Here is a 230,686-nt window from a genome sequence, read left to right on the forward strand (position 1 = left end):
TAGAGCAGTGGCTCACTGAATACGCGGTTAGCCACCAAAACTTCGTCAATAAAAAGATTCACTGGCTCGCTGTGCCCACTATCTTTGTCAGCATCTTAGGTATGGGCATGTCGCTATCCGTTTGGTTTACGCTAGTGCTGAGTGCTTTAGTCTTATTATTCTATATGCAGCTTTCAACATCACTATTTTTAGCGATGGGTATATTTATACTCATTTGCTTAAGTGTGATGGCAACACTTCCTATAGGCTTTAAGGTCTGGGCAGCTGTCTTTGTTGTTGCTTGGATTGGGCAGTTCGTCGGTCATAAGATTGAAGGTAAAAAGCCATCATTTTTTGAAGATTTACAGTTTTTATTGATTGGCCCTGCTTGGGTAGTCAATAGCTTAATGAGTGGTAAAGACAAGCAAACAGCTTAATCATAAATTTGCATACAAATTTAATTTTGACAAAAAAAAGCGCAACTCCTTTTAGAATAGGCATTGCGCTTTTTTATTGACTACTAATCTATTAAGTAGAGAAACTAGATTGCTTATTGATCCAGCGTTTGCACTCCGGCACCGTTAACATAGGTAATAAAGGTTACGAAAATATTAATTTACCAACAGGTTTGCCCTAACTGAATTGGAATCGAGTCTCATGCTCAGCCCTTGATTTCAACCGTTTGTCTATTAACAATTTATTTAACGGCTGAGACCACCTATTATTGAAACAGCTTTCACTTTGTCCTAGGTGTTTTGGGATAAAAAATAATAAACCCTTTCCCAATTTTTATGAATTACTGTTAGTATTTCATAGCAGCTCAAATAATGAACTCAATGCACACAAGGATACAAGCATGGCAAACTGGTCAGAAGGCTACGTTAGCGATATTGGCTATACTTATGGATATTATGCAGAACTTAATCCCAACAGTGTCAAAATTCCCTTTTTGATGGCAGGGTTAGAGGCGCCAAAATTTACTACCGCTTGCGAGCTTGGCTTCGGTCAAGGCGTATCCATCAACGCCCATGCAGCAGCTTCAGACATTGAATGGTACGGCACAGACTTTAATCCCTCTCAAGCCAGCTTTGCGCAAGAGTTGTCTAATGTCTCAGGCAGTAACGCTCACCTTTATGATCAGTCGTTCAGTGAGTTTTGTAGTCGTGACGACTTACCAGACTTTGACTTTATTGGATTGCACGGTATTTGGTCTTGGGTCTCTAATGAAAACCGCGCTATCATCACTGATTTTATACGTCGTAAGCTAAAAGTTGGCGGTGTACTTTATATCAGTTATAACACCTTGCCTGGCTGGTCAGCTGCCTCGCCTATTCGCCATATGCTCACTGAGCATGATCATATGCATGGTAGCCGTAGCCAAGGCATTGGTAAGCGAGTCAAAGCCTCTATCGGGTTTACCCAAGATTTGCTCAAATTGTGTCAGCCGTTAGTACAGCAAGTACCGTCTATCCCTGAGCGCTTAGATGCTATCAGTAAACAAAACCCTAACTATCTGGCGCATGAGTACTTCAATCGTGATTGGCAGCCGATGTATTTTTCTGAGATGGCCGATTGGTTATCACCGACTAAAACCAATTTTGCGTGTTCGGCAAGTTTTTTGGAGGATTATGCACCTAGCAACTACACCGCAGATCAGCGCGAGTTTATCAACAGCATAGACGACCCTATGTTTACTCAGAGCGTCAAAGACTACATTCACAACAAGCAGTTTCGCCGTGATTATTGGGTCAAAGGCGCACGTAATATCTCAACCGCTAAGTCTGAACAGACGTGGCATCAGCTACGTTTTATGATGCTATCCAACGCCGAAAATATAAAATTTGAAGTCAAAGGCAGTATTGGCACAGTGACTCTGCGTGATGATATTTATCAAAAAGTCGTCGATCTATTGAGTGATCATAAGATACATCAAGTTGCTGATCTGCAAAATAAGCTACCCGATGATTTTCAGCAAAACTGGTTATTTGAGTCGCTGGCTATTTTGCATAGTCAAGGTGCGATAATACTAGTACAAGACGACGATATCATTGAGTCGGTACGTGAACAGTGTCGCAAGCTTAATACTTATTTGATGCAACAAAGTCTAGTGAGCCCTGAGCTAACGGCATTAGTCAGTCCATTGACAGGTAGCGCGTTGACTTATGGTAGATTCCCACTGATCTTCTTATATGCGTATATACAAGGCAAAAAATCAAGACAAGAATGGGTCGATTATGCTTGGCAAGCACTGAAAAAGAACAATCAGTTGCTACTAAAAGATGGCAATACTTTGCAAGAGGAAAAAGACAATATCAAAGAGTTGAACCGTATGGTTGATGACTTTGAAAAGAATACGCTACCCTTAGCGAAACGTTTGCAGATTGTCGAGTAATTAACAAAAAAGTAGACTAATAAAGAGGTAGATTAATAAGCATTGTCAGTCAACAGACTAACAATGCTTATTAGCCATAAAATCTAGACCAAAAAAAGCCTCACATTCCCGATAAGAATGTGAGGCTTTTGCTAAGTGTCTATAGATTAGGTATTTAAAATACCCAGTACCTGAAACACTGTAGCCATATTTGGAGCGGGAAAAGAGATTCGAACTCTCGACCCCAACCTTGGCAAGGTTATGCTCTACCACTGAGCTATTCCCGCATATATCAATAAATGCTATTAGTAACACCGTCTTGATAGGCTGGCTATTTTAGCAATTATTTAGAATGTGTCAACCCCTTTTTTGCTTTTAAATAAAAATGACAGTTTCACACTCTCATTAGATTACGTTCAGATCAGGCTAATCAATTGATTTTGTACTCTATTTATCAGGATATTTATAGTTGAACCGATAAAAATTATTTTAAAGTTATTTTCGTTGTAGCGTATCTTTTAAGGAATATTAACAACTATCAAAAAACTTTACTTTTAGCGCAGTAGCCATTGTTGACTTACCTATCGTTGCACAGCTTTAAAATTACTAATATTCAACGATATTCATTTACAAGGCTATACTGTATTGTTACTTTTACTCTATTGGTTTCATGGGTACACAGCTATTATACTTATTGTCACTATACTTATTACTCACTATACCTATATAGTCTAATCTCTAATAATTATTTTGTACTGTTTCATTTTATCTAAACTTTGAGGACTTATTATGAAAAAATTACTGACTACGACAATTATGGCAGCCTCGCTGTCAGCATTGAGCTTATCAGGTTGTACTAGTACTACTAGTGGTGGTGCAACAGGTATTGATCGCCAACAGTTGTTGTTGGTCTCAAGCGAGGAAGTTTTGCAGATGTCAGCGCAAAGCTACGCGCAAAGTATTCAAGAAGCTCGTGCAAAAGGTGTTCTTGACACTAATAAGGCACAACTAGATCGCCTTAAAGGTATTGCTAATCGTTTGGTTGGACAAGTCGGCACTTATCGTCCTGACGCGGCAAAGTGGAATTGGGAAGTGCACACCATTAAGTCTGAGCAGCTAAACGCCTTTGTCATGCCTGGTGGCAAAATCATGTTCTATTCTGGCATTATTGATCGACTAAACCTGACTGATGATGAAATCGCGTCTATCATGGGTCATGAGATATCACATGCCTTGCGTGAGCACTCTCGTGAGCGTCTATCGCGTGAGTACGCGACGCAAACGGGTATCGGTGTCGCGGCTAGCATATTTGGTCTATCACAAGGCCAAGCCCAATTAGCAGGCGTTGCTGGTGATTTAGGCCTAAGTCGTCCTCACAGTCGCACCCAAGAGTCTGAGGCAGATCAGCTCGGTCTTGAACTGATGGCGCGTGCAGGTTACAACCCGCAAGCGGCGATAACCTTATGGCAAAAAATGCAACGCGCCAGCCAAGGCGAGCCACCGCAGTTTTTGAGTACTCACCCTACTAGTAGCAATCGTATTGCTCAGCTGCAAGCTTTGATGCCTAAAGTGATGCCTTTGTATCAAAAGTCACGTCGCTAGTTACTAATCTGAAAGGCTAACAAGCTAAAAGTAGCCATTACTAACAGTGATATGAATGTAATAGAGTATAAATGGGAGTTTATGCTCTATTTTTCTGCTCGATGGTTTATTTTGTAGCGAAGGCTACGGCTATGGTATCTGTTATAATAATACGCTTATAATCATCTATATTTTACAGCTTGAGGACTACTATGATAACGCCTACTGCAACCGCCTTAAATCAAGCGCTACAAGCCCTGCACCCTGAGCACCTTGAGCTGATTAACGAATCTGTGGATCATGCCGGTTATTTTGAGGGAAAAGAGAGCCACTTTAAGCTCACTATCGTAAGCTCAGACTTTACTGGTAAGCGTCTTGTGGCGCGGCATCAATTGGTTTATGAAGCTGTAGCTGAGCTATTGACCTCTAAGGGTGGCAGTGTCCACGCACTAGCGATTCATGCATACACCCCTGATGAATGGCAAATGCAAGGCGTAAGCCCTGATAGCCCCCTATGTGCAGGTCAAAATAAATAGCTCTTTGAAACCCTTATATTTAGACTCTTATCTTCATCTACTTAGATGTGGTTTTACTTTGTGAATGCAGTCACGACCGTTAGCCATTATAGGAATTATTTTTCATGAAACATTTGCATATGCTATTGGTATTTTTATTGATTGGTGTGTTTGTTTATCAAAGCTACTTAGTGCTAAGCGCCAATAAACAAGCGGCGCGGCCGATCAAGATCGCCACTCATATTCTCTATGCGCTAGCTATTGTCACAGGCGCTTGGATGCTAATGCAATTGATGAGTGCTCAGGCACCTGTGCAATGGGTGTTTGCTAAGATTATTTTGTTAGTAGCTGCTATCAGTTCCAGTGTAAAGGCCTTTAATGGACAGGCCACGCCTAGCCAAAGCAAAGTTGGTATTCTTATCGCTGCCATCGCTTATGCTGGCATTGTGACTTTAGCTTATGTCAAACCTGAGAACTTATTTTAAGTTTTGGTTTTAAGTTATTATTTTAAATTATCAGTTAAAGTTTTTTTGATTTAGAGATTGATCTTTGATTACTATTCTACGTTTTTAGTATCATAAAGCGCTTATTTTTGCTATTTTAAAATAGGTAACAAACAATATATCTTAAATAAAGTCAACACCTTAGCACTATTTTACCCTATGGAGCCATTATGAAAAACCTTACTACAGCTTCGCTATTAGCAGCTGCTGGCATATTTGGCCTATCAGGCTGTGCCACTAGCGGTAATCTTACGCCACAGTACGTGCCACCAAGCACTTATCAGGGCTATAACTGTGAGTCACTCGTTCAAGAGTACAATCGTGTAGAGCGTTACGTTGAGGGTACTAGCAAGCAGCGCTCAACCCTATCAACTTCGGGTGTCGGTGTCGGTATCTCCGCTGGTCGTTGGGGTATCTCCCCTAATATTAGCTTTGGTGTGGGTCAAAGTAACGATAATAAAGCGCGTGATGCCAAATTATCACGACTGTATGGTGAGCGTGACGCTATCGTGCAATCAGCCCGCATTCAGCGTTGTGGCTTTGCTGACGGTCTAAAGGTTTATGGTGAGTAGCCGCTTATATAGGGCGGTTATCTGATTTTAGATGTGGCGTAACAGCTATTAGAAACCTAAAAATCAATAAGCATAGGGTGCACATTCCATCGCACCAATCAATAAGCACAATCTAGCTGCTGGTGCGCATGGCGCACCCTACGAAAACTAAGATTATGCTAATACTAAAAAGTCAATACGCTATTAACGTATTGGCTTTTTAGTATTCAACTTGGCAAAGTGACAAACCTCAATTATGACGGTAAGCTCTGCACCCACTGCACTATTTGCCCACTAGATAATGCACCTGACTGTCGCGCTATCTCACGACCTCCTCTGAATGCGATCATCGTCGGTAGACTGCGGATATTATAAGGCGCAGCGGCTTGCTCGTATTTATCGGTTTGCAGTTTGGCGAAGACCACTTGCGGTAATTGACTCGCTGCTGTTTTAAACTGTGGCGCCATCATTAGGCAGGGCTGACACCAGCTCGCCCAAAAGTCTACCACCGTTAAAACATCGTTTTTTTTAATAATTTTATGAGCCGTTTGCGCGGTTAGCTCATAGGCACTTGCGGTCAATAATGGCTTGCTACATTTACCGCAGTTAGGAGTAGCGCTTAGACGCGCGCTAGGGACTCGGTTGGTCGCTTGGCAATGAGTGCATACGATATGCATAGCTTGGTCGCTCATAAAATGACTCCTGTTTTATCACAAAAATAATAGTAAAGTTATATCATCTAAAATTATATATATCAAACCCCAACGCTAAGTCGATGGACGCGCCTGCCCACTATAGATATAAGTAAGCGCGCGCGGCCCTGATAGATATGCCTCGCTCAACGCTACAACCTCAAAGCCACCTGCCGCCAGCAGTGCTGGAATATTACGATCTAAGTGACAACCACCGGTTAACGGCTTCCATAAAGGTGTCAATCGGTGTTGCCAGCGCTCAACGGTAAGATCAGGTGCTAAGCCGTGCTCACAGAATAACAATTGGCCTGTGGGTTTTAGCACTCGTGCCATCTCCCGTAGCGCCGCTATTGGATCAGCGATACTACATAGCGTAAAGGTCATGACGATCGTATCAAAGCGATCTGTCGCCGCGTGAATACCTTGCACATCAACGGCTATTATCTCAACGGGAATAGCGATATCATCCGCCCGAGTACGCGCCAGCTTCTGCATTTGTGCTGCTGGATCGACTCCGACAATAGCAGAGACGGTATCTGGGTTATAAAACGGCAAATTAAGTCCGCTACCGATGCCGATCTCTAGCACTTCACCTGTGGCTTGCGGGATAATCTTGGCGCGCAACGCCATCACTGCACTCGTACCGCAGGCGATATCAATCATTTTTGGTAATACATAACGCTGATATGGATTCACAACTTTCTCCCTTTATTCTAGAGCTAGGCAACGGCTGAAGGATTGCCACCTTAATAAATTAAAAAGGCCGATAACATTATATATTACCGACCCTTTCTGATTTGCAACTATCTTTATTATCGTCTCAGCTTAGCGCTTGCAGGTATTCATACCTAATATCGTATAAAGGGGACAAAAACGGAATAGGCCGGTAAACAAAGGCACTAGTCCAATCACGCCCCACCAGCTGCCATAATAGATACCAATAGCGATAATGATCACGCCTGCGATGATACGTAGCGTTCTTTCGGTGCTGCCTACATTAGCTTTCATAATTGATTCCTCAAATTAATTCTTAGATTAACACATGAAGTGCAATATCAAATGCGAGGTGAAAAAAAGACCTAGATGCGCTAGCATCAAAGTCTTTATCCACCGACCAAAGTGAGATTGCAACCATGAACTATACACATCTAAGCCTAGGAGAACGATACCAGATTTATGCCCTTATAGGGGCAGAACATAGTATTAAATTTATAGCTGACACATTAGGAAGAAGTCCTAGCACCATATCAAGAGAGATCAGACGCAATAAAAGCCTTCGAGGTTACCGAGCTAATCATGCTAATAACAAGGCTTGTGACAGACGCTCTAACAATGCTTTCACTATCATCGCTGATGTATGGGATTGGGTCACAGACAAGCTAAAAGACAGCTGGAGTCCTGAACAAATAGCCGGAGTTCATGGTGGTATTAGTCACATGAGCATCTATCGCTATATCTGGAGGGACAAGAGACAAGGCGGCAGGTTATGGCAGTATCTCAGACGCAAAGCCAAACCTTACCGTAAGCGACTAACGGCTGAGACCCGAGGCCGTATCAACGACAGAGTCTCGATTCATGAGCGCCCTTGTATTGTGGAAGAACGATCACGTATTGGTGACTGGGAAGCGGATACCGTTATCGGTCAGCATCACAAGCAAGCGATTGTAACGCTCGTTGAACGTAAAACAGGACTGCTTAAAATGAAGCGTGTGGGTCATAAAACGGCACAGCAAGTATCAGAGGCAATGATAGGTATCCTAAAGCCAGTGAAGTTACAGGTTAAGACCATTACCTCTGACAATGGTAAAGAGTTTGCTCAGCATAAGAAGGTGAAACAAAAGCTCTTTAGCGCTTTCTTCTTTGCCGATGCTTATGCGTCATGGCAGCGAGGAACCAACGAGAATACTAACGGCTTAATCAGAGAGTTCTTGCCTAAGGGTTGTGACTTTAGACAAGTCTCTGATAATGAGATACAGGACATTGAGAATAAACTAAACAACAGACCAAGAAAACGCTTAGGGTTTAAAACGCCTATGCAGGCGTTCTATAATATTAATTAGCGTTGCACTTGGTGTGTTAATCTAAGCTTCAATAAACGGGCTTTAAAATTAATATTTGTTACTATCAAAATTAATGGCTATCACTATCAGTTAATCTTCTATTTACTACCCTAAGACATTAATCGGTATTTTTAGATAACGAGTGCCATTTGATTCAGGCGCAGGTAAGTGTCCAGCATCGATGTTGACTTGTACTGAGGGAATGATGAGCCGTGGCATCTCAAGAGTGGCATCACGGCGCTCACGCATCTCAATAAACTCTGCTTCATTAATACCGTCTTTGACATGAATGTTAGTCAGCTTTTGCGCCGCAACAGTAGTCGTTGGACAGTGCTTACGCCCTTGACTTGGATAGTCATGACACAAATACATGACGGTGTCGTCACTGAGAGCAAGTAGCTTTTGAATAGAATGATATAAAGTTTTGGCATCGCCGCCTAGGAAATCACAACGCGCAGTACCTACATCTGGGGCAAAAAGCGTATCACCAACGAACACCGCTGTCTTGTCACTATCCGCTGCAATATAAGCCATATCAGCTGGCGTGTGTCCAGGTACGTGCATCGCAGTAATAGTTATGTCGCCCAGCGCTAGAGTATCGCCTTCATCCATCAGAATATCGAACTGACTGGCATCGGTGCGAAAGCTGCTATCAAAGTTGTATATTTGTTTGAATATCTTTTGTACTTCAGTAATATATTTGCCCATCACTAGCTCGCCACCTAGAGTCTCTTGTAGATACATGGCTGACGACAAATGATCGGCATGAGCATGGGTCTCAATGATATATACCAGCTGCCACCCTTGCTCGCGTACAAAATCAATAACAGAGTCGATATCTGCCGTGCCAGTGTGTCCTGACTTAGGATCAAAATCTAATACAGGATCGATCACTGCACATAATTGCTGGGTGACATCTGCTAATACATGAGTATAAGTCTCAGTATCTTGATGTAAAAAAGAGTGGACTTGCATGGCGGCCTCGCTATTATCTGAAAGTGTCATCGAATGCTGACATTATCTATGTTGATGTTGATCAAATTATTATTGGTCATTGATTTTAATTAGTTATACCAATATAACAACACTACTACACTTTATCAATTTATATAATGTAAATAACTATAATTTTTAAAAATTTGTTATATAATTGATGGCTATCTTATTGATGTTCACTATTTATAGCTTATATATAGCTCTTTCCCTTACAATAACAATCTCTATGATTCGTGACCTCTATAATCTATGAACTTTATAAGGAGTGTGCTTTGATGAATTCGACCTCAGTGGCTAACCATCCTGCCACCTCAACGCAATCAGATCATGTGCAATCAACCGCAGACGCTACTGATTTTGCTTCGATTGATCTTGCCAAACAAATGCAGGAGGCGTCAGCACAAGCCAGCCAGCTGCTAAAGTCCTTATCGCATCCTGATCGCTTACTACTATTATGTCAGCTCACTCAGGGTGAATACTGCGTAAGTGAGCTTGAAAGCCTCGTTGGTGTTGGGCAACCTAGCCTTTCACAGCAGCTGGGTATCTTGCGTAAAGATAATCTAGTGGCAACGCGGCGTGATGGTAAGCAAATCTATTACAGCATCGCAAGCGACGATGCTTTGGCGGTATTACAGCTACTCTATCAGCGCTTTTGTGCTCAAGCAAAGTGATGCAATAATGCTAAGATTATTGATCTTTCAAGCTCATGATCTTATAAACTAATATTTAATTGAAACGATACTATTTAAATATGCCCTCTATCACTACCCGTCTGATACCTGCTTGGTTGCGTCACTACCAGCTCACGACTTTACCGACTGATGTGGTCGCAGGCTTAGTGGTAGGTATACTGGTCATTCCGCAAAGTCTAGGGTACGCAGTACTAGCAGGATTACCACCTGTCTATGGTCTATATGCGGCAATCGTGCCTGTTATCGTCTATGCATGGATCGGCTCAAGTAATGTGCAAGCAGTGGGTCCCGTCGCTATCACAGCAATCATGACCGCTAGTGCTCTGCATGCCTATGCAGATCAAGGTGCTGAGCAATATGTGCTGATGGCGAGCTTGCTGGCGCTGATGGTCGGTGTATTATTGACCATTGCAGGACGGCTCAAGCTTGGCTGGATTATGCAATTTATAAGTCGCGGCGTCTCGGCAGGGTTTATCAGTGGTGCGGCAGTACTAATCTTTGTCAGCCAGCTTAAATATCTTACCGCTATTCCTATAGCAGGCAATAACTTAGTCGGCTACGTGTCGAGCATAATGAAGTATGCTGAGCAGCTACATCCATTAACGCTGCTCATTGGCGTCAGCGCTCTTATACTGTTAGTAGCCAATCGCTATGCTAGTCGGTGGATCTGGCGCTCATGGCTACCAGCCAGCCTTGCTAAGTGGGCTGAGCGCTTGTTTCCGCTTCTGTTACTTATAGCAGCACTGCTAATGAGCTTGACTCTCCATTGGTCAACGTCCGGGGTTGCTACTATCGGCAAGATTCCGCAAGGGTTATCAAGCTTCACTCTACCGCATACACCCAATGTGCGTGAAGCGCTAAACCTCTTGCCTACTGCAGGTCTTATGGCGCTGATCGTATTTGTCTCAAGTAGCTCAGTGGCGAGCACCTATGCTCGCGTGCGCGATGAGCGCTTTGATGCCAATCGTGAGCTGACAGGACTCGGACTGGCAAATATCGCAGGCGGCCTGTTTCAGAGCTTTGCTATCGCTGGTGGCTTCTCGCGTACCGCAATCAATGCTGACTCAGGCGCTAGGACGCCCCTTGCCAGCTTAGTCACGGTACTGGTGATGATTGCCGCATTGATCGCTTTTGGCGCTGCGCTTGCGCCACTACCCTATGCGATATTGGGTGCGACGATTATGGCCTCTATTGTTGGACTGATCGATGTTGCTACCTTTAAATCAGCATGGCAACGCGATCGCTTGGATGCGGCGAGCTTTATCGCTGCCTTCGTTGGCGTATTAGTATTTGGACTCAATACTGGCTTGGTGATTGGTCTAATGGTGTCCTTTGCCAGCCTTATATTACAATCTAGTCAGCCGCATGTAGCGGTGGTCGGTCAGCTAGCAGGTACTGGGCACTTTCGTAATATTAACCGTCATGATGTGATTACTTTTCATAATTTAGTGATGCTGCGTATTGATGAGAGTCTGTTCTTTGGTAATAGCGAATCGGTACACCAGCATGTCTTGAGAGCGACCAAGCAATATCCAGATGCCAGTGAGATTATCTTAATTATGGCGGCGGTCAATCATATTGATCTCACTGCTCAAGAGATGCTCATGACGCTCAATAAGGAGCTTATCCTTGATAATAAGCATTTGCACTTTAGCTTTATTAAAGGCCCTGTTATGGATATCATCGGCAATACGCCTTTAATCACCGAGCTCTCAGGACAAGTTTATCTGAGTACTATTGATGCTGTGATTGCGCTAAAAGATCTTTAGATTATTTTAAACTTATAATGGTTGTTGCCGTCCCCCATACAATACCGTTATGATGGGTCACTGTAATACTAAACCTATTGTTAGCTTTTAATAACATCACTTAATTCAAGCAACCGACTTTACTTATGACTGAAAACATCACTATCTATAAACAAATCTATCCTGTGCAATGCGCCAAACTTGCAGAATTAGGCTATCGCTCGATCATTAATATTCGTCCTGATGATGAGCATATTACTCAGCCAAGCAGCCAAGATTTGGCGATGGCTACTGAACAAGCCAATTTGGCTTATCATCATCTACCTTTTGATGACGAGCGTTTGAGCATGGTTACTGTCGAGCAATTTGCCCAGTTTTATCATGCCTTTCCCAAGCCGATCTTGATGTTCTGTGGTACAGGTGCGCGTGCAAAATTACTGTATCAAAGTGCATTGATGCAAGGCCTGTTATAAAAAGCCAGCACACCCTATTTTATTCAATCAATAATACCCATTAAGGAAATTTTATGGCACATAATATCAATATCCAAGGGCAGATCACGCCTGAACAAGTTGCGACACTCGGCGAGCAAGGTTTTAAAACCATTATCAATAATCGTCCTGATGGTGAAGAGAGCAATCAGCCACTAAGTGCTGATATTGCTGCCGCTGCTGAGCAGGCAGGCATTGCCTATAAAGAAATCTCTTTTGCAGGTACTGGTCTGACTCAGCAGCATGTCGAGGACTTTGCTGACTTTTTTAATCAAGCTGAGCAGCCTGTTCTAATATTTTGTCGTACGGGCGCGCGCTCAACAGGCATTTATGAAGCCGCAAAACAGATGGACTTGTTAGATGACTGAGGATAAATAATCTGTTAAACAGTTATTGTGCAGTCATTAAACGATTATTAAACAATCATTAGGCCTACACAAATTTGTAGGCCTTTTTTTATTACTCTTTATCGAGTGCACTGTTTTATATTATAAATAAGCTAAGGTCTGGTATGATCAAACATTGCTTTATTGGATGACTTATTATTTAAGGTATGCTAGTTGTTTTGCAGGCGGCATCAGGAAGATAAACCGTCAGTCTCATTTGTCATTACGATTATTTTTACAAGGAAAGTTCCATGAGTAACATCGCTCTCAGCTTATTACCTTTAGCTCTTGCCTATATTATGTTTACCTTGGGGACTGGACTCAAAGGTAGCGACTTTAAAGTGATTAGTGCCTATCCCAAGGCCTTTTTCATCGGTCTATTTAATCAAGTTATTCTAGTACCTGTAGTGGCTTTAGTCGTCGTACTGGTCATGTCACCACCACCGATTATTGCTTTTGGCATTATGTTGATTAGTTTTTGTCCAGGCGGTGTCACCAGCAACATGCTTACCTTTTATGCCAAGGGCAATGTCGCACTATCAGTTGCCCTCACAGGTACAGTCAGTCTACTCTCTGTCATTACGTTACCTATCATGATTACCTTTGCCTTTGATTACTTTTTGCAGGATCAAGCCCGCTCTATTAGTGCGGTAAAGATCGGTATAGTGATGTTTTTACTGACCACTCTACCAGTCACTTTAGGTATGCTAGCTCGTCATAAATTCACCGACTTTATGGTGCGTAGAAGTAATATTTTAAACGGGCTTGCCAGCGTCTTTTTTGTGTTGATTGTCTTCGCAGCGGTGGCTTCTAATTGGGAATTACTAAAATCACAAGTCAGCGTTATTGGGCTTGAGCTAGTATTTATTATCGCCACTTTATTTGCTTTGAGTATTATGATTGCAAAAGCGTTCAAGCTAAATTGGTCCGATACTAAGACTATCTCGATTGAGACCAGTATTCAAAATAGCACCACAGCGATTACGCTGGCGCCTATTATTATGGGTACAACCGCGAGTCTGCCTGCTATCGCGTTACCTGCTGCGGTCTACGGTGTGCTGATGTACGTGATTGCCATCCCTGTTATTGCGCTGATTCGGAATAAGAATTAGCGCAATAACGCTTACAAACCTCTGCCAACTGCGCCCGTCCAAAATTGGGATGGGTGTTTGCTGCTATGACCATCTCAATAATAACTTCGGGCAATTTTGGTAGCATAAAGGGTAGTGGATTATTATCATCTGTTAGCGGCATCATCTGCCCCAGACTACTCTGTGCAACAACAGTAATTCCTAATCCTGATACCACTAGGCTGGTGATCGCACTCACACTATTTACACTACAAATAATCTGACTGGCAATATTTATTTGACTTAAGCTCTGCACAGCAGCGTGATGAAAATGACAGCTTTCATCAATCAATACTAGTGATATCTTTCTCATCTGATCAAAATGCTCTCTTAAGTTCTCAACGTCGCCATCAAACGCCCAAACTCCTTTGTCTTGCTGCAAAAACTGCCCTGCCTCTGTAGCTGATGAACGTGACACGATAGCCACGTCCAGTAAACCTGTGCATAACATCTCACGCAGTCTTACAGAGTTATAACTGTGTACGTGAATAGGCAAATCAGGCACGCAATGACGGATTTGTGCCACTATCTTTGGTAGTACTTGCTGTGCATAGTCATCAGGGCAGCCCAATTGCAATGGTCGAATAATCTGCTTGCTATCCTGCATCTGCCTTAATACATCATCATGCAAGCTTATAATATGCCTTGCATAACTCAATAAGAACTTACCATCCTCGGTTAATTTCAGCTTATGCCCTGACTTAATAAATAGCGATTTATTAGTTTGTTCAGCCAGCTTATGCATCTTTTGGCTTACAGCGCTCTGGCTGCGATGCACTTGTGCCGCTGCCTGGGTATAACTTCCGGTTTCAACCACTGCAATAAAGCAGCGTAACGCTTCAATATCCACTCATCTACCTCATAGACTAAAGTGTCATAAGCTTCACATTAGCATAAGGCCTGCGATAGTGGATAGACTTTCATTCTCTAAACTTCTTATAGATAGCATTAGGTTTTTGCGCTGGTATGCAGTCAATATTGACGACATAATAAAATTCTATTTAAATTATTTAGGAGATCATTATGCAAAAGCCAGTTCTCATCATCGGTAATAAAAACTACTCATCTTGGTCGCTACGAGCTTGGCTACTACTCAAAGCTTTTGATATTGAGTTTGATGAGCAAGTTATTGAGCTGTTTTCGCCATCAGCGATGCCCGTACTCGATGCTAATTCGCCAACGCTTAAAGTTCCTGTGTTGGTAGATAATGAAAAAGTGACCGTTTGGGATACGCTAGCTATTGCTATTTATGCCAACGATTATTTGACAAATATTGATATATGGTCAGGTAAAAATAAATCTGCAATAGAAACCAATGCTATAAATTCAAAAAAGGATAGAGCGTATTGTCAAAGTATCGTTGCTGAGATGCATTCAGGATTGTCGGGTATTCGTAGTGAGATGCCGATGAATATTCGAGCGACAGCCCGTATTGAGCCAAGCGCTACTTGTCTAAAAGATATCGCTCGTATTGAGCAAATATTTGAAGAATGTCTAGCAGGTAGAGCAGCCGATAGCTATTTATTTGGCAATTTTACGGTAGCGGATGCGTTCTTTGCTCCTGTGGTTTTGCGCCTACAAACTTATGCAAAAGCGTCTGGTATTGAGTTAAAACCAACCACTAAACAGTATTGCCAAACTATGCTAAATAACGTTCATATGCAATCTTGGATTGAATTGGCTTTAACAGAGACTCGGATAATTGAAGAAGATGAAGCGGGCGAGATTACGTCTGTATGCGGGGCATTGTCTAGATAAGTTATCTAATGTAAATAGAAAACCACCTCAACCATGCTAATAGGCTGAAGTGGTTTTTTGATTAAAGGGAGTAAAAGGTACTCAAACTACTGCTTCTGATCTAACGCCTCTTTTACCGCCTCTTTACCCCATGCACTCAGATCAATATCCAACTTCTCATACTCTTGTGCATCGAATAATGGCTCTTTGACCCCTGCTTTTAATTGACGGGCAAAGTCATCAAGTAAGCGCTTGGCTCGCGGGAATAGCATAATCAACGCCAGTAAGTTTGCTAGAGCTAGCACACCCATTAACGGATCAGCGAAGAAGAACACAGCGGTTGCCGTAGGTGCTACTGCCCCGAGGAACAATACTCCAATAACCACAATTCGTAAAATAAACGTCGCTTGTTTGATATTCTTTTTGACCAAAAAGTTAATGGAGTTTTCACCCATGTAGTAGTTATACATAATAGAGCTTAGGGCAAACAACAATAACGCTATGGTTAATACATACTGTGACCAATCCCCGAGCTGATTACTAAGCGCTTGCTGAGCCAGTACAATACCATCGACTTCAGCGCCTGGTTGATACACCCCACTAAGCAAAATCATAAATGCGGTGGCACTACATACGACTATCGTGTCGATAAATACTGATAATGACTGCGATATACCTTGGCTAACAGGGTGAGTCGCATAAGCGGTAGCAGCAATATTAGGTGCAGAACCCAACCCTGCCTCGTTAGAGAATAAGCCGCGCTTCATGCCCTGCTCAATCGCCACCCCAATACCACCGCCTACCACAGACTCAATACCAAAGGCGTTTTTGACAATCAGCACCATGAGTGAAGGCAATTCTGTAAAGTTCAGTCCTATCACAATAAGCGCCATACCGATATAGATCAGCGCCATCACAGGGATGACCACGTCAGCGACTTTTGCAATGCGCTGGATGCCACCAAAAACGATAAATCCACCCGCAATGACCAGCACCACACCTGATATCCAACGATCGATACCAAAGCTTTCAAGCGCAGAACCTGCCACCGTATTGCCTTGGAACGCTACAAACCCAATAGAAAAAGATAATAATAGAGAAACAGCATAAATGACGGCAAGCCAGCGATAGTCTTTACCTAAACCGTGCAAGATATAGGTCGCAGGACCACCGCGAAAGTTACCATCGGTATCTTTACGCTTATATAGCTGAGCCAAACTACACTCAACGATACTGGTCATCATGCCGATTAAGGCCACGACCCACATCCAGAACACCGCACCTGGACCACCCAGAGAGATTGCAACGGCGACACCAGCGATATTACCACCACCAACACGTCCGCCGATAGACACTAGCAAAGCCTGACGGGCAGAAATTCCTTCGTCGCCCACCTCATCCGTCTTAAATACTCTAAACATGCGTTTAAAATATCTAAACTGAGCAAACCTACCTACAATAGTAAATAATAGGCCAAAAATAATGAGCATCGGAACGAGTGCCCAGCCCCACGTTAAATCTCCAATCAGGGAGAAAAACTCCTGAATATACTCCATTGCTATCTTCCTTGCATTCTTTAGTCATATTTGACAAACCACTATTCAATAGCTGGTTATAGTGCGGTAATGATTTCATTGGATGTATTATCGCATTAAAGACACACATCTGTAACGCACAGGATAATATTTTTTTAATAAGTGCTGTTTTAATATGAGAATTGATAGTGTGAAACTCCACAAAAAAACCACCTCAGCTATTGTTAGCTAAGGTGGTTTTGGTCTAGCTTAGGCGTGTCTGCTGAACTTAACTTTATTGCATAACTAAGTATTCAAATGCACTTAACGCCGCCTTTGATCCTTCGCCCATAGCAATATTAATCTGCTTAAAAGGTACTGTCGTTACATCACCGCAAGCGAAAATACCTTTGCGATCAGTGCGGCAGCGCTCATCAATCTCAATCTCGCCAAAGCGATTCGTATCGACAAAGCCTTTGATAAAATCAGTATTCGGTATCAAGCCAATCTGTACAAATACTCCAGCTAAGTCGCGCTCATGAGTAGCGCCCGTTTTGCGATCTTCAAAGACAATAGAGCTGACCTTGCCATCAGTGGCTTTAATCTCTTTGGTCGCAGCACCCGTAATAAATTCGATATTAGACTTCTCTTTGGCTTTATTAATCAGTACCTGATCGGCTTTTAGCTCGTCAGCAAACTCAAGAACCGTCACGTGTTTGACGATACCTGCCAAGTCAAGCGCCGCCTCAACCCCTGAGTTACCACCACCGATGACAGAGATATCTTTACCTTTGAAAAATGGCCCATCGCAATGCGCACAATACGCCACGCCTTTACCGATATTTTCTTCTTCCCCCGGTACATTCAGCTTACGCCATTGCGCCCCAGTCGCTAAGATAATACTACGCGTCTCAAAGCTCTCGCCCGTACTCAGATGAATGCTATAGTTTTCATCAACAGTCTCATCTATCTCTTTTACAGTAACGTGCTGCTTAAGGGTAATATTGTACTCTTGCAAATGCTTAACGAAGTCTGCGGATAGATGCGTGCCTGTGGTTAACGGTACAGAGATCAAGTTCTCGATATCTTGCGTGTCTTTGACCTGACCACCGATACGATCAGCGACCATCGTTACCTTTAGGCCTTTACGCGCAGTATAGATCGCTGCCGCAACACCAGCAGGACCTGCTCCGATGATAGTAACATCTTGCTGCTCTAACTGCTCGCTATCATCACTATCGGCTTCACCTAATAGATCAGGGAACTGCTCTTGTAGCTTGGTGATAAGTTTAGCCGTATCGATCAAACCATTGGCAAATGGCTTACCGTTTAAGAATACCGCTGGCACGCCTTGGATGTTATTAGCATCGACTTGCTCTTGGAATAATGCGCCATCAATCATCTCATTACTGATGTCATCGTTTAATAGTGCAAACTGATTAAGTGCCTGCACCACTTCTGGACAGCTATGGCATGACAATGACACATAGGTCTGAAACTGTAACGGCTTATTGAAGCGCTTCACGAGCTTTTGAATGCCTTCATCCAGCTTTAGCGTATGACCACCTGTTTGTAAAATGGCTAAAATGAGCGAGGTAAATTCATGACCGCCAGGAATACCGCTAAATACGATGCCATTATCAACGAGCATATCGTCTTTATGGCTGCGTACTGCAAAGCTGATTGGGCTTGGCAAGCTATTGTCATTCGCTTTAGAGTCAAAATTTATCTTGTCTGTCGTGCTAGCAATGCTCGATAAAAAATCAATGAGCTCAGCGCGTTTGCTATGTTCACCACTACCTAATACAAAGGTAATAGGACGAGTCATCTTTTCGCTATAGCTCTTAACGGCATCTAGTAAGCTTTGGTCAATCATGATAATTCCTATTTATAAAAGTAAATAACTATTTAGATATTATAAAGTCAATGACAACTAGCGCGATTGGCACTTAGCGTATGACTTTTGATGATTCTATTATCATGTCTTTGTGACCTTCGAGCAAGCTGAGAAACTTAAATACTAAGTTTAGTAAAACCAATCGTATATTGATATGTGTTTAGTATTATAAATAATAAATCTAGATATGACAGTGGTATCGCCATCATAATTTCGCTACAATCGAGAATGGATTGCATTATTAAAAGGGTAAAAATCATATCAACTCTTAATAATAATGTATCTTTGATGCATTACAGTTCAGTCACTAACCTTTCTACATTTATGCATCTTCACCCGATGTTTTAGCAAGCTGTTCTAGAACAACTATTTGTAGCGATACACGAGAGCTTAAACATCGAAGGACTACAAACACTTAATAACAAGGATGATCACATGAGAAAAACAGATACTTGGCAAGATAATAAAGACATTATTAGTGAGCTAAAATTAAAAGACAGTCATTTTGCGGTTATTTTTGAAGAGCATACGCAGCTTGACCAGCAGATCAATCAGCTCGATAAAGACCGAGTGCAAAACGCCAGCCGTGACGATGAAATTGAGCAAATGAAGCGGCGCAAATTACAGCTTAAAGATGAGATTTATAAAATAATAGATAAAAACAAAGTGCAGTCTCATCCTTAGCATATTCAAATAAGATATTGCAAAACTTAATAGTTGTCTAAATCCGATAACTGTACATATCTACAACTGCTTAAATTCAACGACTAAAAAACCCCATCAGCCGAAGCTAATGGGGTTTTCTGTACTTAGTACTTAGATCTTACTATCTAACAACTATCAAATAGCTTAGATTTTACCGACTAGATCTAGACTTGGCTTTAGGGTTGCTTGACCTGCTTCCCATGCTGCTGGACATACTTCACCATCGTTATCACGGACATACTGTGCCGCTTTTACTTTGCGTAGCATGTCTTTTGCGCTACGACCGATACCGCCAGCATGAATCTCAGCGACTTGAATCAGTCCGTCTGGATCGACTAAGAAAGTGCCACGTTCAGCCAAACCAGCTTCTTCGATCATAACGTTAAAGCCACGAGTGATACGGCCTGTAGGATCGCCGATCATCGGATATTGCACTTTACCGATAGCGTCTGAAGAGTCATGCCACGCTTTATGGGTGAAATGGGTATCGGTTGATACCGAGTAGACTTCTACGCCTAAACCTTTTAGCTCTTCGTAATGAGATGCCATGTCCTCTAACTCTGTTGGACAAACAAAAGTAAAATCAGCTGGGTAAAATAGGAAAATAGCCCAACTGCCTTTTACGTCTTCAGAGGTGACGGTTTTGAATTCACCGTTTACATACGCATCTGCTGAAAACTCTGGAATTTCTTGATTGATAATAGACGCCATGTGAGGCTCCTTTATAGTTAATGGTTAATAATTTGTTGTTGTTTAAGTCTTATTGCTCTTGACTACCTGACAAACTATACGCGAATTCTATAATTAATCTAATTAAAAGTTTTTATCCTGATGTTTTGTTTTATTAATCTTGGTAAACTAGTTTACTGAGTATTGTTCATTGTCTAAACATACGTAAACCAGCTATGTCTACGGCCCAATTCATTATAGAATGGCACTATTAAATACTTACCAGAAAAGTAATATTCAAACGCAGCTGTTTTATGTTTATTTGTGATATTTTTTAGCGATTTAAATATCTATTATTCTAATAAAAGCCAGTTATTAAAGGATTTCTATGATTACTCTACGCCAACTCGAATTTGCTTTAGCCGTCGCCAAACACCGCCACTTCAAACGAGCAGCTGAAGACTGTAATATCTCACAATCTGCATTGAGCTTAGGTATCGCTGAGCTTGAAAAGCAACTGGATACGCAGATTTTTGAGCGTAATAATAAGCAAGTACTTATCACCCCAATCGGGGAGGATATCCTAACTCGTGCTCAGCGGGTATTCTCCGAGGTCAATGACCTGACTACACGCGCGCAAAGCCATCAGACGCCATTAGCCTATCCTATGACTGTGGGCATTATCCCGACTATTGCGCCTTATCTACTGCCTAAAGTATTGCCTGCCTTACGTCAGCATTATCCAGAATTTCGGATGACCATTATCGAGCAACAGACGGAGCGCTTGCTAGAGCAAGTACGTTATGGTCACATCGATACGGCTATTATCGCGCTGCCCTATGCGGTTGATGGGCTGCATAGCTTTGAGTTTTGGCATGAGGACTTCTTTGCAGTATTTCCTAAAGATGATGTCCATGCCGAGCTTGAAACTATCAATGCTGATGAGCTGGCAACGGCGAATCTGATGCTCCTTGGCGAAGGGCATTGTCTGACCGATCAAACCTTGTCAGTTTGTCACTTTGATCGGGAAAAGATGAAATCTAGCTTTTCTGATGCCAGTTTGAATACCTTAATTCAAATGGCCTTAGCAAAAATGGGCACCACTTTAGTACCGCAAATGGCATTGAGTCAGTTGCATTTGCAAAATCAGGATGCCATCGCTGTACCACTTGCCGAGGCAGGGCCGCACCGACATATTGCCTTTGTCACTCGCCTTAACTACGCGCGCGTTGATGATGTCAATCTACTGGGCGATGTGTTCAAGCAAGCGCTTGAGAGCGCTGCTAGCCAAGACTGAAGAGTGATCAATGACAACTAAAAAGATAAATAAAAGCTTGTCTTCACCACCACTGATTATGGATAGTCTCAGTAAGCACTTTACTGAGCACTTATTAGCTATCGACAATACTATTACGCCTGTTATTAGTCAGGCGTTGTGGCAGGATGTCGCCAATCATTACAGCGAGTCTGTGCGCGCTTATCACAACTTGACTCATCTTCAGCATTTATTTGAGCAGTTTGCGCACCTACGAGATAAATTAGAACAACCGCACATCGTCGCCCTAGCGCTGTTTTATCACGATATTATTTACGACCCAACTCAGCCAGATAATGAGCTAAACAGCGCAAAATATGCTGTAGCGCAATTGCAAAATCATCTAACAGCTGAGCAGCACCAGCGTATCTATGCGCTAATTATAATGACGGCTACTCATCAACTGGGTGATAATAATGACAACATTTCAGATAGTGATGCCGCTTTTTTGTTAGATATGGATTTAAGTATCTTGGGTGCGGATTGGGCAGATTATGAGCGTTATGCGCAAGCAGTACGCCAAGAGTATGCGCACGTTGCTATCGATGATTATCGTAATGGACGCACTGCAGTTTTGGAAGGATTATTAGCTCATGATAGATTGTACTTAACCGATGATTATTATCAGCGCTTAGAGCATATAGCTCGGCGAAATATTGAATGTGAGATTACTGCAATTGCAGTTTAATAAATAGCTCACTACCTAGCCTTGCTGGATGCGAATTATAGCAAGGCTGCATAATCTCAATGTTAAAGTGCGATCGAAAACGCTGCTGATATGTCTCACTATTACCGCCAAACGGCGGATGGTTATTACCAAAGTCTTTATCAAACAGTAATCCTACTAGCTTACCCTTTGGCTTCAATAATCGCGCCATCTGCTCTACATACTCGTCACGGCGCTTAGGGTTTATCGCACAAAAAAAGGTTTGCTCTAGTGCCCAGTCAAACCTATATTGCTCAGCAGAAAGCTCAAAAAAATCGGCACAAATGAGCTGATCTTTAGGAAAATTAGCATAGCGCTTAGCAAAATTAGCAATTGGCGCAGCAGCAAAATCAACTAACGTGACATTGTTAAAGCCTTGCTCATGCAAGTAACCTACTTCATAAGCATTGCCAGCACCTGCTACTAAAATAGCTTGATCTTTTGCGGACTCGGGTAACTGATCGATATATCTTTTAAGCGGTGGTGAAACCTCACCCATATCCCATTGAATACTATCGTTCTCATAGCGCTGTTGCCAAAACTTGGCTTGGTTAACGTTTTTCATAAGTTAGCCTTTTTTGTAATAGGTTTACCTTTTATTCTCAATCTAATCTACCAGTCTTACCTGCCAGCATATCATGCCACTTTTTATAATCTGGCATTGCTTTTTCAACTGTTTGCCAAAAAGCGCGACTATGATTGGCATGATGCAAATGACATAGCTCATGGACGATAACATATTCAGTGCACTCAATAGGATATGCGGGCAAATAGACCGACAACCAAATTCGCCGAGCACGAGTATTGCAACTGCCCCAACGGGTGTGCATTTTTTTGATACGGGTCTCTACAGCTTGAGCTTTAATAATAGGTTGCCACTTCTCAAATAAATCTGGCATCACTAGCGTTAACTGCTGACGATAATAGTCAAGCATTTGCTGATTGTTTAGGGTAAGGGTTTGCGCTACGCCCCACAGCATAATTGACTGAGAGGCTATCTTGGATATTGAGGCAAGCTGTTGTTTGCGCTCGTAATGCTTGAGCACTTGCTCATGATGAGTAAGTGCCCAGTCCAAGCGTTTATCGATGGCTTGCGCTATCTGCTCTACGTTAATAGTTAAAGGTACAGATACGCTTAGCAAATTAGGTCTTAAGCGGAAGTTAATATTTTTGACACGTTTTTGCTGAATTTGCAGCTCGATATCTGCCGCTGCTAAGCGTTGAGTGATTGAGTTTAATAAGGACTTACCTGACTCTCTAGCCATTACGTCTACCTTAAATATCTAACTTATATCATTCAAAAATTAAAGTGAGTATAGATGTACTATGCGCATGGTTGATTAGGTTGTAATGAGAAATTGGTGCGCTGGGCGCACCCTACAAAGGCTCATAGAGGTCTACTATCAAAGCGCTTGCAAGTGATTATCAAAAGACATCTTATGATGCTGACTATCTTGGATAATTCGACCAGACACTTCCTCGTCTGCGCTATCATCTAACGCCATACTTTTGGTCCGTAAGGTGGTTAACTGGCCTTGCCCATCACTAACGATAAAGCCTGAACTTATATCATTGGTATAATTCTCATCATTAGCACTGCCGTTGGCACTAGTGTTGAAAATGGCACTAGTAGTAGCGCTATTGGTCAAAATTGAAGCCCCTGCGCAATCAGGGAGATTTACCGCATCGATTAATTTGCGCGTGGTTAGATCGTAAATCGCCGCGCAGCCACCGATAGGTGTGGTGACACAAAGCTGGTTTTTCTCGCTATCGACTGCGACACTGGCGATATACTGATGAAAGCGCTGCCATTGATTGTTCGGCATAATGAGTGGCTTAAACTCGCTATCACCGCGCGAGTGAGTCAATACTAGCGGCACATTGATATGCCGCTCCCCTTGGAACTGAATGCCGATCATTACTGTACCATCATCATGCATGGCTAAATGACGAATACTCATCTGATTATGCTCAGGGATAATCTGTTCCAACAGCTCACCGTTATGGCGATTAAGATAGACCAGTGACGGACGCATACTATCTAAATTTAGCTCATCGCGTGACGCTTGCTCGGTCTTTATACCGCCATTAGCGATTATCAAAGTCTCACTATTAGGATGCATAAGCAGCTCATGCGGACCGATACCGTATGAGTCAAACTCTGCTACTTTTTGATAGCTATCATTAACATCATAAATACCGATTTTGCCGTTTAGAGTGACGGTATCATTTTCGGTCACATATAGCTGTGATCCGTCTAAGCTATAACAAGCATGACCATAAAAGTGTCGATCCGCTGCCGATTTTATCGCGTGTTTTACTTGTCCAGTCGCCGTATCTAATACCCAAAAACTCTCGCTTGGACGACGACCCATCACTATCACATCACGGTTTTCGCTATCGCTACATTGGCTAGCATTCGGCTGCACAACAATATCATGCACGCGCTCAGGCATCGTGGTCTGCCAAACGATTTGCCGATCGGCATCGATACCGACGACGCCGCAACAAGGCTTGCTGTTGCGCCCTGCACTAATTGATTTCTCACTGATAGATACTTTGGCAAGGGTTGAGCTCATAGGCTTTGGCATCGATGATACGCCACTTACCCAGCAAACTGGACGTGCTAGCATCACAGTAGTATGTCGCTTAGCTATATCATAATGATCGCTTGAACGATTTAGCTTACCTAAGCTATCTTTAGGGTAGTTTTTGTAGCTCGATACCGCTTGCTGATAGGTGTGTTGTAAACGGTTAAGGGTTGAGTTTGGTGATACTGCTAAAGAGCGCAGCTGATAACGCAGGCCTGTTAAATAATCTTGCAAGCGCGCGTCCGCTTGCTGTTGTCTGCGATAGCAATGATGAATGCAGACTAAGGTAGCTGTCCCAAAAACCGTACCTATCGCCGTTTTTAAGACATTAGAATGTACTGCTAATTGTTTTTTAGACGTCTTATTTTCACTCATTATCAGCACCTCTTGTGTCAGATTGCCCAGCCTATCGTTGCCCAGCCTATCGTTGCCTAGCCTACAGTTACCAGTTATCCACCCTAAATCAATCACCATCGTTACTATTAAAACCCACTCGTAAACCTAGAGCAGGTATCAACTGTCTTTTAATCAGGCGCGTCACTGTCGTTAAATGATCAAACAGATCCTGCTGTGCTGCTTTGTCAGCAGTAGCAATATCCTCTGGCATTTGCGCCAGTAACGTTGTGGTGTCACTAAGTGCCGTTGATAACTCATTACCGACGTTACTGTCTTGGTTCGTACTCAAGATTGCAGTTAATACAGGGTCAGTTAGCGCTTTATTGAGCGTGGCAATCTTAGCATTAATAATAGCTCGGCTCTGCCCTGCTGTAGACGCTGGCACATGACCTTTAGCTTTACCCGTCAGTCCTAATGGCTGATCGATAGCATTGGTCTTCATGATTTCAAGCAGTGACAGTAAGGAGTTAATCCATTGATTTAGACCTTGGTCACCCGTTGCTGTTTTATTGATTGCTAATAGCGTTGTTGCATTATTCTGCCAGTCTGTTGTGATGGTACTTAAGCGGTCGCTTAGTGCGCTACTGGCACTGATCACATAAGCGCACTGAGCTGCATCTAGACTATCCTTAGCATAAAGCGCTTCTTCTAATCCTGGCACTCCTTGTACAATAGCACTCTCACCTTGTAGTTGCGCTGGTGTCAGATTAGGATTAGCGGCTATCAGATCTGCAACGCCACTATGAATGAGTCCGCGCTCATCAGGATAATAATTAATATATAGATTGCTCATGCTTTCGGTTGCTGGACCGAAGTTAACCATCTCAGCTACTGCCCAAGCTTGGGCTAATACTAGCCATTGATCACGCAGTGCTTGCAGCTCATCACCGCTGACCGCTGTGCCTTGACAGTGCTTTTGTGCTAACTCATGGAGCAGAGTGCTTTGCTTAGCCGCATTCGCATACGCTGGTATGACAATATTATCCGCTACATGGGTTAAATAGCTCTTTTGCGTATCAGCGCTGATATCTACAGGAGTGATAGCGATAGCTTGATCATCAGTTATCGTCTCATTTATGGCGGTATCAGGCGCGACTACTTGGCTCTCAACGTCAGCGCTCTGATTTTCATCAACAGGCTTTACGCAGCTGATTAGTATTCCCGCACTCAGTGCCGATAATGCCATCATTAGGGCGTGGTTCTTTTTCATAATGTTCTCTGTATTAGCCTGATAGTGGCTTAATGGTTCTATTTGTTAATAGCTAAAGCGGATAACTTTAGCTATACGCTTATAATGATTGTAAAAATGCGTTTAGCTCAGCACGGCCTTGCTTATCTAACTGGAGTACCTTTTGCTGCTGGGCTTTTGCCTCACCGCCATGCCATAGTACTGCTTCTATAAGTGTACGAGCACGACCATCATGCAAAAATGTTGCTTGTGAATCGACGGTCTGCGCCAGCCCTATACCCCATAACGCTGGAGTGCGCCATTCATAAGAGTTGGCCAAGAATTCAACTTGTGCGTCTTTTGACGGCAATTTACCAGCGATAGTCCGATCGGCTAGATCATCACCCATATCGTGCAACAATAAATCGGTATAAGGATAAATCACTTGTCCATGCTGCTCAAGATGATCATCATCGGTTTTTGGCAACTGATAGCGTGGTGTATGACAGCTTTGACAACCCATATCATAAAAGTGCTTTTTGCCAGCAAGCACCTGCTCACTATCAGCATCGCGGCGGTTCGGAACGGCTAAGTTACGGGTATAAAACTCAACGAACTTGACCACTTCATCGCTGACTTCAACAGGCGGCTTACCATTGCCTTGTTCATCAGCGCCTGTAGTTGCGTTTAGACAAGCCGTTTGCAACGGCGTACAAGATTCGATCGGTCGAATATTGGATGTTAGTCCCATATCTTCATTAAAAGCGCTTTGATTTTGCGTGACGAGCTTAGTTTGCCCTGCTTTCCAGCCAAAACGCCCTAATGATGTCTTGCCCGTTTGTGGGTCAAGCACCCAGTTAAATTTGCCACTAATAGCCGTGGTGTCTTTACTAGCGCTGTTATCGACACTGACCGCTTGCTTCTTAATATCCGCATCAGGTATCTGATCGAGTAAACCTAGCCCAATCATCGGCAGCGCAATGCGTGGTGAGACCATTAGCTCATCATCAAACGCGCCATAACCTGGATCAGTCAGTGTAAAAGTAGGCGCGCGTAAAGTCTCGATATGACCATCAGCAAAAGTAACGGGCTTGTCCGTCCACTGTACCGAGATACGCGCCTCAGCGGGCACACCTTGAATGCCGCGATCTTGCAGCTGACCGCCATACATAGGATGCACGACTTTTTCTATCATCGACTGTGCAAGTTGTTTCCGCTCTTCATCAGTACTTGCAGGCATCGCCAAACGTATCAGTAAACTGTCCGCATCATCGCTACTAGTCATTGGTGCATGACCACGCCCATCTTTGATATGGCAGGACTGGCAAGCGGCAACATTGAACAATGCGCCAAGACCATCACGGCTATCGGTACTGGCAGGCGCGATCACCCAAGGTTGTTTAAAAAAGGCATTACCAACAAAAAAGTCACCTTTGCGTAAAGCCGTCAGGTTCGATGAAGGCTTAGAGTAACTCTCAGCGCTAGTAATAGTTACGCCTGTATCGCCACCTTGCTTGATCTCTTGCGGATCAAAAGTCGCCAGATGCTGCATCGATACGCCCGCTAAGCTTTCAACGGTTTGTGCGCGCTCAGTGGTGACAGATGAGTTATCAGCAACATTACTAGGTTGGCAAGCACTAATCGCGAGCGCGAATGATAGGGTTAAAGAGAGTTTGGTAGTCTGTGTAAAAAACGGCTTTGAGGTATTTGTTTGACGATGGTTAGATAAGAGTTGGGACTTATAATAGCTAAAATCTTGCTTGGTAGACTTGTGAATAAAAACTGATGGTAGCGCTTTTATTATATTCATATCTATAACCTGAGCCCAAATATAGAGCTATTAAAACGTAAACCAAAACACGCTGCTAATCACCATCAGCAACGTGTTTATTATACTTAAATAAATGGATTATGAAAACCATTCTCATTAACTAATAACGACTCGCTAGGCACGTCAGCTAATGAGCGGCACAGTCGCAATACTACGAGCTCACAGTGCCAATCCATTATTATAAGCTTAAATATAAACTTAGAACTATGAACCTGCATCAGCATCTAAATTATCGATACCAATAGCGCTAGCTGCGGTTTCGATACCAGATGTCAGCTCTTGCAGACTATTAATACCGTTCTCAATCCAGCCTCGACGCTTGTTTTGCTCTTCAGATGAGATATTATATTTGCTAGCTTGAGATACAGTAGCGATCATTTGATCGACTTTGATACCTTGATTTTCACCTTTATCGACAATGACGTTAAAAGCATTATCTACTCGCTCAAAGTCAGCTGTTAGTTTATCCGCAGCGTCTTTGTGCTCAGTGTCTATTAGATATTGCTTGATGCCGTAACCACCAATCGACTTGCCAGCGACGGTTTTATAATTACCATTAAAAATATTTTGGATGCCGCGTGCATTATTAGCGTAGCTTAAATGGGTCAAATCACTAAAGCAATCGTGTTCATCTTCAGTTGATCCTGTGACAAAGGCCACTTGCATACGCTGAGAGGCCAGCTCACCTAAAGCTAAACTGCCCATTTGATACATAACCTGACGTACAGCATTGCCATCTCTACGCGCAATCATATCGCTACGCAAAGTATCGACACTCTCAGGCTGCCACTCGGCCTCCATTGCGGTTAGATCATCGACTAGTAGCTGAGTCGCAGCTTTTATATATTGGCCACGGCGCTCGCAAATGCTAGCGTCAGTATTAGTAGTATCACCGCTAGTACATTGACCATCAGCGGTTAGATAATCACTAACAGGGCGAATGCCCGCTCCTTCGCCAACGCCATTAATGTCCTGACCCCATAATAAAAACTCTATCGCATGATAGCCCGTAGTGACATTCGCTTCACTACCACCTATCTCATTCATCTCAATTAATAATTCAGAGGTGATCTTACTGGTATCTTGCTTTAAGCTACCGACACTAAGGCTATCACTATTAATGATATTGTCCTGGCTATTATACTCCCCTTCATAGCTATCACTTACATAGTCGATCAGCGCCTCATCAAGTGGCCACGCATTAACTTGACCTTCCCACGCATCGATACTATTTAGCGCACGCTTATCATTGGCTACGACAAAACCTTCATCAAAACGGAAAACTTCAGTTTGTGAATAAGGCAGACGTGCCGCCTTATAGGCCGCTTTTGCTGCTTCTAGATTAGCTTCGTTTGGTGTATCTACATAAGTATTGACTGCCGTTTGCAATAGCTTCGCGGTATCAAGAGAATCCTTATAAGCATGATGAGCCATATCTGCATAGCTGATCAATAACCTATCGATATTCGCCTGCTCAGCATTCGGTGTTGGTGCTGCACTCTCTATAGTCGTCTCAGCTGCTGTAGTATCCTCTGTCTGCTTAGTACAACCTGCTAATAATAGTGTACCAGCAAGCGCGGCTGCCAAAGCACTCGGGATAAGCTTGCTCTTAGTTGCGATATTAGTTACGGTAGAAATTGTCATATATAGCCTCAAAAGCATTGATAGGTCTCAATGTCACAACATTCATTAAATCTCAGTGCTGTGAATTATAATGATATTGATAACGATTATCAACTATATATTAATGATTGATAATACTGCTAATCATTAACATATAAAATTCTCATAAAAAAAGGACAAAAAAAAGACCAATATTAAGTTGGCCTCTTTTTATCTAAATAAGCTATGTTAAAATTATTCTAAATTAGTTTACGCTACTTGGTGCATTGATAGTCAATTCAACACGACGGTTTTGTTGACGGCCATATTCGCTATCGTTACTAGCAACTGGACGTGACTCGCCATAAGCAACGACATTGATACGATTAGCTGGAACACCATTAGCCGTTAGATAATTCGCGACTGCATAAGCACGATCACGTGATAGACCTTGGTTATATGACGCAGCACCTTTACTATCGGTATGACCTGCGATAGTGACTGTATTTTGATTATACTGATTCATAGTCTGCGCAAGCTTACTAAGCGTTGGTCTAAATGATGCATTAAGAGTCGCATCATCGAATGAAAAAGTAATGTTGCCTGGCATAACTAAGTCAATGTTACCATTAGCATTTGGTGTAACCGTAACACCTGTACCTGCCATTTGCTGCTCAAGCTGCTTGGCTTGACGCTCCATATACAGACCAACACCAGCACCTAATGCAGCACCAATTGCCGCATCACGGCCAGTTTTGTCACCACCAGTCGCTTTAGATATTACAGCGCCGCCAGCTGCACCCGCTAGAGTACCTAATGCTGTTTTATTTAAGCGCTGCTGTCCTGTATTAGGATCAGTAGTACAACCGCTCAAAGCTAAACCTGATGCTACTGCTACAACCATAAGTTGATTACGCATAATTTTTCCTCTTAATTTTAAAGTGAACTTTATAAATTTTGATGACTCTATACTACTTGTTATTAGTTACCACTTGTTATTAACAACTGTATATTAATAACAGGTGGTAGCGACTAGAGCTACTGCTAATATGCTTTATATCCGTCATTATTATGGCAAGCTCAATCTAACTATGTGTAATATTTTGTCATAACTCTGTATATAGCGTATACGATATCCTACTAATACCAAGTAAACCATGTATTGATAAAAAAATGTTTGCTAGTAATAAGCTATATTAGTAGATAGTCTGTGCCAGTATAAGTTACGTTTATAAGCTAACTATGCTTTTTATTTCTGCTAAAATCACTTTAGTAATTTATAGCTTGAATAATATTGATAGCATTAATAGCTTATAGCGTTTTATACAGAGATTAATTTTTATCTCAAAAATACTTTGAATAAACTGACTTCGTCATACAAGGATTTTATATGAGTTTGGCTTCCACTATTCAAAAGCTGCATAAACGAGCGCCTAAACTTGGCAAGGCCGCCTCCTTAGTGACAGCAGCAACCGTCATTACGGGTAGTAGTTTTAGAGCGGGCCTTCCGATATGGGTTATGGGCGCAGCCAAAGTCATTACTGGCTCGCAAACCGCTGACGATCAAGTTATCAAAGTAACCAATCGTTGGATCGCTACGAACAATACCATGATAGATGACATGTTATTAGATAAAGACTGGCGGATCAATTTGCCCGATGATGTTCATCCCGATGGCAAATATCTATTAATCAGTAATCATCAATCTTGGGTAGATACTAGTATCGTGCAGTATATCAGTGCAAAGCGCTTGCCTTTAACACGGTTTTTTACCAAGTTTGAGCTGATTTACATTCCCGTCGTTGGGCAAGCCTTTTACTTTTTAGACTTTCCTATGATGCGTCGACACTCAAAAGAACAGGTCGCCAAAAACCCTGCCTTAAAGGGCAAAGATATTATCGAGGCCAAACGTGCCTGTGCGCTATTAAAGAACAAGCCCTTTACTCTGCTTAACTATTTGGAAGGGACCCGCTTTACCCCTCTTAAGCATGATAAACAAAAGTCGCCCTACACCCATTTATTGAAACCACGCGCTGGCGGCTTGGCATTGGCGATCAACGCTTTGGGTTCAGAGATTGATGGTATTTTGGATATGACTATTGTCTATCCTGATGGCATACCGACTTATAGTGATTTGTGGAAAGGTAACATCAAGCGCTTAGGCGTAGATGTGCGCCATATTGAGATGCCAAAAGACTTATTTACTAGTATCGAAGAAGGTAGCTTTGAGCATGATGATACTATCAAAGAAGAGTTGTTTGATTGGTTAGCTGGCATTTGGCAGCAAAAGGATCAGCTCATCAGCACTATGCGTGCTGAATTTGAACCGTTACCCAAAGCATAGTTCTCTAGGGCGTTTTCAACACGCCCTAGCGTCCAAATCAAGCTATGTTTGAGCGTTTTCATCACGAATTACGCTATCAGCGCTAGCATATCTGCTTTTGTAACGTTATTATTGCAGAAAAGTTATCCTGCTTATAGGATGATGCCACTGCAATAGTAAGCTTTAATTAATAAAAGGTATGACTGTGCTCGCCTCTTCTAACGCCTCTTTAATAGATGCACAGCTTGCGTCTAATGCTTCTATATCAAATGCCTCTACGCAGTCAGCCGATTCACCAGCTACTGGTCCATCCAATGCTGATCTAAGTCCCCAGCGCCCTAATAAGCCAAGACCGAGCCGCCTTAAGCTCACTTATGATATTGTTATGCTAATCGCTATTAGTATTGATCTACTCTTGATCAGTATTGATGCTATATTGATGAGCAACTTTAGTAGTGAAGTGACTCGCTGGCTTACGCTTAGCAATACTTTGAGCTGGTATCAAGATACTTTGCATATACCTCTGCGTACCGCTGGCGGGTTTTTTACCATATTTTTGATCTTGGAGCTCTTACTACGCTGGGCTATTGCTATAAAGGATCAAATCTATTATCGTTGGTTTTTCTTCCCCTTTATTCATTGGTATGAAGTATTGGGCTGCTTTCCGCAGCTACGGGCGCTACGTCTGTTTCGGGCAGTAGTGATAGGTCGACGGCTACATCAGCTGGGCTATCAAGTATTGCCGCAGCCATGGATCAATCGCATAAAGTTTTATATTAATATTCTACTAGAAGAGCTGTCCGATCGTGTCATTTTGACGACTATTCATAATTATAAAGAGCAGCTAACCGACTCAGCAATGCAAAAATCGCTGATTCAAAAGCTAGTCGATCGTAATCGCGATGATATGGAAGCGGTATTACTATCACTGTTGCAGACAGAACTGGCGCCGCAGCTGCAAAAGCTATCTGGCAAATCAGCTGGTGGTGCTTTGATTGCCAATGAGGTTGGCCTGGCGATTGAAGATGGCATAGCCAATACTCCTGAGCTACACCGATTGCTAAGGCTCATCCCTATTGCTGGCAGCTTGATCGAATCGCAACTACAACAAATCGGTCATAGCGTCGGTGAGAACGTCGTCTACTCGCTAAATGAGCGCTTACTAGAGCCTGAGCTTATCGATACCCTACTCAAGACTGTAGCCCATAGCATCGCTTATATGGACATTAACAATACTGAGCTTGATACCTTAATCGCTAGTATTATTGCCGATAGCTTGACCGAATTTGAAGCGCAAATAAAAGTACAGCAATGGAAGCATCATGATATGTTGAGATTTTAATACTCTATACCCTACCCTTTGATGACAAGATAAATAAAGCAACTCTAGCATTACCCGTATTTTTAAGGATTACTACCATGACAAATTCGGCAACAAATGATCAATCACCACCTGCCATGGCTTTTTTTGGCAAGATGCTGACCTTTTCGCGCATACAGTTAATCACTAATGATCTTCATGCTATCGATGCTCAGCTGGCCACTATGCTCAGTAATAAGACCAGCAATATGCCAGTGATTATCGATAGCGATATTGAGCAAGATCTGCCCGCCCTAACAGAGCTCTTGTGGTCTTGGGGTCTACAGCCTATCGGCGTAGTAAAAGGCTTATTAGAAGATCAAGCTCGCATCCAACGCTTGGCTATCTTTCCAGGTGATGGCAAACGTATTGAGCGCATCATATCTACTCAAAAGTCAGCAGTACAATTACAAAGTAATACGGCTAATTCTAAAGAGGCTCACAGCTCTGATAACGATAACAGTATCAGTGCTAACAACAGTGCTAATATTCAGGCAGTTGCAAACGAAGATTCAAACGCTAGTCCTGCTATAGCTACTTCTTCTGAAACTATAATCAGCACTGAGCAAATCACCAGCCTTATCTATGATCAAATGCTACGCTCTGGTCAAAGTCTCAATCATGTTGGTGGCGATTTAATACTGACCAATAGTATTAATAGTGGCGCTGAGGCCATTACTGATAACAGTCTACACGTCTACGGTCGCGCACAAGGGCGACTAGTAGCAGGCGCTACAGGTGATAAAGACGCCCGTATATTCTGCCAAGTTTTTAACCCTTCACTAGTATCAGTAGCCGGTACTTACTGTCTACGTGACAATTTGCCCGAAGGCATTATCGATAAAGCCGTACAAGTGCGCTTTATTGAAGGTGAAGGCTTAGTTTTCAAAGTTATGGAAGATATCTAGCCAGCTTGCGGCTTTATTATTTACCGAGCTCATTTATAATAGTTATATTTATGACTTGCTTAATGTTGGAGTAAGTTTAATCAACAAGACTATGCTACTATAATTTATTAATTGGTCCATCATATACACTCTCGGTAGTAGGTTGTACCAAAAAGTATTGCTCAATAACGTATTCGTTCTGATTGCTGATGTTTGTTAATGACTGGCTATAAATTTATAGATATATATGCTAGGCTTACGCTCGCAGACAACAAATGTACTGATAGGTATTGTTAGTAGATTCATCAGTTTACAGATACTTATGTTGTTTATTTAATAAAAATCTCATTGATTGATAGGAGTGTGCCATTGTGGCGAAGATTGTTGTAATCACTTCAGGTAAAGGTGGTGTGGGTAAAACCACCACTAGTGCTTCTTTTGCCGCAGGACTGGCGTTACGAGGCTATAAGACAGTGGTTATCGATTTTGATGTAGGTCTACGTAATCTAGATTTGATCATGGGCTGTGAGAATCGTATTGTTTATGATTTTGTTGACGTTATCACTGGTAATGCTCGCCTGTCACAAGCACTAGTCAAAGATAAGCGTTTAGATAATTTATATATTCTTCCTGCCAGTCAAACTCGTGATAAAGATGCACTAACAGATGAAGGCGTATCTGAGGTGATGGCTGAGCTGTCAAAACAGTTCGATTATATTATTTGTGATTCGCCTGCTGGTATTGAGCGCGGCGCGCAGCTGGCTATGTATCACGCTGATGAAGCTATTATCGTCACTAATCCTGAGATCTCATCTGTGCGCGACTCGGATCGTATCATAGGGATTTTGCAAAGCCGCACCAAAAAGGTTGAAGAAGACCAAGGATCTATTCGCGAGCATCTTATTATAACGCGCTATAATGCGGAGCGTGCTGCTGCTAATGAGATGATGAGTATTGACACTATCTCTAATGACATCTTAAAAGTGCCGTTATTAGGAGTGATACCTGAGAGTCATTCGGTGCTAGAAGCTTCAAACCACGGTGAGCCTGTTATTCATTATACCGACTCAGTAGCTGGACAGTGTTATGACGATATTGTTGCGCGTTTTTTGGGTGAAGAGCGACCACTGCGTCATATTGATATAAAGAAAAAGAGTCTACTACAGCGTTGGTTTGGAGGTTAATAATGAGCAAGAAAAAAGGGTTTTGGAGTAATTTATTTGGTACTGATGATCGTAGCTCTGGTAGCGCTAATATGGCGACTGAGCGTCTCAAGGTAATTGTGGCTAGCGAAAACCGCTTAAACAATCGCTTAACAGCCGATCGTATCGAAAAAATGAAACGTGAAATACTAGAAGTCGTCAATAAGTATATTAATGGCGTACAAATTGATGATGTCAATATAAACCATCGTTCTGAGGATGCTCTCGATGTGTTAGAGATGAACATCAGCTTACCTGAACATAAAAAATAATCTGATGAAATCGCTAAGCTATAAAACCGATTATCAATAGCAAAAGCCCCAAATACTATAATCAATAATGATAGTATTTGGGGCTTTTTTATGCGGCTATTTTTATTTGTGCTTATATTTATTAAGCTCAATTATATTGAAATCTACTTCATACGATTGATCAGCTTATCTTTTAAGATAAATTGATGATACAGCGCCGCGCCAACATGTAGTAGTGTAAAAGCTATAATCATCGGCCAAATAATATCGGTATGAATATCATTAAAAAGACGCGCTAAACTACGATCAGGGGTCACAAAGACTGGTATTTCGAACAGTCCAAAAATATCTACTGGTCGCCCGCCATAAACGGACATCAGTAGTCCAGCTATGGGCATAGCAATCAACAAGGCATAAAGTGCAAAATGATTTAACTGCGATATCAATAGTTGCCACTTGGGCATAACAACAGGTGCAGGCGCTCTAGTTAATAAACGGTTGAGGACTCGTGCTATCATCCAACACAGTACACTGATGCCAAAAGCCTTATGTAGACTAATATATAGCTTAGTATCCGTATACTGATATAGCAGCATCAATAGCCAAGTCACTAATAATAACAGGGCACTAATCCAATGAAATACTTGACTGCTAAGGGGCCATTTATTTGAGCGTATATTGGTGCTATTCATTATCTACCTTATTGTGCGCTAAACCTAACTTATATAAATACTCATTTGACCAAACGGATTATATAGTAAATAGAATAGTATTCAAGATTATCTCGAACCGTTCAAGTCAACCAAATGATGCGCTATTTTGTCCAAATCTGGTATCAAGTACTCAACATTGTCGATTAGTACCATTTGGTACAAATAAGAGGATACTTCGTTTTCATTTAAGGATTTTTGATTTTCACTATTATCCAAGGTAGCCGCGGCTTTATTCTTATTAGACGTAGTTGCCTGACGCTTGTTACGTTTAGAAGGTGAGACAGGCTGATGCTGGTATTTTTTGGGTAGCTCTATATCTTTGACTTCAGAGATACGCAGCTTCGCTTGGCGCAACTCACCTGCCGTTTGCAGAGCTATACGATGATTAATAGTATTACCTTCTAAGATAATAACTTTATCAACGTCTTGTTTTTGCGGTAACAGGTGAAAAACGGCTATTTCTTGTCGTTGCCATAGATAAGTCCAAACTCGTTCTTGCTCCTCCTCAACATTCAGAATCAGACTGCTAGGAATAACCCAATCAGGTTGACCCATAGCAGGAATCATCGTCACCGCCAACATACCTTTATCAGTCGTCAATAGGCTGACTGCTTCGAACGAATGCTTGATGATCTGGTCCATAAGCTACTCACAATCAATAGAAAATTTATCTAAATATACTTTTTACTCATAGATGGTCTAGCCATCATAATCTAAACGTACTTCACTGTCTAAAAGCTTGTTTATCTTCTCAAGCAGTTGTATTTCTTGAAAAGGTTTACCCATATAATCATCGACACCTACTTCAAATGCGCGCGTACGATGTTTTTCCCCTGTACGCGAGGTGATCATAATAATGGGTATTAATTGCAGGCGTTTATTATGACGAATATGAGTTGCAACCTCAAAACCGTCCATTCTAGGCATTTCAATATCTAATAAAATCAAATCCGGTACGGTCTCTTGTAGAATCTCAATCGCATCTACCCCATCTTTGGCAATCATAACATTAACCCCTTGCCGCTCTAAAAATCTTGAGGTGACTTTACGTACCGTTACCGAGTCATCAACGACCATAACCGTTGGTCGCCTCTTAGTATCAGCAGCATTAACCTTGAGAGTAGGCTTCACAGCTTTTGACAAAGAAGCATTACGCATCAAGGCAACTAGATCCAAAGCTAGCATAACAGAACCGTCACCCATGATAGTAGCTGCTGACATTCCTGTGATATGCGACAGTTGACGACCTAAAGGCTTAACCACCATCTCAATACGCGAACCTGAGATCTGATCCACCAGCAGAGCGATATTTTGTCCCGTGCGGCTCTTTATAATGACCAAAGGTAGGCTGGTATTGGTATTCACTATCAGCTCACTAAATTTACTACCTGAGAGGATCTCATTGAGATAACGGACACGATATGCTTGATCGTCAATGGTAAGCATAGCGGCACCTGACTTAAAATAATCATAGAGCTTTTCAGAATTAACTCTTACCACTCGCTCAATCTGCACCAATGGAATCGCATAATAGCCATCAGCCACTCGCACCACTAAGGCATCAGTAATAGCCACTGATAAAGGCACGCGTATCGTAAATTGTGAGCCTTTATTAGGCTCAGACGACACTGACACTACCCCGCCCAGCTGACGAATTTCACTGACGACGATATCCATACCCACGCCACGTCCAGATATTTGAGTCAACTGATCGGTGGTGCTAAGACCCGCGTTAAAGACATACTGCATTATATCCAAATCGCTAAGCGTATGATCATCAACATCGATTAAGCCTTTACTAACCGCTTTTTTGCGTACCGCTTCGACATCGATGCCACGTCCATCATCCTTTAGGTGAATGACCACTTCACTACCTTCACGCAGGACTTCTAAAGTAATATGACCACTAGAATCCTTACCTGATTTTAGGCGCGTCTGAGTATCTTCAATACCATGATCGACCGCGTTTCTGATCATATGCTCAAGGGGTGAGGTGATACGTTCTAAGATGGTTCTGTCCATCTCATCGTCAGCGTTGATAATCGTTAAGTCAACAGATTTGTCCAGCTCATTGGCCGTTTGACGTACGATACGCTCTAAACGCGGAGTCAGACGAGTAAAAGGAACAATACGCGAGCTCATGAGACCATCTTGCAACTCTGTTTGGGTACGTGCTAACTGCAATAGCAGGCTTTCGTTATCTTGAGTCTTTTCTAACAAAGTATTATTAATATCCACCAAATCTGATGCTGATTCGCTCAAAGACTTGGATAATTGGTTCAATGAGGAATACTGGTCCATCTCCAGTGGATCAAAATCTTCACTATCAATCAGTTTTTCATCTATTTGCGATAGTATCTGTACTTCTAGCTCCAACTCCATGCGCCTGAGCTGATCAGCCAACCGCTGCACTGTAGTACCCATCTCTTCAATACTATTGGTCAAGCTGGTCATACCCATATCAATACGCGTACGGTTGATCGCTGACTCGCCAGATAGATTGATCATATGTTCAACTGAGCTACTAGGTATGCGGATTACCTCAGCAGTGCTAACGCTCTCAACTGGTTCAGAGAAGTTGCCTGACATCGATGGCATCTCACTGACATCGATGGCTATGTAGTGTTTTTCTGAGCCTTTTTTGGCGTTTAATATCGTTTCGCGTAAATCATTGAGCGACTCATTGGGAATTTTTTTGAGACTATCAGACTTACTGTTGAATTGCTTTAAAGCTGCAATAAATGCGACGGGAGTTGGTGGATTAACACGCTGTTTTAATACAAAAACAGCGTCAACGATCCAGTCATGACAAGCGGTCAACAGCTTTGAGGCCATCTTAGTAGCGGGTCGACGGCGAAGGGCCAACTCTTCGTATATACTCTCCATCTCATGCGATAAATCGGCGATACCATTAGCTCCGACCATACGGGCGCCGCCTTTGATGGTGTGTAAGTCTCGCTGTAATGATTGCAGTGCTTCAGTATTATGATTATTAGTCAAAAACAGCTGTAAACTCTTATTACTACTGCTAATGAGCTCTTCAGCTTCTTCTAGATAAAGCGCTAAGATATCAGCGTCAGGCTGTTCATTAGGCCATGATTCTGCTATCAGCTCATTTAGACTAATTGCTGATGTCGACTCGCTATCTTCTTCTGTCTTTAATAAGCTTGCATTATCCTGAGCTTCAGGTGCTGGTATCGTGAGATTGACGTGATAAGGCAGTTTTCCCATTTGCAAGAACTTTCGACATTGCTCAATCAGCTCAAGCGCAAAAAACGACTGTTTGGCAGTTAATAACTGATCAATCTGTAAAACTAAAACATCCTGCAGTTTTTTTACGACGTAAGCCCATTGCATAGTCGGACTGATATCATCTTCTATGAAACGCTCATATATATCAACTATCTGATAAGTAAGCTCACTGACACTATAGATACCTGCCATCTGCGCGCCACCTTTGATAGTGTGCGCGTAGCGTTGTAGTTTTTTTATCGTAGCTAAGTTTTCGATATCATCACACCAGATATCTAAAGTGTCGCTAATAGCCTCATTTAACTCTTGCGCTTCTTCTAAAAATATCTCCAACAGCTCAACATCAGTGTCAATAATCTCAATGTGCAGCTCGCGTGCGGGTTTGCTTGCGACATTATAAGTATCTTTGGAAGATTGAGGGATAAGAGGGTGTTGAGAGGAGATAGCGAGTAGGCTCTCAAGCACTTGCTGATCAATTTTTGGCGACATACTAGCTGCTAGCGCATCAAACAGCCCAACCAGCTGGGCATGTCCGCTTAGCAATACTTGCTGTATAGCCGTATCGATAGCTAAGCTCGGATACTTATATAAGTGATGATAGACGCTATCTAAGGCTTCAAGGAGCGGCGGAAACTTCGGTAACTCTAAAGTCTTAGCTGCCAATCTAGCTATTTGTTGACGCTGCTGATGAATATAGGTCTGTACTGATTGCAGATGCTCAATGCTTGGATTAGCATCATTTATATCACTGAGCTTATGATCATCCTCATTCTTAGCATCAGCATCAAGCATATTGGACGTTGCATTCTCAGATTTTAGTGCAGATACTAATTGCCACTCGGCATCTAGGAGTCCGTCAATACCTAAGTCTAATAGCTGCGCTGCGCTCAATTGACTGTCAATCATAACAGGTAATTCATCAGACTCATCAAGCATAGCCTGTAGTGAGGCCAAGTCATCATCACTGTGCGTCTCTTCGACAACGCTATTTTGCTGCTTTAAGCTTGAGTCATAGCTGTCTAGATATCCTTTAATCAAAGATACCGATTGAGTCAGCGCCTGCAAGTGTTGCGGTGTCATAGGAATATCTTGCTGCTGCAACTGCTCTAGGCTATGCTCTATAGTAGCGCTAACTTCGCTGATAGCGACCAAAGCGCTTGAGCCTGAAGCGGCTCGTAACGTATGAAAAGCTCGCACGATTTGATCGCTGACTTTGACTCGGCGCTTATGTTTATACTTCTGTACAAAATCATCTATCTCTTGTACTAGGCTCTGTGCCTCTTCGATGAATATCTCACAAAGCGCTTGCTCTTCCTCACTTTGCGGCGCTATTATGACAGACGCTTCTGCCATAATCTCATTGACTGAATAGATAGTCTGGAGCATAGGATCGATGTTATCACTATCACTGCTACTATCATCATAGGTATGGCTTTTATCAGTTTTAGAATTGCTACGCTCATTAGCCAAGGCGTAAGCTTGTATATCTGAATAGCTAAAGGTGTCTCCTTGCTTTTGGCTATAAGCAGTAGCACAAGCTATCCATAATAAGACGTTAGCGGGATAGTCTGTTTTACCTTCAGCAAAAATAGCAACCAGCTGCGGATAAGCACTTAAAACATCGCTAATCAGACTTTGTATGTCTGTAGATACTAGGATACTAGACTCTAATACTCTATTAAGAAGATTCTCAATTGACCATGCCAGCTCAGCACTAGTATTTGCACCTACCATACGCCCTGAACCTTTTAGGGTATGAAAGCCGAGTCGAATCTCTTTGAGTTTTGTCAAATCATTAGGGGCGTTTTTCCATTGCTCATTCAATGTTGTGATATGAGCCAGCACCTCTTGAGCTTCTTCGATAAATATCTCTTTGATATCGGGATCGGCATCGCTTGAATCAGTGGGCAACGGTGTTGCTTGTTTTATAAAAGGCGCAAGCACCACTGGAAGGCTAGAGTCCGAGTTTGTTGGACTTAGACTGCGCTTATCATTGGTTGTAGAGTCGCTATTGATAGCCTTTTTTGTATCAGCATCAGTACTAGTATTGGCACTGTCTTTATTAGCACTGTCTTTATTAGCATTGGGCTTTGGCTCACTTTCAGCGCTACTTATCCCTTGAGATAATGGCAAACCTGCGATCAAATTATTGCTTTTTAATATAGTATGAGCCGAGTCAATGCTCGGTTGCTGCTCGTTAGAAAAGTCATCAATCAAAATCGTTACTTGCTCTTTAGCCTGCAATACTAACGTTATTAAGTCCTCAGTGACTAATAAGGTATTATTGACGACTGCACTGAGTAAATGCTCAACTGTCGCCGCTAGCGTGCTGATGCCAAAAGCGCCGGCTACCTTTGCTGACACTTTTAAGGCGTAAAAGTTACTTCTCATCTCTGTTAAAGCAGTCAAATCCTGCAAGTCTTGTTGCCATGTCAGCAAAAGGCCCTCTAAATCACTAACAACCTCTATCGCCTCTATAATGAAAAGACTACGAACCGCTTTATTCATCTGCAAATTATCCGCTTTTATTTTTGTTCGAACCAGCTGTAAGGCAGCACTCTCCGATGGTTCGTTCTCTCGCTGTTGCTGACCATTTTTATCACTATTAGTATCAGTAGCGCCAGAGTTAGTAGTGGCGCCATCATCACTCATAGTTTTATTAGTTGTGTTCTTGGCTGTTGTAGCATCCGTAACCTCTCCACTATCATCATAGCGCACGACAGCAGTCGCAGCATTATCTGTGCTGTGCCCAACTACTTGCCATTTATCTGCTTCAAAATCAGCATCTGGCGTTGCCAGTCTCACCGTTAATAAGTGTTGCGCTTGTTCAATATAATCATACGCTTGTTGCACTAGATACTGATCTAATACTTGCTGGGCCCAATAATCCAGCAAGCGCTCGAGAATAGCTATAATTGCTGCTAGTGCTTGGGTTAGCTCTATGCCAATAGAGTTGATGTTATGCGTAGTAATTTGCGCAAATAAGCTATCTAACGCATCGCTAATTTGTTGTAATGAAAGTACACCCATCTCTGCTAGCACAGTATTAAGATCAGTAGTAGCGCTAGTAGATGCCTTTAACGCATCGGGATGGCTTTTGATATTATCAGTGATATTTAGCTTAATATCTGTAAAAGCTTGGCGTAGCCTCGCTAGCGAGTTTTTGTCACTATCTTCTGTCAGTTCGTCGTCTATTAATTCTTCATCTGCTAATTCATCCAAATTTTGTCGATTGCGACCTATAATATTAGCACTGGCATCATTGATAACTGGCCGCCCGAGATAACTAGAAATAGCATGCTCAGTATCATATATAATGCTACACAGCTCTTGCAGTTGACGCTCAATCTGCCACTGCATTTGCGAAAAAGCGTCTTCTGAATCCATACTAACCGTAAGATCTGTCAGAATTTGAGCGACTTGGTTTTCATATAGCAGCCAGCCTCTTTGCGCCAACTGTTCCTTTAGACGCTGTAGAGGGTCTACTACAGCCTGCGGCTCATCAAGCGTAAATATTATAGTCTCAAGCTCAGTCAGCATATAGGACAAAAAACGCACCTCTATATCAGCTTGGCGCGTCAGCTTATCAAGCTTAGCCTGAATACTCTCGTCAGTGGTTGCTAAGCTAAGCTGTAGATAAATATCTGTCGCTAAACGCTCGACAAGCTCATCTTGATTAACCAAAGTACTTGGCTCAATGGCTATCTGTATGACTTGCTCTAATTGCAACAGTAGTGGATGAATCTGCTTGGAAGACTGTGATTGGCTCATCAAACTGCTCAACCATAGTTCAGTTAGGAACCATAGCCGCTTGTTATCGATAGCCGTAGCTGCCAGCTCGGCCTGCCATAGACTACGACAAACCTTGATCAGCGCTTGTATAACAAGGGCTTGTTTGTTATCAACTAGTGACTCAGCCAGCAGTTTTTGCGTTTGCTGCTGCCACGCTTTTAGTAATTGCTGATATTTACTCGTTTTTAATGCTGGATTGGTCTTATGTTTTGGAATGATAAGATCAATATACTGAGTAAAGCTCACCGTGGCACTATCAAATCCGCTAAGCTGATAACGCTCATTGTCAATATGTGCTATCTGAGAGGTAATGGATTTTTCATGCCGCAAAGTTGACTCTTTTGGCGTGAGCATTTGAGTGAGCTCAGCGATAGTGCTATCAATAAGCACACGACGATAGCTACCCGTTTGTACAAAAAATATTAGCTCGTTTTTTAATAGATTATGAGCAAACGTACCCAATCGTTCTGAACGTTTTGACTGCTCATACGATATTTTAGAGGCTTTAGCCAATTGACTAAGCTTACTCGCCAGTAAGCTCAATCTTGGTAAGTCTGCTATAAGCAATACTTGAGCAATTTGTTTATAAGATTGTATTGTATTATTAGCCTTCAGATCACCTTTTAAGTCACTATGGTGCTGCCAGTTGTCAGACATTTGTGATAGTTGCTGGTCTAGCAATGGCAATAGCCATTCAAGCATCACAATTTTGTTGGACTGGGTATTCATAGGATTATCCTGACTTGTTAAGGCGCTAATTCTTACCAGCTATCAATTATGATACTTATAGCTAATGCTCAGAGGTCGATTAATGCTTGGTAGTTCATTAACCTCTGAGCATTAACTAGTACCTAGTCATTGGCAACAGCTAAACCAAAAATCGTGTTGAATGACAAGGTTTTTATAGCATGAGTATTAGCTATGATTTGATATCTTGAAACCTGTTACAGATTCTTGCAGTGCTCCAGCCATCTCATTGAGCTCACCGACTGAACGCGCTGTTGCTAACGTGCCTGAAGAAGTTTGTGAGGTGATGTCTTGAATGATAGTCATAGTGTTCGAGATATGACCTGCTGATTCTGACTGCTGCTGCGCGGCATTAGAGATATTCTGAATAAGGTCGGATAGTGTATTAGAGACGTTTTGCACCTCTTCAAGTGCCTCACCAGCATCTTTTGCTAAGCGCGCACCACGTACCACCTCTGAGGTTGTCGACTCCATCGACATGACAGCCTCATTGGTATCAGCCTGAATGGTCTTAACTAAGGTTTCAATCTGTTTAGTTGCTTTAGCCGAGCGCTCAGCCAAACGCTGAACCTCATCAGCCACTACCGCAAACCCGCGCCCTGCCTCGCCTGCCATTGACGCTTGAATAGCGGCATTCAATGCCAAAACGTTGGTCTGATCGGCAATATCATTAATCAAACTGACAATATCGCCAATCTCTTGCGAGGATTCGCCCAAGCGCTTAATACGCTTTGAGGTTTCTTGAATCTGGTTACGAATAACATTCATACCCTCAATGGAACGCTGTACAACCTCAGCACCATTATAAGCAATATCGACTGAACGCTCAGCCACTATCGCTGACTCAGTCGCATTATTGGACACTTTATCAATCGATACCGCCATCTCATTGATAGACGCGGATACTCCAGCGATTTCTTGGGCCTGATGCTCAGAGGCCTCTGCAAGCTCAACGGCTTTGAGCTGTGTACGCTCAGAGGACTGGGATACTTGCTCAGCAGTATTATTAATGACCATTACTAGCTGACGTAACTGATCAATAGCAAAGTTTACTGAATCAGCGATAGCTCCTGTAAAGTCCTCCGATACCGTAGCACTGACGGTCAAATCGCCTTCTGCTAAGTCGCCTAATTCATCAAGCAGACGCAAAATAGCCATCTGATTACGCTCGTTTTCTTCTTGAATTTGACGCGAGCGCTCCGACTCAGTTTCCGCCTCTTGTCGACGGCGTAGCGTTTCTTGTTCAACTAAGGTGCGCTCACTACCATCGCGTTGCTTGAACAGCTGTGATAAAGAATAGACCACTATAATTAAAGCGATTACAAAAGCGATAACGGGTAAAACCACTGCTTGATTGAAATTCTGTAAATACTGACTCACTGCTGATAGTGAATTAAATATAACAACCAAGCTAATTATGATGACTACCGTGAAAATCCCTAACAAAGCGATCCATTTACTATTATTATTTTCGGTAGGTAAAGCAGATTTATTCATATTAAGCGCAGATCGTTTAGTCATATCATTCATTGTAGTTATTCCTTTATATTGCAGCATCAATATAGCGCGAGTCTTGTGCTAATAAGCTTGGCATAAAAACCAACCATTCTTGTTGGTTCTTGAAAAACCTACCGTGATTGTAGGGCGCAAATGGCGAGTGACTGTCCATAGGCTGCGCACGATACTGACTGCGCGTAAACTGCTCAATCCCTAGCACTTGATCAACGATCAGCCCTGAAAATACTGTACTATGATCAACGACGATTACCTTGCGCTGGCTCAATTGCGGTAGATGACTGGGCACGGCTAATAGCTTTGACAAATCTGTCAGCGGCAGCAGACGCCCACGAACATTAGCAATACCTAAGAGCCAAGGTTTTACTAAAGGAACACTAGTGTATTCAGGCATAGCCAGTATCTCTGACACCTCTCCTATAGGTGCAACTAAACGCTGACCACCCACCTCAAATACCACCCCGCGCCAGTCATACTCTTGTCCGCCTTGACGACCACTCAGACGTGCTTTGGCTAAATCAGCCAAACGCAGTAGCTCAATAAATCCTTTAGAGGTCACAAATTACTCCGTTACCATGCGAATAACACGCATTAATTCCGTCTCATCGATAGGCTTAACCAGATACTCTTTGGCACCTTGGCGTTTACCCCATACCCGATCGGTCTCTTGGCTTTTGGTACTTATCATCACAATAGGGATGTGTGCAGTGGCTTGGGTATGAGTGATCTTGCGAGTGGCCTGAAAACCATTCATCTCAGGCATAACCACATCCATCAAGATAACATCTGGTATATGCTCAGTGGCCATCTGACAACCTTGTTGACCGTTAACGGCTTCTAGTACTTTATAGCTATTTTTAGCCAGCATATCGCGAAGCTTTGCCATCTCAGATGGCGAATCATCAATGACTAGAACCGTGGTCATAGGCGTTTCCTTGATTATCAGTGATACCCTCTATGATATAGGGCGAGAATAACACTGTGAATGTTTTGAGTATTGTGTAGATAACAAAACCCGTAGGTTTTGAAATCAGTATTTATATCTATTATAAATTCATTCTGACTGAACCGTATCGCGATACTTATTAATGGCGTCAAATAGCTCATCTTTACTAAAAGGCTTAGTCAAATATTCATCAGAGCCAACAATGCGTCCGCGAGCTTTGTCAAATAAGCCATCCTTTGATGACAGCATAATAACGGGCTTGCTGGCGTAACTTGGATTATTTTTTATCAAAGCACAGGTCTGGTAGCCATCAAGACGTGGCATCATAATATCGACAAAAATGATATCTGGATTATTATCCACAATCTTTGCTAAGGCATCAAAACCATCGACGGCAGTAATGACTTCACAGCCTGCTCGTTGTAGTAAAGTCTCTGCCGTACGGCGGATAGTTTTTGAATCATCAATAACCATCACCTTTAGCCCTTCAAAATTATTTTCCATGTTTTGTATCCTATAAATAACGGTTTTATGCGTAATAGCAGTGTTTGTTGTACAAATTTATGGTTATGATTTATCCGCTACAGGTGATATTTTTATGTCTTCAATATACTGTTTATACATGCTCAATGCATTACGACAACAGTCAAGATCAAGTTAACAAGTACTAACCTATTATAGCATTGACTACCGTTATATTTTTAGCACAAAGACTAAACTGAGCCTTCATACTGCCTTAATAATTATCTGATAGCAAAATATAAACTAAAAATAAATTTTAGCTTTATTAGAAGCAAGTCACAACCCTGTAGCGTTTGCGCTTTATCATAGCAAAAAATATCAATAATGCGCACTGTTTAACGATCAAATTAACAGTATTTAGTCGAGAGCTTAGGTAGATAACTTAGTTTTTATGTCTAAGCTTTGTTTACACAATGAAATAACGTTTATAATTGCAAATTATAATCTAAATAACAATAGGTGACATGGTGTCCGATAATCATAAGAAATACTATAAAAAAGGCTATAAACATAAGGAAGGTTATAAAAAGGCTGTTTTAAGAATTTCTCTACTAACCGTCATAATAGCTATGACAGGCTGCCAGCCTCCTGAGCCAATCGTTGAAAAGCCAGCTATCGACGCTAAGCCCACAACTGATTTGCCTATTATCATTGATGAGAACACAGTCACTATGTCACCTGAGCATATACTGAGCATTAAGCCCTCGCGTTATCAGCCAAGCTTAGGCTTGCAAGGGAATATCGCGGCTATCAAACAGGTGCGCTTTAAAGCCAGTCAAGCATTGACTGTGCAACAAGTACTGGTTGAGCCTAATCAATGGGTAGAGGCTGGCACCCCTCTATTTATAGTCAAACGTCAAGATATCACTACTCCAGCAGAGACTATCGCGGACAACAGCTCTTCTAATGATAGCGATACTAATATTAAAAGTGATAGTGATAGCGGTATCAATGTGAAAAAAGATAGCACTGCAACAGCGAATGCCAAGACCACTGCAAATACAGGTACTGACGGTTCAAGCGCTGCAAAAACAGCGAGCAAAGTAAATAATCCGACTACAAAACCAGATATTACTACGGCAGCGGCTGATACAACACTTGAGAATACCGTTAACGAGAGCAAAGATAAAAGCCCCTCTAGACCTAAAATGGATACCCCTTCACTTATTACCATAAAAGCGCCATTTACAGGTCGCGTAGATACTCTGTCTATTCAAGCTATGCAGCAACTGGATATCAATGCGCCTATGCTAAGCTTAAGCAATAATAATGATCTACATTTTGTTGCTACGCTGCCCATTCAAGCTAAGCCTCGACTCTCAGTGGGACAAACCGTAAACTTTACAACCGCGAGTCTAAGCGACACTTTTACAGGTCAAGTGAGTAAGCTGACCGTTAGCACTGACGATAAGCTATTAGTTGATGTTCATGTTATCAATACCGATAACAATCGTGGTAAGCTTAAAGCCAATATGGCGGTGACTGGGCGCGTTGATTATGGACAGATAGAGGTCGGTACTATCGTCCCAAAAAGTGCTATTCACGATGCCGATTTATCAGCTCTTACCAAAGCGCCTTTTAGACCTATGATGACCCTTACCGCCAATGTTTGGATCATTCAACAAAATCAGCGTTTGACGCGTCAGCCAGTAGAAGTTATAGAATACGATCCTGATACGGATCGCTATCTAATCGCTGGCATTAATAATGACAGTCTAATCTGTTTAGCCCAGCTGCCCCTACAATCAGCTGGTAAAAAGGTGATTGTTTCTTAGAGTAAGCGTAGTAACTAGGCAAAATATAGCTGTTGAAACTTTGGCTTGGTTACTTAGAGTTATTTGCTTTAATTCAGTTACTTTAGCTCAGTTACTTTGATTCAGTTACATGGTATAGAAATATTAACAAAGCATGTCTTGTTTGGTAACGTCATAATTAGGCACTATAGTTTAGGCTAAGTCTGATTAACAATCAGCGTTTAGACTGTTATATTATTATAAAAAGCTAACAGATATAAGAATTAACAGAAAAAATATTAAATATTAACTTTAGAGGATATTTTATGAGCAAGCAGATTTTATTGATTGAAGATGATCCAGATTTGGCAGAATTGATCAGTGATTATTTAACGATGAATTACTACGATGTCCATCATGCAGGTCTAGGTCAAGAAGGTTTAGACTTACTGGACACCAAAGAGCGTGATATTGATTTAGTCGTGCTTGATTTGATGTTGCCTGATATGGACGGTATGCAAGTCTGCCAAAAAATTCGTGGCAATAAAAATAATATGACTAATAAAGTACCTATTATCATGCTCACGGCCAAGGGCGATACTACTGATCGCGTACTTGGACTTGAGATGGGTGCTGACGATTATATTGCCAAGCCTTTTGAGCCACGTGAGCTATTGGCTCGTATTCGTGCGGTTATCCGTCGTCATGAGCAGCCTAACCAAGCTGAGAGTCAATCAGATAGTTTAACTTTTGGTCGTTTAAGTGTGTTTCCTGACAGCCATGAAGTCACTATCGATGAGCAGCCTGTACGTCTGACTACTCATCAATTCCAATTGCTCCACTACTTTGCTACCCATTCAGGTAAAGTTCTCAATCGTGAGCAGTTATGGCAAGCGATGCCAAATGACGATAGTTCGGACAATATCGATCGTGCTATCGATGTCCATATTTCACGTTTACGCGCATTGATTGAGGACAATCCTCGTCAGCCAAAACGCATCATTACTGTACGTGGTGTCGGTTATCAGTTTGCAACGGATCAGGTTTAAGTGATAATGGTTTAATGCTGCAACTGTAACTTTTAAGCCCTATGACTTTTGAGTACTGTAACCTCTAAGAATGACTACTGAGACTATTTGATGCAGCAATTGGGTTTTCGCTCTGTTTTTGCTAAGCTATTCGCCAGCGTAATGCTGGCGCTCATCTTATTTGCAGTGGCCATGGTGCTGCTGACTCAATTAGTTCATGACAAAGATGCGAACATCCGCTCTGAGGTGTTAGCGATGCAAATTTTGGGACAGATAGATCCTTTTTTGCAGGAGCTCAATATCTCAGTTAGTAAGGAGAATCGCCTGCAGTCGCGCTTTATGCTAGCAGTAGTCAAAAAAAGCTTCGATATCTTTGATGAGTCATTACAAGCAAAGATGGGCTTATATGATGCTCAGGGTAACTTGCTCATGCAAACCGATAATAGCGACCTGCCGCTTGAGCTGCCTGCTACGCCGTCACTATTATCACGCGTTTTCCCCTCTTTTGTAGATACGCCGCCCACTCAACAAGCACAAGTCTATAGCAGCACTGGCTATACCTTATTATACGAGTCACGCCTACCACCCAAAAAACCTGTACTGTCCGCTGCCCTGAACTTATTTACTGGGACGCTGCTGCTATTACTGATTATGTCATGTGCGCTGTGGTGGATTGCGCGGTCGATGACTTGGCGGATCAATCAGATGAGCCAGCAGATGAGCCAGCTCGGTGATGGCGACTTTAGTGTACGAGTCAACGCGCGTGGTAATGACGAGATTGCTTTACTGGCACATGGGTTTAATCAAGCTGCGCAAAAGATTGAGCACCTTATCAATGCCAATAACTTGTTACTCGCCCATGCCTCTCATGAATTGCGCACACCCATTACTCGTATTCGCTTGCAAATTGAGATGATGGATATGCTAGCGGTAGTATTACCCATTGATACTAAAGCTAAATTTGATAAACGGGCGCAGGCAATCAATCGTGATCTGTCAGGGCTTAATGACTTGGTCGAGAGCATTTTGCTGGTAAGTCGGCTAGATGCAGGTCATGTCATGCAGCAGATTGAGACCTTTGACTTATATGACTTGGTCAATCAAGAGCGTCAACACTTCTCTGAGGCAACTTTAATCGGCGAGCATATCGCTATTGAAGGCCAACCTCCTATGCTTACGCATCTGATCCGTAATCTATTAACCAACGCGATGCTACACGGCGAGCCGCCTATTACTGTGCTTCTTTATGGTGTACAGACTATCGATGAGGCCGATATTATTCCCGATTATCTACTGCAATCTTTGTTATCTAGTAGCTTGATTGACTACAACGATCCCGATCACAGTCATTATGATGAGCCATTGGGTGATATAGCATGGTCTGAAAATGGTCAACAGACGACTGGCCACGCTAAAGATGCCATAACTAAAGACGACAATAAGACTAAAGCAGATCCTAGTAGCGCGTTGCCTATTATTTATTGCAATGGTGAGACCATTAATGACGAGATACTCAATGACGATTTGATCAAAAATAGCAATACTAGATATGCTTTTGACGATAATAGCGATGACTCTGACACGTATAATAAAGCGAGCACCTTATCACTCGAACAAGCAGTAGAGCGAAAATTACCTGGTAATACAATTAGTAATAAGCATTCTACTGATGAGTTCTTTGATAAAAACCATAGTCCCAAAAACAATATTCCTAGAAACATTGTACCTTTACTGCTCGATAATCACGATAAAGCGACCATTAATCTAACAGATAAAATCAAAAAAGTAGTTTGGCGTTTGGTTCCTGAAACCTCACAAGTCAAAACCTCATTGCTAGCGGATAACAATGCAGTAAATGAGGATCAACCAAATAAGTCTAAGATAAGTAATCAGAAGTCTAAAAAAGCCAGTAAAGAGATTGCTGATAAGACTTCTTTAACGATGCTTGAGACCACAGATGCGGAGGCATCTCCTCGTAAAGAAGGCTTATTTAAAAAACATCTCAAAAAACCTAAAATTGAAACACGACCTCTGCCCAACTATGTCGTATTAGCTGTGATAGACGAAGGCTCTGGTATACCAGAAGATAAGCGCGAAGAAATCTTTAGCCCCTTTGTACGTTTGCAACAAAAGAAAAAAGGCTCAGGGCTTGGCTTATCGCTGGTCTCGCAAATTGTCACCGCGCATCAAGGACGTATTACGACCGACACTATCAATGGCTATACTAGATTTTTATTAGTACTACCAGTAAAGCACGACCCGCATTATAACTATAATGATCATAACAGTCATGAATGATCATTATAGCCATGACTAAAAAGACTAGAGCCTACCCTATTCTCTCACTTCTCAATAGTGTATTAGCTCTCGCTTACTCACTAATATCCTACCTCTATATCCTTAGTCACTAACCTCATAACTAAATCCGTCAATAATATGCTATATTGACGCCCCTATTTTGTTATCACCTTTCAAAGCTTGTTTAATCCTTCAAAAATAAGCACTGCTGATAACCAAAAAAACTTATCTAATCTTGAGTTTTCTATGAGCGAGATGATCGTCCTAAATGATGTAACCAAAAGCTTTATGAGTGATCGCTCTATAAAGGGTGCCGATGGTAAAACGTTGCAGTTTGTAGCGGTTGAGCCGACCTCATTGTCTGTACAGCAAGGCGAGATATTCGGCTTGATGGGTTATTCAGGGGCAGGCAAGTCAACTTTGCTACGCCTGATAAATATGCTTGAGCGCCCTGATAGCGGTCAAGTCATTATTGATGGTGTGGACTTGACTCAGTTATCCGCCAGCGACTTACGCATTGCCCGACATAATATAGGTATGATTTTCCAGCAGTTTAATTTGATGGCTAATCGTACGGTATATGATAACGTCGCCTTTAATCTAACCGTCTCAGGGTACGCGAGTCGCGATATTGACAAGCGTGTAATGGCGTGCCTAGACATTGTCGATCTTACGGATAAAGCGGATCAATACCCTGCTCAGTTATCGGGTGGGCAAAAGCAGCGCGTTGGGATTGCTCGGGCTATTGCGCCTAGTCCTAAAGTGTTGCTAGCCGATGAGCCAACTAGTGCGCTCGATCCTGCTACGACGCGTAGCTTGCTCACCTGCCTGCGTGATATCAATGAGCAATTAGGCGTGACCATCGTCATCGTCACCCATGAGATGAGCGTTATTCGCCGTCTCTGCCATCGCGCCGCCTTGCTACATCAAGGACATCTGCTTGAGGTTGCGGATGTTAGCGATGGCCTGATTCAAGCGACTACTTTAATCGGCAAAGGCTTAGTACAAGAAGACTAGCCAAGAGAGACCCCTATGTTAACTGGCACTGAATTATCCGTCTCAATTGATAAACTACTGACCCTACGTAAAGAAATTTGGCAGGCGACCCTCGATACTTTTATTATGCTAGGTATCTCAACGACTGCAGCGATTATTATTGGTGGAATATTTGGAATATTTTTATTCTTATCAAGTGATCGACAGTTCTTACAGAACAAAGCGCTATATGGAATATTAGGTAGTATTACCAACTTTATGCGCGCCTTTCCGTTCGTGATTTTGATGATTGCAATGAGCCCTTTTACCAAAGCTATCGTCGGCACAGGCATTGGACCTATTGCCGCCTCCTTAGTGCTGGCTATTGCAGGTTCGTTTTATTTTGCGCGGTTGGTTGAACAAAACCTGCGTGAAGTGCCGCGCGGTATCATTGAAGCCACCGAATCCATGGGCGCACGTCCCTTCACTATTATCAAAGTCCTGCTCAATGAGGCGCGCTCAGGATTGATATTGTCCGTCACGATCCTGTGTATTAGCTTACTATCTTATTCAGCAGCGGCAGGTATGATTGGTGGTGGCGGTCTTGGTGATTTAGCGATTCGTTATGGCTACTATCGCTACCAAACTGAAGTTATGGTGTTCATCGTTATTATGCTATCGGTTATGGTGATCTCAATTCAGGCTTTTGGTAATTGGTTAGCTACTCGCTTAGATAAGCGCTAGGCGCGCCCAAAGCGTAGAATTTAGTTATCATAAGTGAAACCCTTGACTTTAGCGCGTCCTAAGTTTAGTTTTATCATCATTTGCCCAGTGGTGCCGAATTAAAAGCCGTCATCTTAATTTGTTCATCTTTTAATACCAGCCTTTTGTATTATTAGCTATTTACCACTTATCCTTGAGGAAAAACCATGAAATTAACAGATATCAGTCGTCAATTAGCAACCGCATTAGCGACTGTTGGCGTATCAGGTCTCGTGCTCGTTGGCTGTAATAACTCGTCAGCACCAGAAGCCACTAAAGAGGCAGTAACCGAAGGTGAAACTGCCGTAGCCGCTCCTAGTGATATCGATCCTGACCATACCAAGATCGTCATCGGTACGACCGAAGGCGACTTTGCTGATATGGTCCGTAATCAAGTCAAAGGCTCGCTAGAAGCGCAAGGCTACGAAGTTGAGTTAATCACTTTTACCGATTATGTGCGTCCAAATTTAGCTTTGGCTGATGGCGACCTAGATATTAATATCTTCCAACACAAGCCTTATCTCGATAACTTTAAAGCCGAAAATAATCTTGATTTGATTGAGCTATTTCAAGTTCCTACCGCGCCATTAGGTATTTATTCTGGCAAAAAGACTAACATCGAAGAAGCCTATAAAGGCATGAGCGTCTCAGCGCCGAACGATCCTAGTAACTTTGCTCGCGCGTTAGTAATGATGAGCGATCTTGGTTGGATTACGCTAAAAGACGATATCGACCCGCTGACTGCAGCAAAGTCTGATATTGCTGATAATAGTAAATACGATATCAAAATCGTTGAATTAGAAGCCGCCCAATTGCCACGCGCTCGTGACGAAGTTGACTTTGCGGTTATTAATGGTAATTATGCGACTGACGCTGGCATCGAATTGACGAGCGCTCTGTTCCAGGAGCCTAGCTTCAATTATGTCAATTGGTCAGCGATCAAATCTGCTGATGCTGATAAAAAATGGGTCAAAGACATCACTAACGCTTATAACTCAAATGAGTTTAAAAAGTATGCGAACGACACTTTCCCAGGCTATAAATATCCAAAGATTTGGAATCCAGAAGATTATGCCGCAAAAGTTAGCGCTACTGCAGGTACGGCTACTGCTACTGGCGAAGTCGCTGCTGCTGAATAGCTAGCTTGTCAGAGCTCTAAACAGTAGATATAAAAACGCCCACTACCAAAAGGTACTGGGCGTTTTTTATGACTGATTTTAAAGGGTCACTAAGCTTTATAATAGTAAGCTTTGACGTTACAGCCTGTGTAAGCTTTGTAGGAAACCGTCACTCGCCCTTTCACTTTAGCCTGCTTTTTTCTATAGTAGTTAGGCTCTATAGAGGTCGAGACAATAATATTCATGGGTAACCTCTCTTAATAAGTCCTCTATTAACAAATCACACGAATAATAAGGTCTAAATATGAGTACTAAAAACTATAATATCCGTACCGCTGGACAAGCCAATATTCCAGTTCTAGGACTAGGTACATGGCAGTCAACAGGACAAGACTGTATCGATGTGGTCAGTAAAGCCTTACAGATGGGCTATGAGCATATAGATACAGCGCAAGCTTATGGTAATGAAGTCGAGGTTGGTCAAGGTATTAAACAGTCAGGCGTTGCGCGCGATAGATTCTTTTTGACGACGAAGATTTTCCCTGATGATATGAAGTTTGAGCCAGAGAAACTAGTGGCAGCAGCAAAGCGTTCGTTAGCAGATTTAGATACCGATTATGTTGATTTACTATTGCTACATTGGCCTGATGATCGTGTCCCATTATCTGAGACTATTCCAGCACTGTGCGAGCTACAAAAGCAAGGCTTAACGCGCCATATCGGTGTCTCTAACTTTAATATTGCTAATATCTTAGAGGCCAAGAAATATGCTGACGTGCCGATTGTGGTCAACCAAGTAGAGTTTCATCCGTTTATTAAGCAAGATACTTTGCAGACTTTTCTGAACAATCACCATATTTTATTAGAAGCTTATTCGCCATTAGCGCGCGGTGATGTATTCGATAATGACATCATCAAAGAAATCGCTGACAAGCATAACGTGACGCCTGCTCAGATATCACTGGCTTGGATACTATCAGATAAAGACCGTATCGCTATTCCAAAGACCTCTAATCCTGACCACTTACAAGGCAACTTAGACGCCATCAACGTTGAGCTCAGTGCTGATGAAATAGAACAAATTAGCAAGCTAGCCACTAGCGACGGTCGTAAAATTGAACATCCAGATTATACCCCTGAGTGGGATGATTGATTAGGAATAAAAAGTCTACAATCTAAAAGTTAAGACTATTTTTATTACTAAAAAAGCCACTGCATCAGACAGTGGCTTTTTTGCGATGAATTTTTAGATTAATTTAGCTAAAAATAATTCTACTGTACGAGAGTTTGAGTTTTATGCAAAGGTTCAGCAGGATTGTACTGCTCAGAAGCAGGTGCTAGGCTGCTACGATTATTCTCTTTAAGAGAGTTTGCGACCTCAGCTGGCATGTAGTTTTCGTCATGCTTAGCGAGCACTTCACCCGCTACAAAGGTCTTACCTTGCATCTTACCTGTGGCGACTACCCCTGAGTTTTCGGCGAACAAATCAGGCAATATACCTTGATAAGTTACGGGTACTGTTGATTGAAAGTCAGTAATATCAAATTCAACGCTCAAAGGATCGGTTGGCGAGCGCTGTACACTGCCTGCAACCACCATACCACCTGCACGAATGCGCTTATCTTGAGGGGCCTGACCTTCTGAGATAGCTGTTGGGTCAAAATAATAATCCGTCTGTTGCCCGATAGCATACAGTACCAGTACTACGGCCACTGCTGCACCTGCAAGGGTAAAAAAGACCCACATAAGTTTTTTGCGACGAACTGCGTTCATACGACTCCCTCATAATATGCTTTTGATATCGGCTCTACAGATTGAAAACAGAGACTTATTCAGCCTGACTCTATGCAAATCATAGCTCTTAGCTATGCAGATAAAGACCTTATATAGGCTATATGGTAGCGATTTGGGTGTAAATCAATAGGCGATGATGGCAAGTCAACTACAGAAAATTGCTAGCGACTATGCTGTTAAATCTCAGTGTTTGAAGCTTTGGTGTTTAGAATCTCAAAGTCTAGACGCCTCACTAGTAGCGTTACGCTGTGCTTGTCTTGCCTGCTGAATAGTAAGCTGCTTGATCAGCGCTTGACGTTGGCGACGGCTATAGATCACCATTATTGACATCATAACGATGGTAATAGCCCAACAAGACCAAACAAAGACACCATGCTCGCCCATAGCGATAAACTCAGACAAGCTATAAAAATAAGGCTGCATTAGACTCTCCAGCTAGTCAATTTTGCTATAAATTTTAGAACAACGGCTACTTATTTTGATTACGAATGTACTCTTTTACCCAAGCTTTGCCTTGATCGCGATATAAAATCAAAGTATTGGTCCGATAAATCGCTAGCGTTGCAACCAATAAATAAGTACCAATAACCATAAACAGTAATGGCATCCACATATCGGCAGACATCTTAGGCGCTTCGGTCAGGGTAAAAGTCGCGCCTTGATGCAAAGTGTTCCACCATTCAACAGAATATTTAATAATAGGCAAATTAACTGCACCAACGATAGACAAAATAGCAGCGGCTTTACCACGATTGGCAGTATGTTCAAAAGCGGCAAAAAGTGCCATTACTCCAGCGTACAAAAACGCCAGAATCAACATCGAGGTGAGACGCGCATCCCACACCCAATAAGTACCCCAAGTAGGTTTGGCCCAAATAGAGCCCGTCAACAAGCTGATTACACACAGCAAAAACCCTATCGGTGCTATTGCCTGCGCGACTAAATTAGCAGTTTTTATTTTCCATACTAGGTAGATAACCCCAAGTATCGCAAGCGCAAAATAAATCGATATCGCAATACTAGCAGCAGGTACATGGATGAATATAATACGATAGCTATTGCCTTGCAAATAGTCAGGCGGCGCAAATGCTAAGCCCCAAATACTACCTATCATTAAAAAAATAGTAGCTAAGATAGCAAGCCATTTTACCCAAGGCGCAAATAGGCGAAAAAATTGCTTAGTGCCCACAGTGGTCAAAAAGCCTTGCCAGATGCGCTGGCGCAATGAACCATTTGGACTGGGAGTTGAGCTATTATTCAGGTTGGGCATGGGATAGACCTATTGCACAGCATATGGTTTGAGTGAATATAACCAGTGGGCATTGACCCTACTCATCATACATCTCCATAACCTGCTGACATTAAATACTGACAAAATAGATAAAGAGTTATTCAATAATTCATTATAGCAAAACTGGCGCTTTTCAGCATGAAGTAAATAGTCCAGCTAAAAATCTTTGCGTCTGCAAAACCTATATTAATTTGCACATCATTACACCCGCCCTAATTAAGCCACGACATCTTTAAAGTCACCGAGATGACCCAGGGCATAATCACGACTGACATTATGCTACCTGCTAGCAGTAACGCTAAAATAGGCAAGCCATTCAGGCCTGTGGCAAATAAATCAACCGCACCTGTAGCAAAGATAAGTACCGGCAGCTGCATCGGTAAGGCAATCAATGGCACTAATACTGCACCGTTTTTCAGTGATAAGGTTAAGCTACTAGCGACCGCTGAGAGCATAAGCAGCATAGGACTACCTACGATAATAGATAACATCAAGATACCAGCTTCAAACCAGCTAAGCTGAAATAAAGGCACCGCGAGTAAGCTCAACAACGCCACAATACCGCTGCTAAATAGCCAGTGAATCGCCAAGCGAATCAGCACCCAAAGCGGTAAGGAGGCTTGAGAAACAACCAACTGTGCTAAAGTGCCGTTATCAAGCGCGGGCTTAAATAAGCTATCGACGCCCATCACTAGCGATAATAAAGCCGCGATCCAAACCGCTGACACGGCAAGGCGCTGTAATAGCTCAGGCTCACTACCAACGGCTAATGGAAACAGGGTTACGATAACCAAAAACAATATCAAGGGGTAAAGCCACTGCACGGCTCCTTGCTGCTTAACTTGCCATTCGCGCCGCCACAGCTGCATAAAACGAATACTACGCGGCTCTGACATTATTGGGCTCTCTGTCATTATTTATCCTTTGTACCGCAATTTTTGTATTTTATGACTTTATCTTCTACAACTTTATTTTTTGTGTGCAGCCTAATAACAGCTCATATAATCTGACAAATCAAGGCGCCCAGTGGCGACATTGACTGGCTGGTGGCTAGTCATTACTATCGCTCCACCTGCCTGCGCAAACTCTTGCAGGCGCATCTGCATGCGAGCTACCATATCGACATCGAGCGCTGTGAAAGGCTCATCAAGTAACCATAATGGCGTGACATCAGCAGTCAATAAATATAAGCGCGCCAAAGTCACGCGACGGGTCTGACCTGCGGATAAATGGCTTGAGCTAATCGTCTCAAATCCTTGCAGACCAACCCAAGTCAATGCTTCATCGATATCGTCGATGCTGGGTGTAATACCATACAGATTAAGCAAAAACGTTAGGTTCTGCGCTACCGTCAGACTGGTATTGATGCCCAGCTGATGTGAGACATATAATGGCTGCATAGGTACGCCCGCCTGCCCCTTATAGTGAATATCTCCTATCAACACTGGCAATAGACCTGCTAGCTGCATCAGCAAAGTGGTTTTTCCAGTGCCATTAGCGCCAACCAAATGACAGATATCGCCTGCCATTAAGGATAGTTTGACCTGCTCACACAAAGGCGTCTCGCCGCGTTGAACACTCAGCTGCTCAAACTCTAAAATAGAGGGCCTCGCAGATTCTGTTATAGATAGAGACGATGCCGTCATCCAAACCTCTTATTGTTTTTTCGATGAGCAATAAATATTCACCAGAAATAAATACTATCTCTAGGGCATAATAGGCTATGCTTACCCTCACAGTATAACAAATTGCCGACGACTATGACCTCAAATATGACCTCAAAAGATATGCAAAACCTGACTGCAAATAATATTAGCAACCAAAGCCAAAGCTCGGCATCCAAAAACTCAACATCTACATCTACTGCCTCTATAGCAAACCTAGATGGCCTTATTGAAGCGCAAGTTAGCTTTATGCAGCACTGGTTGCGTGAGCAGGCACAGTCGCTTACTGTGCAAGCATGGCAATGGCTGGGCGAGCAGCCGATCAGCCGCTACATCAAGAATGAGGACTTACAATATCTCATCAAGGACTGGTTATTGTCCCAGCCGATGAGCGAGGTTATGCGTAAAGATATTCGTGATATCTTGCACAGTGTTATCTATCATCCTATCAATGACACTGTACCATTATCTGAGCTTATTGATGACGGTCAAATAGATACCGTTGCGCATTATATCGGCAGTCATGAGCAGCAGCGCAGTATACTTATTCATACTTTAATCGGTAATGAAACCTTTGCTGACTTATTAACTCAAACTCTCTATCACGCCATCAACGACTTTATGGAGAACACTTTAGATAAAGCTGGCGGTGTCGGTAAACTTATGAAAATGGGGCGCAGCTCGTTTGAGAAAGCGACCAATCGCAACCTTGATGAAAAACTGCAAACTTATCTAAATCGTAATATAAAAGACTTAGCTCGCCGCGCTGAAGCGAATGCGCAAGAGCATCTATCCAATGAAGAAGTCGCCCGTCTACTGATTACTGGCTGGGCGCGTATCAAAGATCAGCCGATCAGTCATATTCAGACTTATCTTAATGCTGATCCTGATAATGGCAGCATCTATCATCTTGAGGCTAGCGTGCAACAGAGCTACGAGCGCCTGCGGGTATCGCCCTATCTGCACAGCCTGATTACTATTGGGGTGACGACTTGGTATAACGCTCATCAAACCGATACTTTTGCCAGCTTAGCGGCCATTTTAAATATTGATGAGGCCGCGATATCTCAGCTCAGCACCGCCCTACTTCCCCTAACGCATGATGCTATCGACAGCCCTTGGTTTAGTGCTCATATCCACGAGATGCTGCAAGCCTTTTATAATCAGGCCACCATTACAGATAGCTTTACTTTTAATGAATAAAAACCAATGACTAAAAATATAGTCGCTAAAAGCTGATTGCCAATAGCTAATCGTTAATCGTTAATCGTTAAATACTAATGAGCGCTTACCCTTTTTATCAAAAGTCTGAAAATTATGAGCTAATCTTTATGAGTGACGATCCTAAGCTTACTTTATGGCAAAAGCTCAAACGTCTGCTGACCAGCGCTGCACCGCAGTCGATTATAGATGCTATAGATGAGACTCAGGATTCATCACTAGTAGACTCCATTAACTCTAAGAGCTCTATTCACCCTAACAGTAGGGCCAAAGTATCTTTAATCAAGCAGCCTAATACTGAGTCGACGCCTGTTATCGACTATCTCAAACGCTACTTAGATAATAAGCAGTGGCACTATACTCACTATCGACCCAGAAAAAACGACCCGCAAAAGTCTCATCACCTCTCCCTACGGATGCGTAGCAAAAAGCTCGACTGTGGTTATCTGTTTCGAGTACAAGAAAAAAACGCGTTGTTAGCACTCTACGGGGTGTTGCCCTTTGTGATACCAGAGAGCCATCAAAATGCCGCCATACTGCTGATAACTCAGATCAACTATGACATGCTCATTGGCAATCTTGAGTTAGATACCCGTGATGGTGAGCTGCGCTATAAAAACGCTCTCGATGTTGAAGCCGTTGGTATGAATGACGCCACTATTGAGTATTTACTACAGAGCGTAATTGCGATGACTACCGTCGCTTATGAGATATTTGGTGACTTAGTCGATACACAAGATCCAAGTGAAGATATAGCAACGCTACTCAGTGAGCTACGCCTGCAAGCCGATGCTAGAGTATTCTTTTTACCCTCACAAAAGAGGCAATAATTGCTGCATAAAGCTACTATTCTCCTACTCTACCAATGATTGTTTTAGCTAAAATTACACTATTAAAAAACTATTAATTTTTTGAAAGGATGCTCTTTAATTCTATGCTAAAAATCGCCTATTCCGAGATCTTTCGGTATTCCGTACCCGAGAAACACCGCTTCCCTATGCAGAAATACACGATGATTCCTGAGCGATTGCTGTCTGAGGGCACTATCACCACGGCTAACTTTTTTGCGCCAAAGCGCTTGAGCGAAGCTGAGATTTTGACCACCCATACCCCTGAGTATTGGTATAAGCTCAAAACTCAGACGTTAACGCCAAAAGAGGCTCGACCTATTGGTTTTGAGATGACACCAGCTTTGGTCGATCGCGGTCGTCATATCGCTCACGCTACTTATGAATGCGCGTTATACGCTCAGCAATATGGCGTGGCGATGAACGTTGCAGGTGGCACTCATCATGCTTTTGCCGATCACGGCGAAGGATTTTGTGTGTTTAATGACGTCTGTATCGCTAGCAATTTGTTATTAAATCGCGGGCAAGCGCAGAAGATATTAGTCGTGGATTTGGACGTGCATCAAGGCAATGGTAACGCCAGCATCATGGCGGATGAGCCTCGGGTGTTTGTCTTTAGTATGCATGGCGCAAAGAACTACCCGTTTCGTAAACAGCTATCAGATTTAGATATCGAGCTGGCTAATGACACAGGTGATGAGGAATATTTGCAGATTTTGACAGAGACTTTACCACGATTAATAACAGAGGTCGCGCCAGATATGATCTTTTATCAATCTGCGGTTGATGTGCTAGCGACTGATAAACTAGGGAAATTAGGACTAACGCAGGCGGGCTGCATGGCGCGTGATGACTATGTGTTGCGTACGGCTAAAGCGGCTAATATACCCGTCGCTATCGTCATGGGCGGCGGCTATTCGGAAGATATTGAGGATGTGGTCGAGGCGCATTGCAACACCTTTCGGGTGGCGCAGCAGATATATTTTAGTGAAACGGCTAGCTAGTTTTTTTGTTGAATATAGATATCATCTTGTAAAATCATAATCAAGTGAGTAATTTTGATAAGTAGCATGGGTGTTAACCCACGGATTATATTGCAATTATAGAATATGAGTTTTTTGATAGTCGATGAAGTAAAGTAATAGGACAATTTTATATGGCAAAATTACTGATTGGTTTAGGAGTAGTGTTAGTTATAGTTGGTATCATTTGGCTCCTATTTCCAAGCGCTTTTTCTTGGATTGGTAATATGCCAGGAGACATCAAACACACCTCAGGCAATACCCGCGTGTACTTCCCGATTGTCTCTATGATTATCATAAGTATAGTAGCGACTATCGTCTTAAACTTATTCAATCGTTAAAGGTATCGCTAAACATACAGAGTCAGACACTTTATTGCTCTAGGGCCTTGTTCTACAAAAACGCCGTAATTCCCTGCCAGCCTACCCGCAATCCAAGTACTGTCAAAATCACCAAAATAAGCTGACGAAAACGCGCTTGTGGCAGGTAACGACGCATACGAATACCGATCAATAGCGCTACAACGGATAAGACACTAAGTAGCGCAATTAATTGCCACTCTCCATGGCTTAGCGCCATAATAGGCTCACGTAGGACGATAATTTGCGCGATTTTGCCTAATAGATAACACATATTACCGACTTTGGCGATGGTGTTTTTATCGTCGCTGGCAGACAACAGATACATCATCAATATCGTTGACATGGCATTGGTCGAGCCGCCAATAATACCTGCGCTAAACCCTACGATGATCAGCACAGGCTTGGTATTGGGTAGCTTAATTTGCTTGCCCAGTAAGCTGCTGATAACGTAATAGCCAATCACCGCCGCTAGCAGCAGTAGAATATAAGCGCTATCTACGATTAGCAGTAACTTGGCACCCAAGATACTGCCAAGCAGACTGGTTAACGCGAGCAGCCAATAGCGCCTGCCATAATAAATGAAGTTTTGCCAAATAGTGCGCTCGCCACCCGCCAGCCAAGTCATAGCATTGAGTAGTAAGGATGGAAAAATCACAAGGACAATGGCATACGGTAAGGGATACATGCTGGCCAAAGCCGTGGTCGTTACTAATGTGACTCCCAATCCACTTATGCCATGTAGTAGCGATGCCAGCGCAAAAATCGCCATCAGTAATAGCGTCTGCGTGCTGTCGCTATCGACCGCGGCTGTCATAGTGCTAAGACCATAGCACTAAAAGGGAAGCGACTGTAGCGACAACCCAATTAGCCACGTCGATGCTGCCAGATGGTCTCACCAATGATGGTAGTGAGCCGCTTAGCAATATCATCTTTACTGGCTTTATCTAAGTTTATGGCCTCGCGCTCGTAGTCTTTGGCAAAAAATACTTGCATAGCATTATCGTCGCTCGCAAAGCCAATATCTGCGCGTGAGACATCATTACAAGCGATGATATCTAAGTCTTTTGCGACTAATTTACCACGCGCATAATGCTCGACATCTTGCGTTTCAGCAGCAAAACCTACGACAAATAATTGGGGATGCGACAAGGAAATCGTTGCCAAAATATCAGGATTTTTAACGAGGCTTAAGCTCATAGTATCCTGAGTCTTTTTGATTTTTTGTGGGGCAGCTTCCTCAGTACGGTAATCCGCGACCGCAGCGGTTGCGATAAAGATATCAGCCGTTAGAGGTTGCTGCTCATTACTGTGGTGGTTATGAGTATCGCTAGGATGGTCATCGCCACAATCGCACTCTCCATTTTGATGGTTATGATCATGATGGTGGTCGTGCATATGGTCGTGGTTGTGATTATTTAGAGAGTGATCGTGTGCCAAGGTGGATAGGCTAGATAACATGATGGGATGAGTGCCGTCTACACACTGCTGAGCAGCTATTAGCATATCTTGCGCGGACAATACATCGATACGCGTTGCACCAAGCGGTGTTGGCAGAGCGACTTTACCACCCACTACAAGTATTACTTTAGCACCTGCTTCAATACAAGCGCGCGCCAAAGCAAAGCCCATTTTCCCTGAGGAATGGTTAGATAAATAACGGACGGGATCGATAGCTTCAACGGTAGGCCCTGCGGTAATGACTACGGTCTTGTCTGCTAATAATTGCGCTGTCATCTGCTGCGCACAAAACAGTTGCACCTCAGTCAATAACTGCTCAGGTTCAGGTAGTCTACCTGCACCCACATCACCGCACGCCTGCTCGCCACTGGCAGGCTCAATCATATAGTAATTCATATCGCGCAATGTCTGCACATTTAGGGTCACGGCTGGATGCGCCCACATCTGCTGATTCATCGCTGGCGCAATAATCACAGGTGCCGTAGTAGCCAGGCAAACGGTAGTCAGTAAATCATCGGCCATACCCATCGCAAGCCTTGCTAAAGTATTGGCAGAGGCAGGTGCAATGATGATTAGCTCCGCCCATTTAGCCAGCTCAATATGACCCATACCCGCCTCAGCTTGCTCATCAAGCAAAGAGGTATGCACTTCATTACCCGTCAAAGCCTGCAAAGTCAGCGGTGTGATAAAGGCTTGCGCTCCAGTCGTCATAATAACCCGCACTTCAAACCCTGCCTTTATCAAAAGACGTGCAAAAACAGCAGATTTATAAGCGGCAATACCACCAGTAATAGCCAGTACAATGTTTTTCATAGGCGTAGCGTTACTATAGATAGTTGAAAGATAATTGAGAAAAGATAAAAAGATAAAATTGCGCTTATAGTAACAATTATGAGATAAGTTAGGTAAGGTTTTATTTGGTTATCTAATCGACTGCGTAAATTTTATAAATTTATAACTTTTAATTAAGGAGTAGCAATGGCTATCAAAGACTGGCACGAAGACGATAGACCGCGTGAGAAACTTCTGAAGTTTGGCGCCAGTCAGTTGTCTGATGCTGAAATACTAGCGATATTTCTGCGTACGGGCACTCAGTCGCAGTCTGCTATCGAATTAGCGCGCTACTTAATCGATCATTTTGGCACCTTAGCTGAGTTGCTTGCAGCGCCAAAAGAGACCGTCTTAGCCTGTCACGGTATCGGTCCTGCCAAATACGCGCAAATGCTGGCATCCTTGGAGATGGGTACGCGCTATCTCAATAGTCAACTCAAGACAGGACAAGCGCTGGGACGATCGCAGGTGGTCAAAGACTATATCAGCACGCAACTGCGGGGTGAGACGCGTGAAGTCTTTGCCGTGCTATGCTTGGATAATGCGCTAAATCTGCTCAATTTTGAGATACTGTTTACGGGTGGTCTATCTTCATGCTCCGTCTGTATCAAACATGTCTTGCGTCATGCCCTCAATCACGCTGCCAGCCAGCTGATTATCGCTCATAATCACCCGCATACTGATGCCAAGCCTTCAACTGCTGATAATTTATTAACTTATGAATTAAAAAAGGCTTGCGATCTAATAGATCTAGCCTTGATTGATCACATAATTGTCGGTCGTAATGATACGCTATCGTATGCTGAGAGCAGCTTAGCGCCTTTTGACTAATTATTTGATACTTATCAGAAAATAGGATTAAGCTCTTATATTCCTATTGAAAATAATACATATCATTGACATAGGATTGCATTTTTGTCCTTGATAGTTGATAAAACAAGTTTCATAGTAGTAGACATATATTTTTTAGTTATAGAATAAGTATTTTTGGCATAACTAGTATTTAGCTTAACAAATAGTATCTAGCTTAAATACTGCATCAAAGCTTTAGGGCTATTCAAAATCTTATCTATCTATTAGCATAATTTTAATGCTGTTTTATCAAGGAGAGTGTCATGGCGATTGGCCTATTTATATTGGCAGTGATTATTCAGTTAGCCGTCGTTTTGGCCATCTTTTTGCTGTCACTATCTCGCGTTACTGGTAGTATCGTAGCGCTCATTACGGTAGTAGTCACCGCTATTATTAGTCCGTGGTCGCTGATCTTGGGTGTGCCGATAGCGCTATTGTGTCTAGTGCTGCTTATCACCCCTATGCGTCAGGCGCTCATTACTAAGCGAGTTTATAAAACCTTGGGCGGCGCTATGCCGAGTATGAGTGATACTGAGCGCGAAGCACTCGACGCTGGTACGAGCTGGTGGGAAAAAGAGCTGTTTATGGGTGCGCCTAACTGGGATACTTTTGCCGCCTATCCTTATCCACAGCTGTCTGAGGAAGAGCAAAGCTTTATTGACAATGAAGTCGAAACGTTATGTGCCATGCTGGATGAATGGCAGATTCAGCACGAAGATAAGGAGCTGTCGCCAAAAGCTTGGCAGTTTATTAAAGCCAATGGTTTTTTGGGTTTAATTATTCCTAAAGAGTATGGCGGTTTGGCTTTTAGCTCCTATGCGCAGAGTCGAGTCATGAGTAAGATTGCTTCGCGCTCACCTACCGCTGCAGTCACTTGTATGGTACCTAACTCTTTAGGGCCTGGTGAGCTGCTCATGCACTATGGAACTGATGCACAAAAGCAGCATTGGCTACCAGGTCTCGCTAACGGTGATGAGATTCCCTGCTTTGGTCTAACAGGCCCTGAGGCAGGATCTGATGCTGGCGCTATCCCTGATACTGGGGTTGTCTGCTATGGCATGCATGAAGGCGAGCAGATGCTTGGCTTGCGTATGAACTTCTCTAAACGCTGGATTACTCTTGCGCCTATCGCCACAGTCGTCGGCTTAGCCTTTAAGATGTACGACCCTGAGGGCTTACTTGGCGATAATGGTTTGGGCGAGGCGGGTAAAACCGATTACGGTATCACCTGTGCGCTAGTCCCTGCCGATCATGATGGGGTTATTATAGGTCCGCGCCATTATCCAAGTGGCTCGCCCTTTATGAATGGTACGGTTGACGGCGTAGATGTATTTATTCCCTTAGACTATATTATCGGCGGTGTTGAGAACGCTGGGCGCGGTTGGCGCATGCTGATGGAATGTCTGGGTGTGGGTCGCGGTATCTCCTTACCAGCGCTATCGACCTCAGCCAGTGAGATGACTTATTTATCCGTCAGTGCCTTTGCTAAGGTACGGGAGCAATTTAAGATCTCTGTCGGTAAATTTGAGGGCGTACAAGATGCGACGAGTCGTATGGCAAGTCAGACTTATATGCTAGAGGCTTTCAGACATCTCGTCACTTGCGGTCTCAATCAAGGGGGAACCCCATCAGTGATGACGGCTATGGCAAAATATTACGCCACTGAAACTATGCGTGAGGTCATCAATGACGGTATGGACGTGGTGGGTGGTCGCGCGATTCAGATGGGACCGCGTAACTTTTTATCGACGCCCTATCAAGCGATTCCTGTTTCAATTACGGTAGAAGGCGCCAACATTCTCACCCGATCCTTGATGATATTTGGTCAAGGGGCGATGCGTTGTCATCCGTATTTATTCGATGAGCTACAATTATTGCAAAGTGAGGATAAAGAGAGCGCGGTCAAAGAGTTTGATACCTTATTCTTCAAGCATTTAGGCTATACCTTTAATCGCGGTGCTAAGGCTTTTGTCGCAGGTTATGTCGGTGGTAGCAAGTCAGCCCCAAGCTTTGCTGATAAATTCACTCGTCCCTATTACCAGCATATCAATCGTCTCAGCGCTAGCTTTGCACTAACCGCTGATATGGCTCTAGGGCTGCTGGCCGGTGATCTCAAGCGTAAAGAGATGCTCTCTGGTCGCTTAGCGGATATTCATGGACACCTCTTTATTGCCACCGCTATTTTGCAGTTTTATGAGCACGGCAGTAAATCTAAAGCGGAGCAGTTGCATGCTGAGGTTGCCTTGCAAGATAGTCTTTATACTATTCAAGAGGCTTTTTTGGCGCTATTTGAGAACTTCCCCAATCGTATGGCAGCAAATCTTGTGAGTTTTGTGACTTTTCCAAGTGGTCGTATTTTCACACCTGTCAGCGATGCGCTAAAAACTCAACTGGGCGATGTCTTTATGGATGATTTTGAGGCCAACCCCTTCCGTGATTATCTCAAAACGATGGTTTATTACAATACTGAGCCTGACGATATCACGGGACGCATGGAGCATGCCTATCAGATGCTGCTAGCAATTGAACCTTTATGGCATAAGTTCAAAAAAGCTGAACATAATGGTGACTTTGAGGGTTTAACTTTTGAAGATCATGTCGTTTATGCTAGTCAGATTGGTGAGGTTACCGAAGAGGAAGCTGAGCAACTTATCAACTATAACGCGCTACGTTTTGACTCGCTATTGACTGATGTGTTCGATGAACATCTGCATACTGCCCTAGATCGTATCAACCCGCATAGCCTTGAGAATGCAGTATATAAGCTTACTGACTATGCTCAACTTAAAAGCAGTGCGCAGCTGAATAGTGATGCAGAAAATGAAAAAGCCGCTAGTGACTCTGTAGCTCAAGAGAGTGTTGATAAAGATTTAGCTATCTATGAGCAGACAGGAGACGCTAATCCTAATCATGGTTACGAAGCAGATGGCGATGTCAAGATGGTCGATGAGCAAACTGACATCAAAGAAGCTGCTGAGCAAGCGGACTTTACGGGTAGCAACCCGCAAGACGACGCTCTGGTCCACCGTAGCCGTGATGCAGAGTCCATCCTCAGTGAGCGTATGAGCTACAATCATAAAAATTTAGACAAACGTAATACTAGCTTAAGCGAAAATAAAGTAGCTGACCACTTTGAGTTTAATAGCTCTACGGATACTGCTAGTAAAGACGCTGCTTGGCACGATGGTTTGCAACGTGGCGACTCACAGCATCATGATATAGATGAGAGCGATAAGGCGTAAAGACTGTTTTACGATAAAACGTTTGAGATACACACGTTCAAGATATATACGTGACCTGAAAATGACTATAAGCAAGGCTATCCATTATGGGTAGCCTTGCTTTTTTATGTTTATAGTAAAAATAGCTGACCTTCTACCTTGATTCTTATTCAATTACTTTTAGTTAGCCTTATCATAAAAATTAATTAAAAAATATTAGTTTATTAATAATAATATGTTTAGAATGAATAAATGACTTATTCTTAGGTTGTTATCTGATGACAATAGTTTGATGGTATTCGTTTGATAAATCTATAAAGACTTAAGTTATGAGAAATAATTAAAAGCATTGATAAAAAAATATTGCAGCACCCTTAATAATTATTTATATTGTCTGCCCGATCTAACAGCAAGTAAGTAATGATAGAGATGGACAAGAGATGATAGAAAAGAATTTTTAGACGTAACCATAGTGGTAATAAATCTGTACCTACCATTATTTTGATTGGATGATGGCTTGTTAACAAGCGTTACGTACACACAAGGATATAAGTTATGTGGAAGAATATGGGATTAACTGGCAAGATTATTGTTGCTATGGTACTAGGTATTATACTGGGCTTAACTATCAACGTGCTAAATTTGAATGTTGAAGGTAGCTTTATCAATACTTATGTGACTGAAGGGTTGTTTGCCATTATAGGTAAGCTATTTATTAATTCGTTAAAAATGTTAGTCGTTCCTTTGGTACTTGTATCACTGATTTGTGGAGTTTGTGGTATTGGTGATATTCGTCTGCTTGGGCGTATTGGTACTAAGACCTTCTTTATCTATATGATGACTACGGCACTTGCCATCACGACTGCTATTAGCCTTGGCGTATTGCTTGGCATTGGCAAAGGTATGAATATTCCTACCGAGGCCGCTTTTGAAGCCAAAGCAGCGCCGCCGCTCATGGAGGTATTCGCTAATATCATTCCCTCCAATCCTATTAGTGCGATGGCTAATGGCGACATGTTATCGATTATCTTTTTTGCCGTATTATTAGGTATTAGTATTCTGATGGTTGGTAAGCCTGCTAAAGGTTTGGTAAAGAGCTTAGAGTTATTTAATGAAGTCATCTTGAAGATGGTGACTATTATTATGAATCTTGCACCCTATGGTGTTTTTGTACTCTTAGCGAATGCCATGGCAGACTTAGGCTTAGATCTTATTGTCTCTTTACTCGGCTATGTCGCCGTACTCGTCGGCTCACTCGCGTTTCACTTCTTTATCACTATGATGATTGTCCTAAAGCTATTCTCAGGGTTATCAGTCAAAACCTTTTTGGCAAAAATGCGCGAAGTACAGATTTTTGCTTTTAGTACTTCAAGCTCGAACGCGACTATTCCTATTACCTTACGTACAGTCACTAAACGTATGGGTGTGGACAACTCAGTAGCTTCGTTTACTGTCCCTTTTGGCGCTACTATCAATATGGATGGTACGGCTATTATGCAAGGTACGGCAACTATTTTTATTGCCAATATTTACGGTATCGATTTAGGTATTGCTGAATATTTGACCGTAATCTTAATGTCAGTACTTGCCTCTATTGGTACTGCTGGTGTGCCAGGTGTGGGTCTTATCATGTTATCGATGGTCTTCTCGCAAGTTGGTCTACCAGTCGAGGGTATCGCTCTTATCTTAGGCGTGGATCGTATCTTGGATATGCTACGTACGGCTGTAAACGTCGGTGGTGATGCTGCAGTAACTGCTATTGTCGCAAAATCTGAGGGCAAGATGGACTTGGCAATTTACAATGATCCTGCTGCTGGCACTAAAGAAGTTTTCGATGGACATATTGATGAAGATAGCGAACGCGAATTTGCCGGTGTCTTTACCGATGGGAAAATGGGTAGCGAATATGATGATGATCGTCGCCCATAACCATTAACTATCCCTTAGCAAACCTCTATAAAAAGTCCTAGCCAAATAGTCTAGGACTTTTTATTTATACCTGCTTTATTAGAATGACGCTGTAAGTTACTCTAAATAAAATCTCCTACAGCATTCTAAGTATTTACTGTATTTTAGCCCAAAAAAATGGTTAAAACCTGTACTAAGGTGAGGAAGAGTATGGCGTAATTGGTGCAACAACATTAGGCATTGCAGTAGCCACTTATGGCTTAGTGGCAGGCGGCCTAGTTGGTGGACCTGTTGCACGTAAACTCATCCGTAACCTTGGCATCAGCCCTACACTCGCCGACCCTAATCCCACTGATATCGAAAAAGTAGCCAGCGCACAGTCGTTATATAGCACTAAACATGACGAGAATGAGATTCTTCACGAAAAAGAAATCTTTGAAAAGCCCGATCATATTCGCCTTATCACCGCCTCTTCTACTATCGAGTCGTTAGCGTTATTTGCGGCCGCTTTAGCTTTTGCCGATATCATGACGAACGTTGCAGAAGGGACTTGGTTTCAACTGCCTACCTTCGTTTGGGCGCTAGCAGCTGAGGTCATTATTCACAACTCGCTTACTATAGTGTTTAACTTCGATATATTCGATCGTGCTATTGATGTTATCGATAACGCCTCTTTGAGCTTGTTCTTAGCGATGGTGTTACTGTCCTTGAAGCTATGGCAATTGACCGATTTGGCAGGTCCTGTACTGATTATCTTAAGTTGTGATTTAATAGTGTGATAATAATAAAGAAAACCCCAAGCCTTTAAAGCTTGGGGTTTTTAATGATTGGGGTTTTGTTTTAAACTAACCAAACACGTATTTGGTTAGCATCGCTAAACAAACCAATACGATCATCGGTCGAATCAGTCTACTGCCATTTTTGACCACCATCTGTGAGCCAAAGTACGCGCCTATAGTTTGACCGACCATCATTGCCAGTCCCACCTTCCATAATACATTACCGCCTAAGATAAAAAATATCAGTGAGCCAACGTTAGTAGATAAGTTCAGTACCTTTGCAGCCCCTGTCGCTTCAATGATTTTTCGACCACGTAGCGCAACATTACCTAACGCAAAGAACATGCCTGTCCCAGGTCCCATATAACCGTCATAAAAGCCAATAACGGGCGCTACTACTTTTTGCCATTTGCGCTCACTGATACGCGGCGCGGCCTCAACCTCACCAAGCTTAGGCGCAAATAAAGTATAAATACCGATAGCGGCAATCAAAAACGGTATGAGCGTCTCTAAAAGATCAGGCGGTGATAACTGTACGGCGATAGCACCAATTATGGAGCCAACGAAAGCACCGACAATAGCCACTTTCATGTTTTTTGGTTTGACGATGCCCTTTTTTATCATCGTAATAGAAGCGGCAAGCGCCCCTGATGCCGCTTGTAACTTATTCGTGCCCAGTGTCAGCACAGGTGGAATATTTGCCAGTAGCATAGCGGGAATAGTCAATAAACCACCGCCGCCTGCAATAGCATCAATAAAACCTGCTAAGGCAGCAATGGCGGTCAACATCAAGATAACTTCTAAAGAGAGGGATAAGTCCATGGCACTGGCCTTGTAAATGTATAACGAAATAACGGGAGTGTATTCAACTGATAAAGGTCGGTTGCTAAGAGAAAAAAGGATTAACTATTGATATATGGCTTAAGAGTCAATAAGATGAATAAGCAAAACCATACATTATAGAGCCAAAGTTCTAAAAATAGCTAAAGTTTGCCCATTTTAACGATTTGATGACTAGACAACACTGCATCAACGTTTTATATTTTGTAAGACAACATCTAGTATCTAGTACTTTTTATAAACACCTATATTTTAACGCTATACATGACCATGTCACTAAATTAGAAGGAGCAACAAGGCATTAAGTAATAACCGTAGAACCTTTATGGAAGAAGATTGCACAACTTTTATAATAAGGATGCCCACAAGTCAGCATTACTCTACTATCAGTCTCACCATCTAAGACCACCGCAGGGTTATTGCCCGAGCTACACGGTTGCCTAATAGATAGCGCTTGGCTTGTTTATTATTGATATAACATTACGAAAACATAGATAAATGCTATTAAACGTCATTATTGACGATACTATTTATCTACGTTTATTGAATATTTTGCAACTGAGGACGATATGGCAATACAAAGAATAAAGGCGTTTTTTGAGTTCGAAGCAGCAGGCGGAATTATTTTAGCTCTAGCCGCTATCGCAGCAATGATTATCGCCAATACTCCTCTCAATGTGTGGTATGAGGCCTTTATTCATGCGCCAGTTGCCATTCAAATAGGTAGCTTTGAGATTGCTAAAGATGCTCATCACTGGATCAATGATGGCCTGATGGCGATTTTCTTTTTTTTAGTCGGGCTTGAGCTTAAACGCGAAGTCCTTATCGGTGAGCTCTCTAACGTCAAGCAGATTATCTTACCAGCAGGCGCGGCTATTGGTGGGATGATTTTTCCCGCTATTGTTTATCTGATATTTAACTACAATGAGCCTGAATATTGGAAAGGTTGGGCGATTCCTGCGGCTACTGATATTGCTTTTGCCTTAGGTATCTTAAGCTTATTGGGGAGTCGCGTACCCAACTCGCTAAAAGTGTTCTTGGTCTCCATTGCTATCTTCGATGACATTGGCGCTATTTTGATTATCGCTTTGTTTTATACCAGCGAGCTATCTTTGAGCGCCATTGCATTGGCAGGACTATGTCTGCCCTTTTTATATCTGCTTAACCGTCGTAATGTCACGAACGTTGCGCCTTATTTGATAATCGGCTTAGTGATGTGGGTGTTCGTCTTAAAGTCTGGTATTCACGCCACCTTAGCAGGTGTAGTACTAGCCTTATTTATACCGATGTTTGATAAGACCGATCCTGAACACTCGCCCTTAGAAGAGCTTGAGCACAGTTTGCAAGATATTGTATCTTACGCTATTTTGCCACTTTTCGCTTTTGCCAACTCAGGCATTTCTCTAAAAGGTGCAGGACTTGCTGATTTGTTCCATTCAGTCCCACTAGGTATTGCCGCAGGATTATTCATTGGTAAACAGCTTGGCGTTATGCTTGCTTGCTGGCTGATATTTAAATTAGGTGTCTCTAAGATGCCTAATGGCATGAATTTCCAGCAAATATATGGTGCCGCTCTGCTATGTGGTGTCGGCTTTACCATGAGTTTGTTTATCGGTGGTCTTGCATTTGCAGGTGGCGATTATGTATTTGATGAGCGCTTAGGCATCATTATGGGATCCATTGTCTCAGGTATCGCCGGCTACATTATGTTAAAAGTCACTCTAAAAGATGAAGTAAATACTACTTCAGTTGATCTGACTCACCCATAGACGACAAGCTAGTACTTGCTTATAGAGGCTAATACAGGAGGTCAGTATGCGGTTAGTAACTATGCAGTTAATGACCACGATGTTTGTAATAGGCAGCATCTCGCTACTCTCAAGCTGTGCGACGCTATCTAAGCAAGAATGTATAGTCGGTGACTGGCAAGCTATAGGTTATAATGATGGTGTAGCAGGCTACTCCGTAGAGCGACTAGCTTCACACTCTAAAGCTTGCGCTAAAGTAAGTGTTGCGCCTGACTATCAGGCGTGGGAGCGCGGTCGCGAACTTGGGTTGCAGCAATACTGCACAGCTGATAGTGCTTACAATGTAGGTCGCCGTGGCAATGCGCTGAACAATGTCTGTCCTGCATCTATGATGAGCAGTCTACGAAAAATCAATCAGCAAGGTCAGCAGTACTACACCTTTATTAATGAGATAGAAAAAGATAAACAGCTGATTAAGACTTATCGCGACGAGTATGACAAGCTGCGTAATGGTGACATGCTAGATTTTGAGACCGAAAAAGAAGCACGTACGCGCTTATTGTACTTGCCAGAAGAATTATACAAAATTCAACGACGAATCGATAATAATGAGCGCAGAATAGAGCTATTAGATCGGACCAATCCTTATCGGTGATAGGTTTTATCAGATACTAGGATTAATAATAAGTTTGAGAATAAGGCTAAGCCTCTTAACTTGACTATTTTTTATTTCTCCATTAATAGCACTTGCACTTAACGAGCTATCATTCACAAGACTTGGCAATCATAATAAGAGCCGTTGATGAGTATAGATAATAGCAGCCTTATAAATCCTTCAAGCCGTCAGACCTATCAACGTCATGGGCGTACCACAAGCATTGATGATCATAGTGATTTGCAGGTTTTACGTCGTATCAAGCGTCACCTTCTGCCTAAAGATTTTACTATCTCACCGACATTGTTAGCCCAAATAGTAGAGGGTTATGATATCGGTGATCCTATCGCGGATAAGCTTGCCGCCGACGGCATACGCTTTGCTAAGCCGCTACAGCGCAGTATTATCCAAGGTGAAAGTGACCAATCGCTTGCTGATAACCCCTCTTTTATGATGCTGACTGAGCAATTTGGCGCTCATCCTGACTGGTATGACCCTAAGCTGGCTGAGATTGGCGCTATCGCTTATCGTCGCTATCCCCTGATGCTCATTTGGTTATTGCGTAATGTGGCGCTGATGGCTGGCTATAGTATTCCTGCCCTCTCACTACCACTTATCCAAACGGGCGCACTAATGCATGATGCCCTGCCTAGGCTCATGCGTACCTATGCTTATATATTGGCAGTATCTGAATACCCACAGCTCAAGACTAACCCTAAGCAAGCGCCTATTAGTCAAGTACTAGCGATCAGCTCTGAGGGCTGGCGACAGTCTATAAATGTACGTCAAATTCATACCTTAGTTCGGCAAAATCTGCTTAAAGGCAAGTTAACTTCAGCAGAAGGTGTTATTGCTGATAGTGATCAACATCATAATGCTGATGGTAGCTGGAATACAGATTATTGGGGTGTGCCGATTAATCAAAGTGATATGATCGCCACTCACTTGCAGTTTTCATTATTGATTATGCGTGGTCTGCGTATTTTGGGTGCGCGTATCAGTAGCGAAGAAGCGCAAGGCATCCTACATCTGTGGAATCTTGCCAGCTATTGGATGGGCGTCGATCTTGAGCGCTTGCCCAAAGATGAAGCCGCCTGTTGGGAGTGGCTTTATACTTACCTCTCAATCCAGCAGCTGGATTTTAAGATGGGACAGCCATTAGCCAAAGCGCTACATGATCTACCCCGCCAACTCATGGGTGAAGACAATCGCAAAGGTCGGTTTGTAGAGATGGTCAACGCTAGCGTGACCCGAACCTTAGTCGGTGATGATATCGGCGATGGGCTGGACTTGCCAAAGTCCAAAATTCGCTTTGGTGTGCTGTCTTCAGTGCCGATACTATTCGCACTCGATAGCGCACGACAATATAATGATAGAGTTGCTGATAAGCTAGAGCGCTTTCGAGCTCGTCGCCAAGATAATATGAACTGGTGGCTCAAAAAGAACGATAATTATTATAAATAGCTATCGCTGACCTAATCTTAAACTAACGATCTAATGCTATGCCTGACTCTTGCACCCGATAATACCAATCGAGCTGGCGATCAAAGCCTGTCTTGAGCAAATTTGCCAAAATCATACCCGTTAAGCCCCAAACCGTCTCGCCTTCTATCTCCCAGCTTGGGGTGACGATAGTCGATGTCTGCCCCAGCATGGTATACTCTATCGCATACTCAATGGTCGGCTGAGTGGTAAAAGTCTCAAAGTCTGCCCAAAAGATACGCGATATCTCTGCCAACTCAGGCACCAGCACCAAATCTGGTGCTATAAGCGCCACAATAGGGCGTACACTCATACCGCTTTTTGAGGTTTGAATAGGCAATTGACCAACGATTTGTACTTTATTCGGTGACAAGGCGGTTTCTTCACAGGCTTCTCGCAGTGCCGTCACGACGTTGTTGCCATCCCCTATTTCATATTTCCCGCCAGCACAAGATATCTCGCTAGCATGACTCTTCATATGTGCGGCGCGCCGAGTCAATAATAGCTTGGGACGATTTTCATTAGTGATAGCAACTAGTACCGAAGCATCGGCAATAGGGGTTTTATATAAGCTATCTAATAAGCGAGTGCGATTGCTATTATGATAAATACCATCTCTGCTATTAGTATTATTTAGCGTTTGGCCTATCGTCTGATCTGGCGTATTAAGCGTTTCATACTGCACACGCTCAGCCAATTGTCTCAGCGTAGGATGACGAATAAAAGCGGGCAGCGCGACTGTTAATTCATTAAAATTATCAGCATATTGCGATTTGATCATTATAAGTACCTTCTTTTTCTTAGCTATTCTTTATTATATTTTTGCAATTTAGAACAGCGCTGTATTTTCATTTTAAAGACTATCATATTTTCAATATTATTGAACGGTAGCCGCCAAGAGCTGCACTTGATTTAGACTAGCCTAAACCCTGCACTACTGCACAAAGTTTATGTGACTGCTGATACGATTATTAACTTTCAGCGCTGGACAATAATTAATATCAGCTCAATCTGTGCTATCTTAAGGTAAAATTCTAAAACAATCTTTTACTGCTTGTTTTTACTTACTGAAAATAAATTTCATTTATAATTTCTATAACAATAAGGCCGTTATTATGCGCTATTGTCTCGAATGTGGCCACGAAGCCGAACGTAAAATCCCACCTACTGATAATATACCGCGTTTGGTATGCCCTAACTGCAATTATATTCACTACGAAAATCCAAAAGTGATTTGTGGCTCGTTGGTCGTACATAAACACAGAGTGTTATTATGCCGTCGTGCTATTGAGCCACAATACGGCTTATGGACGATACCTGCGGGATTTATGGAAAATGGTGAGACCATCGCAGAGGGCGCAGCGCGCGAAAGCTTTGAAGAGGCAGATGCAGTAGTCACTAATCCACAGCTTTACTGTATTTATGATATTCCTGATATTGGTCAGATTTACGTTATTTATTTGAATGATCTTAAAGACGGCGCTTATGGTATCGGCTCTGAGAGTCTTGACTGTGCCTTATTTACTGAAGAAGACATTCCTTGGGATACTATTGCTTTTGAGGCGGTAAAACGTACCCTAAAAAGCTATTTTTCAGATCGCAAGCAATTTGATAATCGCGAAGACTTCCCTATTCATCAAGATCAAATCGCTAAAGATCAGAGCATTAAGCGTTATTAGCATTAAAGCATTAATTATTACTGAACCTAAAGTATAAAAAGCCAAGCAACTATGCTTGGCTTTTTTATAATCTAAAATACAGCAGTAGGTTAGCTCTTAATTTTACATACTTTAAAGCCAAGCTCTTTTACAGCCTCTTCTTTATCGTACGGCGCTAACACCGCGCGTACATACTCTTGACCCTGCAGATATTGCTGAGCAACGCGCTGCAAGTCATTGATAGTAACGGCTAAGATAGCGGCGCGCATCTTGCGTTGCCAGTCTGCTCCACGATGATGCAGATTGGCAAAGCAAGCTTTGATCGCCTCGCCAGCAGGAGAGCCTGGTTTATCCATGCCTGAAACGATGCCCAAAATAGCTTCTTCTAATTGCTCATCCGTTTGCGGCTCATTTAATAGCCATTCGATACTGGCATCGAAATGCGCAAAGGTCTCGTTACAATTGGGATCGCGATAGCTAAAGAATTTAAAGGCACAAGCGTTGGCGTCGTAGCCTGCCCCGCCACCATACGCGCCGCCACGCTCACGAATAGCACTGTGCAAGTAGCCGTTGCGTAAGTAAGGCGCGAGCACCATTAGCGCTGCGGTATCAGGATGATCAGCGGCTGGCACAGTATAGGCGCTGGCATTATGATACACGTTGGTCGCTACCAACCACGCCAAATCCTCAACAATTGGATTACTCTCTAAAGATTGTGTGACGTCTGTTTCACCATTTAGGGCTGAATCTAAAGATAATCCACTAAACTCGCTTGGAATATTAACCATCGATAATTGAGTGGTTGCGTCAAACTTTGGCGCATCACTGTCTTGCCAGCTCTCGACAATCAAATTGCTCAAACGCTCGGTTTGCTCGGCTTCACAAATAATAGCCGCGTGTTTGGGTAGACTTAGCAGACGCTGATGTAAGTCCATCAAGCTCGTCGCCAGCTGATCCCAAAGCGCCTCATCTTCACTAGCATGAGTCAAAAACTCCTTGAGCGCACCCAGCGCAGGCAGACCGCTGCGCACATACTCCAACTGCGCTTGACGGCTCATGGCACGACTGGCGGTCTGGAGCGCATAAGCATGACCTGCACTAGATAGACGCGATTGCCAAGAAGCTTGGCGTGACTGCAAGATTTCTTTGATACGTGCGTGCTCGGTAAAGACACTATGCTCCATGACTTCCTTGAGCAGATCGATAGCCTCAGGCTTACGATTCAAGGCACGAGTTGCCATCACAAAATAGCTTGTTATTGTTTGGCTGTCATCAATACTGGTGCGCTGGCTGACGCGTGCGGTCACCCCAGAGGAATGCGCCGCTTGCTTAGCTTGCAGCTCATAAGCATCCATTGAGTCGGTACCAAGCTCAGATAATAGGGCTAAATAAACCGGCAATAGTGGATGATTAATCACATCGTTAGCAGGCAGCTGCTTATATATAGAGTCGGCGCTTTCAGGATTGATTGCGTCTGTTAATGGCACGATGACCTGATAATAATACAGACCATTAGTGCCCGCTTCATATTCAAACAAGGTGCTCTGCTCGCCACTTAGCATGATCTGCTTTTGACTGCCTTGCTTAAAGCTAATATCTGCAGGCACATCCTCTAATCCAACCTTTGGCAACAAGCTCAAGTCATCTGGTGCGGCTTGACGCGCCGCCAAGTCTAGCGCTTGTTGCTTTAGAATAGACTTATCATCAGCGCTCATATCCATCGCGATAGTGTCAAGACGCACTTGTTCAGCAGCCGCAAGACGCGCAGACTTTTCGCTATCTGGTGTCAACGTCACACGTACGCGATGGTTATTATCAAGTAGGTGATGCTTGATTAAATTAGGTAGCCACTGCTTATCTTTTACCTGCTCGCGTAGCCATAGTAGGTGCTCATCAACTTCCCAAACATCTAGAGGATTGCCATCATGAATAGCGGTACTAAAGCCTTCAAGCAATAGATTCAACCCATAAGGCATACTATCGCCACCGATATGACGCTGATCGATTTCAATCTGATGCAGTATGGTCTCAATGGTTTCATCATCTACAGGCTGGCTGGCCACTTGCGTCAATAAGTCAATGATACCTTGCTCAACCGCTTCGGCATGCTCAGCTTCAGAACCGCGCAGACCGGTATAGAACACCATTTCGTAATGGCTATCATCAAGGCCTAATAATGGGCTTGGTGCTTTACCCAGCGGATGGCTATCAAGATAGGCACGTAATGGCGAGCCTGCATGCTCAATTAATACGCCCTCAAGCAAACGCAATGCCAAGCGCTGCTTGGGATCAGTAATCGACGGCAATAACCACGCGATAACATGGTGAGTTTGGTGGTCTCCTGCCTCATCAGCAGTATAAGTGTCGATGGCGATAATAGGGGCAGAAAAGCGCACTTCTGGACGCGAAACATGCTTTTTACCCGCCGCAAACCGTGTCAACGCATCATCATGGATCTTAGTTTGAGTCTCGCGTACTGGAATATTACCAAAGCTCATAATCACACTGTTAGACGGATGATAGTGGCTCTGATGAAACTCGACCAGCTCATTATGAGTCAAGTCTGGAATATCAGCAGGATCACCGCCAGAATTATAATGATAAGTCGTGGTTGGGAATAAATGATGGGCGACGGTATGATAAAGCTGGTCAATCTCATCACTCATCGCGCCTTTCATCTCGTTGAAGACAATGCCCTTAAACTCAGGCTTATCATCAGCATCTAATTCGACACGGATACCCTCTTGAGCAAAATCAAGCGGATGAATATTAGGGAAAAATGAGGCATCAAGATAAATAGCTAATAAGTTAAAGTAGTCGTTCTTATTTTGTGTCGCATACGGATAAGCCGTCCAATCGGCAGCGGTCATAGCATTCATAAAAGTATTGAGTGAGCGCTTAATCATCGAAAAAAACGGATCACGTACGGGGAACTTCTCAGAGCCACAGAGCGCCACGTGCTCAAGCACATGCGCCTCACCTTTTGAGTCCATTGGCTGAGTACGAAAACCGACCAAAAAAGCATTCTCATCGCTTGGATGCGCCAAATGATAATGCATCGCTCCTGTCTTAACATGCTGACTGATCAACACATCCATCGATAGTGCCTCGATATGGCGGTGTTCAAGCAGCTCAAATTCGGAATGCAGTGTTAAGTCAGCGTTAAAAATATCGGTCATAGTTATCCTTATTATTGCCTTTTTGCTCTTGTTAATTGAGTAAATAACGGCTCACAAAAATTATTATCAAGGTATTAGAATTGAATAGCATCTATAAATGTAATGATGAATTTGATAAAAGCATCACTAAATAGCATTTGCCTAACGCTGATAGATGGGGCTTGCTTATATAGAAGTCAAGGTGACTGGCTCAAGTTATACCCTCAAGAATAGTCAAAAGTATAGTTGAAAGTATAGTTGAAAAGGAGAATCCTTAAATACTTAACAAAGCATATCCGCAGTGCTATTATGGAGTTACCTGCTAAAAAACCTACTAAAAAATTGTATCGCAAATAAAGGTCAACTTATGAGTTATAAACATGTTTTATTGGTTACTGATTTATTATCCGATGCCGATATAGTCGCCCAAAAGGCCAAGTATGTCATTGCCAATCGTCCCGAAATTAAGCTGTCTATCCTGCATATCGTTGAAGATGATATGGTGCGCTTTGGTTATGAATTAGTCCCTGCTTCTAGTCTCTCAGGTGAAACCGATGGCGAGCATTGGCAACAGGCACGAGCCAAGCTGGCGCAGTTCCTAGAACGTAACCAGCTAAATGCGGTCAAGTCAGAGGTAACTGCTGCTATCTCGAATGATAAAGGTATTGTTAACTATTGCCATAAACAAGATGTTGACCTGCTCATTATTGGACGCCATGAACGTCGCGGAATCGCCGCTTGGCTAGTTGGTGCCACGGCGGATAATATCTTACCTAATGTGCCTTGCGATAGCTTAGTAGTTAAACTCGATATGCCAGTATCGGCATAACTAGGGCGTGTTGATTATGTTATTAACTAGGCAATACTACTTAAGACAGCAGGCCCTAGTAGTGATATTATAAAGGTAATATCTAATTTGAATAACTTAGAGCGAGGGTTGTAATTATGATTTATCAACATATCTTACTGGTGACCGATCTACTCTCTGACGCTGATATAGTGGCACAAAAGGCTAAGCATATCGTGGTCAATCGCCCCGGATCTAAGCTGTCGGTGCTGCATATTGTCAAAGATACTATGGTTGGCTTCGGCTATGAGCTGGTGCCTGCATCGAGTCTATATGATGAGATCGATGATGAGCGCTGTCAAGAAGCCCGCGCAAAGCTGGCTGAGTTTTTGCTGCGTAATGAGCTGACAGTGGTGAACTCTGAGGTGACAACGGCCATCTCCAATAGTGAAGGCATCGTTAATTATTGCGAAAAAAACGATGTTGATTTATTAGTCATCGGTCGTCATGAGCGTCACGGTATCGCCGCTTGGCTCAGTGGCGCAACGGCTGATAATATCTTACCAAATGTACCGTGTGATAGCTTAGTGGTTAGACTGGATAAACCTGTATAAAAGATAGCTAAAGTTACTTATGAATCAAAAATAGCGCTTTAGATTTATTTCTATAGCGCTATTTTATTGTGCAATTGCCTGTCTAGTAAACGACTTAACCCTCGCTAATAATATTAATAAAGCTCTGCCAAATCGGACTTTGATGACGAGCTTTATGCCAGACTAGCCACCATGTCCGTGCCAAGTCGATATTATCTACCTTTATTTGCACCAGCTTACCATCTGCCAGCTCCGGCTCTATGACATATTGAGACAGACAGCCAATGCCGATATCTGCACTGACCATATTCTTGATCGCCTCCGATTGCTGAATCGCCATGACTACCTCAACGTTTGGTAGATGTTGCAGCAGTTGCTCATCGATAATCTGCCGTGTACCTGAACCCGCTTCTCTCACTAACAAGGGTAGCTGTGCTAATTGATCAGTGTTTAGTCGGTAACAAGCTTCATTCGTATCATAATTAGCTAAATCCGTTAACCACTTGCTATCTCGCTTGGCAAACAATATCAAAGTATCAGTGCGCCAAGCTTGCTGCTCTATCACTTTACTATCAGCTGGACGCGGCATTCCCTCAACTAGCGCAAGATCTATATTAAGTTGTTCAACTTCGCTTACCACTTCCTGAGTATTGGCAATAGTCATCTCAATGTGAGCATTAGGTAGCTTCTCATATAGCTTTGCCAGCAATGGCGGTAGTACATAATTGCCAATAGTAGTACTGGCGCCAATATGAATCTGCCCTGCTTGATGCTTATGATAGTGCTCAAGCACTAAGGATTGTTCCAATATAGCTTGCGCTTGCACATAGACAGGCTGCGCATTTGCATGTGGATTGAGCCTGCGTCCTACCCGCTCAAACAATGGCATTTGCAACCGTGCTTCAAGTTCACTTAATGCATGACTTACCGCTGATTGTGATAAATGCAGCTGTAAGCTGGCGCTACTGGTGCTCCCTGTTTTATAAATACTCACAAATATGGCCAATTGTCTGAGGGTAATCTTTGGTAAGGTCTGCGCTAGAGTCTGCATGGTGTTCTCTATTCATTTATGATTGTAGGTGCATTTAGTTTTTTTAAGGTACGCGGGAGGCATCCTACGCCCATGTCAGTTTTAAAAAAATCTATCTAAAAAAACGATAGTTTATATCTTATTAATCTGTTTTTATTATAGATTAACTTTACTTATAATAGCTTTATTCACTTTAAATTCTTAAAAATAATAAATCTATTATAAGTAGAAAAGCCATGATCGCTTTTGCCCAAGCCATTAGTCACTATATTCCTAAGTATCGCCAGCTCATGGGACTTATGGTTGTACTAATTGGTAGCTTGTTTTGCTTATGGCTTAATACTAGCTTGGATATATGGAGTAACGGGCGCATCGTCGGCTTATCTTCACTAACCTTAGCTATCTTGATCGGTATGGTGTTAGGCAATACTATATATCCTAAATGCGCCGCGAAGCTAGCCGATGGCGTGTGTTTCGCTAAAGGACAAATACTGCGCTTGGCCATTATATTTTATGGCTTTAAATTGACGCTCACTGAAGTCGCTAGCGTCGGTATGCCAGCCGTTATGAGTGATGCGATAGTATTGACCTCGACCTTTTTATTAACCTACTGGATCGGCACTAAGTTGTTAAAAGTTGATAAAGAAACTACTTTGCTCATCGGTGCTGGCGCTAGTATCTGCGGGGCGGCTGCCGTTATCGCAGCTGAGCCTGTGGTCAAGGCAGAAGCGCATAAAGTGACTATCGCAGTGGCAACGGTCGTCGTATTTGGTACTATCGCAATGCTACTCTACCCTTTTCTTTATCATTTAGGCTGGCTACAAGTTTGGCTTAGTCCGCAAGATTACGGCGTCTATACGGGATCTACTATTCATGAGGTCGCGCAAGTGGTGGTCGCTGGTAATGCAATCAGCCTTGAGGTCGGTGATACGGCGGTCGTGACCAAAATGATTCGCGTAATGATGCTCGCGCCTTTTCTTTTGATACTCTCATTTGCTCTTACCAAAAGCGGTGGTAGTGACGGTGAAAAGCTATCGATCATGCACCGTGTTAAACAAGTCAAAGTGCCTTGGTTTGCTTTTATCTTTATCTTAATCGTACTGCTACACACTTGGTTACCGATGTCTAAGAGTTTTGAAAATACGCTGGTGAGATTGGACGATATCTTACTGACGATGGCGATGTTTGCGCTCGGCTTGACCACGCATCTAAGCGCTATCAAGCAAGCTGGTGCTAAGCCGCTTATCTTAGGCGCTATAATGTTTGGCTGGTTGATAATAGGTGGTGGCCTGATCAATGTGGGTATTAGCTTTATTTGATGAGCAAAGCCAAATCTGTTAAAACCCAAAAAAGCCTACACTATTGATATAGCGTAGGCTTTTTTGATCAACACCAAATCGTAGGCATAAAAAAACGAACCCTTAGGTTCGCTTTTCTTAACACTTTACTTTCTAATCAGAGATTAGATAGCAACGATGTTATGAGCTTGTGGACCTTTTTGACCTTGAGTTACAGTGAACTCAACTTCTTGGCCTTCAGCTAAAGTTTTGAAGCCTGAACCAGTGATTTCGCTGTAATGAGCAAAAACGTCTGCGCCGTTTTCTGGAGCGATGAAACCAAAGCCTTTAGCTTCGTTAAACCACTTAACAGTACCTTTTTGAGTATCTGACATAATTCTAATCCTAATTTAAATCTATTGATGGTCAATTGACCGATAATGCTTGCAAATAGCTACTGAACGGTAAATATTAAAACGAAGAATTATAACTAATACTACGTGGTAATGATTTGGTGCAGAACTGCTCTTAAGCTTGGGTGTATTATAATGCTGATAACCTACTATCGCAAGCCCTATCTGACATTTTGTGTAACAGGTTACAAATAAACGCTTTTTTGTACTAAAACCTTGTTTTATCAAGCATTTGGTAATCTAAACAGATAAATAGCCACCCCGGTACAAACTGCCGCCACGACCCAAGCCATCCAGGCTATCTGATCAGGCAGTTTATAAAACAACATAATAGTAGAAGCCGCCATCATGATAGTCGCTAAGAATTTAGCATAGCGCGGTACGGCATGATTGTTCTCCCAGTCACGAACGAACTTACCAAAGAATCGATGATTAATCAGCCAAAAATGAAAACGTCTAGAGCTACGCGCCCAGCAGCCCGCCGCTAATAGTATAAAGGGCGCCGTCGGCATGACGGGCAGCAGTACACCAACGATGCCAAGTACGAAGAATATCCAACCCATAATCAAAAACGTCCAGCGTACCGTAGGGTTAGCCGATTGGTTGGTTTTAGGACGATAATAAAAGGACTTTTTGTTGTCGGTCATGGAGGCGGTTTCAGAGATGATTGGATTTAAGAGGCTATTTATATAAGACAATGACTGAGTCATCAATCATGCAATAAAGTGCGAATCAGCACAAGATTAGATTTATAGTTTTATGTTATATCTTGAGTATTAACATCAGTTTAGAGGCGATAACCACTGCACAAAAATAATGCGTTTTTTGCCTAAATAATAGTAGGAGAATCATAAAAAATCATGCATAATTCGCCAGTTACTAAACTATTGTGCTGTGTGTAGTTCCTTATTAGTAGCCCTTACTCTACCTACTTTTACTTCTTAACTTCTATGTTGTTTACAAGGATATCTATGGTTACACGGTTCACTCATCCATCAGTCAAAGCACTTAGCCTACCCATAGCACTTGCTGCCATCACTATCTTTAGTGGCTGTGCGACTACGACTATGAAACCTGATACGCGCTCAGCATATGACAATACTCAGCAAACACTAAAAGCTCAGTCTGTTAATATCATTAGTGATGGCTGCCTGATTAGAGTAGAAGGTGGCAAAAATGACATTATGTACCAAAGATCTGATTTAGCTTCCCAAGCATTGGCACAGACGGTCAAAACCCGTTTGACTGAGAAAGGGGTTAAAATCAATAAGGTTTCCTCACCGTTCGTTTGTGGTTCTTTGACTAAAGATGAGTTAACGAAGATGGATATTTTAGTCACTCATGATGCAAAAGATCAATTAAATACAACTTATCCTTTGTTAAGCTCGACTAATGACTTTGATTCAGCAGTCAATCAAGCCTATCTGAATCTACACTCAGCTATACGAAGAACGAATAAAGTATCAGCTGGTGAGCCTAGTGCTTATAAAGACTTAGGTTTGGACATTACCAGCTTAAATACTATTAAAAAAAGCGAAGGCACCAATAAAATATTTTTAGTAACCGCTTCAGGTTCTCAGCCATCAATGGGCGCACGCATGGCAACAGGTGCGCTTACTGTAGCGGTCGCATTCGCTGGAGGATCTACTGGCTATATAGCACAAAAAGGACAGTATTATTCTGTTTACCTTATAAATCTTGAAACCAATCAAGTTGAGTGGGTCAAAGCAGGAGAAATTAAGGCTAACCTATTTAAAATGCCTGTCGATAGCAGCTATACTATACCGAAAATGCTTAATCCCTTATATGCTGAGTAATAGTATGCTAAGTAATGGTAGATTTAGTATTTAATAGCAAATAAAAACCGCTCAGAGTTTAGACTGTGAGCGGTTTTTATTTGCTATACAAGGTGTGTTATAGCGATATCCCTTAAACCAGTATCAAGGCGATGATTGGAAAGAATAGGAAATAGCCGAAGACGCACAAAATGGTGTGCATGGTCTTAATTTGCTCACCATTAATACGAGTTTTGACTAAGGTGTTGCCCAGTTTAAAGATAGATATGGTATAAAAATAAAACGCTAATATCAGCAGAACGGTACTAATGATCACTATGACAAAAGAGGATAGCGCACCAAAAAACGCCACGGTTCCAGGGAATAGGGTTTGACCTTTGAGAATAAGAAATAATAAAATTATCGCCACTCCTGAGGCAGAAGCATGGAAAAATACAATATCATGCAAGGTAGCATCTACTCTATAAAAACTGGTCTCGATATCGAGTCTGTCGTTTTTTAGTGCTTTTGACATAGAGCCACCAACTTCAAGTGATTTATGTCTTTTTATATTGGTTACGGTGATTAAGAAGATAAAGAATGTAAAGGCAACCCAGAGAAAAACGTAAAGATTTAGGCTCATAACTACCTCAGAATCCGTTGAGTGATGCTTTGAATATACCATTTATCTCAACAGCTTTATGTATGAATAAGACTAACGAGGGATCTTATGATGGATTACTTTGCCATACTGTGCTTACTTTGAGCTTACTTTGAGCTTACTAAGCATTAATCGTAAAGTATTAGATAGGTAGGCATAAAAAAACCGCTGTAGCGTGGAGCTATAGCGGTTTTAACGTTCTGTTAAATAGCGTTTATGAGGGCATGCCCTAATGTGCTCTATACTAATAAAAGCACAATAAGCACAAAGAGTAGGAAATAGGCAAATGCACCACCGATAGCGTATCTAGTCTTGATCGCTTTATCTCTGATCTGTAATCTAGTTAAAGTTGTCCCTAGTTTGATTATTGAAATACTAAAAAAGTAAAAAGCGAGTAACAGCAATACTATGCTAATCATAAAGATGACAACGGGAGATATCACCCCAAAAAAGGTAACTGTTTCTGGAAATAGTATCTTACCCTTAATGACTAAAACCAATAAAATCGTAGCCAAACCTGATGCAGAGGCATGAAAAAATATAATATCATGTGAGATAGCATCATTAATTCTATAAAAACTATTTTCTATTTTAAAATCAGTAGCACTAGCTTTTTCTGCGCTAACGCCTCTATTGACCATCGATCTATAAGCATTTATTTTACTTACGGCAATAAGGAAGGCAAGAAATGTCAGGGCAATCCACAATAAAGCATATATATTTAAGATGATGATTACTCCAAAGATAATAGAAAAATGAATTAAATATACTGTCTATGTTATTTGCTCTGTTTGGAGACCAAGTTCAATGCCTTAGCTTTACTTTAGGTGTACTTAGCCGTCACAAATACGAGCGTTTACCTATTATAAAAATCGCGCCCTATCAAGGACAGATAGGTGTCAAAGTTGGCATATATTTATAATTATAGTTCAAGCCATTAGGCAGCGCTTTTCTAATCTCAGGATTGGTAGGCTGTTGGTTTATACTCATAGAGTTTTTGGGGACAAAACTCGTTACACTTATCTCAGAAAACACAGGCTCACCTTCAGTCTGTAATCCTATGCCTGTACTACTAGGCACCATTTTGTAACTTTCAGCACCGATCTGTCTATAGCTACCATCAGCATTACACTTAAAACTATAGTTATTGGCAACGCCTGATCTAAAGTTAACGACTACTGCTTCATCACTAATCAAAGAAGTTGCAGCCCAATAGCCTTCATTAATCTGCTCAGGCAATACGTATTCATTATTCGCAGGGCTATTGGCTGTTTGACCCATAGTAGCGCAACCTGCAACTAGTAAAGAGCTACTAACGAATAGTGCTGCTGATATTTTGAAGGCATGACTCATAATGATTCCTTTTATCAATAAGGTGTAAGGGTGTAATAGCTAGTACAGTTATTCAGTATAGCTACTTAGCATAACTATTCCAATAGTCCGAGATAACGGCTGGTAGACAATAAGGGTGAGTTGTGAATCACACTATAGCTGCCTCAATTATGAAAATCCATAGTATTTATCTAATAATGTTCAGTAAATAAGATATTTATTTGAGTCAAACAATGCTAAATTAAACTCAAATTGCCTTAACGAATTGAACTTATGAGCAAACTACTCCGAAAGCACTTTGAAGACCGTGAAATAAAAAAAGGCTCAGGGCAAGTGTCTGCCTTCGTTGCGGTGTCTTTGGGCATACTTGCCACCCTTGGCGCTCTGTGTTTTTTATTCCCCAATCTGCTTACCACACCAGATTTTAGACCCTTATATGATGCCAATATTTTACGAGGCCTATTGTTTGCCAGTGTAGTTATTGGCTTTGTGTCGGGTGTTATTAGTCTACTACGCAATCCGTCTAAGCGCTGGGGCATGGCGGGTATGTTACTCAATGCCTTGGCAGCGCTGCTCGCGTCAGGACAGATCGAGCCCAATTACTATGAGCGTAGTCTATATGCAGGCTTGGATTATTTTGTTTTGACTCTAGTGATTTCCGCATTAGTGTTTATACCTATGGAGCGGTTTTATGCCAAATATAAAGAACAAAAGTTGTTGCGATCGGGCTGGGTAACAGATATTAAATACTTTTTGTTTAGCCATTTGGGTATCCAATTACTCAGTTTTTTTACTATCATTCCTGCACAGATTTTATTTAACCAATGGCTTAATCCTTCATGGCATCAGATAGTAAGTGGTCAGCCTTTAGTGCTGCAATTTATAGAGATTTTGATTGTAGTGGACTTTTTTAGTTACTGGATTCATCGCAGTATGCACAAAGTCCCGTCTCTGTGGCGCATCCATGCCGTGCATCATTCTTCGCATCACATGGACTGGCTGGCGGCAAGTCGGGTGCATGTATTTGAGCTGATTGTGAATCGTTTTGTCGGTTATATTCCCTTATTGTTTATGGGCTTCTCTCCAGCGGCAACTTATGCTTACTTGGTGTTTATCTCTTTTCACGCCATTTTTATTCATGCCAATGTACGTTTTCGTTTTCCGTATTTTCGCTGGGTGCTGGCAACGCCAGAGTTCCATCATTGGCATCATTCGTCAGAAAAAGAGGCATGGGACAAAAACTTTGCTGCGTTTTTGCCCATTTATGATGTGATATTTAAAACCGCTCATCTACCAGACCATTTACCAAAAAAATACGGTACGACAGCGAATACAAAAATACCAGAGGGCTTTGTGGCGCAGTTGGTATATCCGCTGCAAAATAAACAACGCAAAAAGAATTGATGCTATTAACATCTACTTACTTTGCTATCAATCCAATCTTACGAGCTTCTTTGAGCCAGCTTGGAAACTCTTCTAGCATATTTTCATATAAAGCTTCTTCGCTAACATCATCCAAATCGTCTAATTCAAAAAAGCTGCAATTATCAAGCAGTCGTCCAGTCATATCATCTAAGTCTTTTAATATGCCGTAACTGCGACCACCCAAACCAACGAATTGCCAGAATATAGGAAGCTTCGCCGCTTCAGTCATGATTTTAGTAATGCCACGCGTATCTCGCACCCCGCCATCACTGATGAATAAAATATAAACGGGAACGTTGAGTCCATCATTCTGATAAAAATCAGTAACCGCTTTCATCACCCCTGCCTCATTATTAGTACGTGCGCCCAGCTCCCATTTACGCCAGCCACCTTGTACGGTGTCAATAAAATCAGCGTAGTTGTTCAGCCCAACCTCACCTAAATAAGAACAATGCTCACCGAATGCCCAACAGTCTAGCGCTTGGTCGTCATCGAAACTGACTGCTAATGGCAATAGACGATTGACCACTTCTTGTACGCGACCTTCTTTATATTGTCGATTCATTGAGCCTGTGGCATCTAATACTAAAGCAACTTTAGCCGTTAATTGCTGTAACTGACGTTTTTCTAGTAAAATGGTAGCTTTTTTGGCGAGGTTAACGAGTTTCGGTGCTTTTTCTAGCATCACTTTTTCTAAGGGAATTTTTGAGGTATTTATTTTAGAGGGTTGCGGAGCTGGTGAAGCCGTAGTTTCATTTTTACCCTCTTCTACATCGCCACCAAAGTGCTGCACGATTGCCGCTAGTCCTCCATTAAAGCCTTGCGCCACATTGGCGACACGCCAAACTCCACTCTTACGATAAAGCTGCATCAGCATACTGGCTTGCTGCTGGGCAAAGTCTGCTGCTTGATATTCTGCCTGCGCTTTTTGTGATTGCTGCCAAATGCCAATCTCTAACGATTGAATTTGATTCAGCGGGGTGTCGGCTGATAACACAAAAAACAAGCTGTCTATATTCGTAGCCAGTTTGGATAGATTGACTTCAAACTCGGCTTGGATGCTGCTAGAGGACGTTGGCTGCGACTCGTAATGGGTGAGCTTGATTTGCCCGCAAGGTGAGGTTGGCTGATTATAAAATACCATGTAATCATCATTGATCAGTTCGCCCGCTGCGTCTAAGGCAAAGCAGCTGATATCCATCTCTATTGGGCTTTGGCGAGTGAACTTGAGCGTGATGGGTGCGGTATCGTCAATAGCAAGGTTGCTTAAAGGCGCGCGTTGTCCGACGGTAAGATGGTTCATGAAATACTCAATTATAGAAAATTATTTATACAAAACATTGTGTTAGTACACTAAGCGTGATTCTCTATTCTTTTATATGTAAAGCGTGATGAAACATCTTATGTACTTTAGCCCACTTTGCTTTTCTACAATCCATATTTGATTTGTATGAGACATCTTTAAATGACCAATCAAAACTGTCAGGATAATCCTCAGATAGCCCTATCAGGCCAGTTCTATAAAAACAACTAATAATCTCATTTCTAAAATCAGTTATATCACTACTATCTTGTTCCCAATACTGTTGTAAAGAAGAAGATATAGAATCTTTGATGTTGTTTTTTTCTAAGTCTTGGTATATTTTTATGATCGCTTCATCATTAATACGTTCTCTTAACTCATCAGCTGACATCTGCTCATTTGGTATATCTAAAAGTATAGGCACTAGGTATTCAAGTGAAGGGAAAATATCGTACCATTCTTCATATAAAGCTTTTAACCTATCACGCGAGTATTCCTTTTCTGCATTAACAATAGCACCCCAATCTACTGAAACCTTGTTTACTGAGTTAGATAAACAATAGTTCACCAACTGAAGAATATCTCTTGGGCGCAAGAAAGTTCGTTGTATTAAGTATGACCACGCATCTCCCTTCTTATTCTTTGCTGGAAATATATCTTCAAATACAACACTGTCCTTAGTATATTTATTTTGGTACAAAAACTGTATTCTCTTATCGACAATCTCTTTCAAATCATCCTCTTCCCATCGAAGTTTATAGATTAAAGATTGTAACTTATCTTCTTGAAAACCGTTAGATCTAGTCTTTTCTAAAGTTAACTGATATAGATCTACTCTTAATGAAACGATTATCTTTACATTATTGATATTTCTAAAATGTCTTATTTCTTCGATTAATGCTTTAATTAAATCATACTTAATATCTATGGATGCCCAATTTTCATCCATTTTATCGATAAGAAGAAAATAAGTATTTTTACTATCACTAAAGATGTAATCATTCATCAGCTTAATAACATTAGACAAGTCAGATATTTGAATACTATTAATTATTTTCTGTGCCCTGTTCTGAACTTCAATTTTCTTTTCCTCACTCAGCTCCTTCGCGCCTTCTAATGTAATATTGACTATTGGATTCTCGCTCTCAAACCCTGCTTTAATATCTGTAGTTAAGGTTCTAACTATTTCTTTGATATTTTCATCTGTTTCTATCCAATACTTATCTGACCACTTCTTTAGGTAATTAAAGGCTACTCTCTCTTGAGGCTTTTTGATTATATTTGCTAACTCATTTATGAAATTAGATAGTTTATTGTTACTGTTCCACTGCGGATATTTTAGCTTGATGAATTCTACAGTAATTATATGTCTCCATAAATATTTGTAAAATATCTCCAAATTAACTCCACTTTCACGTAAAAATTTTATTACATTAGAGTTATCAAGATAATTTAGAAAAATATCTTCTAAATCAATCAACTTTGAATTGTCTTTATCGACAATTTCATTGATATGCATTAAGGTAGCAGTTTTCCCTGCGCCAGTACGACCTAAAATTATAGCTTCACTTTGCATGCTGTCACAAAGAGTATCAACTAGCCCATTATCAATAAAACACTCCGTTAAGAATGAGGCATCATTTTCTGCATCAAGCTGACCTATTTTGGTATTAGGTCTAATTTTGATATTTTCCATGCAGACATCTCCAAAAAAGTTGAATCTAAAATTTAATTATTGATAAAAATTAAACGTTTATCGATATTTTTTAGTTAATATAAGAGCGCATAGTACAATGAGTTACAAGCAAATTTTCTAGTAACTAGTTATATCATAAAAAATAGAAAAATTAGACACTAATCGAGATAAAAAAACGCCATCACAATCGTGACAGCGTTTTTATTACTATAGATACTTACGCTTTAGTTACAACGCCTTTAACTGCTCCATCTGTGCCGTCATCGCCGTGAGCTGCCCTTCTAGCTCAGCCAGTTTCGCTTTTTCCGCATCGACCACTTCCGCTGGTGCTTTACTGACAAAGCTTTCATTACCTAGCTTACGCGCGATGCCCTCTAACTGACCTTTCAACTTATCATATGACTTACCCAAACGTGCAAGCTCAGCCGTTGGATCGATCAGACCTTTCATCGGTACGAGTACCCGTAGCTGACCGACCATACTTGATGATGACAATGGCACCTCATCGCCTTCTTTGACGATCTCTAAGCTCTCGACCTTGGCAAGCGCTTTAAACTGATTGGCGATACGCGATAGTCGCGCGTCTTCCTCACTAGAGATATTCTGTAGTAGCACTGGTAGGCGTACCGCGTTGCCCAGCTTCATCTCACCACGAATGTTACGCACGCTAGCGATTAGCTCCTGTAGCCACGCCATATCGGCTTCAACTTGCTCACTGATTTGTGCGTCATCAGTTTGTGGATAGTCAGCAATCACGATGCTGTCGGTGTTTTTGCGACCCAATAGAGGTGCCACCGTTTGCCAGATTTGCTCGGTCAGATACGGCATAATCGGATGAGTAAAGCGCAATGCGGTCTCTAGTACATGCAAGAGTACATAGCGGATTTGTGCTTTACGCTCATCCGATACCGAGTCATCATTTAAGCTGGCTTTGGCAAGCTCAACATACCAATCACAGTATTCATTCCAGATAAACTCATAAATATCATGGCTGACCATATCAAGGCGATACTGATTAAAGTGCTGATGAATATTTTTGATACTAGAGTTCAGACGACTCATGATCCACTTTTCAGGTAATTCCCAAACTTCCACGTTAGCCGTTTGGTCGATAGGCTTGGCACTACCCTCTTTATCGACACAATTCATTAATACAAAACGGCTGGCGTTCCAAATCTTATTACAGAAGTTGCGGTAGCCCTCGACACGCTTGAGATCAAAGTTAATATCACGACCCGTACTGGCTAGCGAGGTAAAAGTAAAGCGTAGCGCATCAGTACCATAAGCCGCGATACCTTCTGGGAACTCTTTACGGGTTTGCTTTTCAATTTTGGCCGCGTCTTTGGGGTTCATCATATTGCTAGTACGCTTATCTACTAGCGTCTCAAGATCAATACCGTCGATGATGTCGATAGGATCGAGGACGTTACCCTTGGACTTCGACATTTTTTGCCCGAAGCTATCACGCACTAACCCATGTACATAAACGGTCTTGAATGGCACTTGCGGGCTGCCATCATCGTTCTTCACAAAGTGCATGGTCATCATGATCATGCGCGCGACCCAAAAGAAGATAATGTCAAAACCTGTGACCAGTACGCTCGTCGGGTGGAAGGTCTCTAATACCTTTCTATCAGCGGACTCGTCGGCCCAACCCAAGGTGCTAAACGTCCAAAGCCCAGAGCTAAACCACGTATCAAGGACGTCATCGTCTTGGCGTAATTTTACATCATCAGCTAAGCTGTATTTGCTGCGCACTTCTGCCTCATCACGGGCGACGTAGATAGTGCCTTCCTCATCATACCAAGCAGGAATACGATGTCCCCACCACAGCTGACGGCTGATACACCAGTCCTGCAAGTCAGTCATCCATGCCATATACATGTTTTTGTATTGCGCAGGCACAAACTCAATATCGCCATTCTCTACCGCATCGATAGCAGGTTTGGCCAGTTTTTCAACCGCGACATACCACTGATCGGTCAACCACGGCTCGACGATGACGCCACTACGATCGCCGCGTGGGGCTTTGAGCGCGTAGTCTTCGATATCTTCTAACCAGTCTTGCGCTTTTGCTTGTTCAACGACTTGTTTGCGGGCAGCAAAACGCTCAACGCCAGCATAAGTCACGCCATTATGATCGCTTGGTGTGGCTTCAAGCTCAGGATCACGGGTTTGCAAGTCAGGATATACTTCCATATCTACCAAAATATTAGCATGTCCATCTAGCATATTAATCAATGGCAACTCATGACGGCGACCTAGATCGTAGTCATTAAAATCATGGGCTGGAGTTATTTTGACACAGCCTGTACCAAAATCGCTTTCGACATAATCATCAGCGACGATAGGTACGACTCGTCCAGTAATCGGCAAAGTAATGGTTTTGCCAATCAAGTGCGCATAACGCTCATCACTTGGATTGACCGCGACTGCCGTATCGCCAAGTAAGGTTTCAGGGCGTGTCGTCGCTACGACAAGATAGTTTTTGCCATCTTGGGTAGTGGTATCGCTATCGGTAAAGTGATAGCGGAAATGCCAAAGTGAGCCTTTTTCATCATGGTTCTCAACTTCTAAATCTGATAATGCCGTTTGAAACTTAGGATCCCAATTGACTAGACGCTTACCGCGATAAATTAAGCCATCATCGAACAGACGTACGAATACTTCTTTTACCGCGTTGGATAGGCCATCATCCATGGTAAAGCGCTCACGTGACCAATCGACTGAGCTACCTAAACGACGAATCTGCGTAGTAATATTATCGCCCGACTCCTCTTTCCACTCCCAAACCTTATTAATAAACTCTTCACGACCTAAATCATGACGCTTGATACCTTCGGCGTTGAGACGACGCTCAACGACCATTTGGGTGGCGATACCCGCGTGATCGGTGCCTGGCTGCCATAAAGTATTATCGCCATCCATGCGGTGGAAACGGGTCAACGCATCCATAATGGCATTGTTAAAGCCGTGTCCCATATGTAGCGAGCCTGTCACGTTTGGCGGTGGCAAGGCAATAGAGAACGATTCGTCTTTATCAAAGGTCGGCTGAAAATAGCCACTGTCTTCCCAGTTTTGATACATACCTGCTTCGACATCGCTGGGATTGTAGGCGTTCTCAAGTTGGCTTAGAGCGGCTTGGATAGAGTGAGTAAGGTTGGTTTTAGAATTAGGAATGGTCATAGTGAATACGTCTTTTATTGATAATGTTTATTAAAATGAATGTGGTAAATTTAGAGAAAATAAGTAATAGCGTGATTTTAACGCAGATAGCAGTATTTTGTTAGCGTTAAGGTGAATTAGACGTATAGCTCTTTAAAGAGTAGTAAACAATTAACAACATCAAACCGTTTATCCATCAACATCATATAAGCTGATTATAGTCTACAATAAATCTTTTTAATCCAAAGCTATAATCTGATAAACAGTGAGCTACTTGTGCCCAAAACCCCTAAGTCAACCAGCCCTGATTCTAGCAAAATGAGCAAAGATGATAACAGTAGTAAAACGGCTGCTACCGAAAACCTAGAAGATCACGATTTCTCCGAAACTATTAGTGAAGAAGACGTTGATACCATCAAAAAAGTCGCCAACGATGACAACCTAAGCAAGCCTAAAAGCTATGCTAGCATCTTAGTTGAGCAAGTCATTGATGCCAAAGAAACCTTTAATCGCTCTTTAGGCTCCTTGTTTACTAGCGCTTTTACTGCAGGGCTAGAGATTGGCTTTAGCTTATTTGTCATTCTATCCGCCTTTGCACTATTGAGCGAAGTAGTGCCCAGCCACTACGCGATGGTTTTATCCTCCCTGCTCTATCCATTGGGCTTTATCATCGTCGTCATCGGTCAGTCGTTGTTATTCACTGAGCAAACCTCATTGCTTAGCCTACCTGTACTCAATGGTATCGAGCCTTTGCACAAGCTATTACGACTTTGGGGCATTGTCATCGCAGGTAATATTGTCGGTGGCTGTCTGTTTGCTGCACTGATGATTGGCCTTGGTATTAACATGGATTTGTTTAGCGTGGCTGACATTGATGCTTACGCCCAGCACGTCTTAGACTTTAAGTGGTGGGTGATATTTGGTAGTTCAATTCTAGCAGGTTGGATGATGGGCGTGGCTGCGTGGCTAGTGACCTCTGCACGCGATACCATTAGTCGTATCGTGCTAGTCACTTTAATTACGGGAAGTATTGGGTTTTTAGGTTTGCACCACAGTATTGTCGGTAATATCGAGGTGTTTTCAGCCTTAATGTATGGTAATACGGTGAGCTTACCCAGCTATTTACTATTTTTAATCATAGTATTAGTCGGTAATACTATCGGCGGCGTGGTATTTGTCGCGATACTCAAAAACCGAACGTTTCTGTTTGATATTGCCAAAGTAAAAGAACAAGCTGAGGATGATAAAAAAGAGAGCATGAATTCACGAATGCGTTAATAATTTAATGAAATAATATTTAGTTTTCGTAGAGCTTTTGTAGGGTGCGCTTCGCGCACCGATATTCGATTATAACTTTGTAATCGGTGCGTGGAACGTACCCTACGCATACTAAGATAGCCATCAAATGAATCAAAAAAACAGTGATAGTTTAAAGAGAATATTTATAAGGAAGGTTGCTGCAAATAAAGAGGAGTTTCAACTAAAAGAGTTGTTCTGAGTAAGTAGAGTAAAGTTTTAGTGCTCAGTACTAACTACCGCCGTACCATAAGCAATGGCTTCAACCATACTGCCCAATTGATTGATATTACTGACCTCTAGGCGTAAGCCGTAGATATGGTTATAGCCTGCAGCTTGTGCTTGTATCCGCATACGCACAATAGCCTCACGACGGGCACGATCAAGTAGCGTCTCATAAGTCGTTAGGTTTTTGCCGAAGAGACTGAGCACACGGGCGATGATCATCTTGAAGTAATCCTGTGCAATGACCACGCTACCTAGTACCAGCTCGCCTTGAGTGTCAGGATTCATTTTGGGCTGATAAAAGCGCTCAGTCGATACGATAATATGGCGTAGCTCAAGCTCAGCTATCTTCAGGCGGGCTAAATGCTGACGCTCATGGCGCGCGCCAAAAAACCAGCCCACTACGAACAGTACTAGCAGTGGCGCATAGTTAAACAGCATTTGGGTAAAAGAGTTATTCATCACCGATCTCTTTTCTTAGGTCGCTTGTCATAGATAGCTTAGCCAAAAGGGTTAAAACGAGGCAGATCTTCAACAGCGGTGTCGGGTTGCTGCGGACTGGTTGAATTTGATGAATAGTGTCCAGATGAGTCATGTGGGCCGCTTGATGGCTGATAGCTAGGTTGCTGCTGCATAGGAACAGCCTTGACTGCCGTGCCATAGACAAACAATTCAGAAGCACCTTGAGCGATGCTAGAGGTCGAAAATCTTAAACCTACTACCGCGTCAGCGCCTAGCGCCTCGGCTTTGACGATCATACGATCTATCGCCTCTTGGCGCGACTCTTCTAATAGCTCAGTGTAAGCAGTCAACTCACCACCGACGATGTTTTTGAGACCCGCAAAAAGATCTTTGCCAACGTGTTTTGAGCGTACCGTACTACCATAAACCACATCTAAGCGCTCAGTAATCTGATAGTTCGGCAAATGCTCAAGATTGGAGAGTTGCACGGTCATAATAAGCCTTATTTTAAAACGATAGACTGCTATCAGTCATTAGTATGAAACAACAAAAATAGCTCAGTTAAGTTACCTTCGATGCTGTTGGCCATTTGTGCCATCTTGTCATCGTCGCCACGCATTTGCATAAGCTCAGGGTCTTCATCATCGATACCACTGAGGACGATCATAGGTAGCGTTAGTACTGCTACATCGTCAGCATTTTCTTCGTTCTCTAACCAATCAGTAGCCTCATCAGCATACATCGCATCGACAAAACCAATAGACCAAGCGACCAAATCTGACTCATCAGAGAAGTCTACTTTGACCTCTTCATTGCCCGCATCTTCATTGAAGGGCAGCGCGATAGGTGTCTCGTTTTTGAGCTCATCCATAATAGATTTGCGCCAGCGCTTGATCCCGTCAACGACATTTTCTGGAATCTTGCTGGTTTGACCTTCAAATAGCGCCTCTAGCCAATTTGGTAGATTTGGACCAATAACGGTAGCCGTCAAAAACCCGTGCATAGCCACGCTATCGAGCACATATTGACTCTCTTGATTGTCTAAATAATCTAGTAAAGCATCAAAGCTCATTGGATTGCTCATAGTATAATAGCCTCAAATCAATAGCATCACAAAAACGAAATTCAATTATATCTACCCAGTATTATCATTCATTACAGTACAAATATAATAGGTAGAAAGGTAAAGCGTGCCAATAGACACAATAGCAAATTTTATAAAGCAATTAGCTTAGCATAGTTAAGATATGATAAAGCGTTATCTGGCAACTTTTATGACGACTTGGGCAGTACAACAACTATCAAATAGTTGTCAAATAATTATCAAGCAGTTATCAAGCAGCTATCAATCGTCTTCATCATCCCAGTCATCATCTTCATCCCAGCTATCGTCTAGGCTATCTAAATCATCAAGCTCATCTTTGAGCTCTTTTGCCAGACGCTTTTCTTCTAATAAGTTATCTATTAGACGACGCTTCTCAAGGCTGCTCAAGCGCGTACGGACACTAGTCTCAGCCTCTTCGACCATCTTTGCATCATCATCGTCACTAAAATCATCATCAAAATCGTCGTCGATATCAGCATCGCTCATAGCGGTCTCCTGTCATTAAAAAAGATAGTTCACATTGTTACTTATGCCTTATAAAGTCTCTTAGGGGCTTTGTCAATCTTTTTTGTATTTATCGCTATTCATTGCCTGTCATAAGTACTGCATTACGAACATCCGCCAAGCGCTGAATCATCGCATCATTAGCGCCTTCAAACACCGCGCACTCGCGCTCATAAACAGTAGTCGGACGACTAAGGTTATGCACTTGAACATGATTTGCAATCTGTCTAAGCGCTGCACTAGGTAATAAGATGAGCATTTGCTCCTTTTTGCCGACGCTTTTGAGCAATTGAGTCATAGCATCGCTCTGCGCGCTATCACTGACCCCAGCTTTTGCAGGTAGAGCAAAACGTGCCAGCTCGATATGCTTATCATGGATAATCTTATTAAGCATTAAATACAGCTTGCCTAGCATCACTCCTGCAAGCGCTACTTTGGCATGGCTATTATCCGCTTTGAGGATAACTTGCGCACCGCTCTCATCAAAGTAAGGCTTATTCGTAGCGCTGACGCCTAGCAGCAAAGGCTGTTGTAACAACTCACTCAGTGCTTGATCTAATAGCTGAGTGCATAACGCCAAATACGGCATGCGCATCTCAGGCGCTAGGCGCTCCATCATCTTGTATTCATCATGGAACTTGATTTGCACGCTGACACTGTCAAAGCTGCGCGCTGCTGACAACTTATTACTATTGGCTTTTTGCGTAGCCGAGCCTATAGACGCTAACGGATCCGCTGTTGCTGTATCTGGTACTTGATCCTTATCACTACTGGCTACTGACTCCTCTAGGCCGCCGCCACTTTGCTGCGACTTTAGATAAGCATTAAGCTCATTATGAATCACAGCGGTATTAATAGCCGCACCCGTACTTTCAGCCTTAGTCGCTGCACTATGGCCGGGTATCATGCTTTTATCAGTTGAATCTATCTTCTCACTCCCAAGCTCGTGATCACTGAAATCATCCAAAGGCTGACGAGTACGTCTTACCGTGTCATTAACGTATTTTTGCCGATGTATATCATCAATTTTATGACTTAAAGCATTGATTTGCGCTTTGGTAGGACGGGCAATATAACCGTATGCGACCCACAATAATAAATGCAAAAACAGCGAACCGATCACAAATGGCCACTGCATAGTGATAATTTCGCCTTTGCTGATATCTTTTAAGGTCAGCGCCACGCTACCGATGACCGCATCACCTTTGGTCGCTATCTGCTCGATAGTATCGCCTTGCTGCATAGGCGCATTGCCCACGGGCACTAAGATAGTATCGTCAGTATCTTTTATTACCAACCGCGCAACGTCCTGCTCGCTAGTATAGCGATTGGCGATGACACTGAGACTGACTCTATCCTTATTCTCTAAAGACAGACGCGCCTCATCAATCAGCTGCGCGACCATTTGCTCGCCTTTTAATGCGCGGCTATTGCTCAGCTGTTGGTCAGTACTGATAATAAGTAATAAGGTTTGCAGACAAAAACTAACCAAAACAATAATGGCAAACAACCCTTGCCTAGGCGCTAAATACATCATGATAGAGTGAACTTATTTAAAGGAGAAAATCGAAAACGAGGCTATTGCTCATTTTCATGAAAAAGACGTGCGATTATAGGACACTTAACGATTTTATTTACCTAGCAATAATTCGCTTAGCAATAATATTTGCCTAAATGCCTTTGGTTATCATAGCGCTTTTTAGTCGACTGTTTTATCTTTTATGGCAGATATAGTAGCTTTAATAAGTAACGGCTACTGTATAAGCGGCTATTTTAGCTATTAGCAGTGCTCATTTATGAAAGATCAAACAGAGCCTAGCTAAAATAGAGGTGCTGCCAGTACTATCGCCGAATGTTTAATAGCCCCTATAGGCGCTACCTTGTAAAGCTGTTATTATTCCTAATCTTATCTGCGCATACAAGGGACAATTGAGCCATGCCAAAAAAAATATCGTATTCGTTACCAAAAGACAGCAAAGCATGGCAACAAGCCGTTGATTCTATTGCTGAGCTATTACCTGATGATATTGGTCTGCGTGATTTTGATGCGCTACAATCCCTGCCCTTATTTGCAGTCATTGTCGTGCTACCCGTACAAGTATCGGTGTTAGATATTCACCAGTATATCCAGTCTTGGGTCGATGAGCAGCCCAATTGGCATCTTGTGACCGTAGCAGAAGATACTGAAGCCAATTATATAGATATCTCTGTAGACTCTAGCGTTAATACGCCCAATCCTGCGTATGTGACTACTAGTGATGCAGACGCTCATGATAGTTCAAATGTGAGTATCGTAGTAAATTCAAATCAGAATCCTGCGTTGCTCCCAATTATTAAAGCACAGGTATTTCGCTACTTACTCGTACCTGTCAGCGATACCCTAATGCATCCTGCCAAGAAGACTGCTGCTGCGCATATGATTGATGAGCAGTTGACCTCACGCCTGCGTCACGACTTGGCAACGCATCATCAAACGCAAAGTGCAATAGGCAGCGATGCGGCAATGGCGACAGCTTTTAATAGCGCAGACTTAGTCGATTGTCATATCTTATCAGTGGGTCATATGCTGCGTACCCATAAGCTAGCTTGCTTTGACATGGATTCCACTCTTATTGAGCAAGAGGTTATTGTTGAGCTTGCCAAGACTGCTGGGGTCGGCATGCAAGTCGAAGCCATTACCGAGGCTGCAATGCGCGGTGAGATTGACTTTGATGACTCCTTTGCTCAGCGCGTAGCGTTACTCAAAGGGGTTCCAACTCACGTGCTTGATGAGATCTGCGCGCGGCTTACACTATCGACAGGAGCACGTACGACTATTAGCGCCCTCAAAGCCTTAGGCTATCATACAATACTAGTCTCTGGTGGCTTTACCTATTTTGCTCGTTATATTGCTGAACAACTAGGGATAGATGAGGTGCATGCCAATAATCTAGATATCGATGAAGATGAGGTGAGCGGTCATATCCAGCTGCCTATCATCAATGGTGAAAAAAAGGCAGCTATCGTCGCGCACACCGCAGAGCGTTTAGGGATTGCTATGTCGCAAGTAGTCTGTGTTGGTGATGGTGCTAATGACTTGCCCATGATGGCAATTGCCGATTTAGGCGTCGCCTATCGAGCCAAGTCTATCGTCCAAGCGCGTGCTGACGCAGCTGTCAATGTCACAGGACTTGAGGGTGTTCTATATGCTTTAGGTTATCCTGCGCTAGTCGCTAATGCATAAGTACAAGCGCAAGCATAAGCATTGATAGATTATTATTTTATAAGCTGGGCTTACGACTATTTCGTTCACTCAGCTTATTTTCCGTGCTAGTTACGACTCATACTTTCAACTTATATTCCGCAAAAGGAGTCGTCCATGACGGCATCAAAGCCTGATGAAGCTTTATCAGAATCAACGTCAACTTCGTCGAACCAAACACTTGATAGCGTAGCGCCGACTCACGATAGCGCCAAGCAGTTTTTTGCTGTTTATATTAAAGGTATGGCGATGGGCGCTGCTGACATTGTCCCAGGTGTCTCTGGCGGCACCATTGCGCTGATTGCAGGTATCTATCAGCGCCTGATTAATGCGCTAGGTAGTATTGGCCCTAATCTGTGGTCAGTATTTCGCAGACAAGGTGGCATCAAGGGCTTTATGGAAGTATGGCGACAAGTTGATGCCACTTTTTTATTATTTCTGCTATTAGGTATTGGCACTAGCATCGTCACTTTAGCAGGTATTATCAAAGGCTTGCTCGACAATCAACCACTACTGATTTGGTCGTTCTTTTTTGGTCTAGTGGTAGCGACAGTACTACTCTTGCTAACTGAAATAAAACGCTGGAATGCTGCGCGCGCAGGATTATTTATCACAGGCTTAGTAGTCGCAGTTGTCATTAGTAGTTTGCCGCTACTGGCAGGCAGTCCAAGCTTACCCTATCTGTTTTTTGCAGGCGCTATTGCTATTTGTGCGATGATCTTACCGGGAGTATCTGGATCCTTTATCTTATTGCTGTTAGGCGCTTACGATACCGTTTTAGAGGCGGTACATACCTTTGATTTGACGACTATCATTACTTTAATGGCGGGCATGCTCACAGGGCTATTGCTATTTACCCGCATACTAAAATGGCTACTATCGCGCTATTATCAGGCCACGCTGGCGCTGCTTACTGGCTTTATTGCAGGCTCATTAGTAAAGGTTTGGCCTTGGAAAGTAGATGCTTTGGGCAGTCTAAACGCTGAGGCTATCACTAATGTTGCACCTTGGGCGTACCCTACTGGCGCTCATTGGCTCACCACGCTAAGTCTTATGTTATTAGGCGCAGTATTGGTATCGTTATTGTCTTGGTGGGGACATCGGACTAATCATTCAAAGCTTATTGACGAATAAAACGAATGATCACAATAGTAAATAGAATCTTTGGTAGATATAGATATCTTGCATCATCAAAAAGCAATGTCGAAAAGGTAATTCTTTCTCCTAAAAATAGACGTCAACGGTTGTCGCAAAGTCGCGTTTTGGTCTTTCGATATACAGGCAAAACTCTCATAATAGGGTATTGAAATTCACCTTTTGCATAGCGAGATGAATGATGCTTTTGACACTATTATCGAGTAGCACTCTAGCCAGTATTTCTGTAGGCTCTCTAAGCGGCGCGGCTATACTAGGCTATGGCTTATTAGCCAGTTTGATTTTTGCCATCGCCCTATCCTCTCAGCGCTGGCTACTTTGGTATGTACTCGGCGGCGTCCTCTACTGGCTAGCTGTTGAGATTATTCAGAGCCTATTGATAAGCTGGACGACATTGTCCCAATGGCATACGTATGTCGTGGCTATGGGTATTAGTTGGCTGCCATTATTTGCTTGGGTGCTCTATCGCGCCGTGCGTTATGAGGATGTTAGCCCTACTTTGCAGCAACAGCGCGAGCTTGAGGCTGCGCGTTATGTTGAGCATAGCCCTATTTATGATGATGATTATACGCCACGCTTTGAGTAGTTCAATGATAAAAGTATTGCTTTAATATCCAAAATCAAACTATGCATCACAAATTATGCGCCTTATCAGGGCGCTTTTTTATTCACTTAATATATTGTTTTGCAAGCGTTATATCTCAAAACTGATGAATAAATAATGACAATTGAGTTATAATTTAGCACTATAATTTTGCTAACAATTACTATAGAGTACCTTTAATTTTTATTCACCTCTTTATCCTCTATTTAGGAGATCCATCATGTTTACTATTCCTGTGTTAGATATAAAATCTGATCCATTAGATGCTCTACTAGCTATCGTAGGCTATCGCTTATCGATGCTCGCTGATAGCGATAACGAAGACTTTAAGGCCAAGTTAGCGGATCGCAAAGTTACTATTGAATTCATTAGTGAAGCCTCTGATATAGCGCGTTACTTTAGCTTTGACAACGGTCAGTTCACGCAGCACAGTGGTCATGCCGATAATGCTGATTTGACTATTAAGTTTAAAGACTCTATGACAGGTGTTAAGCTATTGACTAAAGGTAGCTTGCCTGGCTTTATGACGGCAGTGCAAGAAGGCAACCTAAGCATTGAGGGCGATTATAGCCTCCTTATGTGGTTCAATAAGCTGGCCAAACATATCGTCCCTGAGATTCCAGAAGAGCTGCAGCCGCATATTCAAAGAGCTAAACCTTATGTCTATAAAGCGCAACAGTTTGCAGAGCATTGGGTCGGTGTGGCTAAACATAAACTAGGTAAATAGTTTAGCAAGCTTGACATAGTAGCGCTAAAGCTCAGTTCTGATAATTTATGGCTCTGCTAGTACTAGGTTCTGCTAAGATACTAAGGTTGCGGTATACTAATACGGCAACCTTTTTTATGATTCAAATTTTGGTTTTACTCTATTCTTATAAAAGGACTTATCATGGCAGGCCTGCTAAGTATCACTGAACCTACCTTATCTACTGACACTGACACTCTGACTGAAAATAATTTTGCTGATAATACATCAAAAACCAACACGACTTCACTGGCCGACAAACCCAGTCGCCAGCAGGTTAAAGCGCTATTTGAATTGCCATTATTAGACTTGTTATCACAAGCACAGGCCATTCACCGTCAGCACTTTACCGCTAACGAAGTACAAATCAGTACTTTGTTATCAATCAAAACGGGCAACTGTCCTGAGGACTGTGGCTACTGCTCACAATCTGGTCACCACCGTGACAAGACCAAGTTGCAAGCTGAAAAACGCTTAGAAGTTGATAAAGTTATAGCAGCGGCACGGCGTGCCAAAGCGACCGGCTCATCGCGTTTTTGCATGGGCGCGGCGTGGAAGCATCCTAGCGCCAAAGACATGCCTTATGTGGTCGAATTGATCAAAGAAGTCAAAGACTTAGGGCTTGAGACCTGTATGACTCTAGGCATGCTCAACCCCGAGCAAGCAGGCCAATTAGCCGATGCTGGACTCGACTACTATAACCATAACCTTGATACCTCTAGAAACTATTATGATCAAGTGGTCAGCACTCGTAGCTATGATGATCGTCTAGATACGCTAAGTAATGTACGCGCTTCGGGCATCAATGTCTGTAGCGGTAATATCGTTGGCATGGGTGAGAGCCGTGATGATCGGATTGACTGGCTGTGCGAGCTGATCAAAATGCCCAAAGCGCCAGAGTCGATACCTGTCAATCTATTAGTGCCGATAGCGGGCACGCCGCTGGGTGATAAAGTGCTAAGCGAGGGTGAGCTGTCAGTACTCGAGTGGATACGTACTATTGCCGTGACTCGCATTTGCTGTCCGACCAGTTATGTGCGCCTATCAGCGGGTCGTGAGAGCTTATCTGATAGTGAGCAAGCGCTGGCCTTTATGGCAGGAGCAAACTCGTTCTTTTATGGTGATAAGCTACTGACTACTGGTAATGCCAGTCAGGCTAGTGATGATAGACTCATGCGTGAGCTGGGCTTGACTAAGCATATTGCAGCACCCAGAGCGCCCAAGCTGTTGCCTGTCACTGACGCTATGAGTGGTCATCAGATGCAAGTTTTATTAGCCGAATAAGTTTTTGCTTAGATAAGTTGCGGTCATAGTGAGTCTGATAGCTGTTAAAGCAAGTCAATATACGTTAAGCTTGCCCGCATTCAAACATGGCTAAACACAGCTAGAGCATTAGGAATATAAGCATGATAGAGTATATAAACTGGATTAAAGCGGCTCACGTTATCTCAATGGTAACTTGGTTTGCAGCGATTTTCTACTTGCCGCGCCTGTTTGTCTATCATGCCATGAGCGAGGATAGAATAAGTCAGGATCGCTTTGTGATTATGGAGCGCAAGCTGTATCGCGGTATTATGATCCCCTCAATGATAGCGACGTGGGCGCTTGGCTTGTGGATGGTATATCTGGGCTGGGAGGTCTATAAAACTCAGGGCTGGTTACACCTAAAAATAGTCTTAGTGGTTCTATTATCTGCTTATAATGGCGCCTGCGGATTTTATCGTAAAAAACTAATAGACAACCCTCAATATAAGTCACACGTGTTTTGGCGCTGGTTCAATGAAGTGCCTGTTTTTGCGCTGATATTTATCGTAATTTTGGTAATCGTAAAACCTTTTTAAAATTACATTATCTATAAAATAAAAGCGTCCGTAATACTGAGTTACGGACGCTTTTTTATGGCGAGTAGCTTTTTATTATTCTAAATAACAGGTCGCATGATTTGATAGACATTACTTAAGTCATAAACCCGATAGCGTGCAGGCTCACGACGACTCTCACCTGCATAGCTCAGTATTAGCGCTTGCTTGGCTGACTCATCGACCCAACCGACAAACATGCCGCTGTGCTCAACGCCGTTATAGCCATGATTGATATAATATAGCCAATCGCCAATCTCAATCTCACTGCTATTGGCATAAGGGCCTTGTCTATAAGATCCTTTATGCAGGGTATCACGCGTCACGCCAGCACGATTGAACACGGCATTGAGATAGTCCCAGCAACCCCCTTGAATAATAGTGCGCTCATTAAGTGCCATTTTACGAGCGGTGCTAATAACCTCGCGAGCAGCAGGGCTACTTTGCATTTCAGCTTGACTTAGCAGCGACAAATATTCGCTATCGACATTGTCATAGCTACCTGAAAGAAAGGCAGGTAGCACAGAGGGCGTCGGCTCTATTTCAGGATAGCGATAAGTATTAGGAGCAGCACTCTTATTATAGTTATAAGTAGGTGCTGATGTAGATGCCGCACGCTTGATAGTGGAGCGGGTACTGACTCTAGCAGAAGGGGCTGCCAGCTCAGGTTGCGCAGACTTTTGCGCGATGAGAGCGCTCATATTATCGGCCTGAGCTTGGCTGGTGACACTTAGCATTGATAGTAATAAAGCAGTTATCGGTATTATTTTAGTCACACAAGATAAACTATTATTTAACGCGCTGATCGACGCTTGTGGCATGATTAACTCCTCACAAAACAGCAAAAATAACTCAGTTATCATAGCGTCTGATTCAGTCGCTATGAAAGTATAAGATCTAGTTATAAACCATTTTGAAAGCGAGCTGCAAGCATTATTACCCATTTTTAGACAAAAAGAGGTTTTGAAGAATAAGTGCAAGGTAGGTGCAAGATTTTAGTAATAAACAGCTAGTCACTTTTCATCTTAATATTAACATGGCGTTTATTAAGTGTTTGACCTTGCAAGATAGCTTTAGTCGCTTGGGCTTCTTGGCTATTATCAAAGCCGCTAATATGATATTTACGTACGTTTGTGGCATCGACGATCTGTAGCTGCTCACCGTATAACGTGATTTTGTCCCCGTCGGCTATAGTAATCGTGTTACGTTTGCCTTGATTCTCATGAATCAAGGACCCCGCACTGATCAACAATACACCGCTATTAATCACGCCAGCCATTGCTTTCTTACGCTGTTGGCGCTGCCTATTAAAAAAGAAACTTCCTATAATTAATAGTGCTAGCGCGGCAATAGATAAGCGCTCAGATAATAAGCTCATCGCCATTGCCACTGCGATTGCGCCAATCAATAACGCCGACCCAAACCAAAATAGCCCATTATCGCTCGCTGGTGGCTGCTCCTGCAAAGTAATTTTGGCGCCCTCATCAGTGAGCTTAAGCATGTATTAGACCTCAATAGTTAATGGCTTAATAGGTGAAGGCGGTATCAAAAGTTATCAATAGCGAAGAATTGACTAAACTGAACGATGACTCTACCAGCCCAAAGCCGTCTTTTGCATAGTAATAAGCTCAGCGATGCCCTGTTCAGCTAGCGCCAACATATCGTCCGCTTGCTTACGAGTAAACGGCTTTTCTTCAGCGGTGCCTTGGAGTTCAATAAACTCACCCTTTTGCGTCATTACAACGTTGAGATCAGTATCACAGCTGGCATCTTCTTCATAGTTTAGATCTAGATACGCCTCACCATCCTTCATGCCGACAGAAACGGCTGCCACCAAGCCGATTAATGGATCGGCTTTGAGTTTTTTGGTTCGCTGCAATCTCTCTATCGCATCAATCAAGGCAATAGCCGCGCCTGTGACACTAGCGGTACGTGTGCCTCCATCAGCTTGCAGGACATCACAGTCGAGATAAATCGTGTTTTCACCAAGCTTACTCAAATCTATCATCGCACGCAGACTACGACCGATCAGACGCTGAATCTCTTGAGTACGTCCTGACTGCTTGCCACGAGCGGCTTCGCGCTGGTTACGAGTATTAGTCGCGCGCGGTAGCATGCCATATTCAGCGGTAATCCATCCTTTGCCTTTGCCTTTAAGCCAACGCGGTACACCCGACTCGACACTAGCAGTACATAATACTTTGGTATCGCCAAAGCTGACCAATACTGAGCCTTCAGCGTGCTTGGTATAATGGCGCTCAAAGCTGATCGAACGAAGTTGATTAAGCTGGCGGTTATCATTACGCATAAAGTGTCCTAGTATAAAATGAGTACGGTGTTGTGGATCATAAATAGCTAAACGGATAAACAGTGAATAAAATAAACCGTAAAATTGATGAGATATCCTAACGTGACAGTCGCGTAATAGCAAGATTTACGCTAGAAAAGCCTAACGTCATTGTTCGGTTAAAATGCAGAAAAACAAAGATAAAGTATCTTTGTTTTTCTTAAAGTAGCTTAGTTTAGAAACCTAGTTTAGAAATTTAGTTTAGGAACCTGATTATGGAGCTTATTAGAATAGGCAGCTAGATTACTCTAAGCCTTCCATTTTACGTAGCTCTTTACGCAGTATTTTACCGACATTAGATTTAGGTAGCTCATCAACGAACTCAATATGACGCGGACGCTTATAGCCTGTTAAATGCTTTTTACCAAAATCAAGCAGCTCTTGTTCTGTGACCTCACCTTTTTTGACCACAAACAGCTTTGGATCTTCACCGCGATCATCATTAGGTATGCCGATAGCGCCGCACTCTAATACATTAGGATGCTCCGTCATAACCTCTTCAATCTCATTAGGATAGACATTAAAACCTGAGACAATAATCATATCTTTTTTGCGATCAACGATTTTGATAAAGCCTTTTTCGTCCATAATACCAATATCACCCGTTTTCAAATAGCCATTAGCAGTAAAGGTGTTTTTGGTTTCATCAGGACGATTCTGATAGCCGATCATCACTTGTGGGCCTTTGACCGCTATCTCACCTCGTTCGCCTATTTCGACCTCATTCTCATCGTCATCGAGCAGTACCACATCAGTGCTAGAGGCGGGTATACCGATCTTACCTGTGAACTTAGCGATGGTCATCGGGTTAAACGCTACAACGGGCGAGGTCTCAGATAGACCATAGCCCTCAACGATAGGCAAGCCTGTGATCTGATGCCATTCTTTTGCCACGCTTGGTAGTACTGACATACCGCCACCGATAGCGGCTTTTAGGTTGGAGAAGTCCAAATCAGCAAACGCCTTTTTTTGCACTAGACCATTGAATAACGTATTAACCGCTGGTATAAAGGCCGGCTTATATTTACCCATCTCTTTGATTAAACCATCCAAATCGCGCGGGTTCGGAATCAAGAGTCCAGCATAGCCTTGATACATACCGTACATTCCACAAACCATGAACGAGAACACATGATACAGCGGTAGCGCCGTCAATATAACGTCATCGCTGCTGGCATCATCATCAAAAGCGCTATTCATCAGCGCACTGATCTGGAGCATATTAGCGACCAAATTGCCATGGGATAGCATAGCGCCCTTGGCAACGCCCGTAGTGCCGCCTGTGTATTGTAGTAGTGCCACATCGCTCAGATTCAGATCAGGACGCTGATATTTGCTAGCCGATACCGTATTGAGCGCCTCTTTAAAGCTAGTGCTCTTAGGTAAATTATACGCAGGAATCATCTTCTTAATATAACGCGCGGCTAAATTGACAACGGTTCCCTTGATCGTCCCTAACATATCACCAATCTTGCAGACGACTACGTGCTTAACTTGACCTTTATCTTCGGCCTCTTCGTAGGTCTTGGCAAAATTCTCAACGATAAATAATGCTTTGGCGCCGCTATCATGCAGCTGATGTGACAGCTCGCGACTGGTATACATCGGATTGACATTGACGAGCACCATGCCTGCGCGGATGATACCAAGTGCAACGATAGGATACTGCAAAATATTCGGCATCATAACGGCAACTTTATCACCTTTATTCAATCCTAAAGATTGCAGATAACTGGCTATTTGTCGACTGTATAAATCCAATTCTTTAAAGCTAATAGAAGCGCCCATGCAGATATAAGCAGGCTTTTTGCCGTAACGGCGAAAGTTGCGCTCAAAGACATCAAGTAATGAGGTTTCGTCATCTGGCATATCGATAGTGGCATCGATACCGTAACGCTCATAAGCATTTAGCCAAGGTCTATCACTTGCAATAGTTGGCATCGTTGGAAACTCATTGGTATTAGTCATCAGCAGGTTATCCTTTAATTAAGCTTAAAGCGCTACGCTTCATATGGTGAGCTTGAAAGTATTAGGCTTGAAAATACTAGGCTTACAGTTTGGCAATGAGCCGATATATTGTCGGGCATTTACTACTAAAATTTTAGAATTATGTATGCTTTTAAGCGCTGTGTCATGTCGGTATTTGCTGGCACTATAGCAGTTTTGACATTATTTCTCTAGCGCCAACTCTGTTGATTAGTGGCTGCTTGATTATTCACAACTATAGCGGTGATATCCATCTTACTAAGATGCTATGACCTAAAACCACAGCATAAAAAAATGATAAAGTAGCACTTAAGCCACCTTATCATTTATTTTCTTACTGTTAACAATAACAAACTAAGCGTTGTTTTTTTCTTCCATAGCTCGCAGGTCTTTGTGTAAGATTTTACCGACATTAGATTTAGGCAGCTCGTCAATGAACTCAACATAACGCGGACGCTTGTAGCCTGTGAGGTGCTCTTTACTGTAGTTCAGAACATCTTGCTCAGTCAGGCTGCTGTCTTGACGAACGACAAATATCTTTGGAATCTCGCCACTCTTGTCATCTGGTAAACCGATAACACCACATTCGATGATCTTTGGATGCGCTGACATGACCTCTTCAACCTCAGTAGGATAAACGTTAAAACCTGAGACTAAGATCATATTTTTCTTACGGTCGACGATCGTTAAATAACCATCATCAGCCATGATACCGATATCACCTGTTTTGAAGAAACCATCATCAGTCATGACCTCAGCGGTTGCCTCAGCACGCTTCCAGTAGCCTTTCATAACCTGTGGACCACGAACACTAATCTCACCGCGCTCACCGATAGCGACTTCGTTGCCATCATCATCTAAAATAGCGATATCTGTTTGCGGCATAGGAACACCGATGGTGCCACTAAATGTCGTTGTATTCATAGGATTAGCGGTAGCAACTGGCGAGGTCTCAGATAAACCATAACCTTGTAGGATGACATTACCTGTAATTTGACGCCATTTTTCAGCCGTTGTACTCATAACGGCCATACCGCCGCCCATAGAGACCTTTAGCTTACTATGATCCATGCCGATAAATTCTTCATTGATAGCCAAGGCATTGAATAATGTATTTACGGCTGGGAAGAAGGCAGGTGGATACGTTTTATAAGCTTTTAACAAACTATCCATATCACGTGGATTAGGTATCAGTAGACCAACACAGCCACGGTATAGACCGAACATGCCACAGATAGTAAATGAGAAGATATGATACAAAGGCAGTGCTGTAATGATGACTGCCTGCTCACCTTTTTGATCAAATGAATCAAACGCTTTACCCAAAAAGGTATTACATTGAATAAGATTAGCCACTAAGTTTTTGTGCGTGAGCATCGCGCCTTTGGCAACACCAGTGGTACCGCCAGTATACTGTAATACAGCAATATCATTTAAAGTAATGTTATCTGGGCGCTTGTATTTGCTAGCGCTGTGCTTAAGCATCGACTTAAAAGTAGCACTACCATCAATATTATAGGCGGGTACCATTTTTTTGACATGACGAACCACTGCGTTGACCATAAAGCCTTTGAGCATACCCATCATATCGCCCATGCCAGTGATGACGACTTTATCGACAACTTTGCGCCCGATATCCTGATAAGTTTTGGCAAAGTTCTCAACCATAATGAGTACTTTAGCTTCAGAATCCGTTAATTGATGCTCAAGCTCGTGAGTGGTATACAAAGGATTGACGTTGACTAGCGTATAGCCTGCACGCAACACAGCAATGACCGTCACTGGCAATTGCAAAATGTTTGGCATCATTACGGCGACTTTATCACCCTTTGATAATCCCAAAGACTGAAGGTATGCAGCAATTTGACGGCTATAAATGTCCACTTCACGAAAGGTAATTTTCGCGTCCATGCAGATAAACGCTGTTTTGTCACCATGTTCTGCAAAGCTTTTTTCGAAGATATCAATAAGCGAGGTATTATTAGCTGGCATGTCGATGTTATAAGTTATACCTAATTCTTCGTAAGTCTTCAACCAGACGGGGTCGTTATTACGAGTTGCAGTGGTTTGATTGTCCATAATCTTGTTTCTCCTAGTGATAATATACGCTGAATAACCCTTTGTTGCTTAACATACACACTTTATACAAACTACTCAATATAAAAGATGGCAACTTGGGTTTGTAAGGTGACTTGGCGGTCAATACTTTAAATAGAATCAAAGCGGTAGGGCGTTACTTAATACTACGTACTAAATAGCGCCAAGTATACTAACTATTTGATTATTATGCCTATATTTATCGTAATAGCACCGTAGTAAACCGATTTTAGATAGGTTGTATCTGGTTATAGTTTAATTTTTATTATCAAGTGCTTTTGCCAGTTCAGTTAAGCTAACAAAATTACGTCGCAAGCCTTCTTTATCGCTACTTGGCTGGCGAGCGATACTGGTATTGGCCAGCTTACCGCTATCAGTGTAGTTCCAGTCATTGATATATTGACTTTTAGAAAGACGCTGACCGAACCCTGCAACTGCGACTGCAAACTGAGTGTCACTGTTGGCTTTGCTCAAATCTCGGCTACTATTAACAATAGCTTGGCTAACAAGCTTAGAGCTAGCACCTGTAGGTTCTTTATAACGTAGTTTTAAGAAACCAAGCTCATTAGTTTTGCTGTTGGCTTTGTTATTGTTTTTATTATTTGCTTTATCTTTGTTACTGTCATAACGGCGCTCGCTATATAGGCCTACCTGCCCTACCGGCGTGACTTCAAATAGCGCAACCACCGCTTTACCTTCCCCAAGCTCACCCGCATCGACTTTATCATTATTGAAGTCTTGCTCACTCAAAACACGGTTCTCATAGCCGATCAAGCGCCATTCACTTATCACTTCAGGATTGAACTCAAGCTGGATTTTGACGTCTTTCGCAACCGTATTAAAAGTGGACGCCAGCTCATCGTTAAAGACTTTTTTGGATTCGGTAAGACTATCAATATAGCTATAATTACCATTACCATTATTTGCCATTTGCTCCATCATATAATCATTCAGATTGCCACGACCAAAGCCTACCGTCGATAATGAGATGCCGCGATCGCGATTGGCTTTGACCAGATCAAGCATCTCATCGACATCGCTAATACCGACATTGAAGTCACCATCAGTCAGCATCACAATACGATTAATGCCGTTCTTTTGCATCGACTGCGCCGCCTGATTATAAGCCAGCTTTAGCGCATCTTCGCCATTGGTAGAGCCTGCCGCATTCAAGCTATCGATAGCCGCTATAATTTTAGCCTTTTCATCGCCGCCAGTCATAGGCAAAGCCACACTCGTACGACCTGAATAAGTCACAATACTGACGCTATCTTGCGCTCGCAATTGCTGAGTGAGTAGCTTTAGCGAGGACTGTGCTAATGGCAGCTTATCGCGCGAGGACATCGAGCCTGATACATCAATCAAGAATACCAAGTTCGCTGGCGGTAGCTGGGGAGCGGCTATATATTGTTTTGGATCGACTGCTTTTATCGCTACTTTAACGATTTTATTATCCTGATCGGCTCTATCCCATGGCGAGTCGACGACTTCGGTTGCTACTATAAAAGGCGCATTACCTAGACGTTTGCCATCGTCGAATTGATAATTAAAGTAGTTCAGCATCTCCTCAACGCGTACTGCATCGACTGGCGGCAGCTGACCTTCATTGAGATAGCGTCGCACATTGGCATAGCTGCCCGTATCAGTATCGATAGATAAAGTCGCTACTGCCATTTCACTAGTTTTATTGACAGGATTTGGCTTATTATCTTGATAATTGTCACGATCTTTGGGCTGCACGACGCCGGGTGACATCCTAACAGCATTACCAGCGCTAGCCATCTTTGCTGATGACGCCATATCTGCTTGTGACATAGGGCTCACTACTACTGGCGAATTTTGATTTACTGTACTGCTGGACGGCTCAGCTCTTAGTGGCTCACTCCTTTGTTGTGTACTACAAGCTGTCAAGCTAAACGCTATCGCACTTACTAACAGTGCGTTTTTTGCTAATTTATATTTACGGAGACGCAATGTAGATACTGACATAGGTAATATCCTTATAAATTATAATGAGTAGTGATTTATTTTGACTAAAATAAGTAAAATCTTTTATTAATACTACTTAACTCATTGTTTAAAAGCTATCTATAAAATTATGGCTAAAATTATAAACACCACGTCATAGCTTGTCGTCTATTATCTCAGTTGCCTTTTTACTTATTGTCATTTGCTTTAAGATAGGACTACTTTATTATTACTTAGAAGCCTCTTATAAGGTACTTATCTGCAAACCGCCCTTATAATATATAGCAAATTAAAATCTCTTATCAAAATCAAAACTATAAAAGCGAAACCTATTTTATGCCTGATATTATCGATAACGTGATTCCAGACAACGATGCGCTAGATACGCGCTCGGTCGCCGAATTTACTGAGCAAGCCTACCTCAACTATGCCATGTACGTGATCATGGATCGTGCACTGCCCAACATTGCCGATGGTCTAAAACCTGTACAGCGGCGCATTATTTATGCGATGAGCGAGCTGGGTCTTAAGTCATCAAGTAAGCCCAAAAAGTCCGCGCGTACGGTCGGTGACGTGTTGGGTAAATATCACCCACATGGTGACAGCGCTTGCTATGAGGCGATGGTACTCATGGCACAGCCGTTCAGCTATCGGTATCCACTGATATTTGGCCAAGGGAATTGGGGTAGCCCTGATGATCCTAAATCCTTTGCCGCGATGCGCTATACCGAAGCCAAAATGTCGGCTTATGCCAATACTTTACTAGCGGAACTCGGTCAAGGCACGGTCGATTGGCAAGATAACTTTGACGGCACTATGCAAGAGCCAACGACCTTGCCTGCGCGCTTGCCTAATATTTTATTGAACGGTACGACAGGTATCGCGGTTGGGATGGCAACCGATATTCCACCGCATAATCTTAATGAAGTGGTACGCGCTGCTATTCGTCTGCTCAAAAACCCTGAGCTATCGGTTAAGCAATTAACTCAATCGATACCAGCGCCTGATCTACCAACTTCGGCTGAGATTATTACTAGTAAAAAAGATCTACAAGCGCTGTATGAGAGTGGACGCGGCAGCTATAAAATGCGCGCGACTTTCCATATTGATCCTAAAGAAAAAAATCTTGTCATCATCGACGCGCTACCCTATCAAGTCTCAGGTAATAAGATTCAAGAGCAAATCGCCAAACTCATGACGGATAAAAAACTGCCTTGGGTCGTTGATATTCATGATGAGTCCGACCACGAAAACCCTTGCCGTATTGTGCTCGAGTTGAAATCTACCCGCGTTGATGTGGCACGAGTCATGAGCCATCTGTTTGCCAGTACTGAGCTTGAGAGCAATTACCGTGTCAATATGAATGTGATTGGCCTAAATGGTAAGCCGCAAGTTAAAAACCTTAAAGAAATCTTAGCCGAATGGTTAGTCAGTCGCCGCTCAGTGGTCACGCGTCGCTTAGAATATCGCCTCGATAAAATTGATAAGCGCTTGCATATCCTAGCAGGACTATTAATCGCTTATCTAAATATCGATGAAGTCATTCGTATCATTCGTGAGGAAGACGATCCAAAGCTGGCGTTGATGACAGGCTATGATCTCAGCGAGATCCAAGCCAATGCCATCCTTGATATTCGTCTGCGTCAATTAGCAAAATTAGAAGAGTTTGAGCTACGTCGTGAGCAAGATGAGCTAATCGCAGAGCGCGCCACATTGCAGGAATACCTCGATAATCCTGAAAGTCTAACAGGTCTAATCATTGATGAGCTGACCGAAGATATGAAAGCGCACGGTGATAATCGTATGTCGCCACTAGCCGAGCGCGAAGAAGCACAAGCGCTCAAAGAGTCCGATCTAGTACCGAGCGAGCCGATCACTGCGGTATTATCAAAAGCAGGTTGGATACGCGCTGCAAAAGGCCATGAAGTCGATGCGACAACCATGAGTTATCGCTCAGGGGATGGCTATCAAGCCTACGTGCGCGGTAAATCTAACGAAAAAATCTACGTCCTCGATAGTACAGGTCGTAGCTATAGTATCGACGCGCATAATTTAGCCTCGGCGCGCGGTCAAGGCGATCCACTCACTAGCGTACTTAAGCCACCAGCTGGCGCGCACTTTGAGCAGCTATTAACCGGTGATAACGATCAGCGTATTATTCTCGCCAGCTCACAAGGCTACGGCTTTATTAATACTATTGGTAATCTCGATAGCAATCAAAAAGCAGGTAAGAATATTATTAACTTAGCTACTGATAGTCGTCTGCTTCCTGTCGCGCGTATTGAGGCTAATAGCAGCAATGATAGCGCTATAACCGCTCTTCCTGATCACCTCGCTGTCGTGACCAATGCAGGGTATCTATTAATATTTGCGCTCGATGATTTGCCTGAACAAGCCCGTGGTAAAGGTAATAAAATGATAACCCTAAAAGGTGATGAAGAGGTATTAGCAATCACGCCACTGAGTAAGCAAGATAGCTTAATTATTACTGCGGGTAAGCGTCATGTGACGTTGAAGCCGATGGATTTAGCGAACTATACGGGTACGCGTGGTAATCGTGGTGGTCAGTTGCCAAGAGGCTTTCAGAATGTGACGAGTGTTGAGGTTGCGGATTAGGGTTATTGAGTTTTAAACAGCTGGGGTAAAATTCCAGCCCACGACTACTGAGCATTAGGCTGTAAGTTTAGTTTATACTTGTCAGGTTCTTTTAAATAAGTAGTTTTATTAATTAAATCTTTATTCGATTACAAATAATTTTATAGGATAAGATCAATGACATTATTAATAAAGTTTTTAGGGGCTTTTATATTTTTACTGTCTTTTAACGCCAATGCAGCTAATTTCAATCACACAGGAATACAAAAAAATGCTATTTCTCAATCTTGCTATCATGATCCTTGTAGTGTAGTAAAGGTCATGGACTTCGAACTTTTAACTAGCAAACCTAATTATAGAATAATAAAGTTAAAGGTAGTAGGGGGTCAAAGTGAGTGGGATTCAAAAAAGATAATTTGGAATCACAACTTCCACGACCTCTATATCACGTGTTCCCTTAAGCAACCTAGTGTACAAAATGGTGATCAAACTACTGTTATACCTATTAACCAAGATGGAGTACCTGGTGTCCTTTATGCTGATGCAACTCTCTATCTAAAGGCGTGCCACAATTTCGATAGTGATTCTATAGATGCAGCTAAAAGATATGGTTATAACGTAACAGATTGGTAAAATAATTAGCGACCGTAGGCTGGGCTTTTAGCCCAGCAAACTATGCTAAAAAGCTAATCCTCAAATTGAACATCAATCATATTCCACTGCAAACTCATCAACACCCGCCCCATCCCAATCAAACGAATAAATATCTTCTGCAACACACTTTCAAAACGTCGAATATAGCCAATCGATAGGACATGCTACATAACCATGTTTGACCGCGTTGCGATGGATATAATTTATGTGGCGCTAATTCATATGTCAACTTTGAAAGAGCTTACCCTTATAGTAAACAGATAATAGCGTTAAAATTTGGTAGATATCCTATCCTCAAAGATTGCTTTTAGAAAGCTTGTAATCTGAGTACTTTTCATCAGATAGGGGTTATAGTCAAGACCTGCTGAGAAGCTTTTTAGCGTGTATTCTTCATCCTCAGCGCTTGACGTTAGATGTTTGATTAAAAATCCATTCCATTGACGGGATTCTATTTCCTCTATATTGACAATATTAGGAAAAATGGTTGAATGTTCGTCAAGTATTTTTTCTAATGCAGTATTGATAGCAGGTCTTGTTCCTTGAAAACTCTGAACAAAATAACTTTCACTAATGACTAAAATTGAAACTATATCGTTTTCTTCAAAATATTTTCGCCAATACTCGAGTGCACGTGTTAGCTCGATTCCCGAATCTAGATCGACATTTTTGGCAATGTATGTCATGTTGATAAGAATATGCTCGCCATGCATTTTTCTATTGTATGCAGGTTGGCTCGTTGTTGTATTCATAAGAAACCTTATTTGTAAAAATCTGATCTAATTTAGAATATACTTTGAGGTGAAGTATAATCAATAACATTTCGTTTCTTAATAATTTTTTGTCAGCTAGCATTATTGTTTCTAGAAATACAGATTAAAATTTTGATGAGATAGGATACCGATACTTCTCGGAGTACAATTGTACTATAAAAGTCGATACAGTTACTTCGATATCATTATTCTAATAATTGACAGGTCTAATCTGTATTTTCCTATAATACTGTCTCAGCTCTAACATGCGACTGACCCATGTTTACTCGTAAATCAGATGTCGCAAACCTCACTTACTTTTACTAAAAAGCCATTTATACATACTGCATAGACGGTTTTTATACGAAAATCAAAATATCTAAACGATCAATATCGACCCATTTCAACACTAGTTTCAGCAAGTATCGTATCGCCCTGCCATGCTTGTACATCTACTGTATACAGATGATTTTTGCCACCTGAACAGGGTGGCTTATATGCGCCTGCTGTCTCGCCTGCACGGCTACGGTACTCTGCTATCATCTCAATCCCGACCGGCACTTCATAAGTATGTCCGAATACGCGCGGTATATCAGCACGACCCATGCCCTCTGATAGCGCGTAGCTGACAATGCCATGCCCACCTTGTTGCATACGCTTATTACTCACATCGTTATAGACGAATACTAGACTGTCTGCGCCTGCTGGAATGTTGGACACTGTCATACTCGGTGTGGCCGGATTCTTACCACCAAAGTTGAGACACTGTTGGCCTTCAGGTATAGCCTCAGCGTTCCACATCTCATCGTTGAACTCGACATCCATGGCAAAGGTGCTCGTAGATAATGCCAGCGCTGTCAACGTCATCAGCTTTTTGAAAGTGAAGATTTTCATGTTTGTTCCCTTAACAGATTAATAAAAATACAAGCATAAATTTCGTTTGGCTAATTGATGTCGATAATCAACAATAGCTTTATAATAAAGAGTAATCTTTAAGATATTCATAGCTTTTTGTAAATTATTAAGATAGGTCTCATAACCTCACTTATACTAGAATGTGTCGAATACATTAGGGGTATCTTATGAGTAAAAAAATCAGCCTAATATTCCCGCACCAGCTGTTTGCTGATACCTCACTTTGGCAAGATAACTGCTACCTGATTGAAGAAGATTTATACTTCACCCAATTTCCTTTTCATAAACAAAAGCTAGTGCTACATCGTGCCAGTATGAAAGTTTATGAGCAGACGCTGATTGATGCAGGTAAAAGCGTCACTTATATAGACTCCACTCATGAGCATAGCGACTGCCGTCAGCTAATTGCTAGCTTTATAAGTCATAAAAATGAGCCTGACAATGATGAAGCTATTGAAAAAATATACTGTATTGATGTGGTCGATGACTGGCTACGGATGCATATTCAACAAACCATATTAGACGCGGATATCGACTTTGATGTCTCTCCTACACCGATGTTTCTCAATCCTCTACCCGTCTATTGCGACTTCTTTCGCGATAACCGTTTGTTCCATCATGACTTTTATATCGAGCAACGCAAGCGTGAAAAGATACTGGTTGATGACGAAGATGAACCTATCGGTGGAAAATGGTCATTCGATGAGGATAATCGTAAAAAGTACCCCCGTAAACAGACGCCACCCGATGTAACTTTTCCTGAATTAAGTGAGCATTATGAAGAGGCAATAGATTATGTTGAGGATAATTTTAGCAAGCACTATGGTGAGATAAATTCAGATTTTCGTTATCCGACCACTCATGATGAGGCAGAACAGTGGCTAGAGAACTTTCTATCAAAGCGCTTTAAAGACTTTGGTAAATACGAAGATGCGATAGTCGATGACGAGCATATCTTGCATCATAGTCTGCTGACGCCAATGCTTAACACTGGCCTGTTAACCCCGCGACAGGTCATTGAGCGCACGCTTGAGTGTAGCGAAGAGTACGATATCCCTATCAACTCGTTAGAAGGTTTTATTCGTCAGATTATCGGTTGGCGTGAGTTTATGTATGGGCTGTATGAGTCCGTCGGTCGCAAGCAGCGTAGTACTAACTTTTGGGGCTTTACTCGCAAGATACCCAAGAGCTTTTATACCGGTGATACGGGCATCGTGCCTATCGATGACACCATTAAAAAAGTGCTTAAAATAGGTTACGCGCATCATATCGAGCGGCTGATGATATTTGGCAACTTTATGCTGCTGTGTGAATTTGACCCTGATGAAGTCTATCAATGGTTCATGGAGCTGTTTATCGATGCTTATGATTGGGTGATGGTGCCCAACGTTTACGGCATGAGTCAGTTTGCCGATGGCGGGATGGTCGCGACCAAACCCTATATCAGTGGTAGTAACTATATTAATAAAATGAGTAACTATCAGGTCAAATCTAAAAGTGAGTTGTTAGAGTGGGCAGCGATTTGGGATGGGTTGTTTTGGCGATTTATGCAGGTGCATCGTGAGTTCTTTAGTAAAAATCCACGCATCGGTATGCTACTCGCTATGTGGGATAAAATGGATAAAGAGCAACAGCAAGAGCACTTAGATAATGCCGAGCAGTTTTTGGCGAAGCTTGATAAAGAGGATTAGCAAGCGCTTCTAAAGCGATCATTTTACTCTCGTAGGGTGGGTTAGTTTTAGTATATTCTCGCAGAGAATGAAGATAAAACGTAACCCGCCAATGTTAACTGTTATCTAGACTATTTGTCAGATGACGCTTCGCTAACCCACCCTATACAACTGTCTGTTAATAAGTGCTGCATAAAGCTAAACCGCAAACATTACCTTATATGCACTTATCTATAGAGACTAACTATAGTAGTATTTGTATTAATAAAAAATAATAGGATTATTATGTTTACCGAATTTAAGTCCAGTGGAGCGCCGACAAATACTGCGATATCAACGCCAATACCAACGCCAAAAATTATCTTCTTTGATATTGATGATACCTTAAGTCGTAAGGGCGTTATTGCCGAGCATAATAAAGCGACACTAGAGGCATTAGCCAGCAGTGACATTAAGCTAATCATCTCTACAGGACGTTCAAGAGCGATCCTGCCGCCTGATATTTTGGCTTTGCTTGATGCTGACGTACTCGACGCTATTATCTGTATGAATGGGCAATACAGCTTTAATAAAGACGGTATTATCAGTCACTATCCGCTTTCAGACACACAAACCTCCAAAATTGTGCAGCTGTGCCAGACTAGCAAACTCATTCATAAATTTGACTCTGCAACTCATATTGCTTGGTCCGCTGAAAATGAGCGCTTACGTGAGTACAATTCAATCACGCCTAACTCAATTCTTGACCCTGATTATTATAAAACCAATACTGTCTATCAGTGCTCGGTATTCTTTAATAATCAAATCGATAAAATGCAGGACGTTAACTTTGCGCAAGACGAGTTAAAGCTCGTGCATTGGCATACGGTAGGCGCAGATATCTTGCCAGTAGATGCCTCAAAAGCACGTGGAATCTCGGATGTTTGCAAATATTATGATGTAGACGCTAATGACTGTATGGCATTTGGTGACGGCATGAATGATCTTGAGATGTTTGACTTAGTAGGATTTGCAGTGGCGATGGGTGACGCGCAACCTGCCCTAAAAGAGCGCGCCGACTTGGTTACGGGAACGATTGAGGAATATGGTATTCAGGAGGTGCTGGATAAGTTGCAGATAGTGCAAAAGGTTTGATTTTGAGTCTTTTAAACGCCAATCTATAAACAATAGCCCTTGCTGATATTCGGCAAGGGCTATTATTTATCAAGATAATTTTAGAAGTTATCTTGCAGGATAAAAGGTCTCAGAACCTGGCCCGACAGGCAGACCAAATACAAATACCCAAACGCAGAATAATATAACCCAACCAATCAAAAACGCAATAGAATACGGCAACATCATCGCCATCAGTGTGCCGACACCCGTGTTCTTTTTGTAGCGAATAGCTACTGCCATAATCAGACCAAAATAGCTCATCATAGGCGTAATGATGTTAGTGGTCGAATCACCGATACGATATGCCGCTTGGATCATTTCAGGGGCATAGCCTGTGAGCATCAGCATAGGGACGAATATCGGCGCAGTAATAGCCCACTGAGCAGAGGCTGAGCCGAGCATTAAGTTGACCATTGCACAGATTAAGATAAATCCAACTAATAAGAATGGTCCTGTCAGACCAATATCATTGAGGAAAGTTGCGCCTGCTACGGCCATCACTGAGCCAAGGTTTGACCAGTTGAAAAATGCAGTAAACTGCGCGGCAAAGAACACTAAGACAATATAGATACTGAGTGAGCTCATTGCATTGCTCATCGCATCAACAACGTCTTGATTACTTTTTATGCTGCCAGTGATTTTGCCGTAGATATAACCTGGTATCGCAAAAAATACAAAGATAAAGACAACTATACCATTCAAGAAGGGTGACCCTGAGACTAGCCCTGTTTCGGCATTACGCAATACCCCATCAGCGGGTACAACTGTCCACGCGAGCAATAAGCAGAACACCAGCATGCTGACGCCTGCCCATACTAGACCTTTTTTCTCAATCGCGCTGACATGTTCAGCTTTCGTCTCTAGTATAGAAGGATCGTCAGCGTCATTTGGGTTGTATTCCCCTAAGCTTGGCTCAACGATTTTCTCAGTCACAAAATAACCCAGAGCACTGATTAGCACCGTACTTACGACCATAAAGTACCAGTTGGCTTCTGCACCAACGGTATAGGCAGGATCGATAATACGTGCCGCCTCTTGGGTGATTCCTGATAATAAAGGATCGACCGTACCTAGCAATAGATTAGCGCTATAGCCACCCGATACTCCAGCGAATGCTGCTGCGATACCTGCTAGTGGATGTCTACCAAGCGAATGAAATATAACTCCCGCCAGTGGTATCAATACCACATAACCAAGCTCCGCTGCGGTATTCGACATGATACCGGCAAAGACAATGGTAAACGTCACCATCTTTTTGGGTGCGTTTAACACTAGCCCGCGCAATGCGGCTGAAATCATGCCTGAGTATTCTGCAATACCGACCCCCAGTAGCGCCACTAGCACCGTACCTAAAGGCACAAATCCTGTGAAGTTGGTCACTAAGTTTTCAACGATGCGTGCCAGCCCCTCGCCGTTCAACAGGTTTACAACCTGAATAACACCATCTTCGCTACGTCCTTTTGCACCCTCGGGTCGTGGATCAATGACTGAGACACCCAAGTATGAGAATAAGGCTGATAACACCAATAAAAGCACCGACATCCATACGAATAAAATCACAGGATGTGGCAATAAATTACCTAGCCACTCAACGCCCTTCAAAAAACGCTGCATACGTGAGCTTTTAGCTTCTACTTCAAAATTATTGTTGGATGAACTACCATTTGGTGAGCCATTTCCTTGCATAAATCATAATCCCTATCCGATGTTTGACTATTATCAGAACTTAGTAGAATTCTAAGCTCTGAACAAAATTTCGAATTTAATCATAATTTTTAAATAAAAACAAACTATTTTTATGGAATATAGAAACAATTAGTAATAAACAATATTGGTCTAACCGATGCGAAGGCAACTAAGCTATAAAAGTAAAGACCTATATAAATATAGGTCTTTAAAATAAGCGCGTCACTGAGGTTTATCTAATGGATAGTAGCTTTACACTATTGATAATAATACTGAAAGGTTAAGACGCTTTACCTGCGCTCCGTTACCAAATCATAGATCCAACTGCCAAGTTTATACAGACCTACAGCAATCAAAATAAATAGCAAAGCGGCCAGCAAGTAAGCCACGCTGGCATATTGGTCAGCCAGCCCATGGTAAACGCCACACCAAGATAGGTCTCCAGCGGCCAGCTTAATAGTGAGGTATCCATGCCTGTGTTAAAAAACACCATGATAGCGCATAGCCCTATGGCAGCTGTAATAATGCCCGCGATTTTACGATTACTCATATCTTCTCTTTAATATTTTTTTTCTAAAACTATCTTCTTATATAGCTGCTACGGCATGGTCAAACCACCGTCAACCGCGATAGACTGACCCGTAATGGCCGCACTTAAATCTGACGCCATCAGCAATACGGAATTGGCAAAGTCGGCAACCAAAGTCGCTTGACGTAGTGGCGTGGTTGTCGCAATGTAATTAAACACCTCTTCGGTCGTTAAGCTACTAGCGTCCGTCGTCTTGAGCAGTCCACCTGCTAACAGATTCACGCGAATACCGTATTGCCCAAGCTCGCTCGCCAAATTACGGGTTAGACCAATCAGTGCAGATTTGGCGGTGGTATAGTCGTAATAAGTGACCACTGGGTTATAAACGAGATTGGTTGAGATATTGATAATCTTGCCCATTTTCTGGGTTTTCATTTGCGGCAATACCGCTTGAACGGTATTTACTGCGCCTTTGACAATGCCGTCAATCTGCTGCGAGAAGTGCGTCCATTGAACGGTTTCAATGCTAGTGTAGTCTGCGCTTGGATCGAACTGATAACTTGGCAAGGCATTATTCACTAACACATCAATGCGTCCAAAACGCTTGATCACTTCCGCTGCCATCGCCTGCATTTGAGTTAAATCAGACACATCACCACAATAAGCAAAAGCTTGCCCGCCAGCTTTCTCTATATCAGCGACTATCTTGTTCGCAGCAGCTTCACTATTGAGATAATTGACGCAAACACTTGCACCTGCTGCCGCCATTTGCGTAGCGATTTGGGCGCCGAGGCCACGGCTTGCGCCTGTCACGATGACGACTTTATCGGTTAATAATGCTGGAATAGTAGCTTGAGTCTTACTCATTATAATTGTCCTTAATTATAGTTGTGAATAGCTTATGCTTATAATTTATAATATAAAACAGCGCCAATCATAGCATGATTGATAGTTTCGAAATAAATCGACGATACATAGATAAAGATTCTTACCCTTTAAATGTTGCTAGATAATGACCATAAAGATATAAGTTTATTGATTTGTCTTATTTTGGAGAACTTTTTTGACCTTATTTTCTACTGACACCACGACTCGTAGGCTACCCAAGGCCTTAATATGTGCAGCTATTGGCTTAAGTTTAGCTAGCTGTAGCAACTCTAGTGATCCAGCGACAGATGGCGCAGCGGATAGTAATATCACGCTCAATCTGTATAACTGGTCTGAATATATGCCACAAGAGATCCTTGATGGCTTTGAGGATAAGACAGGAATATCGGTTAATTACACGACCTTTGATTCTAACGAAGCGATGTATGCCAAGCTCAAATTATTGGATGATTCGAGCCAGTATGATCTTGCTATTCCCTCGACTTATTATGTCGAAAAGATGGCGAAAGAGGATCTTTTACAAGAATTAGATAAATCTAAACTGAGTAATTTTAAGAATCTAGACACCTCATTTACCAATACTAAAGTCGATCCTGAAAATAAATACTCTATCCCCTATATGTGGGGCAGTACGGGCTTAGCTATTAATGGGGATGAAGTTGATCCTGCTACCGTGAATAGTTGGAATGATCTGTGGCGGCCTGAATATAAAAATCAGGTCATGCTGATGAATGATATGCGTGAAGTATTCGGCATGGCGCTCTTAACCCTTGGCTACTCAGGTAACAGCACTAACCCTGACGAGATCAAAGCCGCTTATGACAAGCTCACTACCTTAATGCCGAATGTCAAAACCTTTAACTCAGATGCCACGCGTATTCCCTATATCGAAGGCGAAACCAATGTCGGTATGACATGGAATGGCGAGGCAGTCATGGCAAATGATGAGGGCTTAACCAGCTTAGTTTATAAATACCCTAGCGAGGGCGCGATACTGTGGATGGACAACTTTGTAATTCCTAAGAACGCCAAAAACGTCGATGCGGCACATCAGTTTATCAACTATCTGTTGCAGCCTGAGAATGCCAAAATCGTTAGTGAAGAGATTGGCTATGCATCACCGAATATAGCGGCACGTGAGCTGATGACCGATGAAGTGCGTAACAACGCTACTATTTACCCCAGTAAAGAGACTTTAGCCAAAGCCGAGTTCCAAGAAGATGTTGGCGACGAAGCGTTGCAAGTGTATCAACAGTATTGGGATATGCTAAAAACGGGACGCTAAGCTTTAATATTGGCAATCAATAGAAAGTAAATATCAAAAAACGCTAACCGTTTATGGTTGGCGTTTTTTATGCTTAATCCGTTATCAGTAGAAGAGCCTTATAGATGCAAATCTGTCTCATGGCCTTGCTCTTTAATACGGCGCTGCTCACGGCGCTGATAGCTAATACCAGACGATGCAAACCACTTGGGTTTAGTCATCTGTAATAAGTCACTCAGCTGTTGTAGCTGTGTTTGCAACGTTTGAGTCAACCAAAAGTAACCTTGCCACTCAAAAGCTAATTGTTGCACGCTAGGGTATTCTGAGACGGCAATACGTGTAATAGGACGAAATACTTCGTCATTTGGGCTACGTAATACAGCAGCGATATGTTGCATCGCTTGCGTTAGCTCGTGTTGATAATGCATAAGCAATACATGATTGTCGTCATCAATGCTAATATTAGCCAAACGTGGTGCCGCAGTGAGTAGCAAGTCGATCGTGCCAATAATATTGCGATGCATGCGCTGAATGGTTTCAAGCTTCTCCTTTTTTATGCCAGATTCACTCGCAGTTGCCGCAATATGTGGACGTACGGCTAAGAGTCGCTTGTTGATCTGCTGCAACTCCGTGACCAACGTTTTATCGACAGGTATACCACTGACCGTAAAAGCAACTGGATTCATGTTCTGTACCGAGTCATCAACCTCTTCATCAGCACTATCAATATGATCACCTACTCCAGCATAGAGATGACTACAAGACTCAAGATTACTCGCCAATAAGAACCGCCACATCAATGTTGATTTCAGTGGCAAAATCAAAGTCGCTGCTACCGCAACCCCAGTACCTAATAGAATATTTAAAGCGCGGTACATACCATCTTGCCCGATACTACTATGACCCAACTCCGAGACAATCATCAGCATGGTAATACCAGTCAATAAACCCGTATAACCGAGATTTCTAATAGCCATATAACCGATAATACCACTAAATATTCCTATAATGGCAAAGTCTATCCATAGCCACGTACCCACGCTGCGACTAAATCCTATAATGCCGATCGCAGCGACGATGCCTAACAGCGTCCCTAAAACTCGCTCTTTAGCCTTAGTATAAATGGCACCTTGAAATTGCAACAACCCCAAGATAATAAAAACGGTAATCGTCGTCCACTCGCCATGAGGAAAGCCACTAATAATATTGACTAAGAGAGCCAGTACAATGGCAATACCCAAACGTATCGCATGTAATATATCGGCGTGCTGATAACGCGCATAAGGCTCAAAAAGGGGTGCCGTCAATTGTTTCCAAACAGTCGTTTTCACGTAAAAGTACTCTTTTTGTCATTAAGATAAATAAAAATATTAGGGTATACAACTACTTTTTAGTTGTCACTTAACCAAAAAATAACGCCTTTTACCTATTAAAAGATAAAAGACGTTACCTGTCTAAATAAAAGCTAGATCAATTATAAAGGTGAATCAATACCCTAGAAACTTAAACTTCTAAATAATCCAAAATACCCTCAGCGGCTTCGCGCCCTTCCCAAATAGCGGTCACTACTAAATCTGAACCACGTACCATGTCGCCACCTGCAAATATCTTTGGGTTTTTGGTCTGGAATTTAAAGGTTTGCACTTCAGGTGCGATCACTAAGCCTGAGCTATTCATCGCTACTTGCTGATTATCGAACCAATCGGCAGGACTAGGACGGAAACCAAAAGCCATAATAACCGCATCGCACGGAATGATCTCCTCAGAGTTAGGGATCGGTTCAGGGCGGCTGCGGCCACGATTATCAGGAGCGCCTAATTGAGTAGTAACCACTTTTACCGCATTGACCTTACCGTTTAAGCCAACAATTTCTATGGGCTGGCGATTGAATAAAAACTCAACCCCTTCTTCACGAGCATTGACCACTTCACGGCGCGAGCCTGGCATATTTTCTTCGTCACGACGATAAGCACAAACCACTTGCTCAGCACCTTGGCGAATACTGGTACGATTACAGTCCATCGCTGTATCACCGCCGCCGAGCACCACTACTTTTTTACCCTTAAAATCAACGTATTCTGTCGGATCTTTTTCCCAGTCATTGCAGCGATTGACGTTTGCAATTAGGAAGTCTAGCGCGTCATGGACTCCTTCAAGCTCTTCACCAGCAAAGCCGCCACGCATATAAGTATAAGCGCCCATACCCATAAATACCGCATCATAATCGCGCATGAGCTCATCGATACTCACGTCAACCCCAATCTCAGTCTCAAGACGGAACTCCATGCCCATGCCTTCAAAGATGACACGGCGATTGCGCATGACGTCTTTTTCCATCTTGAATTCAGGAATACCAAAGGTGAGCAGACCACCAATCTCAGGTCGCTTATCAAATAGTACTGGCTTGACACCATTTCTAACTAAGATATCGGCGCAGCCTAAACCTGCGGGTCCTGCACCGATGATCGCGACTTTTTTATCAGTCCAAACTACCTCTGACATATCGGGACGCCAGCCAAGAGCAAAGGCGGTATCGTTAATGTATTTTTCGACATTACCGATAGTCACCGCACCAAAACCGTCGTTCAGTGTACAAGCGCCTTCACATAGACGATCTTGTGGACAGACACGTCCGCAAACCTCAGGCAGAGTATTCGTACGGTGGCACAGTTCAGCTGCCTGAAATATTTGCCCTTCACTCGCAAGCTTAAGCCAGTTAGGAATGTAATTATGTACAGGACATTTCCATTCACAATATGGATTACCGCACTCAAGGCAGCGATGTGACTGACTAGCCACTGCTTCGCTCTCAAGCGGAGTATAAATCTCCACAAACTCAGTAGCACGAGTGACGACGTCTTTTTTCATCGGTTCAAGTCTGGGTACTTCTAAAAACTGATAGTTATTCTCTAAGCGTTTTGCCATGATGTCATCTCTTATATAGTCAGTTTTAAAGGTCAAATTACTGCGGATCTGCCATCGTTGTTTTCAATAGATTTACGATGCTTGCCGCTTTTGGTTTAACCAAATAAAACTTGCGCACATAATGCTCAAAATCAGCCAATATGGTCTGACCCCATGCGCTATTAGTCTTATCGACATGGTTCTGTATCACCTGCTGTAAGTAGATACGATGCTCTTCGGTCTGCTCACTAGAGATACGATTAAGATCGATCAGCTCATGATTACAGCGATCAAAGAAGTCACCATCCATATCTAGTACATAAGCGAAGCCGCCCGTCATGCCCGCGCCAAAGTTAAGGCCTGTACGTCCAAGGATAGTGACAATACCACCTGTCATATACTCACAGCAGTGATCGCCTGTACCTTCAACAACGACTTGGGCGCCTGAGTTTCTTACCCCGAAACGCTCACCTGCGGTACCCGCTGCATAGAGCTTACCGCCAGTAGCGCCGTATAGACAAGTATTACCTATAATAGCGGTCTCATGAGCGACAAAGCTTGAATCCTTTGGTGGATAGATGACAATCTCGCCACCTGCCATGCCTTTACCAACGTAGTCATTGGCATCGCCCTCAAGCTCAATGTTTAGCCCACCTGCGTTCCAAACGCCTAGACTTTGACCTGCAGTACCTGTCAGATGCAAATTAATCGGCATATCGCTCATGCCCAGATTACCCCATAACTGGGCAATCTCACCTGAGATACGTGCACCGATAGAGCGATCGCAGTTGCCAATCGAATAGCTATAGTCGCCGCCCTGACCTTTACGAATGCTAAGACCCATATCGTTGATCATTTGCTCAGCGAGTAGACCTTTATCGAACGGCTCATTACGCTCTACTTGACAAGTTTGCGGCTTACCGCTAGCGGCAGGATGACTAAATAATAGCGGCGACAAATCCAAATGCTGCTGTTTAGCTGTAGTGCCCTCTAATACTTCAAGCAGGTCAGTACGACCAACCAGCTCCTCCATACTACGCACCCCTAAAGCGGCAAGCCATTCACGAGTTTCGGTCGCCACAAACTTAAAGAAGTTAATCAGCATTTCAGCTTCACCGATATAGTGCTCATCGCGTAATTCAGCTTTTTGAGTGGCAACCCCTGTTGGACAGTTGTTGAGATGACAGATACGCAAATATTTACAGCCAACCGCGATCATCGGTGTCGTACCGAAGCCGAAGCTCTCAGCTCCTAAGATCGCCGCTTTTACCACATCAAGGCCAGTTTTGAGGCCACCATCGGTCTGCACGCGTACTTTATCGCGCAGGCCATTGACTCGTAGCGACTGATGAGTCTCAGCCAGTCCAAGCTCCCATGGCGAACCGGCATGATGAATCGAAGATAACGGCGATGCTGCTGTACCACCATCATAGCCTGAAATAGTGATCAGATCAGCATAAGCTTTTGCCACTCCCGTAGCGATAGTGCCAACCCCTGGACGCGAAACTAGCTTGACTGACACTAGGGCATCAGGATTGACTTGTTTAAGATCAAAAATCAGCTGCGCTAAATCTTCGATAGAGTAAATATCATGATGCGGCGGCGGTGAAATCAGAGTTACCCCTGGTACTGAGTAACGCAAACGGGCAATCAACGCATTGACCTTACCACCTGGCAATTGACCACCCTCACCTGGTTTTGCCCCTTGTGCAACTTTAATCTGCATGACTTCTGCTGAACGAAGATAAGCAGGTGTCACTCCAAAGCGACCAGAAGCGACTTGCTTAATTTTAGAGTTACGTAGCGTGCCGTAACGTACAGGGTCTTCCCCGCCCTCACCTGAGTTTGAGCGCCCGCCAATGGTATTCATCGCCATAGCGATTGATTCGTGCGCTTCAGGAGATAAAGCGCCAAGCGACATGCCAGCAGAGTCAAAGCGTTTGAGTATCTTGGTCATATCTTCGACGTCATCGACAGCGATAGGATTATCGGTCTTAAGCGCTAACAAATCACGTAAAGTTGCAATCGGACGACTATTGACGATATTGGCATAGTTACGATAGTTCTCGTAGTCGCCTGTACGTACGGCGGTATGCAAGCTGTTAATCACGTCTGGATTAAAGGCATGATATTCTTTATTAAAGACAAACTTCAATAATCCACCTTGATCGAGGGGCATACGGCGTTTATAGGCATTGGCAGCTAGCTGCGCTTGGTCTGCTGCTAAATCAGCAAAGGTTGCGCCTTTAATCCGACTTTGCACACCCTTAAAGCAAAGATTGACCACTTCCTCAGACAAGCCAACCGCTTCAAACAACTGTGCACCGCGATAAGAGACGATCGTTGAGATGCCCATCTTTGATAGAATTTTTAATAATCCCTTATCCAAGCCCTTACGGAAGTTAACCCGTGCTTGAATCGGATCGCCCAGTAGCTCACCAGTAGCGACTAAGTCATCAATAACGTCATAAGCTAAATAAGGATAGACGCAAGTTGCGCCAAAGCCGATTAGCACCGCTACTTGATGAGAATCACGCGCCAGACCTGTCTCAATAATTAAGTTAGCATCGGTACGAATGCCCTGTGCGATTAGATAATGATGCACTGCACCTGTAACCATAATAGCGTTGGCAGGTACTTTATCAGCGCTGATGTCTTTATCAGAGAGTACGATCAGCGTTTGACCTGCACGAATAGCGCTAGCCACTTGCTCGCAAATAGTAGTAATAGCTTCTGATAACTCTAAATTTAAATCATAATTTAGGTTAATACGAGCGATCCCAAAGGCAGGATCATCAAGGTTCTCAATCTGCTGCATTTTGCTAGCTGATAGTACAGGCGAGGATAAAATAATACGATGCGCGTCCATGGCCGTAGGCGCAAATATATTAGTCTGCGCACCAAGACAAGTCTGTAGCGACATGACGATAGATTCACGTAGCGGATCAATCGGTGGATTGGTCACCTGCGCAAACTGCTGACGGAAAAAGTCACCAACATGACGTATTTGCTGTGACAAGACCGCCATCGGCGTATCATCACCCATCGAGCCGACGGGCTCTTGACCGTTTTCGGCATTGGGGCGAATGATTTCGGTACGCTCTTCGTTAGTGACGTGATACATCTTTTGTAATGTTTTAAGAGGTATTCCACGACACGCCTGTGCGGCGATTTGCTCTTCAATGCGTTCATCATCACGAATACGTGTAGCCTGCTCACGTAACCATTTACGATACGGATGCGCTTTTTTGAGTAGCGTTGCTATGGTTTTATTATCCATAACTTGCCCTGTCAAAGTATCAATCACTAGCATCTGACCCGGTCCAACTCGACCTTTTGCCAGCACATCTTTTGGCGCATAGTCCCACACACCAATTTCAGAGGCTACCGTGATATAACCGTTCTTAGTGGTGACCCAACGCGAGGGGCGCAAACCATTACGATCGAGCATACAGACGGCATAGCGACCATCTTGAATGACCAGACCTGCTGGACCATCCCACGCCTCCATATGCTGCGAGTAAAACTCATAAAACGCGCGCAGATCCATGTCCATACTATCGACATTTTGCCATGCTGGCGGCACTAGAATTGACATCGAATGAAACAGGCTCATACCGCCCGACATCAGTACCTCAAGCATGTTATCTAAGCTTGATGAGTCTGAACCGGTGCTATTGACCAGAGGTGTCAGCTCACTTAGATTCGGCAGTTTAGCTGATTTAAGCTTCGGCGTACGCGCCTCAGCCCAATTGCGGTTACCGGTAATCGTGTTCAACTCACCATTATGCGCCAGATAGCGAAATGGCTGAGCTAATGGCCAACGCGGTAAGGTGTTAGTCGAGAAGCGTTGATGGAACACTACAATATGTGAGGCCAAACGCTCATCTTTTAAATCCGTAAAGAACGCTGGCAAGTCTGACGGCATCACCAGACCTTTGTAGATGATGGTCTGACAGTTTAATGAACAAACATAAAATAGTTCATCATTCGTCAGACGTTGCTCGGCTTTTTTGCGCGCGATAAATAGCTTACGGTTAAAGTCATCAGCATTTAAGTCATCTGGTGCATTAACAAATATCTGCTTAAAACCAGGTAAAGTCTCACGCCCGATCTCACCAACTATATCGAGATTAACAGGCACATCACGCCAGCCTGCAACCGTCAAATCTTGCGCGATGATTTCCTCGCTTAAGATTTGCTCGCTATGCTCAGCTTGGTCTTTATCTAAGTTAACAAATACCATGCCAACGGCGAAGTTATCAGTAATGGCGAGGTGCTGCTCACTTGCGATAGCTGCAAAAAAGCTCTTAGGCGTCGCTAGCAGTAAACCACAGCCGTCACCCGTCTTACCATCAGCGGCGACACCGCCACGATGCGTCATACAGCTCAAGCTGTGAATAGCAGTTTTGACTAAGTCATGGCTGGCTTGTCCCTCAATATGAGCGATTAAACCAAAACCACAGTTATCAGAAAAGTCATCTGGAGTGGCCAGATGAGTGTGCGAGGAAATCATTGACATGGCTAATCCTTTTTAATGAGCAAGTAGCGTACGATCCAATGCAGATCATACGCTCTATTACGCAGGCAGAACGGGCTAATACTTAATATTCCAATAAGCGGATTAATAGATGGTGAGATGAGCAGTGATATGCTATTTTACTATATTGACAAAAATACTTGTCAACTATTCATCTGATTAAGAGATAAACTACCTTGCAACAATGGCTTGAGAACTAATAGCTTATTTTATGCCTTTATATATAACAAATCGCTTGTTGCCGTAAGAACTTATTGCAGCAAAAGCTAGGCGATTATGGGCAGTCAACTCTCAAAACTCAGTTATTTGCCAATCGCTAAATATAGATATTAGACGCTCCATATTTGAGCGTCCCAGTGGCCCAAATAAAGGGTATTAGAAGAAAAGAGATGTCTTATGCAAAAGCTTTACTCAAGTTTGCAAGTGACAGCGCTTAAAAACGTTAAGGTATAGCGAAATATTATAAAACAGCTACATTAACCGTAATTTACGATAACTATACAGAGCGTCGCCTAAAGTTATATTAGTGAATGAGAGCAAAAAAATCCAGTCTTTTCTATAAACTGTGCTGATTTTATACTCTGTCCCAAGATTAGGGTAACATGGCAAACTTGTGCAAGCACTATATTTGATAGGTTTAGCGAGTTTAGCATTGTCAATCGTATTCTTGGGTTTGCTATTAGTTATAAAATAAAATTAGATGGATAGGGGCTGTATAAAAAAATCTCAATCACCAGTTAGCGATTGAGATTTTTGGCTATGGAAAATCACTATTAACCATAGCTTTAATAAAGATTGATAAATAAAAAATAAATAAATAGCAGCTAATTAAGAGAATTACTCACTTTTCTCCTCTATTAGCTCTTTCATGCTATCAGTATTGTTTTTGCTACCGGCTTTATCCGTATTTGCTACTGGCTTTTTAGGACTACTCTCTTGCGGTTTACTCGGGTTAGTCGCTGAGCTTGGCGGTTTGGGTGTGGCAACTACTGGCGGTTTTTTCACCTCTTGCTTAGCAGGCGGCACATCGTTTTCAGATGATAAGATGCGCTCTTCATTGACGGTTAAAGTCTCCGAATTGTCGTTTGACTGGCGAATACTTTCCGCATTATTATTGTTGTTATTACTATTATTAGTAGATGTTTGGCTGGCAGTAGTAGCACTGTCATCGCTGTTGTCCTTAACAATGACTGGCGCTCTTTGACGAACGGGCACTTCACGCTTTGTAGGCTTGAGCTTGACGGATCGGGTGCGTTTAGTGCTCAGATCCTTGATAGGCTGCGGACGCTCATAATTGTCTATGATACTGACGTAACGATTGACCTCTTCAGGTAATACCCGTACATCAGCAGGCAGGCCAAAATCTATCAGCTTTGCGCCACCTACCGCCTCTTGTGGACTACTCATGAGACCATACGTGAGCATATAACGTATCTTATTGTCCTCATCACGATAGCGAAAATAGGCAAATTTCTTGCGATCTTTGCGCCCTTCTAAATAGCTGACGATGACATCGTTCTCAGCCACATTCATCACTTGCACGGTCCATTTACCTTTATTGGCAAGCAAGTAGCCTTTGTCTTTGAACTCATCAGGATAATTGCGTAGATCACGTACGGTATCTTCGAAGTTAATCGGTTGTACATCAGCATCAAGCTCGTGTAATGACTCAATAGATAGCGGTTGCTCAAGCTCGCTGGCGGTGACTTGCGGCGTGGCGATAGGCGCGTTTTCAATCTTGGCACCAATTGCAGGCGTTTGGCTGGCCATCCAAACCAAAGCAGTTACCACTCCTAGTAGTAATGTCACCATCAACCAAATTAATGCTTGGCGACGATATGACTTACTATTAGAGCGAGTCGTTGAGCTCGAGTGGGCCATGAGAATTTCCTTGAAAAGGTATAAAAGGCAACTTTAAAATAGCTTTATTATAAGCCAGCATTCATTAATGCTGTTGTGACAATACGTCAGTAAGCAGTTGATTATCGAAGTCAGTAGTCAATACCGCTTTACCTAGTGATTTTAACAAAATAAGACGGATTTGTCCTTGTTTGACTTTTTTATCATGCCCCATCAGGCTAAGCGCAGTCTCTAGTGCTATAGGCGGTGGTGTAATCGGTAGATTGGCCAAGATCAATACTCGCTTTACGCGTGCTACATCTGCATCGCTTATCCAGCCAAGCTTATGTGATAGTTGAGCAGCTTGCACCATACCTGCTGCCACCGCCTCACCATGTAACCACTTGCCATAGCCCTCATGGGTCTCAATGACATGACCAAAGGTATGACCAAAGTTCAATATGGCTCTTATCCCCGATTCGCGCTCATCTTGCGCCACGATGTCGGCTTTATACTGGCAGCAGCGCTTTACCGCTATAGCTAATACTTCCAAATCTAGCGCTATCATCGCAGGCAGATTATCCTCAAGCCAGCTTAAAAACTCAATATCCATAATAAGCGCGTACTTGATCACCTCAGCTAGCCCTGCCGAGAGCTCGCGGGCTGGCAAAGTTTGCAAAGTATTCATATCTGCCAGCACCATCTGCGGCTGCCAAAATGCACCAATCATGTTTTTGCCTTGGCGGTGATTGATACCTGTTTTACCACCGACACTTGAATCTACTTGTGATAACAGCGTCGTTGGTATTTGGATAAAATTGACCCCGCGCATAAAGCTGGCGGCCGCAAAACCCGTCATATCGCCGATCACTCCACCACCAAGTGCGATCAAGGTTACATCACGATTGAAGTGCTGCGCCATAAGCACGTCATATATTTTATTGATGCTGGACTGATTCTTATACTGCTCACCATCAGGCAAAATACAGACTGCAACTGTAAACTGAGTCTCTAGCTGTGCTTGCAGTCTTGCTAGATATAGTGGCGCTACCGTATCATTAGTGACGATCAATACTTGCCTAGCGCTAATAAAAGGAGTGATTTGCGCTGCCATGTCGCCTATATCCGTAGCGTTTTGCGCAGTGATGACTATCGGGTAATCATGACTTTGAGTATGTACACTTAAGCTATCATCAACCAAATTGGGGCTCATGTTATACTCCTAGTATTCTATTGTCTGCAAAGGTAAATATTTACCTTACTATTTTTTTGACACAAAACCAATATTGATACTATTGTCAATATTGGTATCTATATCTGTATTTATACCAGCCTTAGCATCGGCAATAGAGGCTAAAACTTCCGCCCCATTTTCACTAAAAAAAATCTCCAGCTGTCGCAATAATTGATTGACCATATACCGTGGATAAGTATGACCTGTAGGCATAATAATATGCGCGATTTGCCGGTATAAGGGATCACGTATTAGGTAGAGATTTTGTAATATTTGGCGAGGATTGGGCTGTTGCAATAGCGGTCGCGACTTATCTTTTGCAGTACGTATCATCTGCACATCGACTGAGGCATTTAAATACACGACGACGCCGCGCTCATGCAAAAACTTTCTATTTTCAGCAGATATAACGGCGCCGCCGCCCGTTGCAAGGACGATTTGACTGTGCCGAGTTAGCTCATCGATAGCTCGAGTTTCGCGTACTCTAAACCCAGCTTCCCCTTCTTTAGCAAATATCCAAGCAATATCAGCGCCTGTCTGCGATTCGATATACCAGTCACTATCTACAAACTCGCGACTCAGCTGTTTGGCAAGCAGTCGACCTATCGTCGTTTTCCCCGATCCCATCGGCCCTACTAAGAATACCGAAGGTAACTCCTTCAACATAATACTCACTCAGATAAATTAGCTATGATACAACGTCAGTAATATTCTGGCTAGTGATGTAATTCACTATTCACGATAAAAGCCTGTACGCGATAAAAGCTTACTCACGATAAAAATCGCTATTACACCTCAAGCCCATCTATATTTCTTAGATTAACACATGAAGTGCAATATCAAATGCGAGGTGAAAAAAAGACCTAGATGCGCTAGCATCAAAGTCTTTATCCACCGACCAAAGTGAGATTGCAACCATGAACTATACACATCTAAGCCTAGGAGAACGATACCAGATTTATGCCCTTATAGGGGCAGAACATAGTATTAAATTTATAGCTGACACATTAGGAAGAAGTCCTAGCACCATATCAAGAGAGATCAGACGCAATAAAAGCCTTCGAGGTTACCGAGCTAATCATGCTAATAACAAGGCTTGTGACAGACGCTCTAACAATGCTTTCACTATCATCGCTGATGTATGGGATTGGGTCACAGACAAGCTAAAAGACAGCTGGAGTCCTGAACAAATAGCCGGAGTTCATGGTGGTATTAGTCACATGAGCATCTATCGCTATATCTGGAGGGACAAGAGACAAGGCGGCAGGTTATGGCAGTATCTCAGACGCAAAGCCAAACCTTACCGTAAGCGACTAACGGCTGAGACCCGAGGCCGTATCAACGACAGAGTCTCGATTCATGAGCGCCCTTGTATTGTGGAAGAACGATCACGTATTGGTGACTGGGAAGCGGATACCGTTATCGGTCAGCATCACAAGCAAGCGATTGTAACGCTCGTTGAACGTAAAACAGGACTGCTTAAAATGAAGCGTGTGGGTCATAAAACGGCACAGCAAGTATCAGAGGCAATGATAGGTATCCTAAAGCCAGTGAAGTTACAGGTTAAGACCATTACCTCTGACAATGGTAAAGAGTTTGCTCAGCATAAGAAGGTGAAACAAAAGCTCTTTAGCGCTTTCTTCTTTGCCGATGCTTATGCGTCATGGCAGCGAGGAACCAACGAGAATACTAACGGCTTAATCAGAGAGTTCTTGCCTAAGGGTTGTGACTTTAGACAAGTCTCTGATAATGAGATACAGGACATTGAGAATAAACTAAACAACAGACCAAGAAAACGCTTAGGGTTTAAAACGCCTATGCAGGCGTTCTATAATATTAATTAGCGTTGCACTTGGTGTGTTAATCTAAGTTTTATAAAAATTTCCCATAAAAAAACAAGCCGTTAAGCTTGCTTCGTTATGTCACTTTATAGCTAGTTTATTCTAAACGGCTTATGCCATCGTTGACTAATCTAGTGGTAATGAAGATCAGTAGCTCTTCTTTATTGTTGCTGCGTACATCACGGCGGAAAGCACGACCAATATAAGGTAAATCGCCTAAGAACGGGACTTTGGTTACCTCATTATTAGTACGGTTTTTGAATACACCGCCCAATACAATAGTTTGTCCATCTTCAACAATGACATTGGTTGAGATGGAGTCCTCAGAGATAGCAACCTGATTATTAATAATGGTCGGCGTGCCGTTAGTAATCAAGAGTTGCAGACCAATTTTGCCGTCAGGGGTGATATTTGGTGTGGCCTCAAGACTTAAAGCAGCCTCTCTAAAGCTAGTCGTCGTTGCCCCACTGGCGGCCGCCTCTTGATAAGGTATCTGCGTACCTGATGAGACTTTTGCCGTTTGTTTATCGGCAGTCAAAATCTTCGGTGTTGAGATGACTTCACCGCGATTATCGGCTTGCAGGGCTGAGAGCTCAAGATCTAACATCAAGTCTGAGATACCAAGTAAACCAAAAGCAATACTACCAGCAGGGTTACTGACGCCTAGATCAACGTTTAAGTTGTCAGGACGACTGATGTTATAAGAGGGATAAGAGACCGTTTGACCATTAACTGTGGTCGTCTCAATATCGAAATCTTTAAGATCGGCAAGCGTCTGCTGACTGCCACCAACTAGCAAGTTACGGTTATTAGCCGCACCATTTGATAATATGCCCCAGCTTACGCCAATCTCTTTACTAAAGGTGTCTGTAGCGCTAACGATACGGGCTTCAATCATCACCTGACGTACTGGAATGTCGATCTTGCCTATGAGTTTACGAATGTTTTCGATACTATCGGCGACATCTTGAATAATCAAAGTATTGGTACGCTTATCAATCGTTACCGTACCACGATTAGATAATAACGTATTATTATCCTGACTATTTAAATTGTTGTTAGTGCTACCTAAGCCACCATTACCAGAGGGACCACTACCATCAGAGATCAACGTTAGCACATCCTCAGCGCGGGCATAGCTTAGACGAATGTATTCCGTTCTCAGTGGTGAAAAGGCTTCGACAGCTTGTTGCGCTGCAAGCTCCTGTGCTTCTTGTTCTGCAAGCTCAGTCGCAGGAGCGACTAAGATCACATTACCGTTTTCACGCTTGCCTAAATTTTTACTTTTGAGGATAATGTCTAATGCCTGATCCCAAGGTACGTTAATCAGACGCAAAGTAATATTGCCAGCGACTGAGTCACTTGCGACAACGTTCAACTCCGTAAACTGCGCTAAGATATCGAGCACACTACGAATCTCAACATCTTGGAATTCCATAGATAGCGCTTCACCAGTATAGACTCTCTCCTCAAGCGTAGGCTCAGTCAATAATTCAGGTTTGCTAATTGTTATATTAAGCTGGTTACCTGATTGATAAGCTTGATACTCATAATCACCATTCATATTAATAGTGATAACACCATTTTGACCTTGGTTTTTGGTATCAATACCCGCCACTAGACCGCTATTGACATTAAGACGTCGTAGCAAATTTCTTGGGACAGTACTACCAGTCATACGTACGATCAGCTTATTACCTTGACGCTGTACATCGATAGGAATGGCTTCATTGACTAAAGCAATACTAATATTACCACCACCATCACCGCCTGCTGCAAAATTCAGTGCGCTTAAACCATCATAGCTGTACTGCTGGGCAACTTGAGTAGCGGCAAGCCTAGGGTCTAGTAACGGGTTGACTCGCACGATCATCGTATCAGCGGGTACGGTATTAGCATTGACTCGTACTTGAGTGTTGTTAGTAGTAGTGCCAGCAATAATAGGCGTACTAGGCACGACCTCAACGCTAGTCTCAATAATAGGGGTGACAACAGGATTGGTTACTAGAGTATCAACTCCGCGGACAGGTGTTACCGTATTCACAGGTATTACAGTCCTAATAGGATCTACAATCGCTACGGCTTGATTAGGCTCGGTAATAGTTAACAATAAATCATTACCACTTACGACAGTTGTATAGTTACCGGTTTGCTTTAGGCCCACAATCATCCTTGTGGTACTGTCATTATTAAGCGTTGTAATCTCGTTAACCATGCCAATATTATAATCGGTAAAGCGGCTGGCAAGGCCGTTTTGTACTTGCTCAAAGTCTAATACCAAACGACTAGGATCATCCAACTGATAAGCAGCTGGCAAAACAGGCGCCTCGCCAAAGCCTAAACGTAACTGAGTCACTGTAGGCGCTGTTTGTACCACTGATACGCTGTTAATGCGCGGCTCAGCATAAACATTGCTGCTGATCGCCATCATGCTGACTGCCAGTACTGGCATGACAAAGCTACAGGTAGAGATCGCAAGGCTCGTGGATACGCGGTTACTCATGCTCTTTACCTTAGTATTGCGTGATGTCATTATTCATTCCTCAAAAAAAACGCCTACTTAGTTTATAGGAGAAACCAGCGACTGTGGTTTTTCAACAAATCCAGCACGGCTATCAGGCACAATTTCAATCAAATTAATCTGGGTTGGCGTAATCTCAACAATGCGACCATCGTTCAAGCCAATATAATCCCCAACTTTAACGTTGGCAATAGAGCCATCAGGACGCTGTATGAGCGCATACTGCTGACCCTCAGGAGATACCAGTACTCCACGAAAAGTCATTTGCGCCAGCTCATACTGCTCCAAAGGCTCTTTGACACGAGTGACATCAGGACGTATACCATCAATAGCCGAAGTAGCACCCTGCACATTAACTAAGCTTGGGGGTAGAAATGGGCTACGTAGCAAGTTAGCGCCGTAGACAAAATCCTCAACCAACTGTGGTGGTGGTGGCGGTTCAATAGGCTGAGACATCTCATTGCGAATATTATCCATCGCTTGCGCAGCCATACCGACACGGTCACTACAACCTGTCATCCCTAACACTATAATGCTTAGCGCGGTCAACATAGGTGCTTGCTTTATACTAGTACAGCATTGCCTAATATCTAGTTGCTTAAGTTTCATTAGTTGCTCTCCTCAGCCACATCAGCTGGGTCTTTTTCCACTATTTCTTTTGAGCGATAAGTTTTGGTTTGTAGTACTAAGTTTAGCTCAGGAATAGCCTCTAAAGTCGGCTGCGGATTACTAACCTCAAAATCGTGCATCGTAATAATACGGGGCAAAGCGGCAAGTCCACTCAAGAAGCTACCGAACTGATGATACTCACCTAAAGCGGCAATTCGAATCGGCTGTTCAATAAAGAACTCATTTTCAATTTCAGGCTCAACAGAGATATCCTGAAAGCGAATATTACTCCCGACACCCGTCATATTAATGCCCTCTACTAGCTCTGATACCCGAGTTTCTTTAGGCAGTTGATCTAATAGGGTTTTGAACTCAATCTCCATTTGAGCCACTTGAATTTTATAGGCTTGCAGGTGGCGTGCGCGTGATTCTTTTTTTCGATAACTATCCAGTAATACTTGCTGTTCACTCTCCGACGCTTTAATCTCATCTATTTTATTACTAATAGGTAATGCCCAAGCTAAGGCTGCAATAAAAGCCACAATAAACACTAACACTGTGACTTTGACAGCAACAGGCCAGCTACCGTAGTTTTCAGTATCTAAGGACTCAAAGCTACGACGGAAATCTGTAAAATTAAAGCCGGGGCTTACAGGCTTTGCGCCACTATTATTTTGTTTTTTTAATCGTAACTTTTTGCGGGTAAGCTTCATGGGTTACCTCCAGTTTCAGCGGTAACGGTTGCAGTTGAGACTGGTGCAGAGCTTACAGACTGTGCTTGAGTGGTGATCACAAACTGCACATAACTGTCTTCAGGATAGACAGGTCGAGGCGCCTCGCCGGTCGTCACCGTAGTATTAAGCTCAGGTGTGGGTTGATAAGCGGTGATGTTTTGCTGAATATTACGTACCGCTGAGTTGCCCATCCAACTGCTACTATCCAAATTACGAATCAAGCTTGATACTACGTTAGGATTATCAGCCAACCCTGTTAAGGTAATCAAATCGCCTTCGCGTTTTAAATTATTCAGATACAGTGCGGGTGGAATAGCCTTAGCGATATCATCCCATAGGCGTACAGGCACTGGACGACGACCCTGCAAATCCTGAATAACCGACATACGCGAAATAATATCCGCGCGGCGTTGCTCCAAACTGTCGATCTCAACTAGAGCGGCATCTAAGCGATTATTCTCTTGGGTGATTAGCGCATTAGCATCGCGCTGCTCTTCAAGCTCATTATTGAAATAGCTCCAAGTTGCCAGTGCTGCTATTAAAGCTAATAGCGTGACTGCCGCCACTAAAGTAATGAACTCTTTGTTGCGACGCAGGCGCTCCTCAGCACGCCATGGCAATAGATTAATAGTTGGCATCAGTCAAAGCTCCTTAAAGACAGACCACATGCTGCCATCAAACTTGGAGCATCAACAGCCAGCTGCTCGCTGTCTATAAAGGGATCTATGGTCATATTAATAAAAGGATTGGCAACGCTCACGGGTACACCAAGTCTTTGTTGTACCATGCCATATAGCCCAGGAATAGAGCTACTACCCCCTGCAAGCACGACGTGATCTACATTATTATATTGACTAGAAGAGAAGTAAAACTGTAGCGAACGATTTATCTGTTGGATAACGTTTTCCATAAATGGCGTTAGAATCTCTAGGTAATAATCATCTGGTAAAGTGTGCTCACGCTTATTAATAGTTGCCTCTTCAAACGATAAGCCGTAGCGATTTTGAATAGCCTCCGTCAGCTGCATACCACCAAATAACTGCTCACGGCTATAGACAAACTCGCCATTTTTGGCAATATATAAAGTCGTCTGATTATGGCCAATATCGATCAGAGCCACCAATTCAGGTATACCTGGTAAGCTGTCTACCATGAGACCAAAAGCCCGCTCTATGGCATGCGACTCAATATCCATAATTTTGGTTTCAAGACCACCAAAAGCTAGTGCATCAACACGTTGATCAACGTTTTCTGAGCGTGAGGCGGCAAGCAGCACTTGTACTAATTTGTCATCAACTATTGAGGGACCAAGCACTTCAAAATCTAGATTCACCTCTTCCAAGGGGTAAGGAATATACTGATCAGCATCTAGCCGTATTTGTGCTTCACGCTCAACATCGGTAAGCGCGACATCCATATCAATAATCTTAGTAATAACTGCTGAGCCTGCAACAGAGGTTGCTGCTTGACTACCTGCTACTTGCCCACGCTTGACTACTCTAGCAACCGACTCACCTACAATTTCAGTATCAACAATTATTTTATCAACGACTGCGCCCACAGGTAATGCTTCTACTGCATAAGACTTCAGGTGAAAAAGGCCTTGCTGACGTTGGATATTTACCATCTTTACAGAAGTAGAACTAATGTCCAGTCCTATTAGATGTCGACTCTTAGAAGAGAATAGCCTCACAAATTCTACACCTTATATAAAATTTACGTTCTGACAGTTGTTCGTGACATTCGACTACAATACTTTACTTAACTCTTACTATCAAGCGAATATAGATGGGCGGAAAGTAATTTACACATTTATTATGCCTTAGACATTTTGTTCAAGGTATAATAAAGTATTTATAGCAAAATTTAACCGATAAGTCTTCTTATGACCACAAAAAATGCCTCTGCTCGTCTTCTCCGCTTTTTCGTAGGGCTTTTTATTGCCTGTCTTGCGTTAGCGGTCATCTTGACACTGGCTGTACCTATCGGTTTTTATGGTATGGCAATGTACCTATCGCCCACCCTGCCAAGCTTGCAAGAGATTAAGACAGCCAGCCTAGAGATGCCGTTACAGATCTATAGTAGCGATGATAAATTAATCGGCCAGTACGGCAATCGTTTATCTTTACCTGTTAAATATGATGAAATTCCAGAAAATCTGACTAATGCTTTTCTAGCAGCCGAAGACGCTTCGTTTTTTCAACATAGTGGTATCAGTATAAAAGGTCTTGGACGAGCCGTCACCGAAGTGGTCACTGATGATGAAGGTCAAACAGGTGGTTCTACTATCACTATGCAAGTTGCAAAAAACTACTTTTTAAGCTCTGAGCGTACTTTAAACCGAAAATTGACTGAGCTGTTTTTGGCACGAAAAATGGAGGATGAGCTCAGTAAGGATGAGATTCTAACCTTATATGTCAACAAAATTTATTTAGGTGAGGGCGCTTACGGCATTCGTGCAGCCGCTAGAAAATACTATAGTAAATCCCTAGATAATCTTAATATCGCTGAAATGGCAATGCTAGCAGGCCTGCCAAAAGCGCCATCGAAGTATAATCCAGTAGCGAACCCAAGTCGAGCACTTACTCGACGCAACTGGATTATTGGTCGGATGTATGAGCTGAACTATATTAATAAAGCTCAACGTGATGAAGCCGTAAGCTCGCCTATTAACCTCAATCTTTATCAAGAAAAGCTCGATGTCAATATGCCTTATTTGGCAGAGATGACACGGTATGCTTTGGTTAGTCGCTATGGTGAACAGGTTGTTAATGGCGGGTGGCGGGTGCGTCTTACGGTTGATAGTCAAGCACAAATAGATGCAGAAAAAGCAGTGTTAAAAGGTTTAATTGATTATGATCATCGTCATGGCTGGCGTGGAGCCGAAGCGAACGATGAACCATTAGAGAACTTCAGTCGTTACAGCAATATGTCGCCTGCTAAAGTTACTAAGGTCAGTTCTCGAAGCTTCGATGCGCTCATGTTGTCTGGCGAGACTGTCACCGTTAACTGGTCAGGTATGCGCTGGGCACGTAAATACATCTCTGCCGATCGCTTTGGTAATTCGCCAAGCAACGCGGCGCAAATCGTTAATGAAGACGATATTATTCGTCTGGTTCCAACCGATAGCGGTAATTGGCAATTGGCGCAAATACCTGACGTACAAGGCAGCTTAGTCTCCTTAGATCCTGAAACAGGTGCGGTCAACGCTCTAGTGGGTGGATTTGATTTTAATCACAGTAAGTTCAACCGTGCGGTACAAGGTTGGCGTCAGCCTGGCTCGACTATTAAGCCTTTAGTCTATACCGCAGCTTTAGAAAAAGGCTACCGTCCTGACAGTATAGTCTCTGATCAACCTATCCAAGTGGGCGATTGGAAACCCAAAAACTCAGATGGGCGCTTTTTGGGCGATATCACTTTACGCCGTGGGCTTTATTTATCACGTAACTTAGTTTCCATTCGTCTATTGCAAGCTATAGGTATCTCAGATGCCCGTAATCTGCTAGATCAATTCGGTTTAGACAAAGAAAAACTACCGACTACTTTGTCGCTCGCGCTTGGTGCAGGTCAAGCCACTACTTTGCAGATGGCTACTGCCTACGCCACCTTTGCTAACGGTGGACATCGTGTTCAGCCCTACTTTATTGAGCAGATATATAATTACGATAATAAGCTACTGTTTCAAGCCAACCCACAACGAGCTTGTGCCTTATGCTTTAATGAGCAGCTTGAAGAAGCAAACCTTGAACTCGTAGAGAACTATAATAAAACAGATGAAGAAATAGCTGCCAATGATGATAGCGCAACAGACGAAAATAATTTAGAAGTCACAACAGATGCAGCGACGGAGCCTACAACAGTCAAACCTATCGATTTAAGTATTTATAATGCGACTCCTGATGCTGATCGTCTCAAAGCACCAGTAATACAGTATGTTACAGCGACTCAAGCACCACGTATTCTACAACCAAGGGTTGCTTTTGAGATGGCGAATATCTTACGTGATGTGGTACAGCGCGGTACTGCGGTTCGAGCTCGCTCTCTTGGCCGTGATGATATCGGTGGTAAAACAGGTACTACCAATGAAGCTAAAGATGCTTGGTTTGCAGGCTTTCATCCGACCAACGCTACCATTGTATGGATGGGTTTCGATCAGCCCTCAACGCTAGGTCGACGCGAATATGGCGGTGTAGCAGCCCTGCCCGTTTGGGTGGACTTTATGCGCGCGCAACTGAAAGACACCCCTCGTCAATGGGTATCTACCAGCAATAAGTCAAAGTCTAAAAAGCAAAAACAGCGTGTTATTGAGATGACTGATGATGGCGTAACAACCACCAGTGGTGATGAAGAAGAAGGCACGGCTAGTACCTCTACCAAACCAATCAAACCTAAAACCCAACAGCGCAAGCCGACAGAGCCTGAGATAAATCCTGAGGATAGTGAGGTGGTCATAGAAAATAGCGGCCTACCTACTCAGCGCTCTGATAGATCAACGCCAAATCGTCTAGCAGCAACACCAGTATCACAATTGCCTCCTATGCCTGAATAATAGGGCGTGTTGCTAATAAAAAAGGGTGCACTCATTTAATGAATGCACCCTTTTTTATTTCAGATAAAGCCCATATAGCCTACTATTGATATATAAATAACCTATTAAAACTCTACCATCCCTGCTCGCAGCTGATCAATAAGCACTAAAAACTGCTGACGCCATTCACGAATAGTGGCATCATCAGGCAGCCATTGATTTGATAATGTCACTACGTTTACAATCAGATCTCGTGGTTCATTCTCTGTATTAGCGACAGGTTGCGTAGCGAGCTCATCAGGCTGCACTGCATATAGGCAGCGCTGATAAGCACGTTCAACATTAGCCAAAAATCCTTGCTGCTGCAATTGTTGTAGACGTTGTATCTCTGGTGAGACTTGTGTGCGCACACTCAGTGCTTGTTCAATATCTATTAAAGCTGGCTGAGCAATAGTTAGGCCATAAAAGTGACCCAATTCTTGTAAAAAAGCTAAATAAGTCCCGTATAAGTGAAAAATAGCCGTCTCACAATGCGCTTGATAAAGCTGCTTATCAACACTATCACCTGCGGCTTGACAGGCCAGCCTACAAAAATATAGCTTTTGATTGGTACGATCTGCTTGATATTTAGCAACACGAGTTTTGCCTGCCATGGGTTTATTATCCTTATAAGTGATTAGCTATTCTTCTTGGTTATAAAATCGATTACAAATCTTAGTGTACTATTTTTTACTCTACGTTTCTCGCAAAATACCTCGATTTTGAAAGGTAAAAAAGCCAGCTATGTAGCTGGCTTTTTTATTACTGGAATATTGTAGCTAAAGCAAAATATTAATTATCTTGATTAAGCTCTTGAGCAAAGGCTTCATCAAAGCTGGCAAAGTCTTTATTATCACCTGTCGCAGTATTCATATCAAACGCAGCACTATCAAAAGAGGCGTTTAAGTCTTTATCTTGCAGTTTTTGATCGGCTTTATCTTTACGAGCTTTATGATAAGCCAAACCTGTACCTGCTGGGATCAAACGACCGACTACCACGTTTTCTTTCAAACCGCGTAGCTCATCAACCTTACCTGTTACCGCAGCGGCTGTTAGCACGCGTGTGGTTTCTTGGAAGGAAGCTGCTGAGATAAAGCTTTCAGTAGCCAAACTCGCTTTGGTGATACCTAGCAATTGACGCTCGTATTGTACTGGGAACTTATCTTCCGCCTCGAGCTTAGCATTAAGCGCTCTGATATCAACATACTCAACCTGATCGCCTTTAAAGTGACTAGAGTCACCAGCATCGGTAATCTCAACTTTACGCAACATCTGACGAATGATGACTTCGATATGCTTATCGTTGATTTTCACACCTTGCAGGCGGTAAACATCTTGCACTTCGTTAACGATATAATCAGCAAGCGCCGTTTGACCTTTTAGACGTAAGATGTCATGCGGGTTTTGTGGACCATCAGCGATCACTTCACCACGTGCTACCGTCTCGTTCTCAAAGACGTTGATTTGACGCCATTTTGGGATCAGCTCTTCATGCACTTCACCATCTTCATTAGTGATAATGAAGCGGTTTTTGCCTTTAGTTTCTTTGCCAAAGCTCACCACACCTGTCATCTCTGCCATAATGGCATGATCTTTTGGACGGCGTGCTTCGAATAGATCAGCAACTCGTGGCAAACCACCTGTGATATCTTTAGTACCTGAAGACGCTTGTGGTACACGGCCTAGGATAGAACCTGCTGCTACTTTTTCGCCATCGCTAACCCGAATAATCGTCTCAGCAGGTAAGAAGTAAACGACTTCTTTGCCAGCATCAGTATTCAAGATAATAGCGGGACGCAAGTCTTTGGCATTGCTTGAACGGTCACGAGTCGCTAAAATTTCAAACGAGCTCATACCAGTGGCATCATCAACTTTTACCGTCGCTGTCATACCATCGGTGATATCACTAAAGCGTGCTTTACCAGCAAATTCTGTGATAATAGGATGCGTATGCGGATCCCACTTAGCGATAGTCTGACCGCCTTCGACTTGATCTTCGTTTTTGACAAGTACGCTTGAACCATAAGGTACTTTATAGCGCTCACGCTCACGACCTAACTCATCAGTTAAAGCAATTTCAGCTGAACGAGAGACGATAACTAAGTGACCATCAACGTGCTCAACCGTTTTCATATTCTCAAAATGTACTTGACCACCATTACGTACAGAGATGCTATTGTCCACAGAAGCTGAGCTTGCTGCCCCGCCTACGTGGAACGTACGCATGGTTAGCTGAGTACCTGGCTCACCGATAGACTGCGCTGCCATGACACCAACTGACTCACCGATGTTGACTTTATGACCACGAGCAAGGTCACGGCCATAACACTGGGCACACACACCATGTGCGATATCACAGGTAATCACTGAACGAACCCAGATATCATCGATAGCGTTATCATCAAGCACGTCAACCCAATGCTCATCGATTAAAGTACCCGCTGGAATGAGGATTTTATCAGCATCGTCGTTATAGGTGACATCACGTGAAGTGACACGACCTAGTACTAAGTCACCAAGCTTTTCAATGATCTCGCCACCCTGAATGTGCGGGGTCATTAGCAAGCCAACTTCAGTACCACAATCATCACTAGTGATAACCAAATCTTGTGCCACATCGACTAAACGACGAGTCAAGTAGCCTGAGTTAGCTGTTTTCAATGCGGTATCGGCTAGACCTTTACGCGCACCGTGAGTCGAGATAAAGTACTGAAGTACGGTCAAGCCTTCACGGAAGTTAGCTTTAATAGGCGTCTCAATAATAGAGCCATCTGGTTTTGCCATCAAACCACGCATACCAGCCAACTGACGAATCTGCGCGGCACTACCACGAGCACCAGAGTCTGACATGATAAAGATTGAGTTAAAAGATTTTTGCTCTTCCTCTTCACCTTTTGAGTTCATGACTTTATCAGTGGCTAAGTTATCCATCATCGCTTTGGCGACTTTATCATTGGTACGTGACCAGATATCGACCACTTTGTTATAGCGCTCACCAGCAGTCACAAAACCTTGCTCAAACTGATCTTCGATTTCGCGAACTTCTGCTTCTGCGACACCGATGATTTGTTTTTTACTTGGCGGAATAACCATGTCATCAAGGCAGATAGAAACCCCTGATAACGTCGCTTGCGCAAAACCTAAGTACATTAATTGGTCAGCGAACATAACGCTGTCTTTAACACCTAAGTTACGATAGCAAGAGTTAATCAATTTTGAGATATTTTTCTTAGTCATCTCTTGATTACACTCTTCAAACGCCATACCTTCAGGCATGATGTTCCAGATAAGCAAACGGCCTGCAACAGTATCTTTTAAAGATACGGTATAAGTCGCATTACCATCAGCATCAAAAACAGTTTCTTTTACGCGTACTTTAATTTTTGCATTGACATGTAAGTCATTAGAGCCAATAGCGCGCAGAGCCTCGTTAACCGTCGAGAATATCATGCCCTCGCCTTTGACGTTGACTGATGAGCGGCTGATATAGTAAAGACCCAATACCACATCTTGTGACGGTACAATAATCGGATCACCGTTAGCAGGTGACAAGATATTATTAGTCGACATCATAAGGGCACGTGATTCAAGCTGCGCCTCTAGCGTCAATGGCACATGAACGGCCATTTGGTCACCATCAAAATCGGCGTTAAACGCGGTACAAACCAATGGATGCAACTGAATTGCTTTACCTTCGATTAGTACTGGCTCAAATGCCTGTAGACCCAAACGGTGAAGCGTTGGTGCACGGTTAAGCAGTACTGGATGCTCACGGATAACCATGGCCAGCATATCCCACACTTGTGGCTCTTCACGCTCTACCATCTTTTTGGCAGCTTTAATCGTCGTTGCCAAACCATGAGACAATAGCTTGTTATAAGTAAATGGCTTGAATAGTTCAAGTGCCATTTTCTTCGGTAGACCACACTGATGTAGACGTAGTGTTGGACCTACAACGATAACCGAACGGCCAGAGTAATCGACACGCTTACCCAATAAGTTCTGACGGAAACGACCTTGCTTACCTTTGATCATATCTGCCAAAGATTTCAATGGACGCTTATTACTACCAGTAATGGCACGACCGCGACGACCGTTATCAAGCAATGCATCTACTGATTCTTGCAACATACGTTTTTCGTTACGTACAATGATATCAGGAGCGCTTAGCTCAAGCAGACGCTTTAGACGGTTGTTACGGTTGATCACGCGGCGATACAAGTCGTTTAGATCTGATGTTGCAAAACGACCCCCTTCTAGTGGTACTAGAGGACGCAAATCTGGTGGTAGTACTGGTAAGATGTTCATTACCATCCACTCAGGCTTATTATTAGAATCACGGAATGCTTCTAATAGCTTAAGACGCTTAGACATCTTTTTAAGCTTAGTCTCAGAACCTGTTTGCGGAATCACTTCACGCAGCTCATCAATCTCGATATCAAGATCGATATCTTTGAGCAAGTCTTGAACCGCTTCTGCACCCATCTTAGCGACAAACTCGTCGCCAAACTCTTCAAGGGCACGATAATAATCTTCATCGTCAAGTAGCTGGTATTTCTCTAAAGAAGTTAAACCAGGTTCAGTGACGATATAGCTTTCAAAATAAAGCACACGCTCGATATCGCGAAGCGTCATGTCTAGCAATAGACCGATGCGGCTTGGTAATGATTTTAAGAACCAAATATGCGCAACAGGACTGGCTAGGTCAATATGACCCATGCGGTCACGACGCACTTTTGCAGTAGTGACTTCGACGCCACATTTTTCACAGATAACGCCTTGGAATTTACGGCGCTTGTACTTGCCACAGAGACATTCAAAGTCTTTTACAGGGCCAAAAATTTTGGCACAGAATAGACCATCACGCTCAGGCTTGAAGGTACGATAGTTAATCGTCTCAGGTTTTTTGACTTCACCATGCGACCATGACTTAATGACGTCAGGCGAGGCTAAAGTAATTTGGATACTGTCAAACTCATGGTTACCATTGCTGGTAGGGCTTTGCATGATATCGAGTAAATCTTTCAAGTTGCTTCTCCGTTATCTCTATAATCATCTGTTAGCGTTGTCACTATTATTATAATGGCATTGCTATATAAATGACTGAAGGCAATGAATAGGGTTGAGATAAATATCTAAAAGCAGCAGCACAATATAATACTGCGGCGTACTGCTCTTAGTTAACTAATCAATTATATAAAATCAATTAGTTGGTCTGTTTTAGCTCTATATTAATACCCAAAGATTTGATTTCTTTGGTCAGTACGTTAAATGATTCAGGCATACCTGGATCCATATACTGCTCACCATCAACGATGTTTTTGTACATGCGTGTACGGCCTTCAACGTCATCTGACTTCACCGTTAGCATCTCTTGCAAGGTGTAAGTCGCACCGTAAGCTTCTAGTGCCCATACTTCCATCTCACCAAAGCGCTGACCACCGAACTGTGCTTTACCACCGAGTGGCTGCTGAGTGACTAGTGAATAAGATCCTGTTGAACGTGCATGCATTTTGTCATCAACCAAATGGTTAAGTTTGAGCATATACATGTAGCCAACGGTCACTTTACGATCAAACTTCTGACCAGTACGACCATCATACAAGGTTTGCTGACCATCACGATCCATGCCAGCAAGCTCAAGCAGGTCTTTGACTTGATGCTCATGAGCACCATCAAACACTGCAGTACCCATAGGCACACCTGCGCGTAAGTTATCAGCTAACGCCATGATATCGTCATCAGTTAGGCTATCAAGATCAACTTGCTCGCCACCGACTTTGTTATAGATTTGGTCTAAGAAATCGCGCAAATCTTTAATCGCAGCTTGGGCTTTAAGCATACCATCTATCTTCTCGCCTAAGCCTTTAGCCGCCATACCTAAATGGGTCTCTAGTACCTGTCCGATGTTCATACGCGACGGTACACCCAATGGGTTCAGTACGATATCAACGGTGTTGCCGTGCTCATCATAAGGCATATCTTCAACAGGCATGATACGTGATACCACACCTTTGTTACCATGACGACCCGCCATTTTATCACCTGGCTGAATACGACGTTTGACCGCTAGATACACCTTAACGATTTTTTGTACGCCGTGTTGCAGATCATCACCAGCGGTTAATTTGCGTTTTTTCTCAGCAAACTTACTATCGATATCTTTTTGCTTATCGACTAAGAACTCAGCGATTTGGGTAAGACGCTCTGAGATATCCTCTTCTACTGGCTGGATATCAAGTAAGGTCTCCAAATTCATATCTTTCATGTCGTCAGCTTGCATGATAGTTCCAGCTTTTAGACCAGAACCACCGCTAACTTTTTGACCGTCAAGCAAGCTTGCGATACGACCACGCGCTGCTGCCTCAAAAATACGTAGCTCTTCTTTTAGATCTTTGCGATAGCTATCGAGCTGAGACTTTTCGATGGCACGCGCACGTGCATCTTTTTCAACGCCATCACGGGTAAAGACTTGTACGTCAATGACCGTACCTTTGCTCGACGTTGGGACACGTAAAGAGGTGTCTTTAACATCAGCCGCTTTTTCACCAAAGATGGCCCGCAGTAGCTTCTCTTCCGGCGTCAATTGGGTCTCACCTTTTGGCGTGACTTTACCAACTAAGATATCACCCGCATCAACCTCTGCACCGATATAAACGATACCTGCTTCATCTAAACTAGATAATGCAGCTTCACCGACGTTTGGAATATCGCTAGTGATTTCTTCAGTACCTAATTTGGTATCACGAGCCACACAAGTGAGCTCTTGAATATGAATAGTGGTAAAGCGATCTTCTTTGACGACCTTTTCTGATAACAGAATTGAATCCTCAAAGTTGTAACCATTCCACGGCATAAATGCAATGCGGATGTTCTGACCCAATGCCAACTCACCAAGATCCGTTGACGGACCATCAGCTAAGATATCGCCTAACGCAATTTCATCGCCTTGGTTAACGATAATACGTTGGTTAATACAAGTGTTTTGGTTAGAGCGAGTGTATTTAACTAAGTTATAGATATCAATACCGGCTTCACCAGCGATCATCTCTTCTTCGTTAACACGAACGACAATACGTGAAGCATCAACGTCTTCGATCACGCCGCCACGCTTAGCAATCACACAAACACCTGAATCGCGCGCCACATAACGCTCCATACCCGTACCGACTAACGGCTTATCAGCACGTAATGTAGGCACTGCTTGACGCTGCATGTTCGAGCCCATCAAGGCACGGTTAGCATCATCATGCTCTAGGAACGGAATAAGACCTGCTGCTACCGAAACTACCTGACTTGGCGACACATCCATATGCGTCACTTTTTCAGGAGGCATACGCACGAATTCACCATAGCTACGCACACTGACCATCTCATCAGATAGCGCACCATCTTCAGTCATTGGTGAGTCAGCTTGTGCAATCACTGTACCGACTTCTTCAATCGCTGATAAATATTCAATAACGTCAGTGACTTTACCATCTACCACACGGCGGTACGGCGTCTCTAAGAAACCAAAGCTATTGGTCTTAGCAAAGGTTGCTAATGAGTTAATCAAGCCAATGTTTGGACCCTCTGGTGTTTCAATCGGGCAAACGCGACCATAATGCGTATCATGTACGTCACGTACTTCAAAACCAGCACGCTCACGAGTTAGACCACCTGGTCCTAGTGCTGATACACGACGTTTATGGGTAACTTCAGACAATGGGTTGTTCTGATCCATAAACTGTGACAACTGGCTTGAACCAAAGAATTCTTTAACTGCAGCTGCTACAGGCTTTGAGTTGATCAAGTCTTGTGGTGATAAGTTATCAGATTCCGCTGAGCTTAAACGCTCTTTTACCGCACGCTCAACACGGACTAGACCCACACGGAATTGGTTTTCTGCCATCTCGCCTACTGAACGAATACGGCGGTTACCTAAGTGATCAATATCGTCAACTTCGCCACGACCATTACGAATCTCAATCAGCTCTTTGAGCACATTGACGATATCATCATTGGTCAAAACGCTGCGCTCGCGCTGAATTTCTGGATCATTAGTATTGTCAAACTCAAGACCTAAACGACGATTGAACTTCATACGACCGACGTTTGATAAGTCATAACGATCGGCATTGAAGAACATGCTGTCAAATAGCTTCTCAGCAGTCTCAACGGTTGGTGGCTCACCTGGACGCATGACTTTATAGATTTCAATCAACGCTTCTTCACGGCTAGAAGTACTATCAGCACGTAGCGTATCAGCAATATAACTACCTTGATCGATATCGTTAGTGAACAATATGCTAAACTCTTTGATAGAATCGCTGGCTTCAAATGAGTTTAATTTGACCAATAATTCATGGTCGATTGGCGTATTAGCGCGCGCAATCACTTCATCGTTCACGATAATATCTTCAGCTAGAATACGCTCGTAGAGGTACTCATCAGGTACAGCAATACGCGTCATACCGGCTTCTTCAAGCTGACGAATACGGCGAGCATTAATACGCTTGCCCTGCTCAACGATAACATCACCGTCGGCAGATACGATATCGAACTGAGCCATCTCACCACGTAAGCGATCAGCAACTAGATCAATCTCGAACTGCTCTTCACCTTTGTATACGGCGACTTTGTCAAAGAACAGATCTAAAATCTCACCTGTGCTAAGACCTAGCGCGCGTAAAATAATAGATGCCAGCAATTTACGGCGACGGTCAATACGAGCAAAGACTAAATCTTTTGCATCAAATTCGAAATCTAACCATGAACCGCGGTAAGGAATAATACGCGCGTTATAAAGCACCTTACCACTTGAATGTGACTTGCCTTTATCGTGATCAAAGAATACACCAGGTGAACGATGCAGCTGCGACACGATAACACGCTCAGTACCATTAATAATAAAGGTACCGTTAGCGGTCATCAATGGCATCTCGCCCATATAAACACTTTGCTCACGGATATCTTTTACCGCAGCTTTACTGTCTTTATCTTTGCTGTCTTTGTCTTTAATAATCAGACGAATCTTGACGCGCATAGGTGCGGCAAAAGTTGAGCCACGTAGAATACACTCACGCTCATCAAATTCAGGCGTGCCTAAATAGTACTCAACAAATTGCAGCTCTGCATTACCAGAGTGACTCTCAATTGGGAAAATAGAGGAGTATGCCGCTTGCAAACCAGTATTCTCACGAGCTTTTGGCTTTTTGTGCTCTTGCAAAAAGTGCTCATAAGAATCTACTTGGATAGACAATAAATAGGGAATGTCCATCACAGTAGGCAATTCAGCAAAGCTTTTGCGAATACGCTTTTTTTCAGTATAAGAATATGCCATCGAGAGTCCTTACAGTAACGTGGAAACAAATTAAAAGCGTGACCGATATGCATAAATACTATGCATAGGCCACGTAAACGATAATACTTGTTGCTATTTAACTCGTGCTAAAAAGCTAAAATAAATATTCATTGGTTGAATCAAATAGTCTTTTAATACAACTTGAAACTTTTACTCTAAAAATTTCATCAATAACAGTTACAGTCAGCTATATGTCTATCAATATTCACGACTCAATACTGACAGTGGAACCATGCTAAAGTGCTAAATAGTAACAACTCATTCATCATTAGCTAGACTTAACAGCTCAAAGACGCTCTAGGATAAATAAGTTTACTGGAATAAGTAAGGCTATTAGAAAAGTATGCGGGCACGGAAAAATGCCAAACATCCAACGACGTTTAGCCTAATTTAATATATAAAATAAAACTACTGTGCTTGCTTGCACTGCGTTTACTTGCATAGCTATCGTGTGTCCTTTTGATGGGTATCCACCGCTGATAATACGACTATTGGCAGACACAAAAGGTCAAGCTGGCAATTATAATAAAAAAAAGCCGATAATGCAAGGCATTATCAGCTTTTTTATGTATCACATAAAGTAGCTACTTAATAGTAATTACTTAACTGTAATCCAAAATAAGCTCAGCTTATTTTAGTTCAACAGTAGCGCCAGCTTCTTCAAGTTTCTTTTTCAACTCTTCAGCTTCAACTTTGTTTGCGCCTTCTTTGATTGGTGCTGGAGCACTTTCAACCAAATCTTTCGCTTCTTTCAAGCCAAGGCCAGTAGCTTCACGTACAGCTTTAATGACCGCAACTTTCTTTTCGCCGAAGCTAGCAAGAACTACGTCAAACTCGTCTTTTTCTTCAGCAGCAGCAGCAGCAGGACCGGCAGCAGGAGCAGCAGCGGCAACAGCAGCAGTTACGCCGAATTTTTCTTCCATAGCGCTGATTAATTCAACGATATCCATTACTGACATTTCAGCGATTGCGTTTAACACATCATCTTTAGATAGTGCCATGAGAACTCTCCGTTATCTGATAAAAATTAATTGATTTTAATAGCGTTGTGATTGCGTGCCACAATTTATAAAAGGCGTGGCTTAAGTACAATCAGCGCTGTAAAATTTACGTTAAAACAAGCAATTAAGCAGCTTCTTGTGCGTCTTTGATTGCTGCTACAGTGCGAACAAGCTTACTAGGAACAGCGTTCATAGTTTGGACAAGCTTAGTCACAGGTGCATTCATAGTAGCCATCAAGATAGAGATTGCTTCGTCGCGAGTTGGTAGCTTCGATACGCGCTCTAGCTCTTCTGGACCATAAACCACACCGCCGACTGATACTAATTTAGCTTCTAAAGCTTTGTTGTCTTTGCTAAAGTCGAAAACGACTCTAGCAGCAGATCCCAAATCTTCCATTGAAAAAGCTAAAAGTAGTGGACCAGTCATGCTGTCGGACATGCACTCAAACTTAGTGCCTTCAAATGCGCGTTTTGCTAGGGTATTTTTTACCACTTTCAAAACCACACCTTTATCACGGGCTTGTTCGCGCAGCTTAGTAAGCTTTGCAACACCAATACCATGATATTCGGCAGCTACTGCTGAGTAAGCATTAGCAGCAACTTCAGACACTTCAGCCACAACTTGTTGTTTTTGCTCTAGCGTTAATGCCATAAGTTGACTCCTTAATCTTACCAATCATTTTGTAACCTAAGTCACAAGCTATGATTGACTTGATACGATACGTTATTTATAAATACTATCGAAATAGCATCTACTCGTAACGACTGATTACGGCACCGTTATCAGAATGACGTCGAATGATAGAATAGTATTGATATTAGTATCAATGAAAAACACTACCCTATCGGCTCTAGTCTTAAACTGGGTGGGTCACCGTCTGCGTAGGACAATTGAGATTTTCATCTGTCATCGATTAACAAAAGCAGCTCGTAGTTATCAATAATAATTCAAAAATCATTAATAATAACCCAAAACCGCTCTCTACCTACGGTCTTAGACAGCGTAGCAAAAGCTACGCTGACCTAATTTGAATAAATTTAATTATTTGTTAAAGCATCTGCTAATAAAAGCGAGCTTATTTAGCCATACGGTAAGGTACAGGATCAATTGAGATACCTGGGCCCATCGTGCTAGATAAAGAGATCTTTTTGATAAAAGTACCCTTTGAAGTCGCAGGCTTAGCACGTTTAAGATCAGCAAGTAGCGCTTGAGCGTTTTGCATGATTTGATCTTCTGTAAAGCCAACTTGACCGATAGTCGCGTGGATGATACCACCTTTATCGACACGGTACTGAGCTTGACCGGCTTTAGCGTTAGTCACGGCTTCTGCAACGTTTGGCGTTACGGTACCGACTTTAGGGTTAGGCATTAGACCACGTGGACCTAGGATAGTACCTAACTGACCAACGACACGCATAGCATCAGGAGCTGCAATCACAACATCAAAGTCCATATTACCCGCTTTGATTTGGTCTGCAAGATCATCCATACCGACGATGTCAGCACCAGCTTCTTTAGCGGCTTCAGCAGCAGCGCCTTGAGCAAATACAGCAACGCGTTTGGTTTTACCAGTACCGGCAGGTAAGTTGGTAGCGCCACGAACGACTTGGTCAGATTTACGTGGATCAACACCCAAGTTAATCGCAATATCGATAGACTCTTTGAACTTAAGCGTTGGCAAATCATTTAAGATCTGTACAGCTTCTTCAATAGTGTATTGCTTATCGTTATCAACACGGCTATTGATTTCTTTTTGACGTTTGGTTAGCTTACTCATTTACACACCCTCCACGGTAATACCCATCGAACGGGCAGTACCAGCAACGGTACGAACAGCAGCATCTAAATCAGCAGCGGTTAAATCTGCATCTTTAGTTTTTACAATTTCTTCTAACTGAGCACGCGTCACTTTACCGACTTTAGCGGTATTTGGCGTACCAGAACCTTTAGCGATGCCTGCCGCTTTACGCAGTAAAAACGCTGCTGGTGGCGACTTCATGATAAAGGTAAAAGACTTATCACTATAAACCGTGATTTCAGTCGGGATCGGCAAACCTGGCTCTTGGCTTGCGGTCGCAGCGTTAAATTCTTTACAGAACGCCATGATGTTCACGCCTTTTTGACCCAAAGCTGGACCAATAGGTGGTGAAGGATTCGCTTTACCTGCTGGGACTTGCAGTTTGATGTAACCATCAATCTTCTTAGCCATGATTTTCTCCTATATGGGTGATAGCGCCAGTTTTTCACCATTTCTAGTAACTAGACAATGAAAAACAACAGCTCCCCTGTTAATGTAACTGCTAGAACAACTTAAATTCTATTACTTAAAAACTTACTTCTTGAAACTCGTTTCTTAACTGTTTAATCTATTTTTTCAACTTTACTAAATTCAAGCTCAACCTGAGTCGGTCGATTGAATACGTTTACCGTTAGCTGTAATTTAGACTTCTCATAATCCACTTTTTCGACCATACCTTTAAAGTCAGTAAAGGGACCATCGATGACCAATAGCTCTTCGCCTGGCTCAAATAGAGTCTTAGGACGCGGATTGGTCTCAGCTTGATTAAGACGATTTAAGATGCGGTCGGCTTCTACTTGGGTGATAGGTGCAGGTGTTTCAGCCGTACCACCAATAAAGCCCATAATACGCGGGCATTCATTAACAATATGCCAAGTGCTATCGTTCATTTCCATTTGGATCAATACGTATCCTGGAAAAAACTTACGCTCACTCTTACGCTTTTTACCATCACGCATCTCGACGACTTCTTCGGTAGGTACTAAGACATCACCAAAAGAATCCGCAAAGTCGCTACGGTTAATACGATCAGTTAATGAACGTTGTACTTGTTTTTCATATCCTGAAAACGCTTGGACAATATACCAACGCATATCACGCTCCTGATCTTTAAGTTAAAAATAAACCGTTATACTGATAACGGTAGTTAAAATAGCTAATACGCTTGCTTTAACCAATAAACAAACCAACAAACCAGTTAAAAAAGTTATCTAATAGCCATATGAAAAACCCAACAATCGCGATCACGACAATGGTTTGCCATGTGTATTGAAAGGTCTCATCTTTGGTCGGCCAAGTGACGCGGCGTAACTCTACCCCAGCGTCTGTCAATAACGTTTTAAACGCACTACCTTGATGGGTCATTGCCAAACAAATAAGTGCAAATACTGCTAGGGCTACAATAATACCAATACGTACCCAAACATCATTGGCAGGTTGCCAAACGCCAGGTAAATACTGATTAGCAAAGGTTGCACAAATTAGTGCAACGATAGCCAGTAGCCATAATATAATATCTTTTGCTGAGCCAGTTTTGGCCACTTCTACAGCTGAGGTATTCGATGCTGAGATGTGCTTTCCTTTAGATAGCATTCCGCCCGCAACGGCCTTGGCGTCAGATAACTTTGTATCGAGGTTATCTTGCTCATTGCTCATAAAGGACTCGCTTGGGAGATAGCTATAACAAAGATAGGATAAAATAGATGGCAGGCGATGTAGGACTCGAACCTACAACCCTCGGTTTTGGAGACCGATGCTCTACCAATTGAGCCAATCGCCTATGGGTGTTAAGGCTGATTATTATACCTATCTTTATTTATAATGCAAGTTTTAAGATATTTTTATTTGTTGGTGGGATAAATTGTAAAACAGATAAATAATTAAATGATTAAAGCTAAAATCATTATAAACTATAGCCATCAAAATAGGATTAAACGCTCTTAAGGATAAGTTATGAAGTTATATCTACTTGCATGTACCCTACCGTTATTAACGGCTTGCATGAGCCTAAAAAATGTCAATGAGCTACCACCTGAGCTGATCTATCAACCACCAGTGTCAGGACAGACCGCGACCATCATGGGTAAGATGGAACCGCGTTATACACGCTTAGTCGGTGATCGTATCGTTTATATCATCGATATTGATGGTAAGCGCGTACCCAAAGAGCGTAAGCAGGAATATAGCGAGACGTGGGATACGGTGTATCCACTATCAGCAGGTGAACATACGATGACGGTCAGTTATCAAATGGCAGGACACTATACCAAACCGACTAAGATTAGCTTTAACGCTGAGGCGAATAAAAACTATCAATTAGACTTTGTCACTGATATCGGTACGCAGTTCTTCGGGAAAGATAGCTATGCTGATATTTGGATTAAGGATAAAGTAACGGGAAAGGCAGTGACCGAGGTAGTAAGAACTACACCACCGCCTGCGCCTCAGACGATCTCTTACCCTATTATTATTAATAATAGATAATTGAGATAGCCATACAAATAACTCTGGTACATGACCAGAGTTGTTTTGATTTAAAGTTGTAGAAAAATTGAGTTTTTAAGCTTGCTTTTTCTTATGGTATCTGCGTGCTATTATTTAACAGTTTTTGGGTCTGTAGACTCTAAATAACTACCATTCTCTCCATAAGTTATCAAATTAGGATAACCTATTGTATATATATTATCTAAACAAAAACCATTTTGTATTGATTTAATATCCGAATCAGATATGGATTCTATATCATATTGATATTTTTCACAAAAAAATTCAGTTAAGCATTTTTCTAAACGAGAAGAGTTAATTTCATAATCATTATTTACTTTAGTATCTTGAATGAAATAGTAAGGAAGCCAGTCATCATTTCTCAATTTAAAAGTGATATAGATATCTGGCTCTGAAATACCGAACTCTAAACCAATTTCAACAGCTTGTTCCAACCAAACAGGTTTGTTATCCTTATAAACCATTGTCTCACCGCATAAATCTAAGAAGTAAATATCTAACTCTTGTATTTCTTGTATAATCTTTAACCAAAAATCTTGAGTATATATTTCTTCACTATCGGTATAAAAGTTTTCTCTGTTTAAAATATAACCTGTCATTTTAAAAATTTGACATTCATTTAAGTATGTAAGTAATTCAATCATATGGTTTGAATGTAACTCATTAATGTTATCACTCATATTGAGACTTAGTGTTAATGTCCAGCAGCCTGTATAGTATCCAGGATAAGTAAACTGCATAATAAATTCCTATTTTAAAAATAGTGAGTAGTACCATCTCTAGTTACTATTTCAATTCTTGTAAGGCTTAACTGTCTTTTAAGTATATCCATTTTTGCTTTAGTACCAAAACCATCTAGAGCGAAAACTTTCTGATAATCATCATATTCAAAATTTATTCTTGCTGTTTTCGTTTTTGCAGATACTAGATTTATCTGACCTCCAGCTTGTGAAATTTTTCGACTAAGTGCTCTTTTTGCACTCGTAATAGAATTAGAAGTAGGCGTAACCACCTTTAAAGATATTGCTTCTATCAGCTTGCCATTCTGATAAACTGCCAGATCAATATCGTTACCAATACCGTCTTGGACTTCAAATCCAAATGTAGTCTTATTTGACTTAGCCATTGGACTTCTTGAGATATCATCTACACGTCTAATCGTTTGAATAAATGATGCTCTTGCAGTAGGGTCCGATGCTATTCCTAAATGAAGTATCTTTTGAATACCATAAGAGTTATTCAAGTTTAATTTACTATCGTTCATTAATCTCTTAAATATAGCTTTGTCCGATTCATTTAAACCTTGAAGAAGCTCTATCTTTCTTCTCATTTCATCTACGTTTGAAAAGCTTTTGACAGGATTAGCGCTATTTTTTGCTGAATTTAGCCATTGTCTCAAGTCGTCTGCATCTAAGCAAGTATTATGAACCCAGACTCCAAGCTTACCTACATGATAAGTATGAAATTCGTCTACTTCAAAATTATAAACGGTATCCTTTTTATTAAGTTTAGTCTGACTGACTACTGTCAATATTGCTTGATCATCACGATTAACTAGTTTCATACCGCTTTGTAAAAGTGACGTTGGTAACCAACCTGTATCTAGTACCCAAAATGGATGCTCTTCAGTAGTTTGATAGGTTTCAAGCTTACTATTATTGTCTTGAATAATTACTTCGTATATTTCTTTATCTTCAAAACTGACGGTATCTATGACAGGACGATAGCCATACTCTAAAGTGTTTTCATGACGTGACCAAACCATATCGCCTTGCTCAATTGTCTCAATAGCTTTTAGACCATCAATAGTTTCAACAAGAGTACCAGCAACGAAACAGCTTGGATCATCTGAAACAATAGCACTACGAGGAATTTCTGGTGGATTACTTGTACCTCTGTAAGAGGAAGCTACTTTTTTTAGATCGTATATTATGGTACGACCATTTTTTGTAACTACTTTGAGAAGATTTTTTCCTCCTGATGTAAGTAAATAGGCTGTTCCACTTATACTTGCAAGTTTGCCGTTCGTCATAGGAGTAAAAATTTTGATAAATGCATCTTCAAAATCAGGACCATACTCTTTGACTAACATATTAAGTAGAACTTTTCTTTCTTCTGCTATATTCATATCTGCAAAAAACTCTATCTCTAGCTCCTCTCGGAAATCTGGAAACACTACATCCATAGTAGAATTATTCTTTACAGCAATACCAGCAATATCAGCAGCTGTGTTTACATCCACATTAGTAAGTAATGCTATAGACCCTGCAAGTAGTTTAGCAGCATCAATAATTTCCTGTTTTTGTGCATCAGTTAGTGCATTTGGATTATCAACTAAATAATCGCCAAACATCTCCCCAACCGCTGCACCAAGTGCGCCAGCATCACAGCTTTGTTTCTTAGCACTTGCAGATATACAGCCAACACCAGCAGCAACTAATTTGTGTGCCAAATTATCAGCAAAATCATTAGAATCAATATCTTTGACAAAGCTACTAAATGTCTGAGCCGCAAACACATCAACTAGTGAATTGCGTAAGCTATTCTTAAGTGCATCCTCTAAGCTGACCCCGTTAATAGCCGCATTGACAAAAGCATCCGTCATTCCCGTACCAACAGCATTGACCAGCTTTTGATTAAAAGGATCAGCCCGTAGGTTGGGTGGAGTTTACGACACCCAACAATTATATATCGGAGAGCTATTCAACCACTCCAATCTACAGGTAATAAACCATCCGCTACAAATTGATGGAACGAGGTGTAATGGACAAAATTCATGCTAGAAAGTAGAACGTAGTCGCTAATGGACATAATTCATGCTATTTGAGTGACTTTGACCCTAGAAAGTCTTTAATAAACCGTAACTTACGATGCTCATTTAGACCATGATGACTGTGTAATTGTCGCTTTAATTCACTAAATAACCCTTCAAGAGAATTTGTGGTGTTGGGCACGTCCAAATGCTCATATTCTCGATAAGTGAATAGCCAATCGCTATTGGTTCTGAGGCTTCGATAAGCACTTCTAAGACGCTTATGTGTGTACCACGTTTTACCCGTATCTTCATTAGTACTACGTTCATCAAGATAGTCTTCATGAGTTAAACACCACTGATCTAAGCGCTCTACGAAGTCGGATTTATCGAGCTGTGTTAAGTTTGAAGTGAGGTATCTAAGCTCAATACTAGCGATGTTCTTAGGACGACGAGTTAAATAACGAGTCACTATTTGTACTTGATGGAACTGGCACATCTGACAAGGGATGCTGCTAAACAGGGCTCTCAGTCCTCGTCTTCCATCACAGGTGATGCTTTGTATATCAACGCCTGACGATGCTAAGAGATCAATCCCTTGCTTGTAGGCACTGTTGGTTTCATGACTCACTATCGCGTAATAAAGTACGGTTCTAGTCGTGTTATCCATAAAGACCATCAAACCAAACTTGCGACCAAAGTAAGTGGTGTCCATGATGACATTAGCAGTCTCAGGACGTTTAATCTGATACTCAATACTGACTTTATCTAACCGCCTTTGTATGGTTTTAACACTACAGTGGTACTTATCAGCCAGTTGTTTGTAGGTCTGTTTACCTTGAGTATATTGAGTCCAAAGCGTTTGATTATTTAGTCTGATGCCACCTAAAAACTGCCGCCTGCAAGCTAGACATTGATACTGCTGTTTGCCAAGCTTACGTCCATTCTTCTTGGTATGTTTATCACTACAAAAAGGGCAGTTTTTTGATTCATGGTGTTGATTCCTTGCAAATCCAGACAGTATATAGCTTTAGACCCTATTACAGCATGAAAAATGTCCATTACACCTGGAACGATGAATATCGCCAATCCTGAACTCGTTCTACATATTCGTGCCTAACAGGATTCATATGAATGTAATCGATATGAGCGCGATAATCTGCTTCATTACGAAGACAATGCTCCCAAAACCGCCGTTGCCAAATACCACGTTCGCCTTTTTTTTGATGGCTTTTTGAGATACGTTCGGTTTTGGCGATACGATAAGAGAAATAATATTTGATAAGTTTAATACGTTCAGAATAATCAGCATCATCACTTGGCATAGTGCATAACATATGAAAGTGATCAGGCAAAATAACGATAGCGTCAATATGAAAAGGATGTTTTTGTTTGACGGTTTTAAAAGCGTTCCGTAAAACATCAACGTGTTTAATTAGCAAGTCGCCTGATCTATCTGCAAGGTTAACGGTCAAGAAATAGCAAGCGCCTTTATGATAGTGTCTGCGATATTGCATGGTATTCTACAAATGATAAGGTAGAGTTGATATTAATCTATCGTGTTGGGTGTCGCAAGCTCCACCCAACCTACGGGCTTCTATCATTACCTATAAACAAAACCCTAACCCACAAAAAAAGCCACCCTCAACAAAGAGAGCGGCTTTTGACTAACGGTTTAGCTTAAACTACAGATTGCTCTGTAAGTTAAAACTTAAACATTAACGTTAGCAACAACACCAGCGCCTACAGTACGGCCGCCTTCACGAATAGCGAAGCGAAGACCTTTGTCCATAGCGATTGGGTGGATAAGCTCTACGCCCATCTCAACGTTATCACCAGGCATAACCATTTCAGTACCGTCTTGTAATTGGATTGCGCCAGTTACGTCAGTAGTACGGAAGTAGAACTGTGGACGATAGCCGTTTAGGAATGGCGTATGACGACCACCCTCTTCTTTGCTTAGTACGTATACTTCAGCGTCAAACTTGGTATGCGGGGTGATTGAACCTGGCTTAGCAAGTACTTGGCCACGTTGAACGTCTTCACGCTTAGTACCACGGAGTAGTACGCCACAGTTTTCGCCTGCACGACCTTCGTCAAGCAGTTTACGGAACATCTCTACACCGGTACAGGTGGTTTTTTGAGTGTCACGGATACCGACGATTTCGATCTCGTCACCAACTTTTACGATACCAGATTCAACACGGCCGGTTACTACGGTACCACGACCTGAGATTGAGAAGACGTCTTCGATTGGCATTAGGAATGCTTTGTCGATGTCACGCTCAGGCTCTGGGATATAGGTGTCAAGAATATTTAGTAGTTCAACTACGGCTGGTTGGCCATATTTTTCTTGTGAGCCTTTTAGGGCTTCAGTCGCAGAACCATGGATGATTGGGGTGTCATCACCTGGGAAGTCGTAATCAGAAAGTAATTCGCGTACTTCCATTTCGACTAGCTCAAGTAGTTCTTCGTCATCTACTACGTCACATTTATTCATGAATACGACGATGTACGGTACGCCAACCTGACGTGATAGCAGGATGTGCTCACGAGTTTGTGGCATTGGGCCATCAGTTGCAGATACGACTAAAATTGCGCCGTCCATCTGGGCTGCACCGGTGATCATGTTTTTAACATAATCGGCGTGACCTGGGCAATCAACGTGAGCATAGTGACGGGCATCTGTGTCATATTCTACGTGTGAGGTGTTGATGGTGATGCCACGTGCTTTTTCTTCTGGGGCTGAGTCAATAGACGCGTAGTCTTTGGCTTCGCCACCTGAGGTAATAGCAGCAACTGTTGCGATAGCTGCTGTCAATGTGGTTTTGCCGTGATCAACGTGTCCGATAGTTCCGACGTTGACGTGTGGCTTTTTGCGTTCAAACTTGGCCTTTGCCATGGGTGTTTCCTCTTTTATTGGGGCTCAGTACTTTAGCCGTGTTTATACACTAGCTAGAACAATACTGACCGCATTAAGATAAGTGTTAAAAGTATGCACATTCGATGTGCAGATATTATAAGAAAATTAGCGCCAATAACAAGTCTTTTAACCGATTATTGGCGTAATTGTCGCGGACAAACTAAAGATAAGCTTTATTTTGCCCTATCTAGCAGTACTTATTAACAGTACTTGCTTTAACAATATTTACTCGTCTTCATCTTTTGAGTTGAACTTAGCGATGATTTCAGCAGATACTGACTTTGGAATCTCAGCGTACTTTTGGAATTCCATAGAGTAAGTAGCACGACCCTGCGACATAGAGCGCATTTGGGTTGCATAACCGAACATCTCTGCTAATGGTACTTCAGCGCGGATCTGCTTAGTGCCACCAGGTAGATCTTCCATACCCTGAACCATACCACGACGACGGTTAAGATCGCCCATGATATCGCCCATGTAATCTTCTGGAGTTTCAACTTCAACTTTCATGATTGGCTCAAGTAGCGCAGGATTTGCCGCTAAGAAACCTTTACGGAAAGCCATAGAACCTGCCATTTTGAATGACAATTCATCAGAATCGACATCATGGTAAGAACCATCATATAAAGTCGCTTTTACGTTGACGATTGGGTAACCAGCAAGGACACCATTTTTCATGCGTTCTTGAATACCTTTATCAACAGCACCATGGAACTCTTTTGGTACCGTACCACCAACAACTTCTTCAGCGAATTCATATTCAACATCGCCCGATGGATCAAGTGGCTCAAGACGTAACCAAACGTGACCGAATTTACCACGACCACCGGTTTGACGTACGAATTTGCCTTCTTGTTCGACGGTCTCACGAATGGTTTCGCGATAAGCAACCTGCGGCGCACCGATGTTGGCTTCGACACCAAACTCACGCTTCATACGATCGACTAGAATCTCAAGATGCAGCTCACCCATGCCACTGATGATAGTCTGACCAGACTCTTCATCAGTATGTACACGGAACGATGGATCTTCTTTTGCTAAGCGACCAAGAGCAATTGACATTCTTTCCTGATCCGCTTTCGTCTTAGGCTCAACTGCTAAGCTGATAACTGGATCTGGGAATTCCATACGCTCAAGCGTGATAACATTTTGCTCATCACACAGGGTATCACCAGTAGTAACGTCTTTCATACCAACTAAAGCTGCGATATCACCAGTACGGATCTCTTGAAGCTCTTGCTGAGCATCTGCCATCATCTGTACGATACGGCCAACACGCTCACGCTTCATCTTAACTGGGTTATAAACACTGCTACCCTGCTTAAGAACACCTGAGTAAACACGAACGAAGGTTAAGTTACCAACGAACTTGTCATTCATGATTTTGAATGCTAGTGCTGAAAACGGTGCTTCATCTGACGCTTCACGGAAACCTTCAGACTCTTCTTTGTCATCAAGAATACCTCTGATAGCAGGTACATCCATTGGTGCTGGTAGATACTGAATAACAGCATCCAACATTTTTTGGACGCCTTTGTTCTTAAATGCAGTACCACAAAGCAATGGAATGATTTCGTTTTCAATAGTCAATTGACGAATAGCGCTATTGATTTGATCTACAGTCAATTCACCGTTTTCAAGATACTCGTTCATCAACTCTTCAGTAGCTTCAGCAGCGCTTTCTACTAGATACTCGCGATACTCTTCTGCTTTTTCTTGAAGCTCTGCTGGAATTTCACGTTCTTCGTATTCCATACCTTGAGATGCTTCATCCCAATAAATAGCTTTCATAGTCACAAGATCAACCACACCTTCGAAGTTGTCTTCTTTGCCAATTGGAACAACTAGAGGTACTGGCTTACCCCCTAAACGAGTTTTAATCTGTTCAACAACACGATAAAAATCAGCGCCAACACGATCCATTTTATTAATGAATGCAAGACGTGGTACTTTGTATTTATTAGCCTGACGCCATACCGTTTCAGACTGTGGCTGTACGCCACCTACTGCACAATAAACCATGCACGCGCCATCAAGAACACGCATAGAACGTTCAACTTCAATCGTGAAGTCAACGTGACCTGGGGTGTCAATGATATTGATGCGATGTTCATCAAACTGCTTAGCCATACCTGACCAAAAGCAAGTGGTTGCAGCTGACGTGATAGTAATACCACGTTCTTGTTCCTGCTCCATCCAATCCATGGTGGCCGCGCCATCATGTACTTCGCCAATTTTGTGGCTAACACCAGTGTAGAACAAAACACGCTCAGTAGTCGTCGTTTTACCAGCATCAATGTGCGCTGAGATACCAATATTGCGATAGCGCTTTAGGGGAGTTGTACGAGCCATAATATTTTCCTAAGGAAATTAGTGTATATATTTGTGTCGCTACCGCTTAACCTTGGCAAAAGCATTTAGCTCTAGTCTTTTATTGGTAACCTCATAAACCTAATACGGTTAAAAAAGCATCAATAGTAAGGATAAAGTGGCATTGAGTGTGGGACAAAACAAACATACAAAATCGTGATAATAGATGTTCGCCATTGCTGTCAATCACATACTAAAGTTATTCAGTACTGCAATTAAGAATGGCGAGAATCAATAAACAATAACGTGGCTAATTGATTATTCAGTTAGCCACGCTTAGCAATTAGATAATCAATGACAGTTATTAACACTAAGTATTAATAATGGTTGACTATAAAAGATGCTTATACCACTAAATAAATTTAGAAACGATAATGAGAGAATGCTTTGTTAGCATCTGCCATACGGTGAACTTCATCACGTTTCTTCATAGCATTGCCTTTGCCTTCTGAGGCATCAGACAATTCACCAGCTAGGCGTAACGCCATAGATTTTTCAGAGCGCTTGGCAGCAGCTTCAGCTATCCAACGCATAGCCAAGGCAGTACGACGGGAGGGGCGTACTTCCATTGGTACTTGATAGGTAGCACCACCAACGCGGCGAGCTTTTACTTCGACCATTGGGCGCACATTTTCTAGCACTTCTTCAAAGAACGATACTGGATCTTCGATGTTACGCTTTTGCGCTACAGTCTCAAGAGCACCGTAAACGATACGCTCAGCAGTAGATTTTTTACCATGGCTCATCACGTGGTTGATGAATTTTGCGATGGTTTGGCTACCAAACTTAGGATCCGGTAGGATCTCACGGGTAGCTACGACGCGACGTCTTGGCATAATAAATTTCCTTGTCTTCAGGAGTGTCTGACATTCACAATCTCGTACTGTTTAATTTACGTAGCAGCGAGTTGTCAGTCAGCCTTACTGCATGGTGTTATGTCATCTAAGCTCTAATACTAGTAAGACCTAGCACAAAACTTAAAACAACATCGAACCCATGCACAGTTAATGGGGTGTACTAATCAAGCTAAAACAATACTGTTATATTAGTCTTAAATATATAAGTATTAAGCTTTAGGCTTCTTAGCACCATATTTAGAGCGACCTTGTCTACGGTCTTTTACACCAGCGCAATCGAGTGCACCACGAACAGTGTGATAACGTACACCTGGTAGATCTTTTACACGACCACCACGGATAAGCACAACACTATGCTCTTGTAAGTTATGACCTTCGCCGCCGATGTAGCTTGCTACTTCATAACCTGAAGTTAAGCGAACACGACATACTTTACGCATGGCAGAGTTAGGTTTTTTAGGGGTAGTAGTATATACACGAGTACATACACCGCGACGTTGTGGGCACGCTTGCAACGCAGGAACTTTTGACTTTTCCTTGATGGTTTTGCGACCCTTACGAATTAATTGGTTAGTTGTTGCCATAAGGCATCCTTCTCCCGTTGGGTATAAAACAAAAAAATGGGTCAACGCCCAACCATTTGACGTTTGTCTAAGGTTTTTAGGCTACCCATTTTTAGGACAATGTATTATAAAGATATATTGCTACTATTTCAACTATTTATCACTAGATACCCTTTACAACATTCAAAAGATGTGTATAAAGCCAGTTATAAAAGGTGAAACGTTAATAGATATGTTGAATTATCTGTAAATGGCGATAATGTATTGTTTTTCAAGTACCGTATTTAAGGTAGCTTGTCATAAAACTATTTTACATTGTCGCCATAATTTACGGATAAACCCTCAGATGCACTTATTTTTTGGCTTCTGCTGGTTGCTTAGTTTCGCTTTTACTTTCAGCTTTATCAGCAGCTTTGTCGTTTTTAGCCTTATCAGCACCCTTTTCTATCTTGCTGTCGTCATCGCCATCTGTAACAGCACTTTCTTGTTTGGCACTGTTTTTAGTATCAGACTTAGTGGTGTCAGTTTTGCTATCTGATTTGTCTTCTGTTTTACCAGACTCTTTTTTATCAGCGTCAGTGTTAGCGTCTTTTTTGACCTCAGCTTCACTGCTGCTGTCATCGGTAATCGCCCGATTGGCAAGCTTTGCTTCTGGGGCAAAAGTCGCTCTCGCTACTCCAATGACCTCTTCAATCAGACGGCTGTTATAACGCATACCTACGATAACCGCAGTGGCTGGTAAAAAGCGACGAATCCAAGATAGGTTGATCTGATCCAAATCAATCCCTACTTGACTGGCGATACTATCGACTTGCTCTGCATAGTAGTTGACGTTTTTGTTTTTGAGACCCAAGTTCTTTAGCTCGCTATGTAGACCATTGCCTTGAGCGTTATCAAGTAAGCCTTTACCTACTCCAAGACCTGCTAGCAGTGCTTGCTTCTCTTGCATCTTGCTTAAATCGGCGTTAGCGAGTAGCTCATAAGCCATCTTAACGCCTTGCTTACCTGTCAGGGGTTGATCATAAACGGCGGCCAACTGATATACTGTACGTAAAGATACTAGCAACAACCACAAGGTGTCGGCTAATAATCCTGGCAAGCCTGCTAAGCCCGTTAAGCCACCTAAAGTCGCTAATGCTCTATTCTGATTAGCAATATCGGTGGCAAGCGCATAACGCTGCTCATCATCTAGGCTTGAGATATCAGCAAAGCGATGCTCACTGGGTAAATCAATCTGACTCCAAGTTGACGCCAGTTTTGCCACTTGAGCAAACGCACCATCGACTGTCGATTGGAAAAAACTGTCAGGTACTATCTTTTTGGCATATTTACCATAAGTTGCAAACCGATTACCCAATAACTGCTGCGTGGCTTTTAGGGTTTGCTCACGAAATAAATCTTGCTGATAGTCCTCATCACCTAAATTGACAGCTTTGAAGTGTCGAGGCTGACCTGTCTTAGCATTGGCACTATCTAATAGTGAGCCGACGCGTTCAAGATTGTCACGGGTAAAATGTCCAACAGTACTAATACCTTTTGAGAGAATGTCACGCTTTGCCATAGTTATATCCTTAAATTAATGGTAATGAAATATTTTAGTTTTTGTATTGCTCGCTAATAATAATGTCTAGGCGCGCTAACAACAACGACATATAGATTAAATTTAGGGTTTTATAGTAGCTAAAATTTGAACTCAATGTCAGTGTTAACAATGTTATTAGGATAGTAAAGTTTGTATCTAAAAATATAAACGATTTATTTATAGATATAGTATTTAATCTTCTTGTTAGATATCGATAGTCTTTTACATTGCTTATCAGCATAAAATAATTTCTGCATTTGATAACTAACTTACTATTAGATAGATATTTTATAGAGCTGATACGCTATCATAGCTACAAATAAGGTATGCTTGTACACTGAAATTATGTTTCGTCATAAATTTAAGGGTTTTATTATAAAATTAAGGCTCAAGCAAACACAAAAGTTATTGCTTATCATGTATTTAAGCTGTGATAAGCACTCAATATCATAAGGAACAGACTATGCGTAGAGTGGTTATTACAGGAGCAGGGATTGTCTCTTGCATCGGATATGATTTGACGTCCGTTACTGAATCTTTGCAGCAAGGGCAGTCAGGCATTACTTTTAACGAGTCTTATGCTGAGCATGGCTTTAAGTCGCAGGTCAGTGGTAGTATCGATAAATCACAGCTCGATACTTCTACTATTGATCGTAAGCTTAAGCGCTTTTTTAGCGATGCCAGTCTTTATGCTTATGTCTGTGCTTTAGATGCTATTAAACAGTCTGGGTTGTCTCTTGACACTATTAGTCAAAACCCAAGAGTTGGCGTCGTAGCAGGCTCAGGTGGTGCCTCAACAGAAGGTGTTTCTGTTGCAGTAGATGCTATGCGTGAAAAAGGCTTGCGCGGTGTCGGTGCGATGGCAGTACCTAAAACGATGAGTAGCTCGATATCAGCGGCGCTTGCCACAGGACTAAAAATTCATGGTCCCTCCTACTCTATCAGCTCAGCTTGCGCCACCTCAATGCATTGCATTGGGCATGCTATGGAGCTGATTCAATTAGGTAAAGCGGATGTGGTATTAGCAGGTGGTAGTGAGGCTGAGCACTGGACACAGTCTTGCATGTTTGATGCCATGGGTGCGATGAGTACTCAATATAATGACACGCCAAAGCAGTCCTCACGCGCTTATGACAAAGACCGCGATGGCTTTGTAATTGCCGCAGGTGGCGCGATGGTCGTGGTTGAAAGCTTAGAGCATGCCCAAGCTCGCGGTGCCAATATCTTAGCCGAAATCGTCGGTTATGGCGCAACCTCCGACGGCGCTGAAATGGTCGCGCCAAGTGGTGAAGGTGCGGTGCGCTGTATGCAACAAGCTCTAGATCAGGCTGGATTAAAAACCGTTGATTATATTAATAGTCATGGTACTAGCACGCCACTTGGTGATATCACTGAGCTTGGCGCTATTGAAAAAGTGTTTGGTGGCCATGCTAATACTGAGAGCCGCGCTTCTGTACCCCCTATTAGCTCAACCAAATCTATGACCGGTCATAGTTTAGGAGCAGTTGGCGCACAAGAGCTTATCTACTGCTTACTCATGTTACAAGAGCAATTTATTGCTCCTAGCATCAATGTTGAAAACTTAGATCCTGCTATTGAAGGCTTCGATATTGTTACCGAAAAACGCGATGTACAGCTTGATACGCTAATGACCAATAGCTTTGGCTTTGGTGGTACTAACGCGACTTTAATTATCAAAAAGTTTACTGCTTAATCTATGATAGTAACAGACAACAATCAACAATCTGACTTTAAAAGTACGCCATCGGTTCTCAATCGATGGCGTTTTGCTGGCTTGTCAGCAGCAGATCTGTTACCGCGTTTACAGCGTCATCTGACAGCACAAAACCCTACGGCAAACTGGCAACTGGTTTGGCTCAATAATAATGGTCAGCCTGTTATAGGCTTGCTACCTAAGATGAGCTGGTCCGTTTATTTTAATGCTAATAAGCCTTGTTCCGTCTCAATAGAAAACCCTAAAAATAAAAAAAGCTATTACAAAGTTGTCGAGATGTGTCGTGATAAGTCATCGATAATAGCATCCTATTGCAGTTATCTAGAGTGGCAAGAGGAGCTAATCACTTATAGTAAGGCTTACGAGGCAGTCGCTACTCATTCAGCTCTACTAGATGAAAAAAATATAATCAATCAAAAACCCAGCTATCAGCACGGTCTTATTGGTTTTATTGGTTATGATATGGCAGCTCATGAGCTAAGTCCTGTAGCAGATATTCCTCAAGCCACGCAGCCTTGTGCAGTGCTGGGTCATTACGATATTTATTTATCGCCAGTCAAAGACAATACTCAAACCAGCTGGCAGTTGACTACGCCACTGTCTAACCCTTTAGATACTGCTGCTGATCAAGCTATCATTGATGAACTTAAAAACTATCTACAGCATTTAGATGATGCGTTGAATGATGAGTTGATCAAAAACTCTAATAATATTGCACTAAAAAATAAAGTACCACTTGCCCCGCTGATGCTCAAAGCGAAATGGCAAAAAAATGATTACGAGCAAGCTTTTGCAGAAACTCAAGACTATCTACAACAAGGCGACTGTTATCAGATTAACCTCACCCAAGCATGGCAAGGGTATCTAAAAGAATCTAACAATAACAGAGCACCGAAACTGCTCGATTATCTCCCTAGCTTACATGCTAATACTAACGCACCATTTGCAGGCTATTTAGGACTTAATACTTTTGTTAATACTAATTCAAAACCTAGTGATTTAAAAGCTGGCGATCTAAAAGCTAGTAATCCAAAAAAAGAAAGGACACAGAATATAGACTTTGAGTTATTAAGCTGTTCACCTGAGCTGTTCTTTACCTTTACTACCGATCAAACAACCAATACTCGTCATATCATTACCAAACCTATCAAAGGCACTATGCCACGCGGTGAAAGCTCTGAGCAAGATAATGCTCTAAAACAACAGCTAATAACTAGCGACAAAGACCGCAGCGAAAATGTAATGATCGTCGATTTATTGCGTAATGATTTGGGCAGATATGCCAAGACAGGTAGCGTCAAAGTACCAAAGCTATTTGCGATTGAAAGTTTTAGCAATGTCCATCACATGGTCAGCACGATTACCGCTGAGCTAAAAGAGCAGGCTCATCCCCTAGCTGTATTATTCGGTAGTCTGCCTGCTGGCTCTATCACGGGTACACCCAAAAAACGCGCGGTCGAAATCATAGCCGAATTGGAAGGTGCTGCACGAGGGGCGTATTGTGGCACTATGGGCTATATGAACTTCGATGGTGGTGGTCAATGGAACGTGTTGATTCGCACTTTGCAGGCGAATGAATCTCCAAATGGCACTAGAAAAGTAAGCCTATGGGCAGGCGGTGGCATTACTATTGCATCCAACTGTGCAAGCGAATATCAGGAGTGTTTGGATAAAGTAGGCAATTTGCTTGGGGTGTTGGCGCAAAGTAATAGCGTTAAATAATGGTTATATCGATTCATACTAATTAGCTGATTGTTACTTTTATAGCCTACCTATTATTATATAGGTCATTATTTTGCAAAACGGTTTACTGGGCTAAAGCCGTAGCTTACAAAGCGGGCTTTGGTATTACGGTCGTAGCTTTTTATCTACAAAATTAGAGGTAGGTATGGAAATGTTTTTTTGGATATGTGGGGCGCTTATAGTAATCGGCTTACCTGCTTTTGCAATATTAATGATTTACGCATCATTAAAATCAGTTAAAGAATATGTAGAAACAATTCAGTCTCTAAAGAACAAGATTTATAACCTTGAAACTGATTACAAGAAGTTAGGAACAGAAAGAGATAATACTGAAATAAAGCTTGAGCATGCCATACAAGAAAAACGCTATATCGAAGAAGATTTAGAACGATTAAATTCAAACGAAGGTTATAAACATACTAGAGTAGTTAACGCTATACATTTTGGTATCTTAAAGAAGCTATACGCTCATGATGAATTGTACTATATGTCTATGCTACTAAAAGATCATGGCGAAACAATTGCTGATTTCAACCGAGAAGATGAGAATGAGATTATAGAAACATTCATTAAAAAACATCCAAACCCTTCTAAGTAATAACATTCATAAAAGATAAAGCAGGCGTAGGGTGCATTTTATGCACCGATGATTAATGATAGCGTCATTATAGGTGCGATGGATGTCACCCTACAAAAGCTGTTCTCCCGTCGCCTTTACTCTATTGTGTTGTATCTCATCCTCAATTTGCAGTAGCATCAGTAGCATGTATCGCCGTCAAGGCTTCAATCAACCGCTCATGCTGCGCTGCCGTACCTATCGTAATACGCAAGTACTCACTGATTCGAGCTTTATCAAAATGGCGAACGATAATGCCCTGCTCGCGTAATGCATCAGCGACGTCACTGGCATTGCCGTCTTGTGGACGGGCAAAAACAAAGTTGGCGTGTGATGGCAATACTTGATAGCCAAGATCAGTCAGCTTAGAGGTTAATGACTCACGTAAATCAATGACTTTTTGGCAGATTTGCTCAAAATAATCATGATCTAATACGCTGGCTCTTGCGCCTGCCTGCGCCAACTTATCTAACGGATAGCTATTAAAGCTATTTTTCATTCGCGTTAACGCTTCGATCAAAGAGGGATTACTAAAGGCCATGCCCACCCGTAAACCCGCTAATGAGCGCGATTTTGAAAAGGTTTGAGTGACTAGCAAGTTATCAAATTCGTTAATAAGACTTATCGCTGAAACGGACTGACCCTCATCCGTTGATGCAAAATCAATATAAGCCTCATCGATAACAATCACCGCATTAGAATGTTCATCAGCCAATTTGCGAATATCATCAAGCCCTAACAGCAGACCAGTCGGTGCATTCGGGTTAGCAATAATAATACCGCTACAAGGTTGGCGATAAGCATCCGGATCGATACTAAAATCATTTTCTAAGGCAATCTTGACCAACTCAACACCAAAGGTCTGCGCGTATACAGGATAAAAACTATAGCTGATATCGGGTGCTAATATAGGACGCTCTTTCATAAAAAAGCTGGCAAATATCAGGGCTAACACTTCATCCGAACCGTTACCAACAAACACTTGGTTGCTATCAAGATTATGTAACCCTGCCAATGCGCTACGCAGATCATCAGACTCAGGCGCTGGATATAGACGCAGCTCGCAAGCTTGCTCAGTTAAGAGCTTAGCGATTGCTACAGCTACTGCTGGCGAGGGAGGAAACGGATTCTCATTAGTGTTTAATTTACATAAATTATCATGCTGTGGCTGCTCACCAGGGACATAAGGTGACAAATGACGAGCTTTGGCTGACCAAAGTCTATTATCGATTTTTTGCTCACTCATAAACCATCCTACTCTGCACACTATACGCGGCGTTGATTAATGACTATAAGATCTTAAATACAAAACCTTATTCAATATTTATTATTATGACTGGTTACTATTCGTTCGATGTATTTTATATCTGCTAGTGCATCTATGTTTATAGTAAACACTAGCTTATGGGAAACACTAGCGTTTGTCTCATCATCGAGCTATTTATTGATAACGGTAGCGAGCTGAGCGCGCATGAGCATCCAAATCCTCACGCTGCGCTAGAATGTCTGCGGTTTGGGCTAAAGGCTTACTGCCCGACTCGCTACAATAGATAATCGATGATTTTTTTTGGAAGTCATACACGCCAAGTGGTGAAGAGAATCTTGCTGTTCCAGAAGTTGGCAGTACATGATTGGGCCCTGCACAGTAGTCACCGATGGCCTCTGGCGTATGACGACCCATAAATATCGCGCCCGCGTGACGAATATCATTTAGCAGAGCATCAGGGTCATCGACAGATAACTCTAAGTGCTCAGGTGCGATACGATTGATTAATGCCATGCCCTCTTCTCGATTCTGCACTAAAATAAGCGCGCCACGATTTTGCAGAGCATCACGAGCAATATCTGCTTTTGGCAACTCACTCAATGCTTTCTCAATCTCTATAGCGACTTCTGCTAACTGCTCACGACTGGTCGTCACAAAGATAGCTTGAGCGATGCGATCATGCTCAGCTTGCGACAATAAATCCATCGCGAGCCAATCAGCACGATCCGCCGCCTCGCCCTCAGCATAGACTAGCACTTCAGATGGTCCTGCTATCATATCGATACCGACTTGCCCAAAGACTGCGCGTTTGGCTGCGGCAACGTATTTGTTCCCAGGACCTGTGATTTTGTCCACTACTGGAATAGTATCAGTGCCATAAGCCAATGCGGCGACGGCTTGTGCACCACCAATAGTAAATACTCTATCGACTTTTGCTAGATGTGCGGCGGCTAGTACCAATGGGTTAAGCACGCCTTTTGGCGCAGGTACCACCATAATCACTTCAGTGACACCAGCGACTTTGGCAGGGATAGCATTCATTAGTACTGATGAAGGGTAGGAAGCTAAGCCGCCTGGTACATAGATGCCTACTCGATCCAAAGGCGTGATTTTTTGGCCCAAACGATTACCTAGCGCGTCGGTATAATCCCAGCTGTTTTGTATTTGGCGCTCATGGAAGCTTTGTACTCGCGTAGCAGCAGTCGTTAATGCCTGTTTGACCTCGGCGTCAAGCTCAGCAAAGGCGGTCGCTAAAGACTCTTGTGTTAATTCCAGCTCGCTCATCGTTGTCGCTGGATGCTGATCAAATTGTTGGGTCAAGGCCAATACCGCTTGATCACCCTGTTGACGAACTTGCATGATAATATCATCAACCGTAGTCAATAACTGCGCATCATTGACGGTTTCAAAAGCTAACAAGGCATCTATTTGCTGTCCAAAGTCACTATCTTGGGTACTCAATTGACGCATAAAACCATCCTATACTAATATCAAAAATTCATCAGATCAATAAAGCAAACAGCTTACAAATCAGCTGAGTTAAATTTATTATTAAATAACTGAAACAACAAAACCAGTTTACCATGCTAGATATATCTTATAGCGATAAACTGGTTTTAAGTTTTGTATTCTTAACATTGATATTACTAATGTAGTACGACCTAATTATTACTCGCAATACTAGCTTTAAAGCTCTCTAAAATAGGCTCAAGTAGTGCAAATTTACGCTTATAACTCACTTGGTTAACGATGAGACGGGATGACACATCACAGATATGATCGCGTGGCTCAAGACCATTAGCGATTAACGTATTACCTGTGTCGACCACATCGACGATTAAGTCGCCTAAGCCAACTAATGGCGCTAGCTCCATCGAGCCATAAAGCTTGATGACATCGACCTGCTGCCCTTGACTAGCAAAATAAGCGCGAGCGACATTGACGTATTTGGTCGCGATACGCAAACGACGCTTGGGTAACACTAGCCCTTTTACCCCTGCTGTCATCAGCTTGCATTGAGCAATCTGTAAGTCTAATAGCTCATAAACATGATTGGCACCGTGCTCAAGCAAGACGTCCTTGCCCGCCACTCCAAAGTCAGCAGCAGCGTGTTCGACATAGGTCGGTACATCGCTGGCACGCAATATGAGTACGCGTACATTTGGATTAGTCGTGGGGAAAATAAGCTTACGCGAAGCAGCAGGATCTTCTAATAACTCAATCCCAGCAGCTTTTAATAGAGGCATTGTTTCTTCTAGTATGCGCCCTTTAGACAAAGCCAAAGTTAACCCATTAAATTCGTTATCTACTTGGTTTAATAAGGCATCATTTTGCAAAGTCGTCTGCTCAGCAGCCGTTTGTTCAGTATTTGTTTGCTCAATATCGGTTTGTTCAATCATAGCAGCTAAATGTCCATCTACAGTTATCATCTTTTTGCGCTGCTATCTTGCTATGGATAATAGTGCAGGTAGCAGCGTAAAGAAGACTCTTTTAATAATTATTATGGCGTGTTATCAGTCGTTGCTATTAATGCGCTCGATAGTGACACCTAGAGCACGTAGTTTATTTTCGACATCTTCGTAGCCACGATCAATATGATAGATACGATCGATCAGGCTCTCGCCTTCAGCGGCAGCTGCCGCCATCACTAGTGACATTGAGGCACGTAGATCCGTTGCCATAACAGGTGCTGCTGTAAAGCACTCAACCCCTTTGACCACTGCGGTATGACCATCGACTTGAATGGACGCCCCTAAGCGATTCAGCTCTGGCACATGCATATAACGGTTTTCAAAGATGTTTTCGATAAAGGTACTCGTGCCATCAGCAAGACAAGCAATCGCCATCAGCTGTGCTTGCATATCGGTTGGAAATCCAGGATGCGGCTGAGTACGAATATCGACAGGTAACGGACGCCCAGTTATCTTAGCGCGAATCCAATCATCGCCAGTCGTCACCGTCGCGCCCATTGACTCAAACTTCTCAAGCACGGGAATCAATAATAAAGACGAGGTGTTGGTGGCTAGAACATCACCGCGAGTCATTAGCGCGCCCGCAAGGTATGAGCCTGTCTCAATACGATCAGGGACGACTGAATACTCACAGCCATGTAAGCGCTCAACGCCTTCAATGGTCATGGTTGCAGTACCAATGCCGCTTATTTTCGCGCCCATCGCCACCAGCATATTAGCCAAATCAACGACTTCAGGCTCGCGTGCACAGTTGCCTAGCACTGTAGTACCTTTGGCTAATGCTGCTGCCATGATGACGTTTTCAGTACCGCCAACGGTGACCATATCGAATGAGAAGTTACAGCCGATAAGCTTGCCCCCTTTAGGAGCCTGCGCTTTTACATAGCCGTTCTCGACACTGATGGTAGCGCCCATCGCTTCAAAAGCTTTTAGATGCTGATCAACAGGACGCGAGCCAATTGCACAGCCACCTGGCAAGGACACTTCCGCTTCACCGAAACGTGCCAATAGCGGACCCAGTACTAAGATAGAGGCACGCATGGTTTTGACTAGATCATATGGCGCATAAAAGTTATCGATAGCCTTAGTATCGCAGGTGACGGTAGATTCTTGCTTTTGAATCTTGATACCCATGCCACCAATCAGCTTAATTAAGGTACGTACATCTTGTAATGACGGCACATTGTGTAGAGTCGTTGGGGTTTCGGCCAATATCATAGCGGCAAGTAAAGGCAAAGCTGCATTTTTGGCGCCTGAAATTTTGACTTCGCCTGCGATACGACTACTACCGGTGATTAAAAACTGATCCATAAGATACCAACTTGAATGTGACATTTAAATGTGAGTAAGAAGCGTAAACATACAGAATATAAGAGTAACTTACGCTAAAAAAAGACTAAAAGCAGTCCTATGAGCAACTACTTAGAAAACTAATCCGACTACCTGAAATTAGCTTTGCTGTTGAGTTTCCCATTCGCTAGGGGTCAGCGCTTGAATATTAAGCGCATGAATATCACCACTGGCGATTTTGTCGTTGACCAGCGCATAAACCGCTTGCTGACGTTGTACGGCACGTTTGCCCTCAAAACTCGCATCGACAACGCGCACGTCGAACTTAGTGCCTTGATTGGCCGCTTGAATAAAAGCGTCTGGATAATGCGTCTGTAAAAATGCGATTAAGTCGTCAGCGTTCATGCTCATAAGATATCCTGTCTTTAATTATAAAATGATTTTTGAATGGCGACATTATAACAAGAGTTTGCGCATCTTACAGCACTGTCTGTGTATAAGCGCACATGACATATACACAGACGACATTCACATTACTATAATGATAATAACGACTTTTACGATTATGCAAAAGCGAAGCACTTTATCTTAGCTTTAACGCATTCTGATTTGCGCAGCACGCTTTATAGTGCGTCGCTCAATCACTCGATCTGATTGACTTGACTGGCTAAGCTAAACTTAACCTCGGACTGACGCGAACTCTCAGGAATAGTGAGCTGTATAATCATATTGGTCTTTGCGTTACATGGTACGGTGATGCACCACTGCTGCTCGATGCCTTTTTCGATGATGTCATCCCATTTAATAGAGTAATTGTACTTTTGATTGACGCGCTCAAGCTTAGAGAGAATGACTTTATTGAGATAAGCAGGGCGATCATTCTCTCTTAGCTCATTGTATTGGCTCATCTCTGAGTCAGTGAAAGGTATATTGGCGATAGGCTGTGAGCCAGGGTCTTTTTTGATAATAATATCAATTCCTGTAATAGGGTCATCGCCGCCTGCTGCCAGTGCCAGTGATGAGAGGGCTAATGACGGCAGTGCTATCGTTAGGCTCAGTAGTGAGAGTTTGAGTAGTTTCATGAGAATCATCCTTTAGGCTAAGTTAGCTTTCCATATTTTAATGCTTGGCCATAGAGCTTAGTGCTTGATAATTAATACTTAGTTTTAGAGCCGTTATTTTTATTGTTTTCATGAGGCTATCGGCTAAAGCGGTGACGACTCATTCTTTCAACAGCTCTATTCTATAATAGAGCCATATAACATCGAATTGACAGGAATTATTGAAAATATTCTGCTGGTTAAATATTTAGTCACTTGACCTGATTACCTATTTGATCTATTAAGCATAAAAAATCCCCAGCTGGCGCTATGCCAAACTGGGGATTACTTATATTAAATAATTAATTGAGTAAATTTACTCTTATCAAACTATTTCAGCTCTTTATCTAGATAAGTCAGTACTTGCGCGCGCACATCATTGACCCAGCGTAAAGGTTTCGCCATCGCACCAATGCTAGTGGCGTGGCTCGCGCCTTTGATCTCACCCGTCTCAACCGTTGCGCCAAAATCCTTTAGTGCTTGGGTCATCTTGATCGTATTGGTTTCATAAACGATTTTATCGTTCTCTGCGGTTAACAATAAATACGGTGGCTGCGTGCCTTTGAGTTGACGATCGGGCATCACCTCATCAGGCGTTGCATCGGCAGGAAAAGCACTCGCACTATCGAACTTACGAAAATCATAGCTATAAGGCCCTGCGATACCGACGACCGCACTAATATCACTCGGACTCATCCCATAAGGCGCTAAAAAGTCCTCATTAGCGATAGCCGCAACAGCGTTAAAGGCCCCTGCTGAATGACCGACCACCGCTAGACGTTCGGGATTAGCATGGAATTTTGTAGCATTCTCATAGCTCCAAGCGATAGCTTTGGCGGTATCCTCAACAAAATCAGGATAGACATACTCAGGTGCTTTTCGATAGTTGACCACCGCTGTGACATAGCCTGCCTGCGCAAGACTCTGACCGACAAAAGCATAATCCTCTTTACTGCCATTCTCCCATGAGCCACCGTAGACGAACACTATCATCGGATAGCTATCAGTAATGGTACTCTGTGCTTGCATGGCTTGTGCTAAGGGCTTAGGATAGTACATATCCAAGTTTTGTAACGGTGCGTCACCATAGTCGATGTCACGACTGACACCGACACCGCCACTCGATGAGATACCATTGACAATGCCCAACGCTGATAGCGCTTGTGCTTGCTGAGTGACAAGCGCAATACTTCCTATCGCCATTAAGGTAGTTAGTCCTACCTTTGCCAGATTAACGATATAAGTCTTATCTGCCAGCTCATTGACTGATGTCGGCTTGTTGGTATCTTTCATGTTTGATATCCCTTTTTATTAAATAGGCGCGCGAGTTTGGTCTTTGGACTCTGTATAGACCCTATTATCTTAGTCGCAACTTTGCTCACGGGCGTATTTTTACTGTTATCTCTATAAGGGTTATTGTGAAGAATTACTATCTATAGCGATTACATTATAAAGACAAGCAAGACTATCGACTTTTTGAACTCTATACTTCAGCAAATAGCGATTACTGCTGATTTTTATACAGCTCAATATAAGGACTAGATTCGCTTGGCTCGGTAGTGGTATTTCTTATGACGGGCGTTGGTGCATTATTTGGTACATTGTTTGATGTATTGTTTAGCGTATTAGTAGATACAGGAGCGGTAATGGCACCAGTGGTATTGTCTACATTGCGCTCAAACATAATGTCTTCGTCACCAATAGAGGTGCCATTATCATTGACCAATTTTGTGAGTAGTACCAGCTCAGTCACTCCAGCCGTATCATTTGCCACGTCAATCACTAAGCTTTGTTGCGTAGGCGTCATTCGTCCCATGACATAAACGACGCCGTTATTAGTGACTGTTTTGACTTGTGAGGATTTTATATTGTTATTTGTGAGCGCCTTGGCTATCAGCTTTGAATTAATATAATTATCTTGCACCGTAGAGCTATAGCCACGAGCTACCCCAATACTCAGCTCATTATAGACATGGCGTACATCTGGCATTGAGCGGATCACTTGCTCCACTTGCGACTTTATCTCTTCGGTTGGCACTTCACCACTGAGTAGCACCTCACTATAGAAGCTGTCGATACTCATACGGCTAGTCTCTTGCAGGTTTTGCTTTAGCGCGTAGGCGTTAATCTTTGCGGTATGCTCAATACTACGATCCAGCAGACGCTGGGGAATCGTGCGCTCAGTCACTGGTACGCCATAAGTACCTTGCGTGCTATTGGTCAGATAGTTAGTGGTACAGCCCGTGCTAATGACAGCGGTCAAGGCAATAGCGCTCGCCATAGTACAACGCAGCCATAATGGACTATTAACAGTATGCATCCTTATCATCTCTTGCCTCGCAAATACGAAATATTGAACTTAGTAAGTTATAGGAAAAATAACATTTGAAAAGTAACTTTTAAAAGGTAACTTTTAAGGTAACTTTAGTTTTTATAGCTGGCTTTATAATTTATAGATAGATTTATAATAAGTCACCCAAAATTTTATGGCCGGTTATTATGAGCAGTTATAGCGAAAACACAACTTTACCAAGCTTGCGCCACAAAAGCACCCTTTAACCACTCAGGTTGATAGCTGGGTTTTGTCATACTAGGTTTTATCGCATTAGATTTTATCAAACGGCTACTAGCAGACTCTGACTTATCCTTTTCAAGTTTAGCTTTTGCAATATCTGCTTTATTTATATCGAACTTATTTATATTATAAGCAACCACATCAAACCGACAGTCATAATCGACATATTCAGGACGCTGCTGCAAAAAATACTGCGCCGCTTTGATAATTTTGCGCTGCTTACTGGTTGTCACGCTCAGGGCAGCATCGCCAAAACTTGAGCACTGCCGCTGTCTGACCTCGACGAACACTAGCGTCGACCATGCGACGCCTACCTCTATCATCACCAAATCCAGCTCACCTACTTTTGGCTGTTGCCAGTTTTTGGCAATCAGTTGCAGACCTTGTTGCTGTAGATAGTCGCAGGCGAGCTGCTCAAAATAACTGCCTTGAAGCTGAGTTGGCGAAGACGCTAATAAAGGGCTTCGAAATTTATGGCTTTTGCTTTTATTAGCATGAGCCACATTCGTCTTGGTAGTATTTAACTTGACAGTGTCTAAGTCAGTTTCAGCATTTATACTAACAATATTAGCCGAACGTTCAGAGTCCGTTAGGTGTATAAGATTACTATGACTAGTATTAGTTTTATTATCGGTCATAGTCTCAACCTACTATCGGTGATGCGAAAGTGATATAGCTAAGCCGTTTAGCTAATCCATAAACTTTAGCGACTATTGCATTTGTAATTATCATAGCACAACATGGTAAACTAACCGCTTTTGTGTCTCTCTATTTTAACCAACGCTTAAGAGGTCTTATGTCCACCCCAACCAAAATGCCCGCTTGTCTATATATCGTGGCGACTCCGATTGGTAATCTTGGCGATATGACCACGCGCGCGATAGATACGCTCAAGCAAGTCGCTATTATCGCTTGTGAAGATACGCGTACCTCAGGGCGACTGCTGGCGCATTTTGGGATCGATACTAAATCTAGTAAAGACGCCGCAGATAATGTCGATACGAAGAAGCAAAATGACGAGCCTGAAACTGATGCAGTGCTAAATAATGAAGCACCCAAAAAAGGTCATAATAAGTTATGGGCCTATCATGAGCATAATAGCGCTATCCAAACGCCTAAAATTATTGAAATGATTCAACAAGGACATTCGGTGGCACTTATTAGTGATGCGGGTACGCCTTTGGTCAGTGATCCAGGATTCCAGCTCGTGCAAGCAGCTCACGCAGCAGGGGTTACGGTGTCGCCTATCGTCGGTGCATCGGCAGCTATTGCAGCGCTATCGGTGGCAGGTCTGCCCTCTGATCGTTTTAGCTTTATTGGTTTTTTACCTACTAAGACTCATGGCCGCCAAAAGCAGCTTACCGCTCTAAAAGCCGCAGCGGAAACCCTAATATTTTATGAAGCGCCACATCGTATTATTGCCAGTCTTGAGGATATGGCAGCGGTATTCGGTGGTGAGCGCCAAGCAACCTTTTGTCGTGAGCTGACTAAGACCTTTGAGACCGTGCATAAAAGTACGCTTAGCGACTTAATTGAGTTCGTAAAAGCAGATGACAATCAGCAACGTGGCGAGATGGTGATCGTGGTTGCGGGCGATACTATCGTTCAAGATGAAGATGATTTAAGCACTCATGATACGTTATTAAAACGGCTATTAGAAGATTTATCCGTTAAAAAAGCGGCCGCCTTAGCCGCTGATATTACTGGGGTAAAAAAGAATGCACTTTATCAGCGTTTATTAGCCCTACAAGAGTAAAAGACCTTATAGTTATTAGCAGTAGCAGTAATGAACCGAATTGAATAATTTTTAGAGCTTTCATTTTAATATTTTAGTCAAGGGAATAAGTTATGTACGATGTAATGGCAATAGGTAATGCGCTGGTTGATCATGAGTATGTGTTATCAGATGCCGCCTTAGAGGACACTGGATTGACCAAAGGCAATATGACCTTAGCAGAGCTTCACGAGCAGCAAGAGCTATTAGCCTTTTTGGCACTGGCCGAGATTAAATCTGCCAAACAAGCGGGCGGTGGCTCAGCGGCTAATACTATGTTTGCTTATGCCAGCTTAGGTGGCAAGCCATTCTATGCTTGCCGTGTGGGTGATGATAAGCCTGGGCAGTTTTATTTACAGGACTTGCATCAAGCAGGGGTTGCCACCTCGGATAAGTCAATCCATGCTGGCGGTGTGACGGGCACTTGCGTCGTCGCCATCACTGATGATGGTGAGCGCACGATGCAGACTTATCTTGGCACCTCAAGTGAGATCACCGCTGATAATGTCGATTTCGATGCATTAACAGAGGCTAATTGGCTATATATCGAGGGGTATCTAGGCATGTCTGCAAGCATTCAACCTGCAATGGCGCAATTGCAACAGCAAGCGGCAGCTAATGACGCCAAAATCGCGGTAAGCTTTGCTGATCCTGCCGTAGTCAGGTTTGCCAAAGACGGCCTACTTAATATGCTTGGCAATAAGGTTGAGGTGATATTCTGCAATAGTGAAGAGGCGCGCCTATTTACTGGTGAAGAGCCGATCAAGGCCACAGCGCAAGCTTTACTTAATCATTGCCGAATAGCCGTCGTCACTGATGGGGCAAACGGTGCTGTGATTGCGCAAAAATCTGACACTGACGCCCAGGTTAGCTTCTATGAAGTGGCTACGCCTAAGGTCACTGATGTCATCGATACTAATGGCGCAGGTGATAACTATGCTGGGGCTTTTTTATATGCTTTGGCACAGGGCTATAGCTTGCCTGAATGTGGTCGTCTTGCCTCTGAGGTCGCAGCCCAAATTATTCAGCAGTTCGGTCCACGCTTAGAGTCGCAAGACTATAAAGATATCGCTCATCGTGTGTTATCGGTTTAGATAAAACGCTAGCAACTGTCTATAAGCTATAAGCCCTTATCACTGTATTCAGCGATAGGGGCTTTTTTATGAGTTTATCCGTTATTTTATAAGCTTATTGATTAAGCAGAAGCTAGCGCTTGTGCCAAATCTGCTTTTATATCATCAATATGTTCAATACCTATCGATAAGCGCACCATATCTTCGCTAACCCCAGCTTGCTCAAGCTCTTGTCCATTGAGCTGACGATGAGTGGTAGAAGCTGGATGACAAGCCAAAGATTTGGCGTCGCCGATGTTGACCAGACGAGTGATCAGCTGCAAAGCATCAATAAAGCATGCCCCTGCCTCGCTGCCGCCTACTACTCCGAAAGTAAGAATGGATGAAGGCGTGCCGTTCATATACTTTTGTGCCAATGCGTGCTCAGGATGATCGGGTAAGCCTGCATATTTGACCCATGCCACCTTGTCATGCCCTTGTAGATATTCTGCAACGGCTTGTGCATTCTGAACATGACGCTCCATACGCAGACTCAAGGTTTCTATCCCTTGCAAAATACCAAAGGCATTGAGCGGACTGAGTGCGGCTCCCGTATTACGCAGTGGTGCGACCCGAGCACGAGCGATAAAGGCAGCGGCCCCGACGTCTTTGACAAAGTTGACACCATGGTAGCTGGCATCAGGCGTATTGAGCAGCGGGAAACGCTCAGGATGATCGCCCCAAGGGAAAGTACCGCTATCGACGATAGCACCGCCAATTGAAGTCCCTGTACCGCTCATGTATTTGGTCAATGAATGGACAACGATATCCGCGCCATATTCAAACGGGCGACAAAGTGCAGGAGTCGCCACGGTATTGTCAATGACGACAGGTACACCATACTCATGAGCGATGTCACTGAGCGCTTGAATATCAACGATATTGCCGAGCGGATTACCGATACTCTCAGCAAATACCATCTTAGTTTTGTCATCGATCAGGTCGCGAATAGCTTCAGGATTTTTATGATCAAAAAATCGTACTTCTACTCCTTGACGCGGTAAGGTATGCGCAAAAAAGTTATACGTTCCACCATACAATGTCGATACCGCAACGATATTATCACCCATCTCACAGATAGTCTGCACGGCGTAAGTAATAGCCGCCATCCCAGAGGCTACTGCTAGGCCACCTATACCTCCCTCTAGTGCGGCAACGCGCTCCTCAAGCACTGCATTAGTTGGGTTCATAATACGAGTATAGATATTGCCCGCAACTTTCAGATCAAAAAGATCTGCGCCATGCTGAGTGTTATCAAACGCATAAGAGCTAGTATGATAGATAGGTACAGCTACCGCTTTGGTTGTAGGCTCGACACTGTAGCCAGCATGAATGGCTAAGGTCTCTAAGCGCTGCTTGTGCTCTGACTGATTAGCCGCTTGCTCATTTGAATTCTGGTCACTCATACATCACTCCTTGTTAAGTATTAAAATTAGGTATAAAGATAGATATTAGGATAATAAAAACGGTTGATAAAAACTATTAATAAAACGGATGCCATAAAAAAGCTAGGTCAATAGTAACCTAGCTTCGTTATGAATAAAATAGCCATTTTTCATTCGATTAATTAATTTTAAGAATAAACGACTTTTTGAGAACTTCGGAAATTCTAACAATTCTACTGGGCCATTTATTTATAGCTGTTTATTTATAATAAGCATTTTCAGTGCTGCTATGATCCGTATCATCAACCACTTGGGTCAGCTCAGGAATTTGCTGCTTTAGCTGCACTTCAACCCCTTGACGCAAAGTCATATCAACGGCTGAGCAGCCTTGGCAACCACCACCAAATTTCAAGACAGCGGTCAGGCCAATACCCTCTTCTTCAATGAGCTCAAGCAATTGCACATCACCACCATGGGCGGCAAGACCTGGGTTGATCTCTGATTGCAATACGTAGTTGATACGCTCTTCAATACTAGCATCAGCGCCCACTTTTGGCACCTTTGAGTTGGGTGCACGGAAAGTCAGCTGACCTCCGAAACGGTCTTTATTATAGTCGATTACCGCATCCTCTAAATAAGGCACAGAAGCGGCCTCGATAAAGGCAGCAAAATTATCATAGCTGAACTTTAGATCAGCGCTGTCCTCTTCACCTGGCTGATTGTACGCCATACAGCACTCGGCACGCGGTGTCCCTGGATGCTCAACGAAGATACGCACACCAATGCCGTCCGTATCTTGCTTAGATAACAAATCTGCTAAGTAGCCTTGCGCGGATTCCGTAATAGTAATATTACTCTTAGTCTCAAGCTGCTCAGTATCTAATGCTGACTCATACTCTGAAGCATCTGTAAGCTCTGTAGGGGCAGCGCTGGTTGGATTATTTTCGCTCATAATTACTCCTGATTCATTACTTAGTCATTGTTCTGTAGGATAAGATAGTTACGTTCAAAATGTCTTTTTAATAGCGTATATTAGGGTCTGTTTGATCTGTCGATCATGGCAATAACAGTGACTATTTTTAACTTTATCTGCGGCAAAAAATAACACTATCCACTGCTAGCATAGCTCTTGTCTTGCGGACGAACAAAGCCGTGCTTTACTTATTCCATCCTCAGCGCAGTTATGAAGGCGATGGGCTTAATTATCAAGTATTCTTTAAATTGAGTGTCGCTAATATTTAAGACGTTTGCGAATACCTAACGCTACTAGTGCAGGCACACCAAACGCGGCTAAAAAGAATGGTATCTCTTCTAACACATTATAACCTGCACTGATGACACCAATACTGAGATTAATAGCCGCCACGATGAACCATAATCCTATGAAAATAGTAGCGATGCGACTTGCTCCATGATCACCCTTGAATAGACGCGCGATAAAGCAAGATGTGGCTAGCAACACCAGCCCTGCCACAATTAAAATAATAGTGCGCATAGTAGCTCTCTGTAAAAAGTGAATAGATAAAGTCTTAGACTCATTGTAAAATAGTGATGGCTGAGATAACTATGACCCATTCGCTGGCCTTTGGCAAACCTGTTTTTGCCTCTTATATACTTGTAATCAGCAAATAGTTAGCTAATTAAAATGAGTCAAATTTATGATAACCCAAAGCTTACATCGAGTGACTACTCAAGATGGTGAGAAAATTGCAGTTTGGCAAGTTAGCGATGATCCTGTCGAGCAACAATATTTTGCTGATAAAACTAAAATCAAAGCGCAAAATATACTCATGATTCATGGTACGTTTTCAGACAAAAGAGTCAGCTTAGGTATGGCTGGCTACTTAGCCAAGCTTGGTCATAGGTGCTACATTATGGAGTGGCGCGGCCATGGCGACAGCTCAATTCCCTCCGATAAATTCAACTTTGAGACCATCGCCTTTTATGACATTGCAGCGACTTTTCAGTATTTATTCGACGCATTAAAGGTAGACAATCTACATGCAGTGACCCATAGCGGTGGCGGTATTTGCTTGACGATGTTTTTGACGCAAAACCAGCATTATATCGCTAAAATAAACAGTATCACGATGGTCGCTTGCCAAGCTTATGGCGCAGGGCTAGACCCTCAAAGCTACGCTAAAATAACCGTGCTAAAAACGCTGACTCGCCTGCTAGGATATGTTCCTGCTAAAAGGTTTAAACTAGGTCCAATCAATGAGAGCTACCATACGATGAGTCAGTGGTATAACTGGAATCTAGGTAAACACTTCCAAAGTAGCTTAGCTAAGCATGATAGCGATCATCAAGAAAGCAGCGTGGATGAGACCTTCGATTATCGTCAGCTGATGCCGTCTATTACTATTCCTATTTATGCTATCAGCGCCAAAGGTGATCATTTTATCGCGCCACCGAGTGGCTGCCAGTTATTCCTAAATGACTTTAATAATTCTACTAATGTCTTTTGTGAATTTTCTATCAAAAATGGTCACTTAGAAGATTATAACCATAGTCGCATCATACTCAGCAGTAACGCTGCCAAAGAAGTTTGGTCGACGATTGCCGCTTGGGTTAATAGGCATACTAAAGTCTAGTCTGAACAGGAAATATACGTTATTCTTTGTGATAAAAGGTATAAACCCAATCGCTACTAATCATACCTACGCAAAACATCTTTACACTTGCCAGCTCTTCATAAGCTGTGTCAGTATTAGCGTCATTGAATTAACATCAAAAATAATTCTGAATACTTGATAGCTATTCTGTAGGGAGTTGACGTTTATGAGTGAATTATCAGAGCAAGAACAAATGGAAAACCCACTAGAAGTTAAGGTTGGTCTAGATAATCAAGCCAATAAACATTATAAATATCTAGTATTTATTGGACGTTTTCAGCCCTTTCACAATGGGCATAAAGCGGTGATTGATGAGGCGCTTAAGCGTTCTGATGAAGTCATTATACTTATTGGTTCAGCCAACTTACCCCGTAGTTTACGCAATCCTTTTTCGGTTGCTGAACGCACGGCCATGATTGAAGGCGCTTACTCAAAAGAGGAGGCTGCACGTATTCACTGCGTAGCACTCGATGATGTACTCTATAATGATACGCGCTGGCTACAATATGTACAGGCTAGCGTCAGATCAGTGACTAATGATTTGCGCTCTGATATCGGTCTAATTGGACACTCAAAAGACAGCTCATCTTATTATCTATCATTATTCCCTCATTGGGCATCTATATCTGTTCCTAGCCATCATAATTTGTCAGCAACTCCTATTCGTGAAAGTTATCTTATGGGTGCGACGCCAACCCCTGAGCGTACCCCTGAATCAACTCGCAAAGTATTAGATAAGTTTAAAGCAACAGATGACTATCAGCAGTTACATATCGAGGCAGGCTTTATCGATAAGTATAAAAAACAGTGGGCCTCTGTACCTTATCCACCGACCTTTATGACTGCCGATGCACTGGTGGTTCAGTCAGGACATATACTATTGGTCGAGCGTCGTAGCATGCCAGGACGTGGCCTATGGGCTCTGCCAGGTGGCTTTGTCGATCCAAAAGAAACTTTGCTTGATGCTTGTATTCGTGAATTGCGTGAAGAGACACGCCTAAAGGTACCAGAACCTGTACTGCGCGGCTCGCGTCATAGCCAGCATACCTTTGATGATCCGTATCGCTCCGCTCGTGGTCGCACCATTACCCAAGCCTTTTATTTTCAACTTAAAAACGATGCCAAAGGCTTACCAAAAGTGAAAGGTGGGGATGATGCGGCACAAGCTTTTTGGTTGCCGTTAGCAGAGCTTGATTCCAAAAAGATGTTTGAAGATCACTATGCGATTATCATGAAGATGGTTGGGTTGTAATACTTGCAATCGATATTTAGAACTATACAGCGCTATCAACTTATTTTGACCTTTTAAGTCATAATATAGCCAGTTTCAAGTAAAAATTGTCGATATAATTTTATAAGTATTATTTTAATGATTTAAGTTTCACTGCCCGCGCCGATAGACGGCAAAGGCTTATTTCGTCGCAACTTGTTTAACAAAGCAACCAGCGACATCAAAAAGCAGAGGAGTTCTGTGATGTACACCAGCAATTTTAATAATTTAATCTTGAATAGCGATAGCTATAAAACCTCCCATTGGGTGCAATATCCAGCGGGTAGCGAGTATATGTCCAGCTATGTCGAAGCTCGCGGTGGCGACTACGATGTGGTATTTTTTGGTCTGCAAGCCTTTATCAAAGAATACTTAAGTACTCCTGTCACTATGCAAGATATCGATGAAGCCGAAGCCGTCATTCAAGCGCATGGTTTGACCTTTAACCGCGCTGGTTGGGAGCTATTAGTTAATAGACATGGTGGGTATCTACCGCTACGAATTGAAGCGGTTCCCGAAGGTACTATCGTACCCGTCTCTAACGTCGTCTGCCAAATTATCAATACTGACCCTGACTTTTATTGGCTACCCAGCTATATCGAGACCTCCCTTTTACGGGCGATTTGGTATCCTTCAACCGTTGCCAGCGTGTCGCGCTATTGCAAAGGCATTATCCGTGATGCGCTAGAGAAATCTGCTGACAATCTTGACTCGCTACCATTTCGTTTGCATGACTTTGGTGCGCGTGGCGCTTCAAGTTTTGAGTCCGTAGCATTGGGCAGTCTTGCACATTTGGTTAACTTCTCAGGTACCGACTCAATGACAGCTTTAGTCGCTGCCAGCCGTTGGTACGGTATGGATAAAGACATGCCAGCTTTCTCCATTCCCGCCGCTGAACACAGCACGATGACGGCTTGGGGCCGCGATGGCGAAACCGATGCTTATACCAACATGCTTGAGCAATTCGGTGGCAAAGACAAAGCTTTTTCAGTGGTATCGGACAGCTACGACTTATGGAATGCCATCGACAATATCTGGGGCGATACCTTAAAAGATGACGTCAAAAACACCGGTGGCACTTTGGTTATCAGACCTGATAGCGGTGAGCCGATCAAAGTGGTTCGGGAAGCATTAGAGCGTCTAGCGGTCAAATTCGGTACGACTTTTAATAGCAAAGGTTATAAAGTCTTGCCCGATTACGTACGTATTATCCAAGGCGATGGTATCAGTCCGCAAAGTCTCGGTAAGATTGTCAATGCCGTAATGGCAGCAGGCTTTAGTGCAGATAACATTACCTTTGGCATGGGCGGTGGTCTATTGCAGCAAGTCAATCGCGACACTATGAGCTGGGCGATGAAAGCCAGTGCAATCTCAATCGATGGTAACTGGAAAGAAATCTATAAAGATCCTATTACTAGCCATTCTAAACGCTCAAAAAAAGGTCGCTTAGCATTAATAAAAGATAGTCGCGGTCAACTGCAAACCGTTAAAGCTGATGACTTAAGTACCGACAACAAGAACTTATTACGTGATGTGTTCATCGATGGCAAGCTAGTCGTTGAAGACAGTCTAATGACTATTCGGGAGCGTGCAGGATGGTAGCAACGACTAAAATTAAGAGTGTCGCAAAAGACGTATTGCTAGCGCCGATATATCTATATCAAGGTCGTAAGGTTAAACGTGATACTTTGCGTCTATCTGAGCCTGAAGGGATACGCTACGGGCGCGTTAGGCTAAATACAGCTTTGAATAGTCATAATGTCGATCAGCAAACGCTTAGTCTAATGATCGCTGGAGATTCAGCGGCGGCTGGGGTCGGTAGTCAGACCCAAGAGCAGGCTCTAGCGGGTAAACTGATACCTGCTTTGCAGCAGCAAGCGTTAACTAACGAAGCATTTGGTCAGCAATTTGATGAGCTAACTTGGTCAGTACAAGCGACAACGGGGCATACTAGCTTCGATATTCTGCGTCGCCTTTATGTGTTAGCTAAACCTACTCATCCGCTCGATGTGATGGTACTAAGTGTTGGGGTCAATGATACTACTGCAAACGTCTCAACGGCTGAGTGGCAACAACAGCTTGAATCAATTATTGCTATTGCTCAGCGCAAATTCGGTGTCGCTCATTTGATTTTTGCAAGATTGCCGCAAATGGCACAGATGCCAGCACTCCCTGCACCCTTGAGTCACTTTATCGGAGCAAAAGCGACTAAGCTGGATGATATATTACAGCAAGTTTGTACCGATCATGATGGCGTCACTTATATGGCGACTGACTTTACAAGGATGATGGATGAGCACGCCAATGGTGCCGCTATAGATATTTCAGTGATGTTCGCGGACGACGGCTTTCATCCTAGCAGTCTGATGTATGGCTATTGGGCGCAGCAATTAGCAGAGCTTGTTGTTGAATTACTTGATATCTCTAATGATTCCGCCTTAGAGTAACCACTAAAACTATAGTTTAAAACTTAAAAAACCCCTCTAGTCAAACTGTCCAAGGTTATGGGATCAGTTCATACTTGTAGGGGTTTTTATTGTCTATAGATTGTTGAAGTTTGATTGACTGCTTCAAACTAAGAGCGTGCCTGATGACTACTCCTCATGCACCGTTTTTGCAACTTTTGGCTGTATATAAATGGTGCATTAAAAAAAAGAAGAATCATTACGGTGCAAAAAAATCTCGATATCTCTTAATAAAGACCAGTATTAGTGCAAAATCTTATATTTTAGGTTGGCATAAATATTGATGTATTAATAACAGTTATGATCGGTTCGTTCACTCGACCTATTAGTCTGCTATTTTGTCTTTTTGGAGAAATATATGTCTTTATTGCCTACCCTTATCACTGCTACTCACGTCAATACAAACTATCGTGTGCATTCAAGATTAAAATCGCGTTTGTCTATATTGGCAATCGCTGTTATAGGCAGTCTAAGCCTCATAGGTTGCCAAAAACCCGCAGAAACTAGTAGCGAAACAACAGTCGAAACAACCGAAAATACTACTGCATCTACGACAGATAGCGATACGATCAAAGTAGGTATCTTGCACTCACTATCTGGCACGATGGCCATCTCTGAAACATCTCTAAAAGATACGGCACTGATGACCATTAATGAGATCAATGCTAACGGTGGTGTGTTAGGTAAGCAGCTAGAACCTGTTGTGGTTGATCCCGCCTCCGACTGGCCATTATTCGCTGAAAAAGCTCGTCAGCTATTAACTCAAGATAAAGTTGATGTGATATTTGGTGGCTGGACATCCGTGTCACGTAAGTCAGTACTGCCAGTGGTTGAAGAGTTAAACGGCCTGATGTTCTACCCTGTACAGTACGAGGGTCAAGAGCAGTCAGAAAACATCTTCTATACTGGGGCGGCTCCCAATCAGCAAGCCATTCCTGCCGTTGAGTACTTGATGAGTCCAGAGGGCGGTAGTGCAAAACGCTTTGTATTACTTGGCACAGATTATGTCTATCCTCGTACCACTAACCAAATTCTAAGAGCTTTTTTAAAGTCTAAAGGCGTCGCTGAAGCAGACATCATGGAAGAATATACGCCATTCGGCTTTAGCAACTATCAGACTATCGTAGGTGATATCAAAAACTTCTCTACCGGTAAAAAGACGGCGGTTATTTCCACCATTAATGGGGATTCAAACGTGCCCTTTTATCGTGAGCTTGCCAACCAAGGCATTAAAGCGTCTGACATTCCAGTTATGGCATTCTCAGTAGGTGAAGAAGAGCTACGCGGTATCGATACCAGCTTGCTACAGGGTCATTTGGCGGCATGGAACTACTTTATGTCGGTTAAAAACCCTGTGAACAGCAGCTTCACTAAAAAATATAAGCAATATGCGCTAGATCAGAAGCTACCCAACGCCGACAAGGTCGTGACTAATGATCCTATGGAAGCCACGTATGTCGGTATTAATATGTGGAAACAAGCGGTTGAAAAAGCGGGTACGACCGATGTCGATAAAGTACGTATTAGCATGGGTGGTCAAACGTTTGATGCTCCATCAGGGTACACACTGAAAATGGATGAAGAAAACCATCACTTATGGAAGCCTGTCATGATCGGTCAAATCCGTGCTGATGGCCAGTTCGATGTGATTAGCAAAACACCAGAAGCTATCCGTGCGCAGCCATGGAGTCAGTACATTCCTAAATAAGGTCGTAACCACTTAATTATTCGCCCCTTATTGGTTCAATACCAGCAATCCTTTTGAACTCTCTACTGATTAAGACCATTTTTCAGTAGGGAGCTGGAGGAGTGTTGACTGTAAAAAAGGAATTACCATGGCACATTTTTATGTCTATTCTAAAAGTGACGCGCAAGCCAACTACTCTGATAAGCCCTTTATCATTGGCCTACTCTCTTTATTTGTGTATCTCTTAATAACTATCACCGCGCCTGCCTATGCTCACGAGACGCCAGTCGTACACAGCCATGATGAGGCTGTGTCTACCAATACAATGACGGCAACATCCAATGCTATTAGTGATGAAACGTTACTTGCTCAAAATGAGCAGTCACTCACTACCCCATCTGATACTACGATAAGTCAAGGCGACGCTATTGAGCAGTTTGTTGCCGCAGACTTCACGCAGCGCCAAGCGATGCTCAATAACTGGCCAGGATCGGTTGAGAGTCTCGACACCTTAGTTGAACTCATTAGTAAAGATGAGCTATATCAAGGTAATGGTGGGCAGACTTACTTGCTAAATAGTGATGATCAACTGTTCACTTATCCAGACAGACAGGAGACTACGGATTGGCCCAGCGATTTATCACAAGTGACCCTGACCAATGTGCTCCGCTCGGCGCTAACTTTTGGACAAGCCAAGGTTAAGCTTGAGTCAGAGGATACGGCTCAACGTATTCAAGCCGTTGATATTCTCTCAAAAAATATAGACCAAGTAGACCCCATTACTATCTTAGCAGCAGCGGCTACAGAGGATAATAGTAAAATCAAGGATGCTCTCGCCTATCTACAGGCACGTATTGAGTTTAGAGATGGTGATCTAGCGACTAAAATAGCCGCTGTGAACTTACTTGCCGATAGTGATAGCCCGCAGGTCTTGGTTGAGCTCAAGCGAGCATTGACGGCAAGCGATTTAGATCCTGTGCTTAAATCTAGTCTGCTAGATGCTGAGGCGAGTATCGAGCGACGCATTACCTTCAGCACTTGGATGGGACATCTTTTTACGGGTATGAGCACTGCTAGTATTTTGTTATTGGCAGCCCTTGGACTTGCGATCACCTTTGGACTCCTTGGGGTCATCAATATGGCTCATGGCGAGCTAATTATGATTGGCGCTTATGCCACTTATGTGGTGCAAAACCTTTTTCAAGCGTATTTTCCTGAAATGGCGGGTTGGTATCTGATTGCGGCTATACCCGTGGCCTTCTTAGTCAGTGCCATTATCGGCATGATTATCGAACGAATCGTTATTCGCCCTCTTTATGGTCGTGAGCTTGAAACCTTACTAGCCACTTTTGGTGTCAGTCTTATTCTTATGCAATTAGTGCGCATGGTCTTTGGCGCACAGAATGTTGAAGTTAGTAATGTCGCTTGGCTAAGCGGCGCTTATCAGGTGTCCTCAAGCCTAGTACTCCCCTATAACCGCATCGCCATTATCGGCTTTACGATTATAGTTCTTATGCTCCTTGTGTATCTACTCAACAAAACTCGCTTTGGCTTATTTGTGCGCGCTGTGACCCAAAATCGGCAGATGGCTCGCGCTGTTGGTATTCGCTCTGCGCGTATCGATATGCTGGCTTTTGGTCTGGGCTCAGGTCTTGCAGGTCTCGCTGGCTGCGCGCTTGCACAAGTAGGCAATGTCGGACCTGATCTGGGTCAGACTTATATTATTGATGCGTTTTTAGTCGTTGTCGTGGGCGGCGTAGGACAAGTATGGGGCGCCGTATTGGCATCCTTAGGTCTTGGTGTCAGTGGTACTGTGCTTGAGATTGGCATTGGTGCGGTGATGGCTAAGATTGTGTTATTGGTTCTTGTGATTTTATTTATTCAAAAACGTCCACAAGGTTTATTTGCCCTAAAAGGCCGTTTTGTGGATTAAGGAGAACCTCATGCGTTTGACTCAACTGTTATCTGATTCCCCACGTAACTCTATTTTGATTGGTTTATGCTTTTTGGTACTACTGATTTTGCCTTGGCTACACTTAATGCCAGAGAGCTCAAGTTTTCACTTGTCTGCCTACTGGATAACGCTTATTGGCAAAATCATGGCTTTAGCAATGGTGGCACTGGCACTAGATCTCGTCTGGGGTTACGCTGGTATCTTAAGCTTAGGTCATGGCCTTTATTTTGCCTTGGGCGGTTATGCCTTTGGTATGTACTTAACGCGCGAAACAGCAGGCAACGCTCTGCCAGACTTTATGCGTTTTTTGAGCTGGACTGAAATGCCGTGGTATTGGGCGGGAACGCAGCACTTTTGGTGGGCTATGGCCTTGGTGGTGCTCGTTCCAGGTCTGGTCGCTTTTATCTTTGGCTATTTTGCTTTTCGCTCAAAAATTAAAGGGGTTTACTTTTCGATTATCACCCAAGCCATGACCTACGCCGCAGCCTTACTGTTTTTCCGTAACGAAACAGGCTTCGGTGGTAATAATGGCTTCACAGGTTTTACCACGTTGCTCGGGTATGACATCACAGCTTCTTCAACCCGAGCGATGTTGTGTTTTACCACAGCTTTGGCTCTGCTACTGTCATACATAGGGCTACGCTACTTGATGAACCAGCCTTATGGCCGCGTGCTTGGTGCTATTCGTGATAGCGAAAATCGTTTGCAATATCTGGGTTATCGCACGCTTTGGTACAAGCTATCCGCTTGGGTGTTGTCCGCTGTGATTGCAGGTATCGCAGGTGCTCTATATGTGCCTCAGGTTGGCATCATTAACCCAGGCGAGATGAATCCTGTCAACTCCATCGAGATGGCCGTATGGGTGGCTGCTGGAGGTAGAGGGTCACTCATCGGTGCTATCGTAGGCGCTGGCGCAGTCAATGCGATTAAGACTTATTTTACTGTGGCTTACCCTGAGTTTTGGCTGCTTATTTTAGGGGGATTATTCGTAGTCGTTACTATATTTCTACCTAACGGTATTATTGGTGTCCTCGATCGTTTTAAGAAGGAAAAAGAATGATGTCAAAAATATCTAATAAGACTGATTATAGTATGAGTACTCCAACAGGGAATAATAAAGCGACTGACCGTATAACGGCTACAGAAAACAGGGCTGCTCGTCCCGTCACTACTTTGGCCGAAGATTATGGCGACAGTGCTGGTTTAGCACGCCCTACCCCTAAATCAGGTCCAGATATGAGGCATGGTATCGCGCTGTATTTGGAAGACGTTAGCGTATGGTTTGACTCGTTTCGGGCACTTAATGACTTATCTTTATACATCGAAGAGGGTGAGCTACGCTGTATCATCGGTCCTAATGGCGCGGGCAAGACCACTTTAATGGATGTTATCACTGGTAAAACACGTCCGACTAAAGGCAGTGCATTTTTTGGTCAAACTCATAATTTAGCCAAGCTGTCTACTGAAGAAATCGCTGAGGCTGGCATTGGCCGTAAGTTTCAAAAACCAACGGTATTTGAAAAGTTCACCGTACTCGATAATTTAATGCTAGCCGCGCCCAAAGACAAGCGCGTATCAAAAAGTTGGTTTACCAAAATTGATGCGCAAACTCAAGATACGCTTGACTCAACGCTACAGCAAATTCGCTTAAAAGACATGATAAGCAAGCCAGCAGGGTTATTATCTCATGGTCAAAAGCAGTGGCTAGAGATCGGTATGTTACTGATGCAGAGACCAAAACTCATCTTGCTTGATGAGCCTGTGGCAGGCATGACTGATGCCGAAACAGAACATACTGCTGAGCTGTGTCTACGTCTCAAAGAGAATCATACCTTGGTGGTGGTTGAGCATGACATGACCTTTATTGATGCTATTAGTGAAAAAGTAACCGTTTTAGCAAATGGTGCTATCTTGGCCGAAGGGACTTTGAGTGAAGTGCAAAACGATGAGGCCGTTATTGAGACCTACTTAGGTCGATAATACACTTGAGTCGATAATAAACTTAACTCGATAATAAACTCAGATCAATAACAAATAATAGCGCTTAAAACTGAACCTAAAAAAGAATGCAGGTGTTTATATGTTAGAAGTTAATGCTATAAATCAATATTACGGTGGTAGTCACATTTTACGGGACGTCACTCTTACCGCGCCTGTAGGTGAATGTAGCGTCGTACTGGGCCGTAATGGGGTCGGTAAAACTACTTTACTCAAATGCTTGATGGGTATTTTACCTATTAAATCGGGGGAGATTTTATTAGACGGTAAGGATATTAGTAAGATGACGCCTGAACAGCGCGTGCGCGCAGGACTCGCTTATGTGCCGCAAGGACGCGATATCTTTTCTACCTTAAGCGTTGAAGAAAACATCCTCATTGGCATGGCAAAATTCTCTCAGGGTAAGGCAAGTAAAGTACCCAAACATTTATACGATATATTTCCGGTACTCGATGAGATGAAGCATCGCCGTGGCGGCGATCTATCAGGCGGTCAGCAGCAACAGCTGGCTATTGCAAGAGCACTGGCATCTGAGCCATCAGTACTAATCTTGGATGAGCCTACTGAGGGTATCCAGCCCTCTATCATCAAAGATATCGGTAGAGTCATTCGTAGTCTTGCTAATAAAGGCGATATGGCAATTGTTTTGGTTGAGCAGTTTTATGAGTTTGCAGAAGAGCTTGCTGATAACTATACTGTGCTCTCTCGCGGGCAGGTGGTTGCTCAAGGAGCAGGTCACGTCATGGCTGAGAATAACATCCAAGAATTGGTGGCCATATAATTAGCAGCCGCAGCCTATTCAATTGAGCATTGAGAAGGTAATATATTCTATATTTTTATGAGCTGTGATAGTCAAACCTAAGTTTGATTATCACAGTATAGCCTCAAGGATATTCTATTTTGACTTGGCAATCTTCGCTACAGCTGCATTTTGACTGCGCCTCTCATACGAAAAAAACTCGACTGTCTCATCGTGCTCATACTGGTGCTTTAGTAGTACAGCGCGCGCTATATCCTGAGCCTGATAGCCAAGAGGGGATTTGCCATATTTACGTGTTGTACCCGCCCGCTGGTATTGCCGATGAGGACCGCTTAACCTTAGACTTTACTCTCAAGCCCAACAGTCACGCTGTGATTACGACTCCTGGAGCGGGCAAATGGTACGGTCAACGAGAGTCTCTACGGCACTCAGAATCTGCCGACTCATCAAAACTTATTAGCGCAGAACAGCATATCGACGCGCACCTTGATGATCATGCTATTCTTGAATGGCTCCCCCAAGAAAGCATCTATTACGACCACTCTGTCTCTTGCGCCAATAATCGCTTTTATTTAGCTAAGACAGCCAGTTTGCTGACTTGGGATATTGCTGTGTTCGGGCGTCAAGCGTATCATGAGGTTTTTGCTAACGGTCATTATGCCAACCGCTTAGAGATATGGCGTGGTGAGGGTTTACTCGTCAGTGAGCATACTTGCCAGCAAGCCAATACGCGCTGGTTTATCTCCCCGCTTGGGTTAAACCATCACCATGTGCATGGCTCCTTTTGGGCAATACCCAGCACAGAGGTCATTGCACCAGAGCTACAAGATAATCCGCTCAAGCTTGGTCAGTATTTAGATACTATTATTGCCGAGGTACGTCGCCTTATCGATCAGCAGTCGCTACCTATTTACTGTACTCACAACTATCAAGGTATTAATTGTCGCTATTTGGGGTCAGATGTGCGTGCTTGCTTTGACGCTTTTTACCAAATTCGCGAGCTTATCAGGTCTAAATGGTACAAGCTTGAGCCTCATCGACCGAGAATCTGGGATACCTAATATCACCTACTATGCATCTCAAGCAATGCGCCACTAAACCACAATGAAACTATTTAGAATATCTTTTATGAGCATTGAAAACGATCAATAATTTCTAAAGAACGATAATAATTAAGGATTATCCATGCAATTAAACCCCACAGAAAAAGATAAACTTTTATTATTTACAGCAGGCATGGTAGCGGAGCGTCGTAAAAATCGCGGTGTCAAGCTGAATTATCCTGAGTCTATCGCTTACATTAGCATGTTACTAATGGAAGGCGCGCGTGATGGCAAAACCGTGGCGCAACTGATGAGTGAAGGAGCCACTTATCTCTCTGCCGATGACGTCATGGAAGGCATCGCAGAGATGATACATGATGTCCAAGTTGAAGCCACTTTCCCCGATGGTACTAAGCTGGTGACGGTACATAACCCCATCGTGTAGCTTGCTTGTTTCAAGCTCGTATAAAACGTTATTGAACTAAGCTATAGCCATAGACTATTAAGGATAATTAATATCATGATGAAAGTAGGTGAATATAAAATAAAAGCAGGCAATATGGCCTTAAACGCTGAGCGCTGCGTTCAAACCATAGCAGTCATCAATACCGGCGACCGCCCTATTCAAATCGGCTCTCACTATCACTTCTATGAAGTCAATACAGCACTAAGTTTTGATCGAGAGTCGACGCTTGGGTATCGACTCAATATCTTATCTGGTACTGCGGTACGCTTTGAGCCAGGACAAACACGCGAAGTTGAGCTGGTTGCTATCGCAGGTCGTCAGCATATCTATGGTTTTGCGGGGAAAGTCATGGGGCCAGCTGAGGTCAAAAACACGACTGCTACTTCGCAAAAGTCTATCGACAGACGTATTCACGCAGAGCATTTTGGCCCTACTACAGGGGATAAAGTCCGCTTAGCCGATACTCATTTATGGCTTGAAGTTGAGTATGATTTGACTAGCTTCATGGATCAGCGTTCTGATGCTCACAAGGTCAGTGTTGGTGAAGAGGTTAAGTTTGGCGGCGGTAAAGTGATCCGTGATGGTATGGGTCAATCGCAGTTACTGGGCGATCAAGTTGCCGATACGATCATTACCAATGCCTTAATCGTCGATTATACGGGTATTTATAAAGCTGATATCGCTGTCAAAGAGGGGCGCATTAGTGGCATTGGTAAAGCGGGTAATCCTGATATTCAACCTAATGTGACGCTACCTATTGGCGCGGCTACGGAGATTATCGCAGGAGAAGGTAAAATTCTGACTGCTGGCGGTATCGATAGCCATATTCATTTTATTGCGCCGCAGCAATGTGAGACGGCATTGATGTCTGGTCTCACCACAATGCTAGGCGGTGGTACGGGACCCGCTGAGGGTACGCTTGCCACCACTTGTACGCCTGGCGCTTATCATATTCAGAGTATGCTAAAAACCACTGACTCTATTGCGATGAATATCGGACTATTAGGCAAAGGCAATGTCAGCTTACCTGCGCCTATTGTCGAGCAAATTGAAGCAGGTGCTATCGGTCTTAAGCTCCATGAAGACTGGGGCTCTACGCCCAAAGCCATTGATAACTGCCTTAGCGTGGCTGAAGAATACGATGTACAAGTGGCGATTCACACCGATACACTTAATGAGAGCGGCTATTTGGATAGCACTTTAGGCGCGTTTAAAGACCGCTGTATTCACACCTTTCATACCGAAGGCGCAGGCGGTGGTCATGCTCCAGATATTCTAAAAGCCATTGGCGAGACCAACGTGCTACCCTCGTCCACTAATCCGACGCGCCCGTTCACTATTAACACCATTGATGAGCATCTAGACATGCTCATGGTTTGTCATCATTTGAGCCCCTCTATCGCTGAAGATGTCGCTTTTGCAGAGAGCCGTATTCGTAAAGAAACCATCGCCGCTGAAGATATCTTACAAGATATGGGTGCTATCGCTATGATGAGTAGTGATTCGCAAGCGATGGGACGTGTGGGAGAAGTCATTATTCGCACGTGGCAAACCGCTGATAAGATGAAAGCTCAGCGCGGCCACCTCGCTCCTGATCAATCGGCTAAAACTGAGCAGTCCTCTAAAAATATAACCCTAAGTGATGCTGACGCTGATAGCGGTAATGATAATTTTCGTATCAAACGCTATATTGCAAAATACACTATCAATCCTGCGATTACTCATGGTATCAGCGATGAGGTAGGTTCTGTTGAAGTCGGCAAATGGGCGGATTTGGTGTTATGGTCACCCGCATTTTTTGGGGTAAAACCTGATCGCATCCTCAAAGGCGGCTTGATAGCTGCTGCGCCTATGGGCGACCCAAACGCCTCCATCTCTACTCCGCAGCCTGTGCACTATCGCAGCATGTTTGGCAGCTTCCCCAAAACTGTGGCGCAGACTTGCATTACCTTTATGTCAAGCGCGGCTATCGATAAAGGCGTTGATAGGCAATTGGGATTAGAAAAAGTTATTCGAGCGGTACATGACATTCGTAAGGTGCGAAAGCAACACATGAAGTTTAACAGCTACTGTCCTGATATGGAGGTCAATCCTGAGACCTATGAAGTCTATGCCGATGGCAAACTACTAACATGCGAGCCTGCCGAGTATCTGCCAATGGCGCAGCGCTACTTTTTATTCTAGTAGCGTTGTCATCGCTTTGATTGTGATGGCTTTTAATCAAGTCACAATAATGCCAAAGCAGATACCCATCCAAATTATTTTTCAACTAACTATAGACTTACCTTATGCAAATTTATACTCATCGTCTCGAGACATCAGATCTCAGTGCTGAACAAAACACTGTGATTAATAGCCAAAAACAGGCAGGGAAATTTTTATATTTAGACTTTGATACCCGCCAGCGCAGCCGATTCAAAGCACAAACTCAGCAGCAAGAATCCATTGGTGTGGATCTACCCCGTACCGAAACCATTAAGAATGGTAGTGTGCTAGCAGATAATCAAGGCGCATTGATACAGGTTATGGCGGCCAAGCAAGCCTTAGTCGAAGTGACTGCCGATAATAGCTTTGATCTTATGAAGGGCGCTTATCATTTGGGTAACCGTCATGTACCATTGATGATTGCACCCAAAGCATTGTACTTTGAGCCTGACCATGTATTAGAGGCGATGCTACAGCAACTTGGCCTACATACCCAAGTTGTCCAAGCGCCGTTTGAACCAGAAACGGGTGCCTATAAAGGTGATAATAATGGGCATGCTCACTCTAATAATCATGAGCACGCGCACAGTCATCATAACCATAGCCATCATAATAATGGTCATCACAGTGATAATCACAGTCATGATAACGCTCATGAATAATGATTCCGTGTACTCACAGCAGACTACTAATAAAGCACAAGGTATAAGCGATCTGAATAATACCGAGGTAACTGGACGTCTATTGATGCTAGCCTCAAGTAACTTGCCTATTGGCAGTTATACCTACTCCCAAGGTGTAGAGTCCGCTATTGAGTCAGGGCTTATTCATGATGAAAGCAGCTGCTTAGCATTTATGAGTGACTATCTGGAGCTCGCACTGTGTCGCTATGAGCTACCGCTATTGGCGCTTATGATTGAAGCCCTGACGGTTGATGACGTAGCGCTTGCTGATGCCTTAGGCAAGGATTATCACGCCAGCCGTGAGAGTAAAGAGTTCGTCTATGAGTCGAGCCAATTAGCACTATCCTTATCCGCATGGCTTGATGAGGTACTTAAGCTTGATGTACCTGATAGCTTGCTTGCCCACGGCTTTTTGCCACTGTTTGCCCATATTAGCGCGCATTGGCAATTTAAGCCTGAGCAAGCGATGACCACCTACGCCTTTGGTCAAATAGAAAATATGGTACTGGCAGCGGTCAAAACCGTACCGCTTGGGCAAATGGCAGGACAGCGAGTTATTTGGCAATTACAGCAGTTATTAAGCACGCAAGTATATCCGCTAGCGATCCGCGTCAAGCAAAGCTTTTTGCACCTTCAGGATACGTCTGTGGAAGTCAACATAAAGCTAAATCTACTTTATCAGCAGCTACATATGTCCGCGAATCTACCCCATTTAGCGATACTCTCTTGTCAGCATGAAAAGCAATACAGCCGATTATTCCGCTCTTAAATACTGACACACCTAACTTCTATTGAACAATACTTATTGAACTACCGTTATTTAATAACCCTTATCGAGGATATTTATTTATGGCACTGACACCTAAAGTCGAAAACACTCATTCAGATACGACACTATCACCTCTACGCTTAGGTATTGGCGGTCCTGTTGGTTCAGGTAAAACAGCATTAACCCTCAGATTATGTCAGCGCTTACGTGATAGCGTCAATATGGCCGTAGTGACCAATGATATCTATACCAAAGAGGACTCTGAGTTCTTGACCCGTCATGAGGCGATGCCAGCCGAGCGTATTCGAGGTGTCGAAACAGGGGGCTGCCCGCACACGGCTATTCGTGAAGATGCCTCAATTAATCTCGCTGCCATCGCTGAATTACAGCAACAATTTGCAGGTCTTGAGCTTATTATTATTGAATCTGGCGGTGATAATTTGGCGGCTACCTTTAGCCCTGAATTATCCGACTTAACACTTTATGTCATTGACGTCTCAGCAGGCGATAAAATCCCTCGTAAAGGCGGGCCTGGCATTATGAAATCCGACTTACTCATTATCAATAAAACCGATCTTGCCCCTTTAGTAGGCGCATCGCTTGAGGTTATGGCACATGACGCCAAAAAAATGCGCGGTGATAAGCCTGTGGTCTTTAGTAACATGAAAACAGGCGACGGTCTGGATGATATTGTGGCCTTTATTCTTGATAAAGGCATGATAAGTGCGGCGTAAGACGCTACCTGTATTGTTATCTCTCAAAGCCAAATATTCTGTGGCGTCAATAACTATTTTATCCACTGATAAACGGCTCAGCAGATCGTGAGTATATCGATTTGTTGACTTATTAAGGATGTATTATCATGAGCACAAAAGCATCACAATCTATAGCCTCTAAAACCCTTACTAGCAAAACAGTAATCATCAGTGGCTTGGCACTACTGTCATTGCTACCGACACTGGCATTTTCTCATTCTGGGCACGACCTACTAGCGACAGATGCCGCATTTATAAGTTCAATATTGTCTGGCATAACGCATCCTTTGACGGGGCTTGATCACCTCATGCTAGCACTCGGTATGGGCATGCTATTGACTCAAATGCACAGCTTCAAAAAAGGCTTTGCCTCATTAGGGGTTGGTTTGGTAGTGGGATTTGCACTGAGCTTGAGTGTGAGCTTGAACCCTATGTTCATCGAATACGGTATTCTATTCTCTATCGTCGCACTCACCACAGCCCTTATGAGCCGCTACTTTAATAACTCATTGAATCAAAGCAACAAAGCATCCGTTAAAACAGGGCATAACTTAGCCATCATTGGTTTTGGTGCGCTCGCTATGTTCCACGGAGCTGCACATGCCATTGAGGTTCCTACAAGCGGCACTATAGCGGGTTTCTTTACTGGTATGATCATTGCTATGCTTGGTCTATATACTGTTGGCAAAGGTGTTGCCATTTATCTGAACCATCGCTTACCAGACAGCCTGATTACTCAACGCATTATCGCTGTTTTTGGATTGTGCGCTGTACTGTTGAGCTAGTTCAGGATGCGAGCGCCAAACTGTCTAGGCTATGCACTGATGGAGAGCTTCTTTGAGATATTCAAGTATGAGACTATCTACATTGAAAAGAATAAAGCGACTGAGACATTAGAAAAACAAATTCATGAATATGTGCATTACTGTAATGATGAAAGAATTCAGCTTAAACTAAAAAGACTGAGCCCTGTACAATACAGGGCTCAGTCCTTGGTCAAACTTAAACTGTCCAAGTCTAGAGGGTCAGTTTATTAAGGGCGGTTTTTTTATCTTCACACTACTATAGGGCATAAGTAAAAATAACTTATACTCAATAGCAATCTTATTCAGCAGAATCAGCAGCTTTCTTATTACGGCCACCGAATGCGCCAAAACGTTTGTTAAAGCTAGCAACACGACCTTCAGTAGAGGTTTTACGTTGCTCGCCCGTATAGAACGGATGCGATGCACTTGAGATATCAAGTGGATAGTACGGATATTCTGTGCCTTCATACTCGCGAGTGGTTTTGGTCTTAACGGTTGAACGGGTTAAGAAATAAACGTCAGCATTGGTGTCATGGAACAAAACGTCATGATAATCAGGATGGATATCTTTACGCATAATAATCTCTCTAGGTCCGATGCATGTCATCTAAATGATAGATAATCAGGATTGACATACGTAACTGAGGCACTAAGCACATATCTAAGGCTGGCAATCACGTCACTGGCTTATTCCAGCACTCAACACCACACCTCTGCTTTCTTAGCCTTCCACAGCGGGAAAATTAAAGGGCGATTTTAACGGTTTTTGGACTTTGATGCAAGCCATCGAGCAATGACTATTAATAAAAGCGGCTTAAAGATTATGCTTAGTTGTCATTGCTACTTAGTTGTCATGGTCAAAAGTTCACATTGTTCTGTGCAGCAAGATAAAGCAATACATCCGTTTGCATAACGCTACTGACTTTTGCACTGCGATACGTTATAAATGATGAATGATTTTGATTACAGGCTTTTAGAGCAATCTATTAAACCGTATTTATCAACAATTACTTATTGATAGGAACAAAGATTTATGACTACTCTTTCTTTAAATTATTCAGCAAAAATATTAGCAAAAACTCTAGTCATCAGCTCAACTCTAGCGATAACTACCCTTGCCAGCGCCGCCATGCCAACGCAGTGGGAGCTGGACAATTCACATACTCGCGTCGGCTTTGAGGTTGAGCATTTAGGCTTTTCGACCACTATGGGTCGTTTTGATAAGGTTGATGGCACGCTTAATTACAATATGAAAACGCCTGATGCTACGCAAATGAGCTTTGTTATTGATACTAATAGTATCAATACTGCATGGGAGGCGCGTGATGAGCATCTTCGATCTGACGACTTCTTTGACGTTGCCACATATCCAACAATGACCTTTAAATCGACCCAAGTCAGTTTTAGTAATCCTATTCAAGCTAAAGTAACAGGCGACTTTACCCTGCTAGGTAAAACTATGCCATTAACACTTGATGTGACTCTAAAAAAGCTTGCTGATAGCCCGATGACTAAAGAGCCTGTTATCGGCTTTCGTGCGACAGGTAATATCGACCGCGCGGCTTATGGTATGACTATGTTTGCAGGCGGTATCACTACTAACGTGCCTATTCAAATCGACGGCGAGCTGATTAAAAAAAACTAGTGTAAAAAAGTATTCTGATGAACAAAAAAAAGCAGCTCTAAAAATGGCTGCTTTTTTATAAGATACTATATTAAATATTATTTGGTACGGACAACATGCCAGACACCAAGCTTATTGTCACCATCTGTATCACCTACTTTGGTATCGTTGGCATAGAAATATAATGGCTTGCCATTAGCAGCCCATTGATAAGTGCCATCTTCTCGTTGAAAAGCTGAAAACTGACTTGATGACTTGGCATTATTAGGTGCCATAAATGCAGGCCAAGCAACCGTGCAAACTGAACCACACTCAGACTTATTCATTGAATCTTTATCAAAAGTATACAAAGTCATTTTATTAACTGAGTCGACTAACACCCCGTTCATACTAGTAACTGGAGCTGTATTACTGGCAGTAGCTTGTATATCTTGCATCCCTGAATCGCCCATGCCCATCATGTCTTTCATAGTCGTACAACCAGAGAGCGCTAAGACTCCTGTCAAAGCTGACAACATAATAATATTTTTCATAGTAACTTCCTTATCTCATAGTAAAAAATTATTTCGTTAAAGTTAGTTGCTCTATCTATATCCTAATAGCGAGCAGTTTCAATATAGCACAAGCAAAAAACGATTAATCCGCTCTCTACTTCAAACTAACAAAACACCTCAATACAGATAACAGATAATAGTAAGCCGTATTATTTTCAAGATTCCGTTTACCTTTATTTTTAGAGTTTGCTTATTACACAGCACCTTCACTTGTTGACAAAATTTATGCAGTACTTTACGCGTTTACGGTTATATAAATCTTAATATTCCGTAGAATACTCATTTAAGACCATATGATCAGATCAGATAATATAATGAGCAATCCTTTTACAGCTAACGTCAAATGTTGCATTGCGTTGTCATTAGACAACAATTTGGAATATGAAGAAGGGTGCTTTACTATCTCTATTGAACTCAACTGTTAACGCACTCATATCTATACAAAGATAATAAAATCAATAAGTTTGCCACTATCGCTCCTAAGTTAGGCTAAGTGGCTCCAAGGATACCTACTCGATTATGACTCATTCTTTTAACTACGCTCATACCTTCGCAACTGCAGATGCAACTACTGCACCTTTGGCTACTGCTAAAGCTAAAAAGCGAGTCGGTATCTTAGGTGGCGGTACTGCTGGGGCGACTATCGCCATTCGTCTAGCAGCATTAGGACTTGAGACTTATCTATTCGAGAAGAAAAAATCACTCATCGATGGTCCGCCAATGTGTCACTTGCATGCAGGTGGTAATCTATATCGTGAGATTCCTGATGAGGATTGCGTCGCACTACTCAAGCAATGTATCGATATCTTACGTCTTTATCCTTATACCATAGACGTGCGCCCTACTGTGTTCGCCGTGCCCACTCGTGATGAAGGCATGCCTGAGGATCTACTGCCGCGTCTAGATATATTGACCCAAGCTTATCGTGACCTTATTGAGCAAAATCCTAATAATAAAGTATTGGGTGAGCCTGAAGACTACTATCAGCTTTACAGCCATGAGCAGCTCATTGAATTATCCGGACGCGAGCAAGTCGCTGTGCCTAGCACTGTCGATGAATGGGTCATACCTGTTGCCAAATATTTAGATTTAAATAAAGTCAAATATCCGCTGATTGTGGTGCAAGAGTACGGCTGGAATATCTTTCGCTTGGCAGCATCAGCTCAGCTTGCGTTAGATGGCTATGATAATGCTCACGTCTTTACCGATACCAAAGTTGAGCAAGTAGTAGCTGTTGAGTGCAGTGACTGTAGCAATGCCAATCATCATGTCTCTAAGTGGCGCATTGACTATCAGCAAAGTCCTCAAGCCTTTAAGCATAATAACGATACCAGCAGTGACGCTAATAATGATGTCGCAAAAAATACAGCACAATCTGATTCTATAGAAGTCGATTATCTAGTCAATGCTTGTGGCTTTCGTACTGGTATTATCGATGATATGGTCGGTGTCGATGTCACACGTATGGTAGAGTTTAAATCCTCATACATTACGCATTGGGATGATGCTGGTGGGCAAATACCTGAGATTATTGTATATGGTGCGCGTGGTACTCCTGAGGGTATGGCGCAGTTGACGCCATACCCTGGCGGTTATTTCCAGATTCATGGTATGAGTAAATTTATTACTCTGTTTGATGATGGCTTGGTGGCCTCTACTAAGGATAGCTCACAACCTAAGCTGCCTGCACAGTATGTGCACTACATCGAAGATGGCTGGGATAAAGCGCCACTACAAGCGCGTAGTCAGCAATCGATCGATTATGTTGCTGAATTTGTACCGAGTTTTAATAGTGCACGTACCATAGGCAATGCCTTATATGGTGGTCAGCAAATTCCAGGTGAAGATGATACTCTACGAGTGGCGGATGTCAGTCTCTATCCTAACTTGCATTATGCACGCGCTGAAAACGTCAAAGCATCATCGACATTGATTGCTGCTGATGAGATCGTTGAGCAATTGATTGAGCTTGACCTATTAGAGAGCAATTTACCTGCTAATCAAGATCGTTATGCTCATAATTGGCAATATCTAGAGCACAATGATAGCTTGACTATCGATGGCGCTGCTAGAGTATTGGCTGAACAACGCGGCTTTCCTACTCGTATGGCAGAGGTCAATCATAGTGTTCATGATGTAGCGTTAGATGATTTGACCCCAGTGATGGTTTAGGCCGTAGAATATATAATTACTATTAATAAAAGGGCTTAGCGTAATACGCTAAGCCCTTTTATTAGCTGACTGTCATTAACCATTCAAATTGACCGTTTCGTTTAAACTGTCAATTTGCTTACCAATTTACTTAGTTACCCACCATCTTCTTAGTGTCTACTTCTTCATCAATAGTTACGATCGTCTGTAGTAGCTCAATCGCCTCAGCGATACTATTACAGACCACTAAACGCTCAAGATCCTCAGCCTTCATAAAGCCCTGATCAGTGGTAAATTTAAGGTGCTCAATTAGACTGTCATAAAAGCCATTAATATTGAGAATAATCATCGGCTTTTCGTGCTGATACAACTGTCGCCATGTGGCAATTTCCATTATCTCTTCTAGAGTACCTAGGCCACCTGGTAGGGTAATAAAGGCATTCGCATACTCCGCCATAACCGTCTTGCGAGTGTGCATGGTATCCGTTAGATGCAGACGCGTTAAGCCCTCGTGAGCGATCTCATGCTTGAGCATAAAGGTTGGGATAACGCCTACTGCCTGTGCGCCACCATCGACTACGCCATCAGCGACCGCACCCATCAAGCCGATACTAGCACCGCCATAGACTAGCCCTAAGCCGTTCTTTGCAAGCGCGCTACCTAGCTCACGCGCCGCTTGTTCATAAACCTCATCATTGCCCAAGCGCGATCCACAATAGACGGCTACTAATGGCATAGTAAGGCTTGATTTATCGACTGCTTGTTCTATATTGGCTATATCGTGACTGGTTATTACTTCATACGTATCGTTATTGATTTTCATTTGCATCATGTCGTGCCCTTAGTTTAGTTTTTAAATTTTAATTTTAATTTTTTTAGATATCGTGCTTTTTTTAATTCTAGTATCATTTTTATCTATGACTGTGATGATATTAATTTTTATGCTGGTTGATTGGATTATTGGTTAAAATTAGGCTACGTTTATTTTACCATAAGCCATACTAATACTGGTTGGCAACGCTTGATCACTACGTAATCACTACATGCTAGCGCTCAATACTCAGGCAATTTAGGATATAACTATGTCAGATAATGAATCATTCCACAACTTGCAGCAAGAATATAATACCAAAGAAGCTATGAATAACAATGAGACTATAAAAACATACTCATTAACTATAATGACTGAACGCAACCACACGCTGGCAGCTACTATTTATCGTCCTCGAAATCAGATCAAGACCGCGATAATGATAGCACCAGCAACAGGTATTAAGCGCCAGTTTTATCATCATTTTGCTGAGTTTTTAGCAGGGCATGGCTTCGGAGTTATTACTTTTGATAATGAAGGTATCGGTGAGTCGTTGACCACTGATTTGAAAAAATGTGATGCTTCCCTGATTAGCTGGGGTCGTCATGACATGCCAGCGGTGCTCGATGCCCTACACTATGAGTTTCCTGATGCCTCATATCATCTGATCGGTCATAGTGCAGGTGGTCAGCTCATTGGCTTGATGCCTAATTATAGTGCTATTAGCTCGGTATTCAATGTCGCTTGCTCGTCAGGCTGTATCGCCAATATGGACATGCCCTACAAGCTCAAAGCGATGGGATTTATGGATGTCTTTATACCGCTAAGTAATCTAACTTTGGGCTATACGCCAGCGGACAGAATCGGTATGGGCGAGCCACTACCACGAGGCGTTGCCAGACAGTGGCGTGAGTGGTGCAATGGCTCAGGCTATATTCAAACCGCACTTGGCGAAACTGTGCATAGTCACTTTTATGATGAAGTTGCGATGCCTGCGCTTTGGCTAGGCTTTAGTGATGATGAAATCGCTAATAGTAAAAACATCGACGATATGATCAGAGTATTCCCAAACATGCCTGTAGAAAAGCACTACCTTGACCCCAAGGCCTTAGGCGTCAATAGCATAGGACACATGCGTTTCTTTAGTCGTAAGACTCATGCACAAGCGCCTGAGCTTTGGCAAATGGCGGTGGACTGGCTTAAAACGCACTAGCCATTATTTTAATTAGCCCTTAGCGCAGATTTACCGCGCAAACGAGCCAGCACTAACGGTATAAAAAATCCTAATGTACATAACAATATACCCCAAGCATTCACGCCTAGTAGCAGCGCGTAATCACCATCGCCTATAGCCCAGCTCTGGGGTACAGCGCCTATGGCTAATGCTACCCCTAACATCAGACCCGTCCAAAAGCTTAAGTGAAAGCTCCATGGCGACCAGCTGGTAAACTTATAAAACAAAAATACCGGCGCAAGACCCATAACCATAGTGCCAGAGATAGTCGTCGCGAGTAGGATATCAGTCCCTGCAAACATAGGTATATTACCCAGCAAGGCGAAAATGATCATGACGACAGCGCCAATTTTTACACTGGGTAGACTTTGAATGCTACGCTGCGCAAGCCTTGGCAAATCTACCGCTAGCGACTTAGCTAACGAGCTAAAAGTAGAATCCAGCGTCGAGCCTGCTGAGGTCATCATAATTACGCTCATAAAAAACAGCGCCGCCAGCCCTAGCGAGCGTCCAACAGCGACAGGTGCATTGCCCATCGCATCGATACCGTTTAAGCGCGCATGTACTCCTACTAAGCTGAAAACAAATACTGCTACAAAGCCTAGCAATCCTGCGACTACGAAGCTTTTGAGCATTGTCTTTTCATTATTTACAAAGCCGCGATCGGTCAGTACAGGATCATGAAAAGGATAGCTAAACAGCTGTAGCAAAGCCACTAATAATAAATCTACACCACCATTCAGTCGAAAGCTACCCGACTGCAATAAAGCGCTCGGATCATTAGCAGGCAAAATCATAAATATGACTGCGCCTAAAAAGAACACAAAGACAAAGGTCTGAATCACATCGGTAAATATAGAGGAGCGCAGCCCGCCCTTTAAACTATAAGCTAAGGTAAAGCCCGTAAATACCATCGCCGCTGTGTAATATTGCCACTGTCCAGGCAGACCAAAATAGCCACCGACCACCGCAGTATTACTCCAAATCTCATTGTAGAGCCGAATCAAAATAGCCGCGGCAAAAGCTAATGACGCTAGCCGTCCAAAGCGCGAAGTCAAAAACTCTTGTAAGCTACGCGCGCCCGTCTGCGTACGAATCAGATAAATCACATAGCCCGCTACGGGAATAGAGAGCCAATAACTGGCATAAGCGAGGCCACCGACGACCCCATAGGTTGCGCCTAGATTGGCCGCATTAGTCACTGACTTGGCAAATATCCAACTAATAAAAATACTAGCAGTCAGTGCCCATTGACCAACGGGCTTACCTTGCTCATCGACCCCTTTGTAGAACGACTCTGAACTTTTACTTTTGGGTGATAGCACATACATAATCACGCCATAAACCAGCAAAAACCCCCAAAATAATGCAGCTTCAGTGATACCCATTGTAGATGACATCCTTGTTTTGTTTGACTATCACTAACCTTTAGAGTTCACTTTGAATATTATAAAGTTTTAATTGATAGGGTCTTCTGTAGACTTTAGATTTTCAGCGGCAACACGCTTGGTTAAAGCGGTATGCAATGAGGGTTGCAAATTATGAATATTGGCGAGCATCCATTTGATATAGTCGATAGGCACCTCTTTTATTAACTTGCCTTTGTGCTTACCAAAGGGCATCTTGCCTGTCGGACTGGCTTTGTTCGATATTTTATAGGCAGCAGCAAAATCAGTCGGCTCAATCTCAAGGCGCTCGCAGCAGGCTTTATATAGCAGGTAACACATTCGCGCGTCACCCAAAGCATCGTGCGCCGCGATAGTCATTTTGCTCGCCTCGCCTTTACCTATTAGCTGCTCGATACACTTTGATTGACCATAATAGCGCCATTCTGGAAAGGCCACACGCGCCAGTCTAACGGTACAAATCAGCTTGGCCGCTGGGCGACCAATGACTCGCCAATCAAAGCGTACATTATGACCAATTAGATACTCTGGCAGCTCAAACTCATCAATATCAAACGGCTCAAGTCCAGCGACATCCTCGTCGGTGATACCATGCACCTTTATCACCACAGGCGATATAGCACGGCCACTATTAAAGTACTGCATCCACTCAAAGCCTGTAGCAACATTGATAGTCGCCACTTGAATAGGTCGTGGGTCGCCGCCTCGGTCGGTCTCTGTATCGATAATCAGCGCGGTTGCTATGTCAGTCATTCATCAAATACCTATCTCTTTTACCAAACACCATTCAAAGTTTTGGCACATATTCTATAGAATAACATTCTATACCTTTACTTAAGAGTAAATAAGGCGAATCAATGCTACCTAACGAGTCATCAACACCGCCACCCTTACCAGTGCCGCCAAAACCGCCAAAGCCTTCGCTCTTTAGTCGGATATTCAGTGTACTACTAAGAGCCGTTTTTTTATTTGCGCTTTTGTTTATATTTGACAAGCTATGGCCAACTTTTCGCTTGCAAACACAGACCTTGATCGAAAGTAAATGGCAACAGGTTAATTTATTACAAGAAGAGCTACCTGTAGATAATAGCTTACCTAGCCCATTACCTGGGCAAAGCTTAACCGATACGTGGGGCGCGGCTCGTAGCCAAGGTCGCTCTCATGAGGGCATTGATATCTTTGCTGAGCGTAATACACCTGTACAAGCCACCACCCATGGCATTATTAGCAAGGTAGGTGAGAATACTCTAGGCGGTCGCGTGGTGGTCATCGTCGGGCCTGGTGGCGCGGGGCATTATTATGCGCACCTAGAGGATTACGCTGATATTAGCGTTAATGATTGGGTCGAGGCGGGAGACACCATCGGCTATGTTGGCAATAGCGGCAACGCCAAAGGCACACCGCCACACGTGCATTATGGAATATATATCAATGGTAGCGCGGTCAATCCTTATCCTTTATTAATAAAAAACTAGCGATAAAAACGTTAACTTTGAAAACTTTGACTAGCTTATATATTAAGTCTCTAGTAAGAAATTTAACGGCCCATCATTGACACTCTCAACTTGCATATTGGCACCAAATTCACCCGTAGCTACTAGCGGATGCTGCGTCTTGGCATAAGCTATCATCTGAGCAAATAAAGCTTGCGCTATATCAGGGGCCATCGCACGACCAAAGTCAGGACGGCGACCTTTATCCGTTCTGGCCATTAGCGTAAATTGCGATACTAATAGTAATCCGCCATTCACTTGCTGCAAGTTCTGATCAAGCTTGCCTAGTTTGCTAATATCTTCAGTATTTTCAAAAATACGATAAGTCAAGATCTTATCGATCATACGCTGCATGCTTTGGCTGTTGTCATCTTTGCCTAGACCGATATAAGCCAAGATACCGTGTTCGATTGCGCCAACGCTATGCCCGTTGACTTTGACACTAGCAGAGCTGACCCGCTGAATAAGTGCTTTCATTAAACTGTCCCTATATTAAACTGCCTTTAACCAATTACACGCATACGAGTAGCGCTGACCATGATAAAATACGCCATATTGTCATTCACTCTTATTTACAACTTTATTTAAAATTATCTTGGTAACTTACTATGTCATTATTCACTACTATTCAGCAATTTGTCCCACAACAGAAACTCAGCCGCGTCGCTGGTCGTCTAGCCTCTAGTCGTCACCCTTTGGTCAAAAAAGCCTTTATTCGTAGCTTTGCAAAAGCTTATGGGGTCAGCTTGGATGAGTATGAGCGCCAAAGCTTTAATGCCTATGAGAGCTTTAATGACTTTTTTACTCGTGAGCTAAAAGACGAGGCACGCCCTATTGATAAGACTGCGCAAGGTATCGTCAGCCCAGCTGATGGCGTCATTTCACAATTGGGGCAAATAGAAGATACCAAACTGTTGCAAGCCAAAGGACGCTATTACGAGATTGGACAATTACTAGCCAATACTGACGATGGCGATTACTTTGCCGATGGCAGCTTTGCCACCGTCTATCTAGCGCCAAGCAACTACCATCGAGTGCATATGCCATTCGCTGGTACTTTGACCACCACTCGCTATGTGCCTGGTACTTTATTTTCGGTTAATAATAGCACAGCCGCTAACGTGCCTGATTTGTTTGCACGTAACGAGCGCTTAGTCTGTATATTCGATACAGAATATGGCAAAGCAGCGGTAGTGATGGTCGGCGCGATGATTGTCGCAGGTATCGAATCCGTAGCGACGGGCAAGATTACGCGTACTAAAGATATTCAGCTAGAGCAGCATGAGATAAAGCTTGAAAAGGGCGATGAGCTTGGACGCTTTTATCTAGGTTCAACTGCTATTGTGATTTTGCCAAAGGCCGCGAAAGCGAATTGGCAAGAGAGTATGAGTGCTAATACTAAAGTTGAGATGGGTGAGCTTTTAGGATTGGCAAACGTAGAATAAAGCTTTTGTTATTAATAATTTTGTCTGAAAAAGCCGCTAACATGAAATTGCTAGCGGCTTTTTTTATTTAAAAAAATTGTAGGTAAGACCTTATCAATACCGATAATGACCATGAATAGGATAGGCAAACAGAATGTTTTCTTCTTGAGTGCCACGTCCGATATTGTGAATAATAAGTGGCGTACCATCATCCGCGCTTTTGTCTGAAACCACACCAATATGGGGCAAATTACTATTGGGCAAACGCCATGAGACGATATCACCTGTCCTAAAGCTGTCCTTATCAGTCATCGATAAACTCTGTCCATGACGCTCAAGGTAAGTCTCGATATTGGGTACACGGCGATGGTCAATATTTTTATCAGTGGATTTGAGACCCCAAATCTTAGGATAAGCAGAGAAATTGGCTTTCATATCGACATTGATCAGCTGCTGCAAGTCAATATTTTGCAAACGATAAGCGCGGACGACTACATCGGTACAAACGCCTGTCTCTTGAGGTACATCCCCGCGTGGAAATTCAAGCTTGCGATAAGTAGGATCATAGCTAGTTGTGACCCCGATTTGCTTTTTAGCATCAACAGCTAGTTTATCACCACTGCTAACCGTGTTAGCAGCTATAGCTGGTGTTAATAAAGCTATTGAGAGCATTACCGCCAACAAGCTCTTAACACTAAACGGCTCTATCCTACTCATCGCTGTGACCTACTTTATATATTCAATTCATTATTTAATTAAATTAATAATCGTTTTAAAAGCAGGATCTTGACTTGAACGGCATAGCTCAAACAATACAGTCTCAACCGTAGTAATGATGCCACCTGCACGGCGAATACGACGTAGTGCTAGCTTCTTATCATAGGGAAAACGAGAACCTACCGCATCACCAATAATGACAGGTTGCAGACCTTGATCAAGTAAATCAAGCGCGGTTTGAAGCACACAAACATGCGACTCTACCCCGAACAACAGCACGATACTGCGATTTTGCTGCGCTAGATGATTCCAAGCATCAGGATTATCACAAGCGCTAAAAGTGACCTTTTCAAAGCCTTTGCTGTTTTTTTCTTCTAACAGCTCACGAATTTCAGGGAGCGTCTCGCCTAAGCCTTTTTTATATTGTTCGTTCAGCATAATAGGAACACCTAAGGCTTGCAGACCTTTAACGAGTATTACTATTTTTTTGACGATATTCTTGTGATCATGGATGTGCGGAGTTAGACGTTCTTGGACGTCAATAACCATGGCTTGGGTGTTTTCACGGGCAATACGGTAAGTACGGTCAATAATCATAGTGGACATAATACACTCCTTGTACCTCTGTAGCAGATGGCGACAGATCAGTTTATTTTTATAGTATATGCTCCTTCTCATTTAGTCACATTTTGTTGAGGACGTCAACGAGGATAACCTATCGTAACAACTTATAACGAGCCTAGCTGCGCCGGTTTACTATTAACAGAAAATAAAAAAGCCTTCAATCATATAGATCAAAGGCTTTAAATTATGCAATAAACTGATTCGAAAATTTAAACTTTATATCTACACACGCTCAATAATAGTGGCGATACCTTGGCCAAGACCGATACACATAGTTGCTAGTCCAACTTCGGTATCCATCTGCTCCATTGCGTTTAGCAAAGTCACAGTAATACGCGCGCCTGAACAACCAAGCGGATGACCAAGTGCAATCGCACCGCCGTTGACATTGATGATGTCTTGCTTGTCCGTCAGACCTAAGTTTTTGAGTACTGATAGTCCTTGCGCAGCAAAGGCTTCGTTTAGCTCAATAGTTTGGATATCATCAAGACTTAAGCCCGCGCGTTTTAGCGCTTTTTGCGTAGCTGGTACAGGGCCATAACCCATAATAGCCGCGTCACAACCAGCGATTGCCATACTGCGGATACGGGCGCGTGGCTTAAGACCTAAGTCTTTAGCTTTTTGGGCGCTCATCACTAGCATCGCTGATGCACCATCTGATAATGCTGATGAAGTTGCAGCCGTAACCGTACCCCCTTTAGGATCAAAAGCTGGACGTAGCTTTTGCATTTGCTCCATCGTCGCATCAGGACGAATTACTTCATCAACGGTACATAATTGCAAACGACCCGCTTCATCATGACCTTCAATACCGACGATTTCATTTTTAAAACGACCTTCAGTAGTCGCTTCCCACGCGCGGCGATGCGACTCTAGACCGAATGCATCTTGCTCTTCGCGAGTAATACCATTCATGCGACCAAGCATTTCAGCGGTCAAGCCCATCATATTTGAGGCTTTAGCGTAGTGCTTTGAGGCCGCTGGATTTAAGTCAACGCCATGCATCATACCGACGTGACCCATGTGCTCAACACCACCAATAATAAATAAATCGCCTTGCTGAGTCATGATTTGCGCAGCAGCAGTATGCAGGGCTTGCATAGATGAGCCACATAGACGGTTAACGGTTTGACCGCCAGCAGTCTTTGGAATACCAGCCAATAGACCGATATTACGACCGATATTTAGGCCTTGCTCTAGAGTCTGGTTAACACAGCCCCAGATAATATCTTCGACATCATTAGTATCGAAATCATTACGCTCAACTAACGCGCGAACTAATTCTGCTGATAAGCTATCAGCACGCACATGACGGAACATACCATTTTTTGTTTTGCCCATCGCTGAGCGTACGCCATCGACAATGACCACATCATTTGGACTTAAAGTTGTCATATTAATTTTCCTTTTAAATTTTTATTAGTGATCGTCAGCTTATTTTTAGATCAAAAACAAGCTGACGACATTTATCCTAATTGAGTGTGCGCATTATGCCGTGGCGTAAAACGTCTCACCAGCGGCTGCCATGTCACGTATTTTTTGTGGGGCTTCATAGGCTTTGCCAAGATGCGCGTATTTCTCACACAGTGCTAAGTAGTTATCAAGACCCATTTGGTCGATATAACGACAAGGTCCGCCACGGAATGGTGGGAAACCAACGCCCATAATCATCGCCATGTCTGCTTCGCTTGGCGTGCTGACGATATTATCTTCTAAGCAGCGCACGGTCTCGTTGCAGAAGGCTAGCATAGTGCGATCAATAATAGCCTGATCATCGAACTCTTGCTTTTCACTATTAGTAGTGGCTTTTAATAGCTCATAAGTCGCTTCATCAGGGGTTTTCTTCGGCTTACCGCGTTTGTCCATTTCATACTTATAAAAACCAACGCCGTTCTTTTGACCTAAGCGTTTGTTGTCATATAGATGCTCGATAGCGCCTTTATAGTCGGCTTTCATGCGATCAGGATAGCCTTCTGCCATCACCTCAGCACCATGTACACCTGTATCTAGACCGACCACATCGATCAAGTACGCAGGACCCATAGGCCAGCCGAATTTTTCCATGACTTTATCCACATGGACGAAATCAGCACCTTGCTTAAGCAGTAAATCAAAGGCGCCAAAATATGGGAACAGTACACGGTTGACTAAGAAACCTGGGCAATCATTGACCACGATAGGCGTTTTGCCCATTTTGGTTGCTAGCGCCACAGTCGTTGCGATAGCCGCTTCAGAAGACTTCTCACCACGGATGACTTCTACTAGTGGCATACGGTGAACAGGGTTAAAGAAATGCATACCGACGAAGTTCTCTGGGCGTGCCAGCTCTTCCGCTAGATAAGTGATAGAAATAGTAGAGGTGTTAGAGGCGATGATAGCGTCGTCTTTGACTAAGCCTTCGACTTCTTTTAGCACTGAACGCTTGATTTTTGGATTCTCAACGACCGCTTCGATAACGATATCAGTATCGCTAAAGTCGCCGTAGTTAAGTGTTGGACGGATACGACTTAACGTTTCACCCATTTTGGTCGGAGTCATTTTGCCACGGTCGACCATTTTACCTAATAGCTTACTGGCTTCACCCATCCCCAAATCTAATTGCTCAGATTTGATATCTTTCATGATGATTGGCAAGCCTTTACTGGCGGCTTGATAGGCGATACCACCACCCATGATGCCTGCGCCTAGTACGGCAGCTTCATTAATATCATGCGCTTGTTTGCTATGCTTTTTGGCCAATTTTTTGACCAATTGATCGCTCAAGAATAGACCTACTAAGCTCTCTGCTTGTGGCGTCTTAGCTGCTTTGGCAAAGTAAGTCGCTTCAACTTCAATAGCTTCATCACGTGGCAAATTAACGTGCTTTTCAATTGCCTCGATAGCTAATGCTGGCGCTGGATACTGCTTAGGATTGGCCTTAGCAAAGATCATGCCTTTAGCACTGTTAAACGCCATCGCTTGCTCAAGCGGGTTTAATTTAACAGGATTTAGTTTTTCTTCGCGCTTAGCTTGCCAATCAATCTCGCCTGAGATACATTTTTTGACCAAATCTATGGCCGCATCTTGCAAGTCATCTGCTGCAACTGCTGCATCGACTAAGCCTAGTTTTAGCGCATCAAGGGCTTTTTTAGGGCTGCCTGTAGCGATCAATTCAAGCGCATTATCGATACCGATGACCCGTGAACTACGTACCGTACCACCAAAGCCTGGGAAAATACCTAGCTGGGTTTCTGGTAGACCGATGATGGCTTTGTCGCTCATAACGCGATATTCACAAACCAGCGTCATCTCACAACCGCCGCCCAGTGCTGCGCCGTTAATAGCCGCTACTTTCGGGAAAGGCAAATCTTCAAAGCGATTGAAAGCGCCATTCACTTTAATGCCCCAAGCTTTGATGTCTTCTTCTGAATTTTTAAATGAAGCGACAAATTCTGTGATATCTGCTCCAGCGATAAAGACGCCTTTACCTGAGGTGACAATGAGACCTTTGACATCATCAGACTTCTCTAACGCACTAACCGCTTCGCTAAGCTGTTTATTGGTTTCAAGATCGAACTTGTTGACGCTCTCATTCTCTGCATTAAAATGCATGTTGGCGATGCCATCCTCTAGCATGCTCACGGTAATGCGATTTCCTTGATATACCATTTGGAACTCCTTGCTATGTATTAAAAGCTATCTCATCAAGTTAAAAAACAAACCTATTTTTTAAGTAAAGTAGCTCGTTATTATTAATAAAAATTTTCAGTACAAATTGTTTAGCTCAAAGAATAAAATCATCTTCGATAAGCTGTTATCGTCAATTAGTGTAGGGATTATAGTAGCAACTGTCACAAGCTAAAACCAAACGCACAAGTCACTATTTAATGAGTAATTATAAATAGTAAGCAATAGCCACTCGTTTAGAACGCTATAAAGATCACACTTGCTTTATAAAAACATATTCAGCTAACAAGTTAAATCATCAATAAGTAAAGATAAATAGCAGAAAAGTATCATTACTATGACTTTAAACATCAAAGAATAGCTAGAACTATCAAGGTATGAATAAAAGCCATATAGGCAGTATTGGCTATCATGCTAAACTACCCTATTTTTATTCTCTTACTTCAACTGGGCTCGAATTATGACCGTCTCTGTTGCACCGCGATTTATTCCTTTTGACTCTTTTGAGCAGCTGCACGAGGCTTTGCGTAACCAGTTAGCGCAAGATATTGAGGCGCTATTTGCTTATGCTCAGCTGCCAAGCCCGCTGGATGAGGCCTGTCGTTATGTCATGACGGGACAAGGTAAGCTGGTGCGTCCATTGCTAGTAGCTAGTAGTTTTGTCAGCGTTGAGGCCAGTCATAACCGCGCAAAGGACAGCTCTCAAACGCCTGATTTGAATAGCGCTACTTTAAATATAGAAACGGGGTTGGATGACTTATTAAATAGCGAAATTCATTATGATATGTGCAGGCGTGCCGCGTTAGCCGTTGAGCTATTGCATACTTACTCGTTAGTACACGATGATCTGCCCTGTATGGATGATGATGCGCTGCGCCGTGGGCAGCCGACTTGTCACATTGTCTTTAGTGAAGCGACAGCATTGCTAGCAGGTGATGTGTTGCAGACCTTAGCCTTTGAAATACTAACTGCTGAGATTGAGACCTTCGCGCCTTTTGATGTTCATATCGCCAGTAGCTTGCTGGCGGTATTTGCGCCACGCGCGCGGCGGATGGTGGCAGGTCAAATGCTCGATCTAAATGCTGAAGCGAGCGCGGGGATAATGCAGAATGAGCTAGAGGCAATCCATCGTGATAAGACAGGCGCTTTGATTGAAGCGGCAATGCTGATGGGCGGCATTTGCGCAGGCGCTACTGCATTACAACGCATGGCATTACAAGAGTGCGCGGGGCATATCGGTCTCGCCTTTCAAGTACAAGACGATATATTGGACGTGATTGGTAATACCGATGATTTAGGCAAACCTGTCGGTAGTGATGAGAAGTTAGATAAATCGACTTACGTAAAACTAATGGGCGTCGAGAAGGCCAAAGAGTACGCGCAATCGTTGTTTAACGAAGGTCGCAGCGCAATAATACGTGAGCTGAATACTAGTACTGACGATAGCGTTGATATTAATAGTGCTAGTAAAAACAGTGCGCTACTTGAGCTTATTGATTGGCTATGGGCGCGTAATAAATAGCTACTCTTATAGCTGTGTTAAAAATCAAACAAAAATAGGCTAACTAACAGCTTTGTTAGAATTATGCTCATGCTAAACTGCTTATCATTGATAACTATAATTGATACGTTTGGTATAAATAATATGACTGATAATAATTTAAACCGTTCTCATAATCATGAACCTAGTCATGAACACGTTCATAACGACCACGATGAACATACCCCAAATGCAGGCTCGCTAGCAGCTGATAGTTTTGCGGCTGATGCCAAAGGTAAAGCAGGGTTTGGTCGTATCGTTAAAGCTGCAGGCTACTCCGCTGATGGTTTTATGGCGGCTTATAAAAATGAAGCGGCCTTTCGCCAAGCCTTTTGGCTCAATTTAGTATTGTTGATTGTGCTGATATTTATACCTTTTGCGATCACTATAAAGATGATTCTGCTTTTCGCATCCACACTATCTATCATCGTTGAGCTATTTAATACGGGATTAGAAGCCAGTATCGATCATACGTCTACCCAGCAACATCCCTTAGCCAAGATAGGTAAAGACGTCGGCTCTGCGGCACAGTTTTTAGCGTTAACCTTACTATTTATTTTGTGGTTAATGGCACTATCTACTTTTCTGTTTTAAGACGATGTTTTTAAAAGGTGGCTTTTAAGAAAAGGCAAAAGGTTATGATTGAAGATACTGCAAGTCGAACCGACGCAACTCAAAATTCGGCTAATCCAATGCCGACTGTCTATCTTGGTACTGGTGGCTATAGCGATATAGATTTGCTTGGTACGCTCTATCCTATTGGTACTAAGAAGACTGACTTTTTATGCGAATACGCCAAGCAATACGGCGCGGTTGAGATCAACAGCACCTTTTACGCGCCTATCGGGCAAAAAGCCTTTGCGGGCATGGTTAATAAAGCCTATGTGCAAACCGACAGCCAGTTAAAGTTCGCGGTAAAACTCCATCAAGACTTTACTCATGCGCGAAAAGGTACTACAGAGCACGCTCAAGCTTTTCTCACAGCCTTGATACCACTTATCGAAGCCAACTGCCTTGCACCGTTACTTTTGCAATTTCCACATGGTTTTGATCGTACTCGCGAGCATCGACTGTATTTAGCTCAGCTAGTCAGCTGGTTTGCTGGCTTCCCATTAGCGGTAGAGTTTCGCCACAGTGGTTGGCATACCCCGCAAGTGGTCGATAGCTTCAAAGAGCAAGGCATTATTTGGTGTAGCGTTGATTACCCCAAGGT

195 protein-coding genes, 2 tRNA genes and 4 pseudogenes (2 of these 201 cut by a window edge) are annotated in these 230,686 nt (G+C 42.8%); 90 read left to right on the forward strand and 111 right to left on the reverse strand.

Features of this window, described 5'->3' with window-relative positions; translation table 11 throughout:
* Together ACR63T_RS11005 and ACR63T_RS11010 are read left to right on the forward strand one after the other, a co-directional pair.
* Positions 1–416, forward strand: the 3' portion of a protein-coding gene (locus tag ACR63T_RS11005; protein WP_472784022.1) for an Mpo1 family 2-hydroxy fatty acid dioxygenase. The gene continues 40 nt to the left of window position 1, outside the view; 416 of the gene's 456 nt are visible here — the last part of the coding sequence; its start codon lies beyond the left edge, outside the window; its stop codon occupies positions 414–416.
* Between the two features lie 419 nt (positions 417–835).
* Positions 836–2,371 (forward strand): methyltransferase regulatory domain-containing protein, encoded by a 1,536-nt coding sequence (locus tag ACR63T_RS11010; protein WP_472784023.1) that lies wholly within the window; start codon positions 836–838, stop codon positions 2,369–2,371.
* Between the two features lie 191 nt (positions 2,372–2,562).
* Here ACR63T_RS11010 and ACR63T_RS11015 read toward each other — a convergent pair.
* Positions 2,563–2,637: transfer RNA gene (locus tag ACR63T_RS11015), tRNA-Gly, on the reverse strand.
* Between the two features lie 502 nt (positions 2,638–3,139).
* On the opposite strand from ACR63T_RS11015, the gene ACR63T_RS11020 reads away from it, so the two are divergent.
* From ACR63T_RS11020 to ACR63T_RS11035, 4 genes are all read left to right on the forward strand, one after another.
* Positions 3,140–3,952, forward strand: a complete 813-nt coding sequence (locus tag ACR63T_RS11020; RefSeq protein WP_305898831.1) for a M48 family metallopeptidase — start codon at positions 3,140–3,142, stop codon at positions 3,950–3,952.
* 191 nt (positions 3,953–4,143) lie between these two features.
* Positions 4,144–4,467, forward strand: coding sequence for a BolA family protein (locus ACR63T_RS11025; RefSeq protein ID WP_201570057.1), 324 nt, complete (start codon positions 4,144–4,146; stop codon positions 4,465–4,467).
* A 104-nt stretch (positions 4,468–4,571) separates the two neighbouring features.
* Positions 4,572–4,931 carry a SirB2 family protein gene (locus ACR63T_RS11030; RefSeq protein ID WP_472784024.1) on the forward strand — a complete coding sequence of 120 codons (360 nt, stop codon included), beginning with the start codon at positions 4,572–4,574 and terminating at the stop codon, positions 4,929–4,931.
* Positions 4,932–5,119: 188 nt separating this feature from the next.
* Complete coding sequence (locus ACR63T_RS11035) at positions 5,120–5,521, forward strand: hypothetical protein (RefSeq protein WP_472784025.1); 402 nt, start codon at positions 5,120–5,122, stop codon at positions 5,519–5,521.
* A 233-nt stretch (positions 5,522–5,754) separates the two neighbouring features.
* On the opposite strand, the gene ACR63T_RS11040 is transcribed toward ACR63T_RS11035, so the two are convergent.
* From ACR63T_RS11040 to ACR63T_RS11050, 3 genes are all read right to left on the reverse strand, one after another.
* Entirely contained in the window at positions 5,755–6,192 is a 438-nt protein-coding gene (locus tag ACR63T_RS11040) for a thioredoxin domain-containing protein (RefSeq protein ID WP_472784026.1), read from the reverse strand.
* 75 nt (positions 6,193–6,267) lie between these two features.
* Entirely contained in the window at positions 6,268–6,888 is a 621-nt protein-coding gene (locus tag ACR63T_RS11045; RefSeq protein WP_472784027.1) for a class I SAM-dependent methyltransferase, read from the reverse strand.
* 129 nt (positions 6,889–7,017) lie between these two features.
* Positions 7,018–7,200: a YgaP family membrane protein gene (locus ACR63T_RS11050; RefSeq protein WP_472784028.1), complete on the reverse strand. Its 183-nt coding sequence runs from the start codon at positions 7,198–7,200 to the stop codon at positions 7,018–7,020.
* Between the two features lie 125 nt (positions 7,201–7,325).
* Here ACR63T_RS11050 and ACR63T_RS11055 point away from each other — a divergent pair, with 125 nt between their 5' ends.
* On the forward strand, positions 7,326–8,252 hold the full coding sequence (locus tag ACR63T_RS11055; protein ID WP_472783565.1) for an IS30 family transposase: 927 nt from the start codon (positions 7,326–7,328) through the stop codon (positions 8,250–8,252).
* Between the two features lie 105 nt (positions 8,253–8,357).
* On the opposite strand, the gene ACR63T_RS11060 is transcribed toward ACR63T_RS11055, so the two are convergent.
* Positions 8,358–9,227, reverse strand: a complete 870-nt coding sequence (locus ACR63T_RS11060) for an MBL fold metallo-hydrolase (RefSeq protein WP_472785273.1) — start codon at positions 9,225–9,227, stop codon at positions 8,358–8,360.
* Between the two features lie 404 nt (positions 9,228–9,631).
* On the opposite strand from ACR63T_RS11060, the gene ACR63T_RS11065 reads away from it, so the two are divergent.
* The 5 genes from ACR63T_RS11065 (at position 9,632) to ACR63T_RS11085 (ending at position 13,677) form a co-directional block, all read left to right on the forward strand.
* Entirely contained in the window at positions 9,632–9,919 is a 288-nt protein-coding gene (locus ACR63T_RS11065) for an ArsR/SmtB family transcription factor (RefSeq protein ID WP_305900330.1), read from the forward strand.
* Between the two features lie 80 nt (positions 9,920–9,999).
* A complete protein-coding gene (locus ACR63T_RS11070; protein WP_472784029.1) occupies positions 10,000–11,709 on the forward strand; it encodes a SulP family inorganic anion transporter in 1,710 nt (569 codons plus the stop codon).
* A gap of 125 nt (positions 11,710–11,834) precedes the next feature.
* Positions 11,835–12,161, forward strand: a complete 327-nt coding sequence (locus ACR63T_RS11075) for a protein tyrosine phosphatase family protein (RefSeq protein WP_201570067.1) — start codon at positions 11,835–11,837, stop codon at positions 12,159–12,161.
* A gap of 53 nt (positions 12,162–12,214) precedes the next feature.
* Positions 12,215–12,547, forward strand: coding sequence for a protein tyrosine phosphatase family protein (locus tag ACR63T_RS11080; protein ID WP_472784030.1), 333 nt, complete (start codon positions 12,215–12,217; stop codon positions 12,545–12,547).
* Between the two features lie 269 nt (positions 12,548–12,816).
* A complete protein-coding gene (locus ACR63T_RS11085) occupies positions 12,817–13,677 on the forward strand; it encodes a bile acid:sodium symporter family protein (RefSeq protein ID WP_472784031.1) in 861 nt (286 codons plus the stop codon).
* Here ACR63T_RS11085 and ACR63T_RS11090 read toward each other — a convergent pair.
* Positions 13,649–14,545 carry a LysR family transcriptional regulator gene (locus ACR63T_RS11090; protein WP_472784032.1) on the reverse strand — a complete coding sequence of 299 codons (897 nt, stop codon included), beginning with the start codon at positions 14,543–14,545 and terminating at the stop codon, positions 13,649–13,651. The genes ACR63T_RS11085 and ACR63T_RS11090 overlap by 29 nt on opposite strands.
* 173 nt (positions 14,546–14,718) lie before the next feature.
* Here ACR63T_RS11090 and ACR63T_RS11095 point away from each other — a divergent pair, with 173 nt between their 5' ends.
* Positions 14,719–15,453: a glutathione S-transferase family protein gene (locus tag ACR63T_RS11095; RefSeq protein WP_201570073.1), complete on the forward strand. Its 735-nt coding sequence runs from the start codon at positions 14,719–14,721 to the stop codon at positions 15,451–15,453.
* An 86-nt stretch (positions 15,454–15,539) separates the two neighbouring features.
* On the opposite strand, the gene ACR63T_RS11100 is transcribed toward ACR63T_RS11095, so the two are convergent.
* Together ACR63T_RS11100 and ahpF are read right to left on the reverse strand one after the other, a co-directional pair.
* Complete coding sequence (locus ACR63T_RS11100; RefSeq protein WP_472784033.1) at positions 15,540–16,988, reverse strand: alanine/glycine:cation symporter family protein; 1,449 nt, start codon at positions 16,986–16,988, stop codon at positions 15,540–15,542.
* A gap of 253 nt (positions 16,989–17,241) precedes the next feature.
* Positions 17,242–18,822, reverse strand: a complete 1,581-nt coding sequence (gene ahpF / locus ACR63T_RS11105) for an alkyl hydroperoxide reductase subunit F (protein WP_472784034.1) — start codon at positions 18,820–18,822, stop codon at positions 17,242–17,244.
* A 456-nt stretch (positions 18,823–19,278) separates the two neighbouring features.
* Between ahpF and ACR63T_RS11110 the strand changes: the two genes are divergently transcribed.
* Entirely contained in the window at positions 19,279–19,527 is a 249-nt protein-coding gene (locus ACR63T_RS11110; protein WP_201570076.1) for a YdcH family protein, read from the forward strand.
* Positions 19,528–19,692: 165 nt separating this feature from the next.
* Here the strand turns inward: ACR63T_RS11110 and ahpC are convergent, their stop codons facing one another.
* Positions 19,693–20,259, reverse strand: a complete 567-nt coding sequence (gene ahpC, locus ACR63T_RS11115) for an alkyl hydroperoxide reductase subunit C (RefSeq protein ID WP_472784035.1) — start codon at positions 20,257–20,259, stop codon at positions 19,693–19,695.
* Between the two features lie 346 nt (positions 20,260–20,605).
* On the opposite strand from ahpC, the gene ACR63T_RS11120 reads away from it, so the two are divergent.
* Positions 20,606–21,514 (forward strand): hydrogen peroxide-inducible genes activator, encoded by a 909-nt coding sequence (locus ACR63T_RS11120; protein WP_201570078.1) that lies wholly within the window; start codon positions 20,606–20,608, stop codon positions 21,512–21,514.
* 10 nt (positions 21,515–21,524) lie between these two features.
* Positions 21,525–22,220, forward strand: coding sequence for an HD domain-containing protein (locus ACR63T_RS11125; RefSeq protein ID WP_472784036.1), 696 nt, complete (start codon positions 21,525–21,527; stop codon positions 22,218–22,220).
* On the opposite strand, the gene ACR63T_RS11130 is transcribed toward ACR63T_RS11125, so the two are convergent.
* The 7 genes from ACR63T_RS11130 to ACR63T_RS11160 form a co-directional block, all read right to left on the reverse strand.
* On the reverse strand, positions 22,201–22,803 hold the full coding sequence (locus ACR63T_RS11130) for a methyltransferase domain-containing protein (RefSeq protein ID WP_472784037.1): 603 nt from the start codon (positions 22,801–22,803) through the stop codon (positions 22,201–22,203). The two genes, ACR63T_RS11125 and ACR63T_RS11130, sit on opposite strands and share 20 nt — an antisense overlap.
* Before the next feature lie 37 nt (positions 22,804–22,840).
* Positions 22,841–23,503, reverse strand: a complete 663-nt coding sequence (locus ACR63T_RS11135) for a M48 family metallopeptidase (protein ID WP_472784038.1) — start codon at positions 23,501–23,503, stop codon at positions 22,841–22,843.
* Between the two features lie 138 nt (positions 23,504–23,641).
* Positions 23,642–25,204, reverse strand: a complete 1,563-nt coding sequence (locus ACR63T_RS11140; RefSeq protein ID WP_472784039.1) for a DUF1513 domain-containing protein — start codon at positions 25,202–25,204, stop codon at positions 23,642–23,644.
* Between the two features lie 88 nt (positions 25,205–25,292).
* Positions 25,293–26,435, reverse strand: a complete 1,143-nt coding sequence (locus tag ACR63T_RS11145) for an imelysin family protein (protein WP_472784040.1) — start codon at positions 26,433–26,435, stop codon at positions 25,293–25,295.
* 79 nt (positions 26,436–26,514) lie between these two features.
* Positions 26,515–28,203 carry a di-heme oxidoreductase family protein gene (locus tag ACR63T_RS11150; RefSeq protein WP_472784041.1) on the reverse strand — a complete coding sequence of 563 codons (1,689 nt, stop codon included), beginning with the start codon at positions 28,201–28,203 and terminating at the stop codon, positions 26,515–26,517.
* 225 nt (positions 28,204–28,428) lie between these two features.
* Entirely contained in the window at positions 28,429–29,868 is a 1,440-nt protein-coding gene (locus tag ACR63T_RS11155; protein WP_472784042.1) for an imelysin family protein, read from the reverse strand.
* Positions 29,869–30,091: 223 nt separating this feature from the next.
* Positions 30,092–30,745 carry a YiaD family glycine zipper/OmpA-like lipoprotein gene (locus ACR63T_RS11160; protein ID WP_305898849.1) on the reverse strand — a complete coding sequence of 218 codons (654 nt, stop codon included), beginning with the start codon at positions 30,743–30,745 and terminating at the stop codon, positions 30,092–30,094.
* Positions 30,746–31,216: 471 nt separating this feature from the next.
* Between ACR63T_RS11160 and ACR63T_RS11165 the strand changes: the two genes are divergently transcribed.
* The 5 genes from ACR63T_RS11165 (at position 31,217) to minE (ending at position 35,870) form a co-directional block, all read left to right on the forward strand.
* On the forward strand, positions 31,217–32,170 hold the full coding sequence (locus ACR63T_RS11165; RefSeq protein ID WP_472784043.1) for an acyltransferase: 954 nt from the start codon (positions 31,217–31,219) through the stop codon (positions 32,168–32,170).
* Positions 32,171–32,354: 184 nt separating this feature from the next.
* Positions 32,355–33,491, forward strand: a complete 1,137-nt coding sequence (locus ACR63T_RS11170; protein ID WP_472784044.1) for a hypothetical protein — start codon at positions 32,355–32,357, stop codon at positions 33,489–33,491.
* 77 nt (positions 33,492–33,568) lie between these two features.
* A complete protein-coding gene (gene minC / locus ACR63T_RS11175; RefSeq protein WP_472784045.1) occupies positions 33,569–34,417 on the forward strand; it encodes a septum site-determining protein MinC in 849 nt (282 codons plus the stop codon).
* 350 nt (positions 34,418–34,767) lie between these two features.
* Positions 34,768–35,580, forward strand: a complete 813-nt coding sequence (minD, locus tag ACR63T_RS11180; protein ID WP_201570094.1) for a septum site-determining protein MinD — start codon at positions 34,768–34,770, stop codon at positions 35,578–35,580.
* 2 nt (positions 35,581–35,582) lie between these two features.
* Positions 35,583–35,870, forward strand: coding sequence for a cell division topological specificity factor MinE (gene minE, locus ACR63T_RS11185; RefSeq protein ID WP_201570095.1), 288 nt, complete (start codon positions 35,583–35,585; stop codon positions 35,868–35,870).
* A gap of 143 nt (positions 35,871–36,013) precedes the next feature.
* Here the strand turns inward: minE and ACR63T_RS11190 are convergent, their stop codons facing one another.
* From ACR63T_RS11190 to pilG, 7 genes and pseudogenes are all read right to left on the reverse strand, one after another.
* Complete coding sequence (locus tag ACR63T_RS11190; RefSeq protein WP_201570096.1) at positions 36,014–36,541, reverse strand: cytochrome b; 528 nt, start codon at positions 36,539–36,541, stop codon at positions 36,014–36,016.
* Positions 36,542–36,628: 87 nt separating this feature from the next.
* Positions 36,629–37,204: a hypothetical protein gene (locus ACR63T_RS11195; protein WP_472784046.1), complete on the reverse strand. Its 576-nt coding sequence runs from the start codon at positions 37,202–37,204 to the stop codon at positions 36,629–36,631.
* Between the two features lie 57 nt (positions 37,205–37,261).
* Positions 37,262–44,335, reverse strand: a complete 7,074-nt coding sequence (locus ACR63T_RS11200; RefSeq protein ID WP_472784047.1) for an Hpt domain-containing protein — start codon at positions 44,333–44,335, stop codon at positions 37,262–37,264.
* Between the two features lie 186 nt (positions 44,336–44,521).
* A pseudogene (locus ACR63T_RS11205) lies at positions 44,522–45,541 on the reverse strand (methyl-accepting chemotaxis protein); the annotation flags it as partial.
* A gap of 355 nt (positions 45,542–45,896) precedes the next feature.
* A complete protein-coding gene (locus tag ACR63T_RS11210; protein ID WP_201570100.1) occupies positions 45,897–46,427 on the reverse strand; it encodes a chemotaxis protein CheW in 531 nt (176 codons plus the stop codon).
* Positions 46,428–46,430: 3 nt separating this feature from the next.
* Complete coding sequence (locus ACR63T_RS11215) at positions 46,431–46,793, reverse strand: response regulator (RefSeq protein WP_472784048.1); 363 nt, start codon at positions 46,791–46,793, stop codon at positions 46,431–46,433.
* A 129-nt stretch (positions 46,794–46,922) separates the two neighbouring features.
* The gene (gene pilG, locus ACR63T_RS11220; RefSeq protein ID WP_472784049.1) at positions 46,923–47,318 is read right to left on the reverse strand and encodes a twitching motility response regulator PilG; all 396 of its coding nucleotides are present in this window, start codon (positions 47,316–47,318) and stop codon (positions 46,923–46,925) included.
* A gap of 482 nt (positions 47,319–47,800) precedes the next feature.
* Between pilG and ACR63T_RS11225 the strand changes: the two genes are divergently transcribed.
* From ACR63T_RS11225 to ACR63T_RS11255, 7 genes are all read left to right on the forward strand, one after another.
* The gene (locus ACR63T_RS11225; RefSeq protein ID WP_472784050.1) at positions 47,801–49,111 is read left to right on the forward strand and encodes an efflux RND transporter periplasmic adaptor subunit; all 1,311 of its coding nucleotides are present in this window, start codon (positions 47,801–47,803) and stop codon (positions 49,109–49,111) included.
* 284 nt (positions 49,112–49,395) lie between these two features.
* Positions 49,396–50,118: a response regulator transcription factor gene (locus ACR63T_RS11230; RefSeq protein WP_201570104.1), complete on the forward strand. Its 723-nt coding sequence runs from the start codon at positions 49,396–49,398 to the stop codon at positions 50,116–50,118.
* A 90-nt stretch (positions 50,119–50,208) separates the two neighbouring features.
* Complete coding sequence (locus tag ACR63T_RS11235; RefSeq protein WP_472785274.1) at positions 50,209–52,395, forward strand: HAMP domain-containing sensor histidine kinase; 2,187 nt, start codon at positions 50,209–50,211, stop codon at positions 52,393–52,395.
* Positions 52,396–52,641: 246 nt separating this feature from the next.
* Entirely contained in the window at positions 52,642–53,412 is a 771-nt protein-coding gene (locus ACR63T_RS11240) for a methionine ABC transporter ATP-binding protein (protein WP_472784051.1), read from the forward strand.
* 15 nt (positions 53,413–53,427) lie between these two features.
* Positions 53,428–54,114 (forward strand): methionine ABC transporter permease, encoded by a 687-nt coding sequence (locus ACR63T_RS11245; RefSeq protein ID WP_472784052.1) that lies wholly within the window; start codon positions 53,428–53,430, stop codon positions 54,112–54,114.
* Between the two features lie 185 nt (positions 54,115–54,299).
* A complete protein-coding gene (locus ACR63T_RS11250; protein ID WP_472784053.1) occupies positions 54,300–55,271 on the forward strand; it encodes a MetQ/NlpA family ABC transporter substrate-binding protein in 972 nt (323 codons plus the stop codon).
* Between the two features lie 283 nt (positions 55,272–55,554).
* Entirely contained in the window at positions 55,555–56,403 is an 849-nt protein-coding gene (locus tag ACR63T_RS11255; protein ID WP_472784054.1) for an aldo/keto reductase, read from the forward strand.
* 119 nt (positions 56,404–56,522) lie between these two features.
* On the opposite strand, the gene ccmE is transcribed toward ACR63T_RS11255, so the two are convergent.
* The 5 genes from ccmE to ccmA form a co-directional block, all read right to left on the reverse strand.
* Positions 56,523–57,023 (reverse strand): cytochrome c maturation protein CcmE, encoded by a 501-nt coding sequence (ccmE, locus tag ACR63T_RS11260; RefSeq protein ID WP_201570111.1) that lies wholly within the window; start codon positions 57,021–57,023, stop codon positions 56,523–56,525.
* A 234-nt stretch (positions 57,024–57,257) separates the two neighbouring features.
* On the reverse strand, positions 57,258–57,467 hold the full coding sequence (gene ccmD / locus ACR63T_RS11265; protein WP_201570112.1) for a heme exporter protein CcmD: 210 nt from the start codon (positions 57,465–57,467) through the stop codon (positions 57,258–57,260).
* Between the two features lie 46 nt (positions 57,468–57,513).
* Positions 57,514–58,314 carry a heme ABC transporter permease gene (locus tag ACR63T_RS11270; protein ID WP_472784055.1) on the reverse strand — a complete coding sequence of 267 codons (801 nt, stop codon included), beginning with the start codon at positions 58,312–58,314 and terminating at the stop codon, positions 57,514–57,516.
* Between the two features lie 233 nt (positions 58,315–58,547).
* Positions 58,548–59,249 carry a heme exporter protein CcmB gene (locus tag ACR63T_RS11275; RefSeq protein WP_472784056.1) on the reverse strand — a complete coding sequence of 234 codons (702 nt, stop codon included), beginning with the start codon at positions 59,247–59,249 and terminating at the stop codon, positions 58,548–58,550.
* A 72-nt stretch (positions 59,250–59,321) separates the two neighbouring features.
* The gene (ccmA, locus tag ACR63T_RS11280; protein WP_201570115.1) at positions 59,322–59,981 is read right to left on the reverse strand and encodes a heme ABC exporter ATP-binding protein CcmA; all 660 of its coding nucleotides are present in this window, start codon (positions 59,979–59,981) and stop codon (positions 59,322–59,324) included.
* Positions 59,982–60,107: 126 nt separating this feature from the next.
* Between ccmA and ACR63T_RS11285 the strand changes: the two genes are divergently transcribed.
* The 4 genes from ACR63T_RS11285 to ACR63T_RS11300 all read left to right on the forward strand — a co-directional run bounded on the left by ACR63T_RS11285 (position 60,108) and on the right by ACR63T_RS11300 (position 63,431).
* Complete coding sequence (locus tag ACR63T_RS11285; protein WP_472784057.1) at positions 60,108–61,202, forward strand: hypothetical protein; 1,095 nt, start codon at positions 60,108–60,110, stop codon at positions 61,200–61,202.
* Between the two features lie 128 nt (positions 61,203–61,330).
* Positions 61,331–62,050 (forward strand): YbjN domain-containing protein, encoded by a 720-nt coding sequence (locus ACR63T_RS11290; protein WP_472784058.1) that lies wholly within the window; start codon positions 61,331–61,333, stop codon positions 62,048–62,050.
* Positions 62,051–62,154: 104 nt separating this feature from the next.
* Entirely contained in the window at positions 62,155–63,072 is a 918-nt protein-coding gene (locus ACR63T_RS11295; RefSeq protein WP_472784059.1) for a histone deacetylase family protein, read from the forward strand.
* Between the two features lie 152 nt (positions 63,073–63,224).
* Positions 63,225–63,431, forward strand: coding sequence for a DUF2905 domain-containing protein (locus ACR63T_RS11300; RefSeq protein WP_201570119.1), 207 nt, complete (start codon positions 63,225–63,227; stop codon positions 63,429–63,431).
* A 52-nt stretch (positions 63,432–63,483) separates the two neighbouring features.
* On the opposite strand, the gene ACR63T_RS11305 is transcribed toward ACR63T_RS11300, so the two are convergent.
* From ACR63T_RS11305 to coaBC, 3 genes and pseudogenes are all read right to left on the reverse strand, one after another.
* On the reverse strand, positions 63,484–64,266 hold the full coding sequence (locus ACR63T_RS11305) for a sulfite exporter TauE/SafE family protein (RefSeq protein ID WP_305898868.1): 783 nt from the start codon (positions 64,264–64,266) through the stop codon (positions 63,484–63,486).
* Between the two features lie 50 nt (positions 64,267–64,316).
* On the reverse strand, positions 64,317–64,955 hold the full coding sequence (locus ACR63T_RS11310) for a phosphopantothenoylcysteine decarboxylase domain-containing protein (RefSeq protein ID WP_472785275.1): 639 nt from the start codon (positions 64,953–64,955) through the stop codon (positions 64,317–64,319).
* A gap of 27 nt (positions 64,956–64,982) precedes the next feature.
* Positions 64,983–65,723 (reverse strand): annotated as a pseudogene (gene coaBC / locus ACR63T_RS11315) (bifunctional phosphopantothenoylcysteine decarboxylase/phosphopantothenate--cysteine ligase CoaBC); the annotation flags it as partial.
* A gap of 165 nt (positions 65,724–65,888) precedes the next feature.
* Here coaBC and radC point away from each other — a divergent pair.
* The 4 genes and pseudogenes from radC to ACR63T_RS11335 form a co-directional block, all read left to right on the forward strand.
* Positions 65,889–66,572 (forward strand): RadC family protein, encoded by a 684-nt coding sequence (radC, locus tag ACR63T_RS11320; RefSeq protein ID WP_201570124.1) that lies wholly within the window; start codon positions 65,889–65,891, stop codon positions 66,570–66,572.
* A gap of 284 nt (positions 66,573–66,856) precedes the next feature.
* A complete protein-coding gene (locus ACR63T_RS11325) occupies positions 66,857–69,835 on the forward strand; it encodes an acyl-CoA dehydrogenase (RefSeq protein WP_472784060.1) in 2,979 nt (992 codons plus the stop codon).
* Positions 69,836–70,369: 534 nt separating this feature from the next.
* A complete protein-coding gene (locus tag ACR63T_RS11330; RefSeq protein ID WP_472784061.1) occupies positions 70,370–71,743 on the forward strand; it encodes a dicarboxylate/amino acid:cation symporter in 1,374 nt (457 codons plus the stop codon).
* A gap of 179 nt (positions 71,744–71,922) precedes the next feature.
* Positions 71,923–72,495: pseudogene (locus ACR63T_RS11335) on the forward strand (sodium/glutamate symporter); the annotation flags it as partial.
* Positions 72,496–72,567: 72 nt separating this feature from the next.
* Here the strand turns inward: ACR63T_RS11335 and ACR63T_RS11340 are convergent.
* Positions 72,568–73,323 carry a TSUP family transporter gene (locus ACR63T_RS11340; RefSeq protein WP_305898874.1) on the reverse strand — a complete coding sequence of 252 codons (756 nt, stop codon included), beginning with the start codon at positions 73,321–73,323 and terminating at the stop codon, positions 72,568–72,570.
* 587 nt (positions 73,324–73,910) lie between these two features.
* Here ACR63T_RS11340 and nhaA point away from each other — a divergent pair.
* From nhaA to ACR63T_RS11355, 3 genes are all read left to right on the forward strand, one after another.
* A complete protein-coding gene (nhaA, locus tag ACR63T_RS11345) occupies positions 73,911–75,110 on the forward strand; it encodes a Na+/H+ antiporter NhaA (RefSeq protein ID WP_305898875.1) in 1,200 nt (399 codons plus the stop codon).
* 46 nt (positions 75,111–75,156) lie between these two features.
* A complete protein-coding gene (locus tag ACR63T_RS11350) occupies positions 75,157–75,744 on the forward strand; it encodes a DUF2799 domain-containing protein (RefSeq protein WP_472784062.1) in 588 nt (195 codons plus the stop codon).
* 147 nt (positions 75,745–75,891) lie between these two features.
* Positions 75,892–77,208: an oxygenase MpaB family protein gene (locus ACR63T_RS11355; protein ID WP_305898877.1), complete on the forward strand. Its 1,317-nt coding sequence runs from the start codon at positions 75,892–75,894 to the stop codon at positions 77,206–77,208.
* Between the two features lie 22 nt (positions 77,209–77,230).
* Here ACR63T_RS11355 and ACR63T_RS11360 read toward each other — a convergent pair whose 3' ends face one another.
* The gene (locus tag ACR63T_RS11360; RefSeq protein ID WP_472784063.1) at positions 77,231–78,007 is read right to left on the reverse strand and encodes an NUDIX hydrolase; all 777 of its coding nucleotides are present in this window, start codon (positions 78,005–78,007) and stop codon (positions 77,231–77,233) included.
* A gap of 334 nt (positions 78,008–78,341) precedes the next feature.
* Between ACR63T_RS11360 and ACR63T_RS11365 the strand changes: the two genes are divergently transcribed.
* On the forward strand, positions 78,342–78,905 hold the full coding sequence (locus ACR63T_RS11365) for an NUDIX hydrolase (RefSeq protein ID WP_305898879.1): 564 nt from the start codon (positions 78,342–78,344) through the stop codon (positions 78,903–78,905).
* Between the two features lie 89 nt (positions 78,906–78,994).
* Here the strand turns inward: ACR63T_RS11365 and ACR63T_RS11370 are convergent, their stop codons facing one another.
* The gene (locus ACR63T_RS11370; RefSeq protein WP_472784064.1) at positions 78,995–82,063 is read right to left on the reverse strand and encodes an insulinase family protein; all 3,069 of its coding nucleotides are present in this window, start codon (positions 82,061–82,063) and stop codon (positions 78,995–78,997) included.
* Between the two features lie 346 nt (positions 82,064–82,409).
* Here ACR63T_RS11370 and ACR63T_RS11375 point away from each other — a divergent pair, with 346 nt between their 5' ends.
* Positions 82,410–82,871, forward strand: coding sequence for a universal stress protein (locus ACR63T_RS11375; RefSeq protein WP_305898881.1), 462 nt, complete (start codon positions 82,410–82,412; stop codon positions 82,869–82,871).
* Positions 82,872–82,987: 116 nt separating this feature from the next.
* The gene (locus tag ACR63T_RS11380) at positions 82,988–83,443 is read left to right on the forward strand and encodes a universal stress protein (protein ID WP_472784065.1); all 456 of its coding nucleotides are present in this window, start codon (positions 82,988–82,990) and stop codon (positions 83,441–83,443) included.
* Positions 83,444–83,537: 94 nt separating this feature from the next.
* On the opposite strand, the gene ACR63T_RS11385 is transcribed toward ACR63T_RS11380, so the two are convergent.
* Positions 83,538–84,473: a LysR substrate-binding domain-containing protein gene (locus tag ACR63T_RS11385; protein ID WP_201570137.1), complete on the reverse strand. Its 936-nt coding sequence runs from the start codon at positions 84,471–84,473 to the stop codon at positions 83,538–83,540.
* Between the two features lie 215 nt (positions 84,474–84,688).
* Between ACR63T_RS11385 and ACR63T_RS11390 the strand changes: the two genes are divergently transcribed.
* Positions 84,689–85,771 carry a YeiH family protein gene (locus ACR63T_RS11390; RefSeq protein ID WP_472784066.1) on the forward strand — a complete coding sequence of 361 codons (1,083 nt, stop codon included), beginning with the start codon at positions 84,689–84,691 and terminating at the stop codon, positions 85,769–85,771.
* A gap of 143 nt (positions 85,772–85,914) precedes the next feature.
* Here the strand turns inward: ACR63T_RS11390 and cspE are convergent, their stop codons facing one another.
* Positions 85,915–86,124, reverse strand: a complete 210-nt coding sequence (gene cspE / locus ACR63T_RS11395; RefSeq protein ID WP_192524164.1) for a transcription antiterminator/RNA stability regulator CspE — start codon at positions 86,122–86,124, stop codon at positions 85,915–85,917.
* 242 nt (positions 86,125–86,366) lie between these two features.
* Positions 86,367–86,789 carry a YbaN family protein gene (locus ACR63T_RS11400; RefSeq protein WP_305898884.1) on the reverse strand — a complete coding sequence of 141 codons (423 nt, stop codon included), beginning with the start codon at positions 86,787–86,789 and terminating at the stop codon, positions 86,367–86,369.
* Positions 86,790–87,113: 324 nt separating this feature from the next.
* Here ACR63T_RS11400 and ACR63T_RS11405 point away from each other — a divergent pair, with 324 nt between their 5' ends.
* Positions 87,114–87,959 (forward strand): hypothetical protein, encoded by an 846-nt coding sequence (locus ACR63T_RS11405; RefSeq protein WP_472784067.1) that lies wholly within the window; start codon positions 87,114–87,116, stop codon positions 87,957–87,959.
* Between the two features lie 112 nt (positions 87,960–88,071).
* On the opposite strand, the gene ACR63T_RS11410 is transcribed toward ACR63T_RS11405, so the two are convergent.
* The 3 genes from ACR63T_RS11410 to ACR63T_RS11420 form a co-directional block, all read right to left on the reverse strand.
* Entirely contained in the window at positions 88,072–88,452 is a 381-nt protein-coding gene (locus tag ACR63T_RS11410) for a hypothetical protein (protein WP_472784068.1), read from the reverse strand.
* A gap of 365 nt (positions 88,453–88,817) precedes the next feature.
* Entirely contained in the window at positions 88,818–89,285 is a 468-nt protein-coding gene (locus tag ACR63T_RS11415) for a hypothetical protein (RefSeq protein WP_472784069.1), read from the reverse strand.
* Positions 89,286–89,460: 175 nt separating this feature from the next.
* On the reverse strand, positions 89,461–89,931 hold the full coding sequence (locus tag ACR63T_RS11420; protein WP_472784070.1) for a hypothetical protein: 471 nt from the start codon (positions 89,929–89,931) through the stop codon (positions 89,461–89,463).
* Positions 89,932–90,183: 252 nt separating this feature from the next.
* Here ACR63T_RS11420 and ACR63T_RS11425 point away from each other — a divergent pair, with 252 nt between their 5' ends.
* Positions 90,184–91,314, forward strand: coding sequence for a sterol desaturase family protein (locus ACR63T_RS11425; RefSeq protein WP_472784071.1), 1,131 nt, complete (start codon positions 90,184–90,186; stop codon positions 91,312–91,314).
* Between the two features lie 16 nt (positions 91,315–91,330).
* Here ACR63T_RS11425 and ACR63T_RS11430 read toward each other — a convergent pair whose 3' ends face one another.
* The 3 genes from ACR63T_RS11430 to ACR63T_RS11440 form a co-directional block, all read right to left on the reverse strand.
* The gene (locus ACR63T_RS11430) at positions 91,331–92,638 is read right to left on the reverse strand and encodes a VWA domain-containing protein (protein ID WP_472784072.1); all 1,308 of its coding nucleotides are present in this window, start codon (positions 92,636–92,638) and stop codon (positions 91,331–91,333) included.
* A gap of 64 nt (positions 92,639–92,702) precedes the next feature.
* The gene (locus tag ACR63T_RS11435) at positions 92,703–94,334 is read right to left on the reverse strand and encodes a P-loop ATPase, Sll1717 family (RefSeq protein WP_472784073.1); all 1,632 of its coding nucleotides are present in this window, start codon (positions 94,332–94,334) and stop codon (positions 92,703–92,705) included.
* 228 nt (positions 94,335–94,562) lie between these two features.
* Complete coding sequence (locus ACR63T_RS11440) at positions 94,563–97,520, reverse strand: valine--tRNA ligase (protein ID WP_472784074.1); 2,958 nt, start codon at positions 97,518–97,520, stop codon at positions 94,563–94,565.
* A 255-nt stretch (positions 97,521–97,775) separates the two neighbouring features.
* Here ACR63T_RS11440 and ACR63T_RS11445 point away from each other — a divergent pair, with 255 nt between their 5' ends.
* Positions 97,776–98,777: a formate/nitrite transporter family protein gene (locus ACR63T_RS11445; protein ID WP_472784075.1), complete on the forward strand. Its 1,002-nt coding sequence runs from the start codon at positions 97,776–97,778 to the stop codon at positions 98,775–98,777.
* A 237-nt stretch (positions 98,778–99,014) separates the two neighbouring features.
* Here ACR63T_RS11445 and ACR63T_RS11450 read toward each other — a convergent pair whose 3' ends face one another.
* The 5 genes from ACR63T_RS11450 to ACR63T_RS11470 all read right to left on the reverse strand — a co-directional run bounded on the left by ACR63T_RS11450 (position 99,015) and on the right by ACR63T_RS11470 (position 102,628).
* On the reverse strand, positions 99,015–99,482 hold the full coding sequence (locus ACR63T_RS11450; protein ID WP_201570155.1) for a heavy metal-binding domain-containing protein: 468 nt from the start codon (positions 99,480–99,482) through the stop codon (positions 99,015–99,017).
* A 38-nt stretch (positions 99,483–99,520) separates the two neighbouring features.
* Complete coding sequence (locus tag ACR63T_RS11455) at positions 99,521–99,976, reverse strand: YbjQ family protein (RefSeq protein WP_201570156.1); 456 nt, start codon at positions 99,974–99,976, stop codon at positions 99,521–99,523.
* A gap of 32 nt (positions 99,977–100,008) precedes the next feature.
* Positions 100,009–100,566, reverse strand: a complete 558-nt coding sequence (locus ACR63T_RS11460; RefSeq protein WP_201570158.1) for a UPF0149 family protein — start codon at positions 100,564–100,566, stop codon at positions 100,009–100,011.
* Between the two features lie 261 nt (positions 100,567–100,827).
* Entirely contained in the window at positions 100,828–101,073 is a 246-nt protein-coding gene (locus ACR63T_RS11465; RefSeq protein ID WP_305898896.1) for a PA3496 family putative envelope integrity protein, read from the reverse strand.
* Positions 101,074–101,167: 94 nt separating this feature from the next.
* Positions 101,168–102,628: a hypothetical protein gene (locus ACR63T_RS11470; RefSeq protein WP_472784076.1), complete on the reverse strand. Its 1,461-nt coding sequence runs from the start codon at positions 102,626–102,628 to the stop codon at positions 101,168–101,170.
* 399 nt (positions 102,629–103,027) lie between these two features.
* On the opposite strand from ACR63T_RS11470, the gene serB reads away from it, so the two are divergent.
* The 6 genes from serB to ACR63T_RS11500 all read left to right on the forward strand — a co-directional run bounded on the left by serB (position 103,028) and on the right by ACR63T_RS11500 (position 108,677).
* Complete coding sequence (serB, locus tag ACR63T_RS11475; RefSeq protein WP_472784077.1) at positions 103,028–104,314, forward strand: phosphoserine phosphatase SerB; 1,287 nt, start codon at positions 103,028–103,030, stop codon at positions 104,312–104,314.
* Between the two features lie 135 nt (positions 104,315–104,449).
* On the forward strand, positions 104,450–105,466 hold the full coding sequence (locus ACR63T_RS11480; protein WP_472784078.1) for a DUF368 domain-containing protein: 1,017 nt from the start codon (positions 104,450–104,452) through the stop codon (positions 105,464–105,466).
* 199 nt (positions 105,467–105,665) lie between these two features.
* Positions 105,666–106,073 (forward strand): AciT family ciprofloxacin tolerance protein, encoded by a 408-nt coding sequence (gene aciT / locus ACR63T_RS11485; protein ID WP_227680266.1) that lies wholly within the window; start codon positions 105,666–105,668, stop codon positions 106,071–106,073.
* A gap of 238 nt (positions 106,074–106,311) precedes the next feature.
* Complete coding sequence (locus tag ACR63T_RS11490; RefSeq protein WP_305898899.1) at positions 106,312–106,818, forward strand: SCP2 sterol-binding domain-containing protein; 507 nt, start codon at positions 106,312–106,314, stop codon at positions 106,816–106,818.
* 162 nt (positions 106,819–106,980) lie between these two features.
* A complete protein-coding gene (gene bioB / locus ACR63T_RS11495) occupies positions 106,981–108,120 on the forward strand; it encodes a biotin synthase BioB (RefSeq protein ID WP_472784079.1) in 1,140 nt (379 codons plus the stop codon).
* A gap of 122 nt (positions 108,121–108,242) precedes the next feature.
* Positions 108,243–108,677 carry a CopD family protein gene (locus tag ACR63T_RS11500; RefSeq protein WP_472784080.1) on the forward strand — a complete coding sequence of 145 codons (435 nt, stop codon included), beginning with the start codon at positions 108,243–108,245 and terminating at the stop codon, positions 108,675–108,677.
* 80 nt (positions 108,678–108,757) lie between these two features.
* On the opposite strand, the gene ACR63T_RS11505 is transcribed toward ACR63T_RS11500, so the two are convergent.
* From ACR63T_RS11505 to ACR63T_RS11530, 6 genes are all read right to left on the reverse strand, one after another.
* A complete protein-coding gene (locus ACR63T_RS11505) occupies positions 108,758–109,516 on the reverse strand; it encodes a hypothetical protein (RefSeq protein ID WP_227680267.1) in 759 nt (252 codons plus the stop codon).
* Between the two features lie 188 nt (positions 109,517–109,704).
* Positions 109,705–110,196 carry a hypothetical protein gene (locus ACR63T_RS11510; protein WP_201570173.1) on the reverse strand — a complete coding sequence of 164 codons (492 nt, stop codon included), beginning with the start codon at positions 110,194–110,196 and terminating at the stop codon, positions 109,705–109,707.
* Between the two features lie 90 nt (positions 110,197–110,286).
* The gene (gene rph / locus ACR63T_RS11515; protein ID WP_201570175.1) at positions 110,287–111,003 is read right to left on the reverse strand and encodes a ribonuclease PH; all 717 of its coding nucleotides are present in this window, start codon (positions 111,001–111,003) and stop codon (positions 110,287–110,289) included.
* Between the two features lie 282 nt (positions 111,004–111,285).
* Entirely contained in the window at positions 111,286–113,010 is a 1,725-nt protein-coding gene (locus ACR63T_RS11520) for an AMP-binding protein (RefSeq protein WP_472784081.1), read from the reverse strand.
* Positions 113,011–113,382: 372 nt separating this feature from the next.
* Positions 113,383–115,107 (reverse strand): AMP-binding protein, encoded by a 1,725-nt coding sequence (locus ACR63T_RS11525; RefSeq protein WP_305898903.1) that lies wholly within the window; start codon positions 115,105–115,107, stop codon positions 113,383–113,385.
* 273 nt (positions 115,108–115,380) lie between these two features.
* Positions 115,381–117,114: a vWA domain-containing protein gene (locus tag ACR63T_RS11530; protein WP_472784082.1), complete on the reverse strand. Its 1,734-nt coding sequence runs from the start codon at positions 117,112–117,114 to the stop codon at positions 115,381–115,383.
* Positions 117,115–117,429: 315 nt separating this feature from the next.
* Between ACR63T_RS11530 and parC the strand changes: the two genes are divergently transcribed.
* Together parC and ACR63T_RS11540 are read left to right on the forward strand one after the other, a co-directional pair.
* Entirely contained in the window at positions 117,430–119,709 is a 2,280-nt protein-coding gene (gene parC, locus ACR63T_RS11535; protein ID WP_472784083.1) for a DNA topoisomerase IV subunit A, read from the forward strand.
* Between the two features lie 156 nt (positions 119,710–119,865).
* Entirely contained in the window at positions 119,866–120,321 is a 456-nt protein-coding gene (locus ACR63T_RS11540) for a hypothetical protein (protein ID WP_472784084.1), read from the forward strand.
* Positions 120,322–120,611: 290 nt separating this feature from the next.
* Here ACR63T_RS11540 and ACR63T_RS11545 read toward each other — a convergent pair whose 3' ends face one another.
* Together ACR63T_RS11545 and ACR63T_RS11550 are read right to left on the reverse strand one after the other, a co-directional pair.
* Complete coding sequence (locus ACR63T_RS11545; protein WP_472784085.1) at positions 120,612–121,091, reverse strand: BLUF domain-containing protein; 480 nt, start codon at positions 121,089–121,091, stop codon at positions 120,612–120,614.
* A 387-nt stretch (positions 121,092–121,478) separates the two neighbouring features.
* Positions 121,479–121,985, reverse strand: coding sequence for a hypothetical protein (locus tag ACR63T_RS11550; protein ID WP_305898908.1), 507 nt, complete (start codon positions 121,983–121,985; stop codon positions 121,479–121,481).
* 188 nt (positions 121,986–122,173) lie between these two features.
* On the opposite strand from ACR63T_RS11550, the gene ACR63T_RS11555 reads away from it, so the two are divergent.
* Entirely contained in the window at positions 122,174–123,697 is a 1,524-nt protein-coding gene (locus ACR63T_RS11555; protein WP_472784086.1) for a cryptochrome/photolyase family protein, read from the forward strand.
* Positions 123,698–123,961: 264 nt separating this feature from the next.
* Positions 123,962–124,810, forward strand: a complete 849-nt coding sequence (locus ACR63T_RS11560) for an HAD family hydrolase (protein ID WP_201570185.1) — start codon at positions 123,962–123,964, stop codon at positions 124,808–124,810.
* A gap of 87 nt (positions 124,811–124,897) precedes the next feature.
* Here ACR63T_RS11560 and ACR63T_RS11565 read toward each other — a convergent pair whose 3' ends face one another.
* The 3 genes from ACR63T_RS11565 to ACR63T_RS11575 form a co-directional block, all read right to left on the reverse strand.
* The gene (locus tag ACR63T_RS11565; RefSeq protein WP_201570186.1) at positions 124,898–126,517 is read right to left on the reverse strand and encodes an AbgT family transporter; all 1,620 of its coding nucleotides are present in this window, start codon (positions 126,515–126,517) and stop codon (positions 124,898–124,900) included.
* Between the two features lie 352 nt (positions 126,518–126,869).
* Positions 126,870–127,067 carry a hypothetical protein gene (locus tag ACR63T_RS11570; RefSeq protein WP_227680268.1) on the reverse strand — a complete coding sequence of 66 codons (198 nt, stop codon included), beginning with the start codon at positions 127,065–127,067 and terminating at the stop codon, positions 126,870–126,872.
* A 48-nt stretch (positions 127,068–127,115) separates the two neighbouring features.
* On the reverse strand, positions 127,116–127,913 hold the full coding sequence (locus tag ACR63T_RS11575) for a 3-oxoacyl-ACP reductase (protein WP_472784087.1): 798 nt from the start codon (positions 127,911–127,913) through the stop codon (positions 127,116–127,118).
* Positions 127,914–128,109: 196 nt separating this feature from the next.
* On the opposite strand from ACR63T_RS11575, the gene ACR63T_RS11580 reads away from it, so the two are divergent.
* Entirely contained in the window at positions 128,110–129,219 is a 1,110-nt protein-coding gene (locus ACR63T_RS11580; protein ID WP_305898913.1) for an ABC transporter substrate-binding protein, read from the forward strand.
* A gap of 98 nt (positions 129,220–129,317) precedes the next feature.
* On the opposite strand, the gene ACR63T_RS11585 is transcribed toward ACR63T_RS11580, so the two are convergent.
* The 6 genes and pseudogenes from ACR63T_RS11585 to aroK form a co-directional block, all read right to left on the reverse strand.
* Positions 129,318–130,529: an FUSC family protein gene (locus tag ACR63T_RS11585; protein WP_472784088.1), complete on the reverse strand. Its 1,212-nt coding sequence runs from the start codon at positions 130,527–130,529 to the stop codon at positions 129,318–129,320.
* 172 nt (positions 130,530–130,701) lie between these two features.
* Entirely contained in the window at positions 130,702–132,123 is a 1,422-nt protein-coding gene (locus tag ACR63T_RS11590; RefSeq protein ID WP_201570195.1) for a glutamate synthase subunit beta, read from the reverse strand.
* 37 nt (positions 132,124–132,160) lie between these two features.
* On the reverse strand, positions 132,161–136,624 hold the full coding sequence (gltB, locus tag ACR63T_RS11595) for a glutamate synthase large subunit (RefSeq protein WP_201570197.1): 4,464 nt from the start codon (positions 136,622–136,624) through the stop codon (positions 132,161–132,163).
* A gap of 855 nt (positions 136,625–137,479) precedes the next feature.
* Positions 137,480–138,523 (reverse strand): hypothetical protein, encoded by a 1,044-nt coding sequence (locus ACR63T_RS11600; protein ID WP_305898917.1) that lies wholly within the window; start codon positions 138,521–138,523, stop codon positions 137,480–137,482.
* Positions 138,524–138,587: 64 nt separating this feature from the next.
* Complete coding sequence (aroB, locus tag ACR63T_RS11605) at positions 138,588–139,694, reverse strand: 3-dehydroquinate synthase (protein ID WP_472784089.1); 1,107 nt, start codon at positions 139,692–139,694, stop codon at positions 138,588–138,590.
* Between the two features lie 168 nt (positions 139,695–139,862).
* Positions 139,863–140,381: pseudogene (gene aroK / locus ACR63T_RS11610) on the reverse strand (shikimate kinase AroK); the annotation flags it as partial.
* Between the two features lie 251 nt (positions 140,382–140,632).
* Here aroK and ACR63T_RS11615 point away from each other — a divergent pair.
* Positions 140,633–141,559, forward strand: coding sequence for an IS30 family transposase (locus tag ACR63T_RS11615; RefSeq protein WP_472783565.1), 927 nt, complete (start codon positions 140,633–140,635; stop codon positions 141,557–141,559).
* Between the two features lie 94 nt (positions 141,560–141,653).
* On the opposite strand, the gene pilQ is transcribed toward ACR63T_RS11615, so the two are convergent.
* From pilQ to ACR63T_RS11640, 5 genes are read right to left on the reverse strand one after another with little or no spacing between them, the layout of a single operon-like run.
* The gene (gene pilQ / locus ACR63T_RS11620; RefSeq protein WP_472784090.1) at positions 141,654–144,089 is read right to left on the reverse strand and encodes a type IV pilus secretin PilQ; all 2,436 of its coding nucleotides are present in this window, start codon (positions 144,087–144,089) and stop codon (positions 141,654–141,656) included.
* 27 nt (positions 144,090–144,116) lie between these two features.
* Positions 144,117–144,686, reverse strand: a complete 570-nt coding sequence (locus ACR63T_RS11625; RefSeq protein ID WP_472784091.1) for a pilus assembly protein PilP — start codon at positions 144,684–144,686, stop codon at positions 144,117–144,119.
* Positions 144,686–145,399: a type 4a pilus biogenesis protein PilO gene (locus ACR63T_RS11630; RefSeq protein WP_201570205.1), complete on the reverse strand. Its 714-nt coding sequence runs from the start codon at positions 145,397–145,399 to the stop codon at positions 144,686–144,688. Before ACR63T_RS11630 ends, ACR63T_RS11625 begins: the two co-directional genes overlap by 1 nt.
* Complete coding sequence (locus tag ACR63T_RS11635) at positions 145,396–146,058, reverse strand: PilN domain-containing protein (RefSeq protein ID WP_201570207.1); 663 nt, start codon at positions 146,056–146,058, stop codon at positions 145,396–145,398. Before ACR63T_RS11635 ends, ACR63T_RS11630 begins: the two co-directional genes overlap by 4 nt.
* On the reverse strand, positions 146,058–147,113 hold the full coding sequence (locus ACR63T_RS11640; RefSeq protein WP_472784092.1) for a pilus assembly protein PilM: 1,056 nt from the start codon (positions 147,111–147,113) through the stop codon (positions 146,058–146,060). The genes ACR63T_RS11635 and ACR63T_RS11640 overlap by 1 nt, the downstream gene beginning before the upstream one ends.
* A gap of 192 nt (positions 147,114–147,305) precedes the next feature.
* Here ACR63T_RS11640 and ACR63T_RS11645 point away from each other — a divergent pair, with 192 nt between their 5' ends.
* Complete coding sequence (locus ACR63T_RS11645) at positions 147,306–149,969, forward strand: penicillin-binding protein 1A (protein ID WP_472784093.1); 2,664 nt, start codon at positions 147,306–147,308, stop codon at positions 149,967–149,969.
* A 104-nt stretch (positions 149,970–150,073) separates the two neighbouring features.
* Here the strand turns inward: ACR63T_RS11645 and ACR63T_RS11650 are convergent, their stop codons facing one another.
* The 10 genes from ACR63T_RS11650 to ACR63T_RS11695 all read right to left on the reverse strand — a co-directional run bounded on the left by ACR63T_RS11650 (position 150,074) and on the right by ACR63T_RS11695 (position 163,913).
* A complete protein-coding gene (locus ACR63T_RS11650) occupies positions 150,074–150,601 on the reverse strand; it encodes a DUF6586 family protein (RefSeq protein WP_201570210.1) in 528 nt (175 codons plus the stop codon).
* A 178-nt stretch (positions 150,602–150,779) separates the two neighbouring features.
* Positions 150,780–155,015: a DNA-directed RNA polymerase subunit beta' gene (gene rpoC / locus ACR63T_RS11655; RefSeq protein WP_201570211.1), complete on the reverse strand. Its 4,236-nt coding sequence runs from the start codon at positions 155,013–155,015 to the stop codon at positions 150,780–150,782.
* Positions 155,016–155,193: 178 nt separating this feature from the next.
* Entirely contained in the window at positions 155,194–159,312 is a 4,119-nt protein-coding gene (gene rpoB / locus ACR63T_RS11660) for a DNA-directed RNA polymerase subunit beta (protein WP_305898924.1), read from the reverse strand.
* A 650-nt stretch (positions 159,313–159,962) separates the two neighbouring features.
* Entirely contained in the window at positions 159,963–160,334 is a 372-nt protein-coding gene (gene rplL / locus ACR63T_RS11665; protein ID WP_305898925.1) for a 50S ribosomal protein L7/L12, read from the reverse strand.
* A 124-nt stretch (positions 160,335–160,458) separates the two neighbouring features.
* Positions 160,459–160,986, reverse strand: a complete 528-nt coding sequence (rplJ, locus tag ACR63T_RS11670; protein WP_305898926.1) for a 50S ribosomal protein L10 — start codon at positions 160,984–160,986, stop codon at positions 160,459–160,461.
* A 424-nt stretch (positions 160,987–161,410) separates the two neighbouring features.
* A complete protein-coding gene (gene rplA / locus ACR63T_RS11675; RefSeq protein ID WP_305898927.1) occupies positions 161,411–162,112 on the reverse strand; it encodes a 50S ribosomal protein L1 in 702 nt (233 codons plus the stop codon).
* Positions 162,113–162,544 (reverse strand): 50S ribosomal protein L11, encoded by a 432-nt coding sequence (gene rplK / locus ACR63T_RS11680; RefSeq protein ID WP_201570217.1) that lies wholly within the window; start codon positions 162,542–162,544, stop codon positions 162,113–162,115.
* A gap of 152 nt (positions 162,545–162,696) precedes the next feature.
* Positions 162,697–163,227, reverse strand: coding sequence for a transcription termination/antitermination protein NusG (gene nusG / locus ACR63T_RS11685; RefSeq protein WP_201570218.1), 531 nt, complete (start codon positions 163,225–163,227; stop codon positions 162,697–162,699).
* Positions 163,228–163,303: 76 nt separating this feature from the next.
* A complete protein-coding gene (gene secE, locus ACR63T_RS11690; RefSeq protein WP_201570219.1) occupies positions 163,304–163,789 on the reverse strand; it encodes a preprotein translocase subunit SecE in 486 nt (161 codons plus the stop codon).
* A gap of 48 nt (positions 163,790–163,837) precedes the next feature.
* Positions 163,838–163,913: transfer RNA gene (locus ACR63T_RS11695), tRNA-Trp, on the reverse strand.
* Between the two features lie 173 nt (positions 163,914–164,086).
* On the opposite strand from ACR63T_RS11695, the gene ACR63T_RS11700 reads away from it, so the two are divergent.
* Complete coding sequence (locus ACR63T_RS11700; RefSeq protein ID WP_472784094.1) at positions 164,087–164,617, forward strand: hypothetical protein; 531 nt, start codon at positions 164,087–164,089, stop codon at positions 164,615–164,617.
* Positions 164,618–164,727: 110 nt separating this feature from the next.
* On the opposite strand, the gene ACR63T_RS11705 is transcribed toward ACR63T_RS11700, so the two are convergent.
* The 9 genes from ACR63T_RS11705 to ACR63T_RS11745 form a co-directional block, all read right to left on the reverse strand.
* Positions 164,728–165,378: a hypothetical protein gene (locus ACR63T_RS11705; protein ID WP_472784095.1), complete on the reverse strand. Its 651-nt coding sequence runs from the start codon at positions 165,376–165,378 to the stop codon at positions 164,728–164,730.
* Between the two features lie 14 nt (positions 165,379–165,392).
* Complete coding sequence (locus ACR63T_RS11710) at positions 165,393–167,243, reverse strand: polymorphic toxin-type HINT domain-containing protein (RefSeq protein WP_472784096.1); 1,851 nt, start codon at positions 167,241–167,243, stop codon at positions 165,393–165,395.
* Between the two features lie 214 nt (positions 167,244–167,457).
* Positions 167,458–168,411, reverse strand: coding sequence for an IS256 family transposase, variant Zn-binding type (locus ACR63T_RS11715; protein WP_472785207.1), 954 nt, complete (start codon positions 168,409–168,411; stop codon positions 167,458–167,460).
* 40 nt (positions 168,412–168,451) lie between these two features.
* Entirely contained in the window at positions 168,452–168,907 is a 456-nt protein-coding gene (locus ACR63T_RS11720) for an REP-associated tyrosine transposase (protein WP_472784097.1), read from the reverse strand.
* A gap of 194 nt (positions 168,908–169,101) precedes the next feature.
* Entirely contained in the window at positions 169,102–170,292 is a 1,191-nt protein-coding gene (gene tuf / locus ACR63T_RS11725) for an elongation factor Tu (protein WP_201570221.1), read from the reverse strand.
* Positions 170,293–170,538: 246 nt separating this feature from the next.
* Entirely contained in the window at positions 170,539–172,665 is a 2,127-nt protein-coding gene (fusA, locus tag ACR63T_RS11730) for an elongation factor G (protein ID WP_472784098.1), read from the reverse strand.
* Between the two features lie 380 nt (positions 172,666–173,045).
* Positions 173,046–173,519, reverse strand: coding sequence for a 30S ribosomal protein S7 (gene rpsG, locus ACR63T_RS11735; RefSeq protein ID WP_201570223.1), 474 nt, complete (start codon positions 173,517–173,519; stop codon positions 173,046–173,048).
* A gap of 230 nt (positions 173,520–173,749) precedes the next feature.
* The gene (gene rpsL, locus ACR63T_RS11740; protein WP_201570224.1) at positions 173,750–174,124 is read right to left on the reverse strand and encodes a 30S ribosomal protein S12; all 375 of its coding nucleotides are present in this window, start codon (positions 174,122–174,124) and stop codon (positions 173,750–173,752) included.
* A gap of 331 nt (positions 174,125–174,455) precedes the next feature.
* On the reverse strand, positions 174,456–175,664 hold the full coding sequence (locus ACR63T_RS11745; RefSeq protein ID WP_472784099.1) for an EcsC family protein: 1,209 nt from the start codon (positions 175,662–175,664) through the stop codon (positions 174,456–174,458).
* 484 nt (positions 175,665–176,148) lie between these two features.
* Here ACR63T_RS11745 and ACR63T_RS11750 point away from each other — a divergent pair, with 484 nt between their 5' ends.
* The 3 genes from ACR63T_RS11750 (at position 176,149) to ACR63T_RS11760 (ending at position 179,761) form a co-directional block, all read left to right on the forward strand.
* A complete protein-coding gene (locus ACR63T_RS11750) occupies positions 176,149–177,399 on the forward strand; it encodes a beta-ketoacyl-ACP synthase II (protein WP_472784100.1) in 1,251 nt (416 codons plus the stop codon).
* 3 nt (positions 177,400–177,402) lie between these two features.
* Positions 177,403–179,142, forward strand: a complete 1,740-nt coding sequence (locus ACR63T_RS11755) for an anthranilate synthase component I family protein (RefSeq protein WP_472784101.1) — start codon at positions 177,403–177,405, stop codon at positions 179,140–179,142.
* Positions 179,143–179,308: 166 nt separating this feature from the next.
* On the forward strand, positions 179,309–179,761 hold the full coding sequence (locus ACR63T_RS11760) for a hypothetical protein (protein WP_305898943.1): 453 nt from the start codon (positions 179,309–179,311) through the stop codon (positions 179,759–179,761).
* A 142-nt stretch (positions 179,762–179,903) separates the two neighbouring features.
* Here the strand turns inward: ACR63T_RS11760 and hisC are convergent, their stop codons facing one another.
* The 9 genes from hisC to ACR63T_RS11805 all read right to left on the reverse strand — a co-directional run bounded on the left by hisC (position 179,904) and on the right by ACR63T_RS11805 (position 189,120).
* On the reverse strand, positions 179,904–181,025 hold the full coding sequence (gene hisC, locus ACR63T_RS11765) for a histidinol-phosphate transaminase (RefSeq protein WP_472784102.1): 1,122 nt from the start codon (positions 181,023–181,025) through the stop codon (positions 179,904–179,906).
* Between the two features lie 195 nt (positions 181,026–181,220).
* On the reverse strand, positions 181,221–182,516 hold the full coding sequence (gene hisD / locus ACR63T_RS11770; RefSeq protein ID WP_472784103.1) for a histidinol dehydrogenase: 1,296 nt from the start codon (positions 182,514–182,516) through the stop codon (positions 181,221–181,223).
* 191 nt (positions 182,517–182,707) lie between these two features.
* Positions 182,708–183,475, reverse strand: a complete 768-nt coding sequence (gene hisG / locus ACR63T_RS11775) for an ATP phosphoribosyltransferase (RefSeq protein ID WP_472784104.1) — start codon at positions 183,473–183,475, stop codon at positions 182,708–182,710.
* 84 nt (positions 183,476–183,559) lie between these two features.
* Positions 183,560–184,828 carry a UDP-N-acetylglucosamine 1-carboxyvinyltransferase gene (murA, locus tag ACR63T_RS11780; RefSeq protein ID WP_305898947.1) on the reverse strand — a complete coding sequence of 423 codons (1,269 nt, stop codon included), beginning with the start codon at positions 184,826–184,828 and terminating at the stop codon, positions 183,560–183,562.
* Positions 184,829–184,966: 138 nt separating this feature from the next.
* A complete protein-coding gene (locus ACR63T_RS11785) occupies positions 184,967–185,212 on the reverse strand; it encodes a BolA family protein (protein ID WP_472785276.1) in 246 nt (81 codons plus the stop codon).
* Between the two features lie 236 nt (positions 185,213–185,448).
* Complete coding sequence (locus ACR63T_RS11790) at positions 185,449–185,889, reverse strand: hypothetical protein (protein WP_472784105.1); 441 nt, start codon at positions 185,887–185,889, stop codon at positions 185,449–185,451.
* A 348-nt stretch (positions 185,890–186,237) separates the two neighbouring features.
* Positions 186,238–187,200 (reverse strand): alpha/beta hydrolase, encoded by a 963-nt coding sequence (locus ACR63T_RS11795; protein ID WP_472784106.1) that lies wholly within the window; start codon positions 187,198–187,200, stop codon positions 186,238–186,240.
* 211 nt (positions 187,201–187,411) lie between these two features.
* On the reverse strand, positions 187,412–188,227 hold the full coding sequence (locus ACR63T_RS11800; RefSeq protein ID WP_472784107.1) for a BON domain-containing protein: 816 nt from the start codon (positions 188,225–188,227) through the stop codon (positions 187,412–187,414).
* 206 nt (positions 188,228–188,433) lie between these two features.
* On the reverse strand, positions 188,434–189,120 hold the full coding sequence (locus ACR63T_RS11805; RefSeq protein ID WP_472784108.1) for a YraN family protein: 687 nt from the start codon (positions 189,118–189,120) through the stop codon (positions 188,434–188,436).
* Between the two features lie 158 nt (positions 189,121–189,278).
* Between ACR63T_RS11805 and rsmI the strand changes: the two genes are divergently transcribed.
* Both rsmI and ACR63T_RS11815 read left to right on the forward strand, forming a co-directional pair.
* Positions 189,279–190,238 (forward strand): 16S rRNA (cytidine(1402)-2'-O)-methyltransferase, encoded by a 960-nt coding sequence (rsmI, locus tag ACR63T_RS11810; protein WP_472784109.1) that lies wholly within the window; start codon positions 189,279–189,281, stop codon positions 190,236–190,238.
* A gap of 92 nt (positions 190,239–190,330) precedes the next feature.
* Complete coding sequence (locus tag ACR63T_RS11815) at positions 190,331–191,350, forward strand: adenosine kinase (RefSeq protein ID WP_472784110.1); 1,020 nt, start codon at positions 190,331–190,333, stop codon at positions 191,348–191,350.
* A gap of 101 nt (positions 191,351–191,451) precedes the next feature.
* On the opposite strand, the gene ACR63T_RS11820 is transcribed toward ACR63T_RS11815, so the two are convergent.
* The 3 genes from ACR63T_RS11820 to ACR63T_RS11830 all read right to left on the reverse strand — a co-directional run bounded on the left by ACR63T_RS11820 (position 191,452) and on the right by ACR63T_RS11830 (position 194,248).
* Entirely contained in the window at positions 191,452–192,774 is a 1,323-nt protein-coding gene (locus ACR63T_RS11820) for an O-acetylhomoserine aminocarboxypropyltransferase/cysteine synthase family protein (RefSeq protein WP_201570244.1), read from the reverse strand.
* A gap of 238 nt (positions 192,775–193,012) precedes the next feature.
* Positions 193,013–193,705: a Fe-S biogenesis protein NfuA gene (gene nfuA / locus ACR63T_RS11825; RefSeq protein WP_305898956.1), complete on the reverse strand. Its 693-nt coding sequence runs from the start codon at positions 193,703–193,705 to the stop codon at positions 193,013–193,015.
* Between the two features lie 279 nt (positions 193,706–193,984).
* Entirely contained in the window at positions 193,985–194,248 is a 264-nt protein-coding gene (locus ACR63T_RS11830; protein ID WP_305898957.1) for a hypothetical protein, read from the reverse strand.
* Positions 194,249–194,411: 163 nt separating this feature from the next.
* Here ACR63T_RS11830 and ACR63T_RS11835 point away from each other — a divergent pair, with 163 nt between their 5' ends.
* The 17 genes from ACR63T_RS11835 (at position 194,412) to ACR63T_RS11915 (ending at position 212,460) form a co-directional block, all read left to right on the forward strand.
* Positions 194,412–195,347: an alpha/beta fold hydrolase gene (locus tag ACR63T_RS11835; protein WP_472784111.1), complete on the forward strand. Its 936-nt coding sequence runs from the start codon at positions 194,412–194,414 to the stop codon at positions 195,345–195,347.
* Positions 195,348–195,534: 187 nt separating this feature from the next.
* On the forward strand, positions 195,535–196,620 hold the full coding sequence (locus ACR63T_RS11840; RefSeq protein WP_472784112.1) for a bifunctional nicotinamide-nucleotide adenylyltransferase/Nudix hydroxylase: 1,086 nt from the start codon (positions 195,535–195,537) through the stop codon (positions 196,618–196,620).
* A gap of 222 nt (positions 196,621–196,842) precedes the next feature.
* Positions 196,843–198,240 (forward strand): nicotinate phosphoribosyltransferase, encoded by a 1,398-nt coding sequence (locus ACR63T_RS11845; RefSeq protein WP_472784113.1) that lies wholly within the window; start codon positions 196,843–196,845, stop codon positions 198,238–198,240.
* Positions 198,234–199,085: an SGNH/GDSL hydrolase family protein gene (locus ACR63T_RS11850; protein WP_305898960.1), complete on the forward strand. Its 852-nt coding sequence runs from the start codon at positions 198,234–198,236 to the stop codon at positions 199,083–199,085. The genes ACR63T_RS11845 and ACR63T_RS11850 overlap by 7 nt, the downstream gene beginning before the upstream one ends.
* A gap of 376 nt (positions 199,086–199,461) precedes the next feature.
* On the forward strand, positions 199,462–200,811 hold the full coding sequence (gene urtA, locus ACR63T_RS11855; protein WP_472784114.1) for an urea ABC transporter substrate-binding protein: 1,350 nt from the start codon (positions 199,462–199,464) through the stop codon (positions 200,809–200,811).
* A 304-nt stretch (positions 200,812–201,115) separates the two neighbouring features.
* A complete protein-coding gene (gene urtB, locus ACR63T_RS11860; protein ID WP_472785277.1) occupies positions 201,116–202,723 on the forward strand; it encodes an urea ABC transporter permease subunit UrtB in 1,608 nt (535 codons plus the stop codon).
* A gap of 10 nt (positions 202,724–202,733) precedes the next feature.
* Complete coding sequence (urtC, locus tag ACR63T_RS11865) at positions 202,734–203,804, forward strand: urea ABC transporter permease subunit UrtC (protein ID WP_201570256.1); 1,071 nt, start codon at positions 202,734–202,736, stop codon at positions 203,802–203,804.
* The gene (urtD, locus tag ACR63T_RS11870; RefSeq protein ID WP_472784115.1) at positions 203,801–204,724 is read left to right on the forward strand and encodes an urea ABC transporter ATP-binding protein UrtD; all 924 of its coding nucleotides are present in this window, start codon (positions 203,801–203,803) and stop codon (positions 204,722–204,724) included. The genes urtC and urtD overlap by 4 nt, the downstream gene beginning before the upstream one ends.
* 100 nt (positions 204,725–204,824) lie before the next feature.
* Positions 204,825–205,523 carry an urea ABC transporter ATP-binding subunit UrtE gene (gene urtE, locus ACR63T_RS11875; RefSeq protein WP_201570258.1) on the forward strand — a complete coding sequence of 233 codons (699 nt, stop codon included), beginning with the start codon at positions 204,825–204,827 and terminating at the stop codon, positions 205,521–205,523.
* A gap of 119 nt (positions 205,524–205,642) precedes the next feature.
* Positions 205,643–206,563: an urease accessory protein UreD gene (locus ACR63T_RS11880; protein WP_472784116.1), complete on the forward strand. Its 921-nt coding sequence runs from the start codon at positions 205,643–205,645 to the stop codon at positions 206,561–206,563.
* Between the two features lie 124 nt (positions 206,564–206,687).
* Complete coding sequence (gene ureA, locus ACR63T_RS11885) at positions 206,688–206,990, forward strand: urease subunit gamma (protein WP_010200554.1); 303 nt, start codon at positions 206,688–206,690, stop codon at positions 206,988–206,990.
* A 78-nt stretch (positions 206,991–207,068) separates the two neighbouring features.
* Complete coding sequence (ureC, locus tag ACR63T_RS11890; RefSeq protein WP_472785278.1) at positions 207,069–209,195, forward strand: urease subunit alpha; 2,127 nt, start codon at positions 207,069–207,071, stop codon at positions 209,193–209,195.
* 104 nt (positions 209,196–209,299) lie between these two features.
* Positions 209,300–209,878, forward strand: a complete 579-nt coding sequence (ureE, locus tag ACR63T_RS11895) for an urease accessory protein UreE (RefSeq protein ID WP_472784117.1) — start codon at positions 209,300–209,302, stop codon at positions 209,876–209,878.
* On the forward strand, positions 209,871–210,668 hold the full coding sequence (locus ACR63T_RS11900; RefSeq protein ID WP_472784118.1) for an urease accessory protein UreF: 798 nt from the start codon (positions 209,871–209,873) through the stop codon (positions 210,666–210,668). Before ureE ends, ACR63T_RS11900 begins: the two co-directional genes overlap by 8 nt.
* Before the next feature lie 80 nt (positions 210,669–210,748).
* On the forward strand, positions 210,749–211,402 hold the full coding sequence (gene ureG, locus ACR63T_RS11905; RefSeq protein ID WP_201570264.1) for an urease accessory protein UreG: 654 nt from the start codon (positions 210,749–210,751) through the stop codon (positions 211,400–211,402).
* A gap of 128 nt (positions 211,403–211,530) precedes the next feature.
* Positions 211,531–212,208: a HupE/UreJ family protein gene (locus ACR63T_RS11910; RefSeq protein WP_472784119.1), complete on the forward strand. Its 678-nt coding sequence runs from the start codon at positions 211,531–211,533 to the stop codon at positions 212,206–212,208.
* 39 nt (positions 212,209–212,247) lie between these two features.
* Positions 212,248–212,460, forward strand: coding sequence for an IS3 family transposase (locus ACR63T_RS11915; RefSeq protein ID WP_472785279.1), 213 nt, complete (start codon positions 212,248–212,250; stop codon positions 212,458–212,460).
* A 67-nt stretch (positions 212,461–212,527) separates the two neighbouring features.
* Here ACR63T_RS11915 and ACR63T_RS11920 read toward each other — a convergent pair whose 3' ends face one another.
* Positions 212,528–212,806, reverse strand: a complete 279-nt coding sequence (locus ACR63T_RS11920; RefSeq protein ID WP_201570270.1) for a type B 50S ribosomal protein L31 — start codon at positions 212,804–212,806, stop codon at positions 212,528–212,530.
* A gap of 456 nt (positions 212,807–213,262) precedes the next feature.
* Between ACR63T_RS11920 and ACR63T_RS11925 the strand changes: the two genes are divergently transcribed.
* Positions 213,263–213,874 carry a YceI family protein gene (locus ACR63T_RS11925; protein ID WP_305898969.1) on the forward strand — a complete coding sequence of 204 codons (612 nt, stop codon included), beginning with the start codon at positions 213,263–213,265 and terminating at the stop codon, positions 213,872–213,874.
* A 77-nt stretch (positions 213,875–213,951) separates the two neighbouring features.
* Here the strand turns inward: ACR63T_RS11925 and ACR63T_RS11930 are convergent, their stop codons facing one another.
* Positions 213,952–214,386 (reverse strand): COG4315 family predicted lipoprotein, encoded by a 435-nt coding sequence (locus ACR63T_RS11930; protein WP_472784120.1) that lies wholly within the window; start codon positions 214,384–214,386, stop codon positions 213,952–213,954.
* A gap of 540 nt (positions 214,387–214,926) precedes the next feature.
* On the opposite strand from ACR63T_RS11930, the gene ACR63T_RS11935 reads away from it, so the two are divergent.
* Positions 214,927–216,579: an FAD-dependent oxidoreductase gene (locus ACR63T_RS11935; protein WP_472784121.1), complete on the forward strand. Its 1,653-nt coding sequence runs from the start codon at positions 214,927–214,929 to the stop codon at positions 216,577–216,579.
* 130 nt (positions 216,580–216,709) lie between these two features.
* Here ACR63T_RS11935 and ACR63T_RS11940 read toward each other — a convergent pair whose 3' ends face one another.
* Entirely contained in the window at positions 216,710–217,387 is a 678-nt protein-coding gene (locus ACR63T_RS11940; protein ID WP_305900335.1) for an LOG family protein, read from the reverse strand.
* A 253-nt stretch (positions 217,388–217,640) separates the two neighbouring features.
* Between ACR63T_RS11940 and ACR63T_RS11945 the strand changes: the two genes are divergently transcribed.
* Entirely contained in the window at positions 217,641–218,582 is a 942-nt protein-coding gene (locus ACR63T_RS11945) for an alpha/beta hydrolase family protein (RefSeq protein WP_472784122.1), read from the forward strand.
* An 8-nt stretch (positions 218,583–218,590) separates the two neighbouring features.
* Here the strand turns inward: ACR63T_RS11945 and ACR63T_RS11950 are convergent, their stop codons facing one another.
* Both ACR63T_RS11950 and ACR63T_RS11955 read right to left on the reverse strand, forming a co-directional pair.
* On the reverse strand, positions 218,591–219,991 hold the full coding sequence (locus ACR63T_RS11950; RefSeq protein WP_472784123.1) for a sodium:solute symporter family transporter: 1,401 nt from the start codon (positions 219,989–219,991) through the stop codon (positions 218,591–218,593).
* A 69-nt stretch (positions 219,992–220,060) separates the two neighbouring features.
* Complete coding sequence (locus ACR63T_RS11955) at positions 220,061–220,762, reverse strand: 3'-5' exonuclease (protein WP_472784124.1); 702 nt, start codon at positions 220,760–220,762, stop codon at positions 220,061–220,063.
* A 104-nt stretch (positions 220,763–220,866) separates the two neighbouring features.
* Between ACR63T_RS11955 and ACR63T_RS11960 the strand changes: the two genes are divergently transcribed.
* Complete coding sequence (locus ACR63T_RS11960; RefSeq protein WP_472784125.1) at positions 220,867–221,484, forward strand: M23 family metallopeptidase; 618 nt, start codon at positions 220,867–220,869, stop codon at positions 221,482–221,484.
* A gap of 42 nt (positions 221,485–221,526) precedes the next feature.
* Here ACR63T_RS11960 and dtd read toward each other — a convergent pair whose 3' ends face one another.
* Entirely contained in the window at positions 221,527–221,979 is a 453-nt protein-coding gene (dtd, locus tag ACR63T_RS11965) for a D-aminoacyl-tRNA deacylase (RefSeq protein WP_472784126.1), read from the reverse strand.
* A 131-nt stretch (positions 221,980–222,110) separates the two neighbouring features.
* Here dtd and asd point away from each other — a divergent pair, with 131 nt between their 5' ends.
* A complete protein-coding gene (gene asd / locus ACR63T_RS11970; RefSeq protein WP_472784127.1) occupies positions 222,111–222,947 on the forward strand; it encodes an archaetidylserine decarboxylase in 837 nt (278 codons plus the stop codon).
* 93 nt (positions 222,948–223,040) lie between these two features.
* On the opposite strand, the gene ACR63T_RS11975 is transcribed toward asd, so the two are convergent.
* From ACR63T_RS11975 to fadB, 4 genes are all read right to left on the reverse strand, one after another.
* Positions 223,041–223,598: a DUF1287 domain-containing protein gene (locus ACR63T_RS11975; RefSeq protein ID WP_472785280.1), complete on the reverse strand. Its 558-nt coding sequence runs from the start codon at positions 223,596–223,598 to the stop codon at positions 223,041–223,043.
* A gap of 75 nt (positions 223,599–223,673) precedes the next feature.
* Positions 223,674–224,249 (reverse strand): isochorismatase family protein, encoded by a 576-nt coding sequence (locus tag ACR63T_RS11980; protein WP_472784128.1) that lies wholly within the window; start codon positions 224,247–224,249, stop codon positions 223,674–223,676.
* Between the two features lie 240 nt (positions 224,250–224,489).
* Positions 224,490–225,662, reverse strand: a complete 1,173-nt coding sequence (fadA, locus tag ACR63T_RS11985) for an acetyl-CoA C-acyltransferase FadA (RefSeq protein ID WP_201570283.1) — start codon at positions 225,660–225,662, stop codon at positions 224,490–224,492.
* A 93-nt stretch (positions 225,663–225,755) separates the two neighbouring features.
* Positions 225,756–227,915 (reverse strand): fatty acid oxidation complex subunit alpha FadB, encoded by a 2,160-nt coding sequence (fadB, locus tag ACR63T_RS11990; RefSeq protein WP_472784129.1) that lies wholly within the window; start codon positions 227,913–227,915, stop codon positions 225,756–225,758.
* Positions 227,916–228,393: 478 nt separating this feature from the next.
* On the opposite strand from fadB, the gene ACR63T_RS11995 reads away from it, so the two are divergent.
* The 3 genes from ACR63T_RS11995 to ACR63T_RS12005 form a co-directional block, all read left to right on the forward strand.
* On the forward strand, positions 228,394–229,455 hold the full coding sequence (locus tag ACR63T_RS11995; protein WP_472784130.1) for a polyprenyl synthetase family protein: 1,062 nt from the start codon (positions 228,394–228,396) through the stop codon (positions 229,453–229,455).
* A 123-nt stretch (positions 229,456–229,578) separates the two neighbouring features.
* Positions 229,579–230,067 (forward strand): diacylglycerol kinase, encoded by a 489-nt coding sequence (locus ACR63T_RS12000; protein WP_305898982.1) that lies wholly within the window; start codon positions 229,579–229,581, stop codon positions 230,065–230,067.
* A gap of 44 nt (positions 230,068–230,111) precedes the next feature.
* A protein-coding gene (locus tag ACR63T_RS12005; protein WP_472784131.1) for a DUF72 domain-containing protein crosses the window boundary here: on the forward strand, positions 230,112–230,686 show its 5' portion. 283 nt of this gene lie beyond the right edge of the window; only the first 575 of its 858 coding nucleotides appear in the window; its start codon is at positions 230,112–230,114; its stop codon lies off the right edge, out of view.

It is taken from the genome of Psychrobacter sp. M17(2026) (assembly GCF_055699815.1).

Bases quoted from the DNA above. Each gene is read 5' to 3' on its own strand.
- ACR63T_RS11010 (WP_472784023.1), top strand. From the start codon at position 836: ATGGCAAACTGGTCAGAAGGCTACGTTAGCGATATTGGCTATACTTAT.
- ACR63T_RS11020 (WP_305898831.1), top strand. From the start codon at position 3,140: ATGAAAAAATTACTGACTACGACAATTATGGCAGCCTCGCTGTCAGCA.
- ACR63T_RS11025 (WP_201570057.1), top strand. From the start codon at position 4,144: ATGATAACGCCTACTGCAACCGCCTTAAATCAAGCGCTACAAGCCCTG.
- ACR63T_RS11030 (WP_472784024.1), top strand. From the start codon at position 4,572: ATGAAACATTTGCATATGCTATTGGTATTTTTATTGATTGGTGTGTTT.
- ACR63T_RS11035 (WP_472784025.1), top strand. From the start codon at position 5,120: ATGAAAAACCTTACTACAGCTTCGCTATTAGCAGCTGCTGGCATATTT.
- ACR63T_RS11040 (WP_472784026.1), bottom strand. From the start codon at position 6,192: ATGAGCGACCAAGCTATGCATATCGTATGCACTCATTGCCAAGCGACC.
- ACR63T_RS11050 (WP_472784028.1), bottom strand. From the start codon at position 7,200: ATGAAAGCTAATGTAGGCAGCACCGAAAGAACGCTACGTATCATCGCA.
- ACR63T_RS11055 (WP_472783565.1), top strand. From the start codon at position 7,326: ATGAACTATACACATCTAAGCCTAGGAGAACGATACCAGATTTATGCC.
- ACR63T_RS11060 (WP_472785273.1), bottom strand. From the start codon at position 9,227: ATGCAAGTCCACTCTTTTTTACATCAAGATACTGAGACTTATACTCAT.
- ACR63T_RS11065 (WP_305900330.1), top strand. From the start codon at position 9,632: ATGCAGGAGGCGTCAGCACAAGCCAGCCAGCTGCTAAAGTCCTTATCG.
- ACR63T_RS11070 (WP_472784029.1), top strand. From the start codon at position 10,000: ATGCCCTCTATCACTACCCGTCTGATACCTGCTTGGTTGCGTCACTAC.
- ACR63T_RS11075 (WP_201570067.1), top strand. From the start codon at position 11,835: ATGACTGAAAACATCACTATCTATAAACAAATCTATCCTGTGCAATGC.
- ACR63T_RS11080 (WP_472784030.1), top strand. From the start codon at position 12,215: ATGGCACATAATATCAATATCCAAGGGCAGATCACGCCTGAACAAGTT.
- ACR63T_RS11085 (WP_472784031.1), top strand. From the start codon at position 12,817: ATGAGTAACATCGCTCTCAGCTTATTACCTTTAGCTCTTGCCTATATT.
- ACR63T_RS11095 (WP_201570073.1), top strand. From the start codon at position 14,719: ATGCAAAAGCCAGTTCTCATCATCGGTAATAAAAACTACTCATCTTGG.
- ACR63T_RS11100 (WP_472784033.1), bottom strand. From the start codon at position 16,988: ATGGAGTATATTCAGGAGTTTTTCTCCCTGATTGGAGATTTAACGTGG.
- ahpF (WP_472784034.1), bottom strand. From the start codon at position 18,822: ATGATTGACCAAAGCTTACTAGATGCCGTTAAGAGCTATAGCGAAAAG.
- ACR63T_RS11110 (WP_201570076.1), top strand. From the start codon at position 19,279: ATGAGAAAAACAGATACTTGGCAAGATAATAAAGACATTATTAGTGAG.
- ahpC (WP_472784035.1), bottom strand. From the start codon at position 20,259: ATGGCGTCTATTATCAATCAAGAAATTCCAGAGTTTTCAGCAGATGCG.
- ACR63T_RS11120 (WP_201570078.1), top strand. From the start codon at position 20,606: ATGATTACTCTACGCCAACTCGAATTTGCTTTAGCCGTCGCCAAACAC.
- ACR63T_RS11125 (WP_472784036.1), top strand. From the start codon at position 21,525: ATGACAACTAAAAAGATAAATAAAAGCTTGTCTTCACCACCACTGATT.
- ACR63T_RS11130 (WP_472784037.1), bottom strand. From the start codon at position 22,803: ATGAAAAACGTTAACCAAGCCAAGTTTTGGCAACAGCGCTATGAGAAC.
- ACR63T_RS11135 (WP_472784038.1), bottom strand. From the start codon at position 23,503: ATGGCTAGAGAGTCAGGTAAGTCCTTATTAAACTCAATCACTCAACGC.
- ACR63T_RS11140 (WP_472784039.1), bottom strand. From the start codon at position 25,204: ATGAGTGAAAATAAGACGTCTAAAAAACAATTAGCAGTACATTCTAAT.
- ACR63T_RS11145 (WP_472784040.1), bottom strand. From the start codon at position 26,435: ATGAAAAAGAACCACGCCCTAATGATGGCATTATCGGCACTGAGTGCG.
- ACR63T_RS11150 (WP_472784041.1), bottom strand. From the start codon at position 28,203: ATGAATATAATAAAAGCGCTACCATCAGTTTTTATTCACAAGTCTACC.
- ACR63T_RS11155 (WP_472784042.1), bottom strand. From the start codon at position 29,868: ATGACAATTTCTACCGTAACTAATATCGCAACTAAGAGCAAGCTTATC.
- ACR63T_RS11160 (WP_305898849.1), bottom strand. From the start codon at position 30,745: ATGCGTAATCAACTTATGGTTGTAGCAGTAGCATCAGGTTTAGCTTTG.
- ACR63T_RS11165 (WP_472784043.1), top strand. From the start codon at position 31,217: ATGAGTTTGGCTTCCACTATTCAAAAGCTGCATAAACGAGCGCCTAAA.
- minC (WP_472784045.1), top strand. From the start codon at position 33,569: ATGACAAATTCGGCAACAAATGATCAATCACCACCTGCCATGGCTTTT.
- minE (WP_201570095.1), top strand. From the start codon at position 35,583: ATGAGCAAGAAAAAAGGGTTTTGGAGTAATTTATTTGGTACTGATGAT.
- ACR63T_RS11190 (WP_201570096.1), bottom strand. From the start codon at position 36,541: ATGAATAGCACCAATATACGCTCAAATAAATGGCCCCTTAGCAGTCAA.
- ACR63T_RS11195 (WP_472784046.1), bottom strand. From the start codon at position 37,204: ATGGACCAGATCATCAAGCATTCGTTCGAAGCAGTCAGCCTATTGACG.
- ACR63T_RS11200 (WP_472784047.1), bottom strand. From the start codon at position 44,335: ATGAATACCCAGTCCAACAAAATTGTGATGCTTGAATGGCTATTGCCA.
- ACR63T_RS11215 (WP_472784048.1), bottom strand. From the start codon at position 46,793: ATGACCACGGTTCTAGTCATTGATGATTCGCCATCTGAGATGGCAAAG.
- pilG (WP_472784049.1), bottom strand. From the start codon at position 47,318: ATGGAAAATAATTTTGAAGGGCTAAAGGTGATGGTTATTGATGATTCA.
- ACR63T_RS11225 (WP_472784050.1), top strand. From the start codon at position 47,801: ATGGTGTCCGATAATCATAAGAAATACTATAAAAAAGGCTATAAACAT.
- ACR63T_RS11230 (WP_201570104.1), top strand. From the start codon at position 49,396: ATGAGCAAGCAGATTTTATTGATTGAAGATGATCCAGATTTGGCAGAA.
- ACR63T_RS11235 (WP_472785274.1), top strand. From the start codon at position 50,209: ATGCAGCAATTGGGTTTTCGCTCTGTTTTTGCTAAGCTATTCGCCAGC.
- ACR63T_RS11240 (WP_472784051.1), top strand. From the start codon at position 52,642: ATGAGCGAGATGATCGTCCTAAATGATGTAACCAAAAGCTTTATGAGT.
- ACR63T_RS11245 (WP_472784052.1), top strand. From the start codon at position 53,428: ATGTTAACTGGCACTGAATTATCCGTCTCAATTGATAAACTACTGACC.
- ACR63T_RS11250 (WP_472784053.1), top strand. From the start codon at position 54,300: ATGAAATTAACAGATATCAGTCGTCAATTAGCAACCGCATTAGCGACT.
- ACR63T_RS11255 (WP_472784054.1), top strand. From the start codon at position 55,555: ATGAGTACTAAAAACTATAATATCCGTACCGCTGGACAAGCCAATATT.
- ccmE (WP_201570111.1), bottom strand. From the start codon at position 57,023: ATGAACGCAGTTCGTCGCAAAAAACTTATGTGGGTCTTTTTTACCCTT.
- ccmD (WP_201570112.1), bottom strand. From the start codon at position 57,467: ATGCAGCCTTATTTTTATAGCTTGTCTGAGTTTATCGCTATGGGCGAG.
- ACR63T_RS11270 (WP_472784055.1), bottom strand. From the start codon at position 58,314: ATGCCCAACCTGAATAATAGCTCAACTCCCAGTCCAAATGGTTCATTG.
- ACR63T_RS11275 (WP_472784056.1), bottom strand. From the start codon at position 59,249: ATGACAGAGAGCCCAATAATGTCAGAGCCGCGTAGTATTCGTTTTATG.
- ccmA (WP_201570115.1), bottom strand. From the start codon at position 59,981: ATGACGGCATCGTCTCTATCTATAACAGAATCTGCGAGGCCCTCTATT.
- ACR63T_RS11285 (WP_472784057.1), top strand. From the start codon at position 60,108: ATGACCTCAAAAGATATGCAAAACCTGACTGCAAATAATATTAGCAAC.
- ACR63T_RS11290 (WP_472784058.1), top strand. From the start codon at position 61,331: ATGAGTGACGATCCTAAGCTTACTTTATGGCAAAAGCTCAAACGTCTG.
- ACR63T_RS11295 (WP_472784059.1), top strand. From the start codon at position 62,155: ATGCTAAAAATCGCCTATTCCGAGATCTTTCGGTATTCCGTACCCGAG.
- ACR63T_RS11300 (WP_201570119.1), top strand. From the start codon at position 63,225: ATGGCAAAATTACTGATTGGTTTAGGAGTAGTGTTAGTTATAGTTGGT.
- ACR63T_RS11305 (WP_305898868.1), bottom strand. From the start codon at position 64,266: ATGACAGCCGCGGTCGATAGCGACAGCACGCAGACGCTATTACTGATG.
- ACR63T_RS11310 (WP_472785275.1), bottom strand. From the start codon at position 64,955: ATGCTAATAGCTGCTCAGCAGTGTGTAGACGGCACTCATCCCATCATG.
- radC (WP_201570124.1), top strand. From the start codon at position 65,889: ATGGCTATCAAAGACTGGCACGAAGACGATAGACCGCGTGAGAAACTT.
- ACR63T_RS11325 (WP_472784060.1), top strand. From the start codon at position 66,857: ATGGCGATTGGCCTATTTATATTGGCAGTGATTATTCAGTTAGCCGTC.
- ACR63T_RS11330 (WP_472784061.1), top strand. From the start codon at position 70,370: ATGTGGAAGAATATGGGATTAACTGGCAAGATTATTGTTGCTATGGTA.
- ACR63T_RS11340 (WP_305898874.1), bottom strand. From the start codon at position 73,323: ATGGACTTATCCCTCTCTTTAGAAGTTATCTTGATGTTGACCGCCATT.
- nhaA (WP_305898875.1), top strand. From the start codon at position 73,911: ATGGCAATACAAAGAATAAAGGCGTTTTTTGAGTTCGAAGCAGCAGGC.
- ACR63T_RS11350 (WP_472784062.1), top strand. From the start codon at position 75,157: ATGCGGTTAGTAACTATGCAGTTAATGACCACGATGTTTGTAATAGGC.
- ACR63T_RS11355 (WP_305898877.1), top strand. From the start codon at position 75,892: ATGAGTATAGATAATAGCAGCCTTATAAATCCTTCAAGCCGTCAGACC.
- ACR63T_RS11360 (WP_472784063.1), bottom strand. From the start codon at position 78,007: ATGATCAAATCGCAATATGCTGATAATTTTAATGAATTAACAGTCGCG.
- ACR63T_RS11365 (WP_305898879.1), top strand. From the start codon at position 78,342: ATGCGCTATTGTCTCGAATGTGGCCACGAAGCCGAACGTAAAATCCCA.
- ACR63T_RS11370 (WP_472784064.1), bottom strand. From the start codon at position 82,063: ATGACCGATATTTTTAACGCTGACTTAACACTGCATTCCGAATTTGAG.
- ACR63T_RS11375 (WP_305898881.1), top strand. From the start codon at position 82,410: ATGAGTTATAAACATGTTTTATTGGTTACTGATTTATTATCCGATGCC.
- ACR63T_RS11380 (WP_472784065.1), top strand. From the start codon at position 82,988: ATGATTTATCAACATATCTTACTGGTGACCGATCTACTCTCTGACGCT.
- ACR63T_RS11385 (WP_201570137.1), bottom strand. From the start codon at position 84,473: ATGCAGACTCTAGCGCAGACCTTACCAAAGATTACCCTCAGACAATTG.
- ACR63T_RS11390 (WP_472784066.1), top strand. From the start codon at position 84,689: ATGATCGCTTTTGCCCAAGCCATTAGTCACTATATTCCTAAGTATCGC.
- cspE (WP_192524164.1), bottom strand. From the start codon at position 86,124: ATGTCAGATACTCAAAAAGGTACTGTTAAGTGGTTTAACGAAGCTAAA.
- ACR63T_RS11400 (WP_305898884.1), bottom strand. From the start codon at position 86,789: ATGACCGACAACAAAAAGTCCTTTTATTATCGTCCTAAAACCAACCAA.
- ACR63T_RS11405 (WP_472784067.1), top strand. From the start codon at position 87,114: ATGGTTACACGGTTCACTCATCCATCAGTCAAAGCACTTAGCCTACCC.
- ACR63T_RS11410 (WP_472784068.1), bottom strand. From the start codon at position 88,452: ATGTCAAAAGCACTAAAAAACGACAGACTCGATATCGAGACCAGTTTT.
- ACR63T_RS11420 (WP_472784070.1), bottom strand. From the start codon at position 89,931: ATGAGTCATGCCTTCAAAATATCAGCAGCACTATTCGTTAGTAGCTCT.
- ACR63T_RS11425 (WP_472784071.1), top strand. From the start codon at position 90,184: ATGAGCAAACTACTCCGAAAGCACTTTGAAGACCGTGAAATAAAAAAA.
- ACR63T_RS11430 (WP_472784072.1), bottom strand. From the start codon at position 92,638: ATGAACCATCTTACCGTCGGACAACGCGCGCCTTTAAGCAACCTTGCT.
- ACR63T_RS11435 (WP_472784073.1), bottom strand. From the start codon at position 94,334: ATGGAAAATATCAAAATTAGACCTAATACCAAAATAGGTCAGCTTGAT.
- ACR63T_RS11440 (WP_472784074.1), bottom strand. From the start codon at position 97,520: ATGACCATTCCTAATTCTAAAACCAACCTTACTCACTCTATCCAAGCC.
- ACR63T_RS11450 (WP_201570155.1), bottom strand. From the start codon at position 99,482: ATGAATAACTCTTTTACCCAAATGCTGTTTAACTATGCGCCACTGCTA.
- ACR63T_RS11455 (WP_201570156.1), bottom strand. From the start codon at position 99,976: ATGACCGTGCAACTCTCCAATCTTGAGCATTTGCCGAACTATCAGATT.
- ACR63T_RS11460 (WP_201570158.1), bottom strand. From the start codon at position 100,566: ATGAGCAATCCAATGAGCTTTGATGCTTTACTAGATTATTTAGACAAT.
- ACR63T_RS11465 (WP_305898896.1), bottom strand. From the start codon at position 101,073: ATGAGCGATGCTGATATCGACGACGATTTTGATGATGATTTTAGTGAC.
- ACR63T_RS11470 (WP_472784076.1), bottom strand. From the start codon at position 102,628: ATGATGTATTTAGCGCCTAGGCAAGGGTTGTTTGCCATTATTGTTTTG.
- serB (WP_472784077.1), top strand. From the start codon at position 103,028: ATGCCAAAAAAAATATCGTATTCGTTACCAAAAGACAGCAAAGCATGG.
- ACR63T_RS11480 (WP_472784078.1), top strand. From the start codon at position 104,450: ATGACGGCATCAAAGCCTGATGAAGCTTTATCAGAATCAACGTCAACT.
- aciT (WP_227680266.1), top strand. From the start codon at position 105,666: ATGATGCTTTTGACACTATTATCGAGTAGCACTCTAGCCAGTATTTCT.
- ACR63T_RS11490 (WP_305898899.1), top strand. From the start codon at position 106,312: ATGTTTACTATTCCTGTGTTAGATATAAAATCTGATCCATTAGATGCT.
- bioB (WP_472784079.1), top strand. From the start codon at position 106,981: ATGGCAGGCCTGCTAAGTATCACTGAACCTACCTTATCTACTGACACT.
- ACR63T_RS11500 (WP_472784080.1), top strand. From the start codon at position 108,243: ATGATAGAGTATATAAACTGGATTAAAGCGGCTCACGTTATCTCAATG.
- ACR63T_RS11505 (WP_227680267.1), bottom strand. From the start codon at position 109,516: ATGCCACAAGCGTCGATCAGCGCGTTAAATAATAGTTTATCTTGTGTG.
- ACR63T_RS11510 (WP_201570173.1), bottom strand. From the start codon at position 110,196: ATGCTTAAGCTCACTGATGAGGGCGCCAAAATTACTTTGCAGGAGCAG.
- rph (WP_201570175.1), bottom strand. From the start codon at position 111,003: ATGCGTAATGATAACCGCCAGCTTAATCAACTTCGTTCGATCAGCTTT.
- ACR63T_RS11520 (WP_472784081.1), bottom strand. From the start codon at position 113,010: ATGACTAATACCAATGAGTTTCCAACGATGCCAACTATTGCAAGTGAT.
- ACR63T_RS11525 (WP_305898903.1), bottom strand. From the start codon at position 115,107: ATGGACAATCAAACCACTGCAACTCGTAATAACGACCCCGTCTGGTTG.
- ACR63T_RS11530 (WP_472784082.1), bottom strand. From the start codon at position 117,114: ATGTCAGTATCTACATTGCGTCTCCGTAAATATAAATTAGCAAAAAAC.
- parC (WP_472784083.1), top strand. From the start codon at position 117,430: ATGCCTGATATTATCGATAACGTGATTCCAGACAACGATGCGCTAGAT.
- ACR63T_RS11540 (WP_472784084.1), top strand. From the start codon at position 119,866: ATGACATTATTAATAAAGTTTTTAGGGGCTTTTATATTTTTACTGTCT.
- ACR63T_RS11545 (WP_472784085.1), bottom strand. From the start codon at position 121,091: ATGAATACAACAACGAGCCAACCTGCATACAATAGAAAAATGCATGGC.
- ACR63T_RS11550 (WP_305898908.1), bottom strand. From the start codon at position 121,985: ATGAAAATCTTCACTTTCAAAAAGCTGATGACGTTGACAGCGCTGGCA.
- ACR63T_RS11555 (WP_472784086.1), top strand. From the start codon at position 122,174: ATGAGTAAAAAAATCAGCCTAATATTCCCGCACCAGCTGTTTGCTGAT.
- ACR63T_RS11560 (WP_201570185.1), top strand. From the start codon at position 123,962: ATGTTTACCGAATTTAAGTCCAGTGGAGCGCCGACAAATACTGCGATA.
- ACR63T_RS11565 (WP_201570186.1), bottom strand. From the start codon at position 126,517: ATGCAAGGAAATGGCTCACCAAATGGTAGTTCATCCAACAATAATTTT.
- ACR63T_RS11570 (WP_227680268.1), bottom strand. From the start codon at position 127,067: ATGAGTAATCGTAAAATCGCGGGCATTATTACAGCTGCCATAGGGCTA.
- ACR63T_RS11575 (WP_472784087.1), bottom strand. From the start codon at position 127,913: ATGAGTAAGACTCAAGCTACTATTCCAGCATTATTAACCGATAAAGTC.
- ACR63T_RS11590 (WP_201570195.1), bottom strand. From the start codon at position 132,123: ATGGCAAAACGCTTAGAGAATAACTATCAGTTTTTAGAAGTACCCAGA.
- gltB (WP_201570197.1), bottom strand. From the start codon at position 136,624: ATGTCAATGATTTCCTCGCACACTCATCTGGCCACTCCAGATGACTTT.
- ACR63T_RS11600 (WP_305898917.1), bottom strand. From the start codon at position 138,523: ATGGCCCACTCGAGCTCAACGACTCGCTCTAATAGTAAGTCATATCGT.
- aroB (WP_472784089.1), bottom strand. From the start codon at position 139,694: ATGAGCCCCAATTTGGTTGATGATAGCTTAAGTGTACATACTCAAAGT.
- ACR63T_RS11615 (WP_472783565.1), top strand. From the start codon at position 140,633: ATGAACTATACACATCTAAGCCTAGGAGAACGATACCAGATTTATGCC.
- pilQ (WP_472784090.1), bottom strand. From the start codon at position 144,089: ATGACATCACGCAATACTAAGGTAAAGAGCATGAGTAACCGCGTATCC.
- ACR63T_RS11625 (WP_472784091.1), bottom strand. From the start codon at position 144,686: ATGAAACTTAAGCAACTAGATATTAGGCAATGCTGTACTAGTATAAAG.
- ACR63T_RS11630 (WP_201570205.1), bottom strand. From the start codon at position 145,399: ATGAAGCTTACCCGCAAAAAGTTACGATTAAAAAAACAAAATAATAGT.
- ACR63T_RS11635 (WP_201570207.1), bottom strand. From the start codon at position 146,058: ATGCCAACTATTAATCTATTGCCATGGCGTGCTGAGGAGCGCCTGCGT.
- ACR63T_RS11645 (WP_472784093.1), top strand. From the start codon at position 147,306: ATGACCACAAAAAATGCCTCTGCTCGTCTTCTCCGCTTTTTCGTAGGG.
- ACR63T_RS11650 (WP_201570210.1), bottom strand. From the start codon at position 150,601: ATGGCAGGCAAAACTCGTGTTGCTAAATATCAAGCAGATCGTACCAAT.
- rpoB (WP_305898924.1), bottom strand. From the start codon at position 159,312: ATGGCATATTCTTATACTGAAAAAAAGCGTATTCGCAAAAGCTTTGCT.
- rplL (WP_305898925.1), bottom strand. From the start codon at position 160,334: ATGGCACTATCTAAAGATGATGTGTTAAACGCAATCGCTGAAATGTCA.
- rplJ (WP_305898926.1), bottom strand. From the start codon at position 160,986: ATGGCATTAACGCTAGAGCAAAAACAACAAGTTGTGGCTGAAGTGTCT.
- rplA (WP_305898927.1), bottom strand. From the start codon at position 162,112: ATGAGTAAGCTAACCAAACGTCAAAAAGAAATCAATAGCCGTGTTGAT.
- rplK (WP_201570217.1), bottom strand. From the start codon at position 162,544: ATGGCTAAGAAGATTGATGGTTACATCAAACTGCAAGTCCCAGCAGGT.
- nusG (WP_201570218.1), bottom strand. From the start codon at position 163,227: ATGCGTTGGTATATTGTCCAAGCGTTTTCAGGATATGAAAAACAAGTA.
- secE (WP_201570219.1), bottom strand. From the start codon at position 163,789: ATGAGCAATGAGCAAGATAACCTCGATACAAAGTTATCTGACGCCAAG.
- ACR63T_RS11700 (WP_472784094.1), top strand. From the start codon at position 164,087: ATGAAGTTATATCTACTTGCATGTACCCTACCGTTATTAACGGCTTGC.
- ACR63T_RS11705 (WP_472784095.1), bottom strand. From the start codon at position 165,378: ATGCAGTTTACTTATCCTGGATACTATACAGGCTGCTGGACATTAACA.
- ACR63T_RS11710 (WP_472784096.1), bottom strand. From the start codon at position 167,243: ATGACGGATGCTTTTGTCAATGCGGCTATTAACGGGGTCAGCTTAGAG.
- ACR63T_RS11720 (WP_472784097.1), bottom strand. From the start codon at position 168,907: ATGCAATATCGCAGACACTATCATAAAGGCGCTTGCTATTTCTTGACC.
- tuf (WP_201570221.1), bottom strand. From the start codon at position 170,292: ATGGCAAAGGCCAAGTTTGAACGCAAAAAGCCACACGTCAACGTCGGA.
- fusA (WP_472784098.1), bottom strand. From the start codon at position 172,665: ATGGCTCGTACAACTCCCCTAAAGCGCTATCGCAATATTGGTATCTCA.
- rpsG (WP_201570223.1), bottom strand. From the start codon at position 173,519: ATGCCAAGACGTCGCGTCGTAGCTACCCGTGAGATCCTACCGGATCCT.
- rpsL (WP_201570224.1), bottom strand. From the start codon at position 174,124: ATGGCAACAACTAACCAATTAATTCGTAAGGGTCGCAAAACCATCAAG.
- ACR63T_RS11745 (WP_472784099.1), bottom strand. From the start codon at position 175,664: ATGGCAAAGCGTGACATTCTCTCAAAAGGTATTAGTACTGTTGGACAT.
- ACR63T_RS11750 (WP_472784100.1), top strand. From the start codon at position 176,149: ATGCGTAGAGTGGTTATTACAGGAGCAGGGATTGTCTCTTGCATCGGA.
- ACR63T_RS11755 (WP_472784101.1), top strand. From the start codon at position 177,403: ATGATAGTAACAGACAACAATCAACAATCTGACTTTAAAAGTACGCCA.
- ACR63T_RS11760 (WP_305898943.1), top strand. From the start codon at position 179,309: ATGGAAATGTTTTTTTGGATATGTGGGGCGCTTATAGTAATCGGCTTA.
- hisC (WP_472784102.1), bottom strand. From the start codon at position 181,025: ATGAGTGAGCAAAAAATCGATAATAGACTTTGGTCAGCCAAAGCTCGT.
- hisD (WP_472784103.1), bottom strand. From the start codon at position 182,516: ATGCGTCAATTGAGTACCCAAGATAGTGACTTTGGACAGCAAATAGAT.
- hisG (WP_472784104.1), bottom strand. From the start codon at position 183,475: ATGATAACTGTAGATGGACATTTAGCTGCTATGATTGAACAAACCGAT.
- murA (WP_305898947.1), bottom strand. From the start codon at position 184,828: ATGGATCAGTTTTTAATCACCGGTAGTAGTCGTATCGCAGGCGAAGTC.
- ACR63T_RS11785 (WP_472785276.1), bottom strand. From the start codon at position 185,212: ATGAACGCTGACGACTTAATCGCATTTTTACAGACGCATTATCCAGAC.
- ACR63T_RS11790 (WP_472784105.1), bottom strand. From the start codon at position 185,889: ATGAAACTACTCAAACTCTCACTACTGAGCCTAACGATAGCACTGCCG.
- ACR63T_RS11795 (WP_472784106.1), bottom strand. From the start codon at position 187,200: ATGAAAGATACCAACAAGCCGACATCAGTCAATGAGCTGGCAGATAAG.
- ACR63T_RS11800 (WP_472784107.1), bottom strand. From the start codon at position 188,227: ATGCATACTGTTAATAGTCCATTATGGCTGCGTTGTACTATGGCGAGC.
- ACR63T_RS11805 (WP_472784108.1), bottom strand. From the start codon at position 189,120: ATGACCGATAATAAAACTAATACTAGTCATAGTAATCTTATACACCTA.
- rsmI (WP_472784109.1), top strand. From the start codon at position 189,279: ATGTCCACCCCAACCAAAATGCCCGCTTGTCTATATATCGTGGCGACT.
- ACR63T_RS11815 (WP_472784110.1), top strand. From the start codon at position 190,331: ATGTACGATGTAATGGCAATAGGTAATGCGCTGGTTGATCATGAGTAT.
- ACR63T_RS11820 (WP_201570244.1), bottom strand. From the start codon at position 192,774: ATGAGTGACCAGAATTCAAATGAGCAAGCGGCTAATCAGTCAGAGCAC.
- nfuA (WP_305898956.1), bottom strand. From the start codon at position 193,705: ATGAGCGAAAATAATCCAACCAGCGCTGCCCCTACAGAGCTTACAGAT.
- ACR63T_RS11830 (WP_305898957.1), bottom strand. From the start codon at position 194,248: ATGCGCACTATTATTTTAATTGTGGCAGGGCTGGTGTTGCTAGCCACA.
- ACR63T_RS11835 (WP_472784111.1), top strand. From the start codon at position 194,412: ATGATAACCCAAAGCTTACATCGAGTGACTACTCAAGATGGTGAGAAA.
- ACR63T_RS11840 (WP_472784112.1), top strand. From the start codon at position 195,535: ATGAGTGAATTATCAGAGCAAGAACAAATGGAAAACCCACTAGAAGTT.
- ACR63T_RS11845 (WP_472784113.1), top strand. From the start codon at position 196,843: ATGTACACCAGCAATTTTAATAATTTAATCTTGAATAGCGATAGCTAT.
- ACR63T_RS11850 (WP_305898960.1), top strand. From the start codon at position 198,234: ATGGTAGCAACGACTAAAATTAAGAGTGTCGCAAAAGACGTATTGCTA.
- urtA (WP_472784114.1), top strand. From the start codon at position 199,462: ATGTCTTTATTGCCTACCCTTATCACTGCTACTCACGTCAATACAAAC.
- urtB (WP_472785277.1), top strand. From the start codon at position 201,116: ATGACGGCAACATCCAATGCTATTAGTGATGAAACGTTACTTGCTCAA.
- urtC (WP_201570256.1), top strand. From the start codon at position 202,734: ATGCGTTTGACTCAACTGTTATCTGATTCCCCACGTAACTCTATTTTG.
- urtD (WP_472784115.1), top strand. From the start codon at position 203,801: ATGATGTCAAAAATATCTAATAAGACTGATTATAGTATGAGTACTCCA.
- urtE (WP_201570258.1), top strand. From the start codon at position 204,825: ATGTTAGAAGTTAATGCTATAAATCAATATTACGGTGGTAGTCACATT.
- ureA (WP_010200554.1), top strand. From the start codon at position 206,688: ATGCAATTAAACCCCACAGAAAAAGATAAACTTTTATTATTTACAGCA.
- ureC (WP_472785278.1), top strand. From the start codon at position 207,069: ATGAAAGTAGGTGAATATAAAATAAAAGCAGGCAATATGGCCTTAAAC.
- ureE (WP_472784117.1), top strand. From the start codon at position 209,300: ATGCAAATTTATACTCATCGTCTCGAGACATCAGATCTCAGTGCTGAA.
- ACR63T_RS11900 (WP_472784118.1), top strand. From the start codon at position 209,871: ATGAATAATGATTCCGTGTACTCACAGCAGACTACTAATAAAGCACAA.
- ureG (WP_201570264.1), top strand. From the start codon at position 210,749: ATGGCACTGACACCTAAAGTCGAAAACACTCATTCAGATACGACACTA.
- ACR63T_RS11910 (WP_472784119.1), top strand. From the start codon at position 211,531: ATGAGCACAAAAGCATCACAATCTATAGCCTCTAAAACCCTTACTAGC.
- ACR63T_RS11915 (WP_472785279.1), top strand. From the start codon at position 212,248: ATGGAGAGCTTCTTTGAGATATTCAAGTATGAGACTATCTACATTGAA.
- ACR63T_RS11920 (WP_201570270.1), bottom strand. From the start codon at position 212,806: ATGCGTAAAGATATCCATCCTGATTATCATGACGTTTTGTTCCATGAC.
- ACR63T_RS11925 (WP_305898969.1), top strand. From the start codon at position 213,263: ATGACTACTCTTTCTTTAAATTATTCAGCAAAAATATTAGCAAAAACT.
- ACR63T_RS11930 (WP_472784120.1), bottom strand. From the start codon at position 214,386: ATGAAAAATATTATTATGTTGTCAGCTTTGACAGGAGTCTTAGCGCTC.
- ACR63T_RS11935 (WP_472784121.1), top strand. From the start codon at position 214,927: ATGACTCATTCTTTTAACTACGCTCATACCTTCGCAACTGCAGATGCA.
- ACR63T_RS11940 (WP_305900335.1), bottom strand. From the start codon at position 217,387: ATGCAAATGAAAATCAATAACGATACGTATGAAGTAATAACCAGTCAC.
- ACR63T_RS11945 (WP_472784122.1), top strand. From the start codon at position 217,641: ATGTCAGATAATGAATCATTCCACAACTTGCAGCAAGAATATAATACC.
- ACR63T_RS11950 (WP_472784123.1), bottom strand. From the start codon at position 219,991: ATGGGTATCACTGAAGCTGCATTATTTTGGGGGTTTTTGCTGGTTTAT.
- ACR63T_RS11955 (WP_472784124.1), bottom strand. From the start codon at position 220,762: ATGACTGACATAGCAACCGCGCTGATTATCGATACAGAGACCGACCGA.
- ACR63T_RS11960 (WP_472784125.1), top strand. From the start codon at position 220,867: ATGCTACCTAACGAGTCATCAACACCGCCACCCTTACCAGTGCCGCCA.
- dtd (WP_472784126.1), bottom strand. From the start codon at position 221,979: ATGAAAGCACTTATTCAGCGGGTCAGCTCTGCTAGTGTCAAAGTCAAC.
- asd (WP_472784127.1), top strand. From the start codon at position 222,111: ATGTCATTATTCACTACTATTCAGCAATTTGTCCCACAACAGAAACTC.
- ACR63T_RS11975 (WP_472785280.1), bottom strand. From the start codon at position 223,598: ATGCTCTCAATAGCTTTATTAACACCAGCTATAGCTGCTAACACGGTT.
- ACR63T_RS11980 (WP_472784128.1), bottom strand. From the start codon at position 224,249: ATGTCCACTATGATTATTGACCGTACTTACCGTATTGCCCGTGAAAAC.
- fadA (WP_201570283.1), bottom strand. From the start codon at position 225,662: ATGACAACTTTAAGTCCAAATGATGTGGTCATTGTCGATGGCGTACGC.
- fadB (WP_472784129.1), bottom strand. From the start codon at position 227,915: ATGGTATATCAAGGAAATCGCATTACCGTGAGCATGCTAGAGGATGGC.
- ACR63T_RS11995 (WP_472784130.1), top strand. From the start codon at position 228,394: ATGACCGTCTCTGTTGCACCGCGATTTATTCCTTTTGACTCTTTTGAG.
- ACR63T_RS12000 (WP_305898982.1), top strand. From the start codon at position 229,579: ATGACTGATAATAATTTAAACCGTTCTCATAATCATGAACCTAGTCAT.